Genomic DNA, 224,023 nt, shown 5'->3' with positions numbered 1-224,023 from the left:
GCCTCCCGTCGCGACCGGCCTCCACGATATCCGCAGAGCAACCGGCGACTCGGAAGCGTCAGTCGGTGCAGTGACCGACGAGCCCCGAACGGACGGCGGCTACGCCAACGATGGCGACCGCGGCCGTGCCAATCTCGAACGGCTGGCGATTCACCGGCGCATCGAGTGGCTCCGCAACCGCGTCGGCGCCCCGGTTCGCACGGTCGTCCGGCGACCCATCGCCCTGCTGTACGTCACCGTTCCGCTCGCGGTGTTCGGGACTCTCTTCCGGCTCACAAACGCCGGCGAGCTCACCGTCGACGTCGTCGACGACATGTTCGTCCAGGCGACGCTGTTCGTCGTGGCGACCTTCGCGATGGTGTTCGAGATCCATCGGCGCCGGATCGAGACGATCGAAGCTGCCGTCCCGGACTTCCTCGACCGCATCGCGAGCGTCAACGAGGCCGGGCTCTCGATGGTGGACTCGATCGACCGCGTGCGAGCGAGCGATCTCGGCGCACTCGGCCCGGAGGTCGACCGTCTCTGGTCGGACATCCAGTGGGGATCGGACATCGAAACGGCGCTCAAACGGTTCGAACGACGGGTGCGCACGCGAACGGTCTCCCGCGTCGTCGCGCTGATCACCAACGCGATGAGCGCGAGCGGCGACGTTTCGCGCGTGCTCCGGATCGCCGCCGCACAGGCGAAGGCCGACCGCCGACTCAAGCGCCAGCGCAAGCAGGAGATGCTCTCCTACGTGGTCGTCGTGTACATCTCCTTCTTCGTGTTCCTCGTGATCATCGGCGCGCTGGACGCAGTGTTGATCCCGAACCTGCCCGACGCGGCGATCACGCCCGGTGCCGAGAACCCGGGCCAGCCGTCGCCCGCACCGCAGCTGGGCGCACTCGAGGGTCTGGGGACCATCGACACCGAAGCGTACACCGTCCTCTTCTTCCACACTGCGCTCTTGCAGGCGCTGTTGTCCGGAATCGTTGCCGGGCAGATGAGCTCCGGTGACATTCGCGACGGCGCGAAACACGCCGCGATCCTCATGTCCGTCGCCTACCTCGCGTTCCTGGTGATCTGAGGGCGTCGCCGTCACGGAACTGTCGTCGTTTCTGGCTGCCGCAGTAGAATAGCGTCGCTACCACTATCGGGTCACAGTGTTTCTCATCAGAAACAGCGTCGGTGCAGCAGTCGGCGAAACGTGTGCGGGTGTGCGGTCTGAAGGCTATCTACGTCCGGAAACTCTCGCCGCAGCCACACTCGCTGACGACGTTCGGATTCTCGACGTGGAACCCTTCTGCCTGCAGGCCCTCCTCGAAATCCAGCACGCTTCCTTCGAGGTAGTCCAGCGACGCCGGGTCGACGAACACGCGAAGTCCGTCGTGTTCGGTGATCTCGTCGTCCTCGTCCGGTTCCTGTTCGAATCGCATGCCGTAGGAGAGGCCGGCGCAACCCCCTTGCTGGACGAACAGGCGGAGTCCCGACTCCGTCGCGTCCATCTCCTCGGATTCCAGCAGAGAGAGGGCCTGGTCGACCGCGTCGTCGGTGACGTCGACGCGACCCCCGGTTGCGGCGTCCGTGCTCATACCCCCATATTGCGCGTCGGGTGGGATAACGTTGACGCAGCCGGTGGATTCGAACCGGGAGGCGCCTGCGGTGATCCATCTTTGGGCTCCGATGGTGTTGCTCTCCCGAACGTGGAACCGGACGACCTTTCCGATAGCGCTATCAATTGACGGTATGGGTTTTGGTAGCTACGACGAGTCGGAGCAGTCGGATCGGGATCACGACACCGACGACGACAAGGGCGTCTCCGTTCACGAACACGACCACGATGGAGAGCTCTCCTTCGAGAACGGTCGATCGACGAGCGAACTCGTCGATCGTCTCTCGGAGATGGGCGAGGACGACGAGGAGTAGCGGACGCGGCGATCGCGGTCTTCTGGCGGTTTCGTTTTTCAAGTCACGGAGAAGCAGCTCCATACAGCTCTGGCCACCGGATGGCTCTGTGCCAGCTCGTATCCGTGGACCCAGGACGGTGGCATTTTGTACGCTGGGGCACCGATTCGACGCATGGCGCGGTTTCGACCACGACGCCGCTTTCGGATCGCCGACTCTGCCCAGCAGGTAGTCGGCGGTTTTCTCCTCGCTGGACCGTTCGTCGTGACCGAGGAGGTCTGGACGCTCGCGGAGAGTATGAACGTCTTTCAGGCGCTCGCGACCGTCGCGATCGTGTTCTCGATCGGTTACGCCGCGCTCTATGAAGCCACCGACAGGGACAGCGACGACGATCCCGACGTCGCGGGCGTCCCGATCCGATTCGTCTCGCTCATGATCGTCTCCTACGGCGCGGTGGCCCTGCTCGCGCTCGTCTTCGACGCTCCGGGAACGTTCCTCGCCGGACACTCGACCGCAGACCAGGCGGTCGTCACGGTGAAAGCCGTCGGCGTTGGGGCGATCTTCAGCGTCGTCGGCGCTGCAACCGCGGACTCGGTCTTTTGAGGACCTCTATTCGTCTGCGATCCGCGGCAGACCTGTCCACAATCCGCCGAGGGACCCTCGGCGACCGACACCCATCATTAACCGTTCCCGCTCCGTGGAGTAGACTGACCTCACGACGATGGTACCGCCGCTCGCACTGGTCTACGTTGGCCTCATCGCCTGCCTTCTCGGCACGGTGATCGCTGCGCTCTGGCTTGGAAATCTTCCGGCGCTCACCAACGCCGTCGTCGCCACGCTACTCGCGATCGCGCCGAGCGTCCTCGTGCCCCTGCTCGATGGGTCGAGCGCTCCGACGGTGACCGCAGCACCGCAGCTGTCGGTCTGGATTGCCGGCGCGGCCTTCCTCCACACGATCGGCATGTTCGGCCCCTACGACACCGTCTGGTGGTGGGATCACCTCACGCACACGCTGTCTGCGACGCTGCTGGCAGCCCTCGTCTACGCAATTTTACTCGTCACGGAGCCACGGCTCGCCGTGCTCGGTGACGGTGCGATCGTGTCCGTTGCTGGAACGGTGCTCTGTACGCTCGCTCTCGGGATCGTCTGGGAGTTCGCCGAACTCGTGGCGCGCGAGATCGGTGAGCAACGCGACATAGACCCCGTGCTGGAGTACTACGGACTCCGCGACACGGCTCTCGATCTCGTATTCGACGCGCTCGGCGCACTGCTCGTGATCGCGCTCGACCTGCGGCTGTTCGTGCCAATCGTGGAACGCGATCCAGTTTTCGCCGGAACGGTACTCACTGCGATCGTCGTTTCGAGTTTCGTCGCCGTCACTGTGATTACCGTCTGGCTGGAACGCCAGCACCCGTCGAGGCGACGTGAGTAGTTCGACGGTCCAATTCATCCGTTCTGGTGAGGGACTGGCAACGACGCGGCACCGACGTTGAAGTGTTCGACCGCCGAAAGACACGGCGATGGAACGCCCAGACAGTTCCGCTGCGGACTCGATCGAGCCAGGGCAACGAGTGTTCGACGACGACGGCGAGCTACTGGGGCGGGTCAGCGGATACACGGACGATGGGTTCGAGGTCGAGACGCCGTCGGGTGATAGCTCCGACCCAGCTTCCGAGGAAGTCCCCGGCCAGGGTTTCGGCGAGGGGTACCTGATGTGGGAGTGCACGGAGTGTGGCGAGATGGGCGAAATCGAGGACGGACTGCCGGAGAACTGCCCCAACTGCGGTGCGCCACGGGAGGCCATCGCCGAGGCCCGGGAAGACTGACCGGCTGGCTAAGGGAACGAACTGACACTGCCAGCGTCTTTCGTTCAACCGTTCTCCGAACCTCCTGTTCCTAGAACCTTTCTCTTCTCTCTCCCGAACCGGCTCACCTGACGACGGTCACTGGCACCGGCGACTGCCGAACGATCGTCTCGGCGACGTTCCCGACGATCAACCGATCGGCCAGCGAGCCGCTGTGGCTCCCGACGACGATCGCGTCGTACTCATCCGCGGCGTTCAGGACTGCCCGTATTGGGTGGCCCATCGTCACTTTGGTGTCGATCGAGATCCCGTGCTCCTCGGCGATCTCTCGGGCGGTCTGTAGCACGTTTTCGGCGAACTCCCGACCCGTCTCCTCGGGATCGTCGGAGAGTGCGAGGGCGGTCGCGCGGCCCATCATCGACGACGGTTCACCCACGACGTGCAACACCGTGATCGCCGCGTCGGGGTGCGTCTCGATCGCGTACTCCAGCGCGTGCGCTGCCATCTCCGAATCGTCCATCGGCACCAACACTCGTGAAACCATACTAATGGGTACGTTAACGGGCGGAATAAGCCCACTGCTGGCTGGTTACACGACGAGGTCCGCGCCGACGAAGAAGGAGTAGGAGAGCGCCAGCGCCATCGAGGGGCCGATGATCCACATCGAGATGTACTTCAGAATTGCACGGGGGTTGAACAGGTTCCCGGCCTGCAGCACTTCGGGCGACTCCGCGCTTCCGATGCTCCCGACTGGCGCATCGGCGTCTGCGGTGATGGCGCCCGTCGAGATCTCAGTGTCCACGTGGCCGCGGACGACGTCCCTCGCAGCGATCGGGCGGGTGGCGCGTCCCCAGCCGAGCCCGACGATCGTCATGACCATCGCCATGACGAGGCTGATCGGGATGCCGATATAGGAAAGCGCGGTCGTGATCGTCGCGGCGGTCGACATGACCACCAGCGCTGCGAGCAGGGGAATGTCGCTCAGTTCCGTTCCGACGGACTCCATCGTTCGGCGGGCGATCGTGAAGCCGCCCGCGCTGATCGCGACAGTGGCGATCAGGATTCCAGAGTTCTCGCCGAGGGCACCGCTGCTGACCAGCGGTGCGACCGCGTTCGGAACGTTGCTCGCGCCCGCACTGAACGCCATATAGCAGCCGATGACGAGGACGACCGCCGTCGTGATCAGTTCCCGTCCGGTCGTGTTCGGGCCGTACGTGGGCGTCGGAACGAGACCGCTCCGATCGAGTTCGAGCAACTGCCCGTCGGTGGTTTTGATCTCGAACCGGCGGTTCAATCCTGGATAGACGTACCGACCGATGACCGCACCGACCCAGAATCCGATGACTGGCGTCACGATCCACCAGGCGACGATGTAGCCGATCGTGTCGAAGTTGAGCGTTCCATTCGCCAGTCCGAGCCCGGCGATCGATCCCACCGTCGTCATCGACGTCGGCACCGGGACGCCGAAGACGTTCGCGACGAGGATCCCGAGCCCGATGAAGAAGAGCACCGCAGCACCGGCCTCCAGCGAAATCGACGTGGCGACGATATCGCCCGAGAGCGTATCCATCACGTTTCGCCCGACGGTCCAGCCGCCGAGGAAGACGAAGAACGTCATCAGCCCCGCTGCAGCCGTCTTCGAGAGCACGCCAGCACCGACCGCGGGCCCCCACGCGATTCCGGTGGACGATCCGCCGATGTTGAACCCGACGAACAGCGAAGCCGCGATTCCAACGAGGAGAATCGCAGTGATATCCATGGTCCGGCAATCCGCGTGGGGCCTATTCAGCGTACCGAACTCCGAACCTCGGCCGCCAAACCTCGAACGACGATCTCGAACTCCCCACTCGTTGGTCTCACCTGCGTCGCCCGATCCCACTCCGGTGAGATTCCCAACGAATTTCTCGTGGCCGCCTGTGGGTTCTCCCAATGGGTGCTGTGAAACGTCTCTACGCGCGTAGCGACGAGTGGGCGAGGGGCCTCTCCCGTGGACGCTACGCAGCACTGCTCGCCGTAGCCGCAGCAACCGGCGTTTTCGTCGTCGGCGTTGCGTTGAGTGGCGAGCTTCCGGTGGTGTCTGCGCTCACGATGGGGTTCGTGCTGGGTGGCCTGGAGTACGGTTTCGGCTGGTGGCAGGACTCCGACGCGTGATGTGTGAGTGCGAACCGCCTGTGGGTCTCGGGTGTATCTTTCGTATGATCCGTGGATACCACGTCGCTGCAGGGCGGAGTACCGAGGTCATCGTCGACGAGGTCGTCGGTGCGTGTAGTGAATTGCTGCACTGATACGGATAATTGCCCGGACCACTACTGGTCGGGAACTACTACCCACGGTGGAGTGGAACGATGGACACGCTGTATTCAACAGCTGCGTTCTCTCAACCCTGAAAACACCTTTGTCGATAGAACTGATCTGGTTTCAGTATGAAACAAACCCGTCGTGAAGCCCTCCTCCTCGGTGGCAGCGGGATAGCCACCGCGCTTGCGGGTTGTCAGGAATCGTCCAGCTCGAACGATCTTCCGCTGAATCTCACGATTACCAACTACACCCCGACTCCGCAGAAAATCGAAGTCAAGCTCGTTGACCCCAGCAAGGACGAGGCGTCTGAAGCGGTGGTCTATAGCACCACGAATGCAGCCCAGCACGTCGTCGAGATCGCGCCCGAACAGGACGGTGACGAAGACGGTTACACAGTTCGTCGTTTCGAAGACGTTGCCACTCTCGACACGTATACCGTGTATGCTACACTCCCGGGAACGGGACCCGATCGATGGCGTCATTTCCACTATATTCCTTCAGAAGACCGGGGCCACTACGAGATATTTATTCGAATCTATCACGACGAGGAGACGAATCGCCCCGTGTTCGAATTCGACAATATTTGAATACGCCTCACCGGGAATAGGTCGTGTGAAACATTCTGCTGGATAGCCGAGCGCAGACGTATCGTTCGGAGGTGAACGGCCGAACTCGACGAGTGATACGGCTGGCTTCGTGAGTGGCTGAGACCGTTCACCCGGTCTATATCTGAACTGTACTATGCGCTCACCGTGGCAGCACGTTCTGGCGGATACAGAAAGAGGCGGCAGTAGTGACAGTAGTTCCTCCCCGATATTTATCAATTCAGGGCGAGTCCTGTCAGTATGAACGCATCTGAGAATACGATCATCGTCGCCGCTCTGCTGGCGGGAGTGGGCAGCCTCGCTGTCCTTGGTATAGTTGAGGCAGCGGTAGGGTTGCCAGGCCAGTGGGCAACTGTCGTTGCATTCATGCTGATACTATCCTTTGGTGCCATCGCCCCACAACTATATCTGCTCTCAATCGATCGATCAGTATCCAGATCCTCTCGAATGGGTGTTGTCACGCTCGTCTCGATCGTGCTTGCGACTGTATTTACCGAGGAAGTCAGTGGGACAGAGGCGACCGTCATCTGGGGCACCGTGGGAATCTCGATAGCGCTAATTGTGGTTGCTGAAGCGCGTGAGGGGTATCGACAGTCCACTCCACACAGAAACCAGTGACGCAACGGCGAGACTGATGGATGATTTGCCCCTCGAAATTAGAAGGGATTACTCGGCGATTGGCGACTCCCAGACGAGAATTCCGCCTGAACCGACGATGAGGACGACACCACCGACTGCGAGTGCGAACAACGGTGAGGCAAAATCCGATACCACGCCGCTCCCGAGCTGAAACGGAACCACTGCCAGCCCGCTGACCATCGCCATCGAGCTCAGCACAGTTGCTCGGCCCAGCGTCTCGATCTGATTGTTGACGTACTGCCCTGCGAACGACCGCGTAACGTCGGAGAGCCCCCGAGCGACGAGAAACGTCGGCAGCGCGAGGAGTGGAACGACGTACATCCCGATCAACGCCGCGCCGACGACGAACGGGAGAACGAGAAACCAGGTCCTGACGCCGACGTACTCTTTGATCGCACCGGTGTAGTAGGTCAGAACCGCTCCAACCAGGCTGTAGGCTCCGTAGAACCAGCCCAGCAGCGATTCGACCTGCCCCGGAGCCGCTCCGAGATCGACGACGACCGTCTCGAAGATCGGCTGGAGGAACACGAACACGAGATACGTCACCGCCGCGTAGAGGACGTAGTAGTAGAGGATGAACGCGCGGAGATTCCGTTTCGACAGTGCCTCTGTGGCGATGCGTACTGTTTCACGGAAGCTCAGTTGGTCCGCCTCGGAGTTCTCGTAGGTCTCCGATTCCCCGAGCGTGAGTAGGACCACTGCACCGAGCCCGGTGACGGCGGCTGCGACGAACCACGGGTACGAGAGATCGATGCTCCCAAGGTAGCCGCCGACGATCGCCGCGCCGACGCCGACCGCGAGCGACGCAGATTCGCCACGGCCCCGTACGTGAGCGAACTCGTCTTCGGAGAGGTCGTCCGTGAGCGTGTCGTAGAGCCACGCGTCCTCACTTCCGGATCGAAAATTGTACCCGGCGGACCAGCAGACGTAGAGGATCGCCAGCGTCAGAAACGACTCGGCGAGGCCGATCCCGAGCAGTGTGACGGAGATGATTGCGGTACCGATGAGCAAACTGTTTCGCCGACCGACGCGATCCCCGACGTAGCCGGTCGGAATCTCGCCGAACAGCGTCGTGAGATTGTAGATCGCTTCGAGTATCGCAATCTGTGTGAAGGTGAGTCCCTGTGCCAGGAAGAAGAGGTACATGATCGGCCGGTAGAACTCGACGGCTTTGGTGGCCTTGTAGAGATAATATTTGAGAATCGGCCCTCGTACAGGCCGCTGGGACGGGTATAGAGGTGCCACGGCAACTGACAGATGTCAGCATGTAGAATGTAACAAAGTTTCGTTAATACCACAATCTGGTTTCGTAATACTCCAGAGTCCAGGCCGTTGGTCGCTGGAGCGCCACGAACGGTGGCATTTACGGCGGGCTGGACGGTTGCCGATTCCGCGTCAGAAATGTGTTCCTGAACACTACCGAGCGAGAATCTACTAGTAGGTCGGTGGAGGTGGATCTGACTGAATGATCCCGCGAGCTCGCCGAAGGTGGGGAATCTTCGAGCAGGTTCAATGCCGCTTTCAAATTGAGATTGACGCCAAAGACGTATAACCGAAGCCGGCCCTACGTACGTCCATGACGATCACCCGTGACGAGAACGTGCTTGGAGGGGAACCCCGAATCGACGGGACCAGAATCGGGGTCCGACACGTCGCCGCACGGGTAGTCGATGCTGGCCAATCACCCGCGTACGCTGCTGATCAGCTCGACGTTCCGCTCGCATCCGTTTACGAGTCGCTCGCCTACTATTACGATCACATCGAAGAGATGCGCGAGATCGAGCAGGCGAACGAAGCGGCGTCCGAGCGAATTGGGGAGTCTTCCCTGAAGCCCAAAGAGACCGTTCAGTGACGGAGACGCGGCTGCTTCTGGACGAACACGTCGGCCGGATCCTGGAGCGGCTGCTCCGCGAACGGGGATACGAGGTCGTACAGGCCAAAGACGAGTTCGGAGAACACACGGACGATGCCAAATTACTCCGGTGGTGTGGCGAGGAGAGCGTCGTCCTCGTTACGAATAACGCGAAGGATTTCGAGCCCCTCGACGAATCTCACGAACACGCCGGAATACTAGTCTACTACGATCAGAAGCTCCCGGACGCCGACCCCGAAGGGCTCGCTAGGACGGTGGACGAAGTGTTCACTCAGTACGGAGCGACGGCGATCGAGAACGAGTTCGTCGATCTCGACGAGTGGTACGACTGGTTCCACGACTGAGCGATCGATGCCCGCCTGTAGATAGCAGTGGTGAAAGTTGATGGTGGCGTGAGCGGGTGATTCCGAAGAGCATGGACGAAACGGACGGCGGTCCGACCGCAACCGCCTACGGAAGCCCCCTCACGCTCGGCGATCCTAACTCGCTGCGCTCCTCAGTCGGTCGCTTCGCTCCCTCCCTGCGGTGCTTGCGTCGTTACGATCGCCGACCGGTCGGCCCCTTCCGGAGCCCCACCCGTGGCGATCTGGAGAGGAACGAAGCGCGGTGGAAAGTCGAGTCTCACAAAATCTCGGCGGTCACTACAGTGGCCGCATTGAACAATCCTACCCCTGCGATTTCGCGAGATGAAGCGTCCAGTCCATGGGGTGTTTGCTCCGCTCGTTACTGAAGTCGTCGCATGTTCAAAATGTACGCCCGGAACACTAACGACCAGCCTCATCCCAGGCGGCGTGCCACGGTCAGCCGGCTAACCCTCGTGCCGGGCGGGGGCGATCCGTCGCGCCCCGTCGGTGTCGCGTACCGGGGTTCTCCGCCAGTCATCGCGGCCGTGTGGCGTCTCGGGCGGGGACTACGGTACGCTCGATACGGTACGATGGGCACACGCTAAGGCGTTGTGACTCCCGGTGGTGCAAAATCGAGCAGGCGCCGACGCGATCACGTGGCGCCGTCGAGTTTCAGAACGCCAGTTTTTGCGAGCACGGCCAGGACGAACGCGGCGACCGCGAGCAGCGCGCCCCCCAGCAGCAGCGGCGCCCCGAGCAACATTGCGGTCTCCCGCGAGACGACGAGTCTGGAGAGGCCGCTGACGACGAACCCAGCGGCGGCGAGGAGAAACGCGCCGAGTCCGAGTTGGACGAACCGACGACGGTGCATGTACGCTACGACGGACGGACCCATGATAAGCGGGGTGCCTGTGGGTTCGAGACCGAAGTCGTATTGGCCCTTGCAGGGCTAGTCGCCGCCGATGACCCTCCCGGATCGGGACGACGTGTCCCGCCGCAAGTTCCTCCAGGCCGCGGTGGCGGTCGGCGGGGCGGCCGGCCTCTCGGCCTGTCTCGGCGAGTCGGATGGTGGCGGTACCGAACGGATCGATGCGCCGGCGGGTGGCTCCCTCGACGACCGACCCGCTCGCCAGCACGCCTGGAACGACGTGCTCGAGCGCGATCAGGACGGGAACGTGCGTCCGCCGGCCCACCACGTGCTCGCTGATTTCTCGCTCGTGGCCGATGGTACCCCCGGCGATTCGGATCGCGAGACCGTCGAGGAGGCGTTGCGGGAGCTCGAACGAGCGATCGCGCTCCAGCCAGACGGTCTCCTGTTCACGGTCGGCTACACGCCTGCCTACTTCGATCGTTTCGACGAGAAACTGCCCGACGACGTCGACTTGCCCGATCCCGGCCCGGTGACGTATCTCGAGAATTCGGAGACGATCGCGTTCGACACGCACGACCTGACCGTTCATCTCGCGAGCGACGATCCGGCGGTCGTACTCGCTGCGGAGGAGGCCCTCCTCGGCAACCGCGAGACGCTGAACGGTCACGAGATGGCTACGTCGTTCGACGGCGTTCTGGAGCGTGCGGGGGAGCCGGACGACCGCCGGACGGGATTCGTCGGCCCTGGGCTCCCCGCACAGAAACAGGACGAGGGCGAGGTCGAGGGGATGCCAGATCACGATATCGCCGAGGGAGCGCCCTTTTGGATGGGCTACCGATCGGGCTTTCAGGAGAGCCAGGCGACCGAGGAGTACGTCGAAATCGAGGGCGGTGCCTTCGCCGGTGGGACGACCCAGCACGTCGAGACGCTCAGGGTCCAGATCAACACCTGGTTCGATCAGGACAGCCACCACGAGCGCGTGAGCAAGCTGTTCAGTCACGTCCATGCCGACGAGGATCGGGTCGGTGAGTTTGGCGAGAAGCTCGGGACGTCCACCGGCATCATGGACGCCGTCGACGACACTGCCACCGACGCACGGGACCCCGGCGTCGTGGGACACGCCCAGAAGGCGGCTCGCGAACGCGAGGACGGGGTCCCACCGCTGCTCCGTCGCGATTTCAACACGACCGTCGCTGGCAACCTCCCGGGCGTCCACTTCCTCGCGCTGCAGGACGAGATTTCGACGTTCGAGCGGGTCCGACGCGCGATGGCAGGGGAGGAGCTCGCCGAGAACGGCGCGGTGAGCGTTCGACAGAACAACGGAATTTTACAGTACCTCTCGGTGCTTCGTCGCGGGAACTACCTCGTCCCCCCGCGTGCCCACCGATCACTACCCACGCCGAACCCATGATGGACGATTCCCAGCCACTCGACGAGCAGTCGGACAGTACGACCCTGGAAGCCGATTCGTCGCCGTCCAGGCGCGCGATTCTCGGTGGGCTCGCTGGTGCAGGAGCGGCGGGGCTCGCGGCGCTGGCGGGCTGCACCGACATTCGCGGAATGGGCGGTGACGGCGGCGACGCCACCGACTCGCTGCCGACGGTCGAGAATCCGCCGGACGTGGTATACGTCCCCAGCCACCGCGAGGGCGTCGAACCGCTGGGCACCGTGACCGATGGCCCCTACGAGTTTTCGGCGATGGTGTCCTACGCGCATCCGTTCTGGCTCGTTACCGGACAGACCCTCGAGTCGGTCGAGATCGGCGACGACGCGGACGTCCACCTGATGGTCGCCGTTCGAGACGCCGAGACTGGGCAGACGATCCCCGCCGGCGGGGCGCTCCGGACCACGATCGAATCGGCTGGATCCGTCGTCGACGATCGCAACCCATGGCAGATGCTCTCCCAGCAGATGGGACTCCACGCTGGCGACAACGTCGGGCTGGACGGCGACGGGGAGTACGAGGTGACAGTCACGATGCCGCCGCCGGCGCACCGCCAGACCGGGTCGTTTGCGGGTCGCTTCGACAACAGCGGTTCCGCGACGTTTTCGTTCACCTACGACCAGTCGTTGCGCGACGCGCTCACTGACCGGATCAGCTACGTCGACGAATCCGATCGCGGCGTCCCCGGCGCGATCGAGCCGATGGGGTCCGCGGGGAGGGTTCCGCTGCCGGCCGATCTCCCGGGGACGCTCCAGGGCGATCAGACGGGGACAGGAACGTACGATCCTCCACGGAGCGACGACGCCAACGTCGCGATCGCAGTGGCCGATGACTACCTCGGGGACGGGGAGCCGTACCTTCTGGTCTCGCCGCGGACGCCGTACAACCGCTTCCCACTTCCGGGGATGGCCCCCGCGGTGACGATCTCACGGGATGGTACCGTGGTTGCCGAGGATCGTGCCCTCCAGACGGCGATCGACGACGGGGCAGGCTTTCACTACGGCGCCTCCATCGCCGCGCTCCAGCCGGGCGACGATCTCACGATCGAGATGCCGGCGCCACCGGGCGTCGCTCGCCACCAGGGATACGAGACGGCGTTCCTCGAGATGGCCTCGGTCGACGTCACGCTCGGAGAGTGGTGACTGTGATCGACCCGACCAGTGCCCGGGCTATACTCGGCCGGCGGCTCGCACTGGCCGTCGTTGGGCTGGTCGGTATCGTCGGCGTCGGCCTGATTGCCGGGCCCGCACTCGCCGGTGACGCGGTCGCTCAGTTCGAGTTCGGCGACGACGAGCACGCAGCCGAACCTGGCGATACCGTGACCGTCGACGTCCACCTCAGCAGCGACGGCGGCTACGCAGACGAGGGAATCGACGCCTACGAGTTCGTCATCGCAGTCCCGCCGGCGGTCGGCGAGCCAACGACCGACGTCGAAGTCGGGCCCTGGCTCGCTCGGGACGGTGGTGCCGTCGGCCAGACGGTCGAGCGCGTCGGCGACGGCGCGATTCGGGTCCAGCACGAGCGAACGGACGCCGAGAACGGCGTCACCGGCACTGGCGTGGTGGCGACCGTGACGATCGAGATTCGAGACGACGCGCCGGCCGCAGACGCGGGCGTCGTCGTGGCCGAAACCAGCGCGAATCTCTACGGTAACGACTATCGGATGCAGAGCTTCGGGGACGAGACGACGATCGCGATTTCGGGGGGTGGGGAGCAGATCGACCCCGCGTACGAACCGGGCACTGCCGGTGACGGATCGGTCGACGTCACCACTGCAGCGGAGACTAACCGGAGCGTCGCAGATGACGGTAGCGACAGCCAGGGGGACGATTCACTCCCCGGGTTCGGCATCGCGACCGGTGTCGCCGCAGTCGGGCTATTGCTCTGCGTCGGATACGTCTCGCGACGGCGTTCAAGGCTCGCTGATTGAGTGGCCACGCGAGGGTGGAACCGACGGCCGCCAGCTTGCCACCTCGGGAACCACTAAGACGCGGGACGACGAACTCGAATCCATGACACTCGACGTCGGTATCCTCGGATACCGCTTCATGGGCAAGGCCCACTCGAACGCGCTCGATCGGCTTCCGATGTTCTTCCCGGACGCGCCGGCGACGAACCGTGACGTGCTGGTGGGCCGAAACGAGGAGGCGCTCGCAGAGGCTGCCGATCGGCTCGGGTTCGACCGCACCGCGACTGACTGGTCTGCCGTCGTCGACGAGGTCGACGTGTTCTACAACCTCGGGCCGAACCACGTCCACGCCGAGCCGACGATCGCGGCCCTGGAGGCCGGGACGCCGGTCCTCTGTGAGAAGCCACTCGCCAGGACGCTGCCCGAAGCCGAGGAGATCGCCGCCGCAGCAGACGACGCGGGCGTGCCCGCCGGCACCGCGTTCAACTACCGCTTCATTCCGGCAATTCAGTACGCGAAGCGACTGATCGAGAACGGTGAGATCGGTGAGATCCGGCACGTCCGCGGGCGATACCTCCAGGACTGGCTCGTCGATCCGGAGGCCGCGTGGTCGTGGCGAAACGACGAGGAGCTGGCCGGCAGCGGTGCGCTGGGCGACCTGGGCGCGCACACGATCGACCTCCTTCAGTTCCTCGTCGGCGAGCAGGCCGGGCCGATCGAACGTCTGAGCGGGCACTGCGAGACGTTCGTCGAGGAACGGCCGACTGCGGACGGCGAGGAGACCCGCCCCGTCACCGTCGACGACGCGTTCAGTGCCCAGCTGGAGTTCGCCGACGGCGTCATGGGGACGATCGAGGCCACGCGGATGGCGACGGGCCACAAGAACGACCATACGATCGAGATCGAGGGGAGCGACGGCGCGCTCTCCTTCTCGCTCGAGCGACTCAACGAGCTCGAGGTCATGCGCGCGAACCACCGTGGCTTCGAAACGGTCCTCGTCACCGACGAGTCCGACCCCTACGTCGACGCCTGGTGGCCACCGGGACACGTGCTCGGCTGGGAGCACACGTTCGTCCACGAGAACTACGAGTTCCTGTCGGCGGCAGCGACTGGAACGACGGACGCGCTCGCGGCCAGCAACGTCGCGACGGTGCAGGACGGGCTCGCCGTCCAGCGGGTGCTCGACGCGATCCAGGCGAGCGACGAGCGTGGTGCCTGGGTCGAGGTCCAGTAGCTCGTTTCTGGCTACCCCTCGATCGCTCCCTCCTCTGGCTACCCCTCGATCCCGTCCTCCTCGTCCGCGAACAGCGGCATCGGTCGGTGACGGTAGATGACGATCGCGCTGAGGACGAGGCCGTAGGTCAGGTGTCCCAACCCGAGCACGATGCTGAAGCGAGCGACGGAGGTCGCCTTCGGGCTGAAATCCAGTGGGAACGCGCTCTCGAACCCGACGGAGACCGGGATGACGAACCCCCAGGTGACCGACCCCAGCAGCGCCCCGTAGATGAGGCCGAGCAAGAGGGTATCGGTCGGGGTGTCGAAGGCTACTTCGATGGGTTTCGAGGCGAGGACGACGAGGAATCCGGCAGCGAAGACGACGGAGAGCAGGAGGTGGACGATCCAGCCTATTAACATCGACGAGCTGCCAGAGACCGACCCGATCGTCGCGATGATCCCGTTGCCGGCCTGGAGGATCACGCCCATCACGAGCCCGGCGATGAGCCCGCCGCCGACCATCGTCGTAGCGAGTGCTTGCCAGTCGTGACTGTGGAATTCCATGGGGACCACCCGCACTAGGGTAGTGGCGATGTTAAGTGTTAGCTCAGGCAACAGAATGCCTGCACGCTGGTGGCCAGACGCCGTCCGGTCGGTACGGTTCCACGCCGTTTATGCACCGGCACTGCAGAGGATGAACCATGACCGACCGGACGCTTATAGACGCGCTGCGTGCCGCTGACGCCGTGCAGTTCGGGGAGTTCGAACTCTCACACGGCGGGACCAGCGACTACTACGTCGACAAGTACCGCTTCGAGACCGAGCCCGACTGTCTCGAGCAGATTGCCGCGTCCTTTGCCGAGCGACTCGCAGCGATCGGTGAGGACGATACGAAACTCGCCGGCGTTGCACTGGGAGCTGTTCCGCTGGTCGCCGTCACCAGCGTCGAGACGGGGACGCCGTACGTCATCGTCCGGAAACAGCGCAAGGAGTACGGAACGGCGAATCTCGTCGAAGGCGAACTCGACGACGGCGAGGAAGTCGTCGTTCTCGAAGATATCGCTACCACCGGCCAGAGCGCTGCGGACGCAGTCGAGGGGCTGCGCGAGGCTGGCGCGACCGTGAATCGCGTGCTGGTCGTCGTCGATCGACAGGAGGGCGCCGAGGAGCTGCTTGCTGAGCACGACGTCGAACTGGAGGCGCTCGTCACTGCCGAGGAGCTGCTCGCCGACGCCGAGTGACCAACCGCAACTCGTTCTGCCGATCGACGCTGTAGCTCCCGTTCCCTTCTCCGTCGTCGAAGCCGAACTTGCCCACGCTCCCAAACAGTCAATTCCCTCGCCGCCGAACCGTCTGTTGATGCGAGTCGCGCAGGGCTACCGTGACAGAGGCGACGTCGAGGTCGCGATACTGGAGGCGCTCGTCGATCGACACGAGGAGGGGATGACGATCTTCGAGCTGCGCTCTCACGTCGAGACCGACATCGACGCCATCGAGTCCGCGCTCGCGTCGCTCAAAGAGGACGACCTGATCGTCGTGGAGTACGGCTCCGGCCAGCCGGGGAGCACGACGATCAAGCCGGCAACGCGCGTCGTCCCGAGCGGCCAGGAGAGTGACGACGAGTCCTTCACAGAGTGGCTCCGCGACCGTCTTCCCTTCTGAGCGGGAGCAAGCTCTCGCCCACCCGCCGGACCGAATCGATCCCGGCCGCGCTACCTCCGACCTGGCCACAGCCAGACCGCATTGCCCCGTCGTACTCGACGGTCTCCGATGTCCGCCGACTTCGTGGATCGCGGGTGTTTTGGGGACCGCCGTCGGAACATCCTCCATGACGGTGCTCAGGTCTGTCCACGAGGATCACGGCGCCCGGTTCACCGAGCGTGGTGGCCGCTCTGTCGTGCTGGACTACGGCAGACCAGAGCGGACTGTGCAGGCGGTGCGGAACGTCTCCGGCGTCACGGAAGCCGCGTACGGAATCGTCTCCGTGACCGGGGATGACCGCGTGAGCTACGTCGACAACGCGCTGACGAACGCGGTCCCGAGCGAGGAGGGAAACGGCTGCTACGCGTTCTTGCTCGACCCCGACGGACGAATTCGGACCGATCTCTATGTCTTTCACGCGGGAGAGCGACTCCTCTGTTTCGTGCCGCCAGGTGAGGCGGAGTGGCTGGCGGCGGAGTGGACCGACAAGACGTTCATCGAGGACGTCTCCTTCGAGGTGTCGACGGCGGAGTTCGGCGTCTTCGGCGTGCACGGCCCCAAGTCGACGGAGAAGATCGCGAGCGTGTTCACGAACGGAACCCCGCCGGACGAGCGGCTGACCTTCGATCGGGGCCAGTTCGACGACGTCGGCGTGACGGTGATTCGAACGGACGCGCCCGCGGGAGAGGAAGGATACGACGTGGTCTGTGCAGCCGAGCAGGCCGAGAAGACGTTTGACGTGCTGGTGAACCAGGGACTGAACGCGGTGCCCTTCGGGTGGCGGACCTGGGAGACGCTCACGTTAGAAGCGGGAACGCCGCTGTTCGGGAGCGAACTCGACGGCCGGCTGCCGAACGTCGTGGGGGTCCGGAACGCGCTGGACTTCGAGAAGGGCTGTTACGTCGGCCAGGAGGTCGTTTCGCGGATCGAGAACCGCGGGAGCGAGCCCGAGCGCCTCGTCGGACTCACAACCGAAGCCGTGCCGGCGGCCGGTGCTGCCGTCATGGACGGCGACGAGGCCGTCGGCACGGTGACGCGTGGCGTCGACTCGCCGACGCTCGACGAACCGATCGCGATGGCCGTGGTCGACGCTGCGGTCGTTGCCGATGCTGGCGGCGGTACGGACGACGTTGCTGGAACTGACGCCACCGCGACCGACGGCGAGCTCTCCGTCCGGATCGACGACGAGTCAGTTCCAGCGTCGCTCGCGACGTTACCCTTCCACGACGGTAGCGATCGGTCCGCCCGCGTCCCGAACTACCGCTGAGTTCGTCGCTTGGTAGCCGGGACGGAGATGAGGGCGATTTCGGAAACATCCGGCAAATCGAGCCGGGACAGCTACCGGGAATCGGAGACTGTCACCATCGTTCCCTGCCAATGTATGGCAAAGCCTTTACTGGGAAGGGACGAACCTTCCGCTTAGCACGGGCCATTCGAGGCCGTGACACAAACCTATGACTGACGACGAACTCATCTGGCGCGTCGCGGGGGGTTCCGGAGACGGAATCGACTCGACGAGTCAGAACTTCGCTAAAGCGCTGATGCGCTCGGGGCTGAACGTGTTTACGCACCGGCACTATCCGTCGCGGATCCGGGGCGGCCACACGTACGTCGAAATTCGGGCGGCGGACGGAGAGGTACCCTCGCGAGGGGACGGTTACAACTTCCTGCTCGCACTGGGTGACTCCTTCGCGCGAAACCCCAGCGAGGACGCGTACTACGGCAACGAGGAGACCAAACCGCTGACCGAGAACCTCGACGACCTCCGAGAGGGCGGCATCATCGTCTACGACGAAGGTCTGCTCGACGAGGACGACGTCGAGGATCTCAACGAGCGTGCCGAGGAAGAGGGCTGGCACGTCTACCCGGTCGACCTGCGCGGGATGGCCCGCGAAGTCGGCCGCGAGGTCATGCGAAACACGGCGGGCGTGGGTGCGACCGCCGCACTGCTCGACATGGATCTCGACGAGGTCGAGAGTCTGATGGAGGACGCGATGGGTGGGGACATCCTCGAACAAAACCTCCAGATCCTCCAGCAGGCACACGACCAGGTCAACGAGGAGTTCGAGCACACCCACGACCTGCAGGTGCCCACTGGCACGAACGAGGAGGAGCAGGTTCTGCTCTCGGGGTCCAACGGCGTCGCCTACGGCGCTCTGGACGCTGGCTGTCGCTTCATCGCTGGCTACCCGATGACGCCGTGGACAGACGTGTTCACGATCATGACCCAGAACCTGCCTGATTTCGGCGGTATCGCCGAACAGGTCGAGGACGAGATTGCGGCGGCCGCGCTCGCCGTCGGTGCGTCACACGCTGGCGTCAAGTCGATGTCTGGATCGTCCGGCGGTGGGTTCGCCCTCATGAGCGAGCCCCTCGGACTTGCAGAGATGACCGAGACGCCGCTGGTGCTCATCGAAGCGATGCGTGCAGGCCCCTCGACGGGGATGCCGACCAAGCCCGAGCAGGGCGACCTCGAGCACATCCTCTACACCAGTCAGGGCGACTCCTGTCGCGTCGTGTTCGCGCCGGGCAACATCCGCGAGTGCTACGAGCAGACGCGGACGGCGTTCGAGCTCGCGTACGACTACCAGATCCCGGTCATGGTCGTGATCGACCAGAAGCTCTCCGGCGAGAACCGTAACGTCGACGAGTCCTTCTTCGACCGCCAGCCCGATCCCGATCCGGGAACGGTGCTGACCGAAGACGAGATCGCAGAGGCGGCCCACGACCCATCCGGGAAGTTCAACCGCTTCCTGCACGACACCGACAAGGGCGTGAGCCCGCGATCGCTGCCCGGGCAGAAGGGCGGCCACTACCTCGCGACGGGGAACGAGCACAACAAGGCCGGTCACATCAGCGAGGACCCGGAGAACCGGGTCGCGCAGATGGACCGCCGCATGCGCAAGCTCGACCACATCCGCGACGATCTCGACTCCGCCGAGGACAGCAACCAGACCACCGTTGGTCCGGACGACGCGGACTTCGGCATCATCACCTGGGGCAGCTCCCAGGGCACCGTCCTCGAGGCGACCCGTCGACTCAACGACGACGGGAAGGACGTCAAGGCGATCGGCGTCAGCGACATGATGCCGTTCCCCGAGGCCGAACTCGAGGCGTTCATCGAGAGCGTCGACGAGGCGATGGTCGTCGAGATGAACGCGACCGCGCAGTTCCGCGGACTGATCCAGAAGGAGCTCGGCCGGTTCGGTCCGAAGCTCACCAGCCTGCTCAAGTACAACGGCAACCCCTTCGAGCCGGCAGAGGTCGTCGAGGGCTACGAGGCCCAACAACAGGGCGAGGAGGACACGCCGGGAACGAACACCACCATCCAGCCCGCAGCGGGTGACTAAGCTATGAGTGCATTCAACGCCATCGGCGAAGAACGGGAGATCGACAGCGACGAGTTCACGCCGGGGATCGAGCCACAGCCGACGTGGTGTCCTGGCTGCGGTGACTTCTCGGTCCTCAAGGCGCTGAAACAGGCGCTGCCAGAGGTCGGCCGGACGCCCGAGGAGACGCTGCTGTGTACCGGTATCGGCTGTTCGGGGAAGCTCAACAGCTACCTCGATAGCTACGGGTTCCACACGATCCACGGCCGCTCGCTGCCCGTTGCACGGGCCGCGAAGCTCGCCAACTCCGGCCTCGAAGTGATCGCGGCCGGTGGTGACGGCGACGGCTACGGCATCGGCGCGAACCACTTCATCCACTCCGCTCGGGAGAACCACGATATGACGTACATCGTGTTCAACAACGAGGTCTTCGGCCTCACAAAGGGCCAGACCTCCCCGACGAGCCCCAAGGGCCACAAGTCGAAGACGCAGCCCCACGGGTCCGCGAAATCGCCGCTCCGACCGCTCAGCCTCTCGCTGACGTCTGGTTCGTCGTACGTCGCACGGACGGCTGCGGTCAACCCCAACCAGGCCAAGGAGATCCTCGTGGAGGCCATCGAGCACGACGGCTTCGCCCACGTCGACTTCCTGACCCAGTGTCCGACCTGGAACAAGGACGCGAAGCAGTACGTCCCCTACGTGGACGTTCAGGAATCCGAGGACTACGACTTCGACGTCACCGACCGGCGCGAGGCCGCCGAGATGATGTACGAGACCGAGTCGGCGCTCTACGACGGCGAAGTCCTCACTGGCCGCTTCTACGTCGACGAGGACCGACCGTCCTACAGCGAAGAGAAGCAGGCAATCGGCGAGATGCCCGAGGAGCCCGTCGTCGAGCAGTACTTCGACGACGACGCCGAGTGGAAGCGTAGCTACGACCTGCTCGACCGGCACAAGTAGCCCGCTCGACCCCTCTATCTCCTGATTTCTCCGGTTTCACGTCCGTCAGCACCCTGTTTTCATATTCAAAAGATATTTTTCCGTCAGCGCGAAATACAGTTGTGATGAGTAGCGAGTCGACCAGGGACCGGATCCTCTCAGTCCTCGAGGAGGACGCCAAAGCCTCCTACGGGGAGATCGCGGAGCGAGCCGAGGTCTCGAAACCGACGGTGCGCAAGTATATCGAGCAACTGGAGTCGGAGGGTGTCATCGTCGGCTACTCCGCCGAGGTCGACCCGAAGAAACTCTCCGGCCAGTCCATCGCGCTCGTCGGCATCGACGTCGCCAGCGAGCGCTACGTGGAAGCGACCAGAGCGCTCCAGGCGCTCGATCACGTCGAGGCGCTCTACACCTCCAGCGGTGACCACATGCTGATGGCAGAAGTTCGTGGCGGCGACGGCGACGAACTGGGCGCCGTGATCAGCGACGAAATTCTCTCGATCGAGGGCGTGACCGCCGCCCATCCGTCCTTCTTGCAGGAGCGATTGAAGTAGACCGGTACGCGAATAGCACTGACTCCCGCAGTCGCCGAGCTCTCTCCGATGCGGGCTACCCTCTGCACCTCCTGATCCACGTAGAGCCCCGGTCAGCGAAACGTTCGGTGACGATCTACGCTTCGATGATCTCGCCGACGGCGAAGTTCGATTTGACCTCGCTGACCTCGACCTTCACGCGCTCGCCGACCTCGGCGCCGGGAACGATAATCACGTAGCCTCGCTCGACGCGAGCGATGCCGTCGCCCTGTTTGCCGATGTCCTCGATCTCGACGTACCGAGTCTCCCCCACTTCGACCGGGGGCTGGGGCTGGTCCGAAGCGACGTCGGCTGCCGACGCACTCGGTTCGCTGCTCGTCGTGGCCTCCTCCTCGTCACCGGCGATGAGCGCGACGCGGTACGTCTCGCCGTCGTCGATGGAACCGGTCTCGAGTTCACGCTTTGGTACTTCGACGACGTAGCGGTCGCCATCCGATTCGATCTCCGCACTGAACAGACACAATAGTTTTTCAGAGATTTGCACAGTAGATCTCCATTCACGCCGTTGGCAGCATCGATTAAAATCCTGTCGCCGCTCGTCCTGCCGCTGCCGTTACTCCAGCGTGGACCCGTCCAGTGTTTTCGCACCTTCCGAATCGTGGATCACTACCTCGCCAGCCTCCGTGGCTACCGGCTCGTACTCGTCCCGTACGGCGATTGCCTCCTCTAACTCCCGGATTGCCCGTTCGCGGAGCGTCGCAGCGAGCGCTTCGGCGTCCTCTCGGTCGATGTCCCGGCCCAGTCCCTCACACTCGTGCGCGCGGACGATCCCCGACTCGTCGACTGCCTCGCCCATCGGCTGCGACGTGCCGGCCAGCGCCACGCTGAACGGGTAGGTCTGGCAGATCAGTGGTCTGCTCTCGTGGACGCTGCAGTACCCGTCGCCGGGCTGGTCCGGGTTTTCCTCCTCTTCGTAGAACGTGCAGTCCCCGCAGGCGTCGGTCTGGAGCGCCCACTCGAACGTCTCGCCTTCGAGCCCGTCGGCCCCCTCCGAGAGTCCGTAGGGCATCGGCCGGGCGACGTCGCGCCAGTCGTAGTCGGAGTCCGCGTCGTCGCTGGCTGCTGCGTCCTGTACCTCTCGCACTTCGTCCGGGAAGACGGTCGCCGTGTGTGGCTCGTCGGCCTCGCCGGTGCAGCAGCCGCCACAGCGCGTGCACTCGAAGCCGATCGACTCGATGGCGTCGGCGAGGGACTCGACGTCGAGCGCCCTGGCCCGTTCGAGTTCGGCCTCGAGTGAGTCCATGCAGGCGGGAGGTCGGGCAGCGGCAAAAGGGCCGTGGTGGGCCCTGCGAGGGACTCTTTGGATACAGGAGTTGGACCGCATCGCGAACCGAGCCGACTCGCGCTGGCCGTTGTGGGACGGAAACCCTTTTTCCTGCGCGTGCGGAAGCGCGAGGCATGGCAGACGACTCCGAGGATACGAGCGAGGAGGGCGTCGATACCGAGAGCGGCGAGGAGGCCGCTGGAGAGGGCGAGGAGAAGTCCTTCCGCGAGCGCGTCGAGGAAATCCGCGAACAGCGATCCGAGGAGGGTGACGACGAGCGCCGCGAGCGTATGGAAGAGATGATGGGCGGCGGTGGTGGCGGGCCGGGCGGTATGGGCGGTGGCGGCGGCAACCCCTTCGCACAGATGATGGGCGGCATGATGGGCGGTGGCGGCCCTGGCGGCATGGGCGGCGGTCCCGGCGGCCCGGGCGGCCCCGCCGGTCCTGGCGGTCAGGGTGGCGAGTCCGCTGGCAACGAGGAGCTCGTTCGTGAAGTTCGGCAGCTCCGCGACGAGGTCCGGGACGCCACCCGTCAGCTCCAGCGGATCGCGGACGCCCTCGAGGACTAGGGATGGTATCTTGTTTCGAGTCGAATAGAGAGAAATATTTTAGTGGGCATGGCCCGGTAGCCGTGAATGGGGCGACACAGGACGACTGTTTGATTGGCCTGTTCGACCCCGCTATCCCCCCACTCCCCCCGTTTCGGCGATGAGCCGGACGATCGCGGCCGAGCGGATCGATCGACTGGCGGCAGAGGCCGAGGCGGCGACTGCTGACTCCCAGGTGGAGCGAGCGAGGGAGTACGTGCGGACGGCCCGGGCGATTGCACAACGCCAGCGGCTCTCTCTTCCCGAACAGTTCCGGCACAGAATCTGCGATCGGTGCGACGCGTATCTCTTGCCGGGCACCAACGCACGCGTTCGGCTCCAGAGCGGCCGCGTGGTCGTGACTTGCGACTGTGGCGAGATCGCACGCTACCCCTACAAGTGAGCTCGCGCCACGCGTGCGGTGATGGTTGTGGAGCGGGTACGCTCGATCGTGTGGTCTGGTGGACCGGAATCCTCTCGACCGGTTGACGCCCTCGGGACGCGACGGTGCGGCCGAACCCACAACAGTCAAACCGCGGTAGATCGTGTTTTCCGCCATGGTAAATCCTGATCTTCGGGCCGAAGCACACGACCTCGACGTGACGGTCTGGGTCGGGAAGGGCGGCGTCGAGCCGGTGATCGAGGAGTGTTCCGACCAGCTCGCAAACAGCAAGTTGGTGAAGGCGAAGTTTCTCCGGGCAGCCCGCGGCGGAACGACCGTCGATGAGCTGGCCGACGAACTCGCCGAGGCGACCAACGCGGAGGTCGTCGAAACTCGCGGTAACACGGCGGTGTTTCATCGATGATTCCGCTGCAGGGTGGCCTGGGCCCGATCGGAAACCTCATCGAGGAGAACACTGATCTCGCCGTCGGGACGGTCGATACGATCTCGAGCCTCCTGATTTTCGTCGGGGCCTTTCTCGTCCTCTACCTGCTCGGCCGGTCCGTACTGCTACCGCTGGCTGGACGCGTGTTCAGGAGCCGTGGACTCGACGAGCACGCGCGCAAGCCGCTTCTGAAACTCGTCTGGTTCGTCCTGCTCTTCGTGGCGATGGCGATCGCCTTCGGCGCCGCGGGCTATGGCAGCTTTCTCTCTTCGCTGGCGGTCATCGCCGCGGCGGCGACACTCGCCGTCGGATTCGCGCTCCAGGACGTCATCAAGAACTTCGCCTCTGGAATCTTCATCTTCACCGAGCGGCCGTTTCGCATCGGCGATTGGATCGAGTGGGACGACCACTCCGGCGTCGTCGAGGACATTAGCCTCCGGGTGACCCGCGTACGGACCTTCGACAACGAGCTCCTGACCGTCGCGAACTCGGAACTCACCAACGGCGTGCTCAAGAACCCGGTCGCGAAGGATTCGCTCCGTCTGAAGTTCACCTTCGGCATCGGCTACGACGACGACATCGACGCCGCGACCGACATCGTCATCGAGGAGGCCGAGGCTCACGAGGGTATCCTCGACGATCCGGCACCCTCCGTGCGCCTCACCGAGCTGGGCGATTCCTACGTCGGTCTTCAGTCGCGGATCTGGATCGAGAACCCCTCCCGCGCCGACTTCGTCGGTGTCCGCGGGGAGTACGTACAGGACGTGAAGGAGCGCTTCGACGAGGAGGGCATCGACATTCCCTACCCGCACAGGACGCTCACCGGCGGCGTCGACGTCGTCGAGGTCGGCGGCGGCGCGGAGTAGACTTTCGTCGCTCGTCCGCAGACGCGTTTCTTCCGTCACCACCATTCGTTGACCGGCCACCTCGGTGTCGTCGACACCGGTTTTCGAGGCTTTTGCGCGCCCTGGTCGCGGGAGTAAGATTCACGGTCCCCTGGGGGGAACGACTGGGTATGCCAGACGTGCTCGCTGAGAGCCTCTCTGAGAAGGCAGTGATGGGGACAGATGGAGCGGAGATCGGATCGCTCTACAACATTACAGTGGATCTGGAGTCGGGCCAGCTCCGAAATCTCGTCGTCGTTCCACTCGAGGAGGGTCCGGACTTCGAGTTTAGCTTCGACGAGGACGGCCATTATCTCGTCCCCGTCAGCAGGGTGCAGTCCGTGCGGGACTACATCGTCGTCGAACGCTGACGCGCTCTTTTTGGAATGTACGTTCTCGACTCTTCGGCGTTCATCAACGAGTACCACACCGACGAGCCGACGGCTACGATCCCGCTCGTTCGCGAAGAACTGCAGGACGAGAGCGCCTACCGCTTCGACGCGATGGAGGGCTCCGGGATGCACGTCCACATCCCCAGCGAGGAGACCGTCGAGAAGGTCGAGCGGGCCGCCCGCGATCTCGGCGACTTCGAGGAGCTCTCCCGGACGGACGTTCGCCTCGTCGCTGCGACGTTCGAACTCGACGGTACCCTCGCCACCGACGACTACGCGATGCAGAACGTCGCGGACCGTCTCGGCGTCGACGTCGACGTGATCGCTCGCGAGGGCATCGAAGAGCAACGCGAGTGGCTGTTTCAGTGCCAGGGCTGCGGTCGAGAGTTCGACGATGACAAGGACCGCTGTCCGATCTGTGGCAGCGACCTCTCGCGGAAGAACCCCTCGAACGCGTAAGTCGCCCTCTCGTCGATAGCGTAAGTCGTCGTCCTCTCGATCACGTAGGTCGCCGTCTCGTCGATCACGACAGTCGCCGTCCTCTGGATGACGTCAGCCGTCGTCCCTTCGAGTACGGAAGCCCCTCGTGACTCCGACACCGTCGGTCGTCGTGACGCGACGGCGAGCGAGCGCTCCCGTGGAGCGTCGCTCAGTGGCCGAGCACTTCTGAGTGCCCCTCGCTCCCGCCGGCGTCGGTCGACTCGAGCCCGCGGCGAACGAGCTGACGGAGCACCTCTTGCTCGGTCAGGCCGTACTCGCGAGCTAGCGCCTCGACGCGATCGCCGAGATCGTCGTCACAGACGACGGAGTACCGCCTGGGCATAGCTGACACGTACTACCACAGGTGACCCAATAAATCCCTGTCAGACGACCGTCCGACCGAGGGCGTGCGCCGGCGCGTTATCGGCGGTCATTCGAGGCGATCGGCCGCAGCCGCGATCCACTGGCGACCTCACACGCTGGCGATGTCGACGTAGAGGAGCAGGAACTGCAACGCGTTGTAGCAGCCGTGCGCGACCGCGGGGACGATCAGGCGCTCCGTTCGTGCGTAGAGCCATCCGAGGATTATGGAGAGTGCAAAGACGATCGCCAGCGACGGAACGATCTGCGGGAGCGGATCCGTCGCGTACGCGCTGAAGTGGATCGCGCCGAAGACGAGGCTCGTGATGCCGATCGCAGTCCAGGTCTGGAACGTCTCGGTGAGACGTTTCTGGACGACGTTCCGGAAGACGAGCTCCTCACCTGGGCCGATGAAGAGAATCGAGATCGGCACCATCAACAGGAGCAACGAGGCGTCCCCCTGACGAGCCTGCTCGGCCAGCGAGTGCTCGGAGAAGCTGACGCCGAGCGTCGTCGCGAGAACCGAAATTCCGATCCAGACGCCGGTAAGCAGTACGATTCCCCCGACGACGTAGCCCGCGTCGCTGAGCCTCGGTGCGTCGAGATCGAGAAAGGACACGTCGTGCCGTGAGTTGTCGAGATAGAGCCAGGTGAACGCCACCGCGCCGAGCCCCGTGCCGACACCGGCGACCACGTTGATACCCAGATCGCTCAGGTTTCCCACGACCGGCGAAATCGCGAGGACGACGGCGAGCGCGCCGACCTGGATCGCGAGGAATCCGGCGAGACCGAGAATGACTGCGTAGATCGCCTCCTGCAGGCGGTTGTCACCATTGTGACCGTCGTCGCTCGTACCGACCTCCGCTGCCATACCCACGCTATCGGGCGTGGCCACATAGGCACACCGCAACGGGCGGAGACGTCGTCGCGGCCGGCCGAGGGTCCCGGTGCAGGTCTCGTCTGCGTTCAGTCGATCCAGCGCGCGTCTCGCTCGTCAATCGTCCGCGTTTCATCGGTCTGTTCGCCACGGAGCTGCGCTCGCGTCGCGTCTTTGCCCCACTCGACCGCGGGCTGATCGAACGCGTTCACGCCGAACAGCTCACCCGCGAGCACGCAGGCGGCTTCGAACTCGTAACACAGTTCGCCGATGCCGCGGGCGTCGACGGCGTCGATCTCGACTCTGAGAACCGGCCGCTCGGCAGCGGTCAGACTCGCCGTCGTCGCCGCACACTCGAGGTCGAGCAGCTCGCCGAGCTCCGAGCCGCGGAGATGGTCGAGGTCGTCGTCATCGGGCGACGGGACCGAGAGTGTCGGTCGGTGCTTCGGCCTGACCGTCGTCACCATCGTCGATTCTGGTCCGTCACGATAACACTGGAGCTGGGAGTGCTGGTCGGTCGCGCCGAGCGCTCGCTGGGGGACCTGCCCGACGCCGTCCTTCCCGAGGCTCTCCGCCCAGAGCTGGGCGAACCACTCGCCGAAGGGTTCCAGGGCCTCGGCGTAGGGCATCATCGCCGAAACGGTGGCGCCACGTTGGGCGAGGGCGTAGGACAGTGCTCCGTACGCGTAGGCGGGACACTCGAAGAGGCTCCCGGAGAGGGACGCTGCGCCGGACTCGCCGCCGGCCAGGATTGCCTCGACGTCGCCACCCGCGAGGGCCACAGGTGCCAGTCCGACCGGAGAGAGGGCACCGAACCGACCGGGAACGCCCTCCGGGACGCCGAGTGCGGGGAGCCCCTCTGCGTCGGCGAGCCGGTGGAGCGGCCCGGACTCGCCAGTCACGACGAGCGTTCGGTCGGTCCAGTCGACTCCGGCGTCGTCGAATGCGCCACGGACGATCTGGGCGTTGGCGAGCGTCTCGACGGTCGTCCCGGAGCGCGAGACGCAGACCAGCGCAGCGCGGTTCAGCTCGGTGGCGTCGAGCAGCTCTCGGGTCGCCGCGGGATCGACGTTGTCCAGCGTCTCGACGTCCGCGTCGGTCTCGACCGCTCTCGCCAGCGTCGCGGCACCGAGCGCTGATCCACCGATCCCGGCCACGAGTACGGTTTCGATCGGGTGTTTGGTCGCTTCCTTGATCCGATCCGTGGCCGATCGGATCGCATCGAGGTCCGTCGTTTCCGGGAGGTTCAGGGCGGCGTAGCCGAACTCGCCGTCCGCTCGTCCTGCTTCGATTCGCTCGTGAGCGTCGGCGACGCGATCGTCGAGCCGTTCGAGCGAGGATCGGTCGACGCCGGGGGCGGCCCGTTCGGCGAGCGCACCGGCGATGTCGACGTGCATACGAGTCGATGCCAGCGGAGGCCGCAAAAGCGTTCGGAGTGGGATCGGATTCGTCGCGGTGGTGAAAGATGAGAGAGAGAGATCGGTACTCGCGAGTGAAGTACGAATTCCCGCGAAGGGACGGGAATTGCCACCGACCCAAACCGTTTCACCGCCGACGGTTCAGGTGGTAGCATGAGCGAGAGTCTCTCCCTGCTCGTCGTGGGCGCACATCCCGACGACTGTTCGATCAAGGCCGGCGGCATCGCCGCGAAATACGTCGCGGCTGACCACGACGTCACCTTCCTCTCGGTGACCGACGGCAGCGCTGGTCACCAGGAGATGGGTCGCACGAAGCTCGCGGATCGCCGCCGCCGCGAGACGCAAGCGGTCGCGGAGACGCTCGGGATCGACTACGACGTGTTCGATCTCCCCGACGGCGAACTCGAGCCGACTCTCGACAACCGCCGGAAGCTCATCCGGTACGTTCGCGAGGTCGATCCCGATCTCGTGCTCGGCCCACGACCAAACGACTACCATCCCGACCACCGCTACACCGCCCAGCTGCTCCAGGACGCGGCCTACTCGCTGATCGTCCCGAACGTCTGTCCCGACACCGACGCCCTCGCGGCGAACCCCGTCTTCGGCTACGTCGCCGACCACTTCCAGAAGCCTGCGCCCTTCGAGCCGACCGTCGTCCTCGACGTGAGCGACGTCGTCGAGGAAAAAGTCGATGCACTCCACTGCCACGAGTCCCAGATGTACGAGTGGCTGCCCTACACCTTCGGCGAGCTGGACTCGGTCCCCGACGACGAGGACGACCGCCGCGAGTGGCTCGCCGAGGACGGCCTCGGACATCTGACCGAGAACACGGAGATGAACGTCGCGGACCGATTCCGCGACGAGCTGCGAGATCGGTACGGCGAGTCCGATGGAGCGGCCGTCGAACACGCCGAAGCCGTCGAGATCTCCGAATACGGCGCGCCGTTGACCGACGAGCGCAAGGAGCGGCTTTTCTTCTTCTGATCCGTCTCACCGGTTCCCTGGAGTGTGGTCGAGCGATCTCCTCGAAACCCTTGCGACCGCCGTGATCCAGCACCCGGGATTAAGACGCTCCGCGCCAATCCTCCGAGTGATGGCAGACACTCGACGCGTCGTGCTCGACGTGCTGAAACCACACGATCCGCCGCTGCTTCGTTTCACCGACGGCATCGCTGAGGCCGAATCAGTGACGGGAGCGACGGGGACGCTCGTCGAACTCGACGAAGACGTTCAGAACGTCTCGGTGACCGTCGAGGGCGAGAACCTCGATTTCCAGGCGGTCGAAGCGGCGATCGAGGATCTCGGCGGCACCGTCCACTCCGTCGATCAGGTCGCGAGCGGGGACCACGTCGTCGAACGCCGCCGAACGCCACAGGATCGATAATCCGTGCCACAGAGTCGCCGTCGAATCCTGGTCGATCTCCTCCGCGACGAGGACGTCCGCTCGATCGCTCGCCGCTACTTCGTCTCCAACGGGTTCGACGGCACGCTGACCTGCGTCGGCGTCGTCGTTGGCGCGGTGCTCTCCGGCGTCTCCGACGGCTCGACGGTGATAACCGTCGGGCTCGGCGCCGCCGTCGGACTCGGCACTTCGGCGCTCTGGAGCGTCTGGGAGATCGAGCGCGCCGAGACGAAAGCCGAGATCCTCCGACTCGAGCAGGCCATGTTGACGGATCTCGACGACACCCGGATCGAGCGGTCACAGCGCGGCGCTCGCGTCGTCCACGCGCTCGCGAGCGGACTCGGGCCGACGATCGGGGTTCTCGTGCCTCTCTCCCCGTTTCTGGTCGAGGGAAGCTACCTCACGATGACCCAGGCGGGAGCGGTCAGCGTCGCACTCGGCGTCGGAGTCCTCAGCGTCTTCGGCGCCTACATGGGCTCGATCTCCGGCCAGCGATGGTACGTCTCGGCCGCACGGATGGGGCTGGCTGGACTCGTCGTCGCGGCGATCAACGTTCTCTTGCCGGGGTGAAGCCGCCGGTTTCCTCTACGTCTGGCGTGCACTTTGCCATCCGACGAGTAGCATCGCCGGCGTACCGATCGCGAGAACGACGGCCAACACAGCCCAGTCGGCGAAGCCGAGCGGCACCGTTCCGAAGTACTCCCGGAGCGGCGTATAGAGGATCGCGAGCTGCAGGGTGAGTGAGCTGAGCACTGCCAGCGCGAGCCAGCGGTTCGTGAGCACCGGCGTGTCTCGCGCCCACCTGACGACGTAGAGCTTCGCGAACTCGAGGACCACGAAGCCCGTGAACACCATCGTCATCGCGTAGGCGGTCATCGAGCTGGCGCCGTCGAGGGTCACGAACAGCAACCCCAGCATGAGCGTCGTCGCAACGGCCCCCACGCCACCGATGAGCCCGACCATCGGTCGGTCGACGATCCCTCCGATTCGACCTCTGGGATCGCGCTCCATGACGTCACCGCCGGGGTCCGCACCGAGGGCGAGCGCCGGCAGTCCGTCGGTCAGGAGATTGATCCAGAGCAACTGCACGGCGGGGAGTACCAGATACCCGAACAGCGACGCGATCAACACGACGGCGACCTCGGCGACGTTCGCGCTGAGCAGGTAGGCGACGAACTTCCAGACGTTGTCGAAGATCGTTCGCCCGCGCCGGATCGCGTTGCGGATCGTCGCGTAGTCGTCGTCGAGCAGGACGACGTCGCTGGCCTGCTTCGCGACCTCGGTCCCGCGGATGCCCATCGCGATCCCGACGTCGGCGTTCTTGAGTGCCGGCGCGTCGTTGACGCCGTCGCCCGTCATCGCGACCCGGTGGCCGTTCGCCTGGAGCGCCTGCAGGATTCGCACCTTGTGAGTGGGATCGGCCCGCGCGAACACGTGGACGTCCTCGACGTGCTCGCGAAGTGTCGCGTCGTCCATTGCCTCGATCTCGCTCCCCGTCAGTACCGTCGAGTCGATCCCCACGTCGGCCGCAACGGCCTTCGCCGTCGTCGGATTGTCGCCAGTGATCATCGTGACGTCGATGCCCGCCCGCTGGGTGTCGGCAATCGCGTCGGCGACCTCCGGCCTGGGCGGATCGAGCAACCCCTGGAGGCCGACGAAGACGAGGTTGGACTCGGGATCGACAGCATCGGCATCGACGGCATCGGCATCGACGGCACCCGCACCGACGGCATCCGCATTGCCCGCACCCGAACCGACGGTATCTGCGTCAGATGGATCGCTCTCCGCGGTGGCGGATCGGTCACGATAGGCGAAGCCGAGCACCCGGAGTGCGTCCCCGGCAAACGTGTCGATCTGCTCGCGAATCCGGTCGCGGTCCGCCTCGTCGAGCGGTTCCGGACCGTCGGGACCGAGCACGCGAGTCGACGCGTCGAGCACGACCGCTGGTGCACCCTTGACGAACACCGCATCGTCGTGGACCGTCGTCATCAGCTTGCGTTCCGAGGAGAATGGTACCTCGTCGCGGCGCGGTCGGTCGGCACGGAGCTGCTCGACGTCGAAGCGACGCTCGGCTGCCCCGATGAGTGCTTGCTCGGTCGGATCGCCGTCCTCGATTGTCGCGTCATTACAGACTGCGCCGATTTCGAGGAGCCGATCGAGCCGCTTCTCGCCAGCAGCCGCCGGCGAGCCGTCGGTCTCGGCGCTGCTCGATGCGGCGTCGCCCCCGTCCTTTCCATTACTACCGTCCTTTCCATCACCGCCGCCGTCGGTGACGATGAATCCGCCGTCGACGTCGCCCGTCTCGTAGGTCTCGTCGTACACCCAGGCCGCCCGGACGCGCATCTCGCCCTCCGTCAGCGTCCCGGTCTTGTCGGTACACACGACGTCGATCGCACCGAGCGCCTCGACGGCCGGGAGGGCCCGCACCAGCGCGTCCTCGCTGGCCATCCGTCGCACGCCGAGTGCGAGCGTCAACGTCACCACTGCCGGCAACCCTTCGGGAACGGCAGCTACAGCCAGCGAGACGGCCGTGAGCGTTGACTCGACGAGCGATCGGCCGCCGACGAGAACGAGCAGTGGGACGACGACCGCGGAGAGTGCCACCACTCCCAGCCCGAGCCGCTTGCCGAGCCGGTCCAGGTCCTGTTGGAGCGGGGTCTGGCGATCCTCCGCGGCCTGCAGCGAGGTGGCGATCGCGCCGACCTCGGTGTCCATTCCGGTGGCGACGACGACTGCGACCGCCGAGCCGCGAGTGATGCTGGTCCCCTTGTAACACATCGACGTCCGTTCGGCGAGTGGGGTCTCGGCCGCGACCGACTGCGCGGCCTTCTCGACTGGGACGCTCTCCCCGGTGAGTGGCGCCTCGTCGATCTCCAGCGAGGTTTCCTCGAGGAGACGGCAGTCGGCCGGCACCACGTCTCCTTGCTCGAAGACGACGACGTCGCCGGGAACGAGGCCGGTCGCGTCGATCGACTGTTCCTCACCTCCCCGGCGAACCGTGACCGTCGGCGTCGCCAGATCCTGCAGCGCTTCGAGGCTCTGCTCCGCGCGATACTCCTGGACGAACCCGAAGACGCCGTTCGCGAGGAGAATGATCGCAATCAGGACGGCGTCGACGACGTGGCCGATCGCGACGGAGAGGATCGCCGCCCCGATCAGTACCCAGATCAACCCGCTCGCGAACTGCGCGAGAAAGATTCCGAGCGGGCCGCGGACCTCACCCGACGTGAGCTCGTTCGGTCCGACCCGCTCGAGTCGCTCGGCGGCGGTCTCGCTGGAGAGCCCCTCGCGTGACGTATCGATCTCGTCGGTGACGGCGTCCGTCGAGCGGGAGTGCCAGTCCATTAGGAACTGCTGGGTCCGGTGGCCAGTCTCCGCTCACGGGGTCCACATCCACGCCGAGAAGTGCCGGTACTGCTCTGAGGGTCGTCGTTCATAGCCAGACCAACGGTGGCCACCACCACAGTGGTTTCCCCATCACGGCGATTGCCGAGCCCCCATCGAGGAACGGATTCTGTCTCATTTGGACCCGCTGCACAGCCTGGGATTTGAATCGAGGGAAGACAGTCCGTGGTGCTCGCTCACTTCGTTCGCTGCGCTCCCGGGCGTGACTTCTAGGGTTCAAATCTCACGAGGAGCATTTGCTCCTCACGTTCGTTCGTCGCAAAATGCACCGTCTGGGATTTGAACCCAGGTCTTCGGCTCGAAAGGCCAAAATGATTGGCCGGACTACACCAACGGTGCCTTCACTTGGCCGAATGCAGCGGATACAATAAATGCCTTCGATTGACGCTGGCAGGCGGGACGACTGGATCACGGGACTGCCAAACTGTCTCCGTCTCCAGCATCCACATCGGTGTTTGTGCTTGACATCGCGCACACGTGACGAAATGGTAGGATTCTCTCGATGTACTGGGACTGAGTCCGTAGCCCCAGTGAGAGCAATTTCCGGACTGTCTCACACTTGGGGCTACAATCGATGGGCGTCGATGCCATCGAGTGGGGGTCGTGCTGAAATCGGCCCGGAACGCAACTTTATTGCAGATAATTCTACAATGCATAGTATGGTTACGAGACGATCATTGCTCAAGGCCGCGGGCACCAGCCTCTCCGTGGCTCTGGCTGGTTGTGCAGGCTTACTATCATCGAGTGGTGGCGACGGCGAATCGGTCCGTGATGCATTCATCGGCCATCCTGAACTCTACCAATCCGTCGAGAGCACGAGTGAGCCGTCCGAGAATTGGAACCTTCGAACGAAGTTGCGTGACGTCGAAGGGTTGCGAGAGTCCGAGTCCAACGTCGCCGACAGATATTTTGAACCCGATGCACTCGCTGGATCCGTCCCCGAGGGCGGCGTCGCTGCGATCGACGAAGTGGACGTTGCAGTATTCAGCAAGGCGGACGCAAAGTGGTCCGACGATCGCTACGTCGAGTCTACGTCGGGATACGTCGGTGGGAACGTTGATCCGAGTGCGTACAATCCGCCGACCGATGCATCGCCGACGCAGTTCGAGCACCAGGGGTTCGACTGCTCGCTGATACCTGGGGAATCTGCGGTCGCCGTTCGGGACGGGGAGATGATACAGGCCGATGCCAGATACGCCACTGCGGTGACGGGCGAGGACAAGGGGCCAATTGCGCGAGCCCTACTCAAGAACGAAATCGAAGACATCGAGGCGCGGTCGAGTTACGAAAACTGGTTGACCAAACCCCTCGACGCGTTCGGATCCAATCACTTCTTGTGGATCCACTTGAGCCAGGCGGGTGCCGGGGAACCCAAACAGATCGAGCTCGTGGGACGAGAAATCAACGGTGAGACGAAGACTGCTCGCGCGCTCTTGGGAGGATCGACCGTCGACGCGTTCGAGACGAAGTGGGATCCAGACGTTGTTCACAGGACTGTCGAGTTGGAGTTGGGTGTGGGTCGTGGGGAGCTGGATGTCTCCATATCGAAAGGGTCCAGGTACGGCATGGCCTCGGCAACGGTTACGACGTAAGATGCGAATTTGGGCTCAGATGCCTGATCGAGATTGATCTGCTCTCAGCGTCCCTTGCCCGTCGGCATTCGGGATCAAAACGCATTCCAGGTCCCCCAATTTTCTATACAGGTATGCACCACGTCCGATTCCGCGACCCCGCGGGCGCCGTCCGCAAAGGGACCTGGACCGACGACGGCGTAGCATTCGCTGGCCGCGAGTACGATCTCGAGGAGGTCGACGTGCTCGCACCGTGTGAGCCTTCGAAGATCGTCTGCATCGGCCGGAACTACGTCGCCCACGCCGACGAGCGCGACGAGGACGTACCGGATCGCCCGCTGCTCTTCCTCAAACCGCCGAACACGGTCGCGAGCCACGGCGACACCGTAGAACTCCCCGCTGGCAAGGAGACGCTCGAGTACGAGGCCGAACTCGGCGTCGTGATCGGGGAACAGTGCCGCGACGTCAGCGAGGCGGACGCCGAGTCCGTCATCGCTGGCTACACCTGCGGCGTCGACCTCTCGAACCGCGACGACCAGTCTCGCGAGCAGAACTGGGTACGTGGGAAGGCCTTCGACGGCGCCGCGCCGCTCGGCCCCGTCCTCGCGACGCCCGATGAGCTCCCTGGCGACGCGCGGATTCGGCTCTGGCAGAACGGCGAGCTTCGTCAGGATGCCACGCTGGACCAGCTCGTCTTCCCGATCCCCGAGTTGATCGCCGAGATCACCAGCTACCTGACCCTCGAACCCGGCGACGTCGTTCTGACGGGGACGCCGGAAGGCGTCGGCCCGCTCGCTGATGGCGACGAGATTGCGGTTGAGGTCGAGGGCGTCGGCCGGCTGGAGCACGACGTGACGATTCCTGAGTAACGCTTCCCGCCGTTGGTCCCGACCACCCCGCTCGCTCCACGTCTCCGACCGGTTGCTCACTCCGCGACGTTCACGAACTCGATAGAGCCGTCGTCGGTGTCGACGATCGCGACGCTGTGCTCGGAGGCCGGTACCGCCTGGAACAGCGCGCCGGGGTTGAGGACGGTTGCCTCGCCGACCGTCCGCTCGACGGCCTCGTGGTGATGGCCGTGACAGACGAGATCGTACTCGCCGCTGGCGGCCAACTCCTCGACCGCCTCGAGATCCTCGCCGTGCAGGGCCGCGATCTCGAACCCGTCGAAGCTGAGGGCCGCGAACCGACCGTGCAGCGCCGAATCGGTGCTGAGATTTCTAAATGCCGATTCGAGTCCGTCTAGCTCCCCGTCGTTGTTCCCGAGCACTGCGTGGACGTCCAGCCCGTCGAAGTAGGCGACGACGGGCGGGGCGATCACGTCGCCGCAGTGAACCACGGTCTCGACCTCGCGTGATTCGAATGCTGCTACAGCCCGTTCGACCGCTTCGACGTTGTCGTGGGTGTCGGAGATGACGCCGACGTGCATGCCTGATGGTTCGATTGCCGCTGGCAAAAGCGCCGGTGCTCCTGGCAGAGGGGATCGCACGTGGACCCGCTTGCGGAGGCGTTACCGACGGTCGAACGCGCAAGCGACAAAGCCCGGGGCCACGACCGAGCGAACATGGACGTCTACGGACTCATCGGAAATCCCGTCGGTCACTCTCTCTCGCCGCCGATGCACGAGGCTGGGTACGACGAACTCGGGATCGACGCGCGCTACGTCACCTTCGAACCGGAGGACGCAGCCGCGGCGATCCGGGCCGCCGCAGACCTCGACGTCGCGGGCCTGAACGTCACGATTCCGTTCAAACAGGACGTCCTCGACGTCGTCGATCCTGACGCGACCGCAGAGCGCGTGGGCGCGGTCAACACCGTCGACTTCTCGGGCGATCATCCGACCGGCCACAACACCGACGTCGCGGGAGTCCGCCGGAGCTTCGCCCACCACGACTTCGATCTCGAGGGCGCGACTGCCGTTCAGGTCGGTGCGGGTGGTGCCGGCCGCGCGATCGCGTTCGCGCTCGCGGACGCCGGCGCGACGGTCCACGTCGCGAATCGGACGGCCTCGAACGCCCACGATCTCGCCGCCGACGTGCCCGGCGCGACCGGTCACGAACTCGACGCCGTTCCCGAGCTTCTCGCCGACGCGGACGTGCTCGCGAACGCGACCAGCGTCGGCATGGAGGAGGACGAATCGCCGATCGCCCCAGAGCCACTCCACGACGACCTCGTCGTCTTCGACGCCGTCTACAGCCCGCTGGAGACCAGGCTGCTCCGCGACGCTGCCGCCGCCGGAGCCCGGACGATCGACGGCGGCTGGATGCTGCTCTACCAGGGCGTCGCGGCCTTCGAACGCTGGACGGGCCGGGACGCTCCGGTCGACGCGATGAACGCCGCGCTGCGTGACCATCTGGCGTAGTGCTGGTAGCCGCCACTCCGCGATTCCGTCCGCTCGCCCGCTGAGTCGGTGGCATTAACACCGGGGCCGGACCTACAGTTGGGTATGCCCATACTCCGCAAACTGAAGTCTCTCCTCGGTCTCGGCGACTCCGGGGCCGATCAGGACCGTGACGTCACCGTCACCGTCGAGCACGATCCCGAGAACGAGGCAGCCGTGAAGGGGGCCGAGGTCGACGACGGGTCCCACGACGGCGACAGTGCAGCAGTCGGTGGATTCAGCGAGACCGCGACGAGTGACGACACAGCGAGCGACGACACGGTGAGTGACGACGCTGCTGCCGAGGAGTCGACCGAAGACGACACCTCCGGGGCAACGGGTGACGCCGAATCTGGGGACGTCGAGCCTGCCGAGAACGAGTCGGCGGAGGACGACCTACCCGATGACGAGACCGCAGCTGAAGATGCGGAAGACGAAGAGGCGACGACTGAGCCAGTCGAGATCCCCGACGCCGAGGAGCCCGCCGACGAGGCGGACGACACTGCGACGGACGATTCTGAGGAGGCCCCCGACGCTGACGCCGACGAGGACGAAGATGCGACCGGCGGCGAGCCGGTCGATTCACTCAACGGGATCGGGCCCGCTTACGCCGAGCGACTCGGCAACGCTGACGTCGACTCCGTCGCCGACCTCGCAGCCGCGGACGCAGGCGAGCTCGCCGAGGCCACCGAGATCGCCGAAGGCCGCATTCAGGGCTGGATCGACCAGGCCGCCGAGTACTGACTGGCGCCGACTCGTTTTTGCGAGCCTATCGCCACGCGTCCACTCCGAGCACGCGGCGTGTCAGTTCCTCTCCAGCGACCGCAAGGACAATACGGACAGCCGCGCTTGCCTCGGGTATGAGCGGGGCGACCGTCGTCACCGACCGGGACGCATTCCTGGCGACGGCCGCCGACGCACCGATCGGCGCGCGGGTGCCTGTCGAGGTTCAGTTTGCGGTCGACGACCCCTTCGACGCGTACCGGCGGGCTCGGAGCGGTGAGCGCGGTGACGCTTCGGACAGTGTCCTCGGCGGCGCGTTCCTCGAAACCAGCGGCGGGCAGCCCGGCTGGGGCTACTTCGGCGTCGAACCCATCGAGCGGCTTACCGTCGGGCCCGACGCGGTCTCGCTGGGCAATGGTAGAGAGGGGATGGATCCGAACGCCACGGATTATCACCCCGGACGCGCTCCCAGCGGAGCGGATTCACCGACGCTTGCCGCCCTCGAGGGTCGGCTCGCTGCCGAGACCCTCCAACGAGGCGACTGCGACGTTCCGTACCCCTGTGGCGCGATCGGCTGGCTCTCCTACGACGTCGCACGCGAACTGGAGACGTTGCCGGCGGAGGCGGTCGACGATCGCGGGCTTCCGCAGCTCCAGGTGGCCCTCTTCGACCGGCTCGCAGCGTGGGAGTGCCCGGTGGACGATGACGGCCTGACGACGCTTCGAATCACCGCCTGTCCACGGATCGAGGCCGAAACCAGCGAGGGACGAGAGCGGGCGTTCGAACGAGGAACGCAGCGAGCGCAGGCGCTCGTCGAGCGAATCGAGGGTGGCGATCCAGCTATCGACGCCCAGCCACCGACCAGCGAATCGACGCCGGAGGCCGCCACCTTCGAGAGCGACTGTCCGCCAGACGCCTACGCCGACCGCGTTCGAGCGGTCAAGGAGTACGTCCGAGCGGGCGATACCTTCCAGGCGAACGTCTCCCAGCGCCTCTCCGCGCCGGCCGCGGTGCATCCGGTCGCGGCCTACGACGCCCTCCGCTCCGTGAATCCTGCGCCGTACTCCGCCCTGCTGGAGTTCCCAGCCGCCGATCTCGTGAGCGCGAGTCCGGAACTGCTTCTGGACCGCGACGGCGATCGCATCGCCACGGAGCCGATCGCCGGCACCCGGCCGCGGAGCGAGGAGCCATCCGAGGACGCCGATTTCGAAGCCGAACTCACTGGCGACGAGAAGGAGCGTGCCGAGCATGCGATGTTGGTCGATCTCGAGCGCAACGATCTTGGTAAGGTTGCGGCATACGGCAGCGTCGACGTCACCGAGTACCGTCGGGTCGATCGCTACTCCGAGGTGATGCATCTCGTCTCGCTCGTCGAGGGCCGTCTGCGCGAGGGCGCATCGCTCGCAGATGCGATCGCCGCGGTGTTTCCGGGCGGGACCATCACCGGCGCGCCGAAACCCCGGACGATGGAGATCATCGACGAGCTCGAGAGGACCCGTCGCGGCCCATACACCGGTTCGATCGGGATCTTCGGCTTCGACGGGTCGGCCACGCTCAACATCGTCATCAGGACGCTCGTTCGCCACGACGATCGGTACGATCTGCGGGTCGGCGCCGGGATCGTCCACGATTCGGTGCCCGAGCGCGAGTACGAGGAGACGCTGGACAAGGGCCGTGCGCTCGTCAACGCCGTCGATCGGGCGCTGGGCGAGCGCGCCTCATTCACCGTCGAAGATGGAGGTGAGAGCGCGTGAGTACCGACGACCTCCCCCATACCAACGGTTCGAGTCCTCGCGGCCTCGCCGAACCCTCCCCCGAGGACGTACCCGACGTGCGCGTGCTCGTCGTCGACAACTACGACTCATTCGCGTACAATCTCGTCCAGTACGTCGGCGAACTGGCCGGCGAGGTCGTCGTCCGCCGGAACGACGCGATCGACCTCGCGGCCCTTCGCGAGATCGCACCCGACGGAGTAATCGTCTCGCCGGGCCCCGGACGTCCCGAGGACGCCGGCGTTTCGGTACCGCTCTTCGCCGAGTCCGATCTCCCCGCCCTCGGCGTCTGCCTCGGTCATCAGGCGCTCTGTGCGGCCAACGGAGCGACCGTTGAGCTCGCGCCCGAGGTCGTCCACGGCAAGCCGTCGACGATCGAACACGACGGACGCGGACTTTACCGCGGCCTTCCGGATCGGTTTCGGGTCGGTCGCTACCACTCGCTCACCGTCGATCGCTCCGAACTCCCGGCCGACCTCCTCGAAACCGCCTGGACGACCGACGACGAACGCTCGGTATTGATGGGCGTCAGGCATCGCGAGCGCCCCCACGTCGGCGTCCAGTTCCATCCCGAGAGCATTCTCACCGGCGAGGTCGAGGCCGACGGCGACGGAGCGACCGCGGTCGATGGGGCGACGGCCAACGAAACGACTGCGGACGGAGTGACTGCCCCCTGTGGCGAGCCCAGCGAGGGCCACTCCGACGGCGTCTCGCTCGCGGTGGGCAAACGCCTCGTCGCCGGCTTCTGTCGGCTCGCTGCAGAACACCAGCGATCTGGAGCTGTCGAAGGTGATCGATCGTGAGTCCACAGTTCAACCTCGACGGCGAGATCGTCCCGGCCGAGGAAGCGACCGTGAGCGTCGAAGACCGCGGCTTCCAGTACGGCGACGGCGCCTTCGAGACGCTCCGGGCCTACGGCGGCGATATATTCGAGTGGGAGGCCCACGCTGACCGGCTCGACCGGACCTGCGAGGCGCTCTCGATCGACCACGGTATCGATCGTGCCGAGCTGCGCGAGCGCATCGACGAGACGATTGCCGCCAACGAGTTCGACGACGCCTACGTCAAATGCTCGATCACGCGCGGCGTCCAGCCCGGGAAACTCACGCCCGATCCCGACGTCGATCCGACCGTCGTCGTGTACGCAAAGGGGCTTCCACGGGGCGGCGTCGACGGCGAATCGGTCTGGGACGACCCGGCGACCCTGCAGACAGTCAAAACCCGGCGGATGCCCGATTCGGCCATCCCAGCCTCCGCGAAGACGCACAACTACCTCAACGGTATCCTCGCCCGTGCGGAGCTGATCGATACGGCAGACGAGGCGCTGCTCCGCGATACGGAGGGTGCCGTCGTCGAGGGTGCAGCGAGCAACGTCTTCTTCGTCCACGACGACGCGCTGCACACGCCGAGCGCGACGCGGGACCTCCTGCCCGGAATCACTCGCCGGGTAGTGATCGATCTCGCGGAAGACGCCGGGGTGCCGGTCCGCACCGGGACCTACGAGCCCTCCGACGTTCGCGAGGCACGGGAGGCCTTCCTCACGAACACGACGTGGGAACTCCGGCCCGTTGACGAGGTCGATGGGATTTCAGTGGGCGGTGGGGCGGTGACGGAGTTGCTATCGCGGCTCTTCGACGAGTTGGTCGAGGAGCGACACTACTGATACGCCGATTTTGGCTGCTTACCGACCGCCACGATAGCGAACTGCTCGGAAGCCCCCGAGCGTTGCGGTCGCGCGGCTCGCTGTGCGCTTCACTCGCTAGCGCTCGCTCCAGTGCTTGCTTCCCCGTGCTTCCCGCAACGCTCGGCCCCTTCCAGTCCCACCCGGCGACGTTCAGGCGAGCCTTCGCTCCGGTGGACTTGGGGGCTATTGCTTGCCGTCGATCCATCGCTGCCATAGCTATCGACAGCCCGCGGCTATAGTGCTCCAGGGATCGGCCCCGGGCGGGACTGGAAGGGGCCGACAGCTCGTCCGGCGTACCGACGGTGAGCCGAGCGGAGTCCTGCTGAGCGAAGCGAAGCAGGGCTCGAGAGACGAACGAAGTGAGTCTCTCGGTGCGAGGCGAACGTCGAAAGACGAGCAAGGCGACGTCTTTCGGAATAAGCACCGCAGGCGAGCGAAGCGAGCCGAGGAGCGAAACGAGGTAGCTGCGTCGAGCGGGAGGGGGCTTCCAACGATGTGGAAAACGATCCTGAACAAGCGATCGACGCTCCAACAATCCTTAGGCGCTCTCGATCGCGAACGTCGGCTCGGCCAGCGATTCGCTCTTGCAGTCGGGACAACGCGACGGTCGGTTCGCGGGATCGTCGAATCCGTCGAACCCACACTCCCGGCATTCCGGCGGTGCGACGACGACCTGCTCGCCGGTGCCGTCGAGCGTCGACGCGACGTGGCGAACGTGGTCGATCGCGACGTCGGTCGGGATCGTGAAGTGATCGGCGAGGTCACTCGCCGTGGCTGGGCCCTCGCGGAGCCGCTCGGCGATCCGCTCGCGAGTCGTCTGCTCGGCGTCGGTCATACTGCGGTGTCCCGAGCGCTGCCGGTTAGGCGTTGTGCTGGTGCCAGACGTTGCGTACCTCTTCCGATTCCGCCGTATGTGTTTGTGGACCGCCTGCTACTGCCGGGGTCGCCCGCGGACGCTGGTCGTGAGTCGATAGCAAGGGGCTGGCTTCCGAAACCGATGGGTACACGTGGCGCCCGCGCTTACCGCTGTCCGAATGACCGAGCACATCGAGGTGCGGGGCGCGGCGGAGAACAACCTCGCGGACCTCGACGTGGACATCCCCCGCGAGGAGTTCACCGTCGTCACCGGCCTCTCCGGGTCCGGGAAGTCCTCCCTCGCCTTCGACACCGTCTACGCCGAAGGGCAACGCCGCTACATCGAGTCGCTGTCGGCCTACGCCCGAAACTTCCTCGGGCAGATGGACAAGCCACAGGTCGAGAAGGTCGAGGGACTCTCCCCTGCGATCTCGATCGACCAGAAGAACGCCGCGAACAACCCGCGATCGACCGTCGGGACCGTCACCGAGCTACACGACTACCTCCGTCTGCTCTACGCCCGAACCGGAACCCCGCACTGCCCCGAGTGTGGCCAGCCTGTCGGCGAGCAGTCCGCGAGCACGATGGTTACTCGCCTGCTCGAACTCCCCGAGGGAACGAAAGCGAAGGTCGCGGCACCGGTCGTCCGGGATCAGAAGGGCGCGTTCGAGGACCTCTTCGAGGAGCTGAAAGCCGACGGCTACGGCCGCGTCGAGGTCGACGGCGAGGAGCACGATCTCACGCTGGAGATCCCCGATCTCGACGAGAACTACGATCACACGATCGACGTGATCGTGGACCGCGTGACGCTCGACCCCGAAGACCGATCGCGGATCGCCGACTCCGTCGAACTCGCTCTCGATGAGGCCGACGGCGTGCTCAAAGTGATCCTCCCCGACGCACCGGAGGGCGCCGCCGACTCGCTGGGCTCTCGCGCTCGCTCGACCGGCGACCTTGCCGGTGGCGCCGACCACGATCACACGGAGATCGAGGAAGTGGCGGAGGAGGAGGAGGAGGAGGACGGAGCCGACGCGGACGGCTCCACGACCGACGACCGCCTCGTCGTCGAACTCTCCGAGGAGCTGGCCTGCACCGACTGCGGCATCGACCTCCCCGAGATCGAGACCCGATCCTTCTCCTTCAACAGCCCACACGGCGCCTGCCCGGAGTGTGAGGGGATCGGCGAGACGAAGGAGGTCAGCGAGGATCTCGTGATCGAGGATCCTTCCAAACCGATCAAGCACGTCTTCGAGCCCTGGAGCTTCAACCGGACGTACTACCGACGGCGCCTCCAGTCCGTCGCCGATCACTTCGACGTGCCGCTGACGATGGCGTTCGAGGATCTCCCCGAGGAGGTGCAGGACGCCTTCCTCTATGGGACCTACGAGGACGTCGTCTTCGAGTGGACGACCTCCAACGGCACCCGGCACAAGGAACAGCCCTTCGAGGGCGTCGTTCCGAACCTCGAACGACGATACATCGAGACGGACTCGGACAATACGCGCGAGCACATCGAGGAGTTCATGTCGGTAACGACGTGTCCGGAGTGCGAGGGAACGCGACTGAAGCCAGCCTCGCGGGGCGTCCTCGTCGACGGAACGGCGATCACCGAGGTCAATCGGATGTCGATCGGCGACACCCTCGACCACTTCGAGGGGATGGAAGAGACGATGAGCGAGCGCGACCGCACGATCGCCGAGGAGATCCTCAAGGAGATCCGGGCGCGGCTGGGGTTCATGTGCGAGGTCGGTCTCGACTACCTCACGCTCGACCGCGAGGCCTCGACGCTCTCCGGGGGTGAGAGCCAGCGCATTCGGCTCGCGACCCAGATCGGCTCCGGTCTCGTCGGCGTGCTCTACGTGCTCGACGAGCCATCGATCGGGCTCCACCAGCGGGACAACGATCGGCTGCTCAACACGCTCGAAGAGCTCCGCGATCTCGGCAACACGCTGCTCGTCGTCGAACACGACACCGCGACGATGCGCCGCGCCGACTCCGTGATCGACCTCGGCCCCGGCCCCGGCAAGCGCGGCGGCGAGGTCGTCGTCCACGGCGACACGGCGGAGGTCGAGGCCTGCGAGGAGTCAGTCACCGGCGACTACCTCTCCGGGCGCAAACAGATTCCGGTACCCGACGAACGCCGCGAATCCGAGGACGAACTCGTCGTTGCGGGCGCTCGCCAGCACAACCTCCGGGATCTCGACGTCGAGTTTCCGCTTGGCTCCATCGTCTCGATCACCGGCGTCTCGGGGTCGGGGAAGTCGACGCTGATGCACGACGTCCTCTACAAGTCCCTCGCTCGGGAGATGCACGGCAACACGGACGTCGAGCCCGGCGAACACGACGCCGTCGAGGTGCCAGAGGAAATCGAAACCGTGCGGCTCATCGACCAGAGCCCGATCGGGCGGACTCCGCGCTCGAACCCGGCGACCTACACCAACGTCTTCGATCACATCCGGGATCTGTTCGCCGAGACCGAGCTCGCGAAACGCCGCGGGTACGAGGTCGGCCGCTTCTCGTTCAACGTCAAGGGCGGTCGCTGTGAGGAGTGTGGCGGGCAGGGCACCGTTCGCATCGAGATGAACTTCCTCTCGGACGTGCACGTCCCCTGCGAGGAGTGTGGCGGCGCCCGGTACAACGCCGAGACGCTCGACGTCGAGTACAAGGGCAAGACGATCGCCGACGTCCTCGACATGACCGTCGAGGAGGCCTACGAGTTCTTCGAGCACGACTCCCGCATCGAGCGCCGGCTGAAGCTCCTGAAGGACGTCGGCCTTACCTACATGAAGCTCGGCCAGCCCTCGACGACGCTCTCGGGCGGCGAGGCCCAGCGCATCAAGCTCGCCGAGGAGCTCGGGAAGAAGGACAAGGGCGACGCGTGCTATCTCCTCGACGAGCCGACGACCGGGCTCCACTCAGAGGACGAGCGCAAGCTCATCGAGGTGCTTCATCGACTCGCCGACCGCGGAAACACCGTGATCGTCGTCGAGCACGAGCTCGACCTGGTGAAAAACGCCGACCACGTCATCGACCTCGGTCCCGAGGGTGGCGAAGCGGGTGGCGACGTCGTCGCTGCGGGCACGCCCGAGGACGTCGCGCGGACTGAAGAGAGCCACACTGGGCGCTACCTCCGAGATCTTCTGCCAGACGTGGAGTTGGAGGGTCCGCGAGCCGACCGCGAAGAGGCCCCTGCGCCGGCTGCTGACGACGACTGAGGTTCGGATCAGCCCCCGACAGTGGGGGAGTCGAAGCGACTTTCACGCGGTGCCGACGTGGTAGTACAATGAGCAAGGCTACGAAGCCTGATGCCCCTCCAACATCGCCGTTGCAGACGCTCAGTGCGATCCACAATCACTTCTGGAGCGTCTTCCTGCGTGGCGTCGCCATCATCGTCCCCGTCATCGTCACCCTCTTTCTCATCAGTATCGCCCTCTCCTACGTCAGCAGAGCACTCGACCCGTTCATCCGTCTGCTCGAGTATTTCGGACTCATCGGCCAGTTCCGGAGCACCGAGCTGATTCAGTTTCTCATCCGGGTGAACGTCTACGAGTACGTCGTCGACTTCCTCGCGGAGCTGATCGCCCTCGGCATCCTGCTGGCGATCATCCTCCTCGTCGGCTCCGTCGGACACAACCGCTACGGTGAGCGACTCATCGAGTTCATCGACATGGCCGTCGCCTCGATTCCGGGCGTTGGCACCGTCTACAAGAGCTTCCGCCGGATGGGCGACGTCATGCTGACGACCGAGGACGAGAACTTTCAGGATATCAAGCTGGTGCAGTGCCTCGACGAAGATATGTACGTGATCGGGTTCCAGACCAGCGCTGCGCCCGAGGACGTCGAGGAGAGCACCGGTCACGACGACATGATGACGCTGTTCGTCCCGATGGCACCCAACCCCGTCACCGGCGGCTTCCTCACCTACGTGCCGACGGATCGCGTCTACGACGTCGACATGACCATCGAGGACGGTGTCAAGAGCATCCTCACGAGCGGCGTCGCGACCGGAAAGGGTGCCGCAGACGGCGATCAGCTATCCCTAGACGACGTGCGAAACGTCGCGCAGGTCGATCGAATCCAGGACGCAATCTCCGGGGGGACTACCCAGGAGCAGGCTCCGGGGGACGCAGATCCAGCGGCCGAGGAGGGCGACGACCAGACAGCCGGGGAGCGCGGTTCACCGCCCGAGCAAGACGTCGACGAGATCGACTGAACACGTCCCGGGACTCCGCAGAGTTCCTCGACGCCGCTTGCCGCGGCAAGCGTCTTTTTCCGTGCCCCACGGCGAGAGATGGTCATGTCTCGCGATCCGACGCCGATCGGTTTCGGCACCTGGCAGAACGAGGATACCGACCAGTGCGCCGAGAGCGTCACGAACGCGCTCGAGGTCGGATACCGACATATCGACACGGCACAGGGGTACGACAACGAGGACGCGGTCGGCGATGGGATCGCCGCCGCGGACGTGGATCGCGACGATATCTTCCTCGCGACGAAGGTCGATACCGGTGATCTGGGCCACGACGACGTGCTGCGAACGACCGAGGAGAGCCTCGACAAGCTCGGCGTCGACACGATCGACCTGCTGTACGTTCACTGGCCGCTCGACGCCTACGACCCCGAGGGCACGCTCTCGGCGTTCGACGAACTGGTCGATCGCGGCGATATCCGGCACGTCGGCCTCTCCAATTTCACGCCCGACCAGCTCGCGGAGGCAAGGGAGATTCTGGACGCGCCGATCTTCGCACACCAGATCGAGTGCCATCCGTACTGCCAGCAGGACGAACACCTCGCGCTGGCGGAGGAACACGATTACCACCTCGTCGCCTACTCGCCGCTCGCGCAGACCGAGGTTTTCGACGATCCGGTGATCGAGGACCTGGCCGAGGAGTACGACGCCAGCCCCGCGCAGATTTCGCTGTCGTGGCTCCGCCAGCGCGGCGCCGTCCCGATCCCAAAAGCGACCAGTCGCGAGCACGTCGAGGACAACTTCGGGTCGTTGGAGGTAACGCTGAGCGAGGACGCGATGGAGGGGATTTCTGGGATCGAGGAGGAGTACCGTGTAGTGGACTTCGACGGCGCTCCCTGGGACCTGGTCTAGGAATCGTTGTTGCCGATGCTGATTTTCTCGGGGGACGCTTGCGATCGACCAGCGACAGCAAACCGCTTGGAAGCCCCCTCCCGCTCCGGTCGCGCAACTCGCTGCGGTCCTCGCCTCACTCGCTCGCGCTCGTTCGGCTGCGGTCCTTGCTTCGTCGTGCTTCCCGGAGCAGTCGGCCCCTTCCAGTCCCACCCAGGAGTGGTTTGTCTACGCCCATGGATCCCCGGTGGATCGTCGAATCTCGCCCAGCGGCCGCTGGCCGCTCGTATCACCGCTGAAGAGAGATCGCAAAAACGACTCCGACGCCCGCTCTAATCGAGGAAGTCCGGCTCCGTCCGCTTCTCCGCTCGTTCTGACTCGAGGTGCGCGTAGAACTCCTCGGGATCGACGCCGTGCTCCTGGCGCTCCTTCCGGTCTCGCACCGAGAGCGTGCCGTCTTCCATCTCGTCGTCGCCGACGATGATCTGGTAGGGGACGCGGTCGTCGTGGGCGGCTCGGATCTTGCGCTGGAGGCGGTTGTCCGACTGGTCGACCTCGACGCGGACGCCGTCCGCATCGAGCTCCTCGGCGACGGACTCGGCGTAGTCGGCGTTGTCGTCCGTGATCGGGAGCACGCGGACCTGCTCGGGCGCGAGCCAGAGCGGGAACTTCCCCTCGAAATGCTCGATGAGCATCATGAAGAACCGCTCGTAGCTGCCGTAGAGCGCGCGGTGGATCATGACCGGGCGGTGCTCCTCGTTGTCCTCGCCGACGTAGGAGAGGTCGAACTGCTCGGGCATCGTGAAGTCGAGCTGGACCGTCGGCCCGTCCCAGGAGCGGCCGATCGCGTCCTCGAACTCGTAGTCGATCTTCGGGCCGTAGAAGGCGCCGTCGCCGTCCTCGACCGTATACTCCAGTTTGCGGTCGTCGAGCACGGACTCGAGTGCGGACTCGGCCTTCTCCCAGATCTCGTCGGAGCCGACGCTCTTCTCGGGGCGGGTGGCGAGCGCGACCTCGTAATCGAGACCGAACGTTTCGAGCACTTCCTGGATCATGTCCATGATGCGCTCGACCTCCGCCTGGATCTGGTCGGGCTTGACGAACAGGTGGCCGTCGTCGATCGTGAACGCCCAGACACGGGAAAGTCCGGAGAGTTCGCCGCGCTGTTCCTTCCGGTACACTTTGCCGTTCTCGGCGTAGCGGATCGGCAGGTCGCGATAGGACCACGCCGAGTCGTCGAAGATCGCTGCGTGGCCCGGGCAGTTCATCGGCTTGAGCCCGAACTCGTCGTCGCCGACCTCGAAGAGGAACATATCGTCGGCGTAGTTGTCGTAGTGGCCGCTCTCCTTCCAGAGGTCCGTCTTGAACACGTGGGGGGTCTCGACGTACTCGTAGTCGGCATCGAGGTTCAGATCCTCGACGAACCCCTCGAGCTCGCGGAGGATCGTCTTCCCGTTGGGGTGATAGAGTGGGAGGCCCGGACCGGTGCGGTCCTGAATCGAGAAGAGGTCCATTTCGTTCCCAATCTTGCGGTGGTCGCGCTCCTCGGCCTCGCGGCGCCGCTCCAGGAACTCCTCGAGGTCCGAGTCGTCGCGGAAGGCGGTACCGTAGATCCGCGTCTGCATCTCGTTCTCTTCGTCGCCGCGCCAGTACGCGCCGGCGATTTCGAGGAGGTCGATAGCCCCGATTTCGCCCGTCGATTCGACGTGGGGCCCCTTGCAGAGATCCGCCCAGTCGCCCTGGCCGTAGAAGTGGACGGTGTCGTCCTCTTCGGCGAACTCCTCGAGCAGTTCGAGCTTGTAGGGCTGGTCCGCGAGCCGGTCGCGGGCCTCCTCGATGGAGACGCGCTCGTAGGTAACCTCGAGATCCTCCTCGATGATCGACTCCATCTCCTCGACGATCGCGGGGAGGTCGTCCTCGTCGACGTCGAGCTCGTCGAAGTCGTAGTAGAACCCGTCGTCGGTCGCCGGGCCGATCGCGAGGTCGACGTCGTCGTAGAGCCGCTGGACTGCCTGGGCGAGGGTGTGGGCGGCCGTGTGGCGCATCACGCCCAGATACTCCTCAGAGTCCTCGGTGACGATCTCGATTTCGGCGCCGTCGGTCGTCACCGCGAGCTCCTTGCCGACGAGGTCGCCGTCGATGCGACCGCCGGCGGTCGCGTCACCGAGGCCGGGGCCGATTTCGTAGGCGATATCTTCGATGCTGGATCCGCGCTCGACCTCGAGCTCGGAGCCGTCGGGCAGTACGACAACTATCTGATCTGATTCCTGTTGGGACATGGCTGTGGCTGGGAAACGTGGCTGTGACAGAATCGATAGGTGGAGAGATTAGGGGGCCGGAAGCCGGCCTGTAAAGTAGCCACCTACCATCGTGCACGAGTCTACCCGCGAATCAGATATAAGGATTGTGATGGACGTGTGCATCGCTTCTCCAGTCGTCAGGCCACGCGCTCTCGCAGGGCGTGCTGCTGGAGTGCCGTCACCGTTCGCCCGTCGCGAAGGCCGTCCGACAGCGCCGCCGAGCGGAGTGCCTCCAGCGGCGCGGTGTCGACCCGGATGTACTCGTTCGCGTCGAGGTCCTGTTCGGCCGTCGGCGTACAGCCCTCCGCGACGAAATAGTGGAGTACGGAGTTCGCGATGCCGTTGACCGGCTCGGTCGTCAGCATGTGGTCCACCGTCTCGGCTTCGTAGCCCGTTTCCTCGCGGAGCTCCCGCCGTGCAGCGACCCCGAGATCGTCGTCGTCGGGTTCGACGCTCCCGACGGGGATCCCCCGATTGACGCGGTCGACGGCCTGGCGCCACTCCTCGATGACGACGGCCTCGCGGTCGTCAGCGTCGATCGCGTTCGATTCCGCATCCGTAGCCACGAGTGGCAGGATTACCACTGCCGGCGGCTCGCTCAGATAGTCGTAGTCGGACTCGGTACCATCGGGCAACCGGACCTCGTCGTGGACGATCGTGAAGCCGGGACACTCGTAAGCGATGCTGGAATCGACGGTCTCCCACGCGAGGTTGTCGGTCATGCCAGCGACTCCGGACGCTCCCGAGATGAGTGGTTCGCTTCCCCCGACGGCCGGACCGTCGCGGTGCCCGAATCCGGTCAGGCAGCCTTCAGCAGATCGGTCGCGCCGATGGACTCCGTCACCATCCAGACGACGAAGGCGCCGTAGGCCACCAGGAGAACGTAGGACTCCCAGCGCTCGAGCGTGAGGTCGGTCCGGAGCAGCGTGAACAGCAGGACGGTCGCGAGCGTGAGCACGCCGAACAGCGGGAGTGCAACGGCGAAGTTCACCGTGAGGGTGCCAACGAGCAGGACGCCGACCGGAATCGCGACGAGCAGGTCGAACGTATTGGAGCCGAGGACGTTCCCCAGGCTCGTCGTCCCGTTCCCGTCAGATGCCGTGCGGACGCTCACGAGCGTGTCCGGGAGGCTGGTCGCCGCAGCGAGGATCGTCACGCCCGCAAGGAACTCTGGGATCCCGAGCTCCTGGCCGAGGAACTCGACGCTCCCCACGAGGAACTCCACGGCGACGAGGATGAGGAGCAGCCCTGCGGCCAGCTTCGCCCATGCGGGGAGCACATCGACGCCCTCGCCCTCGTCGCCGGGCGTGTGATCCCCGACGTCCTGCCACTGGATGAAGAGGTAGAGACAGTACAGCAGGAGTGGGATAGCAGCCAGCGGTCGCGTGATGTCCCCGCTGAGCGATTTCGCGGTGCCGACGGGTTCGTAGATCACGGCGAGTGCGAACGTGATGATCAATGCTGAGACGGCGATCATGTAGAACTGCGCTTCCTTGTAGACGATCGCTCGGTTGGCATCGAGCGCCTCGCCCTTCGAGGCGAGCCCGGAGAGCGCCGGAATCACGAGCACGTTGAACAGCGCGGAGCCGACGATCGCCCCCACGCCGAGGTCGAACGCTCCCGCGCTCGCAGCGATCACGACGCTCGCGAACTCCGGAAAGCTGGAGCCGACGGCGACCACGACCGACCCCTGCACGACGGGCGGGAGCCCGTAGTACGCCGAGAGCTCTTCGGCCGACCCTTCGAGCCACGCGCTCCCGAACCAGATTGCGACGGTCGCGAGCGCGATCACGACGAGGTGAATCGGCGTGATCGCCGGGATGAATCCGCTCAGCACCATGGGATAGTTGCATTTCTCAAACCGGCCCTACAAGTGCGTACCTATCCGGGCCGCCTGGAACTCGACGTTTGCTTGCCCTACGTGAACAGACGCTCAGTCGTACTCGTAGAATCCTTCGCCGGTCTTCTTCCCGAGATGTCCCGCCTCGACTTTCCGTTTGAGCAGGTAGGCCGGGGTGTACCGATCGCCGAGCTCCTCGTGGAGCGTCTCGGTCGCGTGGAGGCAGACGTCGAGTCCGACGTGGTCGGCGAGCTCGAGTGGCCCCATCGGGACGTTCGTTCCGAGCGTCATCCCGCGGTCGATGTCCTCCTTGCTCGCGACGCCCTCGTCGAAGGCTCGGATCCCCTCGTTGATCCAGGGCATAAGAATGCGGTTCGTGACGAAGCCGGGCTTGTCGTCGGACTCCCAGGTCTCCTTGTCGAGATCGGCCGAGAGTGCGTGAGCGAGATCGACGGTTTCGGCGGCCGTCCGCTCGCCGGTGACGACCTCGACGCCGTCCATAATCGGCACGGGGTTCATAAAGTGGAGTCCGACGACGTGCTCGGGGCGCTCGGTCGCGGCGGCGATCGACGTGATCGAGAGCGTACTCGTGTTCGTCGCCAGCGCCACGTCCTGGTCGGTGACGCGGTCGAGATTCTCGAAGACGTCCTGCTTGATATCGAGATCCTCGACGATCGCTTCGATCACGAGGTCGCAGGGGCCGAGGTCGTCAAGCTCCGTCGTGCCGTCGACCCGCCCGACGATCCGATCGACGTCGCCGTCGGAAATCTCACCGCGGTCGGCCAGCCGATCGAGGCTGGACTCGATGGCGTCGAAACCCTCCTCGACCAGCTCGCGATCGACGTCCCGTAGTGCGACTTCGTACCCCTCCATCGCGAGGACCTGTGCGATTCCGGCGCCCATCGTTCCCGCGCCCACGACACCGACCCGATCCACGTCCGCGAGTGCTCTGACCATACTCGATCGTGGACGCGGACCCTGAAGAATGCCACTGGTGCCAGACCGGTCTCGCAAGCGGTCGGACTGGCGAGCAGTGGCTCCGGAGAGAAACGCCTTTGAGCGTTCTCACTGAGTTACGAAATAGAATGCACTCGGGAGATCTGGCCACTGGATCGTCGTCAGGCAGCCGATTGCGGTGCGCGACCCGGCCTCGGCCCTCGGTGGTGGGCCGATGAACGACGCCGATCGAGCGGCGGGGATCGACGAGATCGTCGACGTGGTCCTCGACGCGGCACCCGAGATTCGCGGGCTCCAGACGGACAATCGCGGCGGGACCCTTGACCGATCGAACCCCACAGGAGACGATATAATCGCCGCCGACGACGCCGCCGACGAGCTGCTCGTCGATCGACTCGCCGCGATCGAGGCCGTCGGTACCGTCGCCAGCGAGGAGCGTGCCGACGTCGTGGACGCCGGCGATGGACTCTCCGTCACGGTCGATCCACTCGATGGCTCCTCGAATCTCTCGGCGAACGCGCCGACGGGGACGATCGTCGGCGTGGCTGACGCTCCACTCCCCGCGCCTGGCAGCGAGTTCGTCGCCGCAGTCCTGATCTGCTATGGGCCAGTGACGACGGCCTACGTGGCAATCGACGGCGAGGGCGTCACCGAGTACGAAATTCCGCCGTCTGGGGACGGCGGTACGAACCCAGCGCCGCGAGTGAGCGATGCTGCTGTCGAGATCCCGTCGGAGCCGACCGTCTACGGCGTCGGCGGTGGGGACGACGACTGGCCACCGGTCGTCGCGGGGATCGTCGAATCGCTCCGCGACGAGCTCAAACTCCGCTACGGCGGTGCGCTCGTCGCCGACGTTTCCCAGATGCTGACGAAGGGCGGTCTGTTCGCGTATCCACAGCTCCAGTCACGCCCGGCGGGCAAGCTCCGGTATCAGTTCGAGGTCGCGCCGGTCGCGCTGGTCGTCGAGGAGGCAGGCGGGGCATCGACCGACGGCACCGGTTCGCTCCTCGATCGGCCAGCGACGGAGCTCCACGACCGGTCGCCGATCTACGTAGGAAACCGATCACTGATCGATCGCGTCGACTCTGCGTTTGCGGACGCGGCCTAACGTCGGTCGCCGATTGTACCAGCGAGAAGGAACTCGACGCGACGGCCTCAGAGATCGGCCTTGCCGAACCGGTAGTAGCCGATCGCGAGGGGGACGACGATCCACAGCACGATGACGGGGAACGCGGTCCACTGTTCGGCGTAGAACGGAAGCTGCGCGGACTCGCCAGCGACGCCCTCGAGCGGGTCGCCGATGTCGGCGCTGAACAGATATCCAGCCGCACGACTACCCGCCACGTTTGGATCGAGGCTGAGCAGCAACAGTGCGTAGTCAGGGACGTTCTCCAGCGTCCACGACCCCTCCACGATACGCACGAGGCCGAGCACGAGGTACTGGTAGGCGTAGACGAGCACCAGGAGGATGGCGACGATCAGCCCCATCGCCTTCCCCCGCGAGCTGACCGAGGCGGAGACGGCGATCGCGACTGCAACGTACACCACCGAGAGCACGCCGCCGAGGATGCCGAAAGCGGCCATCTGCTGCCACTCCACGGAGCCATAGAGCGCGAACATGAGCACCGTTCCGATGAGTCCGGTCACGAGTAGCGCGCCGACGATGACGATCGATCGACCGATCACCTTGCCGACGACGACGTCCGAGCGACGTAGCGGGAGGCCGAGCAGCACGCGAATGCTACCGGATTCTCGCTCCTGGACGATCGCCATATAGCCGATCATCGCTGCGAGCACGGGCAGGAAGATCCCGATCGGCGTCTGGAACAGGGCCGCCGCGAACTCCGCGCCGTCGCTGCCGGTGTCGCCGACGAGATACGGGACTGCGCTCAACACGACGCTGAGCACGAGCAAGACGCCGATCACGCCGAGCAGGAGCTTCGATCGAGCGGAGTCCTGCAGGTCCTTCTTCGCGACGTGGAGCCACCCTGGCTGTCCGCTCATGCTGCGCCCTCCGTGTACGAGGCGAAGATGTCTTCGAGACTCGCTTCCTGCGTTCGGAAGTCCTCGATGGAGTACCCTTCGTCCTCGATCGCGCCGATGATCGCGGTCTTTCGCGCGTTCTTCTCGAGCGAGATCGAGAGTGAGGTGCCGTCGGCCTGTACGGACGTCACGTCGTCGCGGCCGTGGATCGTCGCGGTGAGGCCGTCAGCAGGCTGCTGTAGCGTGACGATCAGCGTCGATCCGCCACCCGCAGCGGCGCGGAGTCCCGCGACGTCGTCCTCTGCGACCATCGTCCCGGATTTCATGATCCCGACGCGATCACAGACGGCCTCGACCTGCTCCATGATGTGACTGGAGAAGAAGACCGTCGCGCCGCGCTCGTTCTCCTCGCGAATGATCTCTCGGAGTTCTCGCGCGCCGTTGGGGTCGAGCCCCGAGGTCGGCTCGTCGAGGACGAGCAGCTCGGGCTCGCCGACGAGCGCCATCGCGAGTGCGAGACGCTGGGACATCCCCGTCGAGAATCCTCCGGCCTTCCGGTCGATGGCGTCCTGCAGCCCGACGCGCTCGAGCAGCGCCTCCGGGTCGTCGTCTACGTCTTTCACGTCGATCGCGAACTGGACGTGTTTTCGGGCGGTCAGACGGTCGTACATCGAGAGGTCTTCCGGAAGCACGCCGACGTGTTGCCGAAGGGCGACCGACTCCTCGATTGCGTCGTAATCGAGCACCTCGATCGTGCCGCTCGTGGGCGTGGCGTAGCCGAGGAGGCAGTCGATCGTCGTCGATTTTCCCGCCCCGTTCGGGCCGAGGAAGCCGTAGATCTCGCCGTCCTCGACCGTGAGGTCGAGATCGTCGACGGCGCGAACGTCGCCGTACCGCTTCTGGAGAGCTTTAATGTCTATGGCGGCCATCGGTAATGTCCCATCAGCGAAACCGTGTATATCTTGCCATATTCTGCCACTGGAGACGCGTCTGCGCTCCTGGGAATCGGTGGAGGACGCTTCGGTGGGGTGGAGTCTCGACTCATCCGACCGACTGAACATCGATACCAATAACCATACACGATCCCGGTTCTGTGAGCCAATTCCGGGCAAACGTTGATGTGAAATGGCCGTCCGACGTTCAGTATGGAGTTTCGGATCGAGTCTGGCGCCAGCGAGGAGGAAGCATCGGCGATCGCCGCCGCGCTCGCAGAGCATCTCGGCGAGCCGGTCGAGGTGGTGACCGGTGACGACGAGGCGCCGATCGCGAGCGCCGAACCGCCACAGGGTAGCGAGTCCGGATCGGACGACGCCCGGGATCGGGCGGAGTCCTCACCAGATGCAGACCCAGCAGACGACCTCGGCCCGACGGAGCGCGAGGACGCACTCCGGGATCTGATCGCCGATATGGAGGAAGGCGGTCCCCAGAAGTACCGCGACCGGCTGGACGAGCAGGGGAAACTGTTCGTGCGCGACCGTCTGAAGCTGTGGTTCGGTGAGGACGACGGATCAGCCGATCTCACCTTCGAGGACGGCAAGTTCGCGAACTTCGACGCCTGGCACGGCTCCAGCCCCGACGTCGAGTCGCCAGATCCCGGTTCGCGCCTCCCCGCCGCCGGCCTGCTGACGGGCGCCGCCGAGTTCGAGGGCCGGGACGTCCACTTCATGGCCAACGACTTCACCGTCAAGGCCGGCTCGATGGCCGCACACGGCGTCGAGAAGTTCCTCAGGATGCAACAGCGGGCTCTGAAATCCGGCAAGCCGGTGCTCTACCTGATGGACTCCTCCGGTGGCCGCATCGATCAGCAAACCGGATTCTTCGCAAATAGAGAGGGCATCGGGAAGTACTACTACAACCACTCGATGCTCTCCGGCCGCGTCCCGCAGATCTGCGTGCTCTACGGTCCCTGCTTCGCCGGTGCGGCGTACACACCCGTCTTCGCCGACTTCACGATCATGGTCGAGGGGATGTCCTCGATGGCCATCGCCTCGCCACGGATGGTCGAGATGGTCACCGGCGAGGAGATCTCCGCGGAGGAGCTCGGGGGCCCCGAGGTCCACACCCGCGAGTCAGGCTCCGCAGATCTGATCGCCAGGGACGAGGAGCACGCTCGCGAACTCGTCGCGCAGCTGCTGTCATATCTCCCAGATAGCTCCGACGACTCGCCGCCAGAACAGACGGGTTCCCAGCCCGAGCTATCACCCGACGGAATCGACTCGGTGATCCCCCAACACCCCGACAAGGGGTACGACATGCAGAACGTGATCGAACGCGTCGTCGACGCCGACTCCTGGCTCGAACTCCGTCCGGAGTACGGCGGGGAGATCCTGACGGGCTTCGCCAGAATCGACGGCCGCCCGGTCGCGATCGTCGCGAACCAGCCTGCCAAACGGGCTGGCGCGATCTTCCCCGACGCCGCAGAGAAGGCAGCACAGTTCATCTGGACCGCCGACGCCTACGACGTGCCCGTGCTCTATCTCTGTGATACGCCCGGGTTCATGGCGGGGTCGCAAGTCGAGACGGAGGGGATCCTCGAGAAGGGCAAGAAGTTCATCTACGCCACCTCCTCGGCGACGGTCCCCCAGCAGACCGTCGTCGTCAGGAAGGCGTACGGCGCGGGCATCTACGCGATGGGTGGACCGGCATACGATCCCGAGAGCGTGCTGGCACTCCCCTCCGGCGAGATCGGAATCATGGGTCCTGAGGCGGCGATCAACGCTGTCTACGCTCGGAAGCTCGCGGAAATCGAGGACGAGGACGAACGCGAGCAGCGAGCCGACGAGCTCCGCGAGGAGTACCGCCGCGACATCGACGCGATGCGGATGGCCAGCGAGGTCGTGATCGACGAGGTCATCCCACCCAGCGAGCTCCGGAGCGAACTCGCAGCGCGCTTTGCGTTCTACGAGGACGTCGAGACGGAGCTGCCCGACAAGAAACACGGCACCGTGCTCTGATTGTCTCGGCTGAGAACGTCCCGGCGAGTTGCCGGATAGAACTCTACTCCTCTGCCGAACCGTGGCCGTTCGGTAGAGGTCCGTATTCGTCAGGTTCCGCTACTTTCACGATGCTCTTCTCGATCGTGAGCTTGGACGGCCAGTCCAGGGTTCCAACGATTGATAATTATTATGCTGTATGTGGCGAAGATGGTTCAATGCCAAAGAGTTATGAAACCATAGTTCAGAATCCAAGGCAGCAACGCCTATTCTCATCATGCCACCGGCCGACGCCATTTCTTCGTCCGACTCCCGCTCGACGGTCTCCGGTGAGATGCTGCTCGACGAGGGGGTAAGCTGGCTCGCTCGTCGGGAGCGCCTGCTCTGGATCGGTGCCACAGTCGCGCTGTTCGCGGACGTGGTGACCACGCTGCTGGGATTTCGGGTGGGGCTCGCCGAGGGCAACCCCGTCGTCGCCAGCGCGCAGGCGGCGTTCGGCGTCGCTGGCTTCCTGACGATCAAGGCCGGTGCGCTCGTCCTGGCGTACGGCGTCCGAGTTGCACTCCCCCAGTTCCGCGTGGCGATCCCGCTCGGAATCGCGCTCCCCTGGGCAGTCGTGGCGACGACGAACGCGGCGCTGCTCTTCGCTGCGGTCTGAGACAGCCTCGGCCAGTTCTGTCGTTGTGCTCCTCGCAGTCGCTCGCAGTCGTTCGTGATCGCTAGCGGTTTCGGTTCAGTAGCCGATCCCCTCGCCGTCGCCGACAATCGCCCCGGTCGCATCATTTATGCACGGCCCTGTGCAAAGTCGGGACATGGTTCGGTGTGAGATGTGCGGCGATAGTACGTCGTCGCCGAAGACGGTGAAGGTCGAGGGCGCCGAACTCCAGGTCTGCGGGGACTGCGCAGACTTCGGGACTGAAGTTCGCGACCAGAGCTCCAGTAGCTCTACGTCTACCAAATACTCCACGAGCAGTGGCGGGAGCTCGGGCGGCAGCTCCGGCAGCGGGAGCAGCTCCTCGAGCGCCAGTGGCGGCTCCTCCGGTGGTTCGAGTCAGCGCCGTCGCTCGGACATGTTCGACGACATGGACGAAGTCGTGACGGACTACGACGAGCGGATCCGGACTGCGCGGGAGGACACCGGCCTCTCGCAGGCCGATCTCGCCAACGAACTCAACGAGAAGGCGAGCCTGATCCGGAAGCTCGAACGGGGCGAAACGCTCCCCAGCGACGAGGTCCAGACCAAACTCGAGCGCCATCTGGACATCTCGCTGTCCGGGGGCGCCGGAGCGGACGAGGACGCCGAGTGGGAGGGTGGCGGTGACGCCGGCGAGTACACGCTCGGCGACGTCGTCAAGCGCAAAGATTGATTCGCAGGCACCCCAATAATTTGCGAGCAACTCCTGCTTCGGTCTTCGCTGAATCGAGAGCATCGCCGAACTGCTGATTCTGTGAAACGCGGGAGTAATCGCCGCGCACCCTGCCGAGGCCGATCATCATCTGGCCGTTCACGCAGAGCCGTCCAGTCGTGACCGAATGTCTTCGTCCGCGAGACACTGCTCGACGGCGTCGAGCAACAGCAGTGCGGCGAACTCGCGGGCTGCCGCGTGCGTCGACTGATCGCTCTCGGGGACGAGGCCGACTGCTTTTTCGAGGACTGCACGTGCGGGCGCAACCGATCTCAGGCGCTCGGCCTGCTCGTCGAGCGTCGTGTCGATCTCGTGGGCCCGCGCGTCCACGCTCGCGATCGTCAGATCCTGTTCGAGGTAGGCCAGCAGATCCGCCGGCGTCGCGTCGAGAGTGGGGGACACTCGCACCGGCTCCGTCGGCCCCGAAACGAGCACGCTCCGCACGCCCTCGGCCTGCATCGCTTGCCCGACTGCCTCGAGTGCCGCCTCCGCAGCAGCGACGGCCGCCGTCGCGACCTCGTCGGGATCGTGCGCGCTCGTCGCGAAGTGGTGCCCGGCGTCAGGTAGCGCTGCGACGCAGTCCAGCAGCGCCTCCGTCACGCCCGCGAAGTACAGGGGGATCGTCGGATCCGCCGTCGCTTCCTCCGCGACCGATCTGATAGTCGACCGGAGCCCATTTGCGCGACGCCGAACGCGCTCGTCGGGCTCCCAGTCGAAGCGGGCGTACACCTCGACGGCCGATTCCTCGTCCGGGGAGATGGTCGCGGTCCCGTCTTTGATCGCGAACATGTCGGCGTTCGGGCCATCGAGCACCAGTGTGGCCCGGTAGCTGCCTGCGGGAAGTTCGAGGATCAGTCGTCCGGCCTCGTCAGTGACCCCTGATGCAGTCCGGACGCCGATTTCGGGCGGATGGGTCGTTGCCTCGTCGCTATCGCCGCCGACAGCTGCCGGTCCGGCAGGTGCCGCTTCCGTCGCCTCCGAGTCAACCGTGGATCCGCTGGAGGAATCGCTGGGCGACTCGGCGGGCTCGATCTCGACCGTCGCGTCGGCGATCGGATCTGCGGCGACCAGCGCGGAGACCACGAGCGTCCCAGAGGACGGTGCGAGCGCAACGCCGACGGTCGTGAGCGCCTCGTCGATCCGGATCTCGACGGTCTCGTCGTCGTAGCCCGGCGCGCTGACGACGGCCGTCACCGTACCGGTCGTGACGGGGAGGCTCGTCGTCACGGAGCCGTCGTCGATCGCGGCGGATTTCGTCTCTTCCTGATCGGTCGTGACGGTGACCTGTCCGGAAGGGATCGCGTCCTCTGTCTGCGCATCCGTGACCTCGACCTGCAGCCCCGGCCGGCCGACGGTCAAGTGGACCGATCGCGTCTCCGGCCGCGGCGATGGATCGTCGATCGCGAGCTCGACGTCGTCGGTCGTTCGCTCTGCGGCCTCGCCCTTGATCGAATACTCACCCGGCGTCAGCGCGACCTCGGTGGTCGTTCCCGCGAGCGTAGTCGTCTCGACCAGCGAGCCGTCCTCGGCACGCCTGATCGCGACGATCTGCTCGCCGGGGACTTCCTCGCCCTCGTCGTCGGTGAACCGGATCCTGACCGGCACCGAAGTCTCGTCGATAACGCGCCGCGTGGGCCACGCGCCGACCGTGCCGAGTCCGAGTCGGAGGCCGGTCGCGGTCAGTCCGCCGTGGAACGTGCCGACGAGGAGTGCGCCCAGCCCGATCTCCGTGCCACCGACCGTGGCCGTTCCGAGCACTGGCCCCCAGTACAGCCACTGGACGACTGCGATACAGACGATCCCCCCGATCCCGCCGAAGCAGAAGTGGCCGACGACTGCGCGCGGCCCCGCGATAGCCGACCGGGCGGGCGAGAGCAGTCTGAGGCCGTAGACGCTCCCGACCGACAGGACGCTCCCGATCATCGCGACGAAAAGCAGGCTCACGATCGACCCGATGTCCATCCAGAGCCCGACGAACTCGTCACCCTCTTGGTCGGCCGGCTCGGGCTCTGGCTCCGGCTCGGGTGGCGGTGGGACGACTGTCAGGTCGACGCGTGCCGGGCGGCCCTCCCCGCCGATAAGGATCGCCGTGGCATCCTGGCTCGGCTGCGCGATCGCGGACGGTAGCGACTGTGCCGATCCGGTCAGTAGGGCCGGGTCGATCGGGAGGTACGTCGTCGAATCGTCACGGATCAGCAACGCGTCGTATCCGGTGAGTGCAGCCGGTTCGGGTGCGTAGAGCGATCCCTTGGCGATCCGGAGCGGCACAGTCGCACGTCCTGGCCCAGTGACGGCGACGTCCACGAGCGCTGTCGTCTCCGCAGCGGTGCCGCCCTCCCCGCTGCTCCCATCTCCACCGGGGGCGGAGACGTTGTAGACGCGAACCTGGACGCTTCCGGCGCCCACCACGTGTTCGGGAACCGCCACGAACGGCTCCGGCCCGCTATCTCGAACGCTGTAGACGGCGGTCGGGCCGTTCGTCTCGAGGGCCACCTCGATCTGGTTCGGTCCCAGTTCCGGGTGGGCGAGTGGTTGCACGACGACGAGGCCGCCGTTCCGGTACTCGAGGGCGGTGGTGCGCTCCGCAGCGTCGGCGATCGAGAACGCGACCGGTCCGGCCGAGACGGTGGCGTTGTTCATCACGACCGACGCGCTCATCGAGTACTGCGCGGGGACTCCAGAGAGCTCGGTGGGCGTCACGAGGAGCGTCGCGTTCGATCCGCTCCCCTCGACCGTCGTCTGGAACCGCTCGCCGCTGTTGGCGGCGAGGAGCACAGGGGCCGCGCCACCGAGACCGCGCACGTCGACCGGGACCGCGAGGGTGGCATTTTGGAACGTCGCAGGCGCCGTTTGAGCGACGTAGCGGAGATCTGCCGCGCCCGTGATCACGGTCTCGCCGTCGTGACTCGCGGTGACGGTCGTCGACGAGAGGTTGGCGGTGGCCCCGGGCGGGACGACGTCGGTGATCGGGACGCGAGCGACGTATCGGTCGCCCTCCCGGACTGCGCTGGCCGTTGTCGATCCATCGACGGCGGGGACCTCAACGGAGACGTTCGTCCCCGGCCCGGCCTCGCCGATGCGCTCTACGGTAACGGCGAGGACGACGTTGCCGCCGTCCCGCGTGACGTTGCCCTGCTGCTCGCCGGCCTCCTGTGCCGAGAGGAGTGCGTCGTCGGCTACTACTGCGTCTCCCCCGGTGGTGTCCGCTGGTACGGATCCGCCGGGCGAGGCGACCGTCATGCCGACCGAACCGACCGCGAGCATCCCGACGATTCCGGCGATGACGAGGATCGTCCGAATCCCGCGCCCGCTGGCAGCGGTGCGGTGACCAGCGATCACGGCGTCATCACCTGAAGAAGTGAGTCACCGACCGTCAGCGCCAGCCAGCCGACTCCGAGAACGATCAGACAGACCCCGAGCGCAACCGGCACAAGGAGGGCCCGACGCGAGTACGTCGTCCACTCGCCCTCCGCGAGCCGACGCCGGGCCGCTCGTCCGCGTCGGAGTGGGAGCACGGCTCCAGCCGCCGCTCCGAGGAGACTCCCCAGCACGGCGAGTCCGACGATCCGCAGCCTGAGCGACCAGGTCAACGACTGCTGGCGGTCGCGGAGCGCGGCGTCGTGGGCCGCGAGGCCGTCTTCCGTTCGACGCTCCAGCGTCTCCGATCGGTTGCCGAGTGCCTGGATCGCTGCGGCGCTCTGGGGCCCGCCAACGGCGGAGTCGGCGACGTCGTAGAGCTCCGTGCGAAGCCCCTCGGCGGCAGCGAGATACGACTCTCGCGTCGACATCGTCGCATCGATCACCCGCTCCTCGGGCGTGGATCCGTTCTCCACGGTCGCGGTTGCGGCGGAGAGGTTCGCGAGCTGAGCGTCGAGGGCCGCTTCCTCTGAGCGGTACGTGTCCAGAGCATCCCGAAGCTCGGTCGCCTGTTCGGCCGAGGCGACCGGAATCGCCCCGTCGATCAGAGCCGACTCCACGCTGTGATCGACGATCGATAGCGCCGGGCCCGGAACTGGTTCTGGCGAGGCGAGTGAACCCAGCGAATCGTTGGTCGGGGCAACGACGCGGATCCGTAGCCGGTCCTCGCCGCTGGAATCGATGACGGTCGCCCAGTCAACTCCGGTCTCGTCGAGCGTCCGTGCTCCGCCTGCCTGCTGGCAGAGGTGAACGACCAGCTCGGACCCGTTGTACACCGCGACCGTTTCCCCCGGGCCGGTCGGCTCGTCGGCGGGCGGCGTCACGACGACGGCCGGTTCGGCCTCGACCGTCGTACAGGGATCCGCAGCGGCCGTGGATGCGCCGAGAACGCCCGGTGCGACGGCGACGAGCCCGATCGCGAGAACGATCGCGAGGAGAGCTACCCTTCCGGACAGGGAATCCAGTGACCGCGGCGTCGGATTAGCCATCGCGCTCACCACGCTGGAGCCGGCGTCGCTGCTGGAGGAATGCGGCCGTGCTCCCGGCGATCACCCCGACACCGAGCCCGACGGCCAGCAGTGCGAGGGAGAGCGTCGGATCCGTTGCGAGCGCTGTTTCGAGTGATTCGACGGTACCTGCCCGATCGGAGACCGCTGCGGCCATCGCGGCCGGCGGCCCACTCGCTGGATCGGCAACCCGAACCCACGACCCCACGGCCGACCGAACGCCGAAGAGATCGAACAGGAGCACCGCTGCGATTCCGATCGCGACCAGGCCAGCGACGGTCGTTCGACGATCGGTTCGCATAGGTGGATGTGGCGCCCATCGGGTCACTCCGGCTCGCCCGCGGGCACGCGCTTCGAGGCAATACCGATCCGGCGGCCAAAACGGTTCTGCCAGAATCGTTATGTCCCTTGCCCGATGGCCGCTCCCGTCGGGCCGTTGGCATCGGACCGGCGACCGTCGTGGTTCGACCGCCGCGACCGCCGCATCCGACAGCTTATATCCGAGGCCGCGCCTACCGACGTGCGTGCGGATCGAGAACAGTTTCGTTCCGGTCGACGGCGTCGGCGAGGTGACCGAGCGCAAGCTCTGGCAGGCAGGCGTCACCGAGTGGTCCGAGTTCGGCGGTCAGGTCGTCGGCCCCACCCGGGCCGATCGCATCGAATCGTTCGTCGACGAGGCGACCCGCCGGCTCGATCGCGGCGACGCGGCCTTCTTCGCCGACCGAGTTCCCGACGCCGAACACTGGCGGCTCTTCGAGAACGTCCGCGAGGAGACGACGTTCCTCGACATCGAGACCACGGGACTCGATCATTACGCGGACCGCGTGACGACCGTCTCGATCCACCGCGACGGCGACACGCGAACGCTCGTCCAGGGGCAGGATCTCAGCGCTGACGCCCTTCGAGCCGAGCTCGAGGCTTCCTCGCTCCTCGTCACGTTCAACGGCCGTCGCTTCGACGTCCCCTTCCTCGAGGCGTCCTACGATCTCTCGGTCGATCTCCCCCACGCTGATCTTATGTCGATGTGCAACCAACTGGGCTACTCCGGCGGCCTCTCCGCGGTCGAGGGAATCTTCGGCATCGAGCGCGATCGGCCGGACATCTCCGGGCGCGACGCAGTGCGGCTCTGGCACGAGTACGAGCGTGGACAGGACGGCTCGTTGCAGACGCTCATCGACTACAACCAGGAGGACACGGTGAACATGGAGCCGCTGATGGAGCAGGTTTCACAGGAGCTCCACACCGAAATCTTCGAAGCTGCTTGCGTGGGCGAGGAGTAGCGGCGGCCGGCAGCGTCACTGGTGCACCGGTCGGCGATGTTACTGCCCCTCGTAGCGCCACGTGTCTTCGCCCCAGGCAGGGTTGACGACGCCGGGCAGCCGCCGGAGTCGGGGTCGCACCATCTCCCACCAGGGGTCGGGCTCGTCGAACCCCGCCTGGTGGGCGGGAAAGACAACCTCGAGGAACTCGCCGACCGATACGGCCTCCTGCTCGCGGAGGTGATCGAACGCGGCCCGGATCGCGTCGATTCGCCAGTCCCGCATCATCTCGCTGGTTCCAGGCACGTCGACATCTTCCAGCAGTTCGTCTACGCGGGCCTCCACGTCGACTGAGACGTCCTCGGTCGGTACCTCACCGATTCCGGTGCGTGATCGGTACCAGACGGTGAGCGTCGCGGGGTCACCGCGGACCTCCTTCCGACCCACCTCGTCGCGGGCGAAGAGGGCCTCCAGGGCGGTGCGAGCGGTGTGTTCCGTGACGTTCATCGCCTCCGCGACTTCCCGCGTCGTGTAGGGTTCGACGCCGGAGAAGACGGAGAGGGCGCGATCGTCGGGGACCGTCTCGGCGTACTGCCCCCACGCTCGCTCCTCGTTCTCGCTCATGCCAGTAGCTCACGTGCTCCAGGGGCTTGTTTATTTCGGACAGAGATCTGGTAATTGATAGCTGCCGTGCTCGCCCGATCGGTCGATTGCTTCGGGACGGCGCGGAGCGTGGGATCGAGTGGCACCTCCGCTGACGGTCCCATCGTCCACCTCGTATGCGACGAGTTTCGGAATCTGTCCGAAATCCTCCGAACGCATTAAGTCGTGGGCTCCGTACCGACCGCATCATGCCCGCTGGACTCGACGTCGGGGCCGCCAGGATCGTCGCGGCAACCGAGGGGGGAACCGACGGTACGCGAAACGCAGCACTCGCTGTCGAACGAAGCGAGTACGTCGAAGATTTCCTCGAGGGCGCGGACACGCCCTCGGTCACGACCGACGACGCCATCGTCGCGCTCGGCGACGCCGCCCCTGAGGTGGCGACGATCGTCAACGACACGCCGACACGACTGCTCGGCGCCGATTCGACGCTCCCGGCCGACGACGTCCCCGCCGCCGTCGAGGCGCTGCTTCGCGCTCTCGTCGGCGAGGGCGATGGATCACTCTGTTTCGTCCCGCCGTCGGGAATCGACACGGGACCGATCGAGGACGCCGCCAGCGAACTCGGCTACGATCCTGCGTCGCTCGATCCTGGCGTCGCCGTCTGTTACGACGCGTTCGACTCGCCAGCGACCGGGCTCGGCGTCGTCGTGGATGGCACGCGCACGCTCGCGACGCTCGTCGTCGAAGGCGTCCCGGTGTCGCGCTCGGAACTCTCCCGCGGCGGTGACTGGATCGATCAGGAGCTCGCCAGCGCGACCGGAAACGATCCGGAGGCCGTCGCCGAGCTGCGTGCGAACGCCTCGCTGGACGATCCGACGTCCGGCGCACTGGCCCTGCGCTACGACACGCTGCTCTCGAATCTCGCGCTCGCGATCGCCGACGAGTCTCCCGCGGTCGAGGGGACGATTCCGATCGTCGTGGCCGGCGCCGCGGCACCGGACGGCATCGACAGTCGCCTGGCGACCGCACTCGACGACGTCGATCTGCCGTTCGAGGTCGGGGACGTCCACCGCGCCGCCGACGCCGAATCCGCTGCCGCCCGCGGGGCACTCCTCGCCGCTCAGGACGCCAGCGCCGTCGCGACGGACGCCGAGGACGCCGATCCGGCTGCTGCTGGCTTCGCCACTGGATTCGCGGACGAAGCAGCCGCTTTGGCGGCGCTCGCCGCGGGCTCAGATGCTGCAGCATCGGGTGGTGTCGACGCTGCAGACGGCGTGCAGGCAGGCGGTGCCGACACACCCGAACCCGCGACGGCCGCAACTGCTGCCACGGACGTTGGCGGTGTCGATATAGCGTCCGAGAGCGGTGTCGAGAGCGCAGATCTCGACGGTCTCCGCGATCGTCTGGCGTATCTCGAGGACCGGCTCGGTCTGGACGACGAGCAGCCACTCGACGAGGACGTGGCCGACCTCGCCGAGGAGGTGACGACGCTCCTCGCGCTCCGCGAGGACGTCGAGGCACTCGAAACCGCAGTCGACGATGCCGCCGCGGCAAGAGACAGCGGTGTTCCCGAGGACGCAGCTACGGCCGAGGAAGTGGAGTCGCTCCAGCAGTCGGTCGACGAGCTGTCTACGTCGCTGGACGATCGCATCGACGCGATCGAATCCCGTCTGGAGGCGCTGCCACCGGTCGCGGATCTCGCCGACCTCGTCGATCGCGTGGACGAGATCGATCCAGACGATCTCGACGCGATCGTGGATTCACTCGACGAACGGGCCGAGGAGGTCGCTGGCCTCTGCTCCGATCTTGCGGCTCTCGACGACGAGATGGATGCCGTCGAGTCCGAGGTCGAGGTCATCGACTCGACCGTCGAGGATCTGGAGGCAAACGTCGACGATCTCGATGCGAATGTCGGCGATCTCGATTCGGACGTTGACGACCTCGACGCGGACGTCGGCGAGCTGGCTACCGACGTCGGTGAACTGGACGCGACAGTCGAGGAAATCGACGAGGGACTCGGTGACGTCGAAACCACCGTCGTGGAGCTCGAAACGGAGATCGATGCGCTCGAATCCGACGTCGAAGCGGCCGTGGACGCTGGCGCCGACGAAGCCACGATCGACGCGCTGCGCGAGCGCATCGAGGTGGTCGAGACGACTGCCGAAGACGTCGAGGCGGAGTTCGACGACGTGGCGACGGCTGCTGCTCTCGAGACCGTAGAAGACGCGCTCGGCGACGCCGAAACGTACCTCGACGACGTCGAGAGCCGCGTCAGTGATCTCGAAGGCGAGGTCCCGGATCCCGATCTCGTCGACGCGCTATCGGTCGACCTGGAGGCGCTACGTGGGCGGGTCGAAGAACTGGAGTCCGGTCTCGCGGAGCGCTTCGAGGACATCCACGACGAGATCGACGAACTCGAATCCGACGCGGCCGACGCGGAGGAGCTTGCCGGGCTGGAAAGCGACGTCGCGGCACTCGAGGGTGCCGTCGAGGACGCGGAGGCCGAGCGGGTCGAGCTCGAGGGCGCTATCGACGATCTCCGAGCGGAGTTCGACGCCGTGAGTGATCTAGAGGCCGAGATCGAGACGCTTCGATCGGACGTCGAGGCAGTTCCCGACGACGCCGTCGACGAGACGCAACACCAGAACGCGATCACGAGCGTGGAGAGCCGCATGGATTCCGTCGAGAACCGGATCGCCGAAGCGGAGGTCGACGCCGCGAGCGGTGCCGGTCGGAGTGCGATCCTGGCGCTCGGCCTTGGTCTGGCATCCGTCGGTGGGCTTGGTGCTGCCCTCGCGTATCTGGCCGACCAGACCGCGCTCGCCGGCGGGTTCGTCGCCGTCCCGCTGGTCGCCGTGATCGTCGCCTGGTATCTGAGCTAGAAGCGATCGCGTCGGTCGACCTACCCGGTCAGTCTCGTCAGTGAGTGTCGGGTGTCGTTACTCGGTGTCGGACGGTTGCGGTAGTTCCTCGAGCAAGGTGAGCGCGCTCTCGACGGCACGAGCGCCGACGTCCGTTCGCTCCCGGGCCTCGGCACCGCTCATTCCCGGCCCCGTGACGCCCAGAGTCACCGGCGTGTCCCTGTCGAGACTGATCTCCGTGAGCGCGTCGGCGGTCGACTGCGCGATCACCTGATCGTGGTCGGTGTCGCCCGTGACGACGGCACCGATCACGGCTACACCGTCGACGTCGTCCCGTCGCGCCAGCCGATCGGCAGCCAGCGGAGCGTCGTACACGCCAGGTACCGCGACGCTCTCGACGACCGTGGCACCTGCTTCCTCCGCCACCTCGCGTGCCTCTTCTTCCATCGGCTCGGTGACCGACCGGTTGAACTGCGCCACCACGAGGGCGAGTCTGCTCATGCACCATGGGTAGCGTGGCCGCACAAAAGGTGTACCGTTCCACGAAACCACGATCAGTGGGATAACTTTCGCAAAAGAGGACTGACCCCACCGGGCATAGGTATCCGGACCAATCACAGGGTGGGACTGGAAGAGGCCGAGCGCTCGACCCGTCCCCGGCGAGTCGCGGATGGTCGAGCGGAAGGGGGCTTCCAGGCGGTTCACGGTTGCGACAGCAGAGCACGAGCTGAACAGATTCGAACGCGACCCCAAGGGTTATCCCGGATTCCGCGCAATCGGCGCACGATGAATGCAGACGAACGGACCCGATATTTCGCTCGAACCGCGGCGCTCGCCGCCGCATCGACGATCGTCATTACGGCGAGTTTCATCGGCGTCCTCGCGCTGCTGGAGGGCGAGTTCTCGACGCTCGACTCGCGGATTCCCTGGTATCTCGTCGCGACCTCGCTGATCTTCCTCTCGACGATCTTCTTGCTCGAAGAACACGGCGCCGACGGTATCGAGATCATCGCGATCACCGGCGTCGTGACGGTGCTTGGCTTCATCATGATCGTTCTCGCCGTCGAGGGTGTCAACTACGCCCGCACGCATCCCGAGGACGTCTTCGTGGACCGACTCGTGCTCTACTTCCTCGCGGCAGGGATGTTCGGCACCGGCATCGGCTACTGGGGAATCAAGCACTGGCGGGAGTTCACCGGCCAGTCCGAGCAGACGAGTTCGCTGTAAAACAACCCGTCACGCCTGAGGAGATTACTCCGGCCGCCCGACTGCGTCTTCCTCGATCGCAGAGACGTCCTCGATGTTCGCTTCGTTCTGGAGGTGTTCGTGAAGCTGCTGATAGATCGGCGTCGCCGAGTCGGCTGGGTCGGTTCGGCCCGGCAGCGTCGTGAGGCAGTCCCAGTCGCCGACGAGCACGAGCCGCTTCTTCGCTCGCGTGAGCGCGACGTTCAGCCGCCGTGGTCCCTCGTTCGGGAAGTCCAGGAAGCCGATCTGGCCGGCGTCGTTGCTCCGGACGAAGGAGACGACGATCGCCTTTGACTCGCTGCCCTGGAAGGAGTCGATCGTGTTCACCGTCACGTCGTGGTGGAGTCCCGACTGATCGTGGCTCGCCAGCGCGGAGCGAATCTTGGCGACCTGTCCGGTGTAGGGCGTGATAACGCCGATATCGGCCGGATCGACGCCGTAGCGGAGCAGGCGGTCGATCTCCGCGACGACTGCCTCGACCTCTGCAGGATTGTAGAGCGACTCGCGGGGCGTCCGCTCCTCCGAGCCGGACACGTCGACGCCGACGAGGGGATCCAGCGTTCCGATCGTCCAGTCTCGGTTTCGGCTGGCATGCGTGAGCAGCCCGTCGTAGAACGCCTCGTTCGGGAACGCCGCGATCGATTCGTGCATCCGGTACTGCGTCCCCAGCGTCGTCACGATGCCGTCGCCGTAGACCTCGAGGACGTGCTCGAAGAGGGATTTCTCCATCTCCTCGCGGTCGGCGTACTCGCCTGAGTGGTACGGCGGGAGCTGTTTGTGGTCGCCGGCGAGCACTGCGCGCTCGCCCTTCGAGAAGGGGATCAGGGTCGCCGGTATCGTCGCCTGCGTCGCCTCGTCGACGACGACGAGGTCGAAGAGGTCGTCGGGGAACTGGTGAGCCGCGCTCATCGTGGCGCCGACGACGTCGGCCTGCCAGTGATCCTCGCCGACGTACTCCTCCTCGACGACGGGGTGATCGCAGTTCGATCCGACGCGGGCGATCGAGAGTTCGTCGTCCTGGGCCAGCGCGTGCAGCGAGCGGGGATCGGCCTGCTCGGTCGTGCTCGACCCGACGAGCAGATTGTCTACGGCCTGATTTGAGTGGGCGACCGCGAGCACGCGCAAATGGTCGCGAGCGGCTTCCCGGATCAGCTTCGTCAGCGTCCGGGTCTTGCCGGTGCCGGGCGGCCCGTGGATGCAGAAGACGTCTTCGGCGCGGAGCGCGGAGGTGGCGGCGCGAGACTGGTACTCGTTGAGGTCGCCCGTCCGGACGTCGACCTCGGTCGCGTCGCGGAACCCCACGTCGCGCCGCCCCGTCAGCACGTCTGCCTTCCGGTCGTCGGCCTGGATCGTCTCGATGGCGTCCCACTGGCGGTCGAACGGGACGACGTTGAGCAGCTCGCCGACGACGAAGCTGGCGTCGCTGTCTGCCTTGAACGCCGCTTCCGCGGCGGCCTTGTCTTCGGTCTTGCGCCAGTAGACGCCGAGGCGCATCGTTCGCCCCTCGACCTCGTAGAGCTCGGCTTCGACGGGGAACCCGCGGCCACCGTGCTCGTGGCCGATGATCACTTCGCTACCGGGGTAGAGGCCCGCTTCACGGAAGTCGAACGCCTCGACGCTCTCCGACGTCGAATCGTCGTCCTGCTCGCCGTTCGACGTTGCCTCTGACTCGTTGCCGGACCCACTGGCGTCGTCTGGATCCATCCCCGCAGCGTCGGCGAGTTCCTCCCAGTTGTCGTAGCGCGCTCCGGCCATCGAGGCGTCGGCTGTCGCAGCGTCCGCGCCACCAGCGTCGTCTCCAGCGCCGGCTTCGTCTGCCGTCGTTCGATTGCCGTCTCCGTCCTCGTCGGCGGCCGGCACGCGCAGTTTCACGATCTGCTCGCCGTACTCACCGACCTCGCGTCCGACGGGGACGACGCCGGTGACGCCGCCGAACTCCCCGCAGAACTGGTCGGCGGAGAGGTCCTCGAAATGTCGGCGCGTCCCCTCGCGTTCGGCCTCCTTCTCGCGCTCGACGAACGCGGTGAGCTGGTCGAAGAGGTCGTCGCCGTCGACGCTCTGGAGACCCGCGACGGAGCTGCCGGGTGCGGCGCTGTCGTCGGCGAGGTCGGTCGATCCCTTGAGATAGCTCGGCTGTGCGATCGGGTCGTAGTCGGGGTGCCAGAAGCGCAGCCGCCACGCCGGGTAGGTCTCGGCGAACTCGTCGAGACGAATGTGGGTAAGATCGCCCCGTGCGTACTCGTGAAAGCCCACGCACTCGACGACGTGCTCGGGGTGGTAGAGCAGATACTCGCCGGTCAACTCCGCGGAGTCGACCTCGTGGAGCGGAATCCTGACCGTCGCGCCGTCGCCGTCGAAACCGCCGTGCCGGGCGAACCGCTCGATAATCTCTTCGACCGGCACCGGATCGACGAGCCGCCAGCGATCGAACCGCTGGCGTAGCTCCCGGTCGAAGACGGCCGGCCTGGTCTCCATCCCGTCGATCTGCCGCTTGATGGCGTCCAGGGCGTCCTCCATCTACAACTGGTTGGCCGACGCGCTACATGAACGTTTGTCGGACGAGCGTCTGACGCTCCGCCGGCTGTCGAACTGGTCGCGGCGACGTTCGATCACGCAGATCGAAGCGCCCGCGAACCGATTCGCCCTCACTGGAACTCACCGAGCGTTCGGTCCGGATCGCCGCGGATCCACTCCTCGCCCGGCTCCTCCGCGTCGATCGTCTGGATTCGTGCGGTGTAATCGTCCGGGAGATCGTCGACGTCGAGCCTGACGAGCAGGACCTCTCGCTCCGTCGCCGCCCACTCCATCACTCGTCGCTGATCGCGTTCGGTCGAGCCGTTCCCGGTCTTGACCTCACAGAGCAACCGCCGCTCGATCGCGCCGTCGACGGTCACCGTCGCGGCACAGTCGGGCACCCAGGAGACGGTCTCGTCGGTCTCGTGAGACCGGTAGCTGATCGGTGCCGGGTCCGCATCCAGCTGAACCGCCGGTTCGCCGTCGCCCTCCATCGTCCGCCGGGCGTAGGCGAGGAGCACCGGCGGATCCTGGGCGTGACTCGTCAACAGCGCTTCGCCGAGGGCGCCGTACTGCGTGGCGCTGGTCTCGAAGGAGAGTCCGTCGTCGAGCGTCCCCGTCGGCTGGCGGACGCGTCGTTCGGGGTTCGACACGAGGTACGCGTCGACGTCTCGTGGGTCCTGTGGCGAGGGTGCCTGGAGCCGAACGGCCATCTCGCCGTCGTCGGAGTACCGTTTCGCGGCAGCGGCGGCCGCTTCGCGGTCTTCGTACTCGAGAAGGGCGCCGGGGCCGCCGCGCGCGGCGGCGATCTCGTTCTCCGTCGCAGAGTCGGTGAGGACGACGCGATACACGTTCGTCGTTGGCGCACCCGATCGGTATCAACGCTCCGGCCTCGATCGCTGGACAGCGGTGACGACTGCTCCCCAGGCACGTCGTGCTCTCAGCCACGGGAACGGCGGTCGAATCACCGGAGGGCTTACCCGCCGTCGTGGCGGAACGTGGGTATGCGACGCCTCGTACTTGCGAGCGTACTCTGTCTCCTCGTCCTCAGCGCAGGCTGTCTCGGCGCGATCGGCGTCGAGGTAGAAACCGAGGCCCAGGAGGGGCCCACCGGCTCCAACGGTGAGTTCGGCCCCTCGACCGATCTCGAACCGGTCGACGCCGACCTCTCCGTGCATTACATCGACGTTGGCCAGGCCGACGCAACGTTCGTGCGCGGCCCCGGCAACGAGACCATGCTGATCGACACCGGCCACTGGCAGGACGACGGCGAGACCGTTATCGAGTATCTCGAAGCACGAAACGTCGATCGCATCGACTACCTCGTCTCCACGCACGCCCACGCCGATCACATCGGCGGCTCCGCTGCGGTCATCCGCCACTTCGAGACGGAGGGCGAGGGGATCGGTGCCGTCTACGATTCCGGCGTCCCGACGACCTCCGCCACCTACGAGAACTACCTCGACGCAATCGAGCAATACGACGTGACGCTCTACGAGACGCGGGCCGGCGACGAGATCCCACTCAACGGGACGACCACGACCGTGCTCAATCCGCCCGCGAACCACGAAACCGACGACCTCGACGCAAACACGATCGCGGTCAGGATCGGCTACGGCGACGCCGGCTTCCTCTTCACCGGCGACATGACGAGCGAGACCGAGCCGGAACTGGTCGATCGGTGGGGCGAGGAGCTCCAGTCGACCGTCTACCAGGCAGGCCATCACGGCAGTTCCACCAGCTCATCTGGAGAGTTCCTCGACGCAGTGAATCCACAGATCGCGATCGTCTCTTCGGCCTACGACTCCCAGTACGGCCATCCCCACGATGAGCCACTGCAGCGCTTCGCCGACCGCGGCATCGACACCTACTGGACCGGGAGCCACGGGACGATCGTCGCCGGCACCGACGGCGATGCTGTGACGATCCGGACCGTCGCGAACGCGACGACCGATCCGACCGAGCTGCGGGACGCTCCGCCCGCTGACGTTTCAGCGAGCGCGGAGATCACGGTCAGAGGGACCTACGAGGTGGGCGCTCCGTCGGCTGGAGCGGTCATGCCGGCGTCAGCCGAGATCGTCCTTCCGGTATCGACCGGATCGTCGATGGTCCCCGCGACAGGAGGTGTCGATCCGTGAGCCTCGACGGACGGTATCGCGCGGTGCTCGATCGGATCGAGGAGGACACCGGCGTCCTCCTGGTCGAGAACGATCGCGGCGACGAGGTCATCGACGAACGGCACGTCGACGCCGAGGCGCTTCCGCCGGGCGTCGAGGACGGCGCCGTGCTGACGGCCACCTTCGAGCAGGATGGGCTTCGCCATCTCGTGTTCGAACCAGCCGAAACCGAACGACGGCGATCGGAGCTGGGCGAGCGGTTCGATCGGCTCGCAGAACGACCGCCCCAATCCAACGGCGGCTCCAGCGACGAGCGTGGCACCGACTCCGACGGCGATGATGCCAACGCGGACGAGGACTCGACGTAGCTGAACGAACGAACCGATTTCACGTGCAGACCGAGTGAACGGGCGGGCCGAGGTAACGAACGGGCCGAAGACACCAGCAGTACAGGTCCATCGTCACTCAACTACGGGCCACGCACCACGCAAACTGCGTTTCTCCGGTCGCACTGCTGTCGCTCAGTCGATGCTGACGACGAGCGGGATTCCGGAAAAAGCGATTGGGACGACGCCTCGGTCAGTCGTTGGCTTCCGCCCTCGCGTTGCCGATCGACGGCCGCGTCACGTCTCGGTCGGTCGCCTCGCCGTCGATGTCGTAAGGGTACTCCCCCGTCACGCAGCCCAGGCAGAGATCGGCCCTCGAGCGGCCGATCGCCTCTGCGACGGCGTCGATGGAGATGTAGGACAGCGAGTCCGCCCCGATCTCGTCCCGGATCTCGGTGGGCGATTTGTCGCTCGCGATGAGCTCCTCGCGCGTCGCCATGTCGATCCCCATGTAGCAGGGCGCGACGATCGCGGGCGCGCCGATACGAACGTGGACGCCCTCGGCGCCGGCGTCCCGGATGAGGTCGACGAGCTGCGTCGAGGTCGTGCCGCGGACGATCGAGTCGTCGATGATCGTGACGGTCTTGCCTTCGATGGTGCTCTTGATCGGGTTGAGTTTGAGGCGGACGGCGCGCTCGCGCTCGTCCTGGGTTGGCATGATGAACGTCCGGCCGACGTACCGGTTTTTCATCAGTCCCTCCGCGAACTCGACGTCTGCGCCGTCCTCCTGAGCGGCCTCCGCGTAGCCGGAGGCGAAGGCGCGCCCGGAGTCGGGCACTGGCATGACGACGTCGGTTTCGACGCCCTGTTCCTCCCAGAGCTTCCGGCCGAGATTCCGCCGGACTTCGTAGACCAGTTCGTCGTCGATGACGGAGTCCGGTCGCGCGAAGTAGACGTGCTCGAAGAAGCAGTGGGCGGTGCGGTCGCGGTCGAAGAGCTGGTAGGAGTCGTAGCCGGACCCGTCCTGATGGAGGACGACGAGTTCGCCGGGTTTCACGTCCCGAACGAGCTCGCCGTCGAGCGTATCGATCGCCGCGGATTCGGAGGCGAGCACGTAGCCGTCGTCGAGCTCCCCGATCACGAGCGGTCGGTTGCCTTCGGGATCGCGAACGCCCAGCACGGTCTCGTCGTGCATGATCGTCAGCGAGTACGAGCCGTGGATCCGGTCCATCGTTCGCTTGACGGCCCGGACGAGGTCCTCCTCGAGGAGGTTTCGGGCGAGGTCGTGCGCGATGACCTCGGTGTCACCGTCGCTCGTGAAGGCGTGGCCGAGATCCGCGAGCTCGTCTCCGATCTCGTCGGCGTTGACGAGGTTACCGTTGTGAGCGAGCGCGAGCGAACCGGATTTGAAGGATACCGAGAATGGCTGGGCGCAGCAGGAGTCGACGCTACCCGCCGTCGGATAGCGGACGTGGCCCACGCCGTTCTCGCCGTTCAGGTTCGCGAGATCGTCCTCGTCGAAGACGTCGCCGACGAGCCCCATCTCGACCTGGCTGTGTTGCTGGAATCCGTCGTGGGTGACGATCCCCGCGGACTCCTGACCGCGGTGCTGGAGCGCGTAGAGTGAGTAGTAGAGTGGACGGGCGGCGGCACGGTCAGCGAGGGAGACGCCGACGACGCCGCACTTCTCGTGCATATAGCCTTATTCGCCGGATTTCGACTGCCACTCGTAGTCTCGGCGCTTGCTGGACGTTCCGAATCCACAGGAGGAACACCGCTCCTTCCCCGTGTGGTAGGAGGCCTCACCGCACCGACGACACGTCACGTGCGTCGTTTTGTTCTTCTTCCCTTCCGCAGAGGTTCCCGTTGTCATAGCGTGATCGAAACGACGTTGTCGCCGCGTATAATCGTTGTGTCTTGCCCATTCCCGGCAGGATCGTCGGCGTCTGCGGACGCCGGTGTCGTCCCGACCTCGTCCAGGACGAGATTCATGTGTTGATCGTAGCCAGCGAGGGTGCCACTGATGGTGTCGTCGCTTTTGAGGTGGACTTCCACGTCGTCGCCGACGGCGGCTTCTAGCTCGTCCAGGGGTCGACCGCTCATGTTCAGGATGCCTCCCGACGGCCGCATAAACGTACCGGCTGGAAGCCCTCCCCTGATCGCAGTACGCGGTTCGTACTCGATGCAGGACACGTACTCGATGCAAGATGCGTACTCGGTGGAAGGTGGCTCCTCGCCAGCCAGACCCGTGGTTACGATCACAGACTATTCATCAGGCAAGCACGGACTGTGAGCCGTGACGAGCGAGGACACTGCCGCGAGTAGGTCCGAGGACGTCCCAGAGAGCAGCGTTGCCGAAACTGCTGGAGAGGGCGCCCGGGAGTCACATTCTGGACCAAAGACGAGCAGTGCCCAAGATACCACAGCCGAGGGCGCCGCGCGATCTCGGCGGCCGCTCCGTAGCGGGATACTCGGGCTTATCGCCGGAATCGCCGGTGGGATCGTCGGCACGACGGTGGCGCCAAACAATCTGATTCTGACGATCGTTCTCGTGGTCGGCGTCGCCGGCGCCGTGACGCTGGTCACGCTCCGGCTGCTCGCAGGTCGGTGAGCGATATCGCCGAGACTGCCGACTGCTCCCAACTCAGAGGTCGACGGAGAAGGGCGCGCTATCTGGCGCACGTTCTGCCGCCGCGACCAGCAGATCCGCGGCAGCCTCGAGATCGTCGGTGTCGACGACTTCGACCGGCGTGTGCATGTAGCGGTTCGGGAGTCCGAGATTCAGCGACGGCGTGCCGCCGGCCTGCGTGAAGAACGCGTCGGCGTCGGTGCCGGTTCGGATGCCGTCGGCGGCGATCTGGACGTCGACGTCCGCGTCCTCGCCGGCGGCGCGCACTGCGTCAGCCAGCACGGGGTGGTTCGCAGCGCCCCTGCCGACGACCGGCCCATCGCCGAGCGCTACCTCGCTGGTCTCGTCGCCAGGGACGTCCGGATAGTCCGTCGCGTGGAAGACGTCGACGGCGACGACCGCGTCCGGAGCGAGATCGTCACCGATCATCTTCGCGCCCTGGAGTCCGACCTCCTCCTGTACGGTCGAGACTGCGTAGAGGGTCGCGTCGACGTCGGCGTCGGCTGCGCGCCGGAGCGTCTCTGCTGCCACCCAGGTCCCGACGCGGTTATCGAGGCCGCGACCGGCGATTCTGCTTCCCTGCAGATCGCGGACCGTGGAGGCGATCGTGATCGGGTCGCCGACCTCGATGAGCTCACGGGCGGCGTCGCCGTCCGCCGCACCGATGTCCACGCGCTGCTCGTCGATGTCGTCGTACGTCTCGTCGCCGACGTCCCGGAGGTGGATGGCGTTCTGTCCGACGACGCCGTTGACCGGACCGTCATCTCCGTGAATTTCGACGTGCTGGCCCTTCGAAACCGTGCGGTCGGAGCCGCCGATGCGTCCGAGGTGGACGAACCCTTCGTCGTCGATCTTTCGGACGATGTACCCGATCTCGTCACCGTGTCCCGCGACGGCGACGGACGGTGCGTCCGGCTCCCCCTCGAGGACGGCGATGGCGTTGCCGTAGTCGTCCGTCCGAATCTCGTCGGCGTGTGGTTCGACGTACTCGATCCAGCGGCGCTGTCCCTCGACCTCGTAGCCAGAGGGCGTCGGCGTCGTGAGCAACTCGTCGAGGAACTCTCGCCTGCGGTCGTCCATACTGACGTTCGTTCGGGGGCCGAGTTGAATCCTCGGATGGCGGGTCAGAGATCCGGATTCGCTAGCCGGTCACGGGCGATCGTCGAGCTACCGGTCGTCGATCGGTCGGCGCTCCAGCGCCAACGACTAAGAAGCTCGCGGACGTATCCACGGCCGCTATGGGAGATAGAAATCTCACGCTCTTCGCGATTCACACGCACGGCGACACGCAGTTTGGTCCCTCCTCCGTCCCCGGCGTCGGTTCGGATGACGCCGAGTCCTCCTCGGACGATGCCTCCACGGGCAAATCCTGGTTCGGGAAGGGATCCGACGAGACGAACGAGGACGAGAAGGTCCCCGTAGCGGACGAGGAATCCGGGGGTGGCGGCCTCGGTGCGCTCCTGATCGCACTCGTCGTCCTCGCGGGCATCGCGATGGTCGTCAAGAAACTGACTGGCAGCGACGACTCCGTCGACCTCGCCGAGTCCGACGACCTCTGAGGCGGCGCTCCTGGTGGTGACGCCCCGGCGGTCCCCGCGGCCTGAACTGACCGTCTCTGCCGTCCCCACGTCGAATCTCGACATAGTTTCACAAACCGGTTCCCGCCGATCCCTTTTCCGCTCGCTCGACGCACTTGGGGCCCGAGTCTCCGTTCTGTTTTCTGGATTACTGGGGGGTAGTGGCCAGTACGTGTGTACCATCCGCACGACTGCGGCGGGGAGAAGGGTTTTGACCGCCGAGCGGCAACGAAGTCCATGACGATCTATCACAGTGTTCGGGCGGTCGCGGGTGCCTCCGGCAGCGGGCTCGTGGACTGGAACGCGGTCACGGAGGCCGCCTGTGCTTCGACCGATCCCGGATCGCTCGAGCTCACAGCAGCTCAGCGAGAGGGCTACGCTGCGGACGTCAGGGACGCCAGAGAGCGCGTTCGCGAGGTCACGGCTCACGAGTTCGTCGTACCGGAGACCCTGGAGATCCAGCACCGGCACCACTGGATCGACGCGAACGTCGCCACGTTCCGGCGGGTTATGGAGCCACTCGAGGGGTTGGCCGACGACTCGATGGTTCCCGGGCTCGCACGCAAGACCAATACCGGAACCATGTCCGTCATGCTGGGCTACCTCGCGCGGAACGTCCTCGGGCAGTACGACCCGCTGCTTCTGGCCGACGCTCCACAGGACGACCACGGGCTCTACTTCGTCCACCCGAACATCGTCGCCGTCGCCGACTCGCTCGACGTCGATTTCCCGCGGTTCCGGCGCTGGATCGCTTTCCACGAGGTGACCCACGCAGCGGAGTTCGGTGCAGCGCCATGGCTCACCGATCACCTCGCCGAGCGGATGGAAGAGGGAATCGATGGCGTCGCCGATGGCACCCTCGACCGCGAGACGTTCACCGAACTACAGACGGCGATGACGGCCGTCGAGGGGTACGCTGAACTCCTCATGGACGAGGCGTTCGACGACGAGTCCGACGATCTCCGCGAGAAGCTCGACGCCCGCCGTCAGGAAGCCGGCCCGCTCGGCCGTCTCCTTCGGCGTGCGCTCGGCATCGGTCTCAAGCGCGAGCAGTACGAGCGCGGCAAGGCGTTCTTCGACGACGTGGCCCAGGCACGCGGGCTCGGCGCTGCGGGCGCCGTCTGGGAGTCGCCCGACCACCTCCCGACGGAGGCGGAACTCGACGATCCGGCGCTGTGGCTCCAGCGGATCGATCCCTGAGAATCTCCGAATCCAGCTTGCAGCTCTTCGTCCGGTCCACCCATGCACCGCGGTTCGCCTATCCTACCGCGGTCCGCGTCCTCGACCGGGCCTGTTCGATGCGCCGGACTCCGGCGCGATGTGCGTGAGGTAGGCCGTCAGCACGATGCCAGCCAGCAGACCGATCACCGTCGCTACGACGATCGCTGGGAGGCCCGCGCCGAAGGATACCGACACCAGCCCGCCGCTCCCGCCGACGATCAAGATGATCGCGAGCTGGAAGCGGTTCGGTCGGAGCGCAACCTCCGCCAGCGTCTCGATCACTCGAACCCCCTGCCGACCGCGCTCGTGTCGACGACGTCCTCGAACTCGGCCTCGAGGACTTCTTCGGCCTCCTCGAACTCGCTCGACAGATCGTCGAGTGCGTCCGGACGGCCGTACTGATCGTGCTCGATCGGGCCGTAGGCTGGCGCGTCCATCGCGTCCATCACGTCCTCGAACAGCGCATCGGGGGTCGTCGGCGCGTCCGCGTGCGTGCGAACGACTTCCTCCACTCGACTGGCCATTGTCTCGGCTTCGTCCTCGTCCGCCGGGCCGTCGTTGACCGCGAAGTGGCCGCTTCCCTCCAGGCCAGCTTCCCCGGGGAAGAGGGGATCGAGATCCTCGTCGACCCGCCGGGCGACGTGAGCGCCCACGCCCCGGACCTCGAAGGGGTTCTTCGCGAACGTCTTGAGTTGGTAGACGCCCGCATTCCGGTGGCCGAGATACATGTCCTCGCCGACTCCCGACGACCGATCACCGCTGACGGCTCGCCAGCCCTCCGGATCGACGTCGCTCTCGACGACGTCCGCCACCAGATCGTCCCAGTCCCGTACCCGCATACTGGCTCTGCCTTGCCGGTCGCGGAGAAAGAACGTGTCGATGCGGACAAGGGAGTGGATTCGACGCTCTGTACATTGGCTTTCGTCGAACCAGTGTTGCTCGATTGGTCTACTAGGGAACTCTAGTTGGATGAACCAGGACAGCAGACCGACACGGAAGCCTCCTCCCGCTCGACTCGGGCGGCTCGCTGCGCGTGGTTCGAAAGACGCAAAGGGTCTTTCGTCATCACGAGAGAGCTTTGCTCTCTCGAACGACTTCACTCGGCCTGCGGCCTCGTTCCAGTGCTTACATTGCCGTCCGTCGTCGACCGGTCGGCCCCTTCCGGAGTCCCACCCAGAGTGTGGTTGCTAGAGCGAAGCGCGGCGGAGATTCGGGCGCGCTGATCACGAGGTGATCGCCCGAAGGCGTTCGCTCCGCTGGGCGATCCACCTGAGCGTAGCTTGACTCGATATCCGCTGGGTGGGACTGGAAGGGGCCGACCGCTCGTGTTCGCTCGCGACGAAAGCACGGCCGAGCGTTAGCGAGGCCGCGCGCAACGAGCGAGCGGACACGAGCGGGAGGGGGCTTCCAAGTTGTTTGCTGTCCAGCGCAATCCGCTGTCAGCGAATGAGCTCATCAGTAGTCATGTTGCCCAACTCACCGTTACGTTCCCGAACAGTTTTGCCGGCTCCCTGCTAGCAGGTACCAAGGAGCATGTACGAGCGGATCCTCGTCCCGACGGACGGCTCAGCTGGCGTCGAACGGGCAGTCGACCACGCGATCGATCTCGCGGCAGCCCACGGTGCCACGATTCACGCCGTTTACGTCGTCAACACGGCGAGCTACGGCGGCATTCCGATGGAGACCTCCTGGGATGGCATCCGGGACGTGCTTTCCGAGGAGGGCCAAGCAGCGCTCGAACGGGTGATCGAACTGGCTGCCGAGGCGGACGTGGACGTCGAGACTGCCGTCGTCGACGGCTCGCCGAGTCGGCAGATCGTGGACTACGCTGAGCAGGCAGATTGCGATCTTATCGTGATGGGCACGCATGGGCGCGGAGGTCTGGACCGGCTTCTACTCGGCAGCGTCGCCGAGCGGGTGGTGCGCAGTTCCGAGATTCCGGTGTTGACAGTTCGGGTCGGAGAGCCCCCGGACGCCGAGGAACGGACCACGGGCGAGGCGGCCGTATCAGCTGATGAAGCGCCGGATTCAGCCGAGGACGCCTCCTGAGCTGGTTATCCAACGAAGCGTCCTCCGTTTTTCTGTACGAATCAGCCGTCCACCTGATCGCCCGGTAGCCGCTGCGATCGGTCAGGCTGGGCGAAGATGTTCACAGTCACCAGCGTGGATGCGCTTGGTGCCGTCGTCAGTTTCGACGAGTAGCGTCCCTGGCAGTTCGACGTCGGTAGCTGTGCCGACGACGGTGTCACCGGTTGCGGTTTCGACGCGGACCTCTCGGCCGAGCGTCAGTGCGCGCTCACGCCAGGCGTCGAGAATCCGGTCCGGATCTGCCCGGAGGTCGTCGAAGGTCTCCAGCACGCGCTGGACGAACAGTCGTCGGTTCACGTCCTCGCCGAGTACCTCGCGGAGACTCGTCGCACCCTCTGGCAGCTCGTCGGCGTCGAGGTTCGCGTTGATCCCCATGCCGACGATGAGCCACTCGACCCGGTCGGCTTCGCCCTCCATCTCGGTCAGCACACCGGAGAGTTTGGCGTCCGAATCCGCACCGACACCACCGTCGGACTCGCTCACCAGGACGTCGTTCGGCCATTTGATCCCCGCGTCGACGCCGGCCTCTCGGGCAGCCGTGGTGATCGCCACCGCGGCGGCGAGCGTGAACTGCGGAATCGTCGCCGGCGGCCGATCCGGTTGGAGTACGATGCTCTGCCAGATTCCACCCCTCGGCGACGCCCACTCGCGATCGAGCCGTCCGCGACCGCCGGTCTGTTCGGCGGCGACCACGACCACGTCCTCGGCGCCATCGGCGGCGAGGTCCCGGGCGACGTCGTTCGTGCTTCCGACCGAGTCGTGAAACGCGATCTCGAACGGTGCATCGAGACCGAACTGGATCGCATCGCCACCGTACTCGGGAACGGAGCGGAGCGCGTAGCCGTCCGGACCGCTCTCGATCGTGAAGCCCTGCTCCCGGAGCGCCTCGACGTGTTTCCAGACGGCGGCCCGCGAGACGTCGAGATTCGCTGCCAGCGCTTCGCCGGATCGTGGCGCCTCGGCCAGCGCGTCAAGGATGGATCCGCGCGTATCGGTCATACCGACTGGACGACCGGCGGGGACTTGAGCGTGGTCACCCACGGACGCACTTTCTTCTGCGGCGGCAGTCCTGATTTCAGCAGCGCCAGGCCCCGGCGAACGATGCGTAGTTTCCCGTTACCATCGGTGATCTGTCACTGCTGCCATATCGGGAAATCGTGGGGTAATGTCCGGTCTTACTCTTGGTTTCCGCAGGCAATTTTTGACTACTTCTTTTATTCAGTAAGGGAAATAGTTAAGGGAGAAGGTGATAAGTCTCGCCCTGTATGTCGGAGTCAGATTCAGACGCGGACGGTTCCACGACGGAGGAGACAGGAGGGGCATCACAGGAGGCGCCAAATCACAACGCCCAGCAGCAACAACAGACTGGAGGCGGGACGTCGCTCGACGATTTCGTCAGCCAAGAGGAGCAGGCGGTTATCCAAGATTGGCTGATCTACGTGGGGGGTCTGTTCGCTGTTCTCGGCCTCGCCATCGGTCTCAATTCGAATATTCAGGACCAGTGGGATCACAATCTGTTCGACGTATCCCAAGGGGCGACCGGGACACCAGCGGTATCCTATTTGGTCGTGACCATGGTGGGTATCATCGCCCTGGCGTTCTTCGGAGCTATCGTCGCACGGAACGTCGATAACACGGAGAATACGGCGTTCAAAGTTGCCGCAGTGGTCTCACTCGTCGCGATGCCTATTCTCTACCTCGTTGCTGGCTTCACGGTGGTCATTCCGTACGACAACGTCTCCCTCAATTTCGTGAATGTGATCGTGAGCGGCCTCGGAAGTGGCGTTGCGGCTGCGATTTCCTCTGCTATCGTCGTGTGGCTCACAGAGAACAAGGCACCTACTGCGATCAGTGGCTAAATCCGCCTAGGTGCTGCCCGAAGGAGTAGCATTGTCGCCGATTTTACTCTCGTTTTGACTGCAACGTGTGTCGTCGGATTCTATCCCGTGACACAACGCCTTTGAAGACACCTCTCCTCCCCCAGAATATGGAGGCCTACGAACTGCTCTCCCGGAATGCCGTGGAGGTCGTGACCGACGAGGAGGCCCGCGAACTCGCTGCCGATCCCGAGGGAAAGCGCGCCTACGTCGGGTACGAGCCCTCCGGAGCGCTTCACCTGGGCCATCTGCTCACCGCGAACAAGCTGATCGACCTCCAGGAGCTGGGGATGGAGGTCGTCGTCCTGCTCGCCGACGTTCACGCGTACCTGAACGGCAAGGGCACCTTCGACGAACTCGAAGCCACTGCGGAGACGATGAAGGCGCAGTTCCTGGCCTACGGACTCGACCCGGATCAGACGGAGTTCGTCTACGGCTCGGAGTTCCAGCTAGACGAGGAGTACGTCCTCGACGTCCACGAACTCTCTGTCTCGACCTCCCTCAATCGCGCCCAGCGCGCGATGGCGGAGATTCAAAGCGGCGACACAGCCAGCGTCGCCCACGTCGTCTACCCGATCATGCAGGCGCTGGACATCGAGTATCTCGATCTCGACCTCGCCGTCGGCGGCATCGACCAGCGGAAGGTCCACATGCTTCACCGCGAGGGAATGGACGAGGTTGGCTACGACGTCCGGCCCGCCCTTCACACGCCGATCATCGCCGACCTCGAGACAGGCGTCGGCAAGATGTCCGCCAGCGAGGGCGTCGACATCACGATGGAGGACTCTCCGGAGGACCTCGAGGAGAAAGTCAACGCAGCCTACTGCCCGCCGACGCGCGATCCCGAGCCCGCCGAAGACGGTGAGGAGCGCGAGCATCCCGTCCTTCAGCTCTTCCAATTCCACGTGTTCCCCCGCTTCGACTCCGTCACCGTCGAGCGCCCCGACGAGTACGGCGGTGACGTGACGTACGACGATTACGAGGCACTCGCCGACGCGCTCGATTCCGGCGAGCTCCATCCCGCCGACGCGAAGTCCACGCTCGCGACCGCACTCGACGAACTGATCGCACCCGGTCGCGAGAAGCTGCAAGAGCTCGAGGCCTGAACACCGCCGCGTGGGGCGACGTCCGAACGAATCGATCCAGATCCATTCTTTTCGGTGACTACCGACTCGCTCCTCAGACGGCGACGACGAGGCCCGCGATTAGCATCATCAGGAGAATCACGCAGATCATGCCGTAGAACAGGATCCGGTACGACCGCCGATAGCGCTGCTCCAGCGCGTCTGCGTCGAGATCGGAGAGGATAGCTGGACCGTCCTCAGGTGTCTCGAGCACTCTCCCCACACCAGGTTCCTTGGCCTGCCGTACGGTTCCGCGAACGGTCAGCGTGTCCCCACTCCCGACGACTGCTTCACGGTACTCTCGCGTTCCGTGAGTCCGTCCGAGATCGATGAGCGTCGCGCCTGGTTGGGACGCATCGAGGCCGACCCGCCGCTCCAGATCTCGGAACCGCTCGGGTGGGTCGATACCCTGTGGCACCTCCTCAGCGGTGTCGAACTCGTCGAACTCGACGAGCGCGTCGTCGATCTCGAAGCCCGTTATCGCGTCGTAGCCGACGAGACTCGTCAGCACATCCGTCGATGCTTCGTGTGATCGATCGGGGACCGTTATCGCGCTGCCATCGGCTTCGATCCGCACTGCCGCCATCTGCAGTCCCCTCGCCTCGGGCGTCCAGTGTTTCATGTTCATGTTCTCGTCTTGCCATTCGCGGATCGACCAGGCTGCGAGCAGCGCGTCGTCGCCTGTCATTGGCGCATCGATCGGACGCTCACGCGCCGTTGCCGTTCCCCTCAGGAGCACCGTCTCACTTGCCGTCGCCGTCGCTGGGGTCTCGGTGGGGGTATCACGAACGAGGTGGTATCGGTCCCGACGTCGCCACCCCTGGTAGAGTGGCAGGGCGCCGGCGACGGTCATCGCAACACCGACGGAGAGGGCTGCGCCGATGCTCTCCAGGCCAATCGACATGTCGTGTGGGTTCGCCGCGTCCGCAAAAATGGCCGCGATTCATCGCCGCCGTCGGCGGTTCCTCAGTCGATGGGTCGACGACGCAGCACGAACGAGTGCTACGGAGGACTATTCGTAGATCGGGTGTTCGGCACAGAGGTTCTCGACGGTCTCGCGAACGTCGGGGACGACCTCGTCCTCGGTTCCCTCGGCGACCGCGTCGACGACGCGGGCGATCAGGTGTGCGACCGTTCGGGATTCGTCCTCGCCGAAGCCGCGCGTCGTGATCGCAGGGGTGCCGACGCGGATCCCGCTCGGGTCGAACGGCGAGCGCGTCTCGCCGGGGACCGTGTTGCCGTTGAGCACCAGCCCAGCCTCTTCGAGAGCCTCCTCGGCGTCGCCACCGGACGTGTCGGGATGTGACGGCCGGAGGTCGACGAGCACGAGGTGATTGTCGGTGCCGCCGGAGACGAGTTCGAAGCCGTGCTCCTGGAGGTGCTCGCCCATCGCCTTCGCGTTCGCGACGGTCTGTTCGGCGTACTCCTCGAACTCGGGCTGCAGTGCCTCGTGGAACCCGACCGCTTTCCCCGCAATATTGTGCATCAGGGGCCCGCCTTGACCACCGGGGAAGACGGCCGTATCGAGATCGTCGGCGTACTCCTCGTCGCACATGACCATCCCGCCACGACCGGCGCGGATCGTCTTGTGCGTCGAGCCGGTGACGAAGTCGGCGATGCCGACCGGCGACGGATGCGCACCGCCGGCGACGAGGCCAGTGATGTGGGCCATGTCCGCGACCATCAGTGCGTCCGCGGCGTCGGCGGCTGCCCGAATCCGCTCCCATTCGACCTCGCGCGGGTACGCGGAGTAGCCCGCGACGATCACGTCGGGCTGGTACTCCTCGGCGTGGGCGTGGAGGCCCTCGTAGTCGAGGTAGCCGGTCTCGGGGTCGACCTCGTACTGCTCGACCTCGTAGAGCTGTCCGGCGAAGTTCGCCGGGTGCCCATGGGAGAGGTGGCCACCGTGCTCGAGATCCAGCGAGAGAATCTTGTCGCCGGGCTCCAACATCGCGTAGTAGACGGCCTGGTTTGCCTGGGTGCCGGAGTGAGGCTGGACGTTGACGTGCTCGGCACCGTAGAGCTCCTTCGCGCGATCGATCGCGAGCTGCTCGACCTCGTCGGCGTGCTCACAGCCGCCGTAGTACCGGGCGCCGGGGTATCCCTCGGCGTACTTGTTCGTCAGGACGCTGCTCTGGGCGTCGAGCACCGCTTCGCTGACGTGGTTCTCCGCTGCGATGAGCTGGAGGGTCGATCGCTGCCGCTCGATCTCTCCCTCGAGTGCGTCGGCGACGGCCGGATCGGCCTCCCGAACGCTGTCGTGTCGCATACGAATCTCTTCGCCGGTGACGCCCTATATCCATCGGAACGATTTGGCTCGCGCTGGCTCCGTGTCGGCTGCTGGAGCGTTCGATTGGAATCGAATCAGGGGCAATCGTCCGATCTACGCGTGGAAGCAGCCGCGTCGTCGCCTGGCGCCGGCATCGTAGAACGCATCGCTACGCGCCAGCGACCGTCGACGCGTGCACACTGGCGTCGCTACCTATCAGCAACCGCCGCCGGTCGCCCTTGCCACTGGCAACCACACGGAAAGTTCTTTGAGTGATGCCGAACGATAGGTTTCTCCACGATGCTCGAGTGGGACGGAACCGAGACCAGCTTTCGCGTCCACGATTCGGCGGGCGCGGAGTGTTCGGTCAGCGGCTCCGGGCTCGAGTTCACCGACGCCGACCGCGACATACCCAGACCGGTCGACATCACGCTCGACTGCCTGACCGACCAGCTCACTTTGCCTGGAGCTGTGGTCTACGCGATCTCGTTGTCTTCCGGTGAGACCGAAGAGCTCGGCCCGGACACCGAGCCGATGGCGAAGCCCGAAGGCGAGTACCTGATCGACGTCGACGCTGAAGTCAAGAGCTACATTCGCCTGAACGGGCCGTTCACCCTCTGCCGGACCGCCGACTACGACGGCGTGGTGCTCTCGTTGCCGGGCCGGCGTCGACTGACGCTCGGCTTCCGTGGCCGAACCAGAAAACCGACGACGGCGATGACGATCCCGCCGACGACGGAGGGGATCGCGACGGCGCTGACCCACGCGTCGGTCGCGCACAAGACGACGGGTGTGGATCGGTCCTTTCCCACGCTCCGGGGCCACCCGCCGTTGCTCGACGTCGACGACGGCGTCGACCAGGCGGCAGTTCCGGAGGCGATTCGCGCGGCCAGATCCGACACCGGCATCGAACTGCTCGCGCCGAACGCGCTCGAACCGCTCCTCGTCCTGGCGCCGCTCGCCTACTATCTCGGAGCCGACGTCGAGGTGGGCAACGTCGCGTCACCGATCGTCCGCGCCCCCGCGGCAGACGTCGACCTCGAACTCCCGGCGATGCCCGGGCTCGAGCGCGAGGCCACCCGGCTTCTGCGGAAGGTGTTTTTCCTCGACTGTCTCGTTCGCAACGCCGGCCCCTACAACACCGACCTCGCGGAGGCGAGCCTGCTCGACGCGCTCGGCGTCGACGACGAGGCCCTCTATGCGGCCTCGCCCCCGGAGCGCCTCGCCGCCTATCTCGACGTTCCTTACGGTGCCATCGAGCAGCGACTCCCAGACTGGCACTGCTCGACCTACGTCGAGCCCGACGAGGACGGTATCGAAGCGATCCCGTTCCTGCTCGACCGCATGAGTCTGATCTACATGCCACGGACCTCCGAGCTGGAGGGCAGCGAGCTGGTCGAGCGATCTCTCGACGACTTCTATCGCGGGCGAGCGCCGGACTACTCGCGCCGGCTCGACGCTTCGACGGACGATCGAACTGCAGAGGGAACAGCTACTTCCTCTCGGCTGTCCGACGACATCGATTCACTCGTGTCTGATGGCGGCACGACGTCCTCAGGGGTCAGGAGCGCAGGCGAGGTCGCATCCGTCGACGTCGTCAAACCCGAACTGCGGGGCGGTCGCATCCACGGCTGGCTCGCAGAGGGGACGCCGATCGACGTGTTTCGCTGTCTCCCAGAGGCCTACGAGAACCGTATCGATGCGCTCGATCGCGAGAGCGACGGGATCGACATCACCGTCGTTCGCAACGACGCCGAGATGGACGCCGAACACGCCGACGTTGCGGACATCTATCGGACACGTGGTGGAGACGTTTCGGTCGACGTCTCCGTCCGCGAACGCCTCACCGTCGCGGAGCTCGGATCGCTGTTCGAAGCCGACAACGGCTTCGTTCACTTCATCGGCCACTGTGAGACGGACGGCCTCCGGTGCCCCGATGGCCACCTGTCCGCGTCTTCGCTCTCGCGGTGTGGTGCCCAGACGTTCTTCCTCAACGCCTGTGGCTCCTACCACGAAGGCGTGGAGCTCGTTCGGAAGGGTGCCGTCGCCGGCGCGATTACCTTCTCGCAGGTGCTCAACGACCACGCGATCGCGGTCGGCTCGACGTTCGCCCAGCTGCTGGTCCACGGGTTCGGTTTCGAACGCGCACTCCAACTCGCCAGACGCCGGATCATGATGGGTAAGGACTACGCCGTCGTCGGCGACGGCACCCACGCGCTGGCCCAGAGCGAAAACCGACTGCCGGCGACGGTCGAACTCGAGCAGTTCGATGAGGGGTTCCTCGTGTCCTACGATCAGTTCTGTTCGCGACACGCGGGGAGCTTCTACCGGCCGTACATCGGTGACGATCGCTACGCGTATCTCTGTGGCAACGTCTCCGAGTATCTGCTCGATCGCTCCGAGTTGGCGACCTTCCTGGACCGAGCGGCGCTGCCGGTGATTTACGACGGCGACGTCTACTGGTCGGCCTCGCTCGCTGATCGGATCCGCGCCGGCGATTGACCGTCTGCCTGGCTATCGGTCCGTTAGTGGCTCTACCCGCAACTAATCGTGCTGCGTGCAAGAGAGTATGGAGATGGATTGAGGGTCTGGAGTTATCGCTTGCTCAGCAACGCCTCTCTGTGCTTCCCGCGGTCTCGAACGGTGGAGTGCGATGTGCGGTGAGACGAGGGTCCAGCTTCAGGGGCCCGTGTAGCCGCTACCGCCAGCTGCCTTCGCCAGCGCCAGAACGATTCCAAACATGGTTCGTGAGGCGTTCTGGCATCCACTTCAGTCTTTGGTCCAAAATCGAGGTACGGGTACAAAATATCGATTGGCAATTCCCATCGGGGTTTCGTCCACGGTCTTGAATGATGTGGCCAATGATGGGCCAATAAAATTAAGTATCAACGTCTCTTTTATACCCACACGTCTATGGAATCGAATTTACTCGGCGATCGGCTTGACGATATTCTTCGCTCGGTGTTCTCCGACGCGGGGGGAGAACTCGTCGTCGTCAATCCGACGAGGGATGGGCTCGAATCGTTGATCGACGTCGCTGCAGCCACTGACGACCTGCCGGCAGTGCGCGTACTCGTCGAAGAGCGGACGCTCAAAGACGTGATGGACGACTTCATCGTCGCCAGTAACGCCGCCGTTCTCATCGAGGATGGCATCCTCGAGTTCCGTACCGTCGAGGACGGTCCCGAGAACGCGCTCCTCGTGACCGAGGATCGTGTCGTCGCGATCGTCGACGCCGGGACGCAGGTCGCCGGCCTCGTCAGCGACGAGGCGGAGTTCGTCTCGGCCGCCAACGAGCGATACGAGAGCGACTGGGCCGCCGCCGAGGAGTACTCTCTCCGGACACCGTCGATCGAGCGCGTCCGCGAGACGCTCTCGGAGGACATCGGCGCCGACGCAGAGGCGGACTTCACCAACATTCTGGCATCGCTCGAAACCGCCCGTGGCGACGGCGACGGTCTCGACGAAGTGACGATCAGTCTCCTCGTCGCTGCGAAGAACGAGGCGCTGCTCTACGACATCAGCAAGTGGGGCGAGGACATCGGGATCGCCAGCAAGGCGACGTTCTCCCGGACGAAGACCAAACTCGAGGACAAAGGCCTGCTCGACACCGAGAAGGTCCCGATCGACGTCGGCCGCCCGCGACTCCGGCTCAAGCTCGGCGACGAGCGACTGCAGGGCGCCGACAACGGCGAACTCGCCAGCGCAGCGCAGTCGCTGCTGGCCTGAACGACGTACGACCGCGGCTCATCTTTTTTGGCTCTCTTCAACCGTAGCGACAGCTCTCAGGGCGACGGCAGCTCGATCTCGTCGCCGTCGACGACGACCGTCGGATCCCTGATGATGCCATCGAGGTGCAGCGGTGCTTCCGTGTCGCCACCGATCCCGGCGTCGTCCCCGATCGCAATGTGGACCGTGCCGGCGGCCTTCTCGTCGAGCAGCACCGATCCGACCAGCGACTCGACCGCGAGATTCGTCCCGATACCCAGCTCGGCGAGGTTGTACGCTGCGTCGCCGACCTCGGTCGCTGCCGCTTCGACCTGCTCGCGAATCTCCGGATCGGAGATTTCGGTGACGTAGCCGTCTTTCACCTCGAAGCGGAGCGTCTGGTCGTCGTCGAGCAGTCCGTGGGGCATCATCGTCCCGTCGACGACGTAGGTCCCTTCGGCGTCTTCGGGACTGACGAACACCTCTCCTGCGGGGAGATTCGAGAAGTCGCCGGACTCGTGGACGAGTCCAGTGTCGGCGTTCCAGGTTCGCTCGCCCGGGCGGACTAGGAAATCCGTTCCGAGCTCCGTCGTAATCCGGATCTCCTCGGCGGTGCTGACGAGTTCGAGCATCTCCTCGCACTCGCGCGCGATGGACTCGTAGTCAGCGTCCAGCCCGGTCGTGAACACCTCTTCCGTGATACCTGGCAAGGTGGCGCCGCGAGCGCCGCTGTCACAGGCTTTCGTCCGGGCGCGCGTGTGGCTCAGGCTCTTCGTCGTCGGTGCGACGAAGACGTCGCTGTGTGCCATCGCTCCAGCCACCGGCTCCGGTGGTTCCGCTCCGTGCTGGTCGCCGGGCTGGTATCGTACGAGCGTCGCGTCCGGAGTGACGTCGCTTGCGACCTCGTAGAGCGCCTCACCGATCGGCAGTCGCTTGTCGTCAGTGACGACGGCGACGGATTCGCCGCTCGTTACAGCGAGACAATCTTCGATCGCCGTCGTCGCCGGCGTCGTGAGATCGGCCATACTCGCGAGGTTGATCGCGTTCGACTTGGACGTTCCGCCCGCCGGCGAGTCAGACTGCCATCGTCCGGGGCCACCGGAGACCACGCTTTGGCCCCGTTGCGTCGTGGACGCTGCTCGTCCGCAGCGTTATCGGAACAACACCGTCGGTCGGCGTGCGGTCTCCTCGACAGTGTCGTCCTCGCCGATGCTCGGCAGCCTGATCGTCGCGATCGAGCCGTGGCCGTCCTCGACCGCTTCGATCTTGAAGGAGCCACCGTAGCGCGTCACGATCCAGTTGACGCGCCAGAGGCCGAGGCCGGAGCCGTGATCGAGTGGGGTCTCCCGGCCCTCGTCGACGATTGCAGTCTCCATCTCGCTGATTCCCGGTCCGTCGTCCTCGACAGTAATTTCGACCCAGTCCTCTCCGCCGTCGGCGCGGAGTGCGACCCACGGCTCCGGGGATTCACTGTGTTCGATGCCGTTGATCACGAGCTCCGTGAGCGCGTCCTCCAGTTCGCCGCCGCTGCAGATATCCCTGACACAGTTGATCGTGACGTCGATGGTCGCCGCTGGACACCGATCTCGCTGGACGCTGGCGACCGATTCGAGCAGATCTTCGGCATCGATTCGCTTGGGATCGCGTTGCTCGTAGGCCACCCGTTCCAGATCGTTGGCTGCGTCGCTCAGCGCCGAGAGATTCTGGGCCGTACGCTGGATCTGGCCGCTATACTCCGCGATATTGCTCCCGTCGCCAGTCTCGATAAGATCGGCGTAGCCGAGGATGGCGTTCATGTCGTTGCGGAGATTGTGTCGGAGGACGCGGTTGAGCAACCGGACGAGCTGCTCGGTACGCTTTCGCTCGGTGATGTCGTCCTGAAAGCCGAGAAACTGTGTCACGGCCCCGTCGGTCTCGATCGGGCTCAACCGTACCTGATTCCAGAACGGCGACCCGTCCGCACGGTAGTTGACCAGTTCGACCGTGGTCGCAGTGTCCGTCTCGACCGCCGAGCGGAGCGCCTCGATAGATGCTTCGTCGGTCGCCGGCCCTTGGAGAAACCGACAGTTCTTCCCGACGACGTCGGTGCTTGCATAGCCGGTGATCCGTTCGAACCCTTCGTTGATGTAGACCAGCGGCGTCCTGGGGCTCTGGGCGTCGGCGATGGAGATGCCGACGTCTGCGTCGTCGATCGCCCGATTTTTGATGCGGAGTTCGGCCTCCCGCTCGCGCCGCTCGGTGACGTCCCGGCCGACGCCCTGGGCACCGACGATCGATCCGTCGGTTTCGATCGGCGAGGAGTTGAGTTCGAGGATGACCCTCTCGCCCTCGCTGTCGACGAACGACACCTCCAGCTGTTGGACCGTCTCCCCGTCGAGGATCGCCTCGTGGGCGTCGAGTGCATCCCGTGTCGATTCCTCGGTGAGGTACTCCGTGAACGAGGTTCCTTCCAGCTCGTCTGCATCGTACCCCACCATGCGTTCCACGGACGGAGAGACGTAGGTGAAGGTGCCCTCGGTATCGAGGCGGTACAGCACGTCGAAGCTGTTCGTAGCGATGGCTTCGATTCGGTCGCGTTCGGCTTCGAGACGCTCGTTGCGTTCCTCCAGATCCCGTCTGTATTCGCGGTGTTCGAGCGCCTGCCCGATGAGCGTCGCGAGCAGCTCCACGAACGACTGTTCGGCGTCCGAAAAGGGCTCGTCGCGCTCGGCCCCGTCCGCGAAACAGACCGTTCCGTAGACGTCGTCGTTCACCTCGATCCGTACGCCGATGTACGCCCCCAGCCCGAAGATGTCGTAGGCAGTCTGGGGGATCTCCGACGACCTTCCGATATGCTGGATCGCAAGTGCGTTGTCCATCTCGACGGTGCGCTGACAGTACGCCTCTTCGAGTGGACAGTTTTTCCCGGACTGGATGAGTTCGTGTTCGCCAACAGCCTCGACGATTGTCTGTGTCCCCTCGTCGATCTTCGTGAGAAAGCCGATCGGCAGGTCGAGATACGCACTACCGATCTCCAGGGCTCGATGGACGTTCGCGTCGAGGTCACCCGTGCCTCCGGAGAACGTGTCGTGTATTTCGCGACGATAATCGGCCGCCTCCATTCTTGACGTACTGAGGCTCTAGGCGGTTTTCTATGTATCGGCCAGTCCACCGATGGGATTTACTGTCTGCTGGGGAAGCACGGTTCCGATACGTATTTTCTGCGAGACCTCACGACTTCGTATCGGTAGACGTAACGGACTCACTCACCGGCTTCGCTCTTCGTTCGTAGGTTCGCGACAGAATACGCCCGGAGCGGGATTTGAACCCGCGTCACAACCGTGACAGGGTTGTATGATGGGCCACTACACCATCCGGGCTGACTACACTCAACTGTAGACCGGGAATACAACTTAAGACTTTGCAAAGAATCCCGGTATGTGAAGGGGGCACGTCCGCTCGCTCGGCTCACTCATCCGTCACGAGTGCGACGTCGTGGAACTCGAAACGAGCGCCGCCGTCCTCCGGCGCCACCACTTCGAGTGTCCACTCGTGGGCTGCGGCGATCTCGGCGACGATCGCGAGGCCGAAGCCCGTCCCGTCGTCCTGCGTCGAATAACCGTGTTCGAGGACGTCCTCCCGGCGGTTCTCCGGGATGCCACAGCCGTCGTCGGCGACGTAGAACCCGTCGTCGAATGCCCCGACGGTGATGGTCAAGGTATCAGGCGTGTTTTCGGCCCTACCGTGATCGAGCGCGTTCACCAAGAGGTTCTCGAAGCATCGCTGAATCCTATCGGGATCGCCGGAGACGTTCGGGAGTGGACCGTCGATCGCTAGCTGACCACGATCGTCGCCCGCGACTCGCCATCCGCTGTGGACGACGTCTTCCAGATCGACCGACACTGGATCCTCGACGGCCGCGCCCTCGCGTGCGAGGGCGAGCGTGTCTTCGATCAGCGCCTCGATCCGATCGAGCGACCACTCGAGGTCCTCGAGGCGATCCCTGGCTCCCGGCGGAAGGTCGTACTCGCCGAGCAGATCGACCTGTCCGGTGGCGACGGCGAGTGGGTTCCGAATGTCGTGTGAGAGCACGCCGGCAAATCGGTCGAGCCGCTCGTTCTGGCGTTCGAGCGCACGCTCGCGCTCGATTCGATCGGTGATTTCGACCGTGATGCCGACGATCCCGGCGACGGTGCCGTCTGCGTCGTACCAGGGTGCTTTGGTCGTGGAGTTGTGGAAGGTATCGCCGAGTGGATCCTCGGCGGATTCGGTGAAATTGACCATCGGCTCCTCGGTTTGCATGATCCGCCGTTCCTGCAGGTGGGTTTCCTCGGCCAGCTCTGGGGAGTAGAGGTCGAAATCCGTCTTCCCGAGCAGGTCCTCTCGGCTGTGTAGGCGCTTCCCGTCCGCCGTCGTAATGACACTCTCCTCGTCGAAGGCGATCGCAGAGCCACTGACCGCGAGGTGTCGACCGAGACGGTCTTTGACGTAGATCGACGCCCAGCGCGGCAGACTCGTCAGCAGTGCCTCGAACATCGGCATCGATTCGGCCGGCACCGTGGACGCTGTCGACGGGCGGCCTTGCTCCTCGTCTTCGTTTCCCGGCGCCTGCGTGGGACGGGTAGTTAGCCGCCGAAGCTGCGAGCGAAGTAGATCGACGCTGCCGCCATCGCGGACGGGCACGTACGCGTCGATTTCGACGTTGACAGCGGCCGCCGCCAGTACCTCCGAGGGCTGGGACGGGTAGAGCACGATCGGAACCGACGGATACCGATCGTTGACCCAGCTTGCGACTGCGAGTCCGTCCACTGTCGGTGGGTCGTGATCGACGAGAACGCAGGCAGCATCGTCTGGAAGCGGTCGCTCGAGCCCACCGCCGCTTGCCGAGACATGCGCGACGTCGAACTCCTCGTCAGCATCGAGCGTCCGAAGATCGTGCGAGAGGTCGCCGTCTCCAGAGACGTACGCGATGCACGCTGACACGGGGTATCGTTGCAGTGGGGGGTGGATAAACACTCTTGCCCACCTGCGGGCTCGAGAAACTACTCGGTCGGTCGAGCGCAGGCTCGTTCCGCTCCGGTCGACGCTGGCGCCTTCTACGGTATGCTGGAATCTCCCAAACGACTATTAGGACGAGTGGCGAAGCCGTAGGTACACATCGTTACACGTCGTCTCGAACGCGGCGATCGGCGGGGTCGGCCGTAGCCTCTGCCAGCGGATGTAACAAGCGTTAAGGGGTTGCCGCTGCGTAGCTATCTGTAGTATCTCGTGACAGCCGCTTCTCCCCTAGTCAACACATGGTAGACGTCAGCCAGCACGAACTCGTTCCAGAGCACGAGGTCGTCGAGGACGCCACCCTCGATGAGGTGCTCGACGAGTACGACATCAAACGCACAGACCTGCCCAAGATCAAACGGTCCGATCCGGCGCTCCCCGACGAGGCGACCGTCGGCGACGTGATCGAGATCATCAGGGATTCCCGAACGACCGACCGCGCCAAAACGTACCGACTGGTGGTAGACTAATGGATCGACAGGATCGACGCGCGATCTCCCGGGAGTACTTCTCCCAGGAACGACTGGCGGAGCATCATTTCCGATCGTTCAACGACTTCCTCGACCGGGGCATGCAGCAGGTCGTGGACGAGAAGGAGACCATCGACACCGACATCGGCGACAAGGAGGGCGAAGAACCCGTCCACGTCGAGCTCGGCGAAGTGCGGGTCGTCACCCCCCGCGTACGGGAGGCAGACGGCAGCGAGGAGCTGCTCTACCCGCAGGAAGCGCGCCTCCGGAACATCACCTACTCCGCGCCCGTCTTCATGGAGATGGCGATCGTGAAGGGCGACGAGGAGCAGGGCGAGGATCGGGTCGTTGACCGGACCGAGACCAAGATCGGCCGGATGCCGATCATGGTCGGGTCGAACAAGTGTAACATCAACGGCTTCTCCGACGACGAGCTCATCGAGATCGGAGAGGACCCCGCCGACCCCGGCGGCTACTTCTGTGTCAACGGCTCCGAGCGCGTGCTGATGACCAGCGAGGACCTCGCACCGAACAAGATCCTCGCGGAGTACGACACCAAGTACGGCGACGAGATTCAGGTCGCCAAGACGTTCAGCCAGCGCCGTGGCTACCGCGCGCTGGTGCTCGTCGAGCGCAACCGCGAGGGGCTGCTCGAGGTCTCCTTCCCGTCGGTCTCGGGAAGCATCGACTTCGTCACGCTCGTCCGCGCGCTCGGTCTCGAGTCCGACGAGGAGATCGTTCACCGCGTCTCCGACGACCCGGACATCGTGAAGTTCATGCTGGAGAATCTGGAGGCCGCGGACGTTCAGACCGAGGAGGAGGCCATCGAGACTCTCGGCGAGCGCGTTGCCAGCGGGCAGGGCAAGAACTACCAGCTCAAACGCGCCAACTACGTCATCGACCGCTACCTCCTGCCGCACCTCCACGAGGAGGGCGTCGACGAGGAGGAGGTCCGCATCAACAAGTCGTTCTACCTGTGCCGGATGGCCGAGGCCTGTTTCGAGCTCGCACTCGAACGCCGCGAATCCGACGACAAGGACCACTACGCGAACAAGCGGCTGAAGGTCAGCGGCGACCTGATGACCGACCTGTTCCGGACGGCACTCAACAAGCTGGCACGCGACGTGAAGTACCAGCTCGAGCGCGCCAACATGCGTAACCGGAATCTCTCGGTATCGACCGTCGTTCGTTCCGACGTGCTCACCGAGCGCCTCGAGCACCCACTGGCCACCGGGAACTGGGTCGGGGGTCGCTCCGGCGTCTCACAGCTCGTCGACCGCACCGACCACATGGGCGTTCTCTCACACCTTCGCCGTCTGCGCTCTCCGCTGAGCCGATCGCAGCCACACTTCGAAGCACGCGACCTGCACGCCACGCAGTGGGGCCGCGTCTGCCCCTCCGAGACGCCGGAGGGACCGAACTGTGGGCTGGTGAAGAACTTCGCCCAGGCGATGGAGCTGTCACAGGACATCGAGGACGACCGGGAACTGAAACGGGAGCTCGCGTCGATGGGTGTCGAGGGTATCCCCGGCATCGAGGGCGTCGAGCGACGAGCGGAGGGAGACTGACATGGCAAGCCAACAGCGCGAGGCGAAAGTATACGTCAACGGGAGCCTGGTCGGGACGCATCCCGACCCCGAACGGCTCGCAGCACAGGTACGCGAGGCCCGCCGCCGTGGCGAGGTTTCGGAGATGGTCAACGTCTCGGTCAAGGACCGGACACAGGAGGTCATCATCAACGCGGACGCGGGCCGAGCCCGCCGTCCGCTGATCGTCGTTGACGAGGGCGAGCCGCTGCTCGACGACGACGAGCTCGACGCGCTCGAAGACGGTGACATCAGCTTCGAGGATCTCGTCGAGGCTGGTTACGTCGAGTTCATCGACGCCGAGGAAGAGGAGGACATCTTCGTCGCCGTCGACGAGGAGGAGTTGACGGAGGACCACACGCACCTCGAGATCGACCCGCAGCTGATGTTCGGTATCGGCGCGGGGATGATCCCTTACCCCGAGCACAACGCGAGTCCCCGCATTACCATGGGCGCAGGGATGATCAAGCAGTCGCTCGGACTGCCGGCGGCGAACTACCGGATCCGACCGGACACGCGCCAGCATCTCCTCCACTACCCGCAGCTCTCGATGGTCAAAACGCAGACCACCGAACAGATCGGGTACGACGACCGCCCCGCGGCCCAGAACTTCACGGTCGCGGTCATGTCCTACGAGGGGTTCAACATCGAGGACGCGCTCATCCTCAACCAGGGCTCGGTCGACCGCGCGCTCGCTCGCTCCCATTTCTTCCGTACCTACGAGGGCGAGGAACGCCGCTACCCCGGTGGACAGGAAGACCACTTCGAGATCCCCGATCAGGACGTTCGCGGCGCACGCGGGGAGGAGGCGTACACCCACCTCGACGACGACGGCCTCGTCAATCCCGAGACTCAGGTCGGCGAGAACGACGTGCTGCTCGGGAAGACCTCGCCGCCGCGATTCCTCGAGGAGCCCGACGACATGGGCGGTCTCTCACCCCAGAAGCGGCGTGAAACCTCCGTGACGATGCGCTCCGGAGAGTCCGGGGTCGTCGACACGGTCACGCTGATGGAGGGCGAGGACGGCTCGAAGCTGTCGAAGGTCTCCGTCCGTGACGAGCGGATTCCGGAGATGGGCGACAAGTTCGCGTCCCGCCACGGCCAGAAGGGGGTCGTCGGCCACATCGCACCGCAGGAGGACATGCCGTTCACGGAGGACGGCGTCGTCCCCGACCTGATCGTCAACCCGCACGCGCTCCCTTCGCGGATGACGGTCGGCCACATTCTCGAGATGATCGGCGGGAAGGTCGGTGCGCTGGAAGGCCGGCGCGTCGACGGAACGCCGTTCCTCGGTGAGGACGAAGATGAGCTGCGCGGTTCGCTGGAGGATCACGGCTTCAAATCCTCCGGCAAGGAGGTCATGTACTCCGGCGTCACCGGCGAGAAGATCGACGCGGAGATCTTCGTCGGCTGTATTTTCTACCAGAAGCTCTACCACATGGTCTCCAACAAGATCCACGCCCGCTCGCGCGGGCCGGTGCAGGTTCTTACCCGCCAGCCCACCGAGGGTCGAGCGCGGGAAGGTGGCCTGCGTATCGGGGAGATGGAACGGGACGTCTTCATCGGGCACGGCGCTGCCATGACGCTGAAAGAGCGCCTGCTCGACGAGTCCGACCGCGAGTTCATCCCGATCTGTGCACAGTGTGGAATGGCTGCCGTGGAGAACGTCGAGCAACGTCGCGTTTACTGTCCGAACTGCGACGAGGAGACAGATATCCACGACATCGAGATGAGCTACGCGTTCAAGCTCCTGCTCGACGAGATGAAGGCGCTCGGCATCGCTCCGCGCCTCGAACTGGAGGACGCAGTCTAACATGGTCCGAGAAACGACACCCAAGACGATCGGGTCGCTCAGCTTCGGCCTGATGAACCCCGAGGAGTACCGCGAGATGAGCGCGACGAAGGTCATCACGGCCGACACGTACGACGACGACGGGTTCCCCATCGACATGGGGCTCATGGACCCGCGACTGGGCGTGATCGACCCCGGGCTGGAGTGCAAGACGTGCGGCAAGCGATCCGGCTCCTGTAACGGCCACTTCGGCCACATCGAACTCGCCGCGCCCGTCATTCACGTCGGTTTCACGAAACTCATCCGCCGCCTGCTGCGTGGGACCTGTCGGGAGTGCTCCCGGCTCTGTCTCACCGAGGAGGAGAAGGAGGAGTTCCGTGGCAACCTCGACCGGACCCGCGAGCTCTCCGAAGACGTCGACGACGTCACGAAGGCCGCGATCCGGCAGGCCCGCAAGAAGGATCGCTGTCCCCACTGTGGCGAGGTTCAGTACGACATCCAGCACGAGAAGCCGACCACGTACTACGAGGTACAGGACGTGCTGGCCGCCGACTACTCCGAGCGCATCGCCGCCGCGATGCAGCCCGAGGAGGACGAAGACGGCGAGGAGATTTCCGAGGGCATCGCGCCCCCGGAGCTCGCAGAGGAGACCGAGATCCCCCTCGATCGGATCCAGTCGATCATGTCGGGCGAGCACCGCCCGCGAGAGGAGGACCGCAAGGCCCTCGAGAAGGCGCTCGACGAAGACCTGACCGAGGAGGACACGAACAAGCTGATGCCCAGCGACATCCGGGACTGGTTCGAGGCCATTCCGGACGAGGACATCGAGACGATCGGGATCTCCGCGGAGAAATCCCGGCCCGAGTGGATGATCCTCACCGTCCTCCCTGTCCCGCCGGTCACCACGCGACCGTCGATCACGCTGGACAACGGGCAGCGCTCCGAGGACGACCTCACCCACAAGCTGGTCGACATCATCCGGATCAACCAGCGGTTCATGGAGAACCGTGAGGCCGGCGCACCCCAGCTGATCATCGAGGACCTCTGGGAGCTGCTCCAGTACCACGTTACGACGTTCATGGACAACGAGATTTCGGGAACACCGCCGGCACGACACCGCTCCGGCCGGCCCCTGAAGACCCTCTCCCAGCGGCTCAAGGGGAAGGAGGGTCGGTTCCGCGGATCCCTCTCCGGGAAGCGCGTGAACTTCTCCTCACGGACCGTCATTTCTCCGGACCCGACGCTCTCGCTCAACGAGGTCGGTGTCCCCGACCGCGTCGCGACGGAGATGACACAGACGATGAACGTCAACGAGCGGAACCTCCCGAAGGCCCGTGGCTACGTCTCCAACGGGCCCGAGGCCCACCCGGGCGCGAACTACGTTCGCCGACCCGACGGTCGCCGACTAAAGGTGACCGAGAAGAACTGTGAGGAGCTCGCGGAGAAGGTCGAACCCGGTTGGGAGGTCAACCGACACCTGGTCGACGGTGACATCGTGATCTTCAACCGGCAGCCGTCGCTGCACCGGATGTCCATCATGGCCCACGAGGTCGTCGTGATGCCGTACAAGACGTTCCGGCTGAACACGACGGTCTGTCCGCCGTACAACGCGGACTTCGACGGCGACGAGATGAACATGCACGCACTCCAGAACGAGGAGGCGCGTGCAGAGGCCCGCGTGCTCATGCGGGTCCAGGAGCAGATCCTCTCGCCCCGCTTCGGCGAGAACATCATCGGCGCCATCCAGGACCACATCTCCGGGCTCTATCTACTGACGAACCAGAACCCCGGCTTCAACGAGACGCAGGCACTCGACCTGCTTCGACAGACCAGCATCGACGAGCTGCCCGAGGCGGACGGCCAGGACGAGCAGGGTGAACCGTTCTGGTCCGGCCACACCCTTTTCTCGGAGCTGCTACCTGCTGGTCTCGATCTCGAGTTCACGTCCTCTGCCGGCGACACCGTCGTCATCGAGGACGGCGACCTGATCGAGGGGACCATCGACGAGGACGCCGCCGGTGCCTTCGGCGGCGAGGTCGTCGACACGATCGCGAAGGAGTACTCGAAGACGCGAGCACGCGAGTTCGTCAACGAGGTCGCCGCGCTCGCGATGCGGACGATCATGCACTTCGGGTTCTCGATCGGGATCGACGACGAGACGATCTCCGGGGCAGCCCAGGAGCGCATCGACGAGACGATCGAGGACGCCTACGACCGCGTCAACGAGCTGATCGAGACCTACCGTGCGGGCGAACTCGAATCCCTGCCCGGCCGAACGGTCGACGAGACGCTCGAGATGCGGATCATGCAGACGCTCGGCAAAGCGCGTGACAACGCCGGTGACATCGCGGAGGAGAACTTCGACGAGGAGAACCCGGCGGTCGTCATGGCCGAGTCCGGTGCGCGTGGGTCGATGCTGAACCTCACGCAGATGGCCGGCTGCGTCGGTCAGCAGGCAGTTCGTGGCGAACGAATCAACCGCGGGTACGAGGGGCGTACGCTGAGTCACTACAGCGCAGACGATCTCTCCGCCGACGCCCACGGCTTCGTGGAGCACTCCTACACCGACGGTCTCGAACCGCGGGAGTTCTTCTTCCACGCGATGGGTGGTCGCGAGGGGCTCGTCGACACGGCAGTCCGGACGTCGAAGTCCGGCTATCTCCAGCGTCGGCTGATCAACGCGCTCTCCGAGCTGGAGACCCAGTACGACGGCACCGTCCGCGACACCTCCGACACGATCGTTCAGTTCGAGTTCGGCGAGGACGGCACCTCGCCCGTCGAGGTGTCCTCTTCGGAGGACCACGACGTCGACGTCGAGGGGATCGCCGACGCGATTCTCGACGAGGAGTTCGAGAGCGAACAGGAGAAAGAGGCCTTCATCGGCACGGAGGCCCCGGAGACGAACCTCTCCGAACACGGCGAGTCCTGGCGGGTGGAATCCGATGACTGACGTAACAAGCCAACACGAGGCGGTCGTGGAGGGCTCCGAGCTCCCGCTTCGCCTCAAAGAGCGAGTGTACCGCGCGATCGAGGACCGTGACGTCGACTCGGTCGAGCAGGTCGAGGAGATCACGCACGCAGTCGAGGCGGAGTACATGGACTCCCGCGTCGATCCGCTCGATCCCGTCGGCACCGTGAGCGCCCAGTCCATCGGGGAGCCGGGAACGCAGATGACGATGAACACGTTCCACTACGCGGGCGTCGCGGAGATCGACGTTACCCAGGGACTTCCGCGTCTCATCGAGCTCGTGGACGCCAGGAAGGAACCCGACACGCCGATGATGACGGTGTTCCTCGAGGAGGAGTACGCCGACAGCCGGGAGAAGGCTCACGAGGTCGTCTGGCAGATCGAGGCGACGAAAATCCTCGCGCTCGGTGACGTCTCGACGAACGTCGCGGACATGAACGTCATCGTCGACCTCAACGAGGAGACGCTCCTCGAGCGCTGGCCGACCGAGGACGACGCGACGGAGGTCGCCACCGAGATCGCGAGCACGATCGAGTCCGCGCTCGGCGTCGAAGCGATCCAGCAGGATACCACCATCCAGTTCGGGCCCGACGAGCCGTCCTACCGCGATCTCCTCCAGCTCGTGGAGGAGCTCCGCGAGATTACCTTCAAGGGGATCGAGGGTATCAGCCGGGTCGTCGTTCGCAAGGAGGAGACGGAGGCCGGCGAGGAGTTCGTCCTCTACACCGAGGGATCGGACTTCGGTACGGCGCTGGACATCGACGGCGTCGACGCCTCCCGGTGTTCGACGAACGACATTCACGAGGTCTACCGCAACCTCGGCGTCGAGGCCGCCCGCGAATCCATCATCAACGAGACGATGGAGACGCTGGAGGAGCAGGGTCTCGACGACGTGAACGTTCGCCACCTCATGCTCGTCTCGGACATCATGTGCAACAACGGCGAGATCGAGTCCATCGGCCGGCACGGCATCTCCGGCTCGAAGGACTCGGTGCTCGCCCGTGCGGCGTTCGAGGTCACGGTCAACCACCTGCTCTCCTCGGCGATCCACGGCGAGATCGACGAACTCGACGGCGTCACCGAGAACGTCATCGTCGGCAAGCCGATCAAGCTGGGCACCGGTGACGTCGACCTCCGGATGGGGTCGTTCGTCGCCGACGGCTCTGCGGACTGAGCGGGACGGTATCTGATTCTCATTTCATGCGCGCGACGATCGAAGTCACGTCGACGGGGAGGCTCGCGTAGCGAATGACCTCGCGTACACTCACAGACGAGGCTCGACGGACGCTTGCACTGTTCGAGGAGCTGACCGACGTCGCCGGAATCGACTGCGTGATCGACGACGAGTTCGACCGTGCGATCGTCTTGGTCTCGCCCACCGACATGGCCCAGGCGATCGGGCCGGGTGGCGAAAACGTCCGAGCTGCAGAGGAGGAACTCGGACGGACGGTCAAACTCGTCGAGGATGCCGACACGCCGACAGATTTCGTGGCGAACGCACTCGCGCCCGCTGCAGTGCTAAATGTCACGATCAGCGAGAACGACGACACCGTCGCCTACGCCGAGGTCGCCGACGCCGACGTCGGCGTCGCGATCGGAGAAGATGGCCGGAACGTCGAGGCGGCGCGGACGATGGCCCGGCGCCATTTCGGTCTCGACGACGTCGAGTTGGCGTAGCCGTCTCCGTGTTTCGCCGATGGCTGTTTCTCTGAGCGAGTCCCAATTCCGTTCCCGTCACTGATTCGCACACCAACCGAACCATTAGGCACTGCTGGGCTTCACCGTGTGGGGTGAATGATCTCTTCCCCGAACGAATCGAGACGGAGCGGCTCGTCTTCGAACCGATGTACGAGGTCGACGTAAACGTGCTGTACGAGGTCTGTGCAGCGGACGAGGGGATCGAGGTGGTCACGGAGTACATGCCCTGGGACCCCCACGACACGCCGAAGGAGACCGCGGAGTTTCTGAAGCGTCAGGCCGACCAGTGGGAGGACGGCGATTCAGCCGGCTACGTCGTGCGGCCCGCCGATGGCGAGGACGGTGGCGGCGAGATCGCCGGCTCGACAGCTCTCCACGTCGACTGGGACAAGCGACTCGGTACGATCGGCCTCTGGCTCCGGAAGGGGTTCTGGGGCCGTGGCTACTCCGGTGAGCGCGCCGGCGCACTCCTGGCCGTCGCGTTCGACCACCTCGATCTGGAAGTGGTCGCGGTGACTCACATGATCGGCAACGAAAAATCCCGTCGTGCGATCGAGGCGTACGTCGACCGGTTCGGCGGTCGCCACGAGGGGCTCCTTCGGAACTTCGAGCCCGCTGACCTCGAAACCGGCGGTGCCGTCGACGCCCACCGGTACACGATCTCCGCCGAGGAGTTCGCGGCGAACCGTGGGGAACCTCCGGCGGTGACGTTCGATCCCGAGACGTGATCCGGTGATGGGGACCGAATCACCGTGTCGACAGTGGTAAGAGCCGTGCCCGAATAGCCCGGCGCAATGAAGGAGGCCGCGGGCGAAGACGCTGCCAGCGGACCCGGTGAAGTCACGGTCGTCGGTACCGCGCACGTCTCCGAGGAGAGTGCGGACCGTGTCCGGTCGGAGATCACGGAGCACGATCCCGACGTCGTCGCTGTCGAGCTCGACGAAGCGCGTTACCGCCAGATGGTGGAGGACGAGGCTCCGGACGACCTCGAGCCTGCGGATCTGCTCTCGGGCAACACCGTCTTTCAGTTCCTCGCGTACTGGATGCTCTCCTACGTCCAGAACCGGCTGGGCGATCGCTTCGACATCGAGCCAGGTGCGGACATGCGCGCGGGCGTCGAAACCGCAGAAGAGCAGGGCCGCGGGCTCGCGCTCGTGGATCGCGACATCCAGCAGACCGTCCAGCGGTTCTGGGCACGGCTGACGATACGGGAGAAACTCGGTCTCGTCGGCGGTCTCGCCGTTGGAGCAGCGGACGGACCGATGATCGGCCTGTCGATGGGTGCCGCGCTCGGGCTCCTGTTCGGCATCGTCGGCGGCCTCGCTATCGCCCCGATGATGGGCCTCGGCGGCGTGTTCGCCCTCGGGCTCGGTGGGACGATTGCCGCCGGAATTGTCGGTGGCGTCGTCGTCGGTGCCCTTCTCGGGCTGGTCGTCGGCGTGGGGATCGTACCCCCGATCTCCGTCCCTGGCCTCGGGTATCTCGGCGCAATCGAACGGTCCGCTCTCGGGCTGCTCGGTGGGGTCGTCGCCGGCGGCGCACTGGCAGCAACGGGGGCGGCCATCCCACTGGTCGGACCGCCCGACTTCACCGCCATGGGAGGAACCGTGCTGCGGGGGCTCGTGGGTGCGCTCACTGGGAGCGCTATCGGCGGCGCAGTCGGTGTGGCGCTGGGGACGGCCTTCGGGCCGAGTGGGGACGCCGGTGAGGAACTCGACGAGTTCGATATCGAGTCGCTCACCGACGCCGACGTCGTCACTGCTATGATGGAGGAGTTCCGGCAGTTCTCTCCCGGTGGAGCCGAAGCCTTGATCGACGAGCGCGACGCCTACATCGGCCACAAACTGGTCGCTCTCCGAGAGGATGGCTACGACGTCGTCGCGATCGTCGGTGCTGGCCACCGCGAGGGCATCGAGTCGTATCTCGCGGCACCGGAGACGTTGCCGTCGATGGAGTCGATCACCGGGACGGAGTCCACCGGACGGTTCTCCTGGGGGAAGGCATTCGGTTACCTGATGCTGGTGGGCTTTATCGCCTTCTTCGGGCTGCTCGCCCTGGGTGGCGCACAGAACGTTTTCCTCCTGAAGCTCTTCGCGGCCTGGTTCCTGTTCAATGGCGCATTTGCGTTCACCGCCGCTCGGCTCGCCGGTGCGCGGCTCGACTCGGCAGCCGTGGGCGGCGGCGTCGCCTGGCTGACGAGCATCAATCCGCTGCTCGCGCCGGGCTGGTTCGCTGGTTACGTCGAGCTTCGGCATCGGCCGGTCAACGTCGCCGACATCGGTACGCTCAACGAGCTGCTGGACGACCAGGAACGGCCGATCGGCGACGTCCTCGGTGACATGCTGGACGTGCCGCTGTTCCGGCTGATCGCTGTGGTCGCAATGACGAACGTCGGCAGCTTCGTCGCCTCAATTCTCTTCCCGTTCGTCGTCCTCCCCTTCTTCTTCGAAGGCGTGGGGGGTATCGGAGAGGTCGGTGACCTCATGCTCGAGGGCGTGAAAAACGGTGCTGAGCTGTTGATCGAGCTGGTGACCTGACGATGCCTACGGACTCCTCTGCCCCTACGATGGCGTGTCCCCGATCGGTGGGTGTCCGCAGATGAGTGTTCAGAACCGTCGGGAGGACAGGTCACTCGCCTTCTCGCGCCGTGAGATCCGCGACCTCGGCGCCGCGTGGATCGTCCTTTCCATCGCATTCACGATCTTCGTCGGGCGTCCGGCCCCGCTCGCGAATCACCCTGGTTGGGCGGTCCAACTGCTGTTAGTGTGCCTGCTCTCGGTCGGCGTCGCCTTCATGCTCCACGAGCTTGCACACAAGGTGACCGCCGTCCACTTCGGCCAGCTCGCCGAGTTCCGGGCGGACTACAACATGCTCGGGCTCGCCGTCCTCGGGTCACTCGCCGGATTCATCTTCGCTGCGCCGGGGGCCGTCCACCACGTTGGGCGAATCACGAACCGCGAAAATGGATTGATCGCTCTCGCCGGCCCGGTGGCGAATCTCGCGCTCGTGGCCGTGTTCCTTCCCCTCTTGGTCTTCGAGGGTATCGTCTGGCGCATCGGTGCGTTCGGCGTCTTCGTCAACGCGTTTTTGGCGGCGTTCAACCTGCTGCCGTTCGGGCCTCTCGACGGGCGGACGGTCTACGAGTGGCACCCTGCCGTCTTTGCAGGGGCCTTCGTGGCGAGCGTTGGGTTGGTCGCTGGCGTGCTGTTGACGATCGGGTTCCCGATCTAGGCCCTGCGAACGAACACTCTGGTGAGCTATCGAGACATGCGCTCAGGTGGTCCGCTCCTCGGATTTGTTCCGAGGAGGTGCGACCAGTACCCATAGGGTGCCACGGGACGAACTGTTCCTATGGCAACGCTCGACGTCGAGGACGATTTCGACGTCCACGAGTATCGCTCTTCGCTGAAGCTGTTGCGACAGGACGACGATTCGATGACACTCGCGAACCGCGACGATCTCGGTTGTCCCGCCTGCGGTCGGCCGTTCGACCGTCTGTTCGTGACGGACGATTCGACGGTGACGTTCTCGAGTGCCCCAAACGGCCCGATCTGTCTCGCCAGGACCGAGGACAGCGTGTTGGTACTAACCCATTAGCTACCGCTTTGTGGGGCTGTTCGGCCCCTGACCGAGCAAAAGGCCTATAATCGATCCTCGGTTACGCTGAGGTAGACATGGTAGCTACACCCCTGTTCGGGATTCCGATGGGTCCGGAGGTCATCGTCATCCTGCTCATCGCAATCCTGCTGTTCGGTGCGAACAAGATTCCCAAGCTTGCCCGCTCGACCGGTCAGGCGATCGGTGAGTTCGAGAAAGGAAAGACGCAGGCGGAGAAGGAACTCGAGGACATCCGTAGTGGGGACTCCGACGTGACGCAGGTCGACGGCGACGCTGAGACCTCCGAGACGACGGAGACGTCCAGCTCCGGAGCCGACGACCGCAGCTCCAGCGAGTAACGCGGTATTTCTTTTCTCGGGGCGCGTGGCCTAGTGGACAGGGCAAGGGGTTCCTAACTCCTGGATCGCGGGTTCGAATCCCGCCGCGCCCGTCTCTTTACTCGGTCGTCGACGGGCGCGGCGACCTTCGCATATTCGCTGGATTTGCTCAGTCCCGCCGCACTCGGGTGGTTCGAACGGACGCCGACGCGCCCGTTCGTCATCACGAAAATCTCCGATTTTCGGACGACAGCGCCAAAAGGAGCGAACCGACACGCGGGACCTGTTCCTCGGCGACGTGGAGTGGATAATCCAGTCTCTTCGACACACGTCGAGAACCACACGTGCCGATCCTACGGATTCTCGGATAGTTCCGTGGCCGAAGCACGGAAGTATCTCCATTGCTTGAGTGTGAGTGGAACACACGCCGCAGCGGTGCCGGGGACATAAACCCGATACTCTCCTTCCACCCTGGCAGTTATATTTATGGGTTTGAAATTACAATAAACCCACAAACTGTTCGCGTCTCGTGTCAGTAAATCGCCGACGGTGACCGGGTAAGCCCGGCCTTACTCGTCTCTGCTGTGAGCTACTGCGATATTATCAACTAACATTTATTAACAAAAGGTTTTTTGCTTGACCAGCAGAACGGTGTGAGCAATGGCTATTGACGAGGCTGATAATGCCGAATCCGGACAGCTTGGGGAGTCCGACGATTCGGAGTCCACGGGCGACTCGGCTCCGGGTAATTCCGGACCGGATCCCGTCGCAGTCGGGCGGTACTCGTGGGCAGATTTCATGGAGGATCACGGTCTCGACGACGAGGTAAGTGATCTGTACCCGCACGGGCGGCCCCAGTCACAGGCGGCTGCCGACGTCGGTCTGAGCAGCGGTGACGACGTCGAACGCCAGGTCCCCACTGGCACGGACTGGAACCGCGTGTCGTTCGATCCGGCGGAGTATCTCGGCTTTCACCCGGACGACCTCAGAGAGCGGATCGTCGAAACCGCAGGTCCGAACGGCAAGTGGCTCAGCTCCGAATTCGAGGAGTTCGCCGATCCGACGACGACGCCCGTCGTCAAGGACGAGTGGATGTGGGAGCATTTCAAACGAGAGTACTACTACGAGGACGACGGCTCCCGCCCTCGCGACTCCGACGGATCGGTCGATCAGTTCGACTCCACTGACTACCTGTCTTTCGACGCAGACGATACTGAGGAGGAACTCGCTCGAGCCGGCTCGATCGCCAGAGAACTCGACGAACTCGTCGAGAAGCGGACGGTCGACGTCGAACCAGAAGTCGACGAGGACGAGTTTTTCTCGGACGAGCACGGAAACTCGACCGTCACGAACCGGTACGACCTCGAGAAGGCCGTGCCGATGGAGAAGAAGGAACATTTCGTCGAGGAGGACCGCTACTGGGTAAACAAACCGTACGCGTTCGTCGTTTTGTTCCACTCCCGGAAGGAAAACGAGAAGAAGTACTACGCCATCGAGCCGTACCTCAACGAGATCGAAGACGACCTCCGCGAGTTCCTGATCGGCAAACTCCGCACTGCGATCAAGTACGCCGACGAGGAGGTTGCCGCCGGTGCGGACAGCACTGAAGCGGAACGGCGTGCAGTGATCGAGCGTGAGACGAAGCGACTGCTCGACCGGTACGATCTATTCGATGGCTCGGTCGAGGACGTCACCGGCGGCGGTGCGAGCGGTGATGAGGGGATCCTCTCCGGCCTGATGGCGATGTTCAACGACGGGGGAGAGGTCGACGAAAACGAGGAGGACTCGGCACCCGATCAGCTCGCAGGCATCAGCGTCCGGCCGGAGCCCGCAGTGCTCGAGGACGACGCCGAGACGCTCTCAGAGTACCAGATTGAGAAGCTACTCTACTTGCTGAAACGGGACTTCATCGGATACGAGCGGATCGACCCGATCAAACACGACATCAACGTCGAGGACATCTCCTGTGACGGGTACAACTCCCCCGTCTTCGTCTATCACACCGACTACGAGCAGATCATTTCGAACATCTACCACGGCAGGGCCGAACTGGACGACTTCGTCGTGAAACTCGCCCAGCGGTCCGGAAAAGGTATCTCGAAGCGACGGCCGCAGGTCGACGCGACCCTGCCCGACGGCTCGCGTGCCCAGCTCACGCTCGGACGCGAGGTTTCCGACCACGGGACGAACTACACCATCCGGCAGTTCAAAGACGTCCCGTTCACGCCGATCGACCTGATCAACTGGAACACGTTCTCACTCGAGGAGATGGCATTCCTCTGGCTCTGCATCGAGAATCACAAGAGCCTGATCTTCGCCGGCGGTACTGCGTCGGGGAAGACGACGAGCCTGAACGCCGTTTCGCTGTTCATCCCGTCGAACACGAAAATCGTCTCCATCGAGGACACGCGGGAGGTCGAACTGCCACAGCGAAACTGGATCGCGAGCGTCACCCGGCCGTCGTTCTCCGACGATGCCCAGGGTGACGTCGACGAGTTCGATCTGCTGGAGGCCGCACTGCGCCAGCGACCGGATTACATCGTGATGGGCGAGATCCGTGGTGAGGAGGGCCGGACGCTGTTCCAGGTCATGTCGACCGGGCACACGACCTATACGACGTTCCACGCGGACTCCGTCGGCGAGGTCCTCAAGCGGTTCACCACCGAGCCGATCAACGTCTCGAAGACGATGTTCACCGCGCTGGACCTCGTCTCGATTCAGACTCAGACCAGGGTCCACGGACACAAGGTTCGCCGGAACAAGACGCTAACTGAAGTCAACCACTACGACGCCGAAAACGACGAGATCAACGTTCAGGACGTCTACCAGTGGCAGGCAGAGACTGACGAGTTCCTCAAGCTGGGAGATTCGAACACGCTCGAAGAGATCAAGTTCGATCGCGGGTGGAACGATCAGCGCCTTCAGGAGGAGCTGTTCAAGCGGGAGATCATCCTCGCGTATCTGATCAAAAACGGCCTGAACGAGTACCGAGAGGTTGCGGCGACGGTCCAGGCCTTCATCAACGATCCCGACACGATTCTCACGTTGATCGCCAACGGTCAGCTCGAAGACAGCCTCGAGGACCTCCGCGAGATGGAGAGCGTCCTGATCGACGTCGATCCAGCGAAGGAGGAACTCGTTCCACGACCCGACCCCGACGACGAGGGGTACAACCTCGCGATGAGTATCATCGAGGACGCCGAAGAGTCGCTCTTCGACGAGTACCGTGGGAAATCGGTCGAAGGCCTCGAGACCGCCCTCGACGGCGTTTCAGCAGGCGAGGATGCGATTCCCGAGCCCGAAGAGGAGGAGATCAGCTTCGAAGGCGAGGTTGCCGACGGCTTCGAGAGCGAGTTCACCTTCGGCGACGATTCTGCACCGTTCGGCGGAGACGACGTCGCCGAAGCCGGTGCCGATTCGGCCGAACCGGAGGCGGCCGCCTCGGCGGACGACGAGGACGATCCCTTCTCCGGTGGTCCCGACTGGTTAGGCGGTGACGACGAGACCGAGGACATCTGGGCGGACGCGCGGGAAGCACTCGAAGGAGGTGCCGAGCCCGACGAAAGCGAGGCGCCTGACGCCACCGAATCGACAGATGAAACGGCGGACGGTACCACCGATAGACCGACTGCGGAGGCCGAACTCGAGAGTGGGGATGAGGCTGCCGACGAAGATCCATCGCTCGACGCCGCAGCGTCTGAAGGCGCCGAACTGGAGAGCGATGAGTCACCCTCGCCATCTGCGCTCCCCGATGACCAATCCTCGACCGAAGCGACGGACGACGAGGACCCGTCCCCACCAGAACTCGACGAGGGCGACGACACTCAGCCAGACGCCGAAGCCGAAGCGAGTGCGATCGACGATGCTGACGACTCCACCGACGAGGTCGAGGACGCGGATGCACCTGTCGCGGATCCGGGAACGGGTGACGAATCGACGACAGGGAGTGATCGGGCGGACGGCCAGTCAACAGATGCCGGCTCCACAGACGCAGCGGAGGAGCAACCGTCGGACGTCCAGGACGGGCCCCCAGACTCTGCCGACGAACCATCGACAGAAACGGACGATGGTGACGCCGCCGCTGCTGCGACGGACACCGCCGACCCCGCGGAGGGTGTCGACGCACCCGCTGACGAAAACGAATACGTGGCCCAGGACGAGTCCGCTGGTCAGGCCGAATCAGTTGTTCAGGATGATACCGATGCGTCCCAGGACGCTGTGGACACCGATCCTGACGAGGATCCGTTCGACCGCGTGCTCGAAGAGTCCGGATCGGACAACGTTGACGACGATCTCTCGGCGGAATCGACGGACGAGGCAGGTTCGGATTCCGAAGCGTCCGGTCCGTTCGGCTCGGATTCCGACGCCGATTCACCTTTCGAGGACACCGACGAGGATCCCTTCGGCGGCACCGGTGGCGGCCCCTTCGCCGATCAACCAGACGACGAGGAGAGCGAGACCACGTCAAACTCCGATTCGCCGTCGGATCCGTTCGACGACGATCCGTTCAGCAACGACGGTCCGTTCGGGGGTAGTGAGACCGACGACGCCGACGGAGACGAGGACGAATGAGCCTGGATACCCTCGGCGAGTCTGGACAGGGGACCACCGTATCGGGAGCCGATTCGCTGGGAGACGCCTTCTACCCACTCTACGAACGTCTGTTTTCAGAGGACAGCGAGTTCGTCGGCGATCTGGAGACGAAGCTCGCACAGGCCCGAATGGCCGACACCGTCGAACTGTACATATCGCGAGCGCTGGCGATCGGAACGATCACCGGTGTCTCGCTGTGGATCGTCGGTACGCTGCTCGGCTACCTGCTGTTCGCGACCGGTATGATCGATCTCGGCTCCGCAGTCATCGTTCAGAACGTCTCTTCCGGCGTCGCCGACGTACTGAAACTGCTCCGGGTGCCGTTGCTCGTTCTGGTGACGGGACTGGTGTTCGGATCTTTAGGATTCGTGATGGGGTTCGGCGTGCTCATCGCCGTTCCCTACTCGCGGGCCTCGACCCGCAAGCGGGAGATCAACATGCTCCTGCCCGACGCAGTTGCGTTCATGTACGCCCTGTCGGTCGGCGGACTGAATCAACTCGAAATCCTCCAGGCGATGGCGGAGGCCGACGACACATACGGTGAGGTGTCCCGCGAGTTCAAATCCATCGTTCAGGAAACGCAGTACTTCGACACGGACTATCGGACAGCGATCCGAAATCAGGCGCTGTCGACTCCCAGTGACGAACTTGCGCAGTTCCTGACGGACATGCTTTCGATCGTCTCCAGCGGTGGGAACATGCAGGCGTTCCTCGACGACAAGAAGGACAAGCACATGCGCACCGCCAAGCAGCAACAGGAGATGACCCTAGAGACCCTGGAGCTGTTCGGGGAGATGTACATGACGCTCTCCCTGTTCCCGCTTCTCCTCATCATCATTCTCGTCATCATGATGATGATCGGCGAGGCCCAGTCGATGATGATCTACGCAACGGTCTACGCGCTCGTGCCACTGACCGGGCTCGGCTTTCTGGTTCTAGTTTCGACGGTCAAACAGGACGAGGTTGGTGACGGCTTCCTGATGCCGGGGAGCGGTAGCGAACGCCTCCGTCAGCAACAGCGGAGCGGGCTGCTCAATCTCGGCCTCGTCGAGACGTTCACGGGTGAGTACAGCGTCTTCGATCGGATCAAGAATCGCGAAGGAAGCTACGAGGCCACGCAGATCATCAAGAAGCCGCATCTGTTCTTCCGGGAGAGTCCGCTCTACACGCTGGCGATTACGGTCCCTCTCGCGCTGGTAGTCGTCGGGACTGCGATCGGAACCGGGTCCGCGCCGACGACCTGGCAGGGAATGATCGACGCGCCAGTCTGGGGGACCTTCCTCTTCGTCTACCTTCCCGCCTACATGGTGCTCGTCCCACTGACGGTCTTCTACGAGTGGAACGTTCGCTCGCGGTACGGGGTCACCAACAATCTCTCCGACAACCTTCGGAAGCTCTCTAGTGCGAACGACACCGGGCTGACGCTCTTGGAGTCGTTCTACACCGTCGCGGACACCACCTCCGGGAAGCTCGCAACTGAGTTCCAGACGATGCACGCGAAGGTCAACTACGGAATGAGCCTCCGCGAGGCACTCGTCGAGTTCAACAACAAGTACCATATTCCGCGTCTCGCACGCACAGTCAAACTCATCAGCAAGGCCCAGGAGGCGTCCAGCCAGATTACCGACGTTCTCCGTACCGCAGCGACTGCCAGTGAGAATCAAGACGACATCAACCGTGAGCGGAAATCCAGGACGCGTATGCAGGTCGTCATCATCATGATGACGTTCCTCACGCTGCTGGCGGTCATGGCCATTCTACAGACGCAGTTCCTCGAAACGATGGCCGAACTGACTTCGGGGACCGACCAGGACTCGCTCGAACAGGCAGGTGGAAGTTTCAATCTCGGAGCGATCGACCCATCCGAGCTCTCGCTGTTGTTCTTCCACGCGGTCACGATGCAGGCGATCCTCTCGGGGTTCATCAGCGGCTACATGCGCGACGCGGACATCCTGAGTGGCGTCAAATACGTGGTCGTTCTCCTGACCATCGCGCTGTCTGTATGGATGTTCGTCGGATAGCATGAACTCGGACAATCACTCTCGCGGCGATCGCAACCGTGGCCAGACCGCGCAGGACTTCGCCGTCGGAATCGGCCTGTTCCTGCTAGCTGTCGCCTTCGTCTTCGCATTCGTTCCACAGGTCGTCGCCCCCTACGACGTCGGGGTGGGTCCGAGCGAATCGGCCCAGGCGGACCGCGCAGCAACTCTCATCGTCGGCAATCTCTCGGTCGAGGAGCGGCCTAACGAGATCAGCAACGCATCGACGTCGGGGTACTTCGCGGCTCTGGACGTTTCCACGCTCCAGAACCGAACGGGGCTTCCCTTCTCCTCGCGGATCAACGTGACCGTCACCAACGTGACGACGGACGATCCCGTCTGGTCCGGCGGGGCCCTCCACAGAGAGGGTCGGGAGGCAGCCACTGCGACGCGTATCGTTCGAACTAACGATCCCAGTACGTGCGAGCCAGCCTGTGAGCTGGTCGTACGGGTGTGGTGAGATGACGGGCTCATCCGATCGGGGTCAGGCGTACACCCTCGAATCCCTGGTCGCTGCACTACTGTTGGTGACAGCGGTGCTGTTCGCTCTCCAGGCGGTCGTCATTACGCCCACGAGTGCGGGAGCGCAGGACCGTGACGTGCAGTCCCAGCGCCATCAGGTGGCCAGTGACCTGCTCACCACTGCCGCGAACGACGGTGAGCTCTCGCGACTCGCTCGATACTGGGACTGCTCCGACGGTGGATTCGCTGATGCCGGCAGAACTGACACCTGGGTCCCACGGGATGGATATCCATCTGATGAGGTTCCGATCGACGATTTCGGATCGGCGATAAATCAGACGTTCGACGCGGGGACGCGATACAACGTAGAGCTCGTGTACGCCAGCGGGGACGAGCAGAACGTGTCTCGAATCGTCTACCAGGGGACGCCAGGATCCGACGTCGTCACAGCATCACATACGATAGCGCTGACCGATGGCCAGCTGGTGACCGGTCCGAATTCGGGTAGCGAAACGATCGGTGATTGTGCAGATAGCGATTCCCCACCGATCCCGGACGAGCACGGCGAGGTCTACAATGTCGTCGAGATCAGGGTGGTGCTATGGTGAGCGACGATCGCGGCCAGCTCATCCTGGTGGGTGCCATCGCGATCGCACTGGTGGTTCTTGGACTCGTGCTGATAGTCAACACCGCACTGTTCACGCAGGTCGTCGGCTCGGAGGGGACGGTAGAGTCGGCGAAGGAAGGTGGCGTAACCGGGCAGGAAGTCGGTAACGCGATGGGGGCAGTTATCGCCGAGGAGAATCCGACCTCATCGATGGCAGACAGTGAATTCGACGAACTGAACCGCGCTTTGGCAAATCGGACCCTCGAGGGAAGCGGTGCCTTCGTTTCGCTGGAGTATATCGACTCGGTCGAAAACGGCTCGATAATTGAGCAGGATACGACGGGCAATTTCACGAACAACAATGGTTCCGGTTCCTGGGATCTCATCCGTTCGTCCAAGTCGGGTGATATCGGGAAATTCCTCGTGACAATCGATACGGATAGCAGCAGTAGCGGTACTCTAGAGATCGATATTGCCGGAAGCAGCAATCTCGACGTAACTGTCGATGCGGGCACCGACGAGGTAACGATCGACGACGGGAGCACCCAGTGTACCGATATTCAGGCGACAGGAAACACCGTTCGAATCGACGTCCGTCATGGGACCGTTTACGAAGATAACTCGTGCCGGTTCGACGCACTTGGCGGTGACAGTCCCTATTCAGTCGAGTATTCGGGGGATCTAACTGACGTCGAAGGGACGTATTCGATCGTCACCAATTCCACAGTGCCAGAGGATTCTCGATACGACGATGGCAGCGATCCATCCGTTTCGGATGCGATCTGGTCTTTCGAGTACGCGTTCACGTACGACTCGCAGGACGCCACTGTCGAGAGCGAGGGTAGGGTGATCGACGTCTATGACTGACGAACGTGGCGTCTCGATTACGGTCACGCACGTGATGACCATCGGGATCACGACGATTCTGATCGCCGGTCTCCTGCTCGGCGCCGGCAACATGCTCGAGGACCAGCGGCGGAACACCGGCGATCAGGAGCTTCGGACGATCGGCGACCGGGTTGCCACGGAGCTGGTGACCGCCGCGGACCGTGGTAACCGAACGAGCGCCACGGTCCTGGTTCGATCGAGTCAGCCTGGTTCGTCCGTCGGTGGCAGCTATCGCGTCACACTCACTGACAGCACCGATTGCTACCAGGGATCGGGCTACGACGGTTGCCTCGAACTGAACGCCTTCGCAGAGAATATCGACGTCGAGGTACCGGTGAGCCTCCCCGATGGCGTCTCTGTCGAAGGTGGATCCGCGCAAGGTGGCCGCATCGTCTCGGTGTACAACCACTCCGATTATACGGTGACGATCCGAGGTGACGGCACATGAACGATCGCGCCGTCAGCGAGGTGATCGCGTTCGTTCTCATCTTCTCGATCGTGATTACGTCCGTGGGGCTGCTCTACACGGCCGGGTTCGGTAGCATCGATCAGATACAGGAGGACGAAACCGATCGGAGTGCACAGCGGGCGTTTAGCGCGTCTGCGGTCGCGCTGCAGGATATCCAGCGCGGACAGGGTGAACACCGGGCGTTCGACGTCGAACTCTCCGGGCGGACCATGGCGGTCAACGAATCCTTGAATCTCTCCGTCTACGTCGACGGTTCGTACGAGGCGTCCGCTACAGGCGGTATCGTCTACGGTCTGGGGGCGGACACGAAGATCGTCTATCAGTCTGGAGCGGTGATCCGCAGCGACGGACCGGACTCCCAGACCGTGATTCGTGGGCCGGAGTTCACGTGCAGGGACGGCCACGCAGTGGTGTCGATCGTGTCGATCGATGGCCCCTCTGGTGCAGTGTCGAGTGACGGGTCCATCGAGATCCGCGCCGACGGGCCACTTCCTGGTGATGAAACACTGCTCACTGCGACGGACAGTGCGTCAAAGGTCAGCGTCGAGTACGATGGCACCCCGTACGATGACGCCTGGCAGCGGTACTTCGACGATCAGGGATGGGATACTGTAACTGACGAAAAGGCGACCTGTACGGTCAACGACGTGTCCGTCCGTCACGTTCCGATCGACCTCGAGTTCGCTGGCGTCTAGAGCGCTGGCACCTCTTTTCAGCGGTTTCGGAAATCAGATATAGCGCTACGAACGAAACCGCAGGAGTAGTCGTCCGTCCTCAGGCCGTCGTCTCGTCCCGTGCCTTCTCCGCTTCGGCCTGCACGAGATACTCGCGGTCGTCGGCGTACTCGCTCGCTTCCGCGAGCGCGTCGTCCGTCCCGATCTGTACGAGCGCCCAGGCAGCGGACGCGCGAACGGAACCGGATTCGTCGTCGTCCAGCACTTTGGCGAGTGGGTCGATCGCCCTCGTGTCGCCGATCAGTCCGAGTGCGCGGGCCGCAGCGGAGCGTACCTCGGCGTCGTCGGCGACGAGCTGGTCGGCGAGGGGCTGGACCGCGTCCTCGCTCCCGATCTTCCCGAGCGCCTGGAACGTAACCTTCTGTAGGCCGACGTCGGCGTCGACGTACTCGAGCAGCGTATCGACCGGTTCCTCGCTGCCGATCGTCCCAAGAACGCGGATCGCGTGCTTGTCGCGCTTCTCGGCGCGGGCGAGCATCTCGTCGAGGGCCTCCTCGGGCCCCATTCGTTCGAGAGCGTCCATCGCGTGCTCTTCCATGAAGTCCGAATCGAACGTATCCAGGGCCAGCAGAATTGGCTCGGCCTCGCCGCGCTTTTCGTAGACCTTGAGAGCGCCCCACTCCGGCGGGAAATCCTTGCGGTGTTCGAGGACGTCGTAGTAGCCCTGCGAGTCGAGCTGCTGGCGGACGCTGAGGTCGTCCCACTCCTCGGCGGCATCGAGATCCTCATCGAGGGCGTCCGTCGCTTCGACGAGGGCCGCGATCGCGTCGGCGTCCTCGTCGGGATCGAGATCGGCCTTCTCCACGCCAGCGGCGACGTCGTCCAGAGCCTCGGCGGCGGAGTCCAGATCGTCGCCGCTCGAGGACGGTGCGTCGACGTACTCGTCACCGGCGTCGAGGTACGACTCCACGGCTTCGTGGACCTGCTCCTCACCAGTGTCGGTCCACTCACCGGATTCGATCGCGTCGACTGCGTCCTCGATCGAGGTGACGATGTCTTCGGCGTAGGGTCCACGGGCGTCTTCGAGGTCCCCTGTCACCGATTCGATCTCGTCGGCCAGCTCCTCCGCCGCCGGCGTCTCGTCTTCGTCGTCGGGCTCGGGGAGGTCAGCTGCTTCGACGTCGGCCTCGAGAGCGTCGATCTCATCGGCGACGTCGTCGAGATCGGCCTCGGTTTCGGCGGCCTCGAGTTGCTCCTCGATGGCTTCGAGTCGCTCGCGCAACGACTCCACGGTTGGCTCCTCGTCGCTCATTGGATACACATCTCGCCGGATTCCTTCTAAGCGTTTCGTTCGGAGGGTTTCCACTGCCTCCGGTGGCGAGGCGTTCGTGGCGTTGGTGCTACTCGACGAGATGGGGGATCGGGAACTGCTCGCGCCAGTAGAGCCACGGGCCGAATACGAGATAGGCCAATCCGAGAAACAGGAGTGCCCAGGGGAACGTTCGCTTGGCAAGCAGTGGGGCAATTACGGCCATTGCGTGTACGACGCCCATCACGAGCGCGTCGCGTGCGAGGAGATCGGGGTACCGTAGCGGGGAGAGCATCAAGTAGACGAACGCTGCGGTGATGACGAGCAGGATGTCGGGTCGGGTGATCCCCGTCAGGATTGCGGCGCCGATGAGCGTCGCTGCGAGAGTAGTCTGGACGCCCTCGGTGTAGTCGTCCTCGGTGTCGTAGGCCGTGTAGAGCGCGAGTCGTGTGATTGCGGCGCCGACGAACAGTGCGGGGAGGACGAACGCGACGATCGCTCGAGGCTCGGTGGACTCCAGCGGAACGATCCCCCACTCGCGGGCGGCGACAGCGTACACCAGTACTGCTGGTGCGATTGCGAAGGACACGACGTCAGCCAGTGAATCGAGATACGGGCCAACTTTTGTTCCCCCGCGCCAGCGCGCGACGACGCCGTCGAGCCCGTCGAGAATCGCCGCGAGCAGCAGTAGCCTCGCGGCTGCCCAGGCGTCCGTCGTCGCGACGAGGATCGCCAGAAATCCCAGCAATGCGTTGGCGACGGTAACCGCATCGGCGAGTCCCGTCCTGCCAACGAACCGCGGGAGCATATCGAATCGGTATCATGGGGTCGCCTTACCCCTTTCCGTTTGACGAGCGGGACTTGTCCTGCCGTCGACAGCGGCCTGTCCACGCGAGTCGATCGGTGTTGCACGGGCCATCGTCGCCGTCCCGTGATACTGCGGCCCGCCGCAATCTCGGATCGGGCCCCATTTGGTCGTCCACTTCGAACCCTCTCTCAATGCACCGTCGGGCGTATCTCGCGAGCGTCGGTGGCGCCATAGCGGCGACGAGTGGGTGTTTCGGTCTCTTCGAGGGTGACTACGACGTCGGAATGTCGCCGACGGATTTCGAGCCCCAGACGCTCACCGTCGAGGCCGGTACCGAGGTCGTCTGGAAGAACACGAGTTCGCGTGGCCACACGGTGACGGCCTACGAGAATGCCATCCCAGCGGATGCGGCCTATTTCGCGACGGGCGGTTTCGAGTCCCAGGCCGCTGCACGGGACGCCTGGAACACGCTCGGCGAGGACGGCATCATCGGCCCCGGCCAGACGTTTTCGTACACCTTCGAGATCCCCGGCCGGTACGAGTACTTCTGTATTCCACACGAGTCCGAGAAGATGTTCGGCTCGGTCGTCGTGGAGGAGTAGCGGTCACTGCTCGCGCCACGATTCGCACTCACACCCCGGGGTCTTTCCTCCCGGGCCGGCCGTTCGAATCAGATCGGCAGTTCGTGGTCGAGACCGAACGCAGATTGCTCGTCCCACAGTGCCCAGAGCGCAACGACCGCGACCACGAGCGTGATGGAGAGAACGCCGACGCCGGAGAGAAGCGCCCAGATGCCGGTGACTGCTTCGAATCCGAGGAGTCCGACTGCGCCGTACCAGCCCCAGCTCTTCACGTTCCAGAGTCCGTAGGCGATCGCGATCGAAGCACCTGCGATCGCGAGGAAGACGGTACCGAGTATCGCGCCGAGTCCGGCCAGCCCGCCCATACCAATGTCGCCGAGCTGTGAGGACGCCACGAATAGCGACAGGCCACTCAGTACGGAGAGCACGCCACCGACCGCGAAGAGGCCGCCGACGAGTTTGGTCTTCTGTGGTGTTTCGGTTCGGTTCCGCGAACTGCGTCTCCCTGTGGACATGCACCGATGGGTCGCCTCGGTATCTGACTTGAAGCTGTGGACACCGAGCTGACAGTGAATGGGGTGGGCGAGGGGTGAGGAAGGTGCAGACAGTGGATGAGCTAGAGACATCTCTCTGCCTCGTGCGTACGAATGAAGAAAGAAGTCGGGCCCGTCAGATTTCGACGTCTTCGTCCTCGACGTCGACGGCGGCCTCTTCCTCTGCTGCGACCTCTTCGGGTCGTGCCTCGAGCGTGGCCTTCTGAATCTCGACCCGCCGGAGCGGGTAGATCGTCTTCGCCTCGCCGTAGATCGCACTGGAGAGGCGGCCCTCCACGACGGAGTCGATGAGCGCTTCGAAGGTTCGCTCCTCGCCGGCCTCCTCGATCATGTCGATCATGACGCGTCGGATCGCCTTCTCCTGGCTTGCGTCCGCCTTTTTCGTCGTGAACGCGACGGGCTGGATCTGCACGCGGTAGTCGTCCGTCGTAAGGACGGTGACGTACGCCTCGACCTTCGAGGCACCGCGGCGCACGAGGCTGCGCAGGTAGTCCCGCGTGAGCTCGTGGCTGATGAACTCCGTGTAGGCCGCGTCGCTGCCGACGTCGTTGATCTTGAACGTCAGCTTGGTGTTGTTCTCGCCGGCGTCGTCCTGCAGATCGCCGAGCGTGGTTTCCACGGTCCGTCCGAGGACCTGGTCCGATTCGTCAGCGGGGGTTTCGCCGAGCTCCGCCCGGTCGAACTGCTCCGGGGCGTGCACGGTGTACCACCGCTTTTCCTGTCGTTGTCGTGAGACTGATCGCTCGCTCATTGTGTATCTGTGTTCGTTCGGTTGGCGTGCTGTTCGTCGGTGACGGATGCCTGTCCGTTCGGTCGCTCCGGTGTGCTCGGTGGCGTCGAGTCGTCTCTGCTCGCGTTGTCGACCGTCGTGGTCGCCACGTCGAGTGCGACGACGTAATCGTCGATGGTCGCCTCGAGACCGCCGGTCGTCTCCCGCTCGATCGTGGTGACGACGCGCCCGTCTTCGACGCGCGTGTCGATTTCGTCGGTGTCGTCAGGCGCGATCGCCGCGGCGACGGTCTCCGGCGAATCGACCTCGCTGGTGATCGTCGCTCGGCGCGCGTTGAGCAGCGACGAGGTGTCGGCGTCGGTCGCCGAAACACGATTACGGTCGGTCATCGTTCCTCCCTGACGGCCTCGACGATGGCCGTCTCGGTCGTGGTCTCGAGTTCTGTCGGGTCGCGAACGACTGCGTAGCGGGCAGTGACGTCGACGTCGCCGCCAGCGGTCGCTGCAACGGCCTCGATCGCAGCCGTCGCGTCGTCGTCCCGGGTCCCAACGGCGATCGCGTCGTCGCCGATCGCGAGCGCGACCGGTTCGGGCGATCGCGCGTCGCGCGCGAGTGCTGCCACGATCTCCGGTGGTGCGTCGCCTGCCTCGTAGACTGCGACGCCGTCGTAACGCGTGGGATCGGCATCGGCAAGCGCTGCGTGGGTCGCCGTGCTCGCCTCGCGCCACGCGGATCGCACCGCGTCGATTCCGACGTCGCCGACGGCGTGTGCGGCGGCGATACCGGGCGAGACGACCGCGGTGGCCGAGAGCAGATCCGCGTACCCCTCGAGCGTCGGTACCGGATCCGCCACGTGGTGGGGCCGGAGCACGCGCTCGACGGCTTCGGCGGTGATCTGCGGTACTGGCCCCTCGGTGGCCGTGACGGCGACGAGGGACGCGACCGCTCGACGCTGCTCGTCGGTGAGATCGCTCGCACGCTCGCGGTCGTCGGCGTCGAGGCCGACCTCCGCGAGTACGTCCGCAGTTGCAGCCATGTCGCCAGAGAACTCGGCGTGCATCGACGTCGAGTGGGTGAGCCCGTCGACGAGGTCGTCGGTGGCCAACCCCACGCCGTCCTTGCGCTCGAGTCCATCGGACTCGGCGCGTTCGAGCAGTGCCGGCGCGGCGTCGGCTGGGAGTTCCCCAGCCGCGACGACGCCGGCGAGGCCGAGTGTCGGATCTGGATCGACGCCGAGCTCGGTCGCGATTTCGACGGCAGCGACCGCTGCGGGTCGCTCTGCACTGTCGAGCGTAAGTGCCGCGCCAGGAACTGGGCCGATCGCAACCGTCACTGCGTCGGGATCGCCCGCGTCGACCCGTTCCGTTCGCCGGTCGGCCGTCGCCGTGGGCGAGACCTGGATCGGGACGTCGATCGATCGGAGCGCTCGCGCGAGGACGCCTGCCGCAGCGACGGCGTCCCCGTCGCGTCGGATCACCAGCCGCACCAGGGGCGCCTCCCGGAGCGACGCGGCTGCGTCGCTCGCGGCGGGGGCGGTCCCTACGGTGTGGCTGGCGGCAGGCATCGTTACTCGAGGAGTTCCGCAGCGTTCTCGTAGGTGTAGGTGAACTCCTCGTCGATCTTGTCACCGCGGTAGTAGTCGACGAGCCGGCGGACCTTCGACTCCGTATTCTGGAGTGCTCGGCGGTTCTGGTGGTCCTGGCCGTTCTCCTCCATGTGCTCGTTCAGGCGAACTGCCTGTGCGAGGAGGTTTCGGAGGTCCTCCGGAATGTCGTTCTCGACGTGGTTGTTCTCCATGATCTCGGTGACCTTGGAGCCAGTTGCCGCCTTCACGTCTGGGATCGGCGTGCCCTTCACGCCCTCGTCGCGGAGCTTCAGACCGATCTGGGAGGGGTCGTGCCCCTGCTCGGCCAGCTCCACGACGCGATCCTCGACGTCGTCGGCGTCCACGTCACTCCACTCGGGCGGGTCGTCGTCCGCGGGCCGGTCTGAACCGGACGATCCGCGGCGTCGTGAGTGCATTCGTGCCATAGATTGATAGGAACGGCACAACCGCACGAAAGCCCCGACGGCGAAACCAAGTCCCACAGAACTCGTGGGTCTCGAAACGCTGTCCGGGTGCACTTCCGCAATCCCAAGCCGTGCGTGGCGGAAAGACGCTCCGCGAAGACACGCGGCGGCGAGTCGGATTTGCGGCCGTGCTGTTCCCAGTAGTCAGTACCTCTGGACCGTCCTAAAGGGTTTCTACTCGGCCGTAGCGGGCAGACTGCCCTTCGTCGGTCCGATCCGGCCGGTCACGGTCCACGACAACGGCCGACACTCGGGATCGTTTTCGAGGGGTTTATCAACGACTCCGGCGGTATAATTCGAATGCGGGCTCGTAGATCAGTGGTAGATCACCCCCCTGGCACGGGGGAGGCCGCGGGTTCAAATCCCGCCGAGTCCACTCGTTTCCTTCGCTCACTCCGTTCGCTCAGTCACTCGTAGACTCGGCGTACCTCGCAAACGCTTCGCGTTTGCTCAGTCCCGCCGAGTCCACCACTGAGAAGTCAGCCTCGGGATGCTCTATGAGAGTGGACGATCTCAGTGTGCGGAAACCTCGGAGACGACGTTGAGGACGTAAACGCCGCCGAGGATCAGTCCGATACCGAGCACGCCCGCGGGATCGATCGTCTCGTCGAAGACGACGACCCCGATCGCGGCGATACCGACGATGCCCAGCGCGGCCCACGTCGCGTACACCGCGCCCACGGGGAGTTCTTCGAGCGTCAGCGAGAGGAGATAGAATGCCAGACCGTAGCCGAGGACGACCGCCAGACTGGGAAGCGGGTTCGAGAACCCATCCGAGAGTTTGAGGGCGGTCGTTCCAACCAGCTCCGAGCAGATTGCACCGGCGAGCAGCGCATAGGGATGCATACTACCTGATGCACTGCCGGTGATACTGACGTTTCTGCAATCGGCCCCAACTTCCGATCCGTTGCAGTCCGCACAGTCGCAGGACTCGCGAAAGCGGCACGAACTTTAGGCAACTGGCCGGAAACGACGAGATATGACGGCGCTCTCCGAGCTCGGTCTCTCGAGCTACGAAGAGAAGGTGTATCGTACGTTGCTGGTGACGGGAGCGACGACGGCGTCGGATCTCTCGGCGGCAAGCGAGGTCCCTCGCGGTCGCATCTACGACGTCCTGAACGGTCTCGAATCTCGACAGCTCGTTCGATCGCAGGCCAGCGAGCCGACGCGCTATCTCGCCGTCGAGCCGGATACCGCCGTCGACAGGCTGCTCGACGAGCGCGTTCGCGAACTCGATCGGGAGCGGGATCGGTACCGGGAGGTGGCCGACGCTGCTCGCTCGAACCTCCTCCCGGAGCCACCGGCGGACGGCAGCGTCTGGCTGGGATCCCTCGGCAGTGACGCGATGAGCAGTGCGCTGGAGGAACACACGCGGACCGCGACGGACTCTATCCACGCCCTCGTGGGGCCTCCTTACGAGTACGCGTCGTGGGAGACCCTCCAGAAGGAGTTCGATTCCTTCTTCGATGGCGTGGCTACCGACGTCGAGATCTCGCTGATCGTCACGGATCGAGTGCTCGACCTCGTTCCGGAGTCGTTTCCGGATCTCCTGGCGGCGCAGTCGGCGAGCGTCGACGTCAGAGTGCGTCCGGAGATTCCACTGTCCTTCGACGTCGTCGATCGAGCGTCCGCGACCATCGACGTGCTCCATCCACGATCACCCGCCGATCGGCTCGGCGTCGTCGGCGTGAACGAGGCCGAGATCGTCGAGGAGCTCGAAGCGCAGTTTCAGGCGTGCTGGGCGGATGCAGTGCCGTTGCCAGAGTGACCGCTCGGATCTGACCGCAATCGAAGTGAGAGCGGGCGTTAGATCGCTATTTCTCGCCGTTCGGCCCACACGCAGCTTTGCATCTCGTTCCGAGCGATCGTCGAAAAATAGCGGGAGGTAGATTTGAACCTCGCCGAGACGGTCGCCTCGCTATGCTCGGCGCTGCGACTCGTCTGGCTCAAATCAAATCCGAACTATTTCTCGGCGATCGGCTCACTCCTCGCTTCGCTTCTCGTTCGCTGTGATCGCCGAGAAATAGCGGGAGGTAGATTTGAACCTGAGGCAGACGATCCGACTCACTCCCGTCGGTCGCTCGCCGGCTGCGACTGCCAGGGATCAAATCTACGGGATCTATTTTCAGCGAACGGCTCGCTCCTCGCTACGCTCGTCGTTCGCGTTGTTCGCTGAAAATAGCGGGAGGTAGATTTGAACTACCGATCTCCGGGTTATGAGCCCGGCGGAATCTCCTGGCTATCCCATCCCGCTACCGATCAGTATCGCTGTTTGCCCATTAAGGGTTGTGATTCCCAGACGGCGTGCGAATCGCTATCGGTGTGTTCGCCACGTGAACAGGTTTTCCATCGTATAGTTGACAATGAACCCAGTCGCGATACCGGCACCGTTCGCGAGGACGTAGGAGACGTCGTACTGGACTGTCAACACGGCGAGAACCACGGTCGCGACGGCCAGCCCACCGAGGCGAACGACGTTCGAGGTGAGGAGTCGCCGAAAGACCGCGACGAGATCGTTCGCGCCCCACGAAGCGAACGTCCACCGCTCGTTGATGACGAACATCACCACGATCGCGGTCTCCGCGCTGACGATCTTGGCGACGACCGGTGAGGTGGAAAACAGCTCGACGAGCCCGATCAACACGGCGAAGTCACAGGCGGTGCCGACGGCACCGACAGCCATGAACTGCCAGAGCCGGTTGAACTTTAGTGTCTCCCGGAGTGCGCTGGAGAGTTCTACCATGCTATCTCACTTCCCGTCTGCCAGTCGATCGAGGAGCGGTCGTTTTCCTGTACTACCGAGCATCGTCCGTCGCTGCGCACGAAGGAGCGCCGCGCCCAGGGCCGCTGTCGTCGAAATCGGGCCGACCGTGGATCCGGGCCGATCCGCCCACGACACCGGCACCTCCACCACCCGGAGATTGTGCTGTCCCGCTGCAGCTATCAGATTGACGTCCCAGCCGAACCCGGGCTCGTAGAGGTCGCCACGGACGAGCGCCCAGCTCTCCGCGTCGATGGCCTTCGCTCCACACTGGTAGTCGAAAAGCGGGACAGATAGCAGTCGCCGGCCGAGCCAGGCGAATCCGTCCCCCAGAGTCCCGCGGAGTCTCGACTGCGTGTTCGAGACGGTTGCCTCCGGATGGCGTCTGGATCCGACCGCGAGATCTGCGCCCCCGGACCGAAGCGCTTCGACGACGCGCCCGACGCTCTCGACGTCCGTACTGCCGTCGGCGTCCAGAAAGCAGTAGTCGTCCGTACCGAGCGCTTCGAACCCTGCCGTGATGGCTGCTCCCTTCCCTCGTCGGTGATCCGACACTGAGACGGTCGCGGGAAGCGCACTGACTTCGTCGCGGACCGTTCCGCTCGGATCGTCGAGCTCGATCCGGATCGTGGCGGGATCGAGCGACGCGAGCGAGTCCACGTATGCGGCCAGCTGCTCGACGTCGGGATCGTAGGCAGGTAAGACGACCCCGAGTGAGCGTTGCATTCGTTCGAGTCGGAGGTCCGCTTCGTGAAAATCCTTCTGCACACCTGGGGCGTCCCCGGGGTGTCTTGCCGGCGTCCTGCCTCTGCTGTCGTTTCGCCCCATCTCCTTCTCGTCTGGGCCACTCTCCTCTCTCTCTTTTTGCTGGTTCCTCGCTTTTCTCTGCTGTTATCCCGACCCTCTCAAATCTGTGTTTACGCCGTCAGCGCACGATCAAAACTGGGGGAACGTGTACTATCGCTCGACCAGTTCGATCTCGTGGCCGTCGCAGTCTTTCGTGAACGCGTAGTTGTAGTCACAGGACTCCGGATCGCGGTAGTCGTCCGCGTCCCGACGCATGAGCGTCTCCCAGTCCGCTTCGAGGTCGTCGACCCGCGCGGCGAGGTGGCCCCACGAATCGCCCATCTCGTATCCATCGCCGTCGTAGTTGTACGTCAGCTCGACGGTCATCGCCTCCTCGGGAGCGTCGCTCGGTGCCATGAAGTACAGCGCGAACGAGTCGTGCTCGGAGCGACGGACGAGCTCGTAGTCGAGCGCTCGCTGGTACCAGCCGATCGCTTCCTCGGCGTTCTCGACTCGAATCATCGTGTGATCGAGCGACCAGCGCGCACCGTAGTCGCGCTCGACGATTTCGATCTCGTGGCCGTCCGGATCTTTCACGAAGGCGTACTGGCCACCGCAACTTTCGGGATCGCGGTAGTCGTCGACGCCGGCCTCCATCAGCTCGTCGTAGGCCTCGTACACGTCGTCGACGCGGACGGCGATATGTCCCCAGGCGTCGCCCATCGTGTAGCTCCGGCCGTCGTGGTTGTACGTGAGTTCCAGTGTTGCGTCGTCGTCGCTTGCGCCCTCCGGGGCGAGGTGAACGTTGGTGAACGTCTCGGCGTCCCAGCGGCCCACTTCCTCGTAGCCGAAGTGATCCTGATAGAACGCCATCGATTCCTCGAGGTCCTCGACGCGGCACATAACGTGATCGAGTACTCCGACCATGGGGTCACTCCGCCCTCGCGGCAGGAAACGGTGTCGCCAGCGGCGGCGCGTGCGGGGTTCGTGAGTACGTTCGAAACGCGATGGAGCGGTTCCGGGTCGTACGCAGTTACACGTTCACGTTGTAGCCCCGGAGGTCGTCGAGCGCGTCCATCTGCGCGTCGCGCGCTGCTGCCTTACCGTGGAATCCCGCAAGCGAGTCGAGCCGATTTTTGATCGCCCGCGTACATGCGTCGATTTCGTCGAACCAGTCGAATCCGGACTGCTTCATCAAGAAGTGGATCGTGGTCCAGTAGCCAACGGGGAGTGGATCTTCCTCGGAGGTTTCGCCGACGGCAGGAAGGCGGCCGTCGAACTCTTCCAGCACGTTGAGCGTCATGCGCGACGCCAGCGGGCGGAGTCGATAGGCGCGATCCCCGCCTCGCTTGCCGAAGTTCTCGATCGCCTTCTGTCGGGCGTTCTCGTACTCCGGATGGAACCAGGTCACGTCGTAATCGAGGAAGCCACTGAGGTCGAGGGCGTCCCAGCGATCCTGTTCATCCTCGAGGAGCTGCTCAATCGCTGGTTCGCCGTTGAGGACGAGCACCACGCCGCCGCCCTCGAGCGTGTTTCCACCTTCCAGTTCGAGCGGTCCGTGGTCGCTGGTGTTCCCGAATCGCCAGAACCAGGCGCGGTCGAAGGCGTCGTGAGACTGATAGCGATCCCACGCGTCGACCATGTACGACTGAAGGAACGTTTCTTCGGCTGCACGATCCGCCAGATCGAACGTTACCTGCGCGCTCCGCATGGCGTCAACGGTCTGCCGTTCCGTTGATATACTTTCTCCCGCTACTTCCGCAACACGAGCCGCAGCACGTCCTCGTCCTGGAGTTCGTGGGTCAGGCCGACCTGTTGCTCGTCGTGTTGCGCGCTGGGTCCAGTCACGCGACTCATCCGGTAGCGGTCGTCGAAGCCCAGCTTTTCGACGGCGTCCTCGACGGTCTGGCCTTCCCGGAGGACCAGCGGCTCGTCGTAGTCGACGCCCCGTCCGGGTTTGTCCATGTAGACGCGGATGAGTCCGAGCTCCTCCCAGAGACGCTCCTTGAACGAGTCGAGCCCCTTGTCCTCCTCCGCGCTGATGAAGATCGCCGCCTCTGGATCGATGTCGCGTTCGCGAAGCCCCTCTTTGACCGTGTCGACGTAGCTCGGATCGATCAGATCCGCCTTGTTGACGACGGTGAGCGAGTCGACGTACTCCCGGTTCTCCATCACGCCGTCGATCAGCCGGTCGATCCCGACCTGTTCGTTGATGACGACGTCCGCGTTGACGTAGCCGTGTTCTCGAACGACGTCGACGACCGTCTCCTCGTCGAGATCGAGATCGACACTTGCGGTGATGTCGATGCTTCCCTTACCCTTCCCGGTGACCGACACCCGTGGGGGCTCCTGGTCGACGCGGATCTTGTTGTTGTAGAGCTCGTCGGCGAGGAGATCGTACTGCTGGAGTTCGAACGGCGAGAGGACGTAGACGATGAGATCGGCGGAGCGGACGACGGAGAGGACTTCCTGCCCGCCACCGCGGCCGCCAGCTGCGCCCTCGATGAGCCCCGGAACGTCCAGTAGCTGGATCGAGGCGCCGCGGTAGTCCAGCATACCGGGGTTGACGTCGAGCGTCGTGAACTCGTAGGAACCGACCTCGCTCTCGGCGTTCGTCAGCGCGTTGAGCAGCGTCGACTTGCCGACGCTGGGAAAGCCCACGAGCGCGACGGTAGCATCGCCCTGCTGTTCGACGTGGTAGCCACCGCCACCGCCAGAGGATTGCTGTCGCTTCGCGTACTCCTCTTTCTTCTCAGCGAGCTTCGACTTCAACCGGCCGATGTGGGCCTCCGTCGACTTGTTGTACGGCGTCTCGCTGATCTCCTCGCGGAGCTCCTCGATCTCCTCCTCGAGCCCCATCTTCGGAGGTGCTTACGCGACCGCCCCGAAAACGCTTCCCATCACAGGCGGTCGGCGTCCTCTCGGTGGCGGGGTCGGTAGAGTGGTGATGCTGCTGTGCGAGCATTGTCAACACGCGACGCCAAGGAGCGAAATCCGACATCCTATAGGCGATGCCGACGGTAGCTACCGGTAGTCATGTCTGCCCCCTCCACCTTTCGAGACAGCACGCAAATCGTACTCCCAGTCGAGACGCTGGAGGGCTTCTGTGCGGAGATCGAGTCGAAGTTCACCGTCACGATCGTCGACGACGGCCCCTGTCGGATCGTGGGGAGTCCAGTCGAGATCAAGAAGGCCAGCGACTTCCTCGCGCGCAACGGAGTGACGATTCCCTGAGCGAGCGTTTCGATCGCGGTGTTCCGGCCACCTGTCTCTCTGTCCTTCTGTCGCTTTCTCTCTACTCTGCTTCCCGCAGTCGGTCGAGAATCGAGAGCGTGCCGTCCGCGTGGGCACCCTGGACGACCTCGTCGGCTGCGGCCTGCGCGGCATCGTCGGCGTTCGCGACGGCGTAGCTTCGGCCGACCCGCTCGAACGTCTCGACGTCGTTCTCCGAATCGCCGATCGCGACGAAGGCTTCCGGATCGACGCCGATCGAAGCAGCCACGATTGCGAGCCCTTTCCCCTTGTCCACTTCGGGCGATTTGACGTGGAACGCGTAGCCGGAGTCGACGACCTCGAGTCCGTGCTCGCCGGCGAGCTCCCGCAGCGGTGCTTCGGGCTGGTCGATCTGGACGGCGACCTCCGTCTCCCGCCAGCGATTCAACGGATCGCTGTCGCCCCAGCCGAGATCGTAGCCGGCATCCAGATAGGCGTCGGCGACTGCTCGCGACGCGGCGTCGTCGCCCAGAATTTCGAGATGGTCCTCCGTGAACGCGACGCCGCCGTTCTCCGCGACGACGCGGAGCGGAATTCCGAGGAAGTGACAGAGTGCGACCGGGTAGGGAAACGCCTTCCCCGTCGCGATCACGATCGGCGCCGGCCAGTCGTAGAGAGCGTCGAAGATCCGCGGGTCGATCCTGTCGCGGTCGGGGTCGGTGAGCGTCCCGTCGATGTCCAGCGCGAGCGGGGGTACCATCTTGGAGTAGACTGTGTGCGGCGGGGAGAGAAGTGTGGCGATCGAATTCGGGTGTCAGTGGCGGCTAACCGTACGTGACCGCAAACAGCCCGGAAGCCCCCTCCCGCTCGCGCGACCTCACTTGCTGCGCGCTTCCCTCGCTTCGCTCGGTCCAGTGCTTTCGTCGTGAGGCAGCTCGAGCGGTCGGCCCCTTCCATTCCCACCCGACGGATTTTCCCCTCGCGAAACCCCGGTGGAACGGTTCACCGAGCGCTGAGCGGTTGTCGGATCGCCCAGTAAAAAATCGGTGGTGCCTCAGATCAGCGACGCGCCGTCGAACTCGCTTTGCTCGTAGTCGACTTCCATCAGATCGAGGATGGTCGGTGCGACGTCGAAGAGGTTCGCGTCCGCGATCGTGGCTTCGGGATCGTCGACGAACAGCGTCGCGTCGTGGAAGTTGTGCATGCCGTTGCGTGGGCCCGTCGTGAACACGTCCTTGCCGCCCTTGAAACCGGATTTGAGGTCGAAGCCGGTGTTCGGGATGACGACGAGGTCGGGTGCGATCTCGTCGTGGGCGCCCTCGAACGCATCCTCGCCTTCGACGACGCGCTCGGCGACCGGAGTGCCGTCCGGTCCTTCGAGCGCCTCGAGCTCGGCCTTGAGCTCGTTCCGGACCGCGTCGTACTCCTCCTCGGGGACGGTCCCTCTCGGCTCGCGCCCCTCGAGATTGAGGTAGAAGCGACCAGGAATTAGCGAGTAAGCGCGCGTCTCGTCGTCGATGTCGGCGAGGTTCTCGTGGTCGTCACCGTCGAAGGAGAGCCAGCCTTCCTCCTGAAGCCACTGGTTGCAGTTGACCTCCCAGTTCAGTTCGGTAAAGCCGTGGTCGCTGGCGATGACGAGCGTGACGTCGTCGGGAAGCTGGTTGCGAAGCTGTCCGAGGTAGTCGTCGAGCGTCCGATAGAACTCGATGAACTCGTCGGCGAACTCGCCGTCCTCGACGTAGTCCTTGAACAGGAAGTGGTTGACCCGATCGGTCGTCATGAAGACGCCGAAGAAGAGGTCCCAGTCGTCTGCGTCGAGGTAGTGCTGGAACGCCTCGAACCGTTTGTCGAGCGTCTCGTGTGCGTCCTCGACGAACTCCGTTCGGTCGTCCTGGTGACCAAGCTTGGCGTTGACGTCGATCTTGTAGCCGATCGACTCGAGATACTCCCGGAGCTCGTCCGGGAACGCGGCCTTGTCCACGCCAGGGGAGAGGAATCCAGACACCATCCGCTGGACGTTGCGCTGTGGCGGGAAGGTCACGGGGACGTTGAGCACGGTCGCCTTGCGGTCGTCCTCGGTGACTCGGTCCCAGACACGCGTCGCCTGGACGTCGTTGCCCATCGGGACGTAGGTGTCGTAGGAGTCGATTTCGCGGTCCTGGAACCCATAGACCCCGGTCTCACCGGGGTTCACGCCGGTCGTGAGGGAGGGCCAGCACGCGCTGGACTCCGGGGGCACGATGCTCTCCATCGCGCCGCCGGCACCTTCCTCGGCGAGGGCGGTGAGATTCGGGAAATCGCCGGGGTTGTCGGCGATCAAGCTCCAGGGAACGCCGTCGATACCGATAAATGCGACTCGCGGTGCGTCGTCGCCGCCGAGCCGGTCGAACAGCCCCATGTTGGCGGCCTACAGGTAGCTGGTACAAAACGCTTGGTTTCGCGCCGCGACTGCCAGCCGTCACCGACTCCGGCCGACTTTGCCGGAGCCAGGTCGATCGTCTGTGAGATCACTGCCGACGCCGTCGCTACGCAGATATCGTCCACTCTCAGAGCCGCGGTTCGAGAATCATCTTGCGGTAACTGTCCGGATTACTCCGCGTCGCCCACCGGTGTGCCACACTCGGGGCACTCCTCGCCGTGCTCGGCGTTCGTTGGCACGACCGTCGGGTGGGCCATCCCGGGCGCGTCGGGGGACCGCTCTTTTGCTGCCATCGAGTACAGGTACGCCTCAAACACTCAAATAATTACCCATAATCATAAAACATGGTCTGCTTGACTTCGATTACTGGAGCGTATCGGTTATGGATTGGCGCGTGTTTTTGCGGGAATTGACTACCTGTGAATGCAGTTGAAGGTGGAAGGGATGTTCCGGTTCTGTGATGTCCACAAGCCTCCAAGCGCTCGGTCCGCCCCGACGAAGCAACCGATGACGAGCGGAGCTCGTCAAGTGCCTGAGGAGACCTCCGGTCACCGCAGGCGAGGGTATGCGAGCCGAGGAGCACAGCGAGGCAGGATCGTCGAACGAGAGGGTGATTCCGCGGCTGTTTGCCGTCCAACCCACCTACAACTGCAAACCCAGTAGTCCAGTTGCTCATTAATTCCAAGACCAGTCGACCCAGAGAACGGACCAGTTCTCGCGGGAAGTGACACCACCCGAACTAGTTCGGGAACGACCTCTCCCGCCGCAGAGCCCAATCCCGAACTACAATGGCGAGCACCTCACAGGACCCCATTTCGGTCACCGACGAGCGACACGACAACTCGTGGTCGGCGAACCTCGAGAAACCCGAGCACGGCGAGGACCTCGATCTGGTACTCGATGGTGCAGTCCAGGCCGTCGAGTACACCGTTCCGGGGAATCACGTGAACCTCGTCACCCACGGCGAGCACGGCCATCCCTCGGAGTACCTCTTCGAGCACATCGAGGCCGAGTTCGGGGAGACGATCGAGATCGAGTACGTCGAGCGCTGTGGCTGTGGCGGCCACGTGTCGCGGGTGCAAGTGCTGGCGGAGTAACTATCACAAACATTTGCGGCTTACCAGCCGCGCACGGACAGTTTTCAGACGAGCACGCGTTCGAGTTCCACGACGACGCCCTCGTTCGCGTCCGGATCGCCGACCAGCCGACCGAGGCAGACCGCTGCGCCGTCGGGCGTGTAACAGACGACGAGTGGCGAATCGCCCGCCTCGCCGTCGTCGTCGACCTCGAGTTTGGCGTCGAAATCACCGCTCTCCGGGCCAGATAGGACCCCCGGTGCGTACACCGGTGCACCGTGGGCGACTTCCTCGGCAGCGCTGGGCGCGATCGTGATACCCGGGAGATTTGCCAGCGCGCGTTCGGCAGGAGCGATCACGTCGCGGAGTTCGATGGGCGCCTCGTCCTTCTCCTCCTCCGCTTCCGATTCCTCGTCAGTGGATTCTCCCGACCCCTCGGTAGCTGAGGTGGACGCCGCCTCGCGAGCGTACGCGAGCGCGTCCACGAGATCTTCCATCGTCACGAGATCCGAATCGTCGAACGGCGTCGTGCCGGTCCGACGGAGGTGTCCCATGTGCGCGCCCGTCCCGAGCGCGAGCCCGAGATCGTGGCAGAGCTTTCGGACGTAGGTGCCGCCCTCACAGCGGATTCGGAGGAGTGCTTGTCGGTCCTGCACCTCCAGTACGTCGAGATCGTAGATTTCCCGGACGCGAACGCGCCGTTTGACCGCGCTCTTCCGGGGCGGTTTCTGATAGATCGGCCCCTCGAACTCGGCGACGATCTGTTCGAGATCCGCGGGTGGATCGCCGTGGAGTTCGAGCACGGAGACGTACTCCTTCGCGCCGCGGTGGAGGACCTGTGCGAGTCGCGTGGCGTCGCCGAGCAGCATCGGCAGACAGCCGGTGACTTTCGGATCGAGCGTACCGCCGTGGGCAGCGCCTTCGATTTCGGTGATCGGATTCGCATCCGACGGTCGGCTGCCAGCGAGCTCGCCGCTCCCGAGCGCGTCGTTGACGGCGTCTCTGACCCAGCCGGCGACCTCGTGAGCGGAGGGGCCGGGCTGTTTGTCGAGGTTGATGACCCCGAAGGAGAGCAACTGCGCCGGCGTACGGTCCTCCGGAGGTCCCCGCATTAGAGATCGAAGCCGACCGGCACCTTTCCCTCGTCCGCTTCAGGGTCGTGGTGCTCGACGGCGGCGGCGAGCAGTTCGGGGACGTCCGCTTCGCCCCAGCGTGCGGTGTTCAGGACGACGTCGTAGATGGAGAGGTCCTCGATGTCGATGTCGTAGTAGTCGAGGTAGCGCTGGGCCTCGCTGGCCTCGCGCTCGATGGTCTCCTCGCGAGCGACGTCGACAGCCTTGTCCTCTCGCTCCGCGATGCGCTCGGCTCGGACGGCGACGGGCGCGTCGAGCCAGACGCGGAAATCCGCGTGATCGCCGGAGAGCCAGCCGGCGAGCCGGGATTCCAGCACGAGGTCGTCGGCGTCGGTCGCGATCTCGTGGAGCCGGCGATCGAGGTCACGGTCGATCGCGGGATCGCTCTCGGCTCGGCTGTTGAGCTCCGCCAGCGAGATGTCCTTCTCGTCGGCGAGTCCGCGGAAGATGTCACCACCGCTAGTGTGCTCGAGCCCGAACTGCTCGGCCAGCGCCGCGGCGGTGGTACTCTTGCCGCTTCCGGGTGGTCCGGAGACGGTTATGAACATAGGTAAATTGCGCCGGGCGTGCTCAAAGGCGTTGTGAATAGCTGCGGAGTGGCGGCCCTGCCGCCACCGAATCAATCGGACTCCGAGCTGTGAACCGTCGCCCCGGGACCGACGGCAGTCTGATAGGCGCGACATTCGACGCCACGCTCGTCGAACTCCTCGACCATCGCGCTGGCGATCGCCCGACGGCGACCAGGGTAGCAGGCGGCGATGACGCCCGGACCGGCGCCGCTGACGGTGACACCTGTCGCGCCCGCGTCGATCGCGGCGTCGCGGACCGCTTCGTACCCGTCGATGAGCGCAGCGCGGGCTGGGCTCACGACCTCGTCGTGCATGCCTCGTCCGACGAGGTCGGGATCGTCGCGACACATGCCGACGGCGAGCGTGGCTGCCATCCCGACGGTGTTCACGAGTTCGTCGAGCGAGGCGGTGTCGGGAATCACGTCCCGCGCGTCGCGCGTGGAGACGACCGACTCGGGGAGGCAGACCACCAGCGGGATCCTGGCGTCGACGGACGTTACGCCGACGTCGCCCCCGGCTGCGATCGTGAATCCTCCGAGTAGCGCGGGCGCGACGTTGTCTTCGTGGGCTTCCCCAGAGACGAGTTCCTCACCCTCCGCTGCGATCGGAACGAGCTCGCTCCGGGAGTAGCCGCGGTCGTAGAGTTCGTTCAGTGCGAGGGCGGCGCCGGCCGCGCTCGCCGCCGAGGAGCCGAGCCCGGACGCCGGCCGAACGCCCTTGTCGATCCGGATGTGGGCCGGTGCGTCGAGGGCCTTCGCGACTGCGCCGACGGTGTTCCCCTCCGGATCCTCGGGGATGAATCGGCTCCCGACACCGGTCACCTCGATCGAGGTTTCCTCTGCCTTCTCGACCTGGATCACGTCCGCCGGCCGACCGAGCGCGACGCCGAAGACGTCGAACCCGCTTCCGAGGTTCGCACTCGTCGCTGGCGCCCGCACGGTAATCATACGCAGGCGATAGCCCGACGCCTTCAAAAAGCCGTTGGTACGCTCCCCCACGCCGGCACTCATTCGGGGCCTCGTCGCTCCGTTCCAGGCCAGATTCCCTGCTCAGTTTCCGGACTCGACGCCGGGTGCGTCGCCCGCGGAGACATCTGCCGGCTCGTCCTGGCCACCGACGACGAGGTCGCCGTCCTCGGTCTCTACGTACGCGTCGTCGGCGAAGCCGCCCTCGGCGTGTGGGTGCTCGGGATCGTCGAGCTTTGCCGGCGTCGACGGCGCGCTCGGCAGCCCGCCGTCCGGTTCGAACTCGCCGAGTGGGTCGTCGATCGTAATCCCGTGGGTGTCGAAGAACTCGGCGTACCGGTCGTAGTGAGGTTCGAGCTCGCCGATCGGGATCTCCATCATCTCCGTCCAGCCGTGGTTGTAGAAGTCGAAGTTGGCCTGGACGTGCGTGATTTCGCGGGCCTCAGCTTCCGGATAACCGGCGCGGAGTGCTGCGACGTAGGTGTCGGTAGTCGCGTCGAACAGTGCATCGAGGTGCTCGCGTCGTTCCTCCCTGCGTGCCTCCTCGGCCTTGTCGAGGAAGATTCCGGTGTGCATGTCGACGAGCTTGCGTCGCGTGAATCCGCCGACGACGGGCGCGGTGAGCGCAGCTTTGAACGCCCAGTGGCGTGCGTTCTGGCGTAGCTTCATGCCTCTGGAAGGGAGTCGACGGCCTTCAAGGTCGCGAAGGGGGTTACCCTCACATGCCTTCAACAGCCCCAGTATACGTGCAAGGTCGCTACCCCGGTCGTGTGCCGTGGACTCACACGCCGTGGATATTCGCGGACGCACGTCACGATCTCCCGTCCAGTAGCTGGGCAATCTGGACGCACGTACAGAAGTGGGGCGCCCCGAGGGCCCGCCGTATTCGCGCGGATAGCAATTCACTTCAAGGCCGACGACTAACGCCACCGACATGGCTGCTTCGTACGTGATCATCGGTGACGGGATCGCGGGAAGTTCCGCCGCGGAAACACTCCGCGAGGAAGATCCCGACGCGGACATCACCGTCGTCACCGATGAGGGGGAGGCACTTTACAACCGTATTCTGATCAAGGAACACGCCAAGGGGAAGCTCCCCGAGGCGCCGATCTCAATCCACGAGCCGGGATGGTACGAGGAGCGCGAGATCGAGCTGTCGCTCAACACCCACGTGACGGAAGTGGATCCCGACGCACACGAGGTCCACACGCACGAGGGCGACGTACTCGAGTACGACAAGCTCCTCGTCGCCACTGGTGGGACGCCCAACCAGCTACCCGTCGACAATGCTGGCGCCGACGGCATCCACCACTTCTGGACGTTCAAAGACGCGCGGAATATCCGAGACGCCGCCGAGGCCGCTGACACGGGCGTCGTCGTCGGTGCCGGGCTGCTCGGCATCGACTTCGCCGCGGTCTGTGGCGCCCAGGACGTCGACGCGAACTACCTCATGCGCGGCGAATGCTGGTGGCGCTACGCGCTCAGCGAAGAGGGTGCGGAGATCATCCACGACGGCCTTCGCGAACTCGGCGTTACCCCGGTGTTCGACTCTGGCGTCGATCACTTCGAGGTCGACGACGACGGCCACGTCGAGGCTGCCGTCGACCCCAACGGCGACCGCTACGACGCGGATTTCGCGGGGGTCGCGATCGGCCTCGATTTCAATCTGGAGTTCATGCACGGCACCGGTCTCGAACGCGACGATGGCGTCGTCGTCGACGAGTACATGCAGACGAACCTCGAGGACGTCTACGCCGCAGGAGACCTCACCCGGTTCTACGACACGATTACGAACTCCTACGAGCAAAACGGCTCCTGGGGATCGGCGAAAGAGCAGGGTCAGACGGCCGGGAAGAACATGGCCGCGGACGACGAGGCCGAAGAGTTCCGCTGGGTGTCGTCCTACTCCATCACTCACTTCGATTTCCCCTTCCTCTCCTTTGGCCACCCGACCCGTGGCGAGGAGTATCTCGAGCAGTCCTACGACGAGGGCGAGTGGCGGCGGCTCGCGATCCGCGACGGGCAGATCGTCGGTGGCGTCCTGATCGGCGATCTCGCGCCGCAGAGCGCCTACAAGCAGCTTGCCCGCGACGAGCGCGACGTCCGTGGACACGAGGATGCGCTCCTCGCCGAGAGCGTCGATCCAGACGAGATCGCACCGAAGCAGGAGCAGTAGAGAGGAGTTGAGTTCCGGTAGCTGGCGGCGGTGTTTTCAGAAGTCCTAGCTTCTGAGTGGCTCTGGCTTTTGAGAAGCTCTGGCCTCCGAGTGGCTCTGGCACATGTGCAGACGCGGTTCCCGACGTTCGTTGGGTATTCATACCTAGCATCTCCTGCTCGAGTCGGACCGACCGTACGCCGACCGACATGGTTTTCCGCTCGTCCGGGCACCTGTGATGCATGGACGGCAGCACGGACATGACGCTCGCGTTCGAACTCTCGGCGCTCCAGGAACTCGCCGAGCCCGACGCGGCGTTCGGGAACGCCCGGCAGTGGAGCGAGTACGTCGGCGTCGTCTCCGAGGAGCCGACGTACGTCGTGACGAACTACACCCGGAAACACCGCATTCGGCAGGATTTCTTCTCCGGTCCTCGCGGCAAGGCCGAGAGTCTGGAGAGCGTTCGCGAGCAGTTCGACACCGAACGCCACGTCTTCGTCGGCACGACCGACGACGATCGAGCGCTGGCAGAATCCGAAGATTGGGAGTATCTCTCCGTCGAGGACGCCGCGGGGGCTGCCGATTGGACGCTCGCCGAGGACGCGCCCGAAGCCGACGCCGCACCCGTCGATCAGCCAGAGCGCGACGACTGGCCCTGAGCAGAACCAGCATCACCGATATCGAACGGCTGCGTCTGATCGTCGATTCTCGACACATCACGTCGGCAGTTCATATCGACAGTTTCAGTCTCGGCAACGCAGCGACCCCCTTTTAGTACGTACTCGGCGACAGCTCGAATACAATGGGATTCGACGCAGGTGACGCCCTCTCGACGGCGATCGATCGCATCACGACACAGGTCGCACTGCTCGTCATCGGGCTCTACGCGGCCGCGAGCATCGTTCAGACCGCCGCACTCCAGGACGTCGTCAGAGTACTGATCGACGAGCTTCGCGAGATCGTCCGCGAGGAGAGTACTGCCGAAGAGTACCAGGATTTCGTCGAAGCGACCGATCCAATACTGAACGACCTCCCGCTCGCGCTCGGGCTCGATCTCGTCCCGGCGCTCCTCCTGATCTTCGCAGCGATGATCGCCGGCACAGTCGTCATCGCGCTCGCGATCGGCGCGTTCGCACGCGGTGCGTCGAGCGTGGGCGACATCGACGCGTCGCGGCTCCTCTGGAACACGATCAATATCGCCGTCGGTGGGATCGCGTTCTTCATCATGCTGCTGATTGGGTTCGGATTCTTCTTTATCCCCGGGCTCGTCGTGTTCTTTCTCTTTCTCTTCTTCCCGATCGCTATCGTCGTCGAAGAGGAGAACTGTTTCTCGGCGTTCGGTAGCTCGGTCGAGATGGTCACGGACAACTTTCTCTCGACGTTCGTCCTCGTACTTCTCGTGATCGTGGTGAGCGCCGTCGTGGGTGCGATCTCCTGGGTCCTGACGTTCGCACTTTCGGGTGCTGCCGGCGCGGTCGTCTCGACAGTCATCAACGCCATCGGAACCATGCTAGTCCTCGCGATGTTGACCGCAGCCTACGTCGGCGCCCAGGACGCAGCGGAGAGTGTCGAGGGGACCACAGAGGAGTTCGGTGACGCCGAGTCCTGGAACTAGCGCCGCAGATTACCGCTCGCTCCGGAGGCGACGCCGCTCTGGCGCGGGCACGACCCCGGCAGATTTCTATTGCTCACCCCGAGACGCGTCCTTTATCCAGCCCAGTCACCAAGCGTGGCCATGACAGAGCCGCGCGTCCCCGGCAACCGGGGCGGGGCGATCGAGCTCCCCTGCGGAGAGACGATCTCGCCGCAGGAACTGGATCTGGGCATGCGGGAGTTCCACTGCGCATGCGGCGAGGACCACGCCGTCGTGATGGACCTCCACCCGCCAGCGCGGTTCGTCCCGGAGTTCCTGGTCGAGATCCTCGAGACCGTCGTCGACGTCGAGGACGAGTTCGAGACGTTCGGTACGCCCCACGTCATGGGCGCGGTGATCGAGGAGTTCCCCGAGAAGGTCGCGACCCACGACGCCAGCAGTGACGGTGAAGTCGGCTACACGCTGGTCTGGATCACCTCCTTCGACGACCGCCGGCTCCACGAGATCGTCGTCGAACTGCTGATCGAGCTGATGGACCACGCCATTAGCCACGCAGAGGATCAGGACCACGCCGCAGTGTTCGAACAGCATCTCGAGGATTTCGACGTCGAAACGTTCGTCGAGCAGTACCGCGAGGAACGCGAGTTCGAGTCCGAACACGACGCCGCGATCTGAGTTACGGACTGGCCCTCCGGCCGAACCTCCTCGAACGCTACAGCCTCCGGAATCCTTCTGATCAAAATCGCCATACTGCGCTCCGTCAGACGCATGTCTGACGCCATTTTATGCTGTTGCGTCCCGTGTTATTCTTCCAATGGCTGCCCGCCACAGCGAGTTCGAGGAGATTCGCCACATCCTCGAAGAGGCCGACGAGCCGCTCACGGCGAGCGAGATCCTCGAAGATCTCGAGGATCACGAAATCGACAGCGCACACCGCGTTGCGACGGTGCTCGGCCGACGAGCGGACAGCGGCGACGTCGACGTGATTCGCGATCGGCCCTACCGCTACCGGGTCTGAGTTCTCCGGGAGTGTCGATCGACTCTTCCGCCCAGTGATTTCTGTTTCCCCTCGGTGGATTCTCCTCGACCGCCACCACTCTTCCCCGCCTCTTCGCGTGAGGACGTCCTATGACGCGAGGTTTTTCCCCACCGGGCGATTCCTGCCGATCGATGGCCGAGCGCAGCAGCGACATGACGCTCGCGTTCTCTCTGGAGGCGCTCCACCGCCTCGAGGATCCGGGCTCCTCTATCGACGACGCCCGAGAGTGGAGCGAGTACGTCGGCGCGCTTGCAGCGACCCCCAACGGTGCGCTGTCATTCACGCGCGAGCGGCGGATCCGCCTCGACTTCTTCTCTGGGACCCGCCCGCCCTCCGAGACGCTCTACGCCGTGAAAGGCAACTACCGGACCGAGCGCCACGTGCTGGTCGGCGTCGACGGCCAAGAGGATCTCGCGTCCAGCCGGAACTGGGAGTTTCAGCACGTCGAGGACGCGGCGGAGCGCGCCGGCTGGGGCCTTCAGGATCCCGACGGCACCGACGAATCGGGGACGATCGCCAGCGTGAGGGAACGGCTTCGCGACGCGATCGGCCGTTGAAAGCTTCAGTTCGCTCGAGGGAAACGACCTCGCCGCCGATACTATTAGGCTAGCAGTTGCACGTAATGGATATGGCTACGACTGGCGCGGAGTCGTCGATTCTCGTCCTGGTTGTCAGCATTCTGGTCGGTGGTTTAGCGATTCACGTCGGTGCGACGTTCGCGCTCACCTCGCGTAACTACTCTCACGCGATCGTAACGGCGGTGTTGGGGGCGCTCGCGTGGGCCGCCGTGAACTTCCTGTTCACCGAGCTGTCGATCGCCGGAAACCTGAGCTCCCTCGTCGCCCTCGTCGTCTGGGTCGGCGTCGTCGGCTGGCGGTACGATACGGGTTGGCTCCGCGCTGCCGTCATCGGATGCTTCGCGTGGCTCGGGGCAGTCGTCACACTCGCACTGCTCGATTTCCTGGGCGTCGGCGGAATCGGTGCCTACGGTATTCCCGGAGCCTGATCGGATCGGACCTCCGTCGCGCTGCTCACTCACACCCACACTCATGCCACTTACTCTCGCCCGATCCCGAGCCCCAGCTCCTGGTTCACGAGTTCGACGGCTTCTCGACGCGCGCCGACGGAGCTGAGATAGCCGACGCCGACGCTCGTCTTGAGCGCGACTGCCGCTGCTCCCGTGACGACCGTCGGCCCGACCTGCGCGACCGCACCGTTCCCCACGCTGACGACCCAGCCAGGTGGGTCGAAGGCGAACCGCTCGAGACGGGGCTCGAACGCGTCGTCGCTTCCGTCGAGCACGCGTTCCACGTTCGTCGCGACGGTCTCTGCTGCGCGAACCGCTGCCTGGGCGGTCGCCGGGACCGCCTCGCCGTCGCGATCGATCGCACGGACGGCGTCGCCGAGTCCGAACGTGCGATCGCCCAGTTCGAGCGTCGCGTCGACCACTGGTCGGTCGCCGTCGACCGCTCCTTGTCCGGTAATCCCGCCGGTCCAGACGAGCAGATCGTGGGGAATCGACTCGCCGGTCTCGAGTTCCACGGCGTCGGCGGTCGCACGCTCGACCGTCGCGCTGGTCCTGACGTCAATCCCGCGATCGTCGAGCGCGGCGCGGATCGCTCCCCTGAACGGGGGTTCGAACCCGGGCGCGACGCTCGATTGCTGTTCGAGCAGCGTTACAGAGAGTGTGGACGCGTTCTCGTCCCCATCCACCTCACTCACTCCCTCCTCCTTACTCTCCTCCCCGTACTCGTCCGTCTCCGTCTCCTCGTTCGCTTCCCTCCCGTTTTCGAACTGATCGTTGAGCGCAGCGAGTTCGCCCGCCACCTGCACGCCGGAGAGTCCGGCGCCACCGATCACGACGTTCGCACTGCCGTCGCCGCGGGCCTCAGCATCGGCAGCGTCCGAAACCTGGCCGCGGGCCAGTTCGGTCGCGCGGTCGTGGATGCGTCGGGCGTCTGCGAGTCGCTTGAGCGGGATTCCGTGCTCTGCTACCCCCTCGACGGCCATCGACGGCGCCGCGCCGATCGCAACGGCGCAGGCGTCGTACTCGATCGCTTCGCCGCTATCCAGCGTCACGGTCCTACGGTCTGGTGAGATTGCGTCGACGCGGGCTTCTCTGACGGTGGCGCGATCTAGCAGCGCATCGAGCTCCATCCCGATTTCCTCGGCGAGATCGGGCCGACGGACGACGCGATGCAGTTCGTGCTGGAGGACGTGCTGGCCGTCGTCGTCGATCACGAGCAGATCGTGGTCCGCTTCGAGCCGGCGCTCGAGCTTCCGGGCGAGCGTGACGCCGGCGTAGCCGCCACCGAGGACGAGGACGCGCATGGCTACCACACGTCGGCCATCGGGTTAGATGTGGCGTGTCGCGGGGCCGACCGTCACGGGGCCGTCCGTCGCGACGATTCGATGCCTATCGCGACCGGCACCCGGTCCGTCCCCGAGTTTATGGTGAAGGAGGGCCTACTTGCGCGTACGGAGGAGACCACCCGAGTGTCAGCCACAGACCGAGCCGTCGTCGCGAAACGCGCCGACGCTGGCGAGCCCGATACCGAGGAGATCGAACACCTCGCCCGATCCGCGGGCTACGAGGTCGCGACAGTCCTCACCCAGACCCGCCCGGAGGACTCCGCCCTCGAGTTCGGGGAAGGAAAGGCGGAGGAGCTCGCCCGCGTCGTCGAGCGTGAGGACGCGGATACCGTCCTCTTCGACAACGAACTCGGTCCCTACCAGACCTACAACCTCGGCCAGCTGCTTCCCGAGGGCGTCGAGGTGCACGATCGGTTCACCCTCATTCTGGAGATCTTCGGCCAGCGTGCGGAGACCCGCACCGCACAGCTCCAGGTCGAGCTCGCCGAACTACGCTACGAACTTCCCCGCGCCGAGGCCAAGACCAGCCTCGCCAAACGCGAGGAGCATCCCGGGTTCATGGGGCTGGGCGAGTACGACGAGTCCCGCGAACAGGACATCAAGTCCCGAATCTCCCGGATCCGAGACGAGCTCGACCAGATCGAGCAGACCGAGCAACACCGCCGCGAGCAGCGCCGCGAGTCCGGGTTCGATCTCGTTGCACTCGCCGGCTACACGAACGCTGGCAAATCCACCCTTTTGCGCCGGCTCGCGACGGAGCTGGACGTCGACGAGAACGAGGCGCTCCACGACGATCTCGACGCGACGGCGAAATCCGAGGACCAGCTGTTCACCACGCTCGGCACGACGACCCGCCGGGCGGATCTCGGCGATCGCGAGGCGCTGATCACCGACACCGTCGGGTTCATCTCCAATCTGCCACACTGGCTCGTCGAGTCGTTCAAGTCCACGCTCGACGCTGCCTACCGTGCGGATCTCGTCCTCCTCGTCGTCGACGTGACCGAGTCCGTCGAGTCGATCCGCGAGAAGCTCGTGACGTCCCACGACGTCCTGCACGAGCGCAACGAGGCGCCGATCGTCACGGTCCTCAACAAGATCGACGACGTCGACGAGGAGGAACTGGCTCGCAAGCGAGAGGCGCTCTCGGCGCTCGCACCCCATCCAGTCGTCGTCAGCGCGAAGGAGGGCCAGCGAGTCGAGGCGCTTCGCGAGCGGATCCGTGCGGCGCTGCCGCCACTGGAGGAAGAGCGGCTCGTGATGCCGATGACCGACGACACGATGTCCGTCGTCTCCTGGCTCCACGATAACGCCCGCGTCGAGGACGTGACCTACGGGGACGACGACGTGCTGGTGGAGTTCGCCGCGCGACCGGCAGTCGTCGAGCAGTCGCGGTCGAAGGCGGCGGGGCTGAGTCCACCGGCTGAGTCCGCATAGTAGCCGCCTTTCGTTCGAAGCAACGAATCAATTTTCCCGCTGTTCGGCGTGATGCGCTGCTACCGCACCGGAACTGTGCTACAACTGCTCGTACAGTACACTGTCCGGTTCAGCTGGCGGATTTGCTGTCGGTCGTTTGTGGATCGGCGAACTGCTCGCGTACCCAGCTGACCGCGTAGGCGGCGACCGCACCGGACACCATCCCCGTGACTGCGAAAAACGAGGCGGTGAGTACGAACAGGGGTATCAGACCGTCCAGGTGCCAGTTGAGCGTCGGCAGGCCGTCGATCACGAAGAGCAGGACGAACGCGATCGGTCCGAGGACGACGACGGGAATACTCCCTGCCAGGGCGCCGGCTTTCGCGGCTGACGTTCGTGGTCCAGCGTAGAGCGCTCCAGCAACGGCTCCGCTGCCGAACATCGAGTATCTGATCTGGATCGGACCGCCCGACCCCACGATCAGATTATACTCGACGATCGTCAGGATACTTCCTACGAGCGCGCCCCAAAGGACCGCGGCAGTGAAGGTGCCATCGGTGAGCGAGGATGCGAGCGCGTTTCGGAACTCTGCCACGTCGCTGGACATTGTCTCTCAATCTTCCACGTCCCTCGGCTTGAAACTACCGTACGATGGCGAATCGTTTTTCTTCGACCGAAGGAGAGCAAACCGACGGCCGGCTCGTGGTTGCGGGAGGATAGCGTCAGGGCGATTTGACCGTCGGACGGGCCTCGGAGCGGTTCGATTCGAGTACCGCCTCGACGAGCCAGTGGGCGACGTAGGCCGCGAAACCGCCAAACGCGGCGGCAACCGCGTTCAGGAGTGTGAAAATGAAGACGAAGAACGGCAACACGACCAGATACAGGCCCGGGGAGCCACCGACGGTTCCGGGCACGATACCGCGAGCGTAGAACGCCGTAGTCGATACGAGCACGGGAAGCCCGCCGGCCAGCGCACCGGCTTTTGCGGCGGTTTGCCGCGGACCTCCGTAGATGGTACCGGAGATAGCGCCGCCGAGGATCGTCGCTGATCCGAACTCGTAGCTTCTCGTCGCGCCGGTCAGGTCGCTCTGGAAGAGAGCGATCAGACCGACGACGATCGTACCGACGATCACGGCCGTCCCGAACCCGACCTCGCGGCGCGCATCCCGGATCGTCGTGCGGGGTCCGCCGAGCGTTTCCGCCATTGAACGGATTGTTCCGCCGACACGTTGTTCAAACTAACGAAGCGTGCATCTCGCAGACCACCAATCCCCGCGGACTTTTGCCGCTGGCTGTCCCAGTGACGCCCGTGAAGCCGTACGAGCGCAAGCAGCTCCTCGCCAGCGTCGAGCGCGACGGCGCGACTATCGGCGTCTCGATCCCCGAGACGGTCGACGTCCAGGGGGAGCCCGTAGACCTCCGCGAGTTCGTCATGGAGATCTCGCGTCGCGACACGGTCCCAGCGGGCGAGCGCGAGCGGGTCGACCGAGCCAAGCGCAACCTTCGCCGGGAGCGCACCGAGCGCCTCGACCGACTGGAGGACGGCGACATCTCGAAGGCCGAGGGCGAAGACCTCGCGAACGCCATCGTCGGGATCGACCGGGCGCTGAACGCACTCGAATCGCTCGGGCCAACGGATCTCGAGGGCGAGCGCGAACGCAAGGAAGCGGCCGATCAGAAGCGCTGGGTTTCCTTCCTGAAACAGGCGCTCGGTCGCGACGAGGACGAGGCGCGGGGGCGAGCCGGACCGTGAACTGGCAGACCGGACACCGAGAGTCGATCACACCTATCCACGACCCATGAGCGAAGATACTGCAGAAGACGCCGGCGAGAACGGCGATGCTACCGACGACACGGCCAAGGACACCGACGGCGGCGACACCGGCGACCACAACACCGGCGACGACGCTGCACCGGACGTCGATCCAACCGGGATCACGAACGACGAGATCGCGGATCGCTTCGAGGAGTTCGCCGATCGCCTCGAGGCGCAGGACGTCGCGTACAAACCGAGCGCGTACCGACGCGCGGCCGAGAACGTGCGTGACTACCCCGGATCGGTTGCCGCGCTCGCCGCGAACGATCCCGACGCAGTCGAAGACATCGATCGGGTCGGTGACGCGATCGCGAGCAAGATCGTCTCCTACGTCACCGACGGCCGTATCCAGGAACTCGAGGAGCTCCGCGAAGAACTGCCGGTCGACATGGCGGATCTGACCGCCGTCGAGGGCGTGGGTCCAAAGACCGTCGGCACGCTCTATCGCGAACTGGGCGTGCGGACGCTCGCCGATCTCGAAGCCGCGGCGGAGGCCGGCGAGATTCAGGAGGTCTCCGGATTCGGTGCGAAGACCGAGCAGAACATCCTCGACAATATCGCCTTCGCGAAGGAAGCGCGTGGTCGCGAACGGCTCGGCGACGCACGGCCCGTGGCCGACGACCTCCTCGCGCAGATGCGCGAGGTGTCCGTCGTCCAGCACGCCGAGGTCGCGGGGTCGATCCGTCGCTGGCTCCCCACGATCGGCGACGTGGATGTGCTCGTGGCGACGGATCTCGACGACGCAGAGCAGGCCGTCGACGCATTTCTCGACCTCGCGGACGAGGAGCTGCAGGCCGGCACCACGAAGGCGAGCGTCAGGATCGATGGCCAGCAGGCCGACCTCCGTGTCGTCCGCCCCGACCAGTTCGGCGCCGCGCTCCAGTATTTCACGGGCAGCAAGGAACACAACGTCCAGCTCCGGAACTACGCGCTCGACCGCGACGTCTCGCTCAACGAGTACGGTGCCTTCGACGTTTCCGATCCGGACGTCGAGCCCGGCGACGGCGCGGACGCTGGCGAGCGGATCGCCGGCGATACCGAGGCGTCGATGTACGAAGCGCTCGACCTGCCCTGGATGCCGCCCGAGCTCCGCGAGGGCCGCGGCGAGATCGAGGCCGCCGCGTCGGGCACGCTCCCCGATCTCATCGAGGAGGGCGACGTTCGCGGCGATCTCCACGTTCACTCCGAGTGGTCCGACGGCCGGGAGACGATCGAGTCCATCGTCGCGGGCGCGGCCGAGTTCGGCCACGAGTACGTCGCGATCACCGACCACGCCGAGGGGCCGGGCGTCGTCGCTGGAATGGGGCTGGACGACGAGTCGCTCCGCGAGCAGGCCGACGCAGTCGCCGCCGTCGCAGACGAGGCGGAGATCGAGGTGTTCCACGGCGTCGAAGCCAACATAGACGTCGACGGCGATCTCTCGACGCCCGACGACGTCCTCGCCGACCTCGACGTGGTGGTCGCATCGCCTCATAGCGGCCTCGATGGCGAGGCGACCGATCGGCTCGTGAGTGCGATCGAGCATCCATACGTCGACATTCTGGGTCACCCCAGCGGCCGGCTGCTGAACGAACGCTCGGGGATGGAGTTCGATGCGAAGAGGATCGGCGAAGCAGCGGCCGAGAACGACGTCGCTCTCGAAATCAACGCCAATCCTGCCCGGCTCGATCTCTGGGGCGAAGCAGTCCAGGTCGCTATCGACGCGGGCGCGACGATCGCGATCGACACCGACGCCCACGCTACCCCTGAGTTCGGTCACATCCGGTACGGCGTCCACACTGCTCGACGTGGGTGGGCCGAGGCCGACGACGTACTCAACGCGTGGGACCTCGAAGACGTTCGGGCGTTCCTGGAGTAAGCTGCTGGTCGGGCCGTCGACTGTCTGCCTGTCCCTTCCGAGTCAACTCTCTCAACTCTCGCAATTCGAGGCGCTCAGTCCGGTTCCAGTGCGCATCGAGACCGTCCGGTAGTGGGACTGAGAAACGAGATGAAGAGGGTGAGGTGGTGGCAGCGGATGGTTACCGACCGGCGTTCGGCGACCAGTCCTCACACGCTTCGACGTCGTCCATGTACTCCGAACGGTGACCGCAGTAGGGCGTCATCCCCTGGTCGGTTCGGACGTACTCGAAGTGCTCGCAATTGCCGCAGTATTTGTCGGTGAGGTCCGTGTCGGTGCGCTGTCCACCGGTGTCCGTCGGCGTGGGCGATTGGAGCGTTTCCGCGGCGGCGCCGCCGTCGCTCGCGGTTCCGAAGCCGGCCGCTGGCGTCGAGGGAGAGGAACTCGTCGCCGAGCGGCCAGCCGTTCCGGACTGATCGGATCCGTTCTGCTCCGAGGGTCGGTTGGTCTGGGTCTCGACGGAGCCATCTGGGGTGTTGCCGAGGAGGCCGACCCCACCGCCGAGCGAGCCACCGTCGTCTTTCTCGACCTCGACGTACTTCGTCTTGCCTTCGCCGACGCGCAGCGAGACCGTGCCGCCCGGATCGTTACGGCGTTTGAACGTCGCGATCCCGGCGAACAGACAGAGGGCGATCGTCAGCATGCCGACGAAGTAGATCCCGGTGACGTAGGGGGTCAGCTGATTGCCGTGGCCGAGCCAGTGGTCCGGGTAGGCTCGCCAGAAACTCGCGACGCCGAGCACGGTGAGACTCGCGCCGATCGCTGCGGCAGCCCGGAGCCGTGGGCTCGCCGGCAGGATGACCACGACACCGCCGGCGAGTGCGGGCGCCGCGAGCCCACCGAGCACGCCAGCGAGCCGGCGGGCACCCCACTCGGTCGGATTGGCCATCGCGACGACGAGCGCGAGCAGGCTCAGCACGATTCCCGCCCCGAGGAGGGCGACACCGGCCTTGAGCCGGGTGTCGCTCTGGAGCGCCCCGACGTCGTCGGTGTAGGCGTCAGCGAGACCGGTCATACACTGCGGGTACGGTACGGGTCACCAAAAGCACCCGTCAGACGCGCGTCATGCACGCGGGCGCAGGGAACGTCGGCGGTGAGCGTCGGTGGTGGTGTCGGTGGAGACGGCACCCGATCGGGCAGCCGCCGAGTGGCGGCGATAGAGTTGGCAGAGAAGGAACGCAATACGTCAGCGGTCGGCGTGTCGATCGATCAGTCGGTGCTGGTGCGATCGGCGGCGGGTGCAGCAGTCGATTCCGCCGATTCGCCACTCGACTGGCCGCTCGCACTGGAGCGATCGACCATCGGCGTGCCGTCGGCCCGCGGACCGAGCGTCGGGCCGATCACGTCAGCGTCGGGATCGATCCGGCGACGCTGGCGGTAGTCCGTCGAGCGTTCCACCGGCGTCCGGCCGATCGCAGTGACCATGTCGACGTACTCCTGGAAGGACCGGAACTCGCCGAAATCTCCACCGGCGCGTTTGGTGATCTCCTCGGATAGGATGGTCCCCATGAAGTCGTCGGCGCCGCAGTTGAGCATCTTCAACCCCTGGCTGTCGCCGTACTTCACCCAGGAAGACTGGATGTGTTCGACGTTGTCGAGGAACAGTCGCGAGACCGCGATCATCAGCTCGTCCTGGTCGGTGCTGGCGCCCCCGTCGAGGTAGCCCCGTTCGAACAGCGGCGTCTCCTCGTGGACGAAGGAGAGGGGAACGAACTCCGTGATTGCGCCGGTGCACTCCTGGAGGTCGCGAATTCGTTTGAGGTGGAGCACGCGGTGCTTCGCGTTCTCGACGTGGCCGTACATGATCGTCGCGGTGGTGTCGAGGCCGACGGATGCTGCAGCGTGCATCGCCTCCATCCACTCCTCGGTGTCGATTTTTCCGGGGCAGATGACGTTGCGCACCTCGTCGACGAGGATCTCGGCGGCGGTACCGGGCACGGAATCGAGGCCGGCGTCCTTGAGGCGGCCGTAGACCTCCTCGTAGTCCCAGTCGGCACCGCGCTGGGCGTGGTAGGCCTCCTCGGGCGTCATCGAGTGAACGTGGACGTCGTCGACGCTCATCGCGGAAATCTGATCGACGTAGGTGCCGGGGGAGGTGTCGTACTCCGACGGCGGTCGGTAGTTGACCATCGTCGGGTCGTCTTTCGCCTCGAGGACCTCCCGGTGTTCGTCGTCGAGGGCGAACGCGGGGTGGAGTCCGGAGACTGAGGTGACTTCGTAGATGCCGAGATCGAGGGCGTCCTCGACGACAGCCCGGGACTCCGCGGGCGTCTTCGTGAACCCGCCGTGGTCGCCCTGGTACTCGGTTCGGAACTTCTGTGAGCGGTCTTTGAAGTTACAGAACAGGCAGCCGGTGTTGCAGGCCGTCGTGACGTTGTTGTTGACGTTCGCCACGAACGTGACCTCCTCGCCGACTTCTTCGGCGCGGCGGCGGTCCGCGATCTCCAGCACGCGCTCCTTGCGCTCGGGGTCGATTCCGGGCTCGTCGGTCCCGGTGGTGATGAGTTCCACGCCGTCGTCGACGGAGAGCCGATCGCCGTTTCGGGCTCGCTCGAGGGCGTTCTCGAAGGACTGGTCCGTGCAGGGGAGGTGATCGAAGTCGACGGATACGCCCTCCTCGGGGACGTCGACGCCGCAGGTGAATCCGTCGCCCATTATGCTACCATCACAAATCCCGAGGGGTAAAACAAGGGTGGTTCCGGCAGTGCGCGCCGGCTGCACGGACGCGGGAGAACCGGCATTGCGGCTCATTCTGCCGGGATTGGCGCCAGCGTAGCTGGCTGACGATGGTATTGCCTCTTCTGAACATATTCTGCTGAAATCGAAAAATTGCTACAGGCGGCGTGCGACGCTTCACCCGACCGCTGTCCTGCGATCACCGCGGAAATTCGATTCGTCGGATTTCGCAATCGACCACTTCTCACCGACCAGGGTAGCCAGCCGAGCTCTCCACCGCCGAGTGCAACCCTTATTGTAGCGGGCGGGAACCGTTCGACCATGACGAGCGTCAAGGAGTTCCGCATCGAGGAGGACGCTACTGCGAAGGCACTCGGCCGGGGAGCCTTCTACTTCACCGACGACTACTCCGTGTTCGACTGGGGGAAGATGCCCGACCCGATTCCGGACAAGGGCGCATCGCTGTGCACGATGGGCGCCTTCAACTTCGAACTGCTGGAAGACGAGGGCGTCGGCACCCACTACCGCGGCGTCGTTCCGGAGAACAAGGCCGGTGAGGACACGGCTTCGAACGAACCCGCTCGGCTCTCCGAAATCGAGGGTGCTCCCCGCGAGATGGCGATCGCGCTCTCGCAGATCCCGGACCTCCCACGGGACGGCCGGATCTACGACTACGACGCCTACCACGACGCAGCCGCCGAGAACTACGTCGTCCCCCTCGAGATCGTCTTCCGGAACTCGGTGCCGATCGGGTCGAGCCTCCGCTCTCGCACCGATCCCGCCGACCACGGTCTCGAGAATCTCGCTGGAACGGGCTGGCCGGACGAACCGATCGACCTCGCGGAGCCGATCGTCGAGTTCTCGACGAAGTACGAGGAGTCAGATCGGTATCTCGATCGCGAGGAGGCTGATGAGATCTCGGGCTCCGCGTCCATCTCGGCACTCGAGACGCTCGCCCGCGACGTGAACCGGATCGTCACCGACCACGCCGCGGAGCAGGGATTCACCCACGAAGACGGGAAGATCGAGGTCGTCTACCACCAGGGCGATCTCCTCGTCGCCGACGTCGTCGGCACGTTCGACGAGAACCGATTCGCCTACGACGGCCAGCAGCTCTCGAAGGAGGTACTCCGCCAGTATCACAAGCGCACCCAGCCGGAGTGGGTCGCGGCGGTCGACGACGCGAAGACCCAGGCCAAGACGGAGGGCGTCGCCGACTGGAAGGGACTGTGCGAGGAACGACCCGCGCCACTCGATCCCGAGGTCCTCCAAACTGCCCGGAACATGTACGCAGCGGGGACGAACGCGTACGTCGGAGAGGATCGCTTCGACGCACCGTCGATCGACGACGCCATTGCTGCGATCCGGGAACTCTGACCCTCGATCTGCTGCTATTGGTAGCCTTTTAGATCACGTGAGGATAGCCTCGACACTCAGCAACTCGAAGTAGCTCGGGCCCGTAGCTTCTCTCGATGGGTGCCCTCAACGATCTGAGCCGATTCGTCGTCCTCCTCAGTTTCGCTGGCGTGAGCTATCTTCTGATCTCTCAGGGGCAGAACTTCGACGACCAGGTGATCGCGGTCGGGGCGCTCGCACTCGGAATGCTTGCCGTCGTCCTCATCGCCTATCGGTTTCGCGAAGATTACGAACGAGAGGGCGAGGAGGAGACGAACTGAACGGCACCGACGGGAAACGAATCTTATTCGAGGCTCGTCCTGCGGTCAGTAGCGATCGAGTCCCACCTGGTCGCGCTTGTGGCCGTCGGGATCGGCGACCCAGGGTGACGCAGCAGCACGGTCGGCCGCTGGATCGACTGCCGGTGGATCGCCAGGGTCGAACCCCGGACAGTCCGGGCCACACTCGCTGGCGGGGTCGACGAGTCGGTTCTTCCAGGCACACCAGGGGAGTTGCACGTCGTCGTGCTCGCTGCGCGGTTCGATTTCCCCGCAGTTAGGGAACGAGAACGTTCGCCAGCCCTTGCCGTAGGCTCGCTCTGCGATGCGGCGTCGAGCCCGTCGTTTGTCTGCGGGAGAGGCGATCGCGACGTCGGCTCTCCCCGGCTGGCGATCGAGAATCTCCACGCCGGAGTCTGCCACCGCCAGATGCTCGGCGTCTCGTATGACCGTCAGCTCGCCATCGTCGGGATCGAACCGCCAGATACCGACCTCGTCGGGGATCCGGTTCCGGTGGGCACCGGTCACGTAGCTCTCCGTAGCCAGGACGATCCGGTCTACGAGCCCGAGGCTCGCGTCCGTTCGGAGCTGGGTCTCCAGCGCGCCGGGCGTCCCGAGATCGGGTTTGTTCTCGATACCGACGATCTCGCCGAACCAGTCGGCGGGGTACCGCGCCGTCTGTCTGGCGTGGAGGTGGCCCGACCGTCGTTCGAGCTCCAGCACGCCGATCTCGGCGGCGTGTTCCGCGATCGACCGAGCCCGATCCGGGCGACAGTCCAGTGCGTCGGTCACTCGCCTGGCGCGACCCGGACCGAGATCTGCGTCGATGACGACCTGAGGAATCCGATCGGACGTAATTGTGGCCCGTTCGTCGAACGTGGGACCTGGTTCGACGAGCACTGTATCGAGGACGCGTCCGCCTGGACGGGCAACGCCGCCACCGAGCTGTCTCGCGACGATTGGGGTCGTCTCGCTCCCGTCGCTGGGGGTTGCGTCGGCCTCGCTACGGCCGTTGGGGGTAGCTTCGACCTCGCTGTGCCCCCTGGCCATCGGTTCGCCCGCCGCTTCGAGGACGGCACACAGCGACAGTTCGAACCCAAACTCGCGCACGGCCGCGGTTCGGGTTCGGTGGAAGATAAGCACGTTGTGTGCAGCGGTAGTACTCGTCGTTGTCGAGGAACACGACGGACTCACTGTCGAGGAACACGACGAACTCACATCGGCTCGCATCGGCGACCGCGCTATCCGCACGCAGGCCCGTGGCCAGAACAGCACCTTTATGAATCGGACGGATCGAAGATTGCACACGATTACTCGCTCATATGGCAGGTAGCAACCGACGTCCGGAGGTGAACATCGGGCTGGTCGGACACGTGGATCACGGGAAGACCACCCTGGTCCAGGCCCTCTCTGGAGAGTGGACCGACCAGCACTCCGAGGAGATGAAGCGAGGGATCTCGATCCGTCTCGGCTACGCCGATACGACGTTCCGTCAGTGCCCCGACTGCGAGGGCACGGCGTCGTACACGGTCGCCGAAGACTGTGGCGAACACGACGTCGAAACCGACGTACTTCGGACGGTTTCGTTCGTCGACGCGCCCGGCCACGAGACCCTGATGGCGACGATGCTCTCCGGTGCGGCGATCATGGACGGCGCTGTGCTGGTCGTCTCCGCAACGGAGGATGTCCCCCAGCCCCAGACCGAGGAGCACCTCATGGCGCTGGATATCATGGGGCTGGACAACCTCGTGATCGCCCAGAACAAGATCGACCTCGTCGACCGCGAGCAGGCGGTCGCAAATCACGAGGCGATCGAGGAGTTCGTCGCTGGCACCGTCGCGGAGGGCGCACCGATCGTCCCCGTCTCCGCCCAACAGGGCGTGAACATGGACCTCCTCATCGAGGCGATCGAGGAGGAGATCCCGACGCCTGAACGCGACTCCGACGCCAACCCGCGGATGCAGATCGCGCGGAGCTTCGACATCAACCGGCCGGGTACCACCTGGGAGGACCTCCTCGGTGGCGTTCTAGGCGGGAGTCTCGTCGAGGGGACGCTCACCGTCGACGACGAGATCGAAGTCCGCCCCGGCCGCGAGGTCGAGGAGGGTGGCGAGACGCGCTACGAGCCGATCACGACCACCGTGCGCTCGATCCAGGCCGGCGGCACCCCCGTCGACGAGGCGACGCCGGGCGGGCTGCTCGGCGTCGGCACCGGGCTCGATCCCAGCCTGACCAAGGGCGACGCGCTCGCGGGACAGGTCGCTGGCCACGAGGGCGAACTGCCCCCGACCTGGGAGCAGTTCACGATGTCCGTCGATCTGCTCGACCGCGTCGTCGGCGATATGGACGACGAGGAGGTCGACGAGATCACCACTGGCGAGCCGCTGATGATGACCGTCGGCACGGCGACGACCGTCGGTTCGGTGACCAGCGCCCGCGGCGACGAGGCTGAGGTCGCCCTGCAGCGCCCAGTGTGCGCCGAGCCGGGAGCGACGATCGCGATCAACCGTCGGGTCGGCTCCCGCTGGCGACTCATCGGGATCGGCACGCTCACGGACTAATCCCCGCATCCAGACCGACTGCATCGATTTCTGAGCATGACCAGGACCGTCGCGATCGACACGAACGCGCTCATGATGCCCGTCGAACTCGACGTACGGCTGTTCGAGGAACTCGACCGCGTCCTCGGTGGCGCGAGTGCTGACGGCGGGCAAGCCGGGTTCGAGCCACTCGTCCCGCAGGCCGTCCTCGAAGAACTTCGTCGCCTCTCCGAGGCAGGTAGCGGCGAAGAAGCCATCGCGGCGAGCGTCGGGCACGACCTCGCAACGGAGCGCTGTATGCCGGTCGACACCGAAGTGACCGGCGCCGACGACGCGATCGTGGAACTCGCTCGCGAGGGAACCGCCGACTTCGTCGTGACGAACGATCTACCGCTCCGCGACCGGGTCCTCGACGCGGGCGTTTCGGTACTTAGTTTACGGGGGACCGATAAATTGGCTATAACCGAACCGTAGCTGCCACTCATCTACCAATGTACAAACGGGTCAGAGTCACCGACACGGTCGAGGTACCGCCCGAGGAGCTCGCGAACGTCACGCCCGAGCTCGTCAAGCGACTGCTTCAGGACAAGCTCGAGGGACTCGTCGACGAGGATCTGGGCTCCGTCGTCTCCGTCACGGAAGTCCACGACGTCGGCGAGGGCCGCGTACTCCCGAACCGCCCCGGCGTCTACTACACCGCGGAGTTCGACGCTGTCACGTTCGATCCGCAGATGCAGGAGGTCGTCGACGGCAACGTCGTGGAGGTCGTCGAGTTCGGTGCCTTCGTCGGCATCGGCCCCGTCGACGGGCTGCTCCACGTCTCTCAAATCTCCGATGAGTACCTCGCCTTCGACGGCGAGAACCGACAGCTCGCCTCCAACGAGTCCAATCGCGTGCTCGCCGAGGGCGACGCCGTCCGCGCACGGATCGTCACGAAGTCCATCGACGAGCGGAATCCGCGTGACTCGAAGATCGGCTTGACCGCCAAGCAGCCCGGCCTCGGCAAGCACGGCTGGCTCGAGGCCGAGCGCCAGACCGACGACGCCGACGTCGCGGCGGGTGAGCAGTAATGGCCGACGATCGCCTCGTCTGCCGGGAGTGCCACAGCGTCGTGGACCCTGACGTGGACGCCTGCCCGACGTGTGGCTCCTCGTCGCTCACCGAGGACTGGGCCGGCTACGTGATCGTCGCCCATCCCGAGGAAAGCGAGATCGCAGAGGCGATGGGCGTCACCGAACCGGGCGCGTACGCCCTGAAGGTTCGATAACGCCCCATGGCGGGGGCCGACGACGGTACGGACGAGCCGGACGTCGTCCTCGAGCTACCCGAAGCCGCACGTGGCGAGTTCAAAGACCCGTTCGGACCCGTTTTTACCGACGTTTCTGCACTCCGCGCCGAGCACGACGGCCCGTTCGTTACCGTCGGCGACATCGTGACCTACCACTTCGAGGAGGCCGGCCACCAGCCCGCGCTCGCGCTCGTGGACGGCCGAACCAAGCGCGAAACCGCTCCTGACTCCGTCCGTGACCGCCTGGATGCCTTCCCGAACCAGGTCGCTGTTACGAATCCTCCGGGCGTCATCACAGCGGATCTCCTGACTACGATCGCGGCTGCGCTCGACCGCGACGGACCGACGACGCTCGTCGTCGATGGCGAAGAGGACCTCGCGACAGTCCCGGTCGTCCTCGCCGCGCCACTCGGTGCGACCGTCGTCTACGGCCAGCCCGACGAAGGAATGGTCGCGGTCGACGTCACCGAGGAGCATCGCGAGCGCTTCCGGGATCTCCTCTCCGTCTTCGATGGCGACCTCGACCGAGCGCTGTCGCTGTTGGAGGCCTAGCGGTCCAAAAAACGCGGGATTTCGATTACTCGACGACCGCCGTCGCTTCGACCTCGACGACCAGCGTCGGGTCGATCAACGCTTGCACCTCGATGAGCGTCGACGCCGGCTTCGCGTCGCCGAAGTGTTCGCCGTGGGCTCGGCCAACGTGCTCCCAGTCGTCGGCGTCGGTGACGAACAGCCGCGTGCGTACGACGTCCTCGGGCTCCCCGCCCGCCTCACGGATCGCGTCCTCCACGAGATCGAAGGCGTGGCTCGCCTGTTCGTACGGCTGACCCGGCGCGACCGGGTCACCGTGTTCGTCGGTCGCGGTCGTTCCTGCGACCTCGATTCGATCGCCGACCCGAACCGCTCGCGAGTACCCGACCTCGTCCTCCCACTCCGTGCCGCTTGACACCTCGGTTCGGTCCATGTGCGAGTCGGTGCGTAGCGGCGATACAAATGTGCTGGGTGAACGACCCTGTTAGTTCGGTACGTAGGCTGGTTCCGCGAACGTCCGCGTTGGGTGACGCTGGCCGGCGACCGTTGGCGGGTCCCATCTTCAGTGGAGAATCCACCACGGGAGCGGTCGTGCGGGGTCGGCGACGGACGCCCAGCCGACCCCCGCTGGTAAAAACGGCCCTTCGAAATCCTTTTACGCGTTTCGCGGCCAGATACACGTAACTGAGCCATGGACGTCGATATCATCGAAGAAGACGAGAATCCCATGTTGCATCGGACCGACGTGCGCTTTCGCGTTCGCCACGACGAGAACACGCCCGAGCGCCTCTCCGTGCGCGACAGCCTCGCTGCAATGTTGAACAAGGACGCCGAGGAGGTCGTCGTTCGCAAACTCGACACGAAGTTCGGCATGCGCGAGACGATCGGCACGGCGAAGGTCTACGAGGACGCCGACTACGCGACCGACATCGAGCAGGATCACATGCTCGACCGCAACAAGATCGGCGTCGAGGCCGACGCTGACGAGGAGGCCGAGGAAGCATGAGCCGACACGAGATTTACGCCGACGACGGCACGACCGAGAACGAACAGTGCCCGCGCTGTGAGGATACGTTCCTCGGCGACCACGAGGACCGCCTCCACTGCGGCAAGTGCGGCTACACCGAGTGGAAGTAGGGGATGCGCGTTCTCGGTATCGAAGGGACTGCGTGGGCAGCTAGCGCTGCCCTGTACGACACCGAGGACGACTCCTTTTCCCTGACCACCGACGCGTACGTTCCAGAGAGCGGCGGCATCGACCCGGGCGAGTCCGCCGATCACATGGCCGACGCGGTGCCAGCTGTCGTGGCGGAGATGCTCTCCGAGGCCCGCAACCGGGCAGCTCCTGCGTCAGATTCTGACACAGCGTCAGAGTCGGCTACTGAGGGAAGCGGATCGACTGCGGGTCACGCCGATGACGAGCCGCCCATCGACGCCGTCGCGTTCTCACAGGGGCCCGGTCTCGGCCCGTGTCTGCGAATCGCCGGCACAGCGGCCCGCGCGCTCGCGGACACGCTCGACGTCCCGCTGATCGGCGTCAACCACATGCTCGCCCACCTCGAGATCGGCCGCCATCGATCGGGATTCGACGCACCGGTCTGTCTGAACGCCAGCGGCGCGAACGCCCACGTTCTGGGCTATCACGCCGGCCGATCGACAGGAGCGAAATCGTCCTCCTCGGCCGGGGAGAGCGAGGCCGGCGGTGGTCGGTATCGGGTCCTGGGCGAGACGATGGACACCGGCGTCGGGAATTCGCTCGACAAGGTCGCCCGCCACGCTGGGCTCTCACATCCTGGCGGCCCCAAACTCGAGGAGCTCGCTGCCGACGGCGAACTGCTCGATTTCCCCTACGTCGTCAAAGGGATGGATTTCTCCTTCGCTGGAATCGTGACAGCTGCCCAGGACGCACTGGACGACGGCGCGCCGATCGAGGACGTCGCCTGCTCGCTCCAGGAAACCATCTTCGGGATGCTCACGGAGGTCTCAGAGCGAGCGCTCGCGCTGACGGGCAGCGAGGAACTCGTCCTCGGCGGTGGCGTGGGCAACAACGAGCGACTCCGCGAGATGCTCCAGGAGATGTGCAACGCTCGCGGGGCATCGTTCTACGCACCGGAACCGCGATTCCTGGGCGACAACGCCGCGATGATCGCGCTGACCGGTGCGAAACAGCTCGCGGCGGATGATACCACTCCGATCGAGGACTCAGCCGTGCGGCCGAACTATCGTCCCGACGACGTCCCCGTCACCTGGCGAACGGACCAGCCGTCGAGCGTGATTGATCCATCGGCCTCGGCCACTCGCCGGGGGGCCGAAGCGATCGTCGACGTTGGCGACGACCGCGTCACGAAGCGCAGGGTTCCCAAGGAGTACCGACATCCGGCGCTCGACGACCGGCTTCGCGAGGAACGCACGCGGGGCGAGGCCAGACTGACTGCCCGAGCGCGTCGGCTGGGCGTCCCGGCGCCGGTCGTGCTCGACGTCGATTCGCGGGACGCGACGATCGAACTCACCGCCGTCGGCGACCGTGATCTCCAGGCGTCACTCGACCCCGACCTCCTCGAGGCAGTCGGCGAGCATCTCGCACGCCTGCACGCCGATGGCGTCGTCCACGGCGACCTCACTACCCGGAACGTCCGCGTGATCGATGGCCTCGGCACCGATGGGGCTGGCTCGCCTGCGGACCGTCACGTCGCGCTGATCGATTTCGGTCTCGGCTACGACAGCGATCACGTCGAGGACCACGCGATGGATCTTCACGTGCTCGAGCAGTCCCTCGCTGGTACCGCCGAACAGCCGGAGGGACTCCAGGGGGCATTCGAGAGCGGGTACGCTTCGATCGGCGACGACGCAGTCCTCGACCGTCTACGGGATATCGAGGGGCGGGGTCGGTACCAGTAACGCGCTGCTCGGTACCTCACAGTTTTATGCCATGGGGCGCCGTACAAACAGCCATGGCCGACAAGCCGAACTCCGGCGAACTGTTCGGGATCCCGTACAACTTCGAGAAGCCGAGCATGCGGCGGCTGCTCTCCTCCTACTGGCAGCCCGGCGACGGGATGCTCGTCAAGAAACCGTTCGGCGTCGGATACACGCTGAATCTCGCGAACTGGCGCTCCTGGCTGGTCATCGGCGTCGCCGGTGCCTTGCTCTATCAGGAGCGCTCCGGGTCGAGCGACTCGAGCGCCGACGCCGAGGACGCTGAATCCGACGAGCCAGTCGAGGTTCTCGTCGACGACTGAATGCTGCGGTTCGTCACCGGAAACGAGGGCAAGGTCCGGGAGGCACGGGAGTACCTGCCGATGGACGTCGAGCAGGTCGACTACGACTACGTGGAGGTTCAGTCCGACGATCTCGCGGCGATCGCGGCGCGCGGTGCTCGTGAATCGTTCCACGAGCTCGGCGGCGATCAGCCGGTCGCCGTCGAGGACTCTGGCCTCTTCGTCGACGCACTCGCCGGCTTCCCCGGCCCCTACTCTGCGTACGTCGAGCACTCGCTCGGCATCGAGCGCCTCCATCGACTCGTGGAGCCAGAAGACGACCATCGCGCCGCATTCCGGAGCATCGTCGCCTACGCCACCGACGCCGATTCGGTGGACGAGGCGGCTCCGTCCGGCCGATCAGATACGGACACTTCGACAGACTGGCACGACGGCGTCACCGTCGAGGACGGCGTGGCGGTTGCGACCTTCGAGGGCGCCGTGCGGGGCGAGATCGTCCCGCCGCGTGGCGACGGCGGCTTCGGGTACGATCCCATTTTCGAACACGACGGACGAACGATGGCCGAGCGATCGACCGCGGAGAAGAATGCGATCTCCCACCGCGGACGAGCGTTGGCGAAGCTCGCGGACTGGCTCGCTGCACAGGCGTAATCGATCGCACTCTCAGCAGTTCGGGCCTCTCACTCGCGCGGATCGCGATCGGGACCATCATAGGCCACTTCGTCGAGCGACTCGTAGAGCGATTCCGCATCGAAGACTGCGAGGAAGGCTTCTGGCGTCCGGACGCTTACGGAGACGCGACCCTGTAGCTCTACGCCAGCAGCCGCGCTCGTGAGGTTGTCGTCGAAGCTTAGCAGATGTGCGGCGTCACCGTGAAGCGCGCTCGCCAGTCCCGGGTGATCGCCTGCCGGGTGGGCAACCGACCGCGAGTCGGCCTCGATTCGGTCTCGCCAGTCTTCGGCGAGGTCGTCGTCGGCCAACCTCGCGATCACAGCCTCGGCGTCGTCGAGCAGCGGATCGCTGGCGACCAGATCGATCCAGGAGTGTGACCGGATGACGTCGAGAGCATCCCGCGCAGCGCCTCCCACCAGGAGGTCGGCGGCGAGTACGTCGGCGTCCGCGGCCACGCACGCCGGATCAGGCGGTGTCGTCATCGTCACCTCGCAGCTGCCCGAGGGTCGATCGAACGCCGTCCGTCTCCACCTCGAACTCTGCTGCCCGTTCGAACAGCGTGGCCCAGCTCACGGCCGAGCCTCGTGCCGCTGGGAGAAAAGCAGTACGGCACGCGACAATCGTCGTCGACTTCTGACGGCGGCATCCTCGAAGTGATACGATCGATCACCGGCCTGGCGGTCCCCGCTCGCGTTCGGATCGGACCCCGGACCCGGGCGGCCACTCGCCGACGGTAGCGTCCCTGACGACCACGGCGAACAGTATTGATCCAAGGATGCCGACGAGCATCGTGACGCCATAGAGCACGCCCCCGAGTTCGTAGGTATCGGCCACCCACACGGTGCCGAGGATCGGTGGGGCGACAGCAGCAACGAACACGACGTCTCCGGGACCCCACGGCCCGATGTGGCTCTCCCCGACGTCGAACACGTAGACGAGCAGGGCTGCGAACGGCACGCCGAACGCGATCGCGATCCCGCCCGCAGTGAGCAGCGTCTCCTGGAGACCTGACGTTCCGATCCGATCGACTGCCAGCACCGCAATCATGCCGACGATCACGATAGTCGACACGAACTCGGCGAGCCTGTCGGTGTCCATGCAGAATACTCCGGTGGGCGCTTCAAGGGTGTGACGGTCTGGCAGATTGCCGGCTGGTGACGGTCGATCGAGCGGTAGTCACACTGGGCTGTCCAGCGTGGCCGCCGCCGGGCCTGGCGGTCACCCCTTAGGGCCGACCAGCGACGGCAAATCGTCGATCTCTTCGAGCACGGCGGCTGCGCCTGCTTCCTCGAACATCCTCCTGCCGCGATTGCCCGACAACCCTCCGGTGAGCACGCCGATTCCGTGATACGTTCTCGCCGGGTCCGCCGAGGCCGCGTTGGTCGCAGTTCGCACGTCGTCGAGGGTGTCGCCGACGAACGCGACGGTTTCCGCCTCGAATCGCTCGGCGAGCGTGAGCAGCGCGTCCGGATCGGGTTTTCCCGCATCCCAGTCGTCCATCGTGAACCGGTGGTCGTCTGGTACGTCGAGGCCTGCCCGCTGGAGTGCGATGTCGGCTTCCGCGGCCGGTCGCCCCGTCAGAACGCCGACGTCGACGGTCGATTCGAGCCACTCGATGGTCGCGTCGTCGATCAACACCGGCTCGTCGTGGATGTACCCCTCGCGTTCGAGATCCGGATCACCCCCTTCCAGTTCGCCGAACAGTTCGCTCCCGAGATACAGCTGCTGGAACACGGACCGGAGACGCTCCGGATCCCAGTCGTCCTCGATGGCGTCGGCAGCCGACGCGGCGAGCGACGATCGGAGCACTGTTCGGGCCCCCTCGAGTCCTCCACCGGCTGCCGCGATAGCGTCGGTGAACGACTCGACGTTCTCGAACGCTGATTCCTGCGTAGGAGCGTCCGAGGCGTTCGTCAGCGCGTACAGCGCGAGTGCGTCAGTGAGTTCCCAGTCGTTGTTGAACCCGCCAGCTTCTTTGAACGGCTGGACGACCGAGCGGTCGAAGGACGTGCCTGTGACGATCTCGACGGACTCGACGATCGCACGCCGGTAGGAGTCGGCCACGTCGACGAGCACGCCGTCGACGTCCAGCACGACAGCGTCGGCCTGCATACTCCCGACTGCAGGCCGGGCGCATTTGGGCGTACCTATTCGCTTCGCTCGATCAACGCGAGGCGTGCAAGCTCCACCCAGCTCTCCGACGACGGCCCGATCGTCTACTTCTCGATCCAGTAGATCGTCTCGCCACCACGGATCTGCGTCGGCGTCACGCTCACGGTCGGCGGATCTCCGCCGAGTGTGGTAAACGCGCCCGGAACGCCGATCTGCGAGACGAGATCGGCGAACGACTCGTGGAGTTCGGGCGGCAGTCGGAGGGCGTAAACGCCGTCGAGTGGCGTCGGCCGATCGACGATACTCTCCGGAAGGGAGCCCTCGGCTGCTGCCTCGCGCAGTGCGTGAAGGTCGGCCTGTTCGAAGGCGATGCCCGCCGGGACCGACCGCTCGACGACGTCGACGGCGGTGACAGCAACGTCCGTCGCCGCGATTGCCGCTGCGACGTCCGTCCGCTCGCCGATTCCAACTTCGAGGAGGTGGGTGGTCTCTGAACGGGGATCCACCGGAAGGCCGTCGAGGATCGCGTCGGCCAGCGCAGTCGTGCGATCAGCGTCTGACACGCCGGGACGTTTATGCCCGGGAAGGCATAACGACTCTCCATGCTCGTCGACATCGTGCCGGTCGGAGAGGTTCCGGCGCCAGTCAAGCGCCAGGCCTCCGATGCCCTCCAGTCGGTCTACGACTGCGACGTCTCCGTGCACGAGCCACGGGAGATCCCATCCGGCGCCTACGACGAAGGGCGCTCTCAGTACCGGGCCGAGGAGTTCATCGAACTCGCGAGCCGCGTCGGCCGTGGCGAGAAGAACATCGCGCTGACACCCGAGGACCTTTTCTACCGCCGCCGAAACTACGTCTTCGGACTCGCCTACCTCGACGGAAACGGCTCGGTCGTTTCGACGTACCGACTCCAGACCTCCTCCGACGGAGGGTTCTCCGAACGCGGCTCCGACGAAATCTTCGGCGACCGCGTTCGCAAGGAGATCGTCCACGAGATCGGTCACACGCTCGGGCTCGAACACTGCGACAACAAGCGCTGCGTGATGAACTTCTCGCCGACGGTTCGCGAAGTCGACGTCAAGGAACCCCACCTCTGTGGTTCCTGCTCTCGCCGGGTCAGGTAACATGGCAGAGCGCCACGGCTCCGGCGGTTCGAGCGATTCGATGGAGGGAGGCGATGGGTCCGTTGGCTCCGAATCGGAGCCACGAATCCTGGACGACGATACCGTATCCGAAGCCGATCGGGCATCCGCTTCCCGGTCGCTCGAGCTCCCCGTCAATTCGCTCGAGTACGTGATCGTGGTGGGCTATGACGCCTGGACCGAGCCGGTGCTCGTCCAACTCGCCGAACACGGCGTCTCCTTCACGGTGGTCACGACCGACGACGGAACTGCGGACCGTCTCGAGGAGCGCGGGCTCTCGGTCGTCCTCACGGACGACGTCGACGAAGCGTGTTTTCGTGCTGCGGAGCTCAATCGCGCCGACGCCGTCCTCGTCGCCACACTCGACGACCAGCTCAACGTCCTCGCCGTGCTGACGGTGATGAACGTGGACGAGTCCATGCGAGTCGTGACCTTCGCTGGCGAGGGACAGGACGTGCCGAAGCTTCGGGCCGCGGGTGCCGACAGCGTCGTAAGCATCGGTCAGGCCGTCGGGGAGCTGCTCGTCGAAGTCGCCCTCTCCGAGCGAGACGTTTCTGACGTCGTCGGAGAGCTGGTCGGTAGCGGGTCCTGAGTGTCCGCGTGCCGAGACCTTCTTAAGCTATCCAGCCACAGGTTCGGTCATGGTGGCATTCTGGACCGGCAAGCGATTTAGCGTCCTGCTCACCACGGTGGTGGGCGTTCTGTCGGTCCTCACCGGGATCGCCAACATCGCGATCGGTGACGTCGCGGTCGTAGGTCCGCTGCAGCCTTACGTACCGGCTGCGGTCCGGCTCGCTGCGGGATTCACCGGGGCGATTACGGGGTTCCTGATGTTGCTCGGCGCGGTCGGGCTCCGCCGGGGCTATCGTGCTGCCTGGGCGCTCACGATCGTCTTGCTTCCCATCACTGCTGCACAGGGGCTGGTCCAGTCGAACCCACTCTCCGTACCGCTGGTCCTCTTTTCGGTTCTCTCGATTCCGATGCTCGTCCTCAGCCGCCACCACTTCCGGAGCCGGGTCTCCCTCTCAACGGCTCAGATCGCAGCTGCAATCGCGCTCCTCAGCGTCCAGCTCTACGGCACGGTTGGGACCTACGCACTCCGGGACGAGTTCACGAACGTCTCGACCGTGCTCGATGCGTTCTATTATACGCTCGTGACTGCATCGACGGTTGGCTACGGTGACGTGACGCCGACCACGCAGGTCGCGCGACTGTTCGGAATGAGCGTCCTCCTCTTTGGAACGGCGACCTTTGCGATCGCACTCGGGACGTTGCTGGCCCCCGTCCTCGAGTCCCGCTTCGCCGCGGCACTCGGCCGGGTCCGCAACCGCGAGCTTGGTCTCCTCGAGGACCACGTGCTGGTGCTCGGCTACGGCGACCTGACCGAGCCCATCGTCGACGCGCTCACGGAACGAGACCAGCAGTTCGCGGTCATCACGGAGGACCAACACCACGTCACCGAACTCTCCGATCGCGGGATTCTCGCCATCCAGGCAAGCCCCAGCGACGAGGCGATCCTCGAACGGGTGCGTATCGCGGACGCGGCGGTCGCCATCGCCGCGACCGATACCGACTCGGCGGACGCCTTCTCCGTGCTCACCGCCAGACAGCTCGAACCTGACCTCCGGATCGTCGCTGCAGCGACGAACGCTGAGAACACGGCGAAACTCGCGCGCGCCGGCGCCGACGTCGTCGTCGACCCAGCGGCGATCGGCGGACAGCTGCTCGTCGGCGCGGTCGAGGGCGATCAGCCGCAGTAACTGTTCTCGCTTCACTCTCGATCTCGACCGTCACGAATGCGAGGTGCTCCGGTCTGGGACTGATGAAGCGGGGGCCGATGAACCGAGCGGCCGAGTGTGCTATTGCCGACTGATCGCATTTGTGCGCACCCGAGCTACCGGTAGCTCACTCCCCGTCGGCCAGGGTTCGCTCTTCGAGGCCCGTTTTGACGGCGTCGAGCGCCCGATAGGAACGGTGCTCCGCGAGCAGCGTTGCACCGAGAAATGCCGCAATGGCGACGCTGGCCCAGATCGTGCTGTCGGTCGGGTCCGCTCGGTCGAGGGTGCGGTGGGCCCAGAACAGGTCGGCCCAGACCGAATCGTGAAACGCGAGCGTCCCCGATGACTCCACGAGTTTGCTCGCGTCGGGGACCATCGCCCAGCCGCCCGCGACGATCGTCCAGGTGCGTGGATAGCGCACGTTCGGGATCAGTAACGTGACACCCAGGATCGCGATCGTCGCACCGACCGCGAAGTGCGTGATCGCTTGGGACATGCTCGCGCTTGGCACTGGGTACGCAAATCGTTACCGGGGAGCGTCCCCTGCAGCAGTAGGTGCGTCGTTTTTACTGAAGCAACTCGACGCCGCCCGATTCGTCGTCGCCGACGACAGCGGCGTCCGCCACGCTTCGGATCGTGGCCTGCGTCTGGGAGTCGATCGCCGCCGGGTCGAGGTGGAAGTGGGCGATCGCGCCGGCAGCCTCGACGTGCGTCCTGAGTTCGGAGAGGAATCGGACGAGCTCCTCCGTCTCGACGTACTGGAGCGTCGTCGTCAGCGAGCGAAAGCAGACGACGGCCTGTTCCTCGGCGTCGGTCCACTCCGAAAGCTGGCTGCTTATCGTGACGCCGAGCCCGGTGAGGTCGCCTGGGTCACCTACCTCGTGCGCCGTGAGCCAGCTCGCAGCAGACTCGCCGGCGGTCCCGGGCTCGGCGGTCTTCGTCGGTGACCCCGCGGCGACGGCGTCGGGTGCTCCCGACCCTGTTGCTCCGGAATCGGGCGCGCCGTCGCCCGGGACGTTCTCGGCGAAACTGGCACTGACGACGGCGAACTCAGATGGATGCTCGCCGACGTGATCGTCCCAGCGTCGGTGGGTCTTCCCGATCGTCTCGGTCACGCTGACGATCAGGAGTTTTTCGGCTTCGGGCTCGTTCGCGGTGAGAAGATCGATGCAGGCTGTCGTGTCGCGCTCGTCGAAGCGCGGCGTCTCGACGAGGAGTACGGCTGGCGGTTCGACGGCCTCGGAGAGGCCGCCCCTTTCGTGTGAGGTGGAGGGCTCCATAGCGGCTAGGAGTAACTTCGGTTTCGATGAAATAAAACCCGCCGCTCGATCGAACTGTTTGGCCGCGTCCGAGACCATCGGTATCCTGGCGGCGGTAGCCACTGCCGCACCATCGACACGGTTTTGCGGCGTCCCGGGAAACGTCGGAGCAAGAATGCTCGACAGGACGACCCTCCGGGAGGAGCCCGAACGGGTCCGTGAGGCGCTCGACGCCCGCGGGAGCGATCTCGATCTCGACGCGATCCTCGCGGTCGACGAGGAGTGGCGCGAGCTGAAAGCCCGCGGCGACGAGCTTCGCCACGAACGCAACGAGGTGAGCCGATCGATCGGCGAACTCAAACGCGAGGGCGAGGAGGAAGAAGCCCAGGAAGCCATCGAACGCTCCAGCGAGCTGAAGGCCGAACTCGAGGAAGTCGAAGCCCGCGCAGACGAGCTTGAGGCCGAACTCGAAGAGCGTCTCCTCGAGATCCCCCAGCTCCCCCACGAGTCCGTCCCCGAGGGCGAGGCGGAAGCCGACAACGTGGAGATCCGCCGCGAGGGGTTCGATGACTTGCGAAACGATCTCCCGGGAGAGATCGTTCCGCACTACGAACTCGGCGAGGAGCTCGACGTCATCGACGAGGGCCGCGGCGCCAAGACCACCGGCGCCGGCTTCTACTTCCTCAAGGGAGACGGCGCACGACTCGAACACGCTCTCATTCAGTTCATGCTCGACGTGCATCGGGAGCAGGAGTACGTCGACGTGTTCCCGCCGATCCCGGTCAAGAGCTCGTCGATGGAGGGGACCGGCCAGCTGCCCAAATTCGCCGACGACGCCTACCGCCTTGGCGGCGCGGAGACCGTCGAATACGAGGACGACGACCTCTGGCTCTGCCCGACGGCAGAGGTACCGGTCACCAACATGTACGCCGACGATATCCTCCTCAGCGACGACCTCCCGCTCAAACACCAGGCGTACACGCCGAACTTCCGCAGAGAGGCCGGCGAGCACGGCACGGAGACCCGGGGCATCGTCCGCGTCCATCAGTTCAACAAGGTCGAACTCGTCAACTTCGTCGAGCCAGAGGAGAGCTACGACCGCCTCGAGACACTCCTCGACGAGGCAGCGTCCGTTCTCGACCGTCTCGGACTCCCCTACCGCGTTCTCGACCTCTGTACCGCCGACCTGACGTTCGCCTCCGCGAAGACCTACGACCTTGAGGTCTGGGCGCCCGGCGACGACATGCCCGACGGTCCCGAGGAGGGCGGTCGCTGGCTCGAGGTCTCCAGTGCCTCGAACTTCGAAGCGTTCCAGGCTCGCCGCGCCGGCCTCCGCTACCGACCCGAGCGCCACGAATCCGCCGAGTACTGCCACACGCTCAACGCATCCGGTACGGCCGTCGGTCGCGTGATGGTTGCCCTCCTCGAGTACTATCAGAACGAGGACGGCACGGTCACCGTGCCCGAGCCCCTCCGACCGTACATGAACGGTCAGGAGCTCATCGAGGGGCACGAACCCGTCGGCGAGGCGGCCGTCGGTGCCGGCGAGAAGGAGTAGATCGCACTCGGCCGGCGCTGCTTGCAGCTCAGATCGAGTACGTCCGCAACGACGCGAGCTGGCCGTCTTCGATCTCGAACGCGTCGGCGAACCGGAACCAGACGTCGCCGTTCGAGCGGCGGAGCGTTCCCTCCACGACGACGCGATCGGGCGTTGCAGTCACGTGTTCGATTTCGTGCGTCGTGTCCCGATCGGGCCGATCGTGTTGCATGAAGGAGACGAACGCCTCGCGACTCTCGAACGTGCGGTCGGATCGCTCCTGCGTGAACCCTGCCGTCAGCAGTTCGCGCAGCCGATCGTACTCGTCCTCGTCGATCGCTTCGTAGTACGTCCGAGCGAGCGTAGCGGGATCCATGTTCCTTCGTGTCGGTCCTTCCTGCTGTTAACGGTCGCGGTCCTGACATCGCGGTCCTGGACTGGTGGTCCTGACACCGCGTTTCGGATACCGAACCCCAGTCGTCGAACGTCTGTACTCGAACCGAACCAATCACGCCCCAGCAATCGACTCTTGCGTTCACCTCCAGCCAGCTCCCGACGCGCTGGCCTCACTCCGCGTCGGCGAGTCGTTCGTCTCGGTCCGCCTCCTTCAGCGACGGCAGCTCGCCGACGTCCTCGATCGCAGCGATTGCGTCCTGTTCGTACTCGTCGGCCACGTCGCTGTCGCCGTCGCCGTACTCCTTGGCTGCAGTCGCGAACCACTCCGTCGCCTGGCGGAGCCGTCGGGCCTTCTCCGCGGCCGTCGCCGCCGCGGCTTCGATCCCCTCCGATTCGGCGAACCGTCGCGCCGACGCGAACCCGTCGGCTGCGTCGTCGAGATAGTATCGTGCCTCCTGGAACGTCTCGCGCGCCAGCCCCCAGTGTTTCTCGTCGTAGGCGTTCCGGGCGGCGTCGAGCTCTGAACGGCCGTACTGGAACTGCTCGTGCGCCTTGCTGTAACGGTCCATCGCGGATCGATCGTCCTGAATCGCCTCGATCGCTGCGGTGACCTCCTCCAGGTCGGGCTGGTCGTCGGGCGTGTCCGCCACCCACGCGTACTGGATCGTCCGGTGGAGGTCGACGACGAAGATTGAGCGCTGGGCCACGTCCGGATGTCCCTCGATCTCGTCGGCGAGGACACCGTAGGCCTCGGCGGTCTCGCCGAGTCGATCCGATAGGAGGGGGAAGCCCAGCCCGTTCTCTTCGGCGAACGCGCGGTGGCTATAGGCGCTGTCGACGGAGATTCCGAGCAGCTCGACGTCGGCTTCGAGTCCGAATAGCTCGACGTCCCGCAACGAGCACATTTCGGTCGTGCAAGCCGGGCTGAAATCCATCGGATAGAACACGAGGACGTGGACCCGATCGAGGTCCTCGGACATTCCGAACTCGTCGATTGCTCCGCCGTGTGCGCCTGGGTGAGAGAACGTCGGTGCGGGCGCGCCCGGTTCGAGCATGACGCGTTCATTGATGGTCGAATCGGAAAGTGATTGCGGCAGCCGAACCGTCGAACTGTGAATCGGTCTGGAGCTTCCATTCTATCGTCCCCATCTCCCTATCTCCCCCAATCTCCACTACCGCCCCGACGCCAGCCTCCCGGCGACCGATGCTCTGATAGGGGGCCTGCTCGTCCGTCGAGACGAGAAATGCAGACGCACGTCGTTCCGGTCGGCTTCGACTACGACCGGCTGATCGCGCCGCTCGTCCGCGACCAGCTCGACGTGGACCGAGCGATCCTGCTGGAGGGCGCGGTGGGAAGCGAGGCGAACGTCGAGTACTCCCAGCGGCTCTCGACGAAACTCGAACAGGACTTCCGGAATCTGCTTGGTGCGACCACCGAACGGGTGGTCCTCGCGGACGTGTACGATTACGATGCGGCGTTCGAGCAGGCCTACGAGCTGATCAACGACGAGCTCGATCGCGGCAACGAGGTCTGGGTCAACGTCTCCGCGATGCCCCGCCCGGTCTCCTTCGCCTTCGCGACCGCCGCCCACTCGATCATGGTCGAGCGGGAGGCCGACCGCGAGAAGATTCACACCTACTACACGGCGCCCGAGAAGTACCTCGAGACCGAGCTGGCCGAGGAGCTCCGCGAGCAGCGAACCCTGCTGGAGGACCTGCGAGAGTCCATCGACGACGCGGCCGAATCCGACGCTGCCGACGCTTCGGTCGCGGAAGAACGGATCACCGAGCATCTCGAATCCACCACCGATCTCCTCGCGGAGTTCGACGAGCGTGGGACGACCATCGGCGCCAAGGAAATCGACGGCAGCCACATCGTCGAGCTGCCGGTCGCCTCCTTCTCCAACGTCAAACCCTTCGAGGAGGTCATCCTCTACAAGCTCGGCGAGGCCGGCGAGTTCGACTCGGTCTCGGAGCTCGCGAAAGCGCTCGCCGACGAGCTCGACGAGGAGTACACCGACAGCTTCCGCTCGAAGGTCATCTACAACGTCGATCGTCTCGGCCCCGGCGGCAAGGGGTACATCGAGCAGGAACACCACGGGAAATCCCACCGGACGCGGCTCTCCCGGATCGGCGAGCTGTGGGTCCGCGCACACTCCGACTCGCCGCCGGCCGAGGTCGAAAAGGAGTAACCGGACTCGAGCCGGTTCGTCGCTCTCTTTCTCTTTCTTTCTCTCTCTTTCGCTCTATCTCTATTTCTCTCTGGAAGTGAGACGCAGGCGGGGCCGGAACGGTCAGGCGCTGCTGGGATCGACGGCCGTTCGATCCGCACGCCAGGCGATGACGCGTTCGCGAAGCACCAGCAGGCTCGGGAGGACGGTGAGACACGCCAGGAAGGCGAAGAAGATGCTCAGTCCTGTCACGATCCCGAACCGCTGGAGCGGCGGTGAGAGCGCGAGCGCGAGGACGCCGAACCCGCTCGCCGTGGTCGCGGCGCTGCCCAGCAGTGCGCCACCGGTGCCAGTGACCGTCGCCGTCAGCGCCGCCCGCGCATCGTCGAGGCGCTGGCGTTCGTCGACGAACCGCTCCGTGAAGTGGATGCTGTAGTCGACGCCGAGTCCGATCGCGAGACTCGTCACGACCGCAGTCTCGCTGTTGAACGGCAATCCGAGGGCAGCCATCGTGCCGAGCAGCCACGCGAGTGCGATCACGACCGGCGCGAGAATCACGACGGCCAGATCCGGCGCGCCGTAGCGGTACCACTGCAGCCCGAGCAGGAACACGCCGATCACGAGGATCGTGATCGCGAGCGCCTGAATCAGCGTCTCCAGCAGCGCGTCCTGCAACACCGCGGTGATGACGGGGCCGCCGGTTGCGACTGCCGTCACTGGCGCGTTTGACTCGATCTCGCCGGAGAACGTCTCGAGATCGCTCGCCACCGTCTGTGCGGACACGTCAGAGCGGATACCGACCGTCAGCCTGGCGGATCCGTAGGCTCCGTCGTCGGTCTGGTAGAGTACTGCCGCCGCCCGCTCCGGTGCCACGTCGAAGAGCACGTCGTAGACTGCCGCGACCTCGCTGTTCGGCAGTCCGTCGCCGTCGGTATCGCGATCCGCGATCGCGGCGGCGAGCGTCTCGTTTTCCGCAGCGACGGACCGGAGCACCGTCACGGGCGTCTCCGCTGCGACCGTCCCGTCAGCGCGGTCGACGATCGCGTCTGAGCCGTCGGCGTCCTGCGTGGCTGCGTCGATGGCAGTGAGTGTCGCGGGATCGGTTACGCCCTCGCGTATCAGCACCTGTGATTCCGTTCCTTCGCCACGCTGGCGGAAGTTCTCCCCGAGATACGCAACGTTCTCCCGGATGTCGTAGTCGCCGGGAGCGAGTGGTTCCGGGAGCGATTTCGACCACTCTGGAGCGTCCTCCGGCAGGAAGTCGGTGCGGTCGAACTCGGTGTCGATTTCCGTCGCCCCGTATGCGCCAGCGCTCGCCAGCAGTACTGCAACGATCACGACGGCGATCGGCGCGCGTCTCGCGAGCGTGCCGGCAGCCGAGAGCGCTCCGTTGATCGGGCCGGCGTTCACGCCAACGGCCGGATTGTGCCGCTCGTACCCGCGTCGATCGAGGAACTGCTCGACCTCCAGTTTGACTGCCGGGACGAGCGCGGTGAACACGACGAAGGTCGCCACGATGCCTGCTGCGCTCAGGATCGCGAACTCCTGGATCGCGACGAGTGGACTCACGTAGTTCGAGAAGAACCCGATGCCGGTCGAGAACGTCGCCGCGGCCAGTGCGACGGCCACGCCGGCGAGGCCGATCCGCATCGCTGTATCGGGATCTCGTCTGCCGCTATCTGCGTCGTCGTCCGCGTCGAGATCGCCTTCGCGGGCCTCTCGGTATCTCATCACGACGTGGAGTGAGTAGTCGATGCTGAGCCCGATGAGGAGGAAGGGGACGGCGATCAGCAGCTGACTCGAGGGGATCTCGAGCCAGCCCTGTACGCCGGTGAGCCACACCATCACGAGCGCGATCCCGAAGATGCCGAAGAGGACGTCGAGCACGTCGCGGTAGGCGACGCCGAGCACGCCGAGAACGAGGATCAGTGCGACCGGCGTGATGATGAGAAAGCTGTCACCGACGGCGCGGCTGGAGGCGTCGTCGGTGATCCCCTGTCCGAAGACGAACGCGTCGTCGAAGCGCGTCTGGACGTACTCGTCGATCGTCACCTGGGCCTCGTAGGCAGCGGTCGGTTCGGCGTCGGAACCGGTCTCGTCGGCCTGGAAGACGAACGTGATCCGGCTCTCGGCCTCAGAGGTTCCTGGTTCGTAGCTCGCGGGCAGGAACTGGTAGGGATCGGGGCCCACCTCGCGATCGGGGTCGAGGACGCGCTGGAGCAGCTCCTGCACCTCGGCATCGGAGCGAGATTCCAGCGTAGCAATCTGCTCGCTCAGGCTCACTCCAGTCCCGTCGCCATTTCCACGCGCGTCAGGATTGTCCTCGTAGTACGCCGCCGTCCCCACGACGTTTTCGAGACCGGTAATGGCGTTACCGTCTCTGAGTGTGCTCGCGACGCTCTCGTCGGATCGGAGCTCCTGCTGGAGGCGGAGCCCCTCAAGTAGCGACGCTCTGGTCAGCACGGTCCCGTCCCGATCACGGACGACGACCTGGGCGACGACGGTGTCGTCAGTGGGATACGTCGCCTCGATCTCGTCGAGTGCGGCGCGCTCGGGCGAGTCCGTCTGGAACTCACCGATGCCGCCCTCCTCTGATTCACCGACGACCGCTCCGGCGCCGACGATCGCGGTCAGGAGCAACAGGACGGCAATGGCGACCCTGCTGTGATCGACGAGTGCGTCGGCGTACCGATCGGCGAGGTCGCGGCCCACGGATCAGTGACCTCCTGACTGGTACGCTGGTGCCTCTACCTGAACGTTCGCTACCTGCGACGTGATCACAATCATACGGCTACGTTGTGGGTACAGCGCAGTATAGCTTCTGACGCAGATTGCCCGATGCACTGACGTCACCAACCGAGCAGTCTGCACGGAGTGCTCGACGCAGTACCCAGCAGGAAAGATTGATGCAGTAACAGGTAGAAGCAAAAATATGACTGATCGCGAGCAGTACGCCACGACCGCTGCGGTGTGGGTCGGCTCGCTCGTCCTCGTCGGAGTCCCGACGATGGCCGTCGTCGGCAGGTCGGCCAACGCTGTTCTCTCGCGAGCGTCGGTCCCTCGGCCACCGGTACTGCTGCTCGCAGTGGGCGTCTTGTCGATCGCCGTCGGACTGACCGTCGCGACGGAACTCACGCGCGTTCGGCTCCACGGATTCGCATCGCTGCATCGTGGCTCGATCGCACGCACGATCGGCCGCCACACCGTCCTGCTCGTTCCTGCCGTCGCATTTCTCTGGTACGCAGGCGTCACTGTCTTCAGTGAGATCGCCGCCGAGGTCGGCGGGAGTGCCAGCCCCGCGGGAGCCGTCGGGTTCGGTGGAGTTGCGCTCACGTTCGTCTACGTAGCGTATCGGTGTGTTCGTGCGTTCGTCGACGGTCGTCGCGAGGGACGTACGACAGGCCGAACAGCGGGAGACGCCGAGTAGCTGCGGTCGAGGACGTTCCTCAGTGACAGCGTACAGCTCAAAGTGACTGATGTGACGGGAACGCAGCGCGCCAACGACGAAAGAGGTAAGTGCCGGACGCGGGCAGTCGTAACTGATGCAATTCGGGTGTGCGGTACCGGCGGTCGTAGTAGGGGCCTTCTAGCCCCACACTCACCATCTCCAGTTCTCGCATCGACCGCCACAGCCCGCGACCCGCGGACGGAGCCGTCGTCCGCCACGCTCGCGACGACGGCTCGAATCTCCCGGCACGACCACAGACCCCATCTCAGCAATGCCAGACGCCACGCAGACGGACACAGACGACCCAGCCGAACCGACCGGCGACGACGCCGAACCGACAGCGCCCCAGCCGACGCTCGAGGGCGAGTACGATCCGCGCGAGGCCGAGCAGCGGTGGCAGGAGTACTGGCTCGAGGCGGGCGTCTACAGCTACGACGACGAGATCGAGAATCCCGACACGGCCTACTCGATCGACACGCCGCCGCCGACCGTCTCCGGAAGCCTCCACATGGGCCACCTCTACGGCAGCACGCTCCAGGACTTCGCCGCCCGATTCCATCGGATGTCCCGCGAGGACACGTTCTTCCCCTTTGGCTACGACGACAACGGGATCGCCTCCGAGCGCCTGACCGAACGCGAGCTCGACATTCGCCACCAGGACTACTCCCGCCGCGAGTTCCAGGAGAAGTGCCGCGAGGTCTGCCAGGAGTACGAAGCGGAGTTCACCGAGAAGATGCAGGGCCTCGGGATGTCGATCGACTGGGATCGGACCTACAAGACGATCGAGCCGCGCGTCCAGCGGATCTCCCAGCTCTCCTTCCTCGATCTCTACGAGCAGGGGCGGGAGTACCGCAAGAAGGCGCCGGCGATCTGGTGTCCGGACTGCGAGACCGCGATCTCCCAGGTCGAGATGGAGGACGCCGATCGCGACTCCGCGTTCAACGACGTCGCTTTCGAACTGGTGGAGGCGGGCAGCGAGCCAGACGCCGAGGCGGTCGCTTCGGCAACCGAGGAGCGCCCCTACGCGCCGCCGACCGAGCCCGGCGACGACCTCGTCATCTCGACGACGCGGCCCGAACTCCTGCCGGCCTGCGTCGCGATGTTCGTCCACCCTGACGACGACGCCAACGCCCACCTCGTCGGCGGTACTGCGAAGGTCCCGTTGTTCGATCACGAGGTCCCGATCTACGAGGACGACCGGGTCGACCTCGATACTGGAACCGGGCTGGTCATGTGCTGTACGTTCGGGGACCAGACCGACATCGAGTGGTACCAGGCCCACGACCTCGATCTCCGGGTCGCCATCGACGCCTCCGGTACGATGACCGACATCGCAGGAGAGTACGAGGGGCAGTCGACGGAAGCGGCTCGCGAGCAGATCATCGAGGCCCTCGACGACGCCGGCATCCTGCTCGATCACGATCCGATCACGCACGCCGTGCAGGTCCACGAGCGCTGTGAGGTTCCCGTCGAGTATCGGGTCTCCAAGCAGTGGTACGTCGAAATTCTCGACCGGAAAGAGGAGTATCTCGCTGCCGGACGCGAGATGGACTGGTATCCCGAGAAGATGTTCACCCGGTACGAGCACTGGATCGAGGGCCTGGAGTGGGACTGGCTGATCTCTCGCCAGCGCGATTCGGGCATCCCGTTCCCGGTCTGGTACTGTGCGGACTGCGACGAGCCGATCGTCGCCGATCGGGAGGATCTCCCCGTCGAACCCATCGAGGACGAGCCGCCCGTCGACGCCTGTCCGGCCTGTGGCCACGAGGACTTCGAGGCCGAAGAGGACGTCTTCGACACCTGGGCGACCTCCTCGCTCACGCCGCTGATCAACGCCGGCTGGGACTGGGACGCCGCGGCCGACCCCGAGACTGGCATCGGCCCGGCGACGCTCGACCAGGGCGCGTTCACCCTCGACAACCCCGAACTCTACCCCTTCGACGTCCGCCCGCAGGGCCACGACATCATCTCTTTCTGGCTGTTCCACACCGTGGTCAAATGCTACGAACACACCGGAGAGGTTCCCTTCGAGAGCGTCCTCATCAACGGCCACGTTCTCGACGAGAACCGCGAGAAGATGTCCAAGTCCAAAGGCAACGTCGTCACGCCCGAGGAGGTCATGGACGAGTTCCCAGTCGACGCCGCGCGCTTCTGGGCGGCCGGAACCGCCGTCGGCGACGATTTCCCGTTCAAGGAGGGCGACCTCGAGGCCGGCGAACGGCTGCTCCGGAAGCTCTGGAACGCCTCGAAACTCGTCGACCAGCTGGCGCCGATCGATTCCGCGCCACCGGGCAGTGACGGCACCGATTCGGGGTCCGCGGCCGAGCAGCCCGACCTCGAACCGATCGACGAGTGGCTCCTCGCCCGGCAGGACGCCGTGCTCGAATCGGTCACCGAGAAGTTCGCGGATCACGAGTACGCGAAGGCGCGCACGGAGCTGCGCACCTTCTTCTGGGAGACGTTCTGTGACGACTACCTCGAGATCGCGAAACAGCGCCTCGACGACGTCGAACGTGGCGCGCTGTCCGACGGCACCGCGAACCCGGCTGCGAGCTCGGCGGCGTACGCGCTCCGAACGGCCCACCGGAACTTCTGCCTCCTCTTCGCGCCGATCCTCCCACACGTGACCGAGGAGATCTGGCAGGCGAGCTACGGGCAGACCACCGCGACGGACAGTCTCCACACGACCGACTGGCCGTCGCCGACGGGCCAGACCGCCGACCTCGACGCTGGCGAAACTGCGCTCTCGGTCATCTCCGCGCTGCGCGGATACAAGACGGACTCCGGACTGCCCCTCAACGCCGACCTCTCGGCGGCCACCATCTACGGCGACGTCGCGGGCTTCGAGGGCGCCATCGGTGACGTCATGCACGTCGGTTCGGTCACGTCGAAGGACGGGGAGGCGCCGACCACGACCGAGATCGTCGGCGTGAACCTCGACTACGCCACGCTCGGCCCCGAGTTCGGCGAACAGATCGGCGAGTTCGACGCGGCGATCGACGCCGGCGAGTACGAGGAGACCGACGACGGGCTCGCGATCGCTGGTGAGACGCTAGATCCGGATCACTACGAACTGGTTCGCGAGCAAACCTACGACGGCGAGGGCGAGCTGCTCGAAGCCGACGGTGCGACGGTCATCGTCGAAGCGTAGAACCCGGCGTAGCGTTCCCTCCGTCGCTGTCCCTCTCTGGTTCCTCTTGTCGCCGTCTCCTAACGGTTGCCCACGTCGTCCCCTTCCGTCGGTTGCTCTCGTTGCCGTCGCTCGTCGGGTTCTCTCTCTCGGGTTCTGCTTAGGCCTGTCTCCTCTCACAGCTCTCTGCATTTTCGCTGCGCGGTCCCCTTCGAGCGTGTCCGTTCCTGCTCTGGAGGCGCGCCACTCGCTGCGCCGTGCTCGCGGTTCATCGACTGCTCTACGATAACGCTACAACTGCGGGAGCTACGTCGTAGAGAAGGGGTGCGTGGTAGGTGGTTGGAGACCGTGGCGCACCCCAGCCGAGAGAGGGGGTCCCCCAGATAAAAGTTTTGTGAGTTTTCGGGTGACTACTGATCCTCACCGATTTTGACTCCACTCGGCGACGCACAGTTCGTCTCTGGTCGAAGGTGGGGACGGCAGAGTCGTTTGGAGTCCGTCTGCTCGACCGAGACGGCGGGTCGTGACCGTGTGCCGGCTCCGTTACGGGGTGCTTTTGACGCCTGGACGAGAAGCTGCGCTCATGCAGGTCGGGATCGTCGGCCAACGTGGACGAGACCGTGCAGTGGCGGTCACCGACGAGATCCGAGGCCGGCTTCGCGACCGGGGCGTCGACGTCGTACTCGACGAGTCGACGGCCGCAGCGCTCGGGGTCGAGGGCTCGCCGCCAGAACGCCTCGCCGACTGCGACCTCGCGGTGAGCATCGGTGGAGACGGGACCTTTCTCTACGCGGCTCGTGCCGCTGGCGCAACGCCCCTCGTCGGCGTCAACCTCGGCGAAGTCGGATTTTTGAACGCCGTTTCGCCAGACCGTGCGATCGAGGCCGTCAGCGCCGCGGTCGACGACCTCGAAGCTGGCACGCTCGCGGTACGTGACGTCCCACGGCTCCGAGCGGGTGGGGACGATTGGTCGCTGGAGCCCGCGATCAACGAGGTGCTCGTCCAGGGGCCGCGTCGCGGTGCCGGTGCCGATGCGGACCTGCACGTCGTGGTCGACGGCTCCACCTACGCTAGCGGCGTCGCCGACGGCGTTCTGGTGGCAACGCCGACGGGAAGCACTGCGTACAATCTCAGCGAAGGCGGGCCGCTGATCCATCCGCGCGTCGACGCGATGGTCGTCACGCCGATGTTTGCTCGTGACGGGACGCGGCCACTCGTCGTCGACGGCGATTCGACGATCGAACTCCGCGTCGAGAACGCCGACGCCGGCCACGTCGTCACGGATGGCCGACAGGCTCGCGAACTCGACGCACCGTTCGAGGTTTCCGTCGAGGCGAGCGCGCAGCCACTCCACATCGCCGGCCCCGACGTCGACTACTTCGAGGCGCTGGACAAACTCGAGTAACTCCTGCCGGTTTGGGTGACTGTCGTACGCTCTCCGTCCTGTACCCCTCCTTTCGTAAGGCCTAATCGGGCGAGGCCCCGGTATACTCCTAATGAGTCAGCAACTGCCGGACGTGCAGGCCGACAGCCCGGACGTTCAGGTCGGGCTGAACCGGGTTGGCGTCACCGGCGTGGAGAAACTGGTCAAGATCGCTCGGGCCGACGACCGCCCGATCGTGCTGATGGCGGAGTTCGAGGTCTTCGTGGATCTCCCCTCCTGGCGGAAAGGTGCGGACATGAGCCGAAACATGGAGGTCGTCGACGAGACTCTCGAGGCCGCCACGCGGGACGAGGTTTACGGCATCGAGAACGTCTGTACCGAGGCCGCGCGCCGCCTCCTCGAGAAACACGAGTACACGACCAAGGCGGAGGTTTCCATGGAGGCCGAGTTCGTCCAGCGTGAGGACACGCCCGCGAGCGACCGCGAGACACAGTTCACAAGCGACGTGCTCGCCTGTGCGACGGCGACCGAAGACGGCGTTCGCACCGAGATCGGTGCGGAGGTCACGGGAATGACGGTCTGTCCGTGTTCGCAGGGGATGTCGGCGGCGAGAGCCCGCGAGACGCTGCAGGATCTCGAAGTCGAGGATGAGACCGTCGAGCGTTTCCTCGAGGAAGTTCCCCAGCCCGGACACTCCCAGCGAGGCCACGCGACGCTGACGGTCGAGAGCGAGGGCGTTCCGGAGGTCGATCTCGTCGATCTCATCGAGGTCGCGCGCGATTCGATGAGTGCACGCATCTACAACCTCGCGAAACGGCCCGACGAGGATCACATGACCTTCGAGGCACACAGCGACGCGAAGTTCGTCGAGGACTGCGTCCGATCGATGGCCGAGGGAGTCGCCGAGTCCTTCCCCGACCTTCCCGACGATGCCATCGTCACGATGTCCCAGTCCAACGACGAGTCGATCCACCAGCACAACGCCCACGCCGAGCGGGTCGTCGACGTCGCGACGCTTCGGTCGGAGGTCGACGGAGACGGCGACTCACGACCTGCCTGACTCGCACGCTGCTCTCCTCAGGGGCCAACGATGGTTGTTGGCAACCTCGACGGATACGAACCGCTACTTCTCGCTGCAATGTCCAACAGGCACTGCTGCCGATACCACTTTCCCTTTATAATTGCCTACGGCCGGTGACGATGGCTATATTCGACGACAATTGGATAAAACGAGTCGGAGAGCGCCTCTGGACGCAATCCAAGCGACAGTAACGGCTGGAATTTTCCTCGCCGTCAGAACCCTGGAAGCAAGAACGTATATGTCGGAGGAGTCACAAACGACAGTTGTCCGTTAGGTGGTTGGATCCGATGGGTACTGCTGATCACGATCGTGCGGTAGAACTGTTGAAGGAACTCGGGATGAAGACGTATCAGGCGGAGTGTTTCGCCGCCCTGAACACCATCCCCAACGGGACGGCAAGAGAGATCAGTGAGGTCGCAGACGTGCCACGAACGCGCGTCTACGACGCGACTGAGGCGCTCGCAGAGCAGGGGTTCGTGGAAGTCCAGCACACGAACCCACAGCGGTTTCGAGCGATACCGCTCTCGGAGGCCGTGCGGAACCTGCGCGAGCAGTACGAACTTCGCATCGAGAAGCTCCACGAAACGCTCGCGGAGCTAGAGCTGGACGCTAGCGAGCGGGAGGCGGACCTCCCCGAGGTGTGGACGGTCTCCTCGGACGGCAGCCTCGATAGCCGGATCTCAGAGAGCATCGTCGCCGCAGACAGCGAGGTCGTTCTCGTCCTGGGATCGACGGATGGCTGGACGCCGGAGCTCGCTGCTGCCATCGAGACCGCAGTCGATCGAGGCGTTGACGTCCACGTCGTGACGCTCCCCTCGGTGACGATAGACTTCGGGGAGTACGATGGCGTCGAGACGTTCCAGTCGGAGTTACCGTGGCTCGAATCCCACGGGGAGGACGGTCAGATCGACCGGCTCCTGCTCGTCGACCGGAACAGTCTCCTGTTGACGACGCGCGATGGCTTCAACGGCGACGGCTCCGAGCGGGCGATCGTCGCGGAAGGCGCGTCCAACGGTGCCGTCGTGCTCTGCCGACGGCTGCTCATGGACGAGCTCGCGGACAGTCCCCTCGCCGACTGAGGCGATGGGACGTCCGACGCGGTGCCTGTTTTTTGCGACTGTTGACTCCGGTCGCCAGCGCGTCATTCGCGATGTGTTCGCTCTGGTGGTTCCCGATCTGCCCGCTGATCTACTGTAGGAATGGTGCTGATGGTGGTAGCGATGACGACCGAGACTGAGCGACCGCTGGCTCTCCGTCAACTACCCGTGCGCTTCGCCACACTGGTCGCTGCCGCCATCGTGAGCGCCGAGATCACGAAGACGACGGCGGCAGCCGCTGCAACGTCGTGGGCCGTTGCGCCGAGAGCGACGGCGTCGTTCGGTTCGACGGGGAGCGTCGTGTGGTGTGGATGGTCTCCCACCACCGGGACGAAGTAGTCGACGACGAGGTTCCCTCCATACCAGAGGGCCGCAATCGCGATTCCTCGCACCGAAAAGTCGCCGATTCGGTGGATTACGAACGCCTGGACCACCATCGCGAGATGGCTCCAGAACAGGAACTGCCACATCGGCGGCGACGTCGGGAACTCGGCGCGAAAGACGAGGAGGGTGAACGGCGTCCACAGCCCGAGGACGATGTTCCCGACGAAGGCCAGCACCAGGAGCCACTGCCGTGTGGAACCCAGTTTCCAGCTCGCCACTGCGAGTGCGAACAGCAGCGTCGCCAGCGGACTGTCGGGGACGAACGGCCACATGACCGTGGGCGTCTCGCCGAACTGCAACCGGTAGTACCAGAAGCCGAAGGCGGTCCCGAGGAGGTTCACCGCCACGACCGCCCACGCGAGCCTGAGGCCGAGATTCTCGAGTCGCTCGGGTACAGGCGCAAGATAGCGCGGAAGTGAGTCGCGCGCTGGGAGCCCGTCGCTGCTCGTTAGCTCTCGGAGTCTCGTTCGTGCGTCCGCGCCGGAACTCCCCATTACGTCGCTCAATGCGAGGGCCCACCCTAAACGGTAGCGGTCTACCTCACGTCGGTTGTAGTGGGTAGCACCCCGTTCCACTCGGATTCACAGCCATCCACGGGTTCACACACAAAGGACACCAGTAAGTGCCTCCGATGCGTAGTCGCTCTTATGCCGACCGAGACCGATCTGGAGGAACTCAAGCGTGGGACGGAGCTCGTGAAGCGCGGCTTCGCCCGCATGCAGAAAGGCGGCGTCATCATGGACGTCGTGAACCGCGAGCAGGCTCGCATCGCCGAGGACGTCGGCGCAGTCGCCGTCATGTCGCTCGAGGCCGTCCCCGCGGACATCCGGAAGCGCGGCGGCGTCGCGCGGATGGCCGATCCCGCCGACGTCGAGGAGATCATCGACGAGGTGTCGATTCCGGTCATGGGCAAATCCCGAATCGGCCACACGAAGGAAGCCCAGATTCTCGAGGCCGTCGGCGTCGACATGATCGACGAGTCCGAGGTCCTCACGCCGGCCGACGACGCCTACCACATCGACAAGCGAGACTTCGCCGCGCCGTTCGTCTGTGGCGCGCGGAACCTCGGCGAGGCGCTCCGCCGCATCGACGAAGGCGCTGCGATGATTCGAACCAAAGGCGAGGCTGGCACCGGTGATGTGAACCAGGCCGTCCACCACCAGCGCCAGATCAAGGGCGCCATCCGGGAGCTCCAGGGCGCGTCTTATCAGGAGCGCGAGCGCTGGGCACGTGAGAACGAAGCACCCGCGGAACTCGTCCACGAGACTGCGGAACTGGGCCGGCTCCCCGTCGTGAACTTCGCCGCTGGCGGCATCGCGACGCCCGCCGACGCTGCGCTGATGATGCACCACGAGTGCGACGGCATTTTCGTCGGCTCCGGCATCTTCGGCGCAGAGGATCCCGAGGCGATGGGCACCGCGATCGTCGACGCGGTCAACAACTGGGACGATCCCGAGACGCTCGCCGAGATCGCATCGGACATCGGTGCGGGCATGAAGGGCGACTCGAACGCCGATCTACCCGAAGAGGAGAAGCTGCAAGGCCGCGGCGTCTGAATCGGGAAATCTGTTTTTCGCATTGGGTCGCCTATTGCTCGAATGCCAGTAGCACAGCAGCCACAACTGCTTCGAAAGTCCTGCAGTGTTCTCGCCGCTACTCCATCACGGGCACCGTCGACTCTGGCAACGGTTCAATCAGTCACCACTCGGCGACGCTACCGTCGTCGTGGATCCAGACGGGGTTGTGCCAGTCGACGTCCTCTTCGGCCATCTCCTGAACGTGCTCTTCGTCGATCTCGATACCGAGCCCAGGACCGTCAGGGAGATCGACGTAGCCGTCCTCGTACTCGAACACCTCTGGGTCGGCAAGATAGTCGAGCACGTCGCTCGTCTCGTTGTAGTGGATGTCGAGGCTCTGTTCCTGAATGAGCGCGTTGGGCGAGACGGCGTCGAGCTGCACGCAGGAGGCCAGCGCGATCGGCCCGAGCGGGCAGTGGGGTGCCATCGCGACGTCGTAGGCCTCGGCCATGTCCGCGATCTTTTTGACCTCCGTGATGCCGCCGGCGTGGGAGAGGTCCGGCTGGAGCACGTCGACGTGGCCGTCCTCGAGAATCTCCTTGAAATCCCAGCGCGAGAACATGCGTTCGCCGGTCGCGATCGGGATCGTGGTGTGCTGGCTGATCTCTGCAAGGTCATCGAGGTGTTCGGGCAGGACAGGCTCCTCGACGAAGAAGGGCTCGTGGGGTTCGAGTGCCTCGACGAGTCGTTTCGCCATCGGTTTGGAGACTCGCCCGTGGAAGTCCACGCCAATGTCGACCTCTGGGCCGACGCGATCGCGAACCTCTGCGAGCCGTTCGGCCGCTGCGTCGACCGCAGCGGGGTTGTCGACCCGCCGGAGTTCGGCCGTCGCATTCATCTTGAGTGCCGTGAACCCGGCGTCGACCTGCTCGGCGGCAGCGTCGCCGACCTCGGCGGGCCGGTCGCCACCGATCCACTGGTAGACTCGAATTCGATCCCGCACAGGGCCGCCGAGGAGATCGTACACTGGCGCGTCGAAGGCCTTGCCCTTCAGATCCCAGAGCGCCTGGTCGATGCCGGCGATGGCGCTCATCAGGACTGGCCCGCCGCGGTAGAATCCGCCGCGATAGAGCCGCTGCCAGTGGTGTTCGATCCGACCGGGCGCCTCGCCGATGAGGTAGCCCTCGAGCAGCTCCTCGACGGCCGCTTTGACCGTCTTCGCTCGCCCCTCGACGATCGGTTCCCCCCACCCGACGAGCCCGTCGCTCGTTTCGAGTTTCAGGAATAGCCAGCGTGGCGGGACCTCGTAGAGTTCGTAGCCGGTGATGGTTCGGGTCATGATGGAGTATCGTTCTCTGGAACCTCCTGCACGGTAACCGTGCTGTATGTGTCAAGTGACCACTGGTCACTCGGTCTAGCCGAATGTGAATCTGTGCAGGATCAATATAGCTGATTGGATCGGTACGCTCGATCGGTGCGCTCGATCGGAGCGCAATAGGCGGATCGTCAGGCCTCTTATCAGCAATTCCTCGACGTCACGTGGACTGTGGCTCCCAGTGAGTCGTCGTTGCCGTCGTACGCAACGCCTACTTTTTGTGGTTGATTGACAGACGGACGCGTCCGTTTCTCACGTCGCTATCTCGCAGGGGATCGGGTCAGGTTTGATAGCCACTACCTATGCATGCCAACTGTATTGACAACTGTTAACGTTACTATTTATTTCTATATCGAATGAATACTAATGCCTGTTGCCTGGGTCTGCCTCCACGTGAGTCATTGACAATGAGGAAAACTACGAAGGCGGGACTCGGACGACGAGAGTACATGCGCGGCACCGCTGCCGCGGGCGTGTCCGCAACGGCACTTCTGGCAGGGTGTCTCACTGGTGGAGGCGACGGAGGCGATGGGAACGAAGTCGAAGTCCTGCACGGCTGGACTGGTGGGGACGGTGCGGACGCCGCCAGTGCGCTGTTCTCGGCGTTCGAGGAGGAGCACTCGGACGTCCCGACGAACGTCCGTCCGATTGGGGGCGAAGGCAACCAGGCACTCGACCAGGTCGTCGCACAGCGACTGCAGTCCGACGAGCCGCCGAGTTCCTTCGCGGGGTGGCCCGGTCCGAACATGCTCCAGTACGAGGGCGTCCTCGGTGACGTCGAGGAAGAGGTCTGGGAGGAAGCGGGCCTGAAGGAGGCACACGCCCCGGAGGTCGTCGAGATCTGCCAGGGGCCGGACGGGTACAGTGCTGTCCCGATCGGTTCTCACCGGATGAACGACCTGTTCTACAACGTTCAGGTGCTGGATGACGCTGGCGTCGATCCCGACAGTATCGACTCCTTCGATGCGTTTGTCGACGCACTCGACGCGATCGAATCGAACACAAGCGCACAGCCATACGTCAACGGTCTCGCACCGTGGATCGTCCTCCAGTTCTGGGCGGTCACGATGCTCGGTACGCAGGGGTACGATGCCTACATGAACTTCATCGAGGGCGATGGAGACGAGGCACAGGTTCGCGCTGCCTTCGAGAACGTCGAGATCGTGCTTTCGGACTATCTCAACGTGGACGCAGCCGAAATCGGATTCACCGAGGCCAACCAGCGAATTATGGCCGGCGACGCCGGGTTCATCCACCAGGGCAACTGGGCCGCGGGCGCGTACGGTGAGGACTTCGTCTACGGTGAGGACTGGGGCAACATTCAGTTCCCCGGCACGGAGGACATGTACGGCCTTCACTTCGACTCGTTCCTCTACCCAGCGAACAACCCGTCGCCGGACAATACCCACACGTTCCTGCGGTTCGCCGGTTCGGAGACTGCCCACGTCGAGTTCAACCGACTCAAGGGGTCGATTCCGACGCGAGAGGTTCCGACGGACCGGTTCAACGAGTACCTCACGCAAACCATCGAGGACTTCTCGAGCGCCGAGCAGCGTCCTCCCACGATCGCGCACGGCCTCGCGGTCCCGCAGTCGACCCAGTCACAGCTCGAAGAGGCGATATCGAACAACTTCGCTGACCCCTACAACCCGAGCGCAGTGGCGAGCGAGTTCGTGAGCATCGTCTAACGAGTCTGGTGTATGCTAGAGCTCATCGCAGCTGTGCGGAGTGACGGCACGACGGGCGACACGGGAGACGACGAGGACGAGCGATCCGGTCGCTCCCGCTGGGAGCGGCTGCGCCAGAGCGACTTCGTCCGATCGGCACCGTTCTGGGGCCCGCCGTTCTTGCTGATGGGCTTTTTCGTCTACGCAGCGATCGGCTGGAACTTTCTCCTTTCCCTGACCGACTACGAGCGATTCCAGGGCCCGGACTACTCGAATCTGGACTTCGGGATGTACCGGCGGATGCTCGACGACCCCACGTTCTGGGAGGCGACACAGAACACGCTCATTCTGTTGATCGTGTTTACCGTGGCGTGTCTCGTCGCCGGACTCCTACTGGCGATCTTGCTCGATCGTGAGGTCCGGTTCGGTCGGGGGTTCCGGACGATCTACCTGCTCCCGATGAGCCTCTCCTTCATCGTCACCGCACAGTTCTGGAAGTGGATGTACAACTCCCAGTTCGGGATCATCAACGAGTTCTTCGGTCTCTTCGGTCTGGGACCCTACGGTTGGCTGTCGAACCCCGACCTCGTGTTGTTCTCCGTGATATTCGCGCTCGTCTGGCAGTTCAGCGGATACACGATGATCGTGTATCTTGCGGCGTTGCGCGCAATTCCGCAGGATCAGTACGAGGCAGCGAGAGTGGACGGCGCGTCGACGCTGAAGCTGTACTGGCGGGTGATCATCCCGCAGCTCAAGCCGGCCATGGTTAGCGCGTCAGTCGTCCTCCTGTTGTTCTCGCTGAAGGCGTTCGACTTCCTCTTCGCTCTCTTCGACGGTTATCAGCCACGGAAGGGCGCGGACATCCTCTCGACGATGATGGTCCGTGAGGCGTTCGCCAGATCGCAGTGGGCCTACTCCTCAGCGATCGCGATCGTCCTCTTCTTGCTATCACTAGCCGTGATCGCACCGTATCTCTATCAACAACACAGGCAGGGGAACCTATGACAACCGCACCACCACAGGAGACTGACTCGACGAGCTCCGACGGGATTCGGGCACTCCCGCTTCGGACGGCAGGATACTACCTACTCTTGCTGGGGCTGGTGGTGTTCTACCTGCTGCCGATGGAGACGGGGTTCATGACGTCGATAAAGACGGCCGTCGGAGTCAGGGAGAGTCTCCCCTTCCTCCTCCCAGGAACGGACCTCTCCTTCCAGATCCCGTTCGTGGAGTTCGACGTCGATACGATGCTCGAGCAGACGACCGACGAAAAGTGGCGGGATGCGTACGACACGCTCTCGCGAGGGATGGTCAACAGCATGCTGTTCACTATTCCTTCGACGATTCTCTGTGCGATCTTCGGGAGCATGGCCGCCTACGGACTCACGTTGGTCAAGTGGCGTGGACAGGTGTTCGTGCTCGCCCTGTTCATCGCCGGGATCTTCATCCCCTACCAGGCGGTCATCATTCCCCTGACTGAACTCTACGGCTTCATCGACCTGCAGTATCGACTCGGGGCGATCTGGGCCTTGCCCTTCCTCTCGGAGGAACGACACCCCACGATCCTCGAGTTGATCATCACGCACACGGCGTACGGCATCCCGATCTGTACGGTGCTCTTTCGCGCCCAGTACCAGACGATGTCGTGGGAGATGATCGAGGCGGCGCGACTCGACGGTGCGGGGCTCTGGCGGATCTACCGCCGTATCGTGCTCCCCTTGTCGATCCCGATGTTCTCGGTCGTCTTCATCTTCCAGTTCACCCAGATCTGGAACGAGTTCCTCTTCTCGGTCACGCTGATCCGCAGCTCCGTTGACGAGGCAGCCTCTGTGACCCTGATCCTCGGCCAGCTGGGTCAGGCAATCGAGGGGACCGACTTCCCGCTTCGGATGGCCGGCGCCTTCGTCGCGGCGGCACCGACCATCGTGGTCTACATTCTCTTCACCGACAAGTTCGCAGAGGGGGTTCGCGTATGACAGGAATCACGCTCGCGATCGGACGATCGCACCGACACGGAGGACAGTACGATGGCTAGGGCGAAACTCGACGAGGTCACCAAGATCTTCACCGAAGACGACGGCTCGGAAGTCGTCGCCGTCGACGACGTCACTCTCGATATCGACGACGGCGAGTTCCTCGTTCTCGTCGGACCGTCCGGGTGTGGGAAGTCCACCACGCTCCGGATGGTCGCAGGGCTCGAGACGATCACGGACGGGGAAATTCGACTCGACGGCACCGTCATCAACGACGTTCCCGCGAAGGATCGCGACATCGCGATGGTGTTCCAGTCCTACGCGCTCTATCCCCACATGTCGGTTCGCGGAAACATGAGCTTCGGGCTCGAGGAGTCGACGAACCTCGGCGACGACGAGATCGCAAAGCGCGTCGAGGAGTCCGCCGGGATGATGGGCATCGGAGATCTGCTCGATCGGAAACCGTCGGACCTCTCGGGCGGTCAACAACAGCGGGTCGCGCTGGGCCGGGCCATCGTCCGCGATCCGGCGGTCTTCCTCATGGACGAGCCGCTGTCGAATCTCGACGCCAAACTCCGCGCCCAGATGCGGACCGAACTCCAGCGCCTCCAGAACGAACTCGACGTGACGACGATCTACGTCACGCACGATCAGACCGAGGCGATGACGATGGGAGACCGGATCGCAATCCTCGACGACGGAGAACTCCAGCAGGTCGGCACGCCCCTGGAATGTTACCACCGTCCGAAAAATCTCTTCGTCGCGGGCTTCATCGGCGATCCCCCGATGAACTTCCTCCAGGTGACCAACGAGGACGGTACGCTCATCGATCACTCCTTCGAGTATCCGCTCCCACCACAGGTCGCCTCGGCCGTCGAGGGGACCGATTCACTCGTACTCGGCGTTCGCCCGGAGGATATCGAACTCGAACCAGATCAGTCGAGAGCGGACGACCACACGATCAGCGCCACGATCGACGTCGTCGAGCCGATGGGCGACGAGAACGTCGTTTACCTGCGGTTGGCCGACGGTGCAACCGTTGCACGACCCGATCTGGCTGAACAGGACGCCGCAGAGGGCACCGACGTGAACGATGCCGCGGTCGAGGGCAGCGACGACGCAAAAGGGGGCATCGCTGGCGAGAGTCGATCGACGATCATCGCCACCATTGGCGGTATGCAACATTTCGACGACGGGCAGGACATCTCGATTCGAATTCCGCCGGATGCCATCCACGTCTTCGACGCGGACTCGACGGAGGCGCTCCACAATCGCACGCTTCAGGACGCCGATGCGGTGCCGGGGATCTAACGTCCCGGTGACGCCTCACCCAGGTCCGCCGTGGAACCGCCGGCGTACCCGATTCCCATGGCTCTGACGCTCGCGAGCAGGCAGTAGCCAGCGACGGCGGTAGCAAGGAGACCGTTGACGCTCCCAGCCTCGAGACTGGCGATCGACGCCCACCAGCCGATCATCCACAGTGCGAACGCCACGGACCATCCTTGCAGATACGGAATTTCTGAGATGGACCCGACGATCGCTCGGCGGTCAGTAGCCGCTCGGAGACGACTCGACTCGACCGCCTGGGCCACGACGGCCGGGAGCACGTACGTCGCCGCGAGAAACCCGAACAGAGCAATCGTCGAGCCCAGAAGGAAGAAGATCGCCCCTCCGGAGTCGACGGCTGCACCCCCATCGACGTAGGTCACTGCCGTCCAGAAGAGGAATGCGAACGGAACGAGCAGTGTCAGTCCTGCTACGGTTCCTGCGAGCGTTCCGAGCCTGGTCAGCGAGCGCACACCCGGGAGCCGGTCGGCTGGCGTCAGGAAGGCGCTGACGCAGATTCCGATCGCGAGCACTGCGGTGAACGCGACGATGACCAGCGGGACGAACACCAGCGCGTTCGGAAAGAGCGTTCGTGCAACCCGGAGCGCAATCGCCGTCGCGAGTAGGAGTCCAGTCAGCGCGAGGTAGCGATCTCGCCCTTCGTCTGCGAGCACGGGATAGCGAAGCGCCTCCTCGATCATGGTAGGCAGGCCTCACGTCTCCTCTCGTGGGGTGGCGTCCCGACGACTGACGTCAGCTCCCGGTCGGTCATGACCACGTCTCCGTGCGCGGTGCTTGTAAGGATGGGCCGAACTGATCCATCATCGCGCGATGCCATCAGTTCGATCGTCGAGGACGGCCTCGACCTCCGACTCGGTTACGACGGCGATGTCGCCGTCGATCGTCCGCTTGAGCGCCGCTGTCGCCGCGCCGTAGGCGAGTGCTCGTTCTACGCCTGCTCCTCGAACCATCCGCGAGAGGTACCCCCCGACGAATGCGTCGCCCGTGCCGATCGCGTCGCTCGTTTCGGACTCGAACGCCGGCTGTTCGAACGTGCCCTCCGGCGTTCGAGCGAGTGCCCCCTTCTCTCCACGTGTCAGTACGACCGTCTCACAACCGTACCGGTCGCGGAGGTCAGCGGCCATCTCTGCGGGCTCGCCGCTGGTATCGAGGATCGACTTTGCGTCCCGTTCGGGGGCGAAAAGCACGTCCACTAGCGGTAGAAGATCGTCGAACGCTGCCCGTGCCTCATCGACTGACCAGAGTTTGTTCCGGTAGTTGAGGTCGAAGGCGGTCCGACCGGCCAGTTCGAGGAGCCGTTCGGTCGTGTCGAAGCAGGTTGCAGACAGCGCCGCTGTGATGCCGGTCGTAAAGAATACGTCCGCGTCGGCGATCGCGTCGGTCGCGAGATCGTCTGGCGTCGCAGTCGTGACGGCCGCGTTCCCACGGTCGTAGATCACGTCCGTTCCGCGCGGTTCGCCGCCCTGTTCGAGATAGTAGGTTCCCTGTCGACCCGCTTCGCTCCAGCAGATCTGCGTGCCGACGCCGTGGCGCCGAACGTCGTTGCGGACGCGTCGACCCAGCGGCGAATCGGGGAGCTTCGATAGCCACGCGGCCTCGGTCCCGAGCCGCGACGCTGCGACGGCGACGTTGCTTTCCGCGCCCGCGGTCCGGTACTCCAGTTGGTTTGCCGTCTCGAGGCGCTCGCCAGACGGCGGTGAGAGTCGGAGCATCGTCTCGCCGAACGTGACGATCTCAGCCATCCAACCACGCGCGAGTGATACTGGTCATAGTGTGTAGAGGCGACCAGCCGAGAATAAAGCTGGGGCGTTGGCGGCAGAGCGTTCAGTCGTTCGTCGTCCAGGTCTCAAATCCATCCAGTCCGCTCACGGTTCTCTCACGTCCGTTGGCGAATACGATAGCCAGGGATGGGATTTGAACCACCGTCGATCGCTTCCTCGCTCACTTCATTCGCGAGACTGCGCTCTTCCTGATTCAAATCCCCACCGAGGCTTCTGCTCTTCACGTTCGTTCGGAGCGAGAAGCCAGGGATGGGATTTGAACCCATGGAGTCTCGATTACAAGTCGAGTGCGTGAACCGCCCACGCTCCCCTGGCGCGGTATCGACTCCGCGCTTCCCTCACCTATTGGTTTCGACTCGCTTCTCCAGGGTGAGTCGCTGCGGGCGGTAGCCACGGTCCCGGTAGAACTCGAGGACGTCATCGTCGGCGACCATCGTCTCGACCGCGATCGTGTCCGCGCCGCGATCGACCAGCCGTTGCTCGCCAGCAGCGAGCAGTGCTGAGCCGAGTCCCGCTCCGCGTGCAGTGGACTCGACGTAGACGTTTTCGACGACGCCACGAACGACGTCGCGTTCGAACCCGCCGGATTCCAGCGTGAGTGAGCAAAAGCCCACGATCCGGCCGCCCTCCTTCGCGACGAAAGCGAGGCCATCGCCGATCGCTGCCGCGAGGGTTTGCTGTGCGATCGCGCGGTTGCTCGTCGCCTCGATGTGGAGTCCGTGCTTCCTGCCGTGCTCGATGAGAGCAGCCCACTGATCGACGAGTACGTCGAGATCTGCCGCCGTGGCTTCGACAATTCGATCGTCGACGAGCGCCTCGTCGGTCGCTCCCGCGCTCTCGTCCGCTCCAGTCACACGTCGCGACACTCCGGACAGATCGACTGTCCGTTGACCACCTGTAGGTCGGCACTCAGCGTTCCACACGACTCGCAGACGCTCTGATTCGAGTACTGTTCGGAGGGATCGACCGGCTGTTCGTCGTCGGGATCCGCCGTCGCCTGTGCAGTTCCGGCGACTGCACCGGTTTGCGTCGATCGGGTGTCCTGGCTGCCGATTCGCTCGGTCCCGCCGAGTCCCTCCGGTCCGCCCACTTCGGTCGCTCCGGGCTGGGTGACGACCGTGCTCGCGGCGGCGATTACGTCCGCTTCAGTGACGACGCCGACGAGCTCCGCGTCGCCGTTCGCGACGGGAAGTCGCCCACCGTCCTCGACGGAGAGTTGGGTCAGCACGTCGGCGAGATCGCTGTCGGCGTCGATCGGATCTGGCGCGGGCCGCATCACGGATTCGACAGTCGCATCGCCAGCGATCTCGTCCGTGCCGGTGTCCAGCAGGTCGTGGGCGGCGACCTGTCCGACCGGCTCGTTGCCTCGCAGTACGAGGACGTCGTCCGTCCGTTCGTCCACCATCAGTCGTCGGACGTCGTCGACGTCGTCGCCTTCCGTGACGCCAGCGAACGTTCGCGACATCACGTCCCGGGCGGTCACTCCCTCCATGTCAACTGATACCAGATCGTCGGTCTAAAAGGTACTCCCGGCAAGTTTATCCCCCGTCTTGCCGTAGTCGCCTGATCGTTCACTGGTGGCACGTGAGAAGCAGACGTGGATGCGTTTTGCGTCGTCAGGCTCGCTTTCGTTGCGGGTTCTCACCTTTCGGATGGTACTCCCAGAATCCTCCTTCGCGCATCGCCGCGCCAACGCCCTTGTGGAAGGAGACGATGTCGTCGAAGGAATCGGCGTCGACGTACTCGAACACGTCGGCGACGGAGACGACGCGCTGGTAGTTGAGTCGAAGCGGCTCGTCCCCGTGTTCGGCGACGAACTCGTCGACGTCGAGCGGGAATCCCTCGTCCTCGTCGAGTTTCTTCGCGAGGATCGCCATCCCGTACTTTCGTCCTCCCTCGCTACCCTCCTCGCCGTCCGGGTCGTGGGGCCAGTCCATGTCTCTGGGTGGGTTCACCGACCGCAAAAGGATTGTCCTCTACGAATCGGTGCGATCGTCCCCTGTTCCTCGCGACGACCGTACGTTGCTAGTCCTGACCATCGATTGTCGGCGGACGGTCGCACGCCGCTCGGCCGCACGCAATCCGCCCCGCGTCCTTGGACACCCTTTTGAACGACCGCGCCCCACCGAGACGTATGCACGTCGTTCCGGACACGAGCGTGGTCGTCGACGGTCGCGTCTCCGAGCGGATCGCCGACGGAGCGTTCGCTGGCGCCACGATCTCTGTCCCCGAAGCCGTCGTCGCCGAACTCGAATCTCAGGCGAACGAGGGAACGGAGAGCGGGTGGGACGGCCTCTCCGAGCTGCAGCGTCTGGCCGACCTCGCCGACGACGGCGAGATCGATCTCGAGTACGTCGGCGACCGTCCCGACGCCGTGGAACGTGGCCACGCCAGTGAGGGCGAGATCGACGCCCTGATCCGTGCGCTCGCGGCGGATCTCGGTGCTACCTTCTTCACCAGCGACGTCGTTCAGTCCGAGGTCGCAGCGGCGAAAGGCGTCGACGTGGAGTACGTCTCCCCGCGCACGGAGACGATGGAGGATCTCGCGATCGAGGCGTACTTCGACGACGAGACGATGTCTGTCCACCTCCGCGCTGACACGAAGCCGATGGCCAAACGCGGCACGGTCGGTGAACTCAGTTACGAGGCGATCGACGACGCGATCCTCGACACCGAGACGGTTCGGGATATGGCCCAGCAGATCGAGAACGCGGCCAGGCAATCCGACGAGGGGTTCATCGAGCTCTCCGAGCCCGGGATGACGATCGTTCAGTACGGGGATTACCGGATCGCACTCGCCGAGCCGCCGTTTGCCGACGACGTCGAGATCACCGCGGTCAGACCGATCGCACAAACGACGCTCGAGGATTACGACCACGACGAGGAGCTCAAAGAGCGACTCCTCGAGCGCCAGCGAGGTATCCTTATCTCCGGTGCGCCGGGAGCGGGGAAGTCGACGTTCGCGCAGGCGGCCGCCGGCTTCCTCGCCGAGCACGACGTCGTCGTCAAGACGATGGAGAAACCGCGAGATCTCCAGGTCGGCCCGGAGATCACTCAGTACACCGAACTCGGCGGCGAGATGTCGAAGACGGCCGACTCGTTGCTCATGGTCCGTCCGGACTACACCGTCTACGACGAGGTCCGGAAGACCGACGACTTCGAAGTCTTCGCGGACATGCGCCTCGCGGGGGTCGGCATGATCGGCGTGGTTCACGCCACCCGCCCGATCGACGCGCTCCAGCGGCTCGTCGGCCGTGTCGAGCTCGGGATGATCCCGCAGGTCGTCGACACCGTCGTCTACATCGAGGCCGGCGAGGTTGAGACCGTCTACGACGTGCAGACCGACGTGAAGGTTCCCCACGGTCTCACCGAGGAGGACCTCGCGCGCCCGGTGATCGTCGTCTCGGACTTCGAGACCGGCGAGCCCGCCTACGAGATCTACACGTTCAACCGCCAGGTCGTCACCGTTCCGCTGGCCGACGACGAGGGAGGGCCCGGTGCTGGTCAGACCGAACAGGGCGTGGAGCGGATCGCGAAACAGGAGATCGAGCGGGAGATCCGTTCGATCGCTCGCGGACACGTCGAGGTCCAGCTCAAGGGATCCAACGACGCTATCGTCTACGTCGAGGACGACGACATCTCGACCGTGATCGGCAAGGGCGGTGGCCGGATCACCGAGGTCGAGAACCGTCTGGGCATCAGTATCGACGTCCGCACCCACGACGAGAATCCGGCAAACCGATCGGGCGCCGGCGGGAACTCCGGCGCCGCGGGTGGATCGGGCGGTGGCGCAGGGGCCGGTAGCGGTTCCGGGGCCGGTGACAGACAGGGTCAGATCGTCGAGGCCGACATCACATCACGACACGTCGTGTTACCCGTCGACGGCCACGCTGGGGAAACCGTCGAGGTGCAGGCTGGTGGCGAGTATCTCTTCACCGCGACGGTCAGCCGTGGCGGTGAGGTGCAGGTCTCCCGTGGAAGTGCAATCGCCGAGGAGCTGGAGGACGCGATCGACCGCCGCGAGCAGATCACCGTCGTTCCCTCCTGAGACGGGACGCTTCGTCGTTACGACTCGGTGCCCTCAGCAGCGGCTTGTTCCCAGTCGAAGAACTCCCGGGTTCGGATGACGAACTGCCCGAAGCCGCCGATGAACGTCGCGAACGACGCGCCAACGAACACCACCTGTCGAGTCGTGGTCACCTCGATGATCAGCGCCGTCGCCAGAATTCCGATCGCAGCGGCCGCGAGCAGTGAGAGGAAGAAGTCGCCGAACAGTCCGGCCCCGCTCCGATCGCCGAAATACCGATCGAACTCGAAGACGCCGGTGAGGTAGGTGAGGAAGACGAGACCGGCGGGGGTCGAGAGTGCGAAGCTCACGGTTTCGACGAAGGGCTGGCTGTCCGGGCTGGTCCGGGGCGTCATCATCTGGAGAAACAGCCAACCGAGCAGGAGTGCCAGCAGGCCGATCGACGCGGCGACCACCCTGGATCGTTCCATCGACCAGCAAAGGCAAGCCAGGGCGCAAAAACGTGCCGATACTGGCTACTCGGCGGAATCGAGCAGTCGCTCGGTTCGATAGAAGAAAAACGGCGAGTAACGGCGGGTTACTCCGCCGTCGCGCTGGCGTCGACGCCCTGCTCGGCGTCGGACGGCGCTTCCGCCGTGATCGAGTAGAGGTTCTGTCGGGCGTCGGCGAAGTAGATGTCCTCCTCGACGATCCCGATGTTCTCGAGGCGCTCGAGGGCGTAGCGGACCGTTCGAGCAGACAGCATCGATTCCTCGACGATCTGCTTCTGTGTCAGTGGCCCGTCGTACTCGAGCACCTTGAACACGAGTTTGGCGCTCGGCGGAAGGTCCTCCAGGCCGTCGTCGTCAGTACCTGCCATCGTTACGAATCGAAACGTCCAGACGCCATAAAGATTTGTGCCGCGGGTGGCATGGCCGGTGTTCCGCAGTTACTCACCAGTTCGCGACGACTATGACGGTCGTCCGAACGAACGACCGGGGTGCCCGATCTCGCGGGCAACGGCCAAAGCGAACCCCTTTTTGCCCGGCCTCGCAGACTGTCTGCCATGAGCGAGGAGGTTGACGAGCGTCGGGCGCATTTGCGTGCGATCTCGATCACGTCTACGACGGCCCTGGCGGGCGTGGCCGCTGCGATCGGCTCCGAGATGGTGACGTCTGGTATGTCGCCTGAGAACGCGGCCGGATCCAGTACCGCCCAGCTCGTGGTCCTCGTGGCGGTCGTCGTCCAGTTGCCCATCTACCACGTCATCTTCGACGAATGGGGCGGGGCCAAGGACGTCCTCTACGTCGCGTTTATGACCTTCATCCTGTGGTTCGTGACGTGGGGTGTCATCCTCACGTCCGGTGCGAACATCGTATAACGCTGCTACCAGCCAATGAGCGACGATTCCATCGCGGTCGTGGATCTGGACCGGTGCCAGCCCGACCGCTGCAACTACGAGTGCAAGAACTACTGCCCTCCAAATCGGACCGGCAAGGAGTGCATCACGCTGCGTGGAGAGGACGCAGAGGAGGGCGATCCCGATCAGGTCCGCATCAGCGAGGAGATCTGTCTCGGCGAGACCTGCGGTATCTGCGTGGAGAAGTGTCCCTTCGACGCGATCGAGATCGTCAACTTGCCGAGCGAGCTGGAAGACGATCCCGCCCACCGGTACGGTGAGAACGCGTTCCGCCTGTACGGTCTCCCCGCACCCGAGGACGGCAACGTCGTCGGGATTCTCGGCCCCAACGGCATCGGGAAGACGACGGCGATCAAGATGCTCGCCGGCGAGATGGTGCCCAACCTCGGCAACTACGCCCCCGCCGAGGAGCCCAGCTGGGACGAGGTGCTCGACGCGTACCGGGGCACAGAGCTCCAGGAGTACCTCTCGGCGATCCGCGACGAGGACGTCGCCGTCTCGCGGAAACCCCAGTACGTCGATCGCATCCCCGACCAGTTCGACGGCAACACGCGACAGCTCCTCGAGAGTGTCGACGAGCGCGACGAACTCGACAGCCTCGTCGATGCGCTCTCGATCGGGCCCGTCATGGACCAGGCGATCGAGGACCTCTCCGGGGGCGAACTCCAGCGCGTCGCGATCGCAGCCTGTCTGGCACGGGATGCGGACTTCTACTTCCTCGACGAAATTACACCGTACCTCGACATCGGCCAGCGAATGGCCGCTGCCCGACTGCTCCGTGAGACTCTCGAGAACGAGCCGGATCGCTCGATGCTCGTCGTCGAGCACGACCTCGCGATCCTCGACCTGCTCGCGGACACGCTCCACGTCGCCTACGGTCAGCCCGGCGCCTACGGCGTGATCACGGATCCAAAATCCGTCCGCAACGGCATCAACGAGTATCTCGCTGGCTATCTCGACAACGAGAACATGCGGATTCGACCGGAGGCGATCGAGTTCGAAGAGCACGCACCGCGGACCACCTCCCGCTCTGATACGCTCGTCGAGTATCCGGATCTCTCCGTGAGCTACGGCGAGGACGCGTTCTCACTCGACGTCGCGGGCGGTGCGATCCGCGAGAACGAGGTCCTCGGCATCGTCGGCCCCAACGGGATCGGGAAGTCCACCTACGCGCAGCTCATCGCCGGCCAGCTCGAGCCCGACGCCGGCGAACTGGACGTCGACCTCGACATCTCCTACAAACCCCAGTACATCGAGATCGACCGTCCCCAGCGCGTCGACACCTTCCTTCGGTCGATCACGGACAAGTTCGGCTCCTCCTACTGGAACACGGAGATCGCCCAGCCCCTCCAGCTCGACCGGATCATGGAACAGCAGCTCACCGACCTCTCAGGCGGTGAACGCCAGCGCGTCGCGATCGCGGCCTGCCTCTCCGAACCGGCGGATCTCTACCTGCTTGACGAGCCATCCGCGCACCTCGACGTCGAACAGCGCGTCCAGGCGACGAGCGCAATTCGTCGGTACGCCGAACAGCAGGACGCGACGGTTCTCGTCATCGACCACGACATCTACATGATCGACCTGCTCGCCGACCGGCTGCAGGTCTTCGACGGCGAGCCGGCGGTCCACGGGAAGGCGGGACGGCCACAGGGGATGCGCGAGGGGATGAACGAGTTCCTCTCGAATCTCGAGATCACGTTCCGCCGCGACGAACGCATCGGACGGCCGCGGATCAACAAGCCCGGCTCGCAGCTCGACCGGCAGCAAAAACGCGACGCCGAGTACTACTACGCGCCCGAGGACGGGAGCTAAAAACTGCCCCAGAGCTCTGGCACGCGTATCCCGTACACGTGGTCCGCTAGCTCGTCCAACTACGCCTGTCCCGATACGTCCGCTTTCACTCCTGCTGATTTTGGCTTGCTCTCAGTCAGTCGTGGACTGGACCGGCTGTCGCTCGACGGTGAGCGAAGGATCGTCGGCTCGGGTGAGATACGCAGCGAGCGAGCCGTAGAGACCGATGTCGTCGCCCAGCGCCGTCAGCCTGATCTCCGGCCTGTCGACGAACAGGTACTCGTCGAGATACCGCTCGATACCCCCGATCGTCTCCTCACCGTTGTTCAGGGCGACGCCGCCACCCAGCGTCAGCAGCCCCGGGTTGAACGCGTTACAGATGCTGGCGATCCCCACAGCGTTGTAGCGATGGATCCGCTCGAGACACGCCTCAGCGAAGGGATCGCCCTCGGACGCGCTGGTGAATACGGTCTGGCTCGTGATTGGGTTGCCCTCGGCGATCGATTCGGCGAGATCGGAGTGATCGGGGTCGGAGTCTATTTCGCCGGTGTCGAGGAGGTGTGAGACGTACTTCGGGATACCGCGACCCGAGCAGTACGCTTCCCAGGCACCCGTGACGCCGGTACTCTGCAGGCCGCCATCGGGAGCAACCGAAAAGAGCCCGAACTCGCCGGCCTGGGCGTCTTCGCCCGCGATGAGCTGCCCGTCCTCGACGACGCCACCGCCGATCCCGGTCCCGATCGTCAGGTGAACGACCGAATCGACGGTTGGGTTCGATCCGAACTGCCACTCGGCCAATACGGAGGCGTTACAGTCGTTCTCGACGCACACCGGGAGTCCGTGGCGATCGTGCACGGCGGCGCGGACTTCTAGCTCCGGTACAGTCCGGCCGCTCGGAGCGTCGAGCTTGCGGATCGTGCCGGCGTCACGGTCGACTAACCCTGGGGCCGACACGGCGACGGCGTCGAGATCCTCGGCGATCGCGCCTCGTAACTCCCCGACGGCCGACGCGATCTGGTCGTCGAGTCGATGTGGTTTCGTCGTCTCGATCGTCGGCTCCGTACAGAATTCGCCCGAAGCGGTGGCGACGGCGTAGCGGAAGTTCGTGCTTCCGACGCCAAAGACGGCCACCCTGGTCATGGGCACAGTAGCTCCCGGGTTCGGCATGTACTTTCTGGTAGCTGCCCGTGTCCCGCTCGGGGTGTCGCTCGAATCGACGGTTTCGGTTCTGATTCGAGCGGTTCCGGAATCGGACCGTCCACGATCCGTCGGTGTCGAGAGTGGGGTGGCACGTCGGCAGGGAGGAGGTCGCTCTGGAAAAGTAGTCGCTCCATCCGGCTGCTTCGGACTCCGTCCGAGGATCACAGGCGGCGCCTACGCAGTGACCTGGACTACCGGTACTGGGAGCAGACGCGTCGCACGCCCTCCTCGAAACTGATCGTGGGCTCCCAGCCGGTGGCGGCTCGCATCTTCTCGTTGTCCGCCATCGTGTCGTGTACGTAGACGCCGTCGGGAATCGGATTCTCTTCGTACACCGGCTCGACGTCGGTGCCGAGCTCCTCGTTGAGAATCTCGACGAGCTCGTCGAAGCTGTACTGCTCGCCGGTGCCGAGGTTGTAGACGCCATCGAGTTCGTGCTCGGCGGCGAGCACGAGCCCCGCGACGACGTCGTCGACGTGCGTGAAATCTCTCGTCTGCGTGCCATCGCCCCAGATTTCGGGGCGACGGCCGTTCGCGACGTCGTCGGCGAACTGTGCAATCAGGTTCGCGTACTCGCCCTTGTGGCCCTCCGCGCCCTCGGCCATCCCCTGGTAGACCGAGAAAAATCGCATCCCGGCCATCGAGAGCCCGTAGTGATTCGAGAAGTACTCCGCGTAGCGCTCGCGGGCGAGCTTCGAGGCTTCGTAGCCGGTGTTGACTTCGACCGGCATGTCCTCCGGTGATGGTTCTGTCCGATCGCCGTAGATCGAGGAGGTCGACGCGTAGACGACGGTGTCACAGCCGTCGTCGCGGGCCTGTTCGACCGTGTTGACGAACCCCTCGACGTTGACGCGAGCGCCATGCGTCGGGTTCTCTTCGTGCATCTTGTAGGAAGAGAGCGCCGCGATGTGGAACACGACGTCGACGTCCGTCGGAAGGTCGTCCTCGACCACGCTGCGCTCGACGAACTCTACGTCGTCGCTGAGGTTGTCGGGCGTCCCGAGATAACAGTCGTCGAGGGCGATGACCTCGTTGTCTGTGGCGAGATGGTTCGCGAGATTCGATCCGATGAAACCCGCCCCGCCGGTGACGAGAACGCGCTTGTCCTGCATGATCGGACAGTCCCGAGGGGGAGAGAAAAGTATTCCGAGGTTTCTGACAGTAGCGGATTCGTTCGCGGTGTTTCGATCCTCGATATAGGTGGAACGGGTGCTATCGCGGTTCCTGATCACCGCGAATTGGATAGACGACCTTCCTCGATCGAGTCTACGACCGTCTCCCCGCTGCTCCGCTGCCCTCAAGACGGTGCTGGATCGTGAGAGTGTATGGGCAAGCAGTCGATTCGGGAGTCGGTCTGGGACGAACTGGAAGCCGAGGGCATCGCTCGATTCCCGTTTCCGCCCCACGACCGCATTCCCAACTTCGCCGGCGCAACGGAAGCCGCCGAGCGGCTGGCCGATACCGAGGAGTGGACCAGCGCGGAGACGGTCAAGAGCAACCCCGATGCGCCCCAGCTTCCAGTGCGCCGGCGGGCACTCCGCGCTGGGAAGACGGTCTACGTCGCCGTCCCGCGACTCACCGACGAACAGGCGTTTCGAGCGCTGGACCCGGAGCGCATAACGGCGGGCGAGGACGGCTCGATCGACGAGGCCACGACGATCTCCGGCATCGACGAGTATGGCGAGCCGGTCGGTCCGGACGAGCTTCCACCCGTCGATTTGATCGTCTCTGGTAGCGTCGCCGTCTCCGAGTCGGGCACGCGAATCGGCAAGGGCGAGGGGTACAGCGATCTCGAGTTCGCAGTGTTGTCTGAACTGGGCGCCGTCGACGATTCGACGACAGTTGCCACGACAGTCCACGAGCGGCAGGTTCGAGAGGAGCTGCCCGATCCGGATTCTCACGACGTTCCGCTGGATCTCGTCGTCACGCCGGAGCGAACGATCCGTCCGTCGGCGTCTCCGAAGCGTCCCCGTGGAATCGACTGGCCTCTCCTGTCGGCGGATCGTATCGACGAGATTCCAGTCCTCCAGCAGCTCCGCCCCTGATCGGGGCTCAGCCGGTGCAGCTCGCAGCCTCGATCAGGCCTCGAATAGCTCCTCGTGGCGCCCGGCCAGATCAGAGTAGGTGCCAGACGCGTACCGCTCCGAAATCCCATCCACGTTGAGACTCGTCTCTTCGATCGGCGTGACCTGCGCCGGAACCCCGCGCACGAAGGAGTCTTCGGGTATCTCCCAGCCTGCTGGGACGACAGAACCGGACGCGACGACGCTCCCGGCGCCAAGCTCCACGTCGGAGTTGAGCGTCGCGTTGAACCCGACCAGTGCGCCTTCGCCGACCGTCGCGTCGTTCAATACCGCGCCGTGGCCGATCATCGCTTCCGCTGCTGCGGACGACGCGTGGAGCACTGCGCCGTCCCCGACGTGTGCGCTCTCTCCGATCTCGACCGGTCCGACGTCACCACGGAGGACCGCACACGGCCAGACGCTCGCGTTCGCAGCAATCGTGACGTCGCCGACCAGCGTCGCCTCTTTGCTGACGTGGGCATCGTCGTCGATCGTTGGCCGCGATCCCTCGAACGCGTAGCTACGGGAATCCATGTAATGTGGTACCGCGCCACTCGATATAAATGATCGGCGCCAACGTCGTGCTGTGATCTCCGCTAACGGTGATTGATCTGACTCCTGAGTATTGTGACCGCTGACCGCGGAGTGAGCTATACAGCGAACCGGCTGAATTCCGGGAGATCAAAGATCTCCCGACGTCGCGGCTTACGCCGCGACAGCCCCCTCCCGCTCGACCTACCACGGCTCGCTGTGCTCCTCAGTCGCTCCGCTCCTTGCGGTGCTTGCGTCGCCGGGGCAGGATCGAGCGGTCGGCCCCTTCCAGTCCCACCCGGTGGATCTGGGAATGGTCTTCGCCCCGGTGGATCGTCCAGCGAGCGTACACCAGCGAGCGGGAGTGGGCTTCCGTGGCTGCCTGTTGTTCAGGTGCTTCCCACGCTCCAATCCTCATTCCCTAGTAGTTGACTAGATCCCGGAGAACCCCTGCAATCTAGCGCTAATCTGCTGCCGTTCCGTCGGGCATGGGGCCGTCGTAGCCCTCCGGAACGTAGGAACAGAGCGGATCGGCGGCGAACGGATCGCCTGTCGTCGCGAACGCCCGCGAGCGGCTGCCGCCACAGACGTGTTTGAACTCGCAGGCACCGCATTTTCCCGTGAGCTCCGAGCGATCCCGCAGTCGCTCGAAGAGGTCGGCGTCCCGGTAGACGTCGACGATGGACTCCTCGGGGACGGTGCCCGCGGATTCGGGGAGGAACCCGGAGGGATAGACCTCACCGGTGTGAGAGACGAAGGCGAAGCCGTCACCGGCGACGATACCGCCTCGGCGGTCGGGGCCGCTTCGCTGCTCGGAATTCCCTCGCCCCTCTGGACCGCCACCGGTGCTCGCTGCCCTATTTCCAGAATCATCCGCTGTTGCTCGATTCTGCTGCATCGCGACGCGTCGATAGTGCGGCGCTTCGGTCGTTTTGACGCCGAACCGTTCCTCGCTTGCAACGTCGTGGAGCCACTCCATGACCGACTCCGCTCGCTCGGGTGAGACGGGATCAAGCATCGCCCCGCGGCCGACTGGAACGAGGAAGAAGACGCTCCAGAGTGCCGCACCGAGATCGGCGACCAGTTCACGAACTGCGGGGAGCTGGTCGACGGTCCGCGCGCTGACGGTGGTGTTGACCTGAAGCGGCACGCCCGCGTCGCGAGCATGGGCTGCTGCTTCCAGCGTCGCAGCGAAGCTGCCCTCCTCGCCACGGAACGCATCGTGTTCCAGTGCGAATCCGCCGTCGATGCTCAGAGCGATGCGACGGACGCCGGCGTCGGCGAGATCGTCGACGACGTCACGTGTGAGCGACGCCGTGCCGCTCGGCGTCACCGTCATCGAGAGACCGATGTCGGTCCCGTACTCGACGAACTCGACGAGGTCGGGCCGTGCAGCCGGGTCACCCCCGGAGAGGACGACGAGCTGGTTCTCGCCGAAGCTCCGCGCCTGGTCGAGGAGCCGTTTGCCCTCGGCGGTGGTCAGCTCGTCTGGGTGGCGCTCGGGCTGGGCCTCCGCACGACAGTGATCGCAGGCCAGCTCGCAGGCTTGCGTGAGCTCCCAGATCAACACGAACGGTCGCCGGTCAGTGTCGACGGCTGTGGGGCGCATGGCAGAGGGCGCGGCGGAATCGCCGCGCATTGCCTGCTTCGGAGCTATCGAAAAAGAGCCGGACGGCTGTTCTCAGCCAGTGGGAACGCGAGGGTCGGTTTTGGCGGTCGGACGGAAAGATCGGTCATGGTCGAGACTGCCGATCGAAGCGCCGTCGGCGAGGAACCACGCGGCGATCCGACCCGCGAATGGGAGCTGTTCGTTCGCGACGACGCCGACGATCCGCTCCGTCACGTCGGGAGCGTCAGCGCACCGGATGCAGCAACTGCACGCGAGCAGGCAAGTCGTCTGTTCGCGTGGTACGCCGACGACCTCTGGGTCTGTCCGGCCGACGAAGTCCGCCGATTTTCGACCCACGATCTGTCGGAGGACGACGAGTCTACGAACGAGACCCATCCAACGGGGCACAGCGATCCCGCTGGGAACGGTGATCGGGAGGATCGAAATCCCGAATCGGCGACGGACCAGCCAGTCGTCGACGAGGACGACACCGCAACCTGCGAGACTGACGAGGAACCACGCGTCACCGAACTCTGAACCTTCCCCGATCCACACTCCATGATCTCGATCAGTAAACTGCTCTGTGGCGGCGATGCAGAGGGAGACGGTCTCCGCTACGACGCCGCGGGAGAGTCGAGCAAGCCCCAGATTCGCGAGGACAAACAGGACCGCCCCGTCGTCGTCTGGAACCTGACGAAACAGTGTAATCTCCACTGCTCGCACTGCTACGCCGGTGCCGAGGAGGCCGCTGCGCCCGGCGAACTGTCCACTGCAGAGGGGAAGGGACTCCTCGAGGATCTCGCAGCGTTCGACGTTCCGGTCGTGCTCTTCTCCGGCGGCGAACCGCTCGTCCGCGACGATCTGGAGGAGCTGGTCGCCTATGCTGCCGACCTCGGGATCAGGCCGGTGCTCTCCACCAATGGCACACTCCTCACGGAGGAGCGCGTCACCGCGCTCCGCGACGCTGGTCTCGCCTACGCCGGGGTCTCCGTCGACGGGATGCCGGCCCACAACGACGAGATGCGCGGAAAAGAGGGCGCCTTCGAGGACGCACTCCGTGGGATCCGGACCTGCCTCGACGCCGGTCTCAAGACCGGCCTTCGGTACACGATCACGAGCGAGAACGCCGAGGATCTCGAGGCCGTCGTCGATCTGCTCCACGAGGAGGGCGTCGATCGGTTCTGTTTCTACCATCTGGACTACGGCGGTCGCGGGGCGGAGATCGCCGACGTGGATCTCACGCCACCGAAAAAACGGGAGGCGGTTCGTACGCTCTGTGATCTCACTCGCGAGTATCACGACCGCGGTGACGAGATCGAGACGCTACTGGTCGGGAACTACGCAGACGCAGCGTACCTCGTCGAATACGCCAGAGCCGAACTGAGCGACGCTGCGGCCGACCGGATCTACCAGTATCTCGAGCGCAACGGTGGCGATCCGACCGCCGAACGCGTCGCCGACGTCGATTATCAAGGGAACGTCCATCCCACGCAGTTCTGGCAGTCCTACAGCCTCGGCAACGTTCGTGATCGCTCCTTCGGGGATATCTGGAGCGACGAGACGAACCCGCTCGTCGCGGCGCTACGCGAGCGCGAGCAGCATCTCACCGGCCGCTGTGCGAGCTGTCGCTACCAGACGATCTGTCGGGGTGGCTCCAGGCTCCGCGCTCTCGCGGCGAACGACGATCCGTTCGCGCCGGACCCGCAGTGTTACCTGACATCTGCCGAGCGGACTGGCGACGGCGCCGTCGATGCCAGCACACCCGCCGACTGAGTCCGACGTCGCGACGTACCCCTCCGTAAGAGGTATGCGGGTTCCGGACGCCCCTCTGGATATGACGGAGTTCTCCGAGCGGGTCGAACAGGTGTCGATCAGCGGGATTCGGGAGGTCTTCGAGGCGGCAGGGGACGACGCCATCAATCTCGGGCTGGGTCAGCCGGACTTTCCGACGCCGAGCCACGCCCGTGACGCGGCCTGTGAAGCCATCAATGAGGGCGTCGCGGACGCCTACACCTCGAACAAGGGAACGCTGTCACTCCGTGAAGCTATCGCGCACCGCTACGACGTGGACTGGGGCATCGACGTCGATCCCGAGCACGTCATCGCAACCGCCGGCGGCTCCGAAGCGCTCCACATCGCGCTCGAGGCCCACGTCGATCCCGGCGAGACCGTCCTGTTTCCCGATCCAGGTTTCGTCTCCTACGACGCGCTGACGCGGATCGCCGGCGGAACGCCCACGCCGCTGGCCCTCCGGGACGATCTGACGCTCGATCCGGCGACCGTCGAGGAGGCCATCACCGAGGATACCGCCGCGTTCGTCGTCAACAGCCCAGCGAACCCCACCGGTGCGGTTCAGTCAGAGGCAGACATGCGCGAGTTCGCTCGGATCGCCGACGAGCACGACGTGCTCTGTATCTCCGACGAAGTCTACGAGCACATCGTCTTCGACGGCGAACATCACTCCCCGCTGAAGTACGCCGAGACCGACAACGTCGTCGCGATTTCCGCGTGCTCGAAAACCTACTCGATGACTGGCTGGCGTCTCGGCTGGGTCACCGGCAGCAACCGTCGGATCGAGCGCATGCTTCGGGTCCACCAGTACGGACAGGCGTGTGCGAGCGCGCCGTCCCAGTACGCGGCCGAAGCGGCGCTCACTGGCCCGCGCGAGCCCGTCGACAAGATGGTGTCTGCCTTCGAGGAGCGCAGGGATCTCGTCCTCGACGAGCTGACCGACATGGGCCTGGAGGTCCCGACGCCAGAAGGCGCCTTCTACGCGATGCCGAAGGTTCCCGATGGCTGGGTCGACGAGGTGATCGATCGTGGCGTCGTCGTCGTACCCGGCGACGCCTTCGGCGAGCGCGGTGCGGGCTACGCCAGGATCAGCTACGCGACCGGGATGGAGGAGCTCGAAGACGCGCTGGACGTCATGCGCGAGGCGACCCGGGCCATCTGAGCCGCGAGTTGGTGCGGCCACGGGCCACGACAGTCGGCCGCGCGTGATTGGAGCACCGAATCGCACAGTACGCCAGTCATGCCGGACGATCGAGAACGGCCAGAGTGGCCGATAGACCGTCCCAGCAGGTCGATGCCCTCGTCCCGAGGCGGTGTAGGAACTATTTTATTTTTCGTTATCAAAGCCCTCAGTAACCGACCGCCGTTGTCAGCTCCTACCGGAGAAGCGTCGACGGAGCGGTTACAGTGAACGATGGACGTGACCATACAGGAACTCTCACCCGACGAACTGGCAGCGGCTGTCGAACCGGGCGAGGTTACACTCGTGCTCGGTGCACCTGCCATTGGAACTGCACAACGCCTGGAGCCTCTCGGGCAGCCTATCGACCAACTGTCCGAGACAGTCGAGGTCGACGACGAGACGCATGTGATCGTGGCCGACTTCGTCTCGGCGGTCATGGATCTCGAGGACGAACACCCTTCGGACTACTGTGACGAACGCGGCGAGCGATCGTTGTTTTCCAGGGCGGGTGGTGCAGTGCTCCTCGCCCATCCACGGAGTTTCGATTGGCTCTGTGGGAGCGAGATCGGCATTTCCGGCGGATTCGTCGAAACAGTCGATTCCGTGGTGCTCGTCCGGAACTCTCCGACGGCCGCGACGGCTGCAATCGACGCAGTCCGGGATCGCATCAACTCGCGAGGATCGCCGGCGCTTCGGGACGACGACCTATCGACTGCCCTGAACCAGGCCAGATATCCTGCCTACCACTTCCAGAATCCAGACCTCCAACGACAGCTGGGGTGGTACCCGACAACCGTCACGCCGAGGGCATTTCTCTCCCTCTCGAAGTTCGACGACGAGGCGGTCCTGTTTCCCAGTGCCGTCAGAGAGATCTTCGGCGACACTGAGACCTCGATAGGACCGGTCTCCGGAGCGTTCGAGGATCGGGTCTCCGACCTGGTCCCGAGCGGGAGCTTCTTCGGGCAGTTCCCAAGCGAGACCTCCCCAGCGGTCCTCGTTGCCGCCGCGATGGTCGCTATCGGGCTGGACGAGGACGCCGACTGGCTCGACAGCCTCGCTCGGTATCAGGTCGTCCCCACAACTGCCGATGCGCTGGAAACCGCTCTGGATCTCCCGCCCGGGACGACCGTCCCGCTTCGGGTCTTTGCCGCAGACCCCGCACGGTCCCAGATCAAGGATCGTCTCTCGTCGTCGGCTGACGTTGATTCGGTTCTCGACGTGGCTCGTGACGGCGTCGGGCAGGCAGTAGACGCGCTCGACGTGGCAGCAGGATCGCTCGAAGCACGTACGATCGAACCGGACGAATACGGCTCGACACCGCTCGTCGGTGGCTGGCACTGGGACGGCTCTCACGCACTGCGCGAGGCGGCAGACGAGCGCGAGTTGCCAGACTGGGTACAGATGCCGGACGGGTCAGACGACGAGACGGATCCGGGGTGGCGCGATCTCCTCGACGACGTGGATCTGCTCCAGGCGCTCGACGGTGGGCTGGTGGTCGTCTCCGGGCCGAAATCGAACGGGAAGTACCAGGCCGCTGCCTCTCTCGCGGAGGAACTCACTGACTGGGGGACGACCGTCAAACTCCCCACCTTCAGCGACCCCGATCGTATTCGCGCGGCAATCGAAGCGTCGCCGAACACCGTCGTCGTCGCGAGATTTGGCGGGGGAACGACGAAGATTTCCGGTCCTGACGGCGTTCGTGCACTCTCGGAGTGGGTCGACGATGGGACGTGTGCGGGCGCGGTGTTGCTGTGCGACGACACCGACCGAGAGCGCCTCGAGGACGTAGCCGAACGCGCGGATTGCGGGGAACTCACTGCCTGGGCAGACCACGTCGAGGTCTCTCCGGGCCCGCCGACTGGCGGCACTGACCGGGATCCCGCAGTTATCGCTCGCGAACTCTTAGAGGCGATCGGCTGGGAGGAGGTCGAGTCGCCGCTTGGCAGGGCTGTCGAGGTCGAATCGGTCACCGACCAGAGCACGATGGCAGCGATTGCAGGGATTCCGGATCACGCCATGGACGCCGAGTTCCTCGGGACGGTCGTCGCCGAGGCCGTCGACGATATCTCGACGACCCACGGTCCGGCGGCAGCCAAAACGTGGCTCTCGTACCTCGACGACCTCGTCGTCGGTGTCGGAAAGTACCGAACTGCTGACACCGACGCGGCGGTCCTCTATCATGGCGACGTCATCGGCGCTGCGATGGCAGCCGTGGCGCTGGCGAATCCGAGAACTGACGAGTGGATTCGCGCGGTCGCTACCGACGTACTGGAGGGTACGAATCAGTCCATCGCCCATCCCGGGCGTGAGCCCGTGGGTGGCGATCTGGAGCCGTTTGTCACCGCATTCAGTGGCGCACTGGCGAGGCTCGCCCAGCCGCCGGACGGGTCGCGAGTGAGCCACGGCGCTGTCGGGTGTGTCGACGAGGCCCTCCACACCTCGATCGAAGACGGTTGGGAGTTCCCGCGCTATTTGGTGTATGGAAATGCGGTCGCTCGAATCGTCGATCGAGCTGCGGATCCCATGGCGGCCAACGGCGGCATCTCGACGGTCGTCTCTCGCGTTCGGCAGCACGCAATGGGTCCCAACGAGCACGACATGGCGACAGTCCTCGGCAAGAGTTTCGCGTCGATGCTGGGGGCAGTTGCGGGGGTCGAGGGGCCGGACGATGAGCCCTCGGTCTGGATCGACGATCTCGACTCTCGAGCCAGAGACGCGGTTCAGGACGTCTCTTCCCCGGACAATCAGCGGTTACTGCTGACGGAATTCTACGTTACGGCGCTCGGCCAGATGGTCTTCAAACACGACTGTCCGGACGAGGAGCTCGGTCCGTTCTTCGAGGCTGTCGGCAGCCGCGTGGGCGAGACGGCGAGCGCAGTGGGGCTCGAAGAGCCCGAGGCGTTCGTCCGCGACGTGTACGGCCACACAGTCCAAACCGTCGTCCACTCGGGTGACCTCGACCAGGCAGAACGATTCTTCGACGACTGTCACCGGCTCGTCGATGGGCTCGCGGGGGCGGACGTCTTCGAGAGCACCCTGGATGCCCGGGCAGCGCTCCACTCGACTGGGCTAGCTGCCTTCGGCAACGTCGAGGTCACTGCCCCGGACGCCGTTAGCAGCTATCCCTACGGCCGCGACACGATCGGGTTCGAGGACTCCCTCGGCTTCGAAAACTGGATGGAACTGTACGAAGGGTCGGTGTCCAGAGGAATCGATTCCGATCTCTCCCCCGACGAGTCGACCCAGTATCTCACGGAGCTCTACTCCGACGCGCTGTCTTCACGCCTCCTGGGCTTCGATCCCGCGTCCGATCGGTGGGCAGATTCCACCGACGGCGTGACTCCCCGCGAGGAGCACACCTGGTACGACGGAATCACCGGACTGATCGAAACGCGAGCGACGTCATCTGCGGCGGTCACCGATCAGGTTCAGTTTCTCACGGACGTTTACGGTGGTGCAGCCATTTCCTGGGCAGCCGATGGGGAACCGACACGAACGCAGGAGTGGATCGAAGCGCTCCAGCAGACGTTGCGGACCAGTCGCGAGTCTATCGCCGACCAGCAGAAATCGGAGTGGTTCGACGCGTTCGCGTCGACTGACGCGCAGATCCTGTCCGCCGTAGTGAGGCGGGCCGACGTCGGTGAACGGACGTACGATCGACTCATCGAAGCGGTCCTGTCCACGATCACGGCGGCTGCCAGGGCCTCAGACAACCCCCTGCCGCCGGAGGGCTACGTAGCTTCGGTCGGCGGCGGCGCACTCGCAGCTGTCGCCGACGGACCGACAGAGGAGGTTCGGTTCGGCGTGACAGAGGTTCGAGACGTTCTCGACGGCGTGGTATCGCTCGAGTGGATCGACTGTGAGCAAGCAGCCATCTACGAGCTGATCTATGGTGAGGCACTCACGGGGGCTGTTCGAACGCACTCCGACGTCTCGGAGGCCACAGAGTGGTTCGATGTCAGTAGCGCGGCGATCACTGCGACCGCGACGGAGGAGGCTCCTGAGCGGCCGAGCGAGTTCGTCGCCGGCGTATACAGCCAACCGCTCGCTCACGCAGCCATGACCGATGCCCAGGAGTGGGGCCGACGGCTCGATGCGACGGTCCGCGCGTACGCGGCCGACCCGGACGTCGACGATTCGGCGGCCTTTCTGGAGCGCCTCTACGCCGGCGTTCTCGTTGAGGGCGCCAAACAACACGGTCCACGAATGCGGATCGAAGCGTGTATCCGCTCCGTGAACGCCTCGATCGAGGATGCGGGTCAGGCGGACCTGCTCTCGGGTACTGACACGTTCGAACGGACGGTTTCGAAAGCCGCCGACACGCTCACGTCGGCCACCGCCACAGACGCCGGCGACTACGCCATCCGTCTTGACCACGGACTGCGAACGACGGGCTACGAAGACATCGCAAACGATCTGTTCGACGTCGATCGTGACGATACTCCCGGCGTCCACGGTGACGAGCCGGCCGCGAACATCGGCGACGGACAATCCACAGGCATCGGCGACGAACAATCCACGGACATCGGCGACGAACAATCCACGGACATCGGCGACGAACCAGCCACGGGTCCGGGCGACGTTTCCGAACGTTCCCCCTCGGGACGCGAGGACGACTGATGGAACGGCCGATTCCGGTCCTCCGAAATGGCCGATCGGCGATCGTTCGATCCGGATGAGCGCCCCGTGAATTCGACGATATAACCCAGATGACCGATCACACAGACGCACCCGACGATCCGGCGCAACGAGTCGACTACCTCCACGAGGCGGTCGATCCCGCCACGGCGTCCGACGACGATATCGACGCGTGGTGTGAACTGCTTGCCGAGCGAGATGGGCGTACTGACGCCGCCGACGCACTCCGTGAAATCGCCACAGCCCATCCGGATGGCGTCAGGAACGTCGCGGACGGGCTCCGGCCATACGTCTTTCACGACGAGAAACGTGCGTGGGAATCCGCGGCGAACGTCCTCATCTGGCTGGCACGGACCGATCCGGACGCGATCGAGGGTAGCGTCGCCTTCCTGGTGGATTCCCTCGACGCCAACGACGATCACCGGCGGGAAATCGCCTGGACGGTCCTCGGCGAGATGACCGATTCCATGCCTGTGGTGGTCCACCCGCACGTGGACGTGATCCTCGGCTACCTCGACCACGACGACGTCGGGTTGCAGCGCCACGCCATCGGGTTTCTCACGCGGATATCGGATGTCTACCCGGACGCAATCGCTTCGGCTAGCGAGGAGCTGTTCGACCTGACGAGAGACGAGGAGACAGACCTCAGCGCGCTGCCAGAGCCACTCGCTCGGATCGCGCTGGTCCGCCCCGACATCGTCGATCCCGTGATCGAAGCGCTGCGGCCGAAGCTCAGCGACGAGGATCACCGCCTTCGGATCGTCGCCGCGGACTCGCTCACCGAAATCGCGATCACCTATCCCGACGACCGGCCAGCGATCGTCGATGACCTGTGTGGCCTCGCCGAGGACGGCCCCGAGGATCAGTATCCCGGCTTTGCTCGTACCACGGCGATCAGCGCTCTCGGACGGATCGGGAGTAACCATCCCGACGCCATCGTTCCCAAACTGGACTACCTCGCGGCCAAGCTCGACCACGAGAACGAACTGATCCGCGAGGCCGTCGTCGACGTATTCGACGAGATCGCCACTGAACGGCCCGCTGCCGTCCGACCGTATCTCGAAGACCTGCTAGCGATGCTCGAAGACGAGGAGGAGTCCGTGCAGTTCGCGATCGTGCGGGCACTCGGGTCGCTCGCTGCGACGGACACAGCGGTCGCGCCGCGGGTCGTCGAGTCGCTCCACGAGTGGCTCGACCGGGCGGGCGTGGTGAACAGGCCCGGCGTCGACTTCGCCGGCACGATGCGTCGGACGGTCATCGAAGCACTCGGTCAGATCGGGGCGGAGAATCCGAAGGCCGTCGCGCCCGTCGTGGACGATCTCTACGAGTCCCTCTCCGACGAGGATCTCTCCTGGGCCGCGGCCGAAGCGCTCGGCGATATCGGTGCCGCTCGACCGGACGCCGTCCGGCCAGCGCTCGCGGACCTCCGGGCGCTGCTCGCCGCCGACAGTCACCTGAACCGGAACTCCGCTGCGGTGGCACTCGGAAAGATCGGCGCCGCCGACCCCGAGCTTGCCACGCGCCTCCGGGACGACCTACAGCGCCTCCTCGACGACGAAGCCAAACAGGGCCGAGAAGCGGCTGCAGAGGCGCTGGGAGCAATCGGAACGGCGAATACGGACGTCGCTCCGAGCGTCGTCGTGGACGTTCAGCCACTGGTGGCGGACGAGGACCGCGACGTCCGGGCGGCGGCACTCCTCGCGCTCGGGTCGATCGGAACGGAGGATATCGACGTCGCAGAACGGATCATCGACGATCTTCGTGACGGGATCAGTGACGTCCAGCCCTCGGTTCGCGTCTCGGCAGCGAAGGCGCTCGGAACGGTCGCCGTTGCGCACTCGGAGTTGGCGCCGACCGCGAGCGACGTCCTCCGAGCACGCCTGGATCGAGAGGACGAGTATCGCGACGTCCGCTCACCGATCGCGGAGGAGCTGCAGCGTATCAAGAGGTCCCACCCGGAGGCCGTGTCGCTCTCGAGTGCGACGCTCCAGAACAACGTCTACCCCACCGCCGATCCGTACGCGTAGTCGTGGCCTCGCCTGAAGACCGCGTAGCAACCGCCTACCTCCTCGCATCGCCCCGTTGTTTTTTGCGGCCGTCCTCGTTGAATGAGGTATGCGGATCTCTCGTCACGGGTCCGGTCCCGTCGCCGCAGTGAGGGCTCTGGCCTCTCAGATCCACCCGGTGTTCATGTTGCCGCCGATCGCCGCGGCCTGGTTCGGTGCGGTCCTCGGTGGGCTGGAGTCGGCCGGACTGGCTGGCGTCCACTCCGTCGCAATCTTCGCAGCGGTCTACACGGCCCACGTCAAGGACGGCTACGTAGATTTCCACGTCCGCGGGGAGGACGACGACCATCCGCTGACGAGGACCGGCTGTCGCATCGCGCTCGCTGGCGCGACGGCGCTCTTTTTCGGGACGGTCCTCGCCCTCTGGGTCGCGGTCGGACCGATCGCTGCCCTCCTCACGCTCCCGACGTGGGTGATCGGCTACCACCACGCACCCCAGCTCGACACAAACCCCCTCACCGCGACGACGGGCTACCCGGCTGGCATCGCGCTCGCGATCGTCGGCGGGTGTTACGTCCAGCAGGCTGCGATCGGTCCCGTGCCGATCGCGTTCGCGTTCGTCTTCCTGCTCGTGCTCTCTGGGGTCAAGGTCATCGACGACGCCCAGGATTACGAGTACGACCGGTCGATCGACAAGCGGACCGTCGCCGTGACGGTCGGCCCGCCACGAGCGCGCCGACTCGCCTACGGTCTGATGATGCTTGGATTTCTGGTCGTGATCGCGCTCGCTGCCGTCGCGGTATTCCCACCGACGACAGTCCTCGCAGTCGCGGCGTTCGCCGCGGTCGTCGTCGCGACGAGGCGGGCCGATCCCGAACTCGCGACGATGTTGCTCGTTCGAGGCGCCTACGTCTTCCTCGCAGTGCTCGTCGGGGCAGTGTGGTTCGAGCCGCTTGGGTGAGCCCCGAGCCGGCAAGGGTTTGAAGAACGATAACAGTTAACAAGGCTGGGCGCGTACCGGTGATTGAATCGCACGACGACTGCCTGCGACGGGCCACGCCGGCCCGATACTCTATACACCCATGCCAGCAGACGAGATGGACGAGACGATGGGCAACGACCCGGTCGATCACGACGCGGACGACGGTGACCGCTACTCGGCAGTGGCCGTCGACCACGAGGAGACAATTATCTACGACCGGGAGATCGAGGAAGCCTGGATTCAGTCCGACGCCGTGGGACCGCTCGCAGAGTGGGTGTAGTCGTCTCCGCCGCTTCACCCACGCCGTTCGTTCGCACAATTCTCGACGGCTGAGCGCGCCGATAGCTGACAGGCGGCTACGACCGTGAATTCTCGGTGTCAGCCCCCTGCGAGCCGAAAACGTCGACGGCGACCGCCGAATCTTCGATTAGTCCGCTCGCCCGAACGCCGCGTCGACTGGTTCCAGCCGCGCGGAGAAGTGACGAAGTGACGCGCGCTCGGGCTCCGTGACGACTTCCAATCCACCGAGCTGGTCCGCCCTGTCCAGCACGCTCCCGAACGCGTCGGCGACCCGTTCGAAGTGCTCCTGATGGTACGTGCGTCGCGGAACAGCGAGCCGCACGAGCTCGGGACGGTCCGTATCCGGAAACGCGAAACTGCCGAGCTCTACCGTTCGGATGGCACCCTCTCTGTAGGCGGCACAGACCAGCGTCTGGCCGGGGAATTTCTCGGCCGGGACCGACGGTAACGCCGCAGCCGCGTCGACGTAGACCGCGTGGCCGCCGATCGGTCGGTAGATCGGGACCCCGGCGGCTTCGAGGAGCTGTCCGAGCTCCCTCACTTGCCCGATGCGGTGTTCGAGGTAGCTCCGCTCGACGGCTTCCCGGAGCCCGACCGCCATCGCCGCCATGTCTCTCCCGGCCATCCCGCCGTAGGTCGGAAACCCTTCATAGAGGATCGCGCGCTGTTTCAGTTTCGCGAAGAGGTCGTTCTCGCCGTCTGCGACCGCGACGAAGCCGCCGACGTTCGCGAGCCCGTCTTTCTTGCCGCTCATCACGAACGCGTCGGCGTAGCCGAGCAGCTCTCGTGTGATCTCTTCGATCGACGCGTCTTGGCACTCCGGGTCGCGTTCGGAGACGAAATAGGCGTTCTCGGCGAACCGGCACGCGTCGATCACGAGCCGCGCGTCGAGGTCGTCCGCGAGCTGGCGTGCGGCCCGGACGTTTTCGATCGAGACGGGCTGGCCAGCCGCGGCGTTGTTCGTCACGGTAACGACGATCGCGGGAATGCGTTCCGGGCCGTGCTCAGCAGCTACGTCCCGCGCTGCCTCGACGTCGAGATTGCCGAGGAACTCGCCGCTCGCGTCGGGGTCCATCGCTCCGGGAACCGGACAGTCGATCGGTGTGCCGCCAGCCTCCGTAACGTGCGCTCGGGTCGTGTCGAAATGCGTGTTGTTCGGGACGACATCGCCGTCCTCGACGATCGCACCGTAGAGGACGTGCTCGGCCCCTCGCCCCTGATGGGCGGGCACGATCCGATCGAACCCCATCACGTCGGAGACGGCGTCTTCGAGTTCGCCGAAACTTCTGCTTCCTGCGTACGCTTCGTCGCCCCGGAGCAGGGCGGCCCACTGCTCGGTGCTCATCGTTCCGGTGCCGGAGTCCGTCAGGAGGTCGACTGCGACGGCATCTGCTGGCACGTTGAAGACGTTGTAGCCGGCCTCGGCGAGGATGCGTTCGCGCTCGGACTGATCGGGAACCGTTGCGCGATCCACCATCCGTGATTCGTACATGCCCCGGGGTTCGCCCTGCGCGAACCTATATGTAATCCGATGAATTGTGTCCGCTGACGGGGATCGCCGTCCCTCCGGCCACGGACGTGTGCACACCGGCCCCAACTAGCACAGTCGGTTGGTCCGATGGGTGCCGTTCGCAGACCGGCGAGGCAAACGGCCGTCGTTGGTCGGGGCCTGCCGGCCGATCCACACGCGTTATACACCTCGACGGTTTACGCTGGTACCATGCGAGCGGACCCCCAGTCGATCGACGTCACGATCGTCGACGGCTACGTCGACGAGCCTGCGCACTTCGGGGTCCCACCGTACATCTCGACCTACCCCCGCTACGCAGCCGGGGCGATGGTCGACGCCGGCGTCCCACGCGAGCGAATCACCTACCACACCATCGACGAACTCCGGGACGACCGGAATCGCTGGGCGGACGTTGCCGACGCGGATCTCCTGCTCTACATCGGCGGCATGACCGTTCCCGGCAAGTACGTCGGCGGGACCCCTGCCGAACCCGACGAAGTCCGAGAACTGGCCTGGACTGCCGACGGCGTCAGCGTGATGGGTGGCCCCGCGAAGTTCGGCGTCGGCGAGGAGAACGCCGGCGGCATCGAGACAAAACGTGACGACCTCGACTTCGACTTCCTGGCGATGGGTGACGTCGAAGCCGCAGCCCACGACATCGTCGAGAGCGGACTGGAGGGGTTCGACGGCCGCTATCGCGACCTCGAGGAGGTGACGCGCTGGGCCCGACAGGGCGCTTTCATCGTGGAAGAGCACCCCAACCATCCCGAGTATCTCATCTGCGAGCTCGAAACCGGTCGTGGCTGTCCCTACCGCTGTTCGTTCTGTACGGAGCCACTCTACGGCGACGCGACCTTCCGCCCGCCGGAGACCGTCGTCGGTGAGGTCGACGCCCTCTCCGATCACGGCGTCCGCAACTTCCGGCTGGGCAGGCAGGCCGACATCCTGGCCTACGGCGGCGACGGCGAGAAGCCCAACCCCGACGCCCTCCGAGAGCTCTATAGCGGCATCCGGGAGGTCGTCCCCGATCTCGAGACGCTCCACCTCGACAACGTCAATCCGATCACGATCGTGAAGTGGCCCGACCTCTCCCGCGAGGGGCTCGCGGTGATCGCCGAGCACAACACGCCCGGTGACACCGCCGCCTTTGGACTCGAATCCGCCGATCCCGTGGTGCAGGAGGAGAACAATCTCAACGTCTCCGCCGAGGAGTGTTTCCAGGCCGTGAAGATCGTCAACGAGGTCGCTGGCTGGCGATCCGAGAACGACGAACCGCCGTTCGATCCGGGCGCACCGGGACTGCCGCCCGCCGAACGCGAAACTGCCGACGGCGTCGATCTCACCCCGCCAACCTTCGGCGAGGACGCGCCCGGACGCCTCCCGAAGCTCCTTCCGGGAATCAACCTCCTCCACGGCCTCAAGGGCGAACGTGAGGAGACGTTCGAGCACAACGAACAGTTCCTCCAGCGCGTCTACGATGAAGGGCTCGTCCTTCGACGGGTCAACATCCGGCAGGTGATGGCCTTCCCCGGTACCGACATGGACGAGACGGGCGCCCAGATCGCCAACGATCACAAGCAGCTGTTCAAGCAGTACAAGAGCCGCGTCAGGGAGCAGATCGACAATCCGATGCTCCAGCGCGTCGCCCCGCCGGGCACCGTCCTGCCGGACGTCCACCTCGAGTACCACGAGGGGGGCCGGACCTTCGGCAGACAGCTTGGCACCTATCCGTTGCTCGTCGGCATCCCCGGCGAGCGCGAGCTTGGCACGTCCATCGACGTCTCGATCGTCGACCACGGCTACCGATCCGTCACCGGCGTGCCCTACCCGCTCGATCTCAACGCGGCGTCGATGGACGAACTGGCCGCTCTCCCTGGCATCGGCAAACAGCGCGCTGGCGATATAGTGGTGAACCGCCCATACGACACCGTCGGTGATCTTGGCGTCGACGCCGACCTCAGTTCCTTCGTCACCTGTGGCACGCCATCGGGCGCGGACTGACTGAAGTACGATGATTGACACAGCATACGCCCCACGATGACCGACACGCCGGAAGATCCAGGATGACCGATACAGCCGACGACCTCGAGGTCGCGTTCCGGGACAAGACCGATCAGTACGAAGCGTTGCTGGCGGAGGCCCTCGAGGTCGCGACGGTCGCGGCCGACCTCCCCGACCAGCAAGCCGACGCTGCCGAGCAGTGTCTGGAGATGGCCGAGTCCTACCTCCGGGACGGTCGGCACTTCCGCGAGACCGACAATCTCCCGGACGCGCTCGCGGCCTTCTCATACGGCCACGGCTGGCTCGACGCAGGCGCTCGGGTCGGCGTCCTCGACGTTCCCAGCGAGGGGCATCTCTTCACGCAGTAGCAGCGACAGACGAGCCGAGTCGAGCCGAACGGTCAGCTCAGGACAGATCGGCGAGCACTCGCTGGGCGGCGTCTCGCCCGCTCTGCATTGCACCCTGGATCGACGACCACTGCGTGTACTCCCCGGCGAGGTAGCAGCGGCCATCGGGCGCCGCGACGCCGGGGAGGTCGTCGTGACAGCGCGGCGGCTGGACGAACTGCGCGAACTCGATCCGATGGGTGTCAAGCAGCTGGAGGTCGCCGAACTGCCGTTCTGGGTACCACTTCGTCAGTGCCCGCCGCGTCTTGTCGTCGAGTTTCGCGTTTGTCGCGTCGGGATCGCCGAGGAAGGTCGCGGAGAGTAGTGCTCGGTCGGCGTCGGCAGCGTACTCCGGTGCGACGTTCGAGAGCGTGACCAGCGTGTTCGGTTGCTCGCTCTCGGCGTTCAGGTGGAGGCGCTTGCCCGGTGGCGCTGCGTGTGCTGGGAGTGTGTAGTACTGGGTCGCGACGGCGTTGCCGGTCGTCGGGATCGCGTCGACGCCGGTGAGATCTCGCGCGGTCGGCGCGTCCGTCGCAACGATCGCGGCGTGGCCGTCCACGGTTTCGCTTCCGAGGTCGAAGTCGCCGCCGGTGTCGTCGGCCTTGACGCTGTCGACTCGGCGTCCGGTCTCGATCGTCGCGCCCGCCTCCCGCGCCCGGTCGGCGAGCTGATCGGTGATCGCGCCCATCCCGTCCGCGGGGACGACCGTCTTCCCGTCGTTCAGTACTTTCATGACGTACTCGAACACGCGTTTGCTCGTGCCGAGCGATCGGTCGAGCGTGATGCCGCCCAGGAACGGGGCGGCGAATGCCTCGATGAACCCCTCCGAGAACTCCCGGCGCTCCAGTTCCTCGCGGATCGTCCGGTCGGCACCCGAGAAGATCGCCCCCTGGGTCTCCGATCGAAGCTCGCGACGGAGTTTCCAGAGCCGGTAGGCGTCGCCGGTCGTGATCTCGCGGTTGAACAGCGTCTTCGAAATCGAGCCGGGATCGCGCAGCGGATCGCCGACGACCGAGCGGCTGTTCGGTCGGCAGATGACGGCGCCGGGTTTGAACGCTCGGAGATCCAGTGCATCGAGGTCGAGCTCCCGCTGGACCGCTGGGTAGCCCGTAAAGAGCACCTGAAATCCGCGGTCGAGCGTGTATCCGTCGACAGTGCGAGTCGCGACGCGACCGCCGACGGTCTCCTCGGCCTCGTACACGGTCACCCCGACGCCGGCGTCGGCGAGATGGCGTGCGGCGACGAGTCCGGCCGGTCCAGCACCAGCGATCACGACTCGCTCGGTAGTCATGGCTCTGCTTTCGACGGGCCACGCCTAAAAGACGGTGTTCGGTCGCCAGTTCGCAGCATCGAGGCAAACGCCCCGATTGGGCAGGCCTGAAACTATCGGTAGACGGTGACGGACTCGAGCACTGCCTCCTTCTGAGGCTCGTCGCCGCGATCTGTCGGGAGGCCGCCGATCTCCTCGACGACGTCCATGCCGTCGATGACCTTGCCGAAGACTGCGTGCTTTCCGTCGAGGTGGGGCGTTGCGTCTAGCGTGATGAAGAACTGCGAGCCGTTGGTGTTCGGGCCGCTGTTCGCCATCGAGAGCACGCCCGGTCCGTCGTGGGTCAGGTCGTCGTGGAACTCGTCGTCGAAGGTGTAGCCGGGGCCGCCGCGGCCCGTTCCGGTGCGGTCTCCGGTCTGGATCATGAAGTCCTCGATGACCCGGTGGATCTCCACGTCCTCGTAGTAGGGCTCACCGTCGATCGTCTCGCCGGTCTCGGGATCCTCCCACTCCTTCTGGCCCGTCGCAAGGCCGACGAAGTTCTCGACAGTGTTCGGAACCTTCTCCTCGTACAGTTCGACCTCGATGTCGCCGCGATTCGTGTGCAGGATTGCGGTCGTGTCTCCCATACTCGATGGGGACGCGCGCCCTGCCGAAAAGCGTGCGGGTCTCGGCGTCGGTGAGTCGTCTACAGGTTGGTCGGCGCCGTTACCTCCGATAGCGGACGGACCACGTCAGCCGGTGGCACGTCGAACTGCCCAGGATGCAGCGTCGCCGCGAGCAGCTCGAGCGTGTCCACGAGCCGCGGCCCTGGGCGATTGACGTAGTGGTGGCCGTCCATGACGTACGCTCGCCCGGCACGAACCGATCGGAGGCCGCGCCATCCCTCGCGTTGGGTGAGATCGCCGAGGTTCGCTCGCGTCTGTTCGAGATCGAACCCACACGGAGCGGCGACGAGGACGTCCGGATCGGCGTCCCGCACCGTCTCCCACTCTCGCGGCGTCGATCGGTCTCCTGGGTCCGCCATGGAGTAGGTGCCGCCGGCGGATTCGACGATCTCCGGGATCCAGTGGCCCGCGACCATGACGGGGTCGAGCCAGTCCAGGATCGCGACGGACGGACGATCGGCATCACCGTCCTCTACGACGGCAGCAGATACGGCCGCTTCGACGGCGTCGACGCGTTCTCGTAGCTCCGCGACCCACTCGCTGGCGCGCTCTTCTCGGCCGAGAGCCGCGCCGATTCGTTCGACGTCCGCATAGAGATCCGAGAGGTGGTGTGGGTCGGTCGTCAGGATTTCGGCGTCGATGCCGCAGTCCGCGACGACCTCCTCGACGAGCACCGTGTCGACCGCGCAGACGTCGCAAATTCCCTGGGTGACGATCAGATCGGGATCGAGTCGTTCCAGTAACGCCACGTCGATCTCGTAGACGCCATCGCCCGATTCTGCGCGTGCGACCTGCTCGTTGATCGCTTCACTGGAGGCCGACGCGTCGATTCGCGTCGTGTTCACGTCGGGGAGGTCGGCGACGTCTGGCGGGTAGTCACACTCGTGGGAGGTGCCAACCGGCTGAACACCGAGTCCAGCGACGATCTCCGTCGCAGACGGCAACAGCGTGACGACGTCCATGATCGTCGTATCGACCGCTCGTGCATAAACGTCAGCGTGTCGTTCACTGCAAGCGAGCCGCCACTCGATCGGTGGCAGTACGCTACAGTTTCAAATAGGAGGCCGCGGCGAACCGCTCCCGAGGATCGATCGTGGACTGACGGATCGACTCCGACGGTCGAGGCGGGTGCGCGGCGCGCCGTCGGACTGTCGCAGATGCGCCGCCTGCTCGCCAATCTTCACCAGCAGCCGCCCGTCTCTACAGGTCGTAGAGGTCGCTGTACTTCGACTCGACGTAGTCGAGGAAGTACTCCGCCGTGAGCGGTTCTCCCGTCGCTCGCTCGATCAGCTCGCCGGTGGTGTACCGGGCACCGTGCTGGTGGATCTCCTCCCGGAGCCACTCGCGAATCGGGCCGAACTCGCCGTCGGCGACCAGTCCGTCGACGTCGAGGTCGTCTCGCATGGCCGCGTCGATCTGTGCGGCGAGGACGCTTCCCAAACTGTAGGTCGGGAAGTAGCCGAAGGAGCCGTGGCTCCAGTGGATGTCCTGGAGACAGCCCTCGGCGTCGTTCTCGGGTCGGATTCCGAGATACTCCTCGTAGGTATCGTTCCACGCTGCAGGCACCTCCTGGACGTCGAGATCGCCACCGATCATCTCTCGCTCGATCTCGTAGCGAGCGACGATGTGGAGGTGGTAGGTCAGTTCGTCCGCTTCCACGCGGATGAGGTTATCCTCGTACACCTCGTTGGCTGCCTCGTACAGTGCCTCTGTCGAGAGGTCCTCGGTACCCGGCAGGTGGTCCTGGATCAGTGGAACGAGGCGCTCACAGAAGTTCCGCGACCGACCGACGTGGTTCTCCCAGAATCGCGACTGGGACTCGTGGACGGTCAGGTCTCGGGACTGCCCCAGTGGCGTGCCGTACTTCTCTTTCGGGAGCCCCTGCGTGTATCGGGCGTGTCCGAACTCGTGGACAGTGCTCGAGAGCGCGCCGATCGGCTCGGATTCGTCGAAGCGCGTGGTCACGCGGGCGTCGAATTGGGTGCCCGTTGAGAACGGATGCGGGGCCGTATCGAGCCGGCCGTGCTCCCAGTCGTAGTCGAGTTCGTCGAGGACGGTACGGGCGAGCTCCTCCTGGTCATTGGCGGGGTACTCTCCGTCGAACGGCGACGCAAGTTCGACGTCGCTCTCACGTACGTCTTCGATGAGCGGGACGAGCCCCTCGCGGAGCTCGGTCAGCACGCGATCGGCGGTCTCGAGTCCGAGGTATGGCTCGTACTCCTCGAAGAGTACCTCGTAGGCCGGGCGATTCGGGTCGATGTGTTCCGCGTACTCGCGGTTGAGTTCGACGAGCCGTTCGAGTGCCGGCGCGAACGTCTCGAACTCGGACTCTTCTTTCGCT

General features: G+C 64.9%; 223 protein-coding genes and 6 tRNA genes (2 of these 229 only partly in view). 130 read left to right on the top strand and 99 right to left on the bottom strand.

The window, feature by feature from the left end:
- On the top strand, positions 1–1,066 hold the end of the coding sequence (locus MXF70_RS13805; RefSeq protein WP_248516246.1) for a type II secretion system F family protein. 1,100 nt of this gene lie to the left of the window's left edge; the window shows 1,066 of its 2,166 coding nt (coding positions 1,101–2,166); the start codon falls outside the window, past its left edge; it ends in the stop codon at positions 1,064–1,066.
- A gap of 148 nt (positions 1,067–1,214) precedes the next feature.
- Here MXF70_RS13805 and MXF70_RS13800 read toward each other — a convergent pair whose 3' ends face one another.
- Entirely contained in the window at positions 1,215–1,571 is a 357-nt protein-coding gene (locus tag MXF70_RS13800) for a HesB/IscA family protein (RefSeq protein ID WP_248516245.1), read from the bottom strand.
- Between the two features lie 154 nt (positions 1,572–1,725).
- Between MXF70_RS13800 and MXF70_RS13795 the strand changes: the two genes are divergently transcribed.
- From MXF70_RS13795 to MXF70_RS13780, 4 genes are all read left to right on the top strand, one after another.
- Positions 1,726–1,905 (top strand): DUF5786 family protein, encoded by a 180-nt coding sequence (locus MXF70_RS13795; RefSeq protein WP_248516244.1) that lies wholly within the window; start codon positions 1,726–1,728, stop codon positions 1,903–1,905.
- A 153-nt stretch (positions 1,906–2,058) separates the two neighbouring features.
- A complete protein-coding gene (locus MXF70_RS13790) occupies positions 2,059–2,487 on the top strand; it encodes a DUF2391 family protein (RefSeq protein ID WP_248516243.1) in 429 nt (142 codons plus the stop codon).
- Positions 2,488–2,605: 118 nt separating this feature from the next.
- Entirely contained in the window at positions 2,606–3,316 is a 711-nt protein-coding gene (locus MXF70_RS13785; RefSeq protein ID WP_248516242.1) for a DUF2238 domain-containing protein, read from the top strand.
- A gap of 88 nt (positions 3,317–3,404) precedes the next feature.
- Positions 3,405–3,710, top strand: coding sequence for a DUF7130 family rubredoxin-like protein (locus tag MXF70_RS13780; protein ID WP_248516241.1), 306 nt, complete (start codon positions 3,405–3,407; stop codon positions 3,708–3,710).
- A gap of 103 nt (positions 3,711–3,813) precedes the next feature.
- On the opposite strand, the gene MXF70_RS13775 is transcribed toward MXF70_RS13780, so the two are convergent.
- Positions 3,814–4,233: a universal stress protein gene (locus MXF70_RS13775; RefSeq protein WP_248516240.1), complete on the bottom strand. Its 420-nt coding sequence runs from the start codon at positions 4,231–4,233 to the stop codon at positions 3,814–3,816.
- Positions 4,234–4,278: 45 nt separating this feature from the next.
- Positions 4,279–5,448, bottom strand: coding sequence for an inorganic phosphate transporter (locus MXF70_RS13770; protein ID WP_248516239.1), 1,170 nt, complete (start codon positions 5,446–5,448; stop codon positions 4,279–4,281).
- Positions 5,449–5,618: 170 nt separating this feature from the next.
- On the opposite strand from MXF70_RS13770, the gene MXF70_RS13765 reads away from it, so the two are divergent.
- The 3 genes from MXF70_RS13765 (at position 5,619) to MXF70_RS13755 (ending at position 7,210) form a co-directional block, all read left to right on the top strand.
- Positions 5,619–5,840 carry a hypothetical protein gene (locus MXF70_RS13765; RefSeq protein WP_248516238.1) on the top strand — a complete coding sequence of 74 codons (222 nt, stop codon included), beginning with the start codon at positions 5,619–5,621 and terminating at the stop codon, positions 5,838–5,840.
- Between the two features lie 272 nt (positions 5,841–6,112).
- Positions 6,113–6,574, top strand: coding sequence for a hypothetical protein (locus MXF70_RS13760; protein WP_248516237.1), 462 nt, complete (start codon positions 6,113–6,115; stop codon positions 6,572–6,574).
- 258 nt (positions 6,575–6,832) lie between these two features.
- Positions 6,833–7,210, top strand: coding sequence for a hypothetical protein (locus MXF70_RS13755; RefSeq protein ID WP_248516236.1), 378 nt, complete (start codon positions 6,833–6,835; stop codon positions 7,208–7,210).
- A gap of 48 nt (positions 7,211–7,258) precedes the next feature.
- Here the strand turns inward: MXF70_RS13755 and MXF70_RS13750 are convergent, their stop codons facing one another.
- The gene (locus MXF70_RS13750) at positions 7,259–8,377 is read right to left on the bottom strand and encodes an MFS transporter (RefSeq protein WP_375140849.1); all 1,119 of its coding nucleotides are present in this window, start codon (positions 8,375–8,377) and stop codon (positions 7,259–7,261) included.
- 430 nt (positions 8,378–8,807) lie between these two features.
- On the opposite strand from MXF70_RS13750, the gene MXF70_RS13745 reads away from it, so the two are divergent.
- Both MXF70_RS13745 and MXF70_RS13740 read left to right on the top strand, forming a co-directional pair.
- Positions 8,808–9,083, top strand: coding sequence for a DUF433 domain-containing protein (locus MXF70_RS13745; protein WP_248516234.1), 276 nt, complete (start codon positions 8,808–8,810; stop codon positions 9,081–9,083).
- The gene (locus tag MXF70_RS13740; protein WP_248516233.1) at positions 9,080–9,448 is read left to right on the top strand and encodes a DUF5615 family PIN-like protein; all 369 of its coding nucleotides are present in this window, start codon (positions 9,080–9,082) and stop codon (positions 9,446–9,448) included. The genes MXF70_RS13745 and MXF70_RS13740 overlap by 4 nt, the downstream gene beginning before the upstream one ends.
- 652 nt (positions 9,449–10,100) lie before the next feature.
- Here MXF70_RS13740 and MXF70_RS13735 read toward each other — a convergent pair.
- Complete coding sequence (locus MXF70_RS13735) at positions 10,101–10,319, bottom strand: hypothetical protein (RefSeq protein WP_248516232.1); 219 nt, start codon at positions 10,317–10,319, stop codon at positions 10,101–10,103.
- Positions 10,320–10,410: 91 nt separating this feature from the next.
- Here MXF70_RS13735 and MXF70_RS13730 point away from each other — a divergent pair, with 91 nt between their 5' ends.
- From MXF70_RS13730 to MXF70_RS13715, 4 genes are all read left to right on the top strand, one after another.
- Entirely contained in the window at positions 10,411–11,730 is a 1,320-nt protein-coding gene (locus MXF70_RS13730) for a DUF7405 family protein (protein WP_248516231.1), read from the top strand.
- Positions 11,727–12,905 carry a DUF7350 domain-containing protein gene (locus MXF70_RS13725; protein ID WP_248516230.1) on the top strand — a complete coding sequence of 393 codons (1,179 nt, stop codon included), beginning with the start codon at positions 11,727–11,729 and terminating at the stop codon, positions 12,903–12,905. The genes MXF70_RS13730 and MXF70_RS13725 overlap by 4 nt, the downstream gene beginning before the upstream one ends.
- The gene (locus MXF70_RS13720; RefSeq protein WP_248516229.1) at positions 12,902–13,693 is read left to right on the top strand and encodes a hypothetical protein; all 792 of its coding nucleotides are present in this window, start codon (positions 12,902–12,904) and stop codon (positions 13,691–13,693) included. The genes MXF70_RS13725 and MXF70_RS13720 overlap by 4 nt, the downstream gene beginning before the upstream one ends.
- 82 nt (positions 13,694–13,775) lie before the next feature.
- Positions 13,776–14,906, top strand: coding sequence for a Gfo/Idh/MocA family protein (locus MXF70_RS13715; protein ID WP_248516228.1), 1,131 nt, complete (start codon positions 13,776–13,778; stop codon positions 14,904–14,906).
- Positions 14,907–14,944: 38 nt separating this feature from the next.
- Here MXF70_RS13715 and MXF70_RS13710 read toward each other — a convergent pair whose 3' ends face one another.
- Positions 14,945–15,451 carry a hypothetical protein gene (locus tag MXF70_RS13710; protein WP_248516227.1) on the bottom strand — a complete coding sequence of 169 codons (507 nt, stop codon included), beginning with the start codon at positions 15,449–15,451 and terminating at the stop codon, positions 14,945–14,947.
- Positions 15,452–15,588: 137 nt separating this feature from the next.
- On the opposite strand from MXF70_RS13710, the gene pyrE reads away from it, so the two are divergent.
- The 6 genes from pyrE (at position 15,589) to lrpA1 (ending at position 21,410) form a co-directional block, all read left to right on the top strand.
- The gene (pyrE, locus tag MXF70_RS13705; RefSeq protein ID WP_248516226.1) at positions 15,589–16,128 is read left to right on the top strand and encodes an orotate phosphoribosyltransferase; all 540 of its coding nucleotides are present in this window, start codon (positions 15,589–15,591) and stop codon (positions 16,126–16,128) included.
- A gap of 118 nt (positions 16,129–16,246) precedes the next feature.
- Positions 16,247–16,549, top strand: coding sequence for a DUF6432 family protein (locus MXF70_RS13700; protein WP_248516225.1), 303 nt, complete (start codon positions 16,247–16,249; stop codon positions 16,547–16,549).
- A 166-nt stretch (positions 16,550–16,715) separates the two neighbouring features.
- Positions 16,716–17,855 carry a CAF17-like 4Fe-4S cluster assembly/insertion protein YgfZ gene (ygfZ, locus tag MXF70_RS13695; protein WP_248516224.1) on the top strand — a complete coding sequence of 380 codons (1,140 nt, stop codon included), beginning with the start codon at positions 16,716–16,718 and terminating at the stop codon, positions 17,853–17,855.
- A 187-nt stretch (positions 17,856–18,042) separates the two neighbouring features.
- Positions 18,043–19,938, top strand: a complete 1,896-nt coding sequence (locus MXF70_RS13690) for a 2-oxoacid:acceptor oxidoreductase subunit alpha (RefSeq protein WP_259370364.1) — start codon at positions 18,043–18,045, stop codon at positions 19,936–19,938.
- Positions 19,939–19,941: 3 nt separating this feature from the next.
- Positions 19,942–20,877, top strand: coding sequence for a thiamine pyrophosphate-dependent enzyme (locus tag MXF70_RS13685; RefSeq protein WP_248516223.1), 936 nt, complete (start codon positions 19,942–19,944; stop codon positions 20,875–20,877).
- Positions 20,878–20,981: 104 nt separating this feature from the next.
- On the top strand, positions 20,982–21,410 hold the full coding sequence (gene lrpA1, locus MXF70_RS13680; protein WP_248516222.1) for an HTH-type transcriptional regulator LrpA1: 429 nt from the start codon (positions 20,982–20,984) through the stop codon (positions 21,408–21,410).
- A gap of 115 nt (positions 21,411–21,525) precedes the next feature.
- Here lrpA1 and MXF70_RS13675 read toward each other — a convergent pair whose 3' ends face one another.
- Both MXF70_RS13675 and MXF70_RS13670 read right to left on the bottom strand, forming a co-directional pair.
- Positions 21,526–21,933, bottom strand: coding sequence for a TRAM domain-containing protein (locus tag MXF70_RS13675; protein ID WP_248516221.1), 408 nt, complete (start codon positions 21,931–21,933; stop codon positions 21,526–21,528).
- Positions 21,934–22,002: 69 nt separating this feature from the next.
- The gene (locus MXF70_RS13670) at positions 22,003–22,692 is read right to left on the bottom strand and encodes a YkgJ family cysteine cluster protein (RefSeq protein ID WP_248516220.1); all 690 of its coding nucleotides are present in this window, start codon (positions 22,690–22,692) and stop codon (positions 22,003–22,005) included.
- Positions 22,693–22,847: 155 nt separating this feature from the next.
- Between MXF70_RS13670 and MXF70_RS13665 the strand changes: the two genes are divergently transcribed.
- From MXF70_RS13665 to MXF70_RS13640, 6 genes are all read left to right on the top strand, one after another.
- A complete protein-coding gene (locus MXF70_RS13665) occupies positions 22,848–23,282 on the top strand; it encodes a hypothetical protein (protein WP_248516219.1) in 435 nt (144 codons plus the stop codon).
- 139 nt (positions 23,283–23,421) lie between these two features.
- On the top strand, positions 23,422–23,703 hold the full coding sequence (locus MXF70_RS13660) for a ribonuclease P protein component 4 (protein ID WP_248516218.1): 282 nt from the start codon (positions 23,422–23,424) through the stop codon (positions 23,701–23,703).
- Between the two features lie 154 nt (positions 23,704–23,857).
- Entirely contained in the window at positions 23,858–24,106 is a 249-nt protein-coding gene (locus MXF70_RS13655) for a YhbY family RNA-binding protein (protein WP_248516217.1), read from the top strand.
- Positions 24,103–24,993 carry a mechanosensitive ion channel family protein gene (locus MXF70_RS13650; protein WP_248516216.1) on the top strand — a complete coding sequence of 297 codons (891 nt, stop codon included), beginning with the start codon at positions 24,103–24,105 and terminating at the stop codon, positions 24,991–24,993. The genes MXF70_RS13655 and MXF70_RS13650 overlap by 4 nt, the downstream gene beginning before the upstream one ends.
- Positions 24,994–25,142: 149 nt before the next feature.
- Positions 25,143–25,382 (top strand): PRC-barrel domain-containing protein, encoded by a 240-nt coding sequence (locus tag MXF70_RS13645; protein WP_248516215.1) that lies wholly within the window; start codon positions 25,143–25,145, stop codon positions 25,380–25,382.
- Between the two features lie 15 nt (positions 25,383–25,397).
- A complete protein-coding gene (locus MXF70_RS13640) occupies positions 25,398–25,862 on the top strand; it encodes an NOB1 family endonuclease (RefSeq protein WP_248516214.1) in 465 nt (154 codons plus the stop codon).
- A 190-nt stretch (positions 25,863–26,052) separates the two neighbouring features.
- On the opposite strand, the gene MXF70_RS13635 is transcribed toward MXF70_RS13640, so the two are convergent.
- The 3 genes from MXF70_RS13635 to MXF70_RS13625 all read right to left on the bottom strand — a co-directional run bounded on the left by MXF70_RS13635 (position 26,053) and on the right by MXF70_RS13625 (position 28,517).
- Entirely contained in the window at positions 26,053–26,226 is a 174-nt protein-coding gene (locus MXF70_RS13635; protein ID WP_248516213.1) for a ribbon-helix-helix domain-containing protein, read from the bottom strand.
- A gap of 129 nt (positions 26,227–26,355) precedes the next feature.
- Positions 26,356–27,114, bottom strand: coding sequence for a CPBP family intramembrane glutamic endopeptidase (locus MXF70_RS13630; RefSeq protein ID WP_248516212.1), 759 nt, complete (start codon positions 27,112–27,114; stop codon positions 26,356–26,358).
- A gap of 95 nt (positions 27,115–27,209) precedes the next feature.
- On the bottom strand, positions 27,210–28,517 hold the full coding sequence (locus tag MXF70_RS13625; RefSeq protein ID WP_248516211.1) for a phosphoglucose isomerase-related protein: 1,308 nt from the start codon (positions 28,515–28,517) through the stop codon (positions 27,210–27,212).
- A 174-nt stretch (positions 28,518–28,691) separates the two neighbouring features.
- Here MXF70_RS13625 and MXF70_RS13620 point away from each other — a divergent pair, with 174 nt between their 5' ends.
- The 3 genes from MXF70_RS13620 (at position 28,692) to MXF70_RS13610 (ending at position 30,510) form a co-directional block, all read left to right on the top strand.
- A complete protein-coding gene (locus MXF70_RS13620) occupies positions 28,692–29,522 on the top strand; it encodes a PIG-L deacetylase family protein (RefSeq protein WP_248516210.1) in 831 nt (276 codons plus the stop codon).
- A 109-nt stretch (positions 29,523–29,631) separates the two neighbouring features.
- On the top strand, positions 29,632–29,922 hold the full coding sequence (locus MXF70_RS13615) for a DUF211 domain-containing protein (protein WP_248516209.1): 291 nt from the start codon (positions 29,632–29,634) through the stop codon (positions 29,920–29,922).
- 3 nt (positions 29,923–29,925) lie between these two features.
- On the top strand, positions 29,926–30,510 hold the full coding sequence (locus MXF70_RS13610; RefSeq protein WP_248516208.1) for a VIT1/CCC1 transporter family protein: 585 nt from the start codon (positions 29,926–29,928) through the stop codon (positions 30,508–30,510).
- Between the two features lie 15 nt (positions 30,511–30,525).
- Here MXF70_RS13610 and MXF70_RS13605 read toward each other — a convergent pair whose 3' ends face one another.
- Complete coding sequence (locus MXF70_RS13605) at positions 30,526–33,285, bottom strand: cation-translocating P-type ATPase (protein WP_248516207.1); 2,760 nt, start codon at positions 33,283–33,285, stop codon at positions 30,526–30,528.
- 324 nt (positions 33,286–33,609) lie between these two features.
- A tRNA-Glu gene (locus MXF70_RS13600) sits at positions 33,610–33,684 on the bottom strand.
- A 245-nt stretch (positions 33,685–33,929) separates the two neighbouring features.
- Between MXF70_RS13600 and MXF70_RS13595 the strand changes: the two genes are divergently transcribed.
- Entirely contained in the window at positions 33,930–34,937 is a 1,008-nt protein-coding gene (locus MXF70_RS13595) for a hypothetical protein (RefSeq protein WP_248516206.1), read from the top strand.
- 113 nt (positions 34,938–35,050) lie between these two features.
- A complete protein-coding gene (locus MXF70_RS13590) occupies positions 35,051–35,785 on the top strand; it encodes a fumarylacetoacetate hydrolase family protein (RefSeq protein ID WP_248516205.1) in 735 nt (244 codons plus the stop codon).
- Positions 35,786–35,841: 56 nt separating this feature from the next.
- Here MXF70_RS13590 and MXF70_RS13585 read toward each other — a convergent pair whose 3' ends face one another.
- Positions 35,842–36,345: a metallophosphoesterase gene (locus tag MXF70_RS13585; RefSeq protein ID WP_248516204.1), complete on the bottom strand. Its 504-nt coding sequence runs from the start codon at positions 36,343–36,345 to the stop codon at positions 35,842–35,844.
- 135 nt (positions 36,346–36,480) lie between these two features.
- On the opposite strand from MXF70_RS13585, the gene MXF70_RS13580 reads away from it, so the two are divergent.
- The 5 genes from MXF70_RS13580 to MXF70_RS13560 all read left to right on the top strand — a co-directional run bounded on the left by MXF70_RS13580 (position 36,481) and on the right by MXF70_RS13560 (position 41,454).
- Entirely contained in the window at positions 36,481–37,278 is a 798-nt protein-coding gene (locus tag MXF70_RS13580; protein ID WP_248518407.1) for a shikimate dehydrogenase, read from the top strand.
- Between the two features lie 84 nt (positions 37,279–37,362).
- Positions 37,363–38,040 (top strand): helix-hairpin-helix domain-containing protein, encoded by a 678-nt coding sequence (locus MXF70_RS13575; protein WP_248516203.1) that lies wholly within the window; start codon positions 37,363–37,365, stop codon positions 38,038–38,040.
- A 116-nt stretch (positions 38,041–38,156) separates the two neighbouring features.
- Positions 38,157–39,773, top strand: a complete 1,617-nt coding sequence (pabB, locus tag MXF70_RS13570) for an aminodeoxychorismate synthase, component I (protein ID WP_248516202.1) — start codon at positions 38,157–38,159, stop codon at positions 39,771–39,773.
- Between the two features lie 77 nt (positions 39,774–39,850).
- Positions 39,851–40,594 (top strand): anthranilate synthase component II, encoded by a 744-nt coding sequence (locus tag MXF70_RS13565; RefSeq protein WP_375140848.1) that lies wholly within the window; start codon positions 39,851–39,853, stop codon positions 40,592–40,594.
- Positions 40,591–41,454: an aminotransferase class IV gene (locus MXF70_RS13560; protein WP_248516201.1), complete on the top strand. Its 864-nt coding sequence runs from the start codon at positions 40,591–40,593 to the stop codon at positions 41,452–41,454. The genes MXF70_RS13565 and MXF70_RS13560 overlap by 4 nt, the downstream gene beginning before the upstream one ends.
- A gap of 559 nt (positions 41,455–42,013) precedes the next feature.
- On the opposite strand, the gene MXF70_RS13555 is transcribed toward MXF70_RS13560, so the two are convergent.
- Positions 42,014–42,310, bottom strand: a complete 297-nt coding sequence (locus MXF70_RS13555; protein WP_248516200.1) for a transcriptional regulator — start codon at positions 42,308–42,310, stop codon at positions 42,014–42,016.
- Between the two features lie 199 nt (positions 42,311–42,509).
- On the opposite strand from MXF70_RS13555, the gene uvrA reads away from it, so the two are divergent.
- The 3 genes from uvrA (at position 42,510) to MXF70_RS13540 (ending at position 47,431) form a co-directional block, all read left to right on the top strand.
- Entirely contained in the window at positions 42,510–45,545 is a 3,036-nt protein-coding gene (gene uvrA, locus MXF70_RS13550; protein WP_248516199.1) for an excinuclease ABC subunit UvrA, read from the top strand.
- A gap of 68 nt (positions 45,546–45,613) precedes the next feature.
- Positions 45,614–46,543, top strand: coding sequence for a DUF502 domain-containing protein (locus MXF70_RS13545; RefSeq protein ID WP_248516198.1), 930 nt, complete (start codon positions 45,614–45,616; stop codon positions 46,541–46,543).
- 84 nt (positions 46,544–46,627) lie between these two features.
- Positions 46,628–47,431 (top strand): aldo/keto reductase, encoded by an 804-nt coding sequence (locus tag MXF70_RS13540; protein ID WP_248516197.1) that lies wholly within the window; start codon positions 46,628–46,630, stop codon positions 47,429–47,431.
- Positions 47,432–47,742: 311 nt separating this feature from the next.
- Here MXF70_RS13540 and thrS read toward each other — a convergent pair whose 3' ends face one another.
- The 4 genes from thrS to MXF70_RS13520 form a co-directional block, all read right to left on the bottom strand.
- Positions 47,743–49,689, bottom strand: a complete 1,947-nt coding sequence (thrS, locus tag MXF70_RS13535; RefSeq protein WP_248516196.1) for a threonine--tRNA ligase — start codon at positions 49,687–49,689, stop codon at positions 47,743–47,745.
- 158 nt (positions 49,690–49,847) lie between these two features.
- Positions 49,848–50,432: an NUDIX hydrolase gene (locus MXF70_RS13530; RefSeq protein WP_248516195.1), complete on the bottom strand. Its 585-nt coding sequence runs from the start codon at positions 50,430–50,432 to the stop codon at positions 49,848–49,850.
- Positions 50,433–50,509: 77 nt separating this feature from the next.
- The gene (locus tag MXF70_RS13525) at positions 50,510–51,550 is read right to left on the bottom strand and encodes a sodium:calcium antiporter (RefSeq protein WP_248516194.1); all 1,041 of its coding nucleotides are present in this window, start codon (positions 51,548–51,550) and stop codon (positions 50,510–50,512) included.
- A 93-nt stretch (positions 51,551–51,643) separates the two neighbouring features.
- On the bottom strand, positions 51,644–52,507 hold the full coding sequence (locus MXF70_RS13520) for a 3-hydroxyacyl-CoA dehydrogenase family protein (protein WP_248516193.1): 864 nt from the start codon (positions 52,505–52,507) through the stop codon (positions 51,644–51,646).
- A 214-nt stretch (positions 52,508–52,721) separates the two neighbouring features.
- On the opposite strand from MXF70_RS13520, the gene MXF70_RS13515 reads away from it, so the two are divergent.
- Complete coding sequence (locus tag MXF70_RS13515) at positions 52,722–53,615, top strand: class 1 fructose-bisphosphatase (RefSeq protein WP_248516192.1); 894 nt, start codon at positions 52,722–52,724, stop codon at positions 53,613–53,615.
- A 47-nt stretch (positions 53,616–53,662) separates the two neighbouring features.
- Here the strand turns inward: MXF70_RS13515 and MXF70_RS13510 are convergent, their stop codons facing one another.
- Together MXF70_RS13510 and MXF70_RS13505 are read right to left on the bottom strand one after the other, a co-directional pair.
- On the bottom strand, positions 53,663–54,511 hold the full coding sequence (locus MXF70_RS13510; protein WP_248516191.1) for an ABC transporter permease subunit: 849 nt from the start codon (positions 54,509–54,511) through the stop codon (positions 53,663–53,665).
- The gene (locus tag MXF70_RS13505) at positions 54,508–55,419 is read right to left on the bottom strand and encodes an ABC transporter ATP-binding protein (RefSeq protein ID WP_248516190.1); all 912 of its coding nucleotides are present in this window, start codon (positions 55,417–55,419) and stop codon (positions 54,508–54,510) included. Before MXF70_RS13505 ends, MXF70_RS13510 begins: the two co-directional genes overlap by 4 nt.
- 216 nt (positions 55,420–55,635) lie before the next feature.
- On the opposite strand from MXF70_RS13505, the gene MXF70_RS13500 reads away from it, so the two are divergent.
- On the top strand, positions 55,636–57,444 hold the full coding sequence (locus tag MXF70_RS13500; protein ID WP_248516189.1) for an acyl-CoA carboxylase subunit beta: 1,809 nt from the start codon (positions 55,636–55,638) through the stop codon (positions 57,442–57,444).
- A 256-nt stretch (positions 57,445–57,700) separates the two neighbouring features.
- A complete protein-coding gene (locus MXF70_RS13495; protein ID WP_248516188.1) occupies positions 57,701–58,081 on the top strand; it encodes a DUF5658 family protein in 381 nt (126 codons plus the stop codon).
- Positions 58,082–58,156: 75 nt separating this feature from the next.
- On the opposite strand, the gene MXF70_RS15515 is transcribed toward MXF70_RS13495, so the two are convergent.
- Positions 58,157–58,390, bottom strand: a complete 234-nt coding sequence (locus MXF70_RS15515; RefSeq protein WP_510631681.1) for a DUF8138 family protein — start codon at positions 58,388–58,390, stop codon at positions 58,157–58,159.
- Here MXF70_RS15515 and MXF70_RS13490 point away from each other — a divergent pair.
- Positions 58,284–58,790, top strand: a complete 507-nt coding sequence (locus tag MXF70_RS13490) for a multiprotein bridging factor aMBF1 (RefSeq protein WP_510631680.1) — start codon at positions 58,284–58,286, stop codon at positions 58,788–58,790. The two genes, MXF70_RS15515 and MXF70_RS13490, sit on opposite strands and share 107 nt — an antisense overlap.
- 138 nt (positions 58,791–58,928) lie before the next feature.
- Here MXF70_RS13490 and MXF70_RS13485 read toward each other — a convergent pair whose 3' ends face one another.
- The 3 genes from MXF70_RS13485 to MXF70_RS13475 are packed head-to-tail and all read right to left on the bottom strand — an operon-like array spanning position 58,929 to position 63,554.
- The gene (locus MXF70_RS13485; RefSeq protein ID WP_248516186.1) at positions 58,929–62,168 is read right to left on the bottom strand and encodes a hypothetical protein; all 3,240 of its coding nucleotides are present in this window, start codon (positions 62,166–62,168) and stop codon (positions 58,929–58,931) included.
- Positions 62,165–63,235 (bottom strand): hypothetical protein, encoded by a 1,071-nt coding sequence (locus tag MXF70_RS13480; RefSeq protein WP_248516185.1) that lies wholly within the window; start codon positions 63,233–63,235, stop codon positions 62,165–62,167. Before MXF70_RS13480 ends, MXF70_RS13485 begins: the two co-directional genes overlap by 4 nt.
- The gene (locus MXF70_RS13475; protein ID WP_248516184.1) at positions 63,228–63,554 is read right to left on the bottom strand and encodes a hypothetical protein; all 327 of its coding nucleotides are present in this window, start codon (positions 63,552–63,554) and stop codon (positions 63,228–63,230) included. The genes MXF70_RS13480 and MXF70_RS13475 overlap by 8 nt, the downstream gene beginning before the upstream one ends.
- 223 nt (positions 63,555–63,777) lie before the next feature.
- Between MXF70_RS13475 and MXF70_RS13470 the strand changes: the two genes are divergently transcribed.
- On the top strand, positions 63,778–64,533 hold the full coding sequence (locus MXF70_RS13470) for a ribonuclease H-like domain-containing protein (protein WP_248516183.1): 756 nt from the start codon (positions 63,778–63,780) through the stop codon (positions 64,531–64,533).
- Between the two features lie 39 nt (positions 64,534–64,572).
- Here the strand turns inward: MXF70_RS13470 and MXF70_RS13465 are convergent, their stop codons facing one another.
- A complete protein-coding gene (locus MXF70_RS13465) occupies positions 64,573–65,136 on the bottom strand; it encodes a hypothetical protein (protein WP_248516182.1) in 564 nt (187 codons plus the stop codon).
- A gap of 227 nt (positions 65,137–65,363) precedes the next feature.
- Here MXF70_RS13465 and MXF70_RS13460 point away from each other — a divergent pair, with 227 nt between their 5' ends.
- Positions 65,364–68,000, top strand: a complete 2,637-nt coding sequence (locus tag MXF70_RS13460; RefSeq protein ID WP_248516181.1) for a disk-shape morphogenesis protein volactin — start codon at positions 65,364–65,366, stop codon at positions 67,998–68,000.
- 57 nt (positions 68,001–68,057) lie between these two features.
- Here the strand turns inward: MXF70_RS13460 and ribH are convergent, their stop codons facing one another.
- On the bottom strand, positions 68,058–68,480 hold the full coding sequence (gene ribH, locus MXF70_RS13455; RefSeq protein ID WP_248516180.1) for a 6,7-dimethyl-8-ribityllumazine synthase: 423 nt from the start codon (positions 68,478–68,480) through the stop codon (positions 68,058–68,060).
- 285 nt (positions 68,481–68,765) lie between these two features.
- Here ribH and MXF70_RS13450 point away from each other — a divergent pair, with 285 nt between their 5' ends.
- Positions 68,766–69,206: a hypothetical protein gene (locus MXF70_RS13450; protein WP_248516179.1), complete on the top strand. Its 441-nt coding sequence runs from the start codon at positions 68,766–68,768 to the stop codon at positions 69,204–69,206.
- A 24-nt stretch (positions 69,207–69,230) separates the two neighbouring features.
- Here MXF70_RS13450 and MXF70_RS13445 read toward each other — a convergent pair whose 3' ends face one another.
- Both MXF70_RS13445 and MXF70_RS13440 read right to left on the bottom strand, forming a co-directional pair.
- Positions 69,231–71,741, bottom strand: a complete 2,511-nt coding sequence (locus MXF70_RS13445) for an AAA domain-containing protein (protein ID WP_248516178.1) — start codon at positions 71,739–71,741, stop codon at positions 69,231–69,233.
- Between the two features lie 128 nt (positions 71,742–71,869).
- Positions 71,870–72,589, bottom strand: a complete 720-nt coding sequence (locus MXF70_RS13440) for a DUF8081 domain-containing protein (protein ID WP_248516177.1) — start codon at positions 72,587–72,589, stop codon at positions 71,870–71,872.
- Between the two features lie 153 nt (positions 72,590–72,742).
- Here MXF70_RS13440 and MXF70_RS13435 point away from each other — a divergent pair, with 153 nt between their 5' ends.
- Positions 72,743–73,876 (top strand): ComEC/Rec2 family competence protein, encoded by a 1,134-nt coding sequence (locus MXF70_RS13435; RefSeq protein WP_248516176.1) that lies wholly within the window; start codon positions 72,743–72,745, stop codon positions 73,874–73,876.
- Positions 73,873–74,223, top strand: coding sequence for a DUF3006 domain-containing protein (locus tag MXF70_RS13430; RefSeq protein WP_248516175.1), 351 nt, complete (start codon positions 73,873–73,875; stop codon positions 74,221–74,223). Before MXF70_RS13435 ends, MXF70_RS13430 begins: the two co-directional genes overlap by 4 nt.
- Before the next feature lie 211 nt (positions 74,224–74,434).
- On the opposite strand, the gene purF is transcribed toward MXF70_RS13430, so the two are convergent.
- From purF to MXF70_RS13415, 3 genes are read right to left on the bottom strand one after another with little or no spacing between them, the layout of a single operon-like run.
- Positions 74,435–75,877, bottom strand: a complete 1,443-nt coding sequence (gene purF, locus MXF70_RS13425; RefSeq protein ID WP_248516174.1) for an amidophosphoribosyltransferase — start codon at positions 75,875–75,877, stop codon at positions 74,435–74,437.
- Positions 75,878–75,883: 6 nt separating this feature from the next.
- Entirely contained in the window at positions 75,884–76,054 is a 171-nt protein-coding gene (locus MXF70_RS13420; protein ID WP_020447519.1) for a 50S ribosomal protein L37e, read from the bottom strand.
- Positions 76,051–76,284, bottom strand: a complete 234-nt coding sequence (locus MXF70_RS13415; RefSeq protein ID WP_248516173.1) for an LSM domain-containing protein — start codon at positions 76,282–76,284, stop codon at positions 76,051–76,053. The genes MXF70_RS13420 and MXF70_RS13415 overlap by 4 nt, the downstream gene beginning before the upstream one ends.
- A 193-nt stretch (positions 76,285–76,477) precedes the next feature.
- On the opposite strand from MXF70_RS13415, the gene MXF70_RS13410 reads away from it, so the two are divergent.
- Positions 76,478–76,792 carry a hypothetical protein gene (locus MXF70_RS13410; RefSeq protein ID WP_248516172.1) on the top strand — a complete coding sequence of 105 codons (315 nt, stop codon included), beginning with the start codon at positions 76,478–76,480 and terminating at the stop codon, positions 76,790–76,792.
- A 33-nt stretch (positions 76,793–76,825) separates the two neighbouring features.
- Here MXF70_RS13410 and MXF70_RS13405 read toward each other — a convergent pair whose 3' ends face one another.
- A complete protein-coding gene (locus MXF70_RS13405; RefSeq protein ID WP_248516171.1) occupies positions 76,826–77,890 on the bottom strand; it encodes a M20/M25/M40 family metallo-hydrolase in 1,065 nt (354 codons plus the stop codon).
- A 158-nt stretch (positions 77,891–78,048) separates the two neighbouring features.
- Here MXF70_RS13405 and MXF70_RS13400 point away from each other — a divergent pair, with 158 nt between their 5' ends.
- Complete coding sequence (locus MXF70_RS13400) at positions 78,049–78,369, top strand: hypothetical protein (protein WP_248516170.1); 321 nt, start codon at positions 78,049–78,051, stop codon at positions 78,367–78,369.
- A gap of 255 nt (positions 78,370–78,624) precedes the next feature.
- Complete coding sequence (locus MXF70_RS13395) at positions 78,625–79,587, top strand: Rv3626c family coenzyme F420 biosynthesis-associated protein (protein ID WP_248516169.1); 963 nt, start codon at positions 78,625–78,627, stop codon at positions 79,585–79,587.
- 63 nt (positions 79,588–79,650) lie between these two features.
- On the opposite strand, the gene MXF70_RS13390 is transcribed toward MXF70_RS13395, so the two are convergent.
- Positions 79,651–79,890 (bottom strand): DUF8527 family protein, encoded by a 240-nt coding sequence (locus MXF70_RS13390; RefSeq protein ID WP_248516168.1) that lies wholly within the window; start codon positions 79,888–79,890, stop codon positions 79,651–79,653.
- Positions 79,887–80,447 carry a hypothetical protein gene (locus MXF70_RS13385; RefSeq protein ID WP_248516167.1) on the bottom strand — a complete coding sequence of 187 codons (561 nt, stop codon included), beginning with the start codon at positions 80,445–80,447 and terminating at the stop codon, positions 79,887–79,889. The genes MXF70_RS13390 and MXF70_RS13385 overlap by 4 nt, the downstream gene beginning before the upstream one ends.
- Before the next feature lie 694 nt (positions 80,448–81,141).
- Here MXF70_RS13385 and MXF70_RS13380 point away from each other — a divergent pair.
- Entirely contained in the window at positions 81,142–81,657 is a 516-nt protein-coding gene (locus MXF70_RS13380; protein ID WP_248516166.1) for a universal stress protein, read from the top strand.
- 81 nt (positions 81,658–81,738) lie between these two features.
- Here the strand turns inward: MXF70_RS13380 and MXF70_RS13375 are convergent, their stop codons facing one another.
- The gene (locus MXF70_RS13375; protein WP_248516165.1) at positions 81,739–82,695 is read right to left on the bottom strand and encodes a biotin--[acetyl-CoA-carboxylase] ligase; all 957 of its coding nucleotides are present in this window, start codon (positions 82,693–82,695) and stop codon (positions 81,739–81,741) included.
- 266 nt (positions 82,696–82,961) lie between these two features.
- On the opposite strand from MXF70_RS13375, the gene MXF70_RS13370 reads away from it, so the two are divergent.
- Positions 82,962–83,555, top strand: a complete 594-nt coding sequence (locus tag MXF70_RS13370; RefSeq protein ID WP_248516164.1) for a hypothetical protein — start codon at positions 82,962–82,964, stop codon at positions 83,553–83,555.
- 128 nt (positions 83,556–83,683) lie between these two features.
- Complete coding sequence (locus MXF70_RS13365) at positions 83,684–84,679, top strand: tyrosine--tRNA ligase (RefSeq protein ID WP_248516163.1); 996 nt, start codon at positions 83,684–83,686, stop codon at positions 84,677–84,679.
- A 73-nt stretch (positions 84,680–84,752) separates the two neighbouring features.
- Here the strand turns inward: MXF70_RS13365 and MXF70_RS13360 are convergent, their stop codons facing one another.
- Complete coding sequence (locus MXF70_RS13360; RefSeq protein WP_248516162.1) at positions 84,753–85,601, bottom strand: hypothetical protein; 849 nt, start codon at positions 85,599–85,601, stop codon at positions 84,753–84,755.
- A gap of 108 nt (positions 85,602–85,709) precedes the next feature.
- Positions 85,710–86,966: a serine hydroxymethyltransferase gene (glyA, locus tag MXF70_RS13355; protein ID WP_248516161.1), complete on the bottom strand. Its 1,257-nt coding sequence runs from the start codon at positions 86,964–86,966 to the stop codon at positions 85,710–85,712.
- Between the two features lie 300 nt (positions 86,967–87,266).
- Between glyA and MXF70_RS13350 the strand changes: the two genes are divergently transcribed.
- The gene (locus MXF70_RS13350) at positions 87,267–89,468 is read left to right on the top strand and encodes a hypothetical protein (protein ID WP_248516160.1); all 2,202 of its coding nucleotides are present in this window, start codon (positions 87,267–87,269) and stop codon (positions 89,466–89,468) included.
- 411 nt (positions 89,469–89,879) lie between these two features.
- On the top strand, positions 89,880–90,695 hold the full coding sequence (tbsP, locus tag MXF70_RS13345; protein ID WP_248516159.1) for a transcriptional regulator TbsP: 816 nt from the start codon (positions 89,880–89,882) through the stop codon (positions 90,693–90,695).
- 56 nt (positions 90,696–90,751) lie between these two features.
- On the opposite strand, the gene MXF70_RS13340 is transcribed toward tbsP, so the two are convergent.
- The 4 genes from MXF70_RS13340 to MXF70_RS13325 form a co-directional block, all read right to left on the bottom strand.
- Positions 90,752–91,699: an aminopeptidase gene (locus tag MXF70_RS13340; protein WP_248516158.1), complete on the bottom strand. Its 948-nt coding sequence runs from the start codon at positions 91,697–91,699 to the stop codon at positions 90,752–90,754.
- A gap of 126 nt (positions 91,700–91,825) precedes the next feature.
- The gene (locus MXF70_RS13335; RefSeq protein ID WP_248516157.1) at positions 91,826–93,775 is read right to left on the bottom strand and encodes a PAS domain S-box protein; all 1,950 of its coding nucleotides are present in this window, start codon (positions 93,773–93,775) and stop codon (positions 91,826–91,828) included.
- A 185-nt stretch (positions 93,776–93,960) separates the two neighbouring features.
- Positions 93,961–94,033, bottom strand: a tRNA-Asp gene (locus MXF70_RS13330).
- A gap of 88 nt (positions 94,034–94,121) precedes the next feature.
- Positions 94,122–95,636 carry a receiver/sensor box histidine kinase gene (locus MXF70_RS13325; protein WP_248516156.1) on the bottom strand — a complete coding sequence of 505 codons (1,515 nt, stop codon included), beginning with the start codon at positions 95,634–95,636 and terminating at the stop codon, positions 94,122–94,124.
- Between the two features lie 314 nt (positions 95,637–95,950).
- On the opposite strand from MXF70_RS13325, the gene MXF70_RS13320 reads away from it, so the two are divergent.
- The 19 genes from MXF70_RS13320 to MXF70_RS13230 all read left to right on the top strand — a co-directional run bounded on the left by MXF70_RS13320 (position 95,951) and on the right by MXF70_RS13230 (position 117,910).
- Positions 95,951–96,178, top strand: a complete 228-nt coding sequence (locus MXF70_RS13320) for a DNA-directed RNA polymerase subunit H (protein ID WP_248516155.1) — start codon at positions 95,951–95,953, stop codon at positions 96,176–96,178.
- A complete protein-coding gene (locus tag MXF70_RS13315; RefSeq protein ID WP_248516154.1) occupies positions 96,178–97,746 on the top strand; it encodes a DNA-directed RNA polymerase subunit B'' in 1,569 nt (522 codons plus the stop codon). Before MXF70_RS13320 ends, MXF70_RS13315 begins: the two co-directional genes overlap by 1 nt.
- A 1-nt stretch (position 97,747) precedes the next feature.
- Entirely contained in the window at positions 97,748–99,577 is a 1,830-nt protein-coding gene (gene rpoB, locus MXF70_RS13310; RefSeq protein ID WP_248516153.1) for a DNA-directed RNA polymerase subunit B, read from the top strand.
- A 1-nt stretch (position 99,578) separates the two neighbouring features.
- Complete coding sequence (locus MXF70_RS13305; protein ID WP_248516152.1) at positions 99,579–102,506, top strand: DNA-directed RNA polymerase subunit A'; 2,928 nt, start codon at positions 99,579–99,581, stop codon at positions 102,504–102,506.
- Positions 102,499–103,698, top strand: a complete 1,200-nt coding sequence (gene rpoA2, locus MXF70_RS13300; RefSeq protein WP_248516151.1) for a DNA-directed RNA polymerase subunit A'' — start codon at positions 102,499–102,501, stop codon at positions 103,696–103,698. Before MXF70_RS13305 ends, rpoA2 begins: the two co-directional genes overlap by 8 nt.
- A gap of 74 nt (positions 103,699–103,772) precedes the next feature.
- The gene (locus tag MXF70_RS13295) at positions 103,773–104,201 is read left to right on the top strand and encodes a NusA-like transcription termination signal-binding factor (RefSeq protein WP_248516150.1); all 429 of its coding nucleotides are present in this window, start codon (positions 103,773–103,775) and stop codon (positions 104,199–104,201) included.
- Between the two features lie 113 nt (positions 104,202–104,314).
- Positions 104,315–104,950: a GNAT family N-acetyltransferase gene (locus MXF70_RS13290; protein WP_248516149.1), complete on the top strand. Its 636-nt coding sequence runs from the start codon at positions 104,315–104,317 to the stop codon at positions 104,948–104,950.
- Between the two features lie 66 nt (positions 104,951–105,016).
- On the top strand, positions 105,017–106,759 hold the full coding sequence (locus MXF70_RS13285; RefSeq protein WP_248516148.1) for a TraB/GumN family protein: 1,743 nt from the start codon (positions 105,017–105,019) through the stop codon (positions 106,757–106,759).
- 61 nt (positions 106,760–106,820) lie between these two features.
- Positions 106,821–107,453 (top strand): zinc metalloprotease, encoded by a 633-nt coding sequence (locus tag MXF70_RS13280; RefSeq protein WP_248516147.1) that lies wholly within the window; start codon positions 106,821–106,823, stop codon positions 107,451–107,453.
- A 120-nt stretch (positions 107,454–107,573) separates the two neighbouring features.
- Positions 107,574–107,819: a DUF7385 family protein gene (locus MXF70_RS13275; RefSeq protein ID WP_248516146.1), complete on the top strand. Its 246-nt coding sequence runs from the start codon at positions 107,574–107,576 to the stop codon at positions 107,817–107,819.
- A 77-nt stretch (positions 107,820–107,896) separates the two neighbouring features.
- The gene (tatA, locus tag MXF70_RS13270) at positions 107,897–108,178 is read left to right on the top strand and encodes a twin-arginine translocase TatA/TatE family subunit (RefSeq protein WP_248516145.1); all 282 of its coding nucleotides are present in this window, start codon (positions 107,897–107,899) and stop codon (positions 108,176–108,178) included.
- A 19-nt stretch (positions 108,179–108,197) separates the two neighbouring features.
- Positions 108,198–108,270, top strand: a tRNA-Arg gene (locus MXF70_RS13265).
- 547 nt (positions 108,271–108,817) lie between these two features.
- Positions 108,818–112,729, top strand: coding sequence for an ATPase, T2SS/T4P/T4SS family (locus MXF70_RS15455; protein ID WP_248516144.1), 3,912 nt, complete (start codon positions 108,818–108,820; stop codon positions 112,727–112,729).
- On the top strand, positions 112,726–114,771 hold the full coding sequence (locus MXF70_RS13255; RefSeq protein WP_248516143.1) for a type II secretion system F family protein: 2,046 nt from the start codon (positions 112,726–112,728) through the stop codon (positions 114,769–114,771). The genes MXF70_RS15455 and MXF70_RS13255 overlap by 4 nt, the downstream gene beginning before the upstream one ends.
- Position 114,772: 1 nt before the next feature.
- Complete coding sequence (locus MXF70_RS13250; RefSeq protein ID WP_248516142.1) at positions 114,773–115,249, top strand: DUF7287 family protein; 477 nt, start codon at positions 114,773–114,775, stop codon at positions 115,247–115,249.
- 1 nt (position 115,250) lies between these two features.
- Complete coding sequence (locus MXF70_RS13245; protein WP_248516141.1) at positions 115,251–115,859, top strand: DUF7288 family protein; 609 nt, start codon at positions 115,251–115,253, stop codon at positions 115,857–115,859.
- Positions 115,853–116,725, top strand: a complete 873-nt coding sequence (locus tag MXF70_RS13240) for a hypothetical protein (protein ID WP_248516140.1) — start codon at positions 115,853–115,855, stop codon at positions 116,723–116,725. Before MXF70_RS13245 ends, MXF70_RS13240 begins: the two co-directional genes overlap by 7 nt.
- Entirely contained in the window at positions 116,718–117,194 is a 477-nt protein-coding gene (locus MXF70_RS13235; protein ID WP_248516139.1) for a DUF7266 family protein, read from the top strand. Before MXF70_RS13240 ends, MXF70_RS13235 begins: the two co-directional genes overlap by 8 nt.
- The gene (locus MXF70_RS13230; protein ID WP_248516138.1) at positions 117,191–117,910 is read left to right on the top strand and encodes a DUF7289 family protein; all 720 of its coding nucleotides are present in this window, start codon (positions 117,191–117,193) and stop codon (positions 117,908–117,910) included. Before MXF70_RS13235 ends, MXF70_RS13230 begins: the two co-directional genes overlap by 4 nt.
- A gap of 79 nt (positions 117,911–117,989) precedes the next feature.
- On the opposite strand, the gene MXF70_RS13225 is transcribed toward MXF70_RS13230, so the two are convergent.
- Positions 117,990–119,201, bottom strand: a complete 1,212-nt coding sequence (locus tag MXF70_RS13225; protein ID WP_248516137.1) for a HEAT repeat domain-containing protein — start codon at positions 119,199–119,201, stop codon at positions 117,990–117,992.
- Between the two features lie 88 nt (positions 119,202–119,289).
- Entirely contained in the window at positions 119,290–120,006 is a 717-nt protein-coding gene (locus MXF70_RS13220) for a protein sorting system archaetidylserine synthase (RefSeq protein ID WP_248516136.1), read from the bottom strand.
- A gap of 191 nt (positions 120,007–120,197) precedes the next feature.
- Here MXF70_RS13220 and MXF70_RS13215 point away from each other — a divergent pair, with 191 nt between their 5' ends.
- On the top strand, positions 120,198–120,608 hold the full coding sequence (locus tag MXF70_RS13215) for a cupredoxin domain-containing protein (protein WP_248516135.1): 411 nt from the start codon (positions 120,198–120,200) through the stop codon (positions 120,606–120,608).
- A 68-nt stretch (positions 120,609–120,676) separates the two neighbouring features.
- On the opposite strand, the gene MXF70_RS13210 is transcribed toward MXF70_RS13215, so the two are convergent.
- The 5 genes from MXF70_RS13210 to MXF70_RS13190 all read right to left on the bottom strand — a co-directional run bounded on the left by MXF70_RS13210 (position 120,677) and on the right by MXF70_RS13190 (position 123,902).
- The gene (locus MXF70_RS13210) at positions 120,677–121,102 is read right to left on the bottom strand and encodes a hypothetical protein (RefSeq protein ID WP_248516134.1); all 426 of its coding nucleotides are present in this window, start codon (positions 121,100–121,102) and stop codon (positions 120,677–120,679) included.
- A 154-nt stretch (positions 121,103–121,256) separates the two neighbouring features.
- On the bottom strand, positions 121,257–121,892 hold the full coding sequence (locus MXF70_RS13205; RefSeq protein ID WP_248516133.1) for a 30S ribosomal protein S3ae: 636 nt from the start codon (positions 121,890–121,892) through the stop codon (positions 121,257–121,259).
- Positions 121,889–122,260: a KEOPS complex subunit Pcc1 gene (locus tag MXF70_RS13200; RefSeq protein WP_248516132.1), complete on the bottom strand. Its 372-nt coding sequence runs from the start codon at positions 122,258–122,260 to the stop codon at positions 121,889–121,891. Before MXF70_RS13200 ends, MXF70_RS13205 begins: the two co-directional genes overlap by 4 nt.
- Positions 122,257–123,435 carry an exonuclease gene (locus MXF70_RS13195; RefSeq protein WP_248516131.1) on the bottom strand — a complete coding sequence of 393 codons (1,179 nt, stop codon included), beginning with the start codon at positions 123,433–123,435 and terminating at the stop codon, positions 122,257–122,259. Before MXF70_RS13195 ends, MXF70_RS13200 begins: the two co-directional genes overlap by 4 nt.
- Before the next feature lie 2 nt (positions 123,436–123,437).
- On the bottom strand, positions 123,438–123,902 hold the full coding sequence (locus MXF70_RS13190; RefSeq protein ID WP_248516130.1) for a 30S ribosomal protein S15: 465 nt from the start codon (positions 123,900–123,902) through the stop codon (positions 123,438–123,440).
- A 343-nt stretch (positions 123,903–124,245) separates the two neighbouring features.
- On the opposite strand from MXF70_RS13190, the gene MXF70_RS13185 reads away from it, so the two are divergent.
- Positions 124,246–124,317 (top strand) — tRNA-Ala (locus MXF70_RS13185).
- 137 nt (positions 124,318–124,454) lie between these two features.
- On the opposite strand, the gene MXF70_RS13180 is transcribed toward MXF70_RS13185, so the two are convergent.
- Entirely contained in the window at positions 124,455–124,787 is a 333-nt protein-coding gene (locus MXF70_RS13180) for a DMT family transporter (RefSeq protein ID WP_248516129.1), read from the bottom strand.
- 133 nt (positions 124,788–124,920) lie between these two features.
- Here MXF70_RS13180 and MXF70_RS13175 point away from each other — a divergent pair, with 133 nt between their 5' ends.
- Positions 124,921–125,709 carry a TrmB family transcriptional regulator gene (locus MXF70_RS13175; protein WP_248516128.1) on the top strand — a complete coding sequence of 263 codons (789 nt, stop codon included), beginning with the start codon at positions 124,921–124,923 and terminating at the stop codon, positions 125,707–125,709.
- A 411-nt stretch (positions 125,710–126,120) separates the two neighbouring features.
- Here the strand turns inward: MXF70_RS13175 and MXF70_RS13170 are convergent.
- The 6 genes from MXF70_RS13170 to MXF70_RS13145 form a co-directional block, all read right to left on the bottom strand.
- Positions 126,121–126,195 (bottom strand) — tRNA-Met (locus MXF70_RS13170).
- A gap of 60 nt (positions 126,196–126,255) precedes the next feature.
- Positions 126,256–126,684 (bottom strand): GtrA family protein, encoded by a 429-nt coding sequence (locus MXF70_RS13165; RefSeq protein WP_248516127.1) that lies wholly within the window; start codon positions 126,682–126,684, stop codon positions 126,256–126,258.
- Positions 126,685–126,690: 6 nt separating this feature from the next.
- Entirely contained in the window at positions 126,691–127,428 is a 738-nt protein-coding gene (locus tag MXF70_RS13160; RefSeq protein ID WP_248516126.1) for a glycosyltransferase, read from the bottom strand.
- A 231-nt stretch (positions 127,429–127,659) separates the two neighbouring features.
- Positions 127,660–128,415, bottom strand: coding sequence for a VOC family protein (locus MXF70_RS13155; RefSeq protein ID WP_248516125.1), 756 nt, complete (start codon positions 128,413–128,415; stop codon positions 127,660–127,662).
- Between the two features lie 106 nt (positions 128,416–128,521).
- The gene (locus tag MXF70_RS13150) at positions 128,522–129,199 is read right to left on the bottom strand and encodes a hypothetical protein (protein WP_248516124.1); all 678 of its coding nucleotides are present in this window, start codon (positions 129,197–129,199) and stop codon (positions 128,522–128,524) included.
- Between the two features lie 41 nt (positions 129,200–129,240).
- On the bottom strand, positions 129,241–130,347 hold the full coding sequence (locus MXF70_RS13145; protein ID WP_248516122.1) for an OBG GTPase family GTP-binding protein: 1,107 nt from the start codon (positions 130,345–130,347) through the stop codon (positions 129,241–129,243).
- Positions 130,348–130,524: 177 nt separating this feature from the next.
- On the opposite strand from MXF70_RS13145, the gene MXF70_RS13140 reads away from it, so the two are divergent.
- The gene (locus tag MXF70_RS13140) at positions 130,525–130,722 is read left to right on the top strand and encodes a VNG_1110C family protein (RefSeq protein ID WP_248516120.1); all 198 of its coding nucleotides are present in this window, start codon (positions 130,525–130,527) and stop codon (positions 130,720–130,722) included.
- A 61-nt stretch (positions 130,723–130,783) separates the two neighbouring features.
- On the opposite strand, the gene MXF70_RS13135 is transcribed toward MXF70_RS13140, so the two are convergent.
- From MXF70_RS13135 to MXF70_RS15280, 3 genes are all read right to left on the bottom strand, one after another.
- Positions 130,784–131,461 (bottom strand): HAD hydrolase family protein, encoded by a 678-nt coding sequence (locus MXF70_RS13135; RefSeq protein WP_248516119.1) that lies wholly within the window; start codon positions 131,459–131,461, stop codon positions 130,784–130,786.
- Between the two features lie 294 nt (positions 131,462–131,755).
- Positions 131,756–133,099, bottom strand: a complete 1,344-nt coding sequence (locus MXF70_RS13130; protein WP_248516117.1) for an alkaline phosphatase family protein — start codon at positions 133,097–133,099, stop codon at positions 131,756–131,758.
- Positions 133,100–133,290: 191 nt separating this feature from the next.
- Positions 133,291–133,413: a hypothetical protein gene (locus MXF70_RS15280; protein WP_259370363.1), complete on the bottom strand. Its 123-nt coding sequence runs from the start codon at positions 133,411–133,413 to the stop codon at positions 133,291–133,293.
- Between the two features lie 495 nt (positions 133,414–133,908).
- Between MXF70_RS15280 and MXF70_RS13125 the strand changes: the two genes are divergently transcribed.
- On the top strand, positions 133,909–134,217 hold the full coding sequence (locus MXF70_RS13125; protein WP_248516115.1) for a CGCGG family putative rSAM-modified RiPP protein: 309 nt from the start codon (positions 133,909–133,911) through the stop codon (positions 134,215–134,217).
- A gap of 44 nt (positions 134,218–134,261) precedes the next feature.
- On the opposite strand, the gene MXF70_RS13120 is transcribed toward MXF70_RS13125, so the two are convergent.
- The 4 genes from MXF70_RS13120 to MXF70_RS13105 form a co-directional block, all read right to left on the bottom strand.
- A complete protein-coding gene (locus MXF70_RS13120; protein WP_248516113.1) occupies positions 134,262–135,308 on the bottom strand; it encodes an RNA-guided pseudouridylation complex pseudouridine synthase subunit Cbf5 in 1,047 nt (348 codons plus the stop codon).
- Positions 135,308–135,877, bottom strand: a complete 570-nt coding sequence (cmk, locus tag MXF70_RS13115) for a (d)CMP kinase (protein ID WP_248516111.1) — start codon at positions 135,875–135,877, stop codon at positions 135,308–135,310. Before cmk ends, MXF70_RS13120 begins: the two co-directional genes overlap by 1 nt.
- 71 nt (positions 135,878–135,948) lie before the next feature.
- A complete protein-coding gene (locus tag MXF70_RS13110) occupies positions 135,949–136,845 on the bottom strand; it encodes a homoserine kinase (protein WP_248516110.1) in 897 nt (298 codons plus the stop codon).
- Between the two features lie 102 nt (positions 136,846–136,947).
- Positions 136,948–137,532, bottom strand: coding sequence for a DUF6149 family protein (locus MXF70_RS13105; RefSeq protein ID WP_248516108.1), 585 nt, complete (start codon positions 137,530–137,532; stop codon positions 136,948–136,950).
- A gap of 265 nt (positions 137,533–137,797) precedes the next feature.
- Here MXF70_RS13105 and MXF70_RS13100 point away from each other — a divergent pair, with 265 nt between their 5' ends.
- The 7 genes from MXF70_RS13100 (at position 137,798) to MXF70_RS13070 (ending at position 142,657) form a co-directional block, all read left to right on the top strand.
- Positions 137,798–139,039, top strand: coding sequence for an NAD(P)/FAD-dependent oxidoreductase (locus MXF70_RS13100; RefSeq protein WP_248516106.1), 1,242 nt, complete (start codon positions 137,798–137,800; stop codon positions 139,037–139,039).
- Between the two features lie 221 nt (positions 139,040–139,260).
- Positions 139,261–139,677, top strand: a complete 417-nt coding sequence (locus MXF70_RS13095; RefSeq protein ID WP_248516105.1) for a DUF7124 domain-containing protein — start codon at positions 139,261–139,263, stop codon at positions 139,675–139,677.
- A gap of 143 nt (positions 139,678–139,820) precedes the next feature.
- Positions 139,821–140,633 carry a DUF7847 domain-containing protein gene (locus MXF70_RS13090; RefSeq protein WP_248516103.1) on the top strand — a complete coding sequence of 271 codons (813 nt, stop codon included), beginning with the start codon at positions 139,821–139,823 and terminating at the stop codon, positions 140,631–140,633.
- Between the two features lie 120 nt (positions 140,634–140,753).
- Positions 140,754–141,287: a DUF5815 family protein gene (locus tag MXF70_RS13085; protein WP_248516101.1), complete on the top strand. Its 534-nt coding sequence runs from the start codon at positions 140,754–140,756 to the stop codon at positions 141,285–141,287.
- Between the two features lie 139 nt (positions 141,288–141,426).
- Positions 141,427–141,630, top strand: a complete 204-nt coding sequence (locus MXF70_RS13080; RefSeq protein WP_248516099.1) for a hypothetical protein — start codon at positions 141,427–141,429, stop codon at positions 141,628–141,630.
- 152 nt (positions 141,631–141,782) lie between these two features.
- Positions 141,783–142,208, top strand: a complete 426-nt coding sequence (locus MXF70_RS13075) for a DUF7124 domain-containing protein (RefSeq protein WP_248516097.1) — start codon at positions 141,783–141,785, stop codon at positions 142,206–142,208.
- A 71-nt stretch (positions 142,209–142,279) separates the two neighbouring features.
- A complete protein-coding gene (locus tag MXF70_RS13070) occupies positions 142,280–142,657 on the top strand; it encodes a hypothetical protein (protein WP_248516095.1) in 378 nt (125 codons plus the stop codon).
- 50 nt (positions 142,658–142,707) lie between these two features.
- Here MXF70_RS13070 and MXF70_RS13065 read toward each other — a convergent pair whose 3' ends face one another.
- Positions 142,708–143,982 carry an NAD(P)/FAD-dependent oxidoreductase gene (locus MXF70_RS13065; RefSeq protein WP_248516094.1) on the bottom strand — a complete coding sequence of 425 codons (1,275 nt, stop codon included), beginning with the start codon at positions 143,980–143,982 and terminating at the stop codon, positions 142,708–142,710.
- A 165-nt stretch (positions 143,983–144,147) separates the two neighbouring features.
- On the opposite strand from MXF70_RS13065, the gene hflX reads away from it, so the two are divergent.
- Positions 144,148–145,458 (top strand): GTPase HflX, encoded by a 1,311-nt coding sequence (gene hflX / locus MXF70_RS13060; protein ID WP_259370362.1) that lies wholly within the window; start codon positions 144,148–144,150, stop codon positions 145,456–145,458.
- 109 nt (positions 145,459–145,567) lie between these two features.
- Here hflX and MXF70_RS13055 read toward each other — a convergent pair whose 3' ends face one another.
- On the bottom strand, positions 145,568–146,044 hold the full coding sequence (locus tag MXF70_RS13055) for a DUF5518 domain-containing protein (RefSeq protein ID WP_248516092.1): 477 nt from the start codon (positions 146,042–146,044) through the stop codon (positions 145,568–145,570).
- 115 nt (positions 146,045–146,159) lie between these two features.
- Positions 146,160–146,642: a DUF5518 domain-containing protein gene (locus MXF70_RS13050; RefSeq protein WP_248516090.1), complete on the bottom strand. Its 483-nt coding sequence runs from the start codon at positions 146,640–146,642 to the stop codon at positions 146,160–146,162.
- 104 nt (positions 146,643–146,746) lie between these two features.
- Here MXF70_RS13050 and MXF70_RS13045 point away from each other — a divergent pair, with 104 nt between their 5' ends.
- Complete coding sequence (locus MXF70_RS13045) at positions 146,747–147,190, top strand: DUF5788 family protein (protein WP_248516089.1); 444 nt, start codon at positions 146,747–146,749, stop codon at positions 147,188–147,190.
- A 46-nt stretch (positions 147,191–147,236) separates the two neighbouring features.
- Positions 147,237–149,111: a DNA polymerase/3'-5' exonuclease PolX gene (gene polX, locus MXF70_RS13040; protein WP_248516087.1), complete on the top strand. Its 1,875-nt coding sequence runs from the start codon at positions 147,237–147,239 to the stop codon at positions 149,109–149,111.
- Between the two features lie 160 nt (positions 149,112–149,271).
- On the opposite strand, the gene MXF70_RS13035 is transcribed toward polX, so the two are convergent.
- Both MXF70_RS13035 and cofH read right to left on the bottom strand, forming a co-directional pair.
- Complete coding sequence (locus MXF70_RS13035) at positions 149,272–150,165, bottom strand: cell division protein CdpA domain-containing protein (protein WP_248516085.1); 894 nt, start codon at positions 150,163–150,165, stop codon at positions 149,272–149,274.
- Between the two features lie 194 nt (positions 150,166–150,359).
- Positions 150,360–151,805, bottom strand: coding sequence for a 7,8-didemethyl-8-hydroxy-5-deazariboflavin synthase subunit CofH (gene cofH / locus MXF70_RS13030; protein ID WP_248516083.1), 1,446 nt, complete (start codon positions 151,803–151,805; stop codon positions 150,360–150,362).
- Between the two features lie 342 nt (positions 151,806–152,147).
- Between cofH and MXF70_RS13025 the strand changes: the two genes are divergently transcribed.
- Together MXF70_RS13025 and MXF70_RS13020 are read left to right on the top strand one after the other, a co-directional pair.
- Complete coding sequence (locus MXF70_RS13025) at positions 152,148–153,203, top strand: phosphoribosylaminoimidazolesuccinocarboxamide synthase (protein ID WP_248516082.1); 1,056 nt, start codon at positions 152,148–152,150, stop codon at positions 153,201–153,203.
- A gap of 95 nt (positions 153,204–153,298) precedes the next feature.
- Entirely contained in the window at positions 153,299–153,502 is a 204-nt protein-coding gene (locus MXF70_RS13020; RefSeq protein WP_248516081.1) for a hypothetical protein, read from the top strand.
- A gap of 45 nt (positions 153,503–153,547) precedes the next feature.
- On the opposite strand, the gene MXF70_RS13015 is transcribed toward MXF70_RS13020, so the two are convergent.
- Positions 153,548–154,609, bottom strand: coding sequence for a DUF5787 family protein (locus tag MXF70_RS13015; protein ID WP_248516079.1), 1,062 nt, complete (start codon positions 154,607–154,609; stop codon positions 153,548–153,550).
- Positions 154,610–154,821: 212 nt separating this feature from the next.
- Between MXF70_RS13015 and MXF70_RS13010 the strand changes: the two genes are divergently transcribed.
- The 5 genes from MXF70_RS13010 to MXF70_RS12990 are packed head-to-tail and all read left to right on the top strand — an operon-like array spanning position 154,822 to position 157,879.
- Positions 154,822–156,060, top strand: a complete 1,239-nt coding sequence (locus tag MXF70_RS13010) for a translation initiation factor IF-2 subunit gamma (protein WP_248516077.1) — start codon at positions 154,822–154,824, stop codon at positions 156,058–156,060.
- 36 nt (positions 156,061–156,096) lie between these two features.
- Positions 156,097–156,513 (top strand): type II toxin-antitoxin system VapC family toxin, encoded by a 417-nt coding sequence (locus tag MXF70_RS13005; RefSeq protein WP_248516076.1) that lies wholly within the window; start codon positions 156,097–156,099, stop codon positions 156,511–156,513.
- A 17-nt stretch (positions 156,514–156,530) separates the two neighbouring features.
- Complete coding sequence (locus MXF70_RS13000) at positions 156,531–157,109, top strand: DNA-directed RNA polymerase (protein ID WP_248516074.1); 579 nt, start codon at positions 156,531–156,533, stop codon at positions 157,107–157,109.
- The gene (gene spt4 / locus MXF70_RS12995; protein ID WP_248516073.1) at positions 157,109–157,306 is read left to right on the top strand and encodes a transcription elongation factor subunit Spt4; all 198 of its coding nucleotides are present in this window, start codon (positions 157,109–157,111) and stop codon (positions 157,304–157,306) included. Before MXF70_RS13000 ends, spt4 begins: the two co-directional genes overlap by 1 nt.
- Positions 157,307–157,312: 6 nt before the next feature.
- Positions 157,313–157,879, top strand: coding sequence for a GTP-dependent dephospho-CoA kinase family protein (locus MXF70_RS12990; protein ID WP_248516071.1), 567 nt, complete (start codon positions 157,313–157,315; stop codon positions 157,877–157,879).
- Between the two features lie 25 nt (positions 157,880–157,904).
- Here MXF70_RS12990 and MXF70_RS12985 read toward each other — a convergent pair whose 3' ends face one another.
- A complete protein-coding gene (locus MXF70_RS12985; protein WP_248516070.1) occupies positions 157,905–158,291 on the bottom strand; it encodes a RidA family protein in 387 nt (128 codons plus the stop codon).
- Between the two features lie 258 nt (positions 158,292–158,549).
- On the opposite strand from MXF70_RS12985, the gene MXF70_RS12980 reads away from it, so the two are divergent.
- The 5 genes from MXF70_RS12980 to MXF70_RS12960 are packed head-to-tail and all read left to right on the top strand — an operon-like array spanning position 158,550 to position 161,727.
- The gene (locus MXF70_RS12980) at positions 158,550–158,864 is read left to right on the top strand and encodes a 30S ribosomal protein S24e (RefSeq protein WP_248516068.1); all 315 of its coding nucleotides are present in this window, start codon (positions 158,550–158,552) and stop codon (positions 158,862–158,864) included.
- Positions 158,861–158,995, top strand: a complete 135-nt coding sequence (locus tag MXF70_RS12975) for a 30S ribosomal protein S27ae (protein WP_248516067.1) — start codon at positions 158,861–158,863, stop codon at positions 158,993–158,995. Before MXF70_RS12980 ends, MXF70_RS12975 begins: the two co-directional genes overlap by 4 nt.
- 3 nt (positions 158,996–158,998) lie before the next feature.
- Positions 158,999–160,756 carry a bifunctional N(6)-L-threonylcarbamoyladenine synthase/serine/threonine protein kinase gene (locus MXF70_RS12970; RefSeq protein WP_248516065.1) on the top strand — a complete coding sequence of 586 codons (1,758 nt, stop codon included), beginning with the start codon at positions 158,999–159,001 and terminating at the stop codon, positions 160,754–160,756.
- Positions 160,757–160,809: 53 nt separating this feature from the next.
- Positions 160,810–161,097 (top strand): DUF5808 domain-containing protein, encoded by a 288-nt coding sequence (locus tag MXF70_RS12965; RefSeq protein WP_248516063.1) that lies wholly within the window; start codon positions 160,810–160,812, stop codon positions 161,095–161,097.
- Positions 161,098–161,727 carry a non-canonical purine NTP pyrophosphatase gene (locus tag MXF70_RS12960; RefSeq protein ID WP_248516062.1) on the top strand — a complete coding sequence of 210 codons (630 nt, stop codon included), beginning with the start codon at positions 161,098–161,100 and terminating at the stop codon, positions 161,725–161,727.
- Positions 161,728–161,756: 29 nt separating this feature from the next.
- Here MXF70_RS12960 and MXF70_RS12955 read toward each other — a convergent pair whose 3' ends face one another.
- The 4 genes from MXF70_RS12955 to MXF70_RS12940 form a co-directional block, all read right to left on the bottom strand.
- Positions 161,757–162,230 carry a DUF7384 family protein gene (locus tag MXF70_RS12955; protein WP_248516061.1) on the bottom strand — a complete coding sequence of 158 codons (474 nt, stop codon included), beginning with the start codon at positions 162,228–162,230 and terminating at the stop codon, positions 161,757–161,759.
- A gap of 184 nt (positions 162,231–162,414) precedes the next feature.
- Positions 162,415–162,846, bottom strand: a complete 432-nt coding sequence (locus MXF70_RS12950) for a hypothetical protein (RefSeq protein ID WP_248516060.1) — start codon at positions 162,844–162,846, stop codon at positions 162,415–162,417.
- Positions 162,847–162,966: 120 nt separating this feature from the next.
- The gene (locus MXF70_RS12945) at positions 162,967–163,860 is read right to left on the bottom strand and encodes a TIGR01548 family HAD-type hydrolase (protein WP_248516059.1); all 894 of its coding nucleotides are present in this window, start codon (positions 163,858–163,860) and stop codon (positions 162,967–162,969) included.
- 104 nt (positions 163,861–163,964) lie between these two features.
- Positions 163,965–164,423 (bottom strand): UPF0146 family protein, encoded by a 459-nt coding sequence (locus MXF70_RS12940; protein WP_248516058.1) that lies wholly within the window; start codon positions 164,421–164,423, stop codon positions 163,965–163,967.
- Between the two features lie 39 nt (positions 164,424–164,462).
- On the opposite strand from MXF70_RS12940, the gene MXF70_RS12935 reads away from it, so the two are divergent.
- The 3 genes from MXF70_RS12935 to MXF70_RS12925 are packed head-to-tail and all read left to right on the top strand — an operon-like array spanning position 164,463 to position 166,762.
- A complete protein-coding gene (locus MXF70_RS12935) occupies positions 164,463–164,984 on the top strand; it encodes an archaemetzincin family Zn-dependent metalloprotease (protein ID WP_248516057.1) in 522 nt (173 codons plus the stop codon).
- A 1-nt stretch (position 164,985) separates the two neighbouring features.
- Entirely contained in the window at positions 164,986–165,594 is a 609-nt protein-coding gene (locus MXF70_RS12930) for an NAD-binding protein (protein WP_248516055.1), read from the top strand.
- 49 nt (positions 165,595–165,643) lie between these two features.
- Entirely contained in the window at positions 165,644–166,762 is a 1,119-nt protein-coding gene (locus tag MXF70_RS12925; protein WP_248516054.1) for an NAD-binding protein, read from the top strand.
- Positions 166,763–166,907: 145 nt separating this feature from the next.
- Here MXF70_RS12925 and MXF70_RS12920 read toward each other — a convergent pair whose 3' ends face one another.
- On the bottom strand, positions 166,908–167,276 hold the full coding sequence (locus MXF70_RS12920; protein ID WP_248516053.1) for a hypothetical protein: 369 nt from the start codon (positions 167,274–167,276) through the stop codon (positions 166,908–166,910).
- Positions 167,277–167,346: 70 nt separating this feature from the next.
- Entirely contained in the window at positions 167,347–168,060 is a 714-nt protein-coding gene (locus MXF70_RS12915; RefSeq protein WP_248516051.1) for a DUF7504 family protein, read from the bottom strand.
- Positions 168,061–168,214: 154 nt separating this feature from the next.
- Between MXF70_RS12915 and serS the strand changes: the two genes are divergently transcribed.
- The gene (gene serS / locus MXF70_RS12910) at positions 168,215–169,597 is read left to right on the top strand and encodes a serine--tRNA ligase (protein WP_248516050.1); all 1,383 of its coding nucleotides are present in this window, start codon (positions 168,215–168,217) and stop codon (positions 169,595–169,597) included.
- Positions 169,598–169,625: 28 nt separating this feature from the next.
- Here serS and MXF70_RS12905 read toward each other — a convergent pair whose 3' ends face one another.
- Positions 169,626–169,952, bottom strand: a complete 327-nt coding sequence (locus MXF70_RS12905) for a nuclear transport factor 2 family protein (protein ID WP_248516049.1) — start codon at positions 169,950–169,952, stop codon at positions 169,626–169,628.
- 190 nt (positions 169,953–170,142) lie between these two features.
- Positions 170,143–171,027 (bottom strand): redoxin domain-containing protein, encoded by an 885-nt coding sequence (locus MXF70_RS12900; RefSeq protein ID WP_248516047.1) that lies wholly within the window; start codon positions 171,025–171,027, stop codon positions 170,143–170,145.
- 189 nt (positions 171,028–171,216) lie between these two features.
- Here MXF70_RS12900 and MXF70_RS12895 point away from each other — a divergent pair, with 189 nt between their 5' ends.
- Positions 171,217–172,164, top strand: coding sequence for an HFX_2341 family transcriptional regulator (locus MXF70_RS12895; RefSeq protein WP_248516046.1), 948 nt, complete (start codon positions 171,217–171,219; stop codon positions 172,162–172,164).
- 102 nt (positions 172,165–172,266) lie between these two features.
- Here the strand turns inward: MXF70_RS12895 and MXF70_RS12890 are convergent, their stop codons facing one another.
- Positions 172,267–174,855: an efflux RND transporter permease subunit gene (locus MXF70_RS12890; RefSeq protein ID WP_248516045.1), complete on the bottom strand. Its 2,589-nt coding sequence runs from the start codon at positions 174,853–174,855 to the stop codon at positions 172,267–172,269.
- A gap of 220 nt (positions 174,856–175,075) precedes the next feature.
- Between MXF70_RS12890 and MXF70_RS12885 the strand changes: the two genes are divergently transcribed.
- The 5 genes from MXF70_RS12885 to MXF70_RS12865 all read left to right on the top strand — a co-directional run bounded on the left by MXF70_RS12885 (position 175,076) and on the right by MXF70_RS12865 (position 182,265).
- Positions 175,076–175,570: a hypothetical protein gene (locus MXF70_RS12885; protein WP_248516044.1), complete on the top strand. Its 495-nt coding sequence runs from the start codon at positions 175,076–175,078 to the stop codon at positions 175,568–175,570.
- Positions 175,571–175,862: 292 nt separating this feature from the next.
- Positions 175,863–178,742: a valine--tRNA ligase gene (locus MXF70_RS12880; protein ID WP_248516043.1), complete on the top strand. Its 2,880-nt coding sequence runs from the start codon at positions 175,863–175,865 to the stop codon at positions 178,740–178,742.
- Positions 178,743–179,304: 562 nt separating this feature from the next.
- Positions 179,305–180,126, top strand: coding sequence for an NAD(+)/NADH kinase (locus MXF70_RS12875; protein WP_248516042.1), 822 nt, complete (start codon positions 179,305–179,307; stop codon positions 180,124–180,126).
- A gap of 91 nt (positions 180,127–180,217) precedes the next feature.
- The gene (gene mptA / locus MXF70_RS12870) at positions 180,218–181,165 is read left to right on the top strand and encodes a GTP cyclohydrolase MptA (RefSeq protein WP_248516040.1); all 948 of its coding nucleotides are present in this window, start codon (positions 180,218–180,220) and stop codon (positions 181,163–181,165) included.
- A 308-nt stretch (positions 181,166–181,473) separates the two neighbouring features.
- Positions 181,474–182,265, top strand: coding sequence for a TrmB family transcriptional regulator (locus tag MXF70_RS12865; protein WP_248516039.1), 792 nt, complete (start codon positions 181,474–181,476; stop codon positions 182,263–182,265).
- Positions 182,266–182,441: 176 nt separating this feature from the next.
- Here the strand turns inward: MXF70_RS12865 and MXF70_RS12860 are convergent, their stop codons facing one another.
- Complete coding sequence (locus MXF70_RS12860; RefSeq protein ID WP_248516038.1) at positions 182,442–183,161, bottom strand: DUF1405 domain-containing protein; 720 nt, start codon at positions 183,159–183,161, stop codon at positions 182,442–182,444.
- Between the two features lie 153 nt (positions 183,162–183,314).
- Between MXF70_RS12860 and pdxS the strand changes: the two genes are divergently transcribed.
- A complete protein-coding gene (gene pdxS / locus MXF70_RS12855) occupies positions 183,315–184,223 on the top strand; it encodes a pyridoxal 5'-phosphate synthase lyase subunit PdxS (RefSeq protein ID WP_248516036.1) in 909 nt (302 codons plus the stop codon).
- 142 nt (positions 184,224–184,365) lie between these two features.
- On the opposite strand, the gene dgoD is transcribed toward pdxS, so the two are convergent.
- Positions 184,366–185,523 carry a galactonate dehydratase gene (dgoD, locus tag MXF70_RS12850; RefSeq protein WP_248516035.1) on the bottom strand — a complete coding sequence of 386 codons (1,158 nt, stop codon included), beginning with the start codon at positions 185,521–185,523 and terminating at the stop codon, positions 184,366–184,368.
- Positions 185,524–185,966: 443 nt separating this feature from the next.
- On the opposite strand from dgoD, the gene MXF70_RS12845 reads away from it, so the two are divergent.
- From MXF70_RS12845 to MXF70_RS12830, 4 genes are read left to right on the top strand one after another with little or no spacing between them, the layout of a single operon-like run.
- A complete protein-coding gene (locus tag MXF70_RS12845; RefSeq protein ID WP_248516034.1) occupies positions 185,967–187,247 on the top strand; it encodes an ABC transporter substrate-binding protein in 1,281 nt (426 codons plus the stop codon).
- A 12-nt stretch (positions 187,248–187,259) separates the two neighbouring features.
- Positions 187,260–188,231, top strand: a complete 972-nt coding sequence (locus MXF70_RS12840) for a carbohydrate ABC transporter permease (protein ID WP_248516033.1) — start codon at positions 187,260–187,262, stop codon at positions 188,229–188,231.
- Entirely contained in the window at positions 188,228–189,202 is a 975-nt protein-coding gene (locus tag MXF70_RS12835; protein ID WP_248516032.1) for a carbohydrate ABC transporter permease, read from the top strand. The genes MXF70_RS12840 and MXF70_RS12835 overlap by 4 nt, the downstream gene beginning before the upstream one ends.
- Positions 189,203–189,253: 51 nt before the next feature.
- Positions 189,254–190,510, top strand: coding sequence for an ABC transporter ATP-binding protein (locus MXF70_RS12830; protein WP_248516031.1), 1,257 nt, complete (start codon positions 189,254–189,256; stop codon positions 190,508–190,510).
- On the opposite strand, the gene MXF70_RS12825 is transcribed toward MXF70_RS12830, so the two are convergent.
- From MXF70_RS12825 to MXF70_RS12800, 6 genes are all read right to left on the bottom strand, one after another.
- Positions 190,507–191,226, bottom strand: a complete 720-nt coding sequence (locus MXF70_RS12825; RefSeq protein ID WP_248516029.1) for a hypothetical protein — start codon at positions 191,224–191,226, stop codon at positions 190,507–190,509. The genes MXF70_RS12830 and MXF70_RS12825 overlap by 4 nt on opposite strands.
- 120 nt (positions 191,227–191,346) lie before the next feature.
- Entirely contained in the window at positions 191,347–192,288 is a 942-nt protein-coding gene (kdgK1, locus tag MXF70_RS12820) for a bifunctional 2-dehydro-3-deoxygluconokinase/2-dehydro-3-deoxygalactonokinase (RefSeq protein WP_248516028.1), read from the bottom strand.
- Positions 192,289–192,568: 280 nt separating this feature from the next.
- Positions 192,569–192,642: transfer RNA gene (locus MXF70_RS12815), tRNA-Thr, on the bottom strand.
- Between the two features lie 23 nt (positions 192,643–192,665).
- Entirely contained in the window at positions 192,666–193,181 is a 516-nt protein-coding gene (locus tag MXF70_RS12810; protein ID WP_248516026.1) for a GNAT family N-acetyltransferase, read from the bottom strand.
- Positions 193,178–193,819: a CBS domain-containing protein gene (locus MXF70_RS12805; RefSeq protein WP_248516025.1), complete on the bottom strand. Its 642-nt coding sequence runs from the start codon at positions 193,817–193,819 to the stop codon at positions 193,178–193,180. The genes MXF70_RS12810 and MXF70_RS12805 overlap by 4 nt, the downstream gene beginning before the upstream one ends.
- A gap of 124 nt (positions 193,820–193,943) precedes the next feature.
- Complete coding sequence (locus tag MXF70_RS12800; protein WP_248516024.1) at positions 193,944–194,264, bottom strand: DUF5785 family protein; 321 nt, start codon at positions 194,262–194,264, stop codon at positions 193,944–193,946.
- Positions 194,265–194,461: 197 nt separating this feature from the next.
- Between MXF70_RS12800 and MXF70_RS12795 the strand changes: the two genes are divergently transcribed.
- The gene (locus MXF70_RS12795) at positions 194,462–196,375 is read left to right on the top strand and encodes a PINc/VapC family ATPase (RefSeq protein ID WP_248516022.1); all 1,914 of its coding nucleotides are present in this window, start codon (positions 194,462–194,464) and stop codon (positions 196,373–196,375) included.
- 17 nt (positions 196,376–196,392) lie between these two features.
- Here the strand turns inward: MXF70_RS12795 and MXF70_RS12790 are convergent, their stop codons facing one another.
- Together MXF70_RS12790 and MXF70_RS12785 are read right to left on the bottom strand one after the other, a co-directional pair.
- Entirely contained in the window at positions 196,393–196,824 is a 432-nt protein-coding gene (locus MXF70_RS12790) for a hypothetical protein (RefSeq protein WP_248516021.1), read from the bottom strand.
- 107 nt (positions 196,825–196,931) lie between these two features.
- Entirely contained in the window at positions 196,932–197,213 is a 282-nt protein-coding gene (locus tag MXF70_RS12785) for a helix-turn-helix transcriptional regulator (protein ID WP_020447658.1), read from the bottom strand.
- Positions 197,214–197,399: 186 nt separating this feature from the next.
- Between MXF70_RS12785 and MXF70_RS12780 the strand changes: the two genes are divergently transcribed.
- Together MXF70_RS12780 and MXF70_RS12775 are read left to right on the top strand one after the other, a co-directional pair.
- Entirely contained in the window at positions 197,400–197,714 is a 315-nt protein-coding gene (locus MXF70_RS12780; protein ID WP_248516020.1) for an EMC6-like membrane protein, read from the top strand.
- 15 nt (positions 197,715–197,729) lie between these two features.
- Entirely contained in the window at positions 197,730–199,565 is a 1,836-nt protein-coding gene (locus MXF70_RS12775; RefSeq protein WP_248516019.1) for a ribosome biogenesis/translation initiation ATPase RLI, read from the top strand.
- Positions 199,566–199,676: 111 nt separating this feature from the next.
- On the opposite strand, the gene MXF70_RS12770 is transcribed toward MXF70_RS12775, so the two are convergent.
- Both MXF70_RS12770 and MXF70_RS12765 read right to left on the bottom strand, forming a co-directional pair.
- Positions 199,677–200,684 (bottom strand): ROK family protein, encoded by a 1,008-nt coding sequence (locus MXF70_RS12770; protein ID WP_248516017.1) that lies wholly within the window; start codon positions 200,682–200,684, stop codon positions 199,677–199,679.
- Between the two features lie 251 nt (positions 200,685–200,935).
- Positions 200,936–201,856, bottom strand: a complete 921-nt coding sequence (locus tag MXF70_RS12765; RefSeq protein ID WP_248516016.1) for an NAD-dependent epimerase/dehydratase family protein — start codon at positions 201,854–201,856, stop codon at positions 200,936–200,938.
- A 213-nt stretch (positions 201,857–202,069) separates the two neighbouring features.
- Between MXF70_RS12765 and MXF70_RS12760 the strand changes: the two genes are divergently transcribed.
- Complete coding sequence (locus MXF70_RS12760) at positions 202,070–202,789, top strand: 5-formyltetrahydrofolate cyclo-ligase (protein ID WP_248516015.1); 720 nt, start codon at positions 202,070–202,072, stop codon at positions 202,787–202,789.
- Positions 202,790–202,822: 33 nt separating this feature from the next.
- Here the strand turns inward: MXF70_RS12760 and MXF70_RS12755 are convergent, their stop codons facing one another.
- From MXF70_RS12755 to MXF70_RS12745, 3 genes are all read right to left on the bottom strand, one after another.
- Entirely contained in the window at positions 202,823–203,341 is a 519-nt protein-coding gene (locus MXF70_RS12755; RefSeq protein WP_248516014.1) for a gamma carbonic anhydrase family protein, read from the bottom strand.
- Between the two features lie 223 nt (positions 203,342–203,564).
- Entirely contained in the window at positions 203,565–203,756 is a 192-nt protein-coding gene (locus MXF70_RS12750; protein ID WP_248516013.1) for a hypothetical protein, read from the bottom strand.
- Positions 203,757–203,801: 45 nt separating this feature from the next.
- Positions 203,802–204,947, bottom strand: coding sequence for a TIGR04053 family radical SAM/SPASM domain-containing protein (locus MXF70_RS12745; RefSeq protein WP_248516011.1), 1,146 nt, complete (start codon positions 204,945–204,947; stop codon positions 203,802–203,804).
- A 126-nt stretch (positions 204,948–205,073) separates the two neighbouring features.
- On the opposite strand from MXF70_RS12745, the gene MXF70_RS15450 reads away from it, so the two are divergent.
- The 7 genes from MXF70_RS15450 to MXF70_RS12710 all read left to right on the top strand — a co-directional run bounded on the left by MXF70_RS15450 (position 205,074) and on the right by MXF70_RS12710 (position 215,827).
- Positions 205,074–205,484 carry an Htur_1727 family rSAM-partnered candidate RiPP gene (locus tag MXF70_RS15450; protein WP_248516010.1) on the top strand — a complete coding sequence of 137 codons (411 nt, stop codon included), beginning with the start codon at positions 205,074–205,076 and terminating at the stop codon, positions 205,482–205,484.
- A 21-nt stretch (positions 205,485–205,505) separates the two neighbouring features.
- Positions 205,506–206,720 carry a TIGR04347 family pseudo-SAM/SPASM protein gene (locus MXF70_RS12735; protein ID WP_248516009.1) on the top strand — a complete coding sequence of 405 codons (1,215 nt, stop codon included), beginning with the start codon at positions 205,506–205,508 and terminating at the stop codon, positions 206,718–206,720.
- Positions 206,721–206,781: 61 nt separating this feature from the next.
- Complete coding sequence (locus MXF70_RS12730) at positions 206,782–207,900, top strand: pyridoxal phosphate-dependent aminotransferase (RefSeq protein WP_248516008.1); 1,119 nt, start codon at positions 206,782–206,784, stop codon at positions 207,898–207,900.
- Positions 207,901–208,152: 252 nt separating this feature from the next.
- Positions 208,153–212,541 carry a hypothetical protein gene (locus MXF70_RS12725; protein WP_375140821.1) on the top strand — a complete coding sequence of 1,463 codons (4,389 nt, stop codon included), beginning with the start codon at positions 208,153–208,155 and terminating at the stop codon, positions 212,539–212,541.
- A gap of 89 nt (positions 212,542–212,630) precedes the next feature.
- Positions 212,631–214,586 (top strand): sister chromatid cohesion protein PDS5, encoded by a 1,956-nt coding sequence (locus MXF70_RS12720; RefSeq protein WP_248516005.1) that lies wholly within the window; start codon positions 212,631–212,633, stop codon positions 214,584–214,586.
- An 88-nt stretch (positions 214,587–214,674) separates the two neighbouring features.
- Positions 214,675–215,526 (top strand): UbiA family prenyltransferase, encoded by an 852-nt coding sequence (locus tag MXF70_RS12715; RefSeq protein ID WP_248516004.1) that lies wholly within the window; start codon positions 214,675–214,677, stop codon positions 215,524–215,526.
- A 121-nt stretch (positions 215,527–215,647) separates the two neighbouring features.
- Positions 215,648–215,827 (top strand): hypothetical protein, encoded by a 180-nt coding sequence (locus MXF70_RS12710; protein ID WP_248516003.1) that lies wholly within the window; start codon positions 215,648–215,650, stop codon positions 215,825–215,827.
- A gap of 147 nt (positions 215,828–215,974) precedes the next feature.
- Here the strand turns inward: MXF70_RS12710 and MXF70_RS12705 are convergent, their stop codons facing one another.
- The gene (locus tag MXF70_RS12705; protein WP_248516002.1) at positions 215,975–217,339 is read right to left on the bottom strand and encodes a tryptophanase; all 1,365 of its coding nucleotides are present in this window, start codon (positions 217,337–217,339) and stop codon (positions 215,975–215,977) included.
- A 228-nt stretch (positions 217,340–217,567) separates the two neighbouring features.
- Here MXF70_RS12705 and MXF70_RS12700 point away from each other — a divergent pair, with 228 nt between their 5' ends.
- A complete protein-coding gene (locus tag MXF70_RS12700) occupies positions 217,568–219,358 on the top strand; it encodes a radical SAM protein (protein WP_248516001.1) in 1,791 nt (596 codons plus the stop codon).
- Between the two features lie 62 nt (positions 219,359–219,420).
- Positions 219,421–219,726 (top strand): DUF357 domain-containing protein, encoded by a 306-nt coding sequence (locus MXF70_RS12695; protein WP_248516000.1) that lies wholly within the window; start codon positions 219,421–219,423, stop codon positions 219,724–219,726.
- 37 nt (positions 219,727–219,763) lie between these two features.
- Here MXF70_RS12695 and MXF70_RS12690 read toward each other — a convergent pair whose 3' ends face one another.
- The 4 genes from MXF70_RS12690 to MXF70_RS12675 all read right to left on the bottom strand — a co-directional run.
- A complete protein-coding gene (locus MXF70_RS12690) occupies positions 219,764–221,035 on the bottom strand; it encodes an NAD(P)/FAD-dependent oxidoreductase (RefSeq protein ID WP_248515999.1) in 1,272 nt (423 codons plus the stop codon).
- A gap of 92 nt (positions 221,036–221,127) precedes the next feature.
- A complete protein-coding gene (locus tag MXF70_RS12685) occupies positions 221,128–221,643 on the bottom strand; it encodes a peptidylprolyl isomerase (protein WP_248515998.1) in 516 nt (171 codons plus the stop codon).
- A 59-nt stretch (positions 221,644–221,702) separates the two neighbouring features.
- Positions 221,703–222,644: an ABC transporter substrate-binding protein gene (locus MXF70_RS12680; RefSeq protein ID WP_248515997.1), complete on the bottom strand. Its 942-nt coding sequence runs from the start codon at positions 222,642–222,644 to the stop codon at positions 221,703–221,705.
- A gap of 238 nt (positions 222,645–222,882) precedes the next feature.
- Positions 222,883–224,023 carry the 3' portion of a carboxypeptidase M32 gene (locus MXF70_RS12675; protein ID WP_248515996.1) on the bottom strand. Its footprint extends 371 nt past the window's final position, so the window shows 1,141 of its 1,512 coding nt (coding positions 372–1,512); its start codon lies beyond the right edge, outside the window; it ends in the stop codon at positions 222,883–222,885.

This window comes from Salinarchaeum laminariae (genome assembly GCF_023204835.1).
GTDB lineage: Archaea > Halobacteriota > Halobacteria > Halobacteriales > Salinarchaeaceae > Salinarchaeum > Salinarchaeum laminariae.
This window is presented reverse-complemented; position numbering and strand designations above follow the sequence as displayed.

Bases quoted from the DNA above. Each gene is read 5' to 3' on its own strand.
- MXF70_RS13620 (WP_248516210.1), top strand. From the start codon at position 28,692: ATGAGCGAGAGTCTCTCCCTGCTCGTCGTGGGCGCACATCCCGACGAC.
- MXF70_RS13645 (WP_248516215.1), top strand. From the start codon at position 25,143: ATGCCAGACGTGCTCGCTGAGAGCCTCTCTGAGAAGGCAGTGATGGGG.
- MXF70_RS12790 (WP_248516021.1), bottom strand. From the start codon at position 196,824: ATGGAACGATCCAGGGTGGTCGCCGCGTCGATCGGCCTGCTGGCACTC.
- cofH (WP_248516083.1), bottom strand. From the start codon at position 151,805: ATGGGCGACGGATTCACCTGCGGCGTCGACGTCCCCGAGGAGGGCGTA.
- MXF70_RS13175 (WP_248516128.1), top strand. From the start codon at position 124,921: ATGACGGCGCTCTCCGAGCTCGGTCTCTCGAGCTACGAAGAGAAGGTG.
- lrpA1 (WP_248516222.1), top strand. From the start codon at position 20,982: ATGAGTAGCGAGTCGACCAGGGACCGGATCCTCTCAGTCCTCGAGGAG.
- MXF70_RS13245 (WP_248516141.1), top strand. From the start codon at position 115,251: ATGACGGGCTCATCCGATCGGGGTCAGGCGTACACCCTCGAATCCCTG.
- MXF70_RS13580 (WP_248518407.1), top strand. From the start codon at position 36,481: ATGGACGTCTACGGACTCATCGGAAATCCCGTCGGTCACTCTCTCTCG.
- MXF70_RS13685 (WP_248516223.1), top strand. From the start codon at position 19,942: ATGAGTGCATTCAACGCCATCGGCGAAGAACGGGAGATCGACAGCGAC.
- MXF70_RS12840 (WP_248516033.1), top strand. From the start codon at position 187,260: ATGCTAGAGCTCATCGCAGCTGTGCGGAGTGACGGCACGACGGGCGAC.
- MXF70_RS12845 (WP_248516034.1), top strand. From the start codon at position 185,967: ATGAGGAAAACTACGAAGGCGGGACTCGGACGACGAGAGTACATGCGC.
- MXF70_RS12685 (WP_248515998.1), bottom strand. From the start codon at position 221,643: ATGGGAGACACGACCGCAATCCTGCACACGAATCGCGGCGACATCGAG.
- MXF70_RS13295 (WP_248516150.1), top strand. From the start codon at position 103,773: ATGACCTCGCGTACACTCACAGACGAGGCTCGACGGACGCTTGCACTG.
- MXF70_RS12865 (WP_248516039.1), top strand. From the start codon at position 181,474: ATGGGTACTGCTGATCACGATCGTGCGGTAGAACTGTTGAAGGAACTC.
- purF (WP_248516174.1), bottom strand. From the start codon at position 75,877: ATGCACGAGAAGTGCGGCGTCGTCGGCGTCTCCCTCGCTGACCGTGCC.
- MXF70_RS12945 (WP_248516059.1), bottom strand. From the start codon at position 163,860: ATGCAGGCCGACGCTGTCGTGCTGGACGTCGACGGCGTGCTCGTCGAC.
- MXF70_RS13615 (WP_248516209.1), top strand. From the start codon at position 29,632: ATGGCAGACACTCGACGCGTCGTGCTCGACGTGCTGAAACCACACGAT.
- MXF70_RS13145 (WP_248516122.1), bottom strand. From the start codon at position 130,347: ATGGGGCTCGAGGAGGAGATCGAGGAGCTCCGCGAGGAGATCAGCGAG.
- MXF70_RS12980 (WP_248516068.1), top strand. From the start codon at position 158,550: ATGGACGTCGATATCATCGAAGAAGACGAGAATCCCATGTTGCATCGG.
- MXF70_RS13775 (WP_248516240.1), bottom strand. From the start codon at position 4,233: ATGGTTTCACGAGTGTTGGTGCCGATGGACGATTCGGAGATGGCAGCG.
- tatA (WP_248516145.1), top strand. From the start codon at position 107,897: ATGGTAGCTACACCCCTGTTCGGGATTCCGATGGGTCCGGAGGTCATC.
- MXF70_RS13125 (WP_248516115.1), top strand. From the start codon at position 133,909: ATGGCGAGCACCTCACAGGACCCCATTTCGGTCACCGACGAGCGACAC.
- MXF70_RS13750 (WP_375140849.1), bottom strand. From the start codon at position 8,377: ATGTACCTCTTCTTCCTGGCACAGGGACTCACCTTCACACAGATTGCG.
- MXF70_RS12935 (WP_248516057.1), top strand. From the start codon at position 164,463: ATGCTCGTCGACATCGTGCCGGTCGGAGAGGTTCCGGCGCCAGTCAAG.
- mptA (WP_248516040.1), top strand. From the start codon at position 180,218: ATGAGTCAGCAACTGCCGGACGTGCAGGCCGACAGCCCGGACGTTCAG.
- cmk (WP_248516111.1), bottom strand. From the start codon at position 135,877: ATGTTCATAACCGTCTCCGGACCACCCGGAAGCGGCAAGAGTACCACC.
- MXF70_RS13140 (WP_248516120.1), top strand. From the start codon at position 130,525: ATGTCTGCCCCCTCCACCTTTCGAGACAGCACGCAAATCGTACTCCCA.
- MXF70_RS13525 (WP_248516194.1), bottom strand. From the start codon at position 51,550: ATGGTGCTGAGCGGATTCATCCCGGCGATCACGCCGATTCACCTCGTC.
- MXF70_RS13065 (WP_248516094.1), bottom strand. From the start codon at position 143,982: ATGCGCGTCCTCGTCCTCGGTGGCGGCTACGCCGGCGTCACGCTCGCC.
- MXF70_RS13105 (WP_248516108.1), bottom strand. From the start codon at position 137,532: ATGAAGCTACGCCAGAACGCACGCCACTGGGCGTTCAAAGCTGCGCTC.
- MXF70_RS13480 (WP_248516185.1), bottom strand. From the start codon at position 63,235: ATGGCTAATCCGACGCCGCGGTCACTGGATTCCCTGTCCGGAAGGGTA.
- MXF70_RS13595 (WP_248516206.1), top strand. From the start codon at position 33,930: ATGCCATCGAGTGGGGGTCGTGCTGAAATCGGCCCGGAACGCAACTTT.
- MXF70_RS13605 (WP_248516207.1), bottom strand. From the start codon at position 33,285: ATGGACTGGCACTCCCGCTCGACGGACGCCGTCACCGACGAGATCGAT.
- MXF70_RS13235 (WP_248516139.1), top strand. From the start codon at position 116,718: ATGACTGACGAACGTGGCGTCTCGATTACGGTCACGCACGTGATGACC.
- MXF70_RS15280 (WP_259370363.1), bottom strand. From the start codon at position 133,413: ATGGCAGCAAAAGAGCGGTCCCCCGACGCGCCCGGGATGGCCCACCCG.
- MXF70_RS13790 (WP_248516243.1), top strand. From the start codon at position 2,059: ATGGCGCGGTTTCGACCACGACGCCGCTTTCGGATCGCCGACTCTGCC.
- MXF70_RS13240 (WP_248516140.1), top strand. From the start codon at position 115,853: ATGGTGAGCGACGATCGCGGCCAGCTCATCCTGGTGGGTGCCATCGCG.
- MXF70_RS12925 (WP_248516054.1), top strand. From the start codon at position 165,644: ATGGTGGCATTCTGGACCGGCAAGCGATTTAGCGTCCTGCTCACCACG.
- MXF70_RS12705 (WP_248516002.1), bottom strand. From the start codon at position 217,339: ATGTACGAATCACGGATGGTGGATCGCGCAACGGTTCCCGATCAGTCC.
- MXF70_RS13450 (WP_248516179.1), top strand. From the start codon at position 68,766: ATGAATGCAGACGAACGGACCCGATATTTCGCTCGAACCGCGGCGCTC.
- glyA (WP_248516161.1), bottom strand. From the start codon at position 86,966: ATGCGACACGACAGCGTTCGGGAGGCCGATCCGGCCGTCGCCGACGCA.
- MXF70_RS13760 (WP_248516237.1), top strand. From the start codon at position 6,113: ATGAAACAAACCCGTCGTGAAGCCCTCCTCCTCGGTGGCAGCGGGATA.
- uvrA (WP_248516199.1), top strand. From the start codon at position 42,510: ATGACCGAGCACATCGAGGTGCGGGGCGCGGCGGAGAACAACCTCGCG.
- MXF70_RS13725 (WP_248516230.1), top strand. From the start codon at position 11,727: ATGATGGACGATTCCCAGCCACTCGACGAGCAGTCGGACAGTACGACC.
- MXF70_RS12765 (WP_248516016.1), bottom strand. From the start codon at position 201,856: ATGCAGGACAAGCGCGTTCTCGTCACCGGCGGGGCGGGTTTCATCGGA.
- MXF70_RS13650 (WP_248516216.1), top strand. From the start codon at position 24,103: ATGATTCCGCTGCAGGGTGGCCTGGGCCCGATCGGAAACCTCATCGAG.
- MXF70_RS12885 (WP_248516044.1), top strand. From the start codon at position 175,076: ATGACTGATCGCGAGCAGTACGCCACGACCGCTGCGGTGTGGGTCGGC.
- MXF70_RS12785 (WP_020447658.1), bottom strand. From the start codon at position 197,213: ATGGCAGGTACTGACGACGACGGCCTGGAGGACCTTCCGCCGAGCGCC.
- MXF70_RS13275 (WP_248516146.1), top strand. From the start codon at position 107,574: ATGGCAACGCTCGACGTCGAGGACGATTTCGACGTCCACGAGTATCGC.
- MXF70_RS12880 (WP_248516043.1), top strand. From the start codon at position 175,863: ATGCCAGACGCCACGCAGACGGACACAGACGACCCAGCCGAACCGACC.
- ribH (WP_248516180.1), bottom strand. From the start codon at position 68,480: ATGAGCAGACTCGCCCTCGTGGTGGCGCAGTTCAACCGGTCGGTCACC.
- MXF70_RS13130 (WP_248516117.1), bottom strand. From the start codon at position 133,099: ATGGGGCTGTTCGACCGGCTCGGCGGCGACGACGCACCGCGAGTCGCA.
- MXF70_RS13520 (WP_248516193.1), bottom strand. From the start codon at position 52,507: ATGGTCAGAGCACTCGCGGACGTGGATCGGGTCGGTGTCGTGGGCGCG.
- MXF70_RS13655 (WP_248516217.1), top strand. From the start codon at position 23,858: ATGGTAAATCCTGATCTTCGGGCCGAAGCACACGACCTCGACGTGACG.
- MXF70_RS12895 (WP_248516046.1), top strand. From the start codon at position 171,217: ATGCAGACGCACGTCGTTCCGGTCGGCTTCGACTACGACCGGCTGATC.
- MXF70_RS13625 (WP_248516211.1), bottom strand. From the start codon at position 28,517: ATGCACGTCGACATCGCCGGTGCGCTCGCCGAACGGGCCGCCCCCGGC.
- MXF70_RS13415 (WP_248516173.1), bottom strand. From the start codon at position 76,284: ATGAGCGGTCGACCCCTGGACGAGCTAGAAGCCGCCGTCGGCGACGAC.
- MXF70_RS13515 (WP_248516192.1), top strand. From the start codon at position 52,722: ATGAACGACGCCGATCGAGCGGCGGGGATCGACGAGATCGTCGACGTG.
- MXF70_RS13735 (WP_248516232.1), bottom strand. From the start codon at position 10,319: ATGCACCGTCGTCGGTTCGTCCAACTCGGACTCGGCGCGTTTCTCCTC.
- MXF70_RS13540 (WP_248516197.1), top strand. From the start codon at position 46,628: ATGTCTCGCGATCCGACGCCGATCGGTTTCGGCACCTGGCAGAACGAG.
- MXF70_RS12795 (WP_248516022.1), top strand. From the start codon at position 194,462: ATGCACGTCGTTCCGGACACGAGCGTGGTCGTCGACGGTCGCGTCTCC.
- MXF70_RS12750 (WP_248516013.1), bottom strand. From the start codon at position 203,756: ATGAGGATTGGAGCGTGGGAAGCACCTGAACAACAGGCAGCCACGGAA.
- MXF70_RS13500 (WP_248516189.1), top strand. From the start codon at position 55,636: ATGGAGTTTCGGATCGAGTCTGGCGCCAGCGAGGAGGAAGCATCGGCG.
- MXF70_RS13700 (WP_248516225.1), top strand. From the start codon at position 16,247: ATGCGAGTCGCGCAGGGCTACCGTGACAGAGGCGACGTCGAGGTCGCG.
- MXF70_RS13090 (WP_248516103.1), top strand. From the start codon at position 139,821: ATGGGATTCGACGCAGGTGACGCCCTCTCGACGGCGATCGATCGCATC.
- MXF70_RS13505 (WP_248516190.1), bottom strand. From the start codon at position 55,419: ATGGCCGCCATAGACATTAAAGCTCTCCAGAAGCGGTACGGCGACGTT.
- MXF70_RS13350 (WP_248516160.1), top strand. From the start codon at position 87,267: ATGCTCGAGTGGGACGGAACCGAGACCAGCTTTCGCGTCCACGATTCG.
- MXF70_RS12825 (WP_248516029.1), bottom strand. From the start codon at position 191,226: ATGATCGAGGAGGCGCTTCGCTATCCCGTGCTCGCAGACGAAGGGCGA.
- MXF70_RS13545 (WP_248516198.1), top strand. From the start codon at position 45,614: ATGAGCAAGGCTACGAAGCCTGATGCCCCTCCAACATCGCCGTTGCAG.
- MXF70_RS13365 (WP_248516163.1), top strand. From the start codon at position 83,684: ATGGAGGCCTACGAACTGCTCTCCCGGAATGCCGTGGAGGTCGTGACC.
- MXF70_RS13590 (WP_248516205.1), top strand. From the start codon at position 35,051: ATGCACCACGTCCGATTCCGCGACCCCGCGGGCGCCGTCCGCAAAGGG.
- MXF70_RS13120 (WP_248516113.1), bottom strand. From the start codon at position 135,308: ATGCGGGGACCTCCGGAGGACCGTACGCCGGCGCAGTTGCTCTCCTTC.
- MXF70_RS12775 (WP_248516019.1), top strand. From the start codon at position 197,730: ATGAGCGACGATTCCATCGCGGTCGTGGATCTGGACCGGTGCCAGCCC.
- MXF70_RS13785 (WP_248516242.1), top strand. From the start codon at position 2,606: ATGGTACCGCCGCTCGCACTGGTCTACGTTGGCCTCATCGCCTGCCTT.
- MXF70_RS13465 (WP_248516182.1), bottom strand. From the start codon at position 65,136: ATGAGCGAGAACGAGGAGCGAGCGTGGGGGCAGTACGCCGAGACGGTC.
- MXF70_RS12960 (WP_248516062.1), top strand. From the start codon at position 161,098: ATGCTGCGGTTCGTCACCGGAAACGAGGGCAAGGTCCGGGAGGCACGG.
- MXF70_RS13690 (WP_259370364.1), top strand. From the start codon at position 18,043: ATGACTGACGACGAACTCATCTGGCGCGTCGCGGGGGGTTCCGGAGAC.
- MXF70_RS12755 (WP_248516014.1), bottom strand. From the start codon at position 203,341: ATGGATTCCCGTAGCTACGCGTTCGAGGGATCGCGGCCAACGATCGAC.
- MXF70_RS13405 (WP_248516171.1), bottom strand. From the start codon at position 77,890: ATGGACGACCGCAGGCGAGAGTTCCTCGACGAGTTGCTCACGACGCCG.
- MXF70_RS13635 (WP_248516213.1), bottom strand. From the start codon at position 26,226: ATGCCCAGGCGGTACTCCGTCGTCTGTGACGACGATCTCGGCGATCGC.
- tbsP (WP_248516159.1), top strand. From the start codon at position 89,880: ATGGAATCGAATTTACTCGGCGATCGGCTTGACGATATTCTTCGCTCG.
- MXF70_RS13150 (WP_248516124.1), bottom strand. From the start codon at position 129,199: ATGCGGAGCGCGCAGGTAACGTTCGATCTGGCGGATCGTGCAGCCGAA.
- MXF70_RS12715 (WP_248516004.1), top strand. From the start codon at position 214,675: ATGCGGATCTCTCGTCACGGGTCCGGTCCCGTCGCCGCAGTGAGGGCT.
- pabB (WP_248516202.1), top strand. From the start codon at position 38,157: ATGAGCGGGGCGACCGTCGTCACCGACCGGGACGCATTCCTGGCGACG.
- MXF70_RS13795 (WP_248516244.1), top strand. From the start codon at position 1,726: ATGGGTTTTGGTAGCTACGACGAGTCGGAGCAGTCGGATCGGGATCAC.
- MXF70_RS13360 (WP_248516162.1), bottom strand. From the start codon at position 85,601: ATGTCGATTGGCCTGGAGAGCATCGGCGCAGCCCTCTCCGTCGGTGTT.
- MXF70_RS13225 (WP_248516137.1), bottom strand. From the start codon at position 119,201: ATGAGCGACGAGGAGCCAACCGTGGAGTCGTTGCGCGAGCGACTCGAA.
- MXF70_RS12860 (WP_248516038.1), bottom strand. From the start codon at position 183,161: ATGGGGAGTTCCGGCGCGGACGCACGAACGAGACTCCGAGAGCTAACG.
- MXF70_RS13385 (WP_248516167.1), bottom strand. From the start codon at position 80,447: ATGCGGGTACGGGACTGGGACGATCTGGTGGCGGACGTCGTCGAGAGC.
- MXF70_RS15450 (WP_248516010.1), top strand. From the start codon at position 205,074: ATGGTCGAGACTGCCGATCGAAGCGCCGTCGGCGAGGAACCACGCGGC.
- MXF70_RS13660 (WP_248516218.1), top strand. From the start codon at position 23,422: ATGAGCCGGACGATCGCGGCCGAGCGGATCGATCGACTGGCGGCAGAG.
- MXF70_RS12955 (WP_248516061.1), bottom strand. From the start codon at position 162,230: ATGACGACACCGCCTGATCCGGCGTGCGTGGCCGCGGACGCCGACGTA.
- MXF70_RS12835 (WP_248516032.1), top strand. From the start codon at position 188,228: ATGACAACCGCACCACCACAGGAGACTGACTCGACGAGCTCCGACGGG.
- ygfZ (WP_248516224.1), top strand. From the start codon at position 16,716: ATGACGGTGCTCAGGTCTGTCCACGAGGATCACGGCGCCCGGTTCACC.
- MXF70_RS12725 (WP_375140821.1), top strand. From the start codon at position 208,153: ATGGACGTGACCATACAGGAACTCTCACCCGACGAACTGGCAGCGGCT.
- MXF70_RS13780 (WP_248516241.1), top strand. From the start codon at position 3,405: ATGGAACGCCCAGACAGTTCCGCTGCGGACTCGATCGAGCCAGGGCAA.
- MXF70_RS13155 (WP_248516125.1), bottom strand. From the start codon at position 128,415: ATGGTCGGAGTACTCGATCACGTTATGTGCCGCGTCGAGGACCTCGAG.
- MXF70_RS13220 (WP_248516136.1), bottom strand. From the start codon at position 120,006: ATGCTCCCGCGGTTCGTTGGCAGGACGGGACTCGCCGATGCGGTTACC.
- MXF70_RS12900 (WP_248516047.1), bottom strand. From the start codon at position 171,027: ATGCTCGAACCGGGCGCGCCCGCACCGACGTTCTCTCACCCAGGCGCA.
- MXF70_RS13305 (WP_248516152.1), top strand. From the start codon at position 99,579: ATGGTCCGAGAAACGACACCCAAGACGATCGGGTCGCTCAGCTTCGGC.
- MXF70_RS13080 (WP_248516099.1), top strand. From the start codon at position 141,427: ATGGCTGCCCGCCACAGCGAGTTCGAGGAGATTCGCCACATCCTCGAA.
- MXF70_RS13215 (WP_248516135.1), top strand. From the start codon at position 120,198: ATGCACCGTCGGGCGTATCTCGCGAGCGTCGGTGGCGCCATAGCGGCG.
- rpoA2 (WP_248516151.1), top strand. From the start codon at position 102,499: ATGACTGACGTAACAAGCCAACACGAGGCGGTCGTGGAGGGCTCCGAG.
- MXF70_RS13710 (WP_248516227.1), bottom strand. From the start codon at position 15,451: ATGGAATTCCACAGTCACGACTGGCAAGCACTCGCTACGACGATGGTC.
- MXF70_RS12720 (WP_248516005.1), top strand. From the start codon at position 212,631: ATGACCGATCACACAGACGCACCCGACGATCCGGCGCAACGAGTCGAC.
- MXF70_RS12680 (WP_248515997.1), bottom strand. From the start codon at position 222,644: ATGGACGTCGTCACGCTGTTGCCGTCTGCGACGGAGATCGTCGCTGGA.
- MXF70_RS13200 (WP_248516132.1), bottom strand. From the start codon at position 122,260: ATGACCGACCGTAATCGTGTTTCGGCGACCGACGCCGACACCTCGTCG.
- MXF70_RS12990 (WP_248516071.1), top strand. From the start codon at position 157,313: ATGGCGGGGGCCGACGACGGTACGGACGAGCCGGACGTCGTCCTCGAG.
- MXF70_RS13010 (WP_248516077.1), top strand. From the start codon at position 154,822: ATGGCAGGTAGCAACCGACGTCCGGAGGTGAACATCGGGCTGGTCGGA.
- MXF70_RS12780 (WP_248516020.1), top strand. From the start codon at position 197,400: ATGAGCGAGGAGGTTGACGAGCGTCGGGCGCATTTGCGTGCGATCTCG.
- MXF70_RS12710 (WP_248516003.1), top strand. From the start codon at position 215,648: ATGCCAGCAGACGAGATGGACGAGACGATGGGCAACGACCCGGTCGAT.
- MXF70_RS12970 (WP_248516065.1), top strand. From the start codon at position 158,999: ATGCGCGTTCTCGGTATCGAAGGGACTGCGTGGGCAGCTAGCGCTGCC.
- pdxS (WP_248516036.1), top strand. From the start codon at position 183,315: ATGCCGACCGAGACCGATCTGGAGGAACTCAAGCGTGGGACGGAGCTC.
- MXF70_RS13420 (WP_020447519.1), bottom strand. From the start codon at position 76,054: ATGACAACGGGAACCTCTGCGGAAGGGAAGAAGAACAAAACGACGCAC.
- MXF70_RS13255 (WP_248516143.1), top strand. From the start codon at position 112,726: ATGAGCCTGGATACCCTCGGCGAGTCTGGACAGGGGACCACCGTATCG.
- MXF70_RS12800 (WP_248516024.1), bottom strand. From the start codon at position 194,264: ATGGACTGGCCCCACGACCCGGACGGCGAGGAGGGTAGCGAGGGAGGA.
- MXF70_RS13395 (WP_248516169.1), top strand. From the start codon at position 78,625: ATGACGATCTATCACAGTGTTCGGGCGGTCGCGGGTGCCTCCGGCAGC.
- MXF70_RS13230 (WP_248516138.1), top strand. From the start codon at position 117,191: ATGAACGATCGCGCCGTCAGCGAGGTGATCGCGTTCGTTCTCATCTTC.
- MXF70_RS12985 (WP_248516070.1), bottom strand. From the start codon at position 158,291: ATGGACCGAACCGAGGTGTCAAGCGGCACGGAGTGGGAGGACGAGGTC.
- MXF70_RS12875 (WP_248516042.1), top strand. From the start codon at position 179,305: ATGCAGGTCGGGATCGTCGGCCAACGTGGACGAGACCGTGCAGTGGCG.
- MXF70_RS12690 (WP_248515999.1), bottom strand. From the start codon at position 221,035: ATGACTACCGAGCGAGTCGTGATCGCTGGTGCTGGACCGGCCGGACTC.
- serS (WP_248516050.1), top strand. From the start codon at position 168,215: ATGCTCGACAGGACGACCCTCCGGGAGGAGCCCGAACGGGTCCGTGAG.
- MXF70_RS13445 (WP_248516178.1), bottom strand. From the start codon at position 71,741: ATGGAGGACGCCCTGGACGCCATCAAGCGGCAGATCGACGGGATGGAG.
- MXF70_RS12760 (WP_248516015.1), top strand. From the start codon at position 202,070: ATGGGCAAGCAGTCGATTCGGGAGTCGGTCTGGGACGAACTGGAAGCC.
- MXF70_RS13460 (WP_248516181.1), top strand. From the start codon at position 65,364: ATGCCCGCTGGACTCGACGTCGGGGCCGCCAGGATCGTCGCGGCAACC.
- MXF70_RS13100 (WP_248516106.1), top strand. From the start codon at position 137,798: ATGGCTGCTTCGTACGTGATCATCGGTGACGGGATCGCGGGAAGTTCC.
- MXF70_RS13630 (WP_248516212.1), bottom strand. From the start codon at position 27,114: ATGGCAGCGGAGGTCGGTACGAGCGACGACGGTCACAATGGTGACAAC.
- MXF70_RS13005 (WP_248516076.1), top strand. From the start codon at position 156,097: ATGACCAGGACCGTCGCGATCGACACGAACGCGCTCATGATGCCCGTC.
- MXF70_RS13745 (WP_248516234.1), top strand. From the start codon at position 8,808: ATGACGATCACCCGTGACGAGAACGTGCTTGGAGGGGAACCCCGAATC.
- MXF70_RS13315 (WP_248516154.1), top strand. From the start codon at position 96,178: ATGGATCGACAGGATCGACGCGCGATCTCCCGGGAGTACTTCTCCCAG.
- pyrE (WP_248516226.1), top strand. From the start codon at position 15,589: ATGACCGACCGGACGCTTATAGACGCGCTGCGTGCCGCTGACGCCGTG.
- MXF70_RS13640 (WP_248516214.1), top strand. From the start codon at position 25,398: ATGTACGTTCTCGACTCTTCGGCGTTCATCAACGAGTACCACACCGAC.
- MXF70_RS12975 (WP_248516067.1), top strand. From the start codon at position 158,861: ATGAGCCGACACGAGATTTACGCCGACGACGGCACGACCGAGAACGAA.
- MXF70_RS12915 (WP_248516051.1), bottom strand. From the start codon at position 168,060: ATGGAGCCCTCCACCTCACACGAAAGGGGCGGCCTCTCCGAGGCCGTC.
- MXF70_RS12770 (WP_248516017.1), bottom strand. From the start codon at position 200,684: ATGACCAGGGTGGCCGTCTTTGGCGTCGGAAGCACGAACTTCCGCTAC.
- thrS (WP_248516196.1), bottom strand. From the start codon at position 49,689: ATGTCCCAACAGGAATCAGATCAGATAGTTGTCGTACTGCCCGACGGC.
- MXF70_RS13035 (WP_248516085.1), bottom strand. From the start codon at position 150,165: ATGACCGGTCTCGCTGACGCCTACACCGACGACGTCGGGGCGCTCCAG.
- MXF70_RS13375 (WP_248516165.1), bottom strand. From the start codon at position 82,695: ATGACCGATACGCGCGGATCCATCCTTGACGCGCTGGCCGAGGCGCCA.
- MXF70_RS13370 (WP_248516164.1), top strand. From the start codon at position 82,962: ATGTCGGAGTCAGATTCAGACGCGGACGGTTCCACGACGGAGGAGACA.
- MXF70_RS13250 (WP_248516142.1), top strand. From the start codon at position 114,773: ATGAACTCGGACAATCACTCTCGCGGCGATCGCAACCGTGGCCAGACC.
- MXF70_RS13025 (WP_248516082.1), top strand. From the start codon at position 152,148: ATGACGAGCGTCAAGGAGTTCCGCATCGAGGAGGACGCTACTGCGAAG.
- polX (WP_248516087.1), top strand. From the start codon at position 147,237: ATGAGCGAAGATACTGCAGAAGACGCCGGCGAGAACGGCGATGCTACC.
- MXF70_RS12930 (WP_248516055.1), top strand. From the start codon at position 164,986: ATGGCAGAGCGCCACGGCTCCGGCGGTTCGAGCGATTCGATGGAGGGA.
- MXF70_RS13585 (WP_248516204.1), bottom strand. From the start codon at position 36,345: ATGCACGTCGGCGTCATCTCCGACACCCACGACAACGTCGAAGCGGTC.
- MXF70_RS13730 (WP_248516231.1), top strand. From the start codon at position 10,411: ATGACCCTCCCGGATCGGGACGACGTGTCCCGCCGCAAGTTCCTCCAG.
- dgoD (WP_248516035.1), bottom strand. From the start codon at position 185,523: ATGACCCGAACCATCACCGGCTACGAACTCTACGAGGTCCCGCCACGC.
- MXF70_RS13020 (WP_248516081.1), top strand. From the start codon at position 153,299: ATGGGTGCCCTCAACGATCTGAGCCGATTCGTCGTCCTCCTCAGTTTC.
- MXF70_RS13135 (WP_248516119.1), bottom strand. From the start codon at position 131,461: ATGGTACCCCCGCTCGCGCTGGACATCGACGGGACGCTCACCGACCCC.
- MXF70_RS13205 (WP_248516133.1), bottom strand. From the start codon at position 121,892: ATGAGCGAGCGATCAGTCTCACGACAACGACAGGAAAAGCGGTGGTAC.
- MXF70_RS12830 (WP_248516031.1), top strand. From the start codon at position 189,254: ATGGCTAGGGCGAAACTCGACGAGGTCACCAAGATCTTCACCGAAGAC.
- spt4 (WP_248516073.1), top strand. From the start codon at position 157,109: ATGGCCGACGATCGCCTCGTCTGCCGGGAGTGCCACAGCGTCGTGGAC.
- MXF70_RS13165 (WP_248516127.1), bottom strand. From the start codon at position 126,684: ATGGTAGAACTCTCCAGCGCACTCCGGGAGACACTAAAGTTCAACCGG.
- MXF70_RS13280 (WP_248516147.1), top strand. From the start codon at position 106,821: ATGAGTGTTCAGAACCGTCGGGAGGACAGGTCACTCGCCTTCTCGCGC.
- MXF70_RS13190 (WP_248516130.1), bottom strand. From the start codon at position 123,902: ATGGCACGAATGCACTCACGACGCCGCGGATCGTCCGGTTCAGACCGG.
- MXF70_RS13765 (WP_248516238.1), top strand. From the start codon at position 5,619: ATGGGTGCTGTGAAACGTCTCTACGCGCGTAGCGACGAGTGGGCGAGG.
- MXF70_RS15455 (WP_248516144.1), top strand. From the start codon at position 108,818: ATGGCTATTGACGAGGCTGATAATGCCGAATCCGGACAGCTTGGGGAG.
- kdgK1 (WP_248516028.1), bottom strand. From the start codon at position 192,288: ATGGCTGAGATCGTCACGTTCGGCGAGACGATGCTCCGACTCTCACCG.
- MXF70_RS13335 (WP_248516157.1), bottom strand. From the start codon at position 93,775: ATGGAGGCGGCCGATTATCGTCGCGAAATACACGACACGTTCTCCGGA.
- MXF70_RS13195 (WP_248516131.1), bottom strand. From the start codon at position 123,435: ATGCCTGCCGCCAGCCACACCGTAGGGACCGCCCCCGCCGCGAGCGAC.
- MXF70_RS13475 (WP_248516184.1), bottom strand. From the start codon at position 63,554: ATGCGAACCGATCGTCGAACGACCGTCGCTGGCCTGGTCGCGATCGGA.
- MXF70_RS13555 (WP_248516200.1), bottom strand. From the start codon at position 42,310: ATGACCGACGCCGAGCAGACGACTCGCGAGCGGATCGCCGAGCGGCTC.
- MXF70_RS13670 (WP_248516220.1), bottom strand. From the start codon at position 22,692: ATGGACTCACTCGAGGCCGAACTCGAACGGGCCAGGGCGCTCGACGTC.
- MXF70_RS13095 (WP_248516105.1), top strand. From the start codon at position 139,261: ATGGACGGCAGCACGGACATGACGCTCGCGTTCGAACTCTCGGCGCTC.
- MXF70_RS13665 (WP_248516219.1), top strand. From the start codon at position 22,848: ATGGCAGACGACTCCGAGGATACGAGCGAGGAGGGCGTCGATACCGAG.
- MXF70_RS13210 (WP_248516134.1), bottom strand. From the start codon at position 121,102: ATGTCCACAGGGAGACGCAGTTCGCGGAACCGAACCGAAACACCACAG.
- MXF70_RS13285 (WP_248516148.1), top strand. From the start codon at position 105,017: ATGAAGGAGGCCGCGGGCGAAGACGCTGCCAGCGGACCCGGTGAAGTC.
- MXF70_RS13575 (WP_248516203.1), top strand. From the start codon at position 37,363: ATGCCCATACTCCGCAAACTGAAGTCTCTCCTCGGTCTCGGCGACTCC.
- MXF70_RS12805 (WP_248516025.1), bottom strand. From the start codon at position 193,819: ATGGAGGGAGTGACCGCCCGGGACGTGATGTCGCGAACGTTCGCTGGC.
- MXF70_RS13085 (WP_248516101.1), top strand. From the start codon at position 140,754: ATGACAGAGCCGCGCGTCCCCGGCAACCGGGGCGGGGCGATCGAGCTC.
- MXF70_RS13050 (WP_248516090.1), bottom strand. From the start codon at position 146,642: ATGGCGGAAACGCTCGGCGGACCCCGCACGACGATCCGGGATGCGCGC.
- MXF70_RS13320 (WP_248516155.1), top strand. From the start codon at position 95,951: ATGGTAGACGTCAGCCAGCACGAACTCGTTCCAGAGCACGAGGTCGTC.
- MXF70_RS13800 (WP_248516245.1), bottom strand. From the start codon at position 1,571: ATGAGCACGGACGCCGCAACCGGGGGTCGCGTCGACGTCACCGACGAC.
- MXF70_RS13380 (WP_248516166.1), top strand. From the start codon at position 81,142: ATGTACGAGCGGATCCTCGTCCCGACGGACGGCTCAGCTGGCGTCGAA.
- MXF70_RS12920 (WP_248516053.1), bottom strand. From the start codon at position 167,276: ATGTCCCAAGCGATCACGCACTTCGCGGTCGGTGCGACGATCGCGATC.
- MXF70_RS12695 (WP_248516000.1), top strand. From the start codon at position 219,421: ATGACCGATACAGCCGACGACCTCGAGGTCGCGTTCCGGGACAAGACC.
- MXF70_RS12905 (WP_248516049.1), bottom strand. From the start codon at position 169,952: ATGGATCCCGCTACGCTCGCTCGGACGTACTACGAAGCGATCGACGAG.
- MXF70_RS13070 (WP_248516095.1), top strand. From the start codon at position 142,280: ATGGCTACGACTGGCGCGGAGTCGTCGATTCTCGTCCTGGTTGTCAGC.
- MXF70_RS13340 (WP_248516158.1), bottom strand. From the start codon at position 91,699: ATGGCCGATCTCACGACGCCGGCGACGACGGCGATCGAAGATTGTCTC.
- MXF70_RS13530 (WP_248516195.1), bottom strand. From the start codon at position 50,432: ATGACCGACAACCTCGCGTGGGAGACCGTCGATTCCAGCATCGCTTAC.
- MXF70_RS13160 (WP_248516126.1), bottom strand. From the start codon at position 127,428: ATGCAACGCTCACTCGGGGTCGTCTTACCTGCCTACGATCCCGACGTC.
- MXF70_RS13770 (WP_248516239.1), bottom strand. From the start codon at position 5,448: ATGGATATCACTGCGATTCTCCTCGTTGGAATCGCGGCTTCGCTGTTC.
- MXF70_RS12735 (WP_248516009.1), top strand. From the start codon at position 205,506: ATGATCTCGATCAGTAAACTGCTCTGTGGCGGCGATGCAGAGGGAGAC.
- MXF70_RS13510 (WP_248516191.1), bottom strand. From the start codon at position 54,511: ATGAGCGGACAGCCAGGGTGGCTCCACGTCGCGAAGAAGGACCTGCAG.
- MXF70_RS13180 (WP_248516129.1), bottom strand. From the start codon at position 124,787: ATGCATCCCTATGCGCTGCTCGCCGGTGCAATCTGCTCGGAGCTGGTT.
- MXF70_RS13000 (WP_248516074.1), top strand. From the start codon at position 156,531: ATGTACAAACGGGTCAGAGTCACCGACACGGTCGAGGTACCGCCCGAG.
- MXF70_RS12965 (WP_248516063.1), top strand. From the start codon at position 160,810: ATGGCCGACAAGCCGAACTCCGGCGAACTGTTCGGGATCCCGTACAAC.
- MXF70_RS12730 (WP_248516008.1), top strand. From the start codon at position 206,782: ATGACGGAGTTCTCCGAGCGGGTCGAACAGGTGTCGATCAGCGGGATT.
- MXF70_RS13435 (WP_248516176.1), top strand. From the start codon at position 72,743: ATGCGACGCCTCGTACTTGCGAGCGTACTCTGTCTCCTCGTCCTCAGC.
- MXF70_RS13755 (WP_248516236.1), top strand. From the start codon at position 6,833: ATGAACGCATCTGAGAATACGATCATCGTCGCCGCTCTGCTGGCGGGA.
- MXF70_RS13110 (WP_248516110.1), bottom strand. From the start codon at position 136,845: ATGATTACCGTGCGGGCGCCAGCGACGAGTGCGAACCTCGGAAGCGGG.
- MXF70_RS13400 (WP_248516170.1), top strand. From the start codon at position 78,049: ATGGGAGATAGAAATCTCACGCTCTTCGCGATTCACACGCACGGCGAC.
- MXF70_RS13055 (WP_248516092.1), bottom strand. From the start codon at position 146,044: ATGTCCAGCGACGTGGCAGAGTTCCGAAACGCGCTCGCATCCTCGCTC.
- rpoB (WP_248516153.1), top strand. From the start codon at position 97,748: ATGGCAAGCCAACAGCGCGAGGCGAAAGTATACGTCAACGGGAGCCTG.
- MXF70_RS13495 (WP_248516188.1), top strand. From the start codon at position 57,701: ATGCCACCGGCCGACGCCATTTCTTCGTCCGACTCCCGCTCGACGGTC.
- MXF70_RS13075 (WP_248516097.1), top strand. From the start codon at position 141,783: ATGGCCGAGCGCAGCAGCGACATGACGCTCGCGTTCTCTCTGGAGGCG.
- MXF70_RS12950 (WP_248516060.1), bottom strand. From the start codon at position 162,846: ATGGACACCGACAGGCTCGCCGAGTTCGTGTCGACTATCGTGATCGTC.
- MXF70_RS12745 (WP_248516011.1), bottom strand. From the start codon at position 204,947: ATGCGCCCCACAGCCGTCGACACTGACCGGCGACCGTTCGTGTTGATC.
- MXF70_RS13715 (WP_248516228.1), top strand. From the start codon at position 13,776: ATGACACTCGACGTCGGTATCCTCGGATACCGCTTCATGGGCAAGGCC.
- MXF70_RS12700 (WP_248516001.1), top strand. From the start codon at position 217,568: ATGCGAGCGGACCCCCAGTCGATCGACGTCACGATCGTCGACGGCTAC.